The sequence below is a fragment of the Streptomyces sp. NPDC002787 genome (genome assembly GCF_053592095.1).
The window spans coordinates 1-230,686 of sequence record NZ_JBSFVC010000011.1 but is presented as its reverse complement, the minus strand read 5'-3'; the positions used below and the strand labels follow the sequence as shown (position 1 = coordinate 230,686).

Genomic DNA, 230,686 nt, shown 5'->3' with positions numbered 1-230,686 from the left:
GGCGCCTTCTGCAAGGAGGTCATGCGACGGGTGGAGGCCCTGACGGGCTGACGCGCTGAGGAGTTGACGGCACGCCGAGGCCGGCGCCGCTCTCGCGGCGCCGGCCGTGTGCGCGCCCGTCCCGGCTCAGCGCTCGAAGACGACCCCGCCGTCGAACACCGTCATGTCGACCCGGACCCGGGTGATCTCACGCGGGTCGAGGTCCAGCAGCGGCCGGTCCAGGACGCACAGGTCGGCAACCTTCCCGACCTCCACGGACCCCTTCCACTCCTCGGCGAAGTCCTGCCGCGCCGGGTTGATCGTGTACGCCCGCAGCGCCTCGGCGAGTTCCACGCGCTGTTCCGGCCCGCTGACCCGGCCGCTGGCCTTCGACTCGCGCAGCAGCATCCCGGCGACGCCCTGCCGCCAGTCGGGTTCGGTGATCGGCGCGTCCGAGCTGGCGCACACCGCGACGCCCGCGTCGAACGCCGAGCGCGCGGGCCACTGGTACGCCGAGCGTTCCGTGCCCACGACCTCCGCCATCAGGTCGGAGATCGTCCACTTGATCGCCGGGTTCATGTTGACGCCGTAGCCGTGCGCGGCCAGCCGCGCGAGGCTGTCGGCGCCGATGAAGTCGCCGTGGATGACGTAGTGCCGGGCGTCGGTGCGCGGCGCGGCCCCCTGCGCCGCCAGGAACGCGTCCACCACGAGGTCGATGGCCCGGTCACCGGTGACATGGACCCCCAGCTGGTAACCGGCCTCGTGCGCGACCCGGATCATGTCGAACAGCTCGTCGACCTGGAGCTCCGGTGTGCGTCCGTGCACGCAGAGGGAACCGTGACCGCCGCCGAGGTAGGGCTCCTTCATCCAGGCCGTACGGTTCGGCGGCACCCCGTCGGCGAAGATCTTCACGCCGATGGCGTTCAGCAGCCGGGGGTCGGCGGACTCGGGCCGGTGGAGTTCGGCGAGACCCTTGCGGACGTCGTCGGCGGAGCCGCCGATGGGCGCGGGCAGCAGGAGCACGCTGACCCGGGCGTGCAGACCGCCGTTGGCGGCCAGATCGGCGTACGCGGTCCAGTTGTCGGTGCTCAGCCCGCCGAACAGGGTCTCGGAGCCGCCGGGGCCGAGTCCCGGCTCGGTGTAGCTGGTGATGCCGCGCGAGTGGAGTTCGGCGACGACGTTCCGGATGGCCTGGCGGCGCTGGGCGACCGTGGGGGAGGGCAGGGCGGCCTGGAGCAGGACACCGGCGGCCTCGCGCAGGATGCCGGTGGGCCGGCCGTCGGCGTCGCGGTCGATGACACCGCCGTCCGGCGCCCGGCTGCCGGCGTCGATCCCGCACCGGCGCAGCGCCTCGCTGTTGGCCCACACCATGTGCTGCGAGAAGTCCGTCAGGCAGACCGGGTGGTCGGGTGCCACCGCGTCCAGATCCGTACGGTGCGGGAGCCGGCCCGGATCGGCCAGGCACTCGGCGAGGTAGCCCGGGTCCCAGCCCAGGCCGACGATCCACTCGCCGGGCGCGGCGGCCCGCGCCGCCGCGCCCACCGCCCCGGCGATGTCGGCGATCGAACCGACCGCCGGATGGCCGACGTCGAGGGCGAACGGCGGCTTGGACAGCCCGTACGCGGCGCCGTGCAGATGGGAGTCGTTGATGCCCGGCAGCACGGTCCGCCCGGCCAGGTCGACGATCCTCGTCGTCGGCCCGGCCAGCGCACGCATCTCGGCGTCGGTGCCGACCGCGACGATCTCCCGGCCGCGCACGGCCACACCCTCGGCGACCGTGAAATTGGCGTCGACGGTGATGACCTGACCGCCGGTCAGGACGAGGGTGGGGGAAGTGTCGCTCACGAGGACCTCTCCGGGGTGTCTGAGTGAGGGGGCTGGACAAGAGGGGGAGGGGGATGGCCAAGAGGGGGAGGGGGACGGTCGGTCACCGCGTCGCGCGCGGGCCGAAGTAGGCGAGCGCGGCGCCCGCCACCAGGGCCACGCCCTGGGCCATCTGCTGCCAGAACGTCGGCACGCTCAGCAGTGTCAGCCCGTTCTGCAGGCAACCGAGGAACAGCACGCCGAGCAGGACCCCGAGAACCGAACCGGAGCCGCCGCTCAGCGCGACGCCGCCCAGCAGCACGGCCGTGAGCACCGTCAGTTCGAAGCCCGTGCCCGAGGTGCCCGCGACCACGCTGTCCAGCACGGATGCCTTGATCGCCCCGGCCAGCGCGGCGGCCGTCCCCGTGACCACGAACAGCGCGAACGGCGTCCGGCGGACGTCGATGCCGGAGAGGTACGCGGCCTCCCGGTTGACGCCGATCGCGAACACATGCCGTCCGGTGGGTGTGTACGCCAGGAACAGAGCCCCGGCGACGAGCACGGCCCCGGCGATGACGACCGGCGCCGCGATCCCGGCGATCCGCGCTCCGCCCAGCCACGCGAAACCGTCACCGAACCCGCTCAGCGGCAGCGGGAAGAGCTGCTGTGCCAGTCCGCGTACGGCCGCCAGCATGCCCAGCGTCACGATGAACGGTGACAGTCCCAGGTAGCAGCACAGCACCCCGTTCACGGCACCGACGGCCGCGCCGACCGCCAGCGCGCCGAGGACGGCGACCACGGGGGACTGCGCCTGCTCGCCGGCGAGCCAGCCCGCCACGAGCGCGCCGAGCGCGAGCGTCGAACCGACCGACAGATCCAGATAGCCGCTGATGACCAGGAGGGCCAGCGGCACGGCGACGATCGCCAGGGCGGCGGCGTCGGTGGCGATCCCGCGCAGGTTGCCGGGGTCGAGGAAGCTGCCGGTGGACAGCTGGAACACCAGCACCAGCAGGGTGAGGACGACGATCAGGGGATTGCGCCGCACCGTCGCCAGGCCGTGCGCGGCCAGGGCGCGCGGGCCGGGGACGACGCGTTGGGCGGCGGTCGCGGTGGTCATGCTGCTCCTTCGTGGGATGGGGTGGGCCCTGCCGTCGGCCCCGCGTCGTGGACGGCCGCCAGCAGGGCCTCCTCCGTGAGGGCGGGGCCGGAGAGTTCGCCGACGATCCGGCCCCGGTCGACGATCAGACAGCGGTGGGCGAGGGCGGCCGCCTCCTCCGGGTCGCTGGAGGCGAACAGCACCGCCGTGCCGCGCTGTTCGGCGAGCGCGGCGACGACGTCGTAGATCTCCTGACGGGCGCCGACGTCCACGCCCTGGGTGGGCTCGTCCAGGAGCAGGACGTCGACGGCTCGGGCCTCGTTGATCCACCGGCCGAGCAGCAGCTTCTGCTGGTTGCCGCCGGAGAACGCCGAGGCCGGCAACCCCGGCCGCGCGGGCCGCAGTCCGACCGCCTCCGCGAGCGAGCCGAACACCCGCCGCTCCGCACCGAGCGCCCGCACCCCGCGCCGGGCGAGCGTCCGCACGCTCGGCAACACCACGTTGTCCTGTGCGCTCAGCCCCGCAAACAGGCCCTGCGCCCGCCGGTCCGCCGGCACGAGCGCGATCCCGGCGGCCAGCGCGTCGGCGGGCCGCGTCGGTGAGACGGCACGCTCACCGACGCGGACGCTTCCGCCGACGGCCCGCCGCCTGCCGAACAGTGTCTCCAGCACCCGAGTACGCCCGGACCCGATCAGCCCGTACAGGCCGACGATCTCGCCCGCACCGACGCTCAGGTCGACGGGCCCGAAGCCGGGGCCGTGCAGACCGCGGACGGTGAGACCGACAGGGCGGGAGGGGGAGCGGCGGGGAGGGGCGGGCGTCGGAGACGCCGTCGTTTCACCAGGTGTGGCGGTCGCCCGCGGCGTCGGTCCGTCGGCGCCCGGCGACGGGCCGTGGGACCGCCGGGGGCGGTCGTGCGCCGCCGTCGAGGGGCGGCCCTCGCGGTCGTGGGAGCCGAGGGGGCCCGGGCCGCTGTGGCGGGCGTCGTCGTGGTCCGGGTCGGTCGCGATCCCGGCGCCCGTGCCGTGCGTGGTTCCGGTCTCCGTATCGGCCGTGCGGGGGGCATCCGCTGTGCCGTCCGCATCCGGGCCGGAACCGTCCCGCGCACTTCCCTGGGCACCCGCGTCGGCACCCGAACCGGGCGTCGCCGCGCTTCCCGGGCCACCGGCCGCGGTCGGCCCGTTCCGGGCGGGTGCCGTCGACCCGGCTCCCCGTCCTCCCGTGATCGCCTCCACCAGGTCCCGGCGGTGGTGGCCGCCCGTCGCCGCGTGGTGGGCGACTCGGCCGTCGCGGAGCACCGTCACCGCGTCCGCGAGGCGCTCGACCTCCGCCAGGAGGTGGGTGACGTAGACGATGGCGAGGCCCTGGGTGCGGAGGTCCTCCACGCGGGCGGCCAGGGCGTCGCTCTCGGTGCCGGAGAGGGCGGCGGTGGGCTCGTCCAGGACCAGGACCGAGGCACTGCGGCTCAGGGCCTTGGCGATCTCGACCAACTGCTTCTGTCCCATGGGCAGTTCACCCACCCGGTCGCGAGGAGAGCAGCTCGCGGCGACACGGTCGAGGAGTTCGGCGGCCACCTTCTCCTGGGCCCGGCGGTCGATCCGGCCGTACCGGGTCCACTCCTGGCCGAGGAAGATGTTCTCGGCCACGGTCAGGGAGTCCACGACGCTCAGCGTCTGGAAGATGATCGCCACCCCGGCCGCGATGGACTCGCGCGGGCTGAGCCGGGCGTACGGGACCCCGCCCACCTCGATCGTCCCCTCGTCCGGCGGGAACGCGCCCCCGAGGCACTTGATCAGCGTGGATTTGCCCGCCCCGTTGTGCCCGAGGAGGGCGTGGACCTGCCCCGCCGGCACGGTGAGGTCCACCCGGTCCAGCGCCCGCACACCGCCGAAGGACTTGCTCAGGGACGTGATCCGCAGGTTCGGCGGACTCGTGTCGGCCATCGCGCCGCCCTACCCGTTCTGGGCGAGCAGCGCGTCGATCTCCGCCGTGTCGCCGCGCTGGACCAGCTTCACCGGCACCTGGACGCTCGCGTCGGCCTTCCCGGCGGCGACCGCGAGCGGCACGTCGACGATGGCGTTGGCGATGTCCTGCGGGGCGAGCGCGGAGGAGGCCCGGTAGAACGTGCCCTCCTTGATGGCGAGGAGCGAGGGGGCCGAGCCGTCCTGGCCGCCGACGAACGTCTTCCTGTCGCCCTTCTTCCGGCCGGCCTGCTGCAACGCCTTGAATCCGCCGTACGCCGCCGCGTCCGTGATGCCGAGGATGATGTTCAGGTCGGGGTGCTTGGCGAGCAGCGCGTTGGACTTCGACAGGCCCGTGTCGGGGTCGATGGCCTGCTCCTGGGCCACCACGTCGACACCGGGCGCGAGCTTCGTGAATCCGTCGATCATGCCCTTGGTGCGCTCCCGGCCCAGTTCGATCGTGTTGTCGACCAGGAAGGCCACCTTGCCCTTGCCGCCCAGCTCCTCGTTGGCCCACTTCGCCGCCGCCTCGCCGAGCAGCGTGCCGCTCTCGCGGAAGCTGAACTGGATGTCGGCGCTCTGATTCTCCAGCGTCCCGCCGTACGTCACCCAGATCAGGCCCGCGTCGAGCGCGGACTTGGCGATCGACTCGGCCGCCTCGAAGACCATCGGGAACGACACGATCGCCTGCGTCTTGCGCGAGACCCAGGTGTTGAGGTTGCTGGCCTGGGTGTCGGGGTTGCTCGCGTCGCTCGTCGTCAGCAGTTCGACGTCGTGCTTCTTCGCGGCCGCCGTGGAGAGCTTCACCAGCGTGGTGTAGAGCGGGAGCTGGGTGAACGGGTAGTCGAGGCCGATCTGCGTGAGCGTCCTCGCGGAGGGGGACGCGCCCGCCGCCTTCGCCGACGCGGAGCCGCTCTCCGGAGCGCTGCAGCCCGTGGCGGCGAGTCCGGTCGTGGCGAGGGCGCCGGCGGACCACGCGAGGAACTGCCTGCGCGAGGCCGGGGGGACGGAAAGGGGGCGTCTGGTCATGGCGGGGATCTCCAAGGGGACGGGGCCCGCCAACGGCGGGCGTCCTGCTGTGCGGAACAGGAAAGACCCCGGGGCCCCGCCCCACCATCCGTACAAATACCGAGTGCGTACGCCGGGCGAGGAGCGGCGGACGCCCGGGTCACGGATCGGTGAATGCCTTGTCCACCCATCGCCACGCGCATATCGTTAGGGCCCAAAAGACCTGACCGGTCTCGGGGCGGCCCCGGGAGGCTCGCATGCTCACCCATCACCAGATCGCGGCCGCCACGCGCATCGGCATGCTCACCCGCGAACGCGACACCGCCTCCGCCTGCGCCGAGGCCGTCCACGAACTCGCCCGCGCCCTGCCCCTGGACGCCGCCACCCTCCTGGAGATCGACCCGGTCACCGGCACCCACGTCCAGATCGCGGGTGTCGGCTACGACGCCGACGTCTCCGAGGCGCTGGCCGCCGAGTTCGTCTCGACCCCCTGGTACGACAACGTCCTGCGCAGCGAGATCCCGCCCTCCATCTGCGAGGACGTCGAGGACCCGGGGGAGCGCTACCGCGACGGCTGGTTCTACGCGGAGCGGATGCGCCCGGCGGGCGTTCGCGACGCGGTGACGGGCGCCCTGCGCCACCACGGCCGCCTGGTCGGCCTGATCACCCTCTCCACCGCGACCCCTGACGCCTACGACACCGGGACCCGCCACCTGCTCGCCTCCCTCCTCCCGGCCCTGGGCGTCCTGGCCGACGCCACCGCCCACGCGGGCGACCTGCACGACCTCCCGGCGGAGGGCGGAGCGAGCCTGGTCGTCGCCGACGAGGCTCTAGAACTCCCCGGCCGGGCCCCCGCCGCGGTCCTCCAGGACACCGAGTTCCGCCGCCTCCTGCGGGCCTTCGCCGAGTCGCACGGCACACGACTGCGCCTGCTCTGGCCCGTCGGGCCCGACTGGTACCGGGTCACCCTCCGCCGCCACACCCTGGGCGCGGCCGTCGTACGCCGGGCGGTCGTCGTCCACGAGGCACCCGCGCCACTGCCGTACGGGCTCAGCCCGCGCGAACTGGAGGTGCTCACCCGGGCGGCCACCGGCCAGACCAACCAGGCCATCGCCCAGGCGCTGTTCCTGTCCCCGCGCACCGTGCACACCCATGTCGAGCACCTGCTGCGCAAGACCGGCGCCTCCTCACGCGCCGAGGCCACGGCCCTCGCCGTACGGGACGGACTGCTCCGGCCGACCGCCGAGGACGTCGAACGCTTCGTCGAGAGATCGCCCGGAGGGTGAGCCGGGTTCAGTAGGGTTCGACGGTGACTGCGACTGGGAGCACGAACACGAACGGAGCCGGAGTCGGAGCAGGGGCTGGAGCCGGAGTCGGAGCCGGACAGGGCGCGAAACCCTTCCTCTATGTCGTCGTCTGCGCGGCCGGCATCGCCGTGGAGGTCAGCAAGCTGATCACCGCCGCCCAGGAGCGCGACTGGGAGGTCGGGGTCATCGCGACGCCCGTCGCCATGGGCGGCTTCTTCGACGCGGAGGCGGTCGAGGCACAGACCGGCCGCCCGATCCGTTCCGCCTGGCGGAGGCCGGGCGAGGCGCGCCCCTTCCCACCGCCCGACGCCGTCGTGGTCGCGCCCGCCACCTTCAACACCGTCAACAAGTGGGCCGCCGGCACAGCCGACACCCTCGCCCTGGGCACCCTGTGCGAGGCGTACGGCCTCGGTGTCCCCATCGCCGTACTGCCCTGTGTGGCCGACGCGCTGGCGGCCCACCCGGCGTACCGCGCGAGCCTGGAGCGGCTGCGCGGGATGGGTGTGCGGTTCGGCGATCCGTACGCCGGCGGGGCCGAGGAGGACGGCGGGCGCGCGGAGTTCCACTGGGAACGGGCGCTCGATCTGCTGGGGCCCGGGAACGAGGGCGGGGTGCCCGGCCCCCGCTGACGACCGACCGGTCCGTCACCCGCCGACGTCCGGACCGGCTCGTCACACCTCCAGGTCCGTAGCCGTCCCCCGCCCGGGACGGCCGCGGCCAGCAGCAGACACGTCCGGGGCGCCACCGTCACTTCGCGCACCCGCCGGAGGCGGTGCGCCTCCACCCCGCCGCCCACGGGCAGCGGTTCGGGCAGCGCGAGCGAACGGGAGAGCTGGCCGGCGGTCAGCTCCTGCCCGAGGTCGTGCAGCGCCAGCCGGTTCCCGGCGGTCGCGGCCACGATCCGCGCCTCCACCCGGGCGCCACCCGTTCAACCGAACGGTTGAACGGGTGGGCTGCGTTCGGGCGACGCGCGGCGGGCGCCGTCGCGCGGAGACTGACCGTGCCGCCGTGGCGGCGCCGCCGTACGAGTCAAGCCCCGGAAAGGACCTTCCCCCACATGGTCAGCAACTTCAGCAGGCGACGCATCCTCACCACCGGAGCGGGCGCCACGCTCGGCGGCCTCGTCGCGACGGGCACCGCGCAGGCCGCCGCCGCGTCGGTGTCGGGCTCGGGTTCCCGTACGGCGGCGGCCGGCTCCGAGGAGACCCGCTCCCTCGACGAGCTGTACCGCGACGCGGTCGCCGAGGGCGGCAAGCTGGTGATCTACGCGGGCGGCGACACCGCCACCCAGCAGGACTTCACGGCGCAGGCGTTCCGCGCCCGCTTCCCGGACATCGACCTGACGATGGTCGTGGACTACAGCAAGTACCACGACGTCCGCGTCGACAACCAGCTCGCGACCGACACCCTGGTCCCCGACCTCGTCCAGCTCCAGACGCTGCAGGACTTCACCCGCTGGAAGCGCCAGGGCAAGCTGCTGCCGTACAAGCCCGCCGGTTTCTCCAAGCTGTACAAGGACTTCCGCGACCCGCAGGGCGCGTGGACGGCCGTCGCGGTCATCGGCTTCAGCTACATGTACGGCGTCGAGGCCGTCGCCGGGAACGCGCCGAAGTCGCCGTACGAGCTGGTCGACCCGCGCTGGAAGGGTGCCATCGCGTCCTCCTACCCGCACGACGACGACGCGGTGCTCTACCTCTTCGCCCTCTACCAGCAGGCCTACGGCTGGGACTGGATCGCGCAGTTCGCCGCGCAGCTGCCGCAGTTCAACCGTGGCTCGCACTCCCCGGGCGTCGCGGTGAACGGCCGGCAGAAGGCGATCGGCGTCGGCGGGTCCGGCTCGCTCACCGCGCCCTCGACCGCCGCGACCCGCTGGGCCGTGGCCGACGGGCACCCCTTCATGGCCTGGGGCCAGCGCGCCGCGATCCTCAAGAAGGCCGCCCACCCCACCGCCGCCAAGCTGTACCTCAACTGGGCGCTGTCCGCCGAACGCCAGCAGGGCTCCTTCAACGGCTGGTCCGTCCGCACGGACGTCACCCCCGCCGGCGGCCTGAAGCCCATCTGGACGTACCGCGACGCGCACCTCGACGGCTTCCCCCGCTTCATGGAGGACCGCGCCCAGGTCGAGCGGTGGAAGCAGACCTTCGCCCTCTACTTCGGCGAGGTCAAGGGCGACCCGACGCCGGGCTTCCTCGGCCTGCACCCCGGGCGGTAACAGCCCGCCCGGAATGACGGGCACGGTGGATTCCTTTACTCCGGTCACACTGGTCACTGTCTACACTCGGCTGGCCCCGCCAGCTCGCCGCCAGTCCGGACCGTCGCAGAGGGAAATCGCCGCCGTGCCCGCCATCGCCGCCCCCGCCTTCGTACGCCGAGGTTCGCTGTCGCTCCGGCGGCTGCCGGACCTGCTGTTCCTGACCGTCGCCGTCGGCGGCGTGCTCCGCCTCGTCGACCTGAACGCCGAGCTGTGCTGGCAACTGGTCCCGCTCGTCACCCTGTTGGCGGTCGGATACGTGGGCGGGCTCACCCTCTGGGACCGGCTGGGGCGGTCCGGCAGGCCCGTCTGGCTCGGTGCGCTGCTGGCGCTGTGGTGCTGGGTGTCCTTGGGGATGCCCGCACCGGTCGCCACCGCCTACGCCTGGCTGGCGCTCCCGCTGGCGATCCTCGCCTTGCGCATGTTCACGGGCCGCACGGCGGTCGCCGTCGTCGGCGTGATCACCGTACTGCTCGTCCTCGTGGTCGCCCGGAGCGCCGGAACCCTCCACCCCGAACTGGTCGTCCCCCCGGCCGCCGCCCTCTGGGCCACGGTCGCCCTCTACCGCTCCCAGCAGCGGCTCCTCGGCGAACTGGAGCGCACCCGCGCCGAGTTGGCGCGCAACCAGCGCGAGGCCGGATGTCTCGCCGAACGCGCCCGCATCGCCCGCGACCTGCACGACACGCTCGCCCAGGAACTCGCCGGCAGCCGCATGCTCCTCCAGGCCGCCGACCGCGACTGGGACCGCCGCCCGGACCTCGCCAGGGCCCAGGTCCGTACGGTCGTCGACGCCCTCGGCGCCAACCTCGCCGAGACCCGCACCATCATCAGCGACCTGACCCCGCCCGCCCTGGAGCACGACGACCTCGCGACCGCCCTGCGCACCCTCTGCGCCCGCCACACGGCCACCGCCGCCCAGGTGGTGTTCCGCACCGAGGGCGAACCGGGCACCCTTCCCCCGGACCGGGCCGCCGCCCTGCTCCGCGTCGCCCAGGGCCTGCTGGCCAACGCCTGCGAACACGCCCGCGCCCGGCACGTCTGGGTCACCCTCGACCACCGCGACGACACGACGGTCACCGTCGAGGTACGGGACGACGGCACGGGCTTCGACACCGCGACGGCGACGGCGAAGCCGGGCGACCGAGGCCTCGGCCTGACCGCCGGGCGGGAGCGCCTCGACGCGCTCGGCGGCTCGCTCTCGGTCCGCAGCGCACCCGGCCGCGGCACCCTGGCCCGCGCCAGCCTCCCCATCGACTCCCGCATCCTGGCGGGCCTGGCGGGCAGCCGGTGAACGACCCGGCCGGCGCCCCGCTGCGCGTCCTCGTCGTCGACGACCACAGGGTCGTACGCGCCGGGCTGCGCGCCCTCCTCACCGGCGAACCCGGCTTCGACGTGGTCGGCGAGACCGGCGACGGCGAGGAGGCCGTACGGCTCACCGCGCGACTTTGCCCCGACGTGGTGCTGATGGACCTCCGCCTGACCGACGACACGGCCCCCGGCGCCCGTGTCAACGGCCTCGACGCGACCCGCCGGATCACCGCCGAGGCCCCCGGCAGCGCGGTCGTCGTCCTCACCAGCTCCGGCACCCAGGGCGACGTCGTACGGGCGATGGAGGCCGGGGCCCGCGGCTACATCCTCAAGGCGGGCCCGCCGGAGGAACTGTTCCGCGCCGTACGCGCCGCCGCCCGCGGTGGCATGGGCCTCGCCCCGGAGGCCGCCGGCCACCTCGCCGGTCACCTCGCCGACCCGGGGACCGTCCTGAGCGACCGGGAGATCGAGGTCCTGCGGCTGCTGGCGCGGGGCCACAGCAACCGGTCGATCGCCGCCTCCCTGTATCTGACCGAGGCGACGGTCAAGACCCATCTCATCCGCATCTACCGCAAGCTCGGCACCGAGAACCGGGCGAGCACGGTGTCGGAGGCCGTCCGGCGAGGCCTGCTCGAACTGGGCTGAGCCGGGGCGGGCGCCCTGGTCAGTGGGCGCCCATCGGCTCGAACTCCGTGCCGCACGGGCCCGCGCCCTCGCTCTCCAGCAGCGGGACCGGGGCGCCGGTCATCGTCAGCGCGTCGTAGTAGCGGCCGATGCGTTCCGTGGAGCGGCCCACGTAGTGGCCGATGAAGGAGCGGCGGAAGCGGTCGGCGGTCCGGTTGGGCTGGGAGCCGTGGACGAGGCTGCCGTTGAAGAAGAGGACGTCGCCCGGGGCCATGTCGACGGGCACCGGGGTCAGACCGGGCGGCGGCGGGACGTACTCGCGCACGAAGGACAGCTGCTCGTCCGCCTCCTCCGGACAGAACAGGTCCATGCGGTGCGTCCCCGGCACGACCTCCAGACCGCCGTTGTCGCGGTCGATCACATCGCAGGCGATCCAGGCTGCCACACATGTGCCCGGCTCCACCCGCAGATAGAAGTTGTCCTGGTGCAGCGCCTGCCCCCGGGCCCCCGGCGGCTTGAAGTAGAACATGCTCTGCGCGGCCAGGACCTCCTCGCCGAGCAGCCCTTCGAGGATCTCCCGCAGCCGCGCGTCAAGGAGCACCCGCAGCGACAACTCGTCGATGCGGTGCGGATGCATCACCCGGGGGTAGACGTGCAGCGGGTCGGCCGGGCCGTCCGCCGTGGGCGGGCGGGGCTGGAAGTGCCCCGGGATCGGGCCGCCCTCCCGCAGCGCCGTGAACCGGTCGCACAACTCCTCGATCTCGGCGGGCGAGAACAGCCCCCGCACCACCAGATAGCCGTTCTCCTCGAACTCGACCTTGCCCGTGGCTGTCATCCGTCCGTCCTTTCGCACTGTCGTCCACCGTGGTCCACGCTAGGTCCGACCGCCTTTCGGGAGGATGCCTGTGCGTGCTGACCACTTGCCTGACACTGCTGCCCCCGTCGACCCGTCGCCACCGCCGGGCCAGGTGATCATCGGGTACTTCGACACGAGGCCGCCGTACACCGTGAACCGGCCGCGCGGTGCGGACGGCTGGCTGTTCACCTGGACCACGGGCGGCGCGGGACTGTTGCGGCAGGGCACGACGGAGACGGCGGCGGGCCCGGGCGACCTCGTGGTCCTCGGACCGGGCGTGCCACAGCACTACACCGTGCGGCCCGGCGCCGGACACTGGGCGTTCTTCTGGGTGCACTGCCAGGCACGGGCGTCCTGGACGGGATGGCTGCGCCCCTACGAGACCGGCGACCGGCTGTACGCCGTGACGTCGGCCCTCGGTGCGCCCCCCGGTGGCATCCGCGCACGCGTCGACGCGGCCTTCGGCTGCATGCTCGCCGACGCCCGCTGGACCGGGGAGGGCACACCGCCGGAGCCCGCGACCGCCCCGCTGGACGGCGACATCGCCGTGGCTCACGGCTCGGTGGCCCGCGAACTCGCCCTGTGCTCCCTGGAGGAGGTCGTCCTGCTCACCGCCGCCCGGGCCGAGCCCCACCGGTCGGGAGTGGACCCGAGGATCAGCCGCGCGGAGGACCTGATCACCGCCGACCCCGGCGCACCGCACACCCTCCGCTCCCTCGCCGAGCGCGTCGCCCTCTCCCCGTCCCGCTTCGCCCACCTCTTCACCGAGCAACTCGGCCACTCCCCGATGCGCGCCCTGCGCCAGGCCCGACTGCTCCATGCCGCCCGGCTCCTGGAGGCCACCGAACTCCCCGTGGAACGCGTGGCCGCCGCCTCCGGGTTCGGCAGCCCGTTCCACTTCAGCCGGGTGTTCCGGGAGCGCTACGGGGTGCCGCCGGGGGAGTACCGGCAGGGGCTGCGGGACCGTGACCGACCCGTCACCCCTTCGGAAGGACCCTCCTCACCCGTCGAGCAACCGCCAGGCCGTGAGCGCGAGCTGGGCCCGCAACGAAGCGGAGGGCGGTGATCCGGCTGACGCCCGGCACCGCGGGCCGAAGCCTGAGCGGTCCTCTCAGCCGCCGAGGACGAGCAACGACAACCACAGTGCCACCACCGAGGAGACCAGCGCCGCCGGGACGGTGAGCAGGCCGAGGCGGGTGAACTCGCCCAGGTCCACGTCGTGTTCGTGCTGATGGACGATGCGGCGCCAGAGCAGGGTGGCCAGCGAACCGGCGTAGGTGAGGTTCGGGCCGATGTTGACGCCGAGGAGCACGGCGAGGACGGCACCCGTGCCGAGCGGTGCGGCCAGGGGGACCAGGACGAGGACCGCGGGCAGGTTGTTGATGATGTTGGAGAGGAGAGCGGCGAGGGCGGCGACGCCGAGAAGGGCGAGCAGGCCGGTGCCGGACGGCATCACGCGGCCGAGCGCGTCGGCGAGGCCGTTGTCGACCACCGCGCGCACCACGACGCCCAGCGCCAGCACGAACGCGAGAAAGGGCAGGGAGACGGAGCGCAGCAGCGCGACCGGGCTGGTGGTGCGGCGGACGAGCGCGCGGACCGACAGCACCACGGCCCCGGCCGCCGCCGCCCACGCGGGCTCGATACCGATCGCGGACGCCACCACGAACCCGGCGAGTGTGCACACGACCGTGACCAGCGCGAACATCGGCAGTGCGGGCGGCTCGACGGCCTCCTGCGCGGCCCGCGCCCCGGCGGCCAGATCGTCCGCGAAGAACCGGCGGAACACGAGGTACTCGACGGCCACGGCCACCGCCCAGGGCGCCGCCATCAGCAGCGCGAACCGGGTGAAGGTCAGCCCGCTGGCCGTGAACGCCAGCAGGTTGGTGAGGTTGGAGACGGGCAGTAGCAGCGAGGCCGTGTTCGACAGGTGGGCGGTGGCGTACACATGCGGTTTGGGGCGGGCGCCCAGCCGGGCCACGGTCGCGAACACCACCGGCGTGAGCAGCACGATCGTCGCGTCCAGGCTCAGTACCGCCGTGATGCCGGAGGCCAGCGCGAAGGTCGAGCCCAGCAGCCGCCGGGGATGACCGGCCGAAGCGCGCGCCATCCACGCCCCGCACGCCTGGAAGAGCCCCTCGTCGTCGCAGAGCTTGGCCAGCACGAGGACGGCGGCGAGGAAACCGAGCACCGGGCCCAGCAGTTCGGCCTCGGCACGGGCGTGGCCGGGGGAGACGGCGCCGGCGGCGACGGCGATCCCGGCGGCCGGTACGGCGACCACCGCCTCGGGCAGTCCGAAGGGCCGGGCGACGGCGCAGCCGAGGACCACGACGAGCAGGAAGACGGACAGGACCTCGGCGAGGGCGGTGTTCACGGTGGGGCTTTCACGACGTGCGGCGGGGCGGGGGACTGTGCACCCTACAACTGCCCGGCGGGGCACCGCGCACACGCCTGCGGCCCTACGGTGAGGCCCGTCTCACTCCCCCGTCTCACTCCGGCGTCTCACTCCTCCGACAGCGTCATCTCCGCCCAGATCGTCTTGCCGTCCTCGGTGTGCCGGCTGCCCCACCGCTGGGTCAGCTGGGCCACGAGCAGCAGACCGCGGCCCCCCTCGTCGAAGGTCTTGGCACGGCGCAGATGCGGGGCGGTGCCGCTGCCGTCCGACACCTCACAGATCAGCGTGGTGTCGTCGTGGATCAGACGCAGCTGGATCGGCGGGGCGCCGTGCCGGATCGCGTTGGTGACCAGCTCGCTCACCACCAGCTCCGCCGTGAACGCCGACTCGCTGATGCCCCACAGCGCCATCTGCGTCAGCACGTACTGGCGGGTCCGGGCGACGAAGGCGGGGTCGGCCGGTATCGACCAGGTCGCGACCTGCGCCGCCTGCAGCCCGCGCGTACGGGCGAGCAGCAGCGCCACGTCGTCGGGGGCGCCGTTCGCTGGGAGCAGGGAGCCGATGACGTCCTGACAGATGTCGTCCAGTGCGCCCTTGCGGCCGGAGAGCGCCCTGGCCAGCAGGTCCTGCCCGGCGTCGATGTCCCGGTCCCGGGTCTCGATCAGCCCGTCGGTGTAGAGGGCGATGACCGTGCCCTCGGCCAGTTCCAGTTCGGCGGACTCGAAGGGCAGTCCGCCGAGGCCCAGGGGCTGTCCCGACGGAACCTCCACCTCCATCGGCCGCCCGTCCGGGTCCAGCACGACCGGCGGCGGATGCCCGGCACGGGCGAAGGTGCAGCGGCGGGTCACCGGGTCGTACACGGCGTACAGGCAGGTGGCGCCCACCTCGCCGGTGACGCCCTCGCTGCCGGCCTCGGCGGACAGGCGTACGACCAGGTCGTCGAGGTGGGTGAGCAGCTCGTCCGGAGCGAGATCGACGTCGGCGAGGGTGCGTACGGCGGTCCGCAGGCGCCCCATGGTGGCCGAGGCCTGGACGCCGTGCCCGACGACATCGCCGACGACCATGGCGACGCGCATCCCGGAGAGCGGGATGACGTCGAACCAGTCGCCGCCGACCCCGGCCTGCGCCGCCGGGAGGTAGCGGGAGGCGGCCTCCAGGGCGGGCATGCGGGGGAGGGTCTGGGGGAGGAGGCTGCGCTGGAGGGCGAGGGCGGTCTCGCGTTCGCGGGAGTAGCGGCGGGCGTTGTCGATGCAGACGGCGGCCCGGGCCGTCACCTCCTCGGCGAGCAGCTCGTCGTCCGGGGTGAACGGGTCGAGCCGCTTGAAGCGGGTCAGGACGGCCACCCCGAGGGTCGTGCCGCGGGCCCGGATCGGCACCGACATGGTGGTGTGGATGCCCAGCTCCTTGACCCGCCGGCTGCGTACGGGGTCCCAGGCGAGCCAGTCCACGAGCGTGTTGGCGGGGTCCGCCGCCACGACCGTGTGCCCGACCGACAGGGACGCCGCCTGCGGCGAGGTGCCCGGGTAGACGTCCGTGGAGCCCACCTCGACGACCGCTTCGGGGCAGCCGGGGGTGATCGACTGGTGGGCGGCGCGGCGCAGGGTGAAGGGCGGCGAGAGCGGGCCCTCGTGCGGTTCGTCGCCGTGGTCGAGGGACTGCATGAGGTCGACGCTGACGAAGTCGGCGAGGACCGGGACGCACACGTCGGCCAGCTCCTGGGCGGTGCGCCGGACGTCGAGGGTGGTGCCGATGCGGATGCTCGCCTCGTTCACCAGCTGCAGCCGCTGCCGGGCCAGGTACTGCTCGGTGATGTCGTGCCCGGTGACACAGACCCCGATCGGCACCCCGGAGTCGTCGGTGAGCGGGGCGATCGCCGCGGACCAGGCGTGGGCGCGGTTCTCGTCGGCGGCCCGCAGAAAGGTCTGTACGTCCTTGCGGCGGCCCTGGGCGAGCACCTCGCGCAGTTGCTGCTCCAGCCGCTCGCCCTGCCGGCCGCCCACGATCTCGGACATGTGCAGTCCGCGGAGGTTCTCCTCAGGCATCCCCACCGCGTCCGTCATCACGTCGTTGATGCCGCGCAGCCTGAGCCGGTCGTCGAAGACCGCCATGGCGCACGGCGACTGAACCATGATCGCCGCCGCCAGCGGATCGTCCCGCACCAGCGGGCCGGGGTCGTCCAGCGGGCAGAGAACCAGCCAGCCGCCGTTGCCGTCCCCGTCCTGGGACCTGCGCCGGTGGGCCAGCAGCCACGCCGACACCTTGCGACCGTCACGGTGACGCAGTGTGAGCGTGCCGCTCCAGTTGAGACTGCCCGGCGGGGGCGGCGGGAACTGGGCCTGCGACGCGAGCAGTTCCTCGGCGGGGCGCCCCACGACCTCCGTGGCGGGCCAGCCCAGGAGACGTCTGGCTCCTTCGTTCCACTCGACGACCGTGCCGTCGCCGTCCATGACGGCCCGCGCCGTGGCGGCACCGTCCAGGGCATACGCAGGTGCATCACCACGCGTGACCTTGCGGCTCCTCATCGTCGCGAGTTCCATTCCGCCGGACCGAACGGGCTTACGGGTGAATTCCAGCCTATGTGCTCCGCCGGGAAAGCGGACGGGAAACCGCATCCCCTCGCGAGGTTTCTCGTACCGGTGTTCGCCGAGTGACGGGAGGGGCTCTTGACGTCACCGGAGCAGGTCGTCAGATTCTGTTTGGTCACGAGCACATGTGATTGCTTGTGGGGCCTTGTGCTCCGCGGCTCCCCGGAACGGCCACCCGCACGTTCGACGAAGGGAACACCATGACCGTCACCCGCAGATCCTTACTCGTCGCGGGCACCTCCGCCCCGATGGTGGGAGCGCTGGCGGGCACCGCGGCCGCCGCACCCCGGGCGAGACCCTCGTCCGCCGGCCGCGCCGTACCGCTCCGCGACGGCTGGCGCTTCGCCCTCGTCAACCCGGGCGGCATCACCGACCCGACCGGCGAGTACGCCGACGCGGCGAAGCCCGGCCACGACGACTCGGCCTGGCGTCAGGTCGCCGTCCCGCACGACTGGAGCATCGAGCTCACCCCCACCACCCAGCACGGCACGACCAGCGGCACCGGCTTCTTCCCCGGCGGCCTCGGCTGGTACCGCAACACCTTCACCCTGCCGCGCGCCCTCACCGGGAAGCGGATCTCCGTCGAGTTCGACGGCGTCTACATGGACTCCTACGTCTACTGCAACGGCACCGAGGTCGGCCGCCACCCCTACGGCTACACCGGCTTCGCCTTCGACCTCACCGACCTTCTGCACACCGACGGCACCACCGAGAACGTCATCGCGGTCAAGGTCCAGAACCGGCTGCCCAGCAGCCGCTGGTACTCCGGCAGCGGTATCTACCGCGAGGCCCGACTGGTCGTCACCGAGCCGGTGCACGTGGCCCGTTCGGGCACCCACGTCACCACCCCGGACATCACCGAGGAGCGCGCCCTCGTCCGCGTACGGACCTCCGTGGTGAACGCCTCCGGCGCGGCCACGGACGTCGAGGTCGTCTCCCGTGTCGTCGACCCCCAAGGCCGCACCGTGGCCCGTACGACCTCCACGGTCGCCGTCACCGACACGGCGACCGCGACCCATGAACTCACCGTCCGCGAGCCGCGGTTGTGGGACTTCGCGGCCCCGCACCGCTACACGTTGAGGACCGAGCTGCGCGTCGGCGGCAGAACCACCGACACCCTGCGCACGACCTTCGGCATCCGCACCTTCCGCTTCGACCCGGACGAGGGCTTCCACCTCAACGGCACCTATCACAAGATCAAGGGCGTCGACCTCCACCACGACCTCGGCGCGCTCGGCGCCGCCGTCAACGCCGACGCGATCCGCCGACAGATGACGATCATGAAGTCGATGGGTGTCAACGCCTTCCGCACCTCGCACAACCCGCCCTCGCCGGAGATGATCCGGATCTGCGAGGAACTGGGCATCGTGATGATCGTGGAGGCCTTCGACTGCTGGAAGAGCCCCAAGACCCGCTACGACTACGGTCGCTTCTTCGACGAGTGGGCCGACCGGGACGTCACCGAGATGGTGCTGGCGGCCCGCAACTCGCCCGCCGTCCTCATGTGGTCGATCGGCAACGAGGTCTCCGAGTTCACCTCCACCGCCGGCCTCGCCATGGCGGACCGGCTGATCGCCGCCGTCAAGGCCTCCGACGACACCCGCCCGATCGTCATCGGCTCCCACCGCCACCGCAGCGTCCCCGCCCCCGGCACTCCCGGCGACCTGATCCTGGCCAAGCTCGACGGCCTCGGCCTCAACTACAACACCGCCAAGTCCGTGGACGCGCTGCACGCCCGCTACCCGCACCTGTTCCTCTTCGAGTCGGAGTCGTCCTCGGAGACCTCCACCCGAGGCGTCTACCAGGAGCCGGAACGCCTCAACACCGGCGAGAACCACACCCCCGGCAAGCGGGGCGTCTCCTCGTACGACAACAACCTCGCCTCCTGGACCATGAGCGGCGAGTACGGCCACAAGAAGGACCGCGACCGGAAGTGGTTCGCCGGGCAGTTCCTCTGGTCCGGCATCGACTACATCGGCGAGCCCACGCCGTACGACGTCTTCCCGGTGAAGGCCTCCTTCTTCGGCGCGGTCGACACGGCCGGGTTCCCGAAGGACATGTACCACCTGTTCCGCAGCCAGTGGACGGACGAGCCCATGGTCCATCTGCTGCCGATGAGCTGGAACCACGCCGAGGGCGACACCGTCGAGGTGTGGGCGTACTCCAATGTCGACACCGTCGAGCTGTTCCTCAACGGAAAGTCGCTAGGGACACGGAGGTTCGACGAGAAGAAGACCGTCGACGGGCGCCCCTACCTGGAGACCACCGAGGCCACCGGCGACGACAAGACCTTCACCGACGGCCCCTACCCCGGCAGTTACACCAGCCCCAACGGCAGCGCGGGCAAGCTCCACCTCACCTGGAAGGTGCCGTACAGGCCGGGCGAGTTGAAGGCCGTGGCGCGCCGGAACGGCAAGGTCGTCGCCACGGACGTCCTGCGCACGGCCGGTGCGCCGCACGCCGTGCGTCTGACGGCCGACCGCGAGTTGGTCGCGGCGGACGGGCGTTCACTCGCCTTCGTCACCGCCGAGATCGTCGACGCCCGGGGCGTGGTGGTGCCCGACGCCGAGCATCTGATCTCGTTCGACGTACGGGGCGGCTCCCTCGCCGGGCTCGACAACGGCCGCGAGGAGAGCGCCGAGCGCTACCAGGCCAGCACCCGCACCGCCTTCGGTGGCAAGGCCCTCGCGATCGTGCGGGCCGGGGTCGAGGCAGGCGCGGTCAAGGTGACGGCGCGGGTGGATGGCCTGCGGACCGGGAAGGTGGGCGTGCGCGCCACCCCGGCGCGCGGCCGGGCGACGACACCGGCCGCCGCGTTCGAGCCCGACCATCCGGCCGCCGTCACCTACCCCTTCGCCGACGCCGGCTACTCCGGTCGCCCGGACACCCTGCCCGCCGCCATGCTCGACGGCGACCCCGCGACCGGCTGGTCCAACGGCTTCCTCAAGGCGGCCACGGCCCTGCTGCCCGCGTTCAGCGGGGCGCGGTCCGAGGACTGGGTGTCGGTGGACTGGGGGCGGCCCGGGACGGTGGACCGGGTCGAGGTCTCCTTCACGGTCGACGCGGGCCACACACTTCCCGAGGCCGTCGCGGTCGAGGTGTGGAACGGCAGGCGGTACGTCCCCACCGAGGGGACGCAGGTCGACTGGGCCACGGCCTCCGACGCCCCCACGGTGATCGCGTTCACCCCGGTGCGCGGCTCCCGCGTCCGGCTCAGGATGACCAGCCGCCATCCGGGCGAGGCACGCGGCGCGCTGCGGATCAGCAGGCTGGACGTCCTCGCACTCTGACCGCGTGGGGAGAGGTCACTTCGGTCCGGACGGGAAAGCAGTCCCGTCCGGACCGTTGACGCGCTGTCATGTCTCTAACAGCATGGCCAACGACCGTATCTGGGAGCGCTCCCACGCGCTCCCGTCACCTGCGCCATCCCGTCACCACCCCTCACCGCTGTGCGCCCCCACTTCCCCGAGGAGCCCAGACGTGAAACGACGCAGAACCACCCTGCTCGCCCTTACGGCCCTCCTCGCGGCGGCGCTCACCGCGCTGCCCACCGGCCCGGCCCAGGCCGAGGAGGTCGAACAGGTCAAGAACGGCACCTTCGACACCACCACCGCCCCCTGGTGGACGACCGCCAACGTCACCGCCGCCCTCACCGACGGCCGCCTGTGCGCCGAGATCCCCGGCGGCACCACCAACCGCTGGGACGCCGCCGTCGGCCAGAACGAACTCACCCTCGTCAAGGGCGAGTCGTACCGCTTCAGCTTCTCCGCCTCCGGCACGCCCCAGGGCAACGTCCTGCGGGCGATCGTCGGCCTGTCGGTGGCGCCGTACGACACGTACTTCGAGGTGAGCCCGCAACTGAACGTCTCGGGCGACTCCTACTCGTACACCTTCACCTCGCCCGTCGACACGACACAGGGCCAGGTCGGCTTCCAGCTCGGCGGCAACACCGACCCGTTCACCTTCTGCATGGACGACGTGTCGCTGCTCGGCGGTGTACCGCCGGAGGTGTACGAGCCCGACACCGGGCCCCGGGTGCGCGTCAACCAGGTCGCCTATCTGCCCGCCGGACCGAAGAACGCCACCCTGGTCACCGACGCCACGGCGAAGCTGCCCTGGAAGCTGAAGAACGCCTCCGGCGCGGTGGTCGCCCACGGGTCGAGCACCCCGCGCGGCGTCGACGCCTCCTCCGGGCAGAACGTCCACTCGATCGACTTCGGCGCGTACCGCAAGCGCGGCACCGGCTTCACGCTGGTCGTCGACGGCGAGACCAGCCGCCCGTTCGACATCGACCCGAGCGCCTACGAACGCCTCCGCCTCGACTCGCTGAAGTACTACTACACCCAGCGCAGCGGCACCCCGATCAGCGACGAACTGCGCCCCGGCTACGGCCGCGCCGCCGGCCACGTCGACGTGGCGCCGAACCAGGGCGACGGGAACGTGCCCTGCCAGCCCGGCGTCTGCGACTACCGGCTCGATGTCACCGGCGGCTGGTACGACGCCGGTGACCACGGCAAGTACGTCGTCAACGGCGGCATCTCCACCTGGGAGGTGCTGAGCACCTACGAGCGCTCACTGCACGCCCGCACCGGGGAGTCCGAGAAGCTCGGCGACGGCTCCCTGAACATCCCGGAGAGCGGCAACAAGGTTCCCGACCTGCTGGACGAGGTCCGCTGGGAGCTGGACTTCCTGCTGAAGATGCAGGTGCCGCAGGGCAAGCCCCTCGCCGGTATGGCGCACCACAAGATCCACGACGAGCAGTGGACCGGCCTGCCCCTGATGCCCGCCGACGACCCGCAGAAGCGTGAACTGCACCCGCCGAGCACCGCGGCCACCCTGAACCTGGCCGCCACCGCCGCCCACGCGGCCCGTCTGTACCGCCCGTACGACCGCGCCTTCGCGACGAAGGCGCTCGCCGCGGCCCGCACGGCCTGGGCGGCGGCCCAGGCACATCCCGCGATGTACGCCTCCGAGAGCGACGGCATCGGCGGCGGCACCTACGCCGACACCGACGTCACCGACGAGTTCTACTGGGCGGCCGCCCAGCTGTACCTCACCACCGGTGAGAAGGCCTTCCAGGACCACGTGCTCGCCTCACCCGCGCACACCGCCGACATCTTCGGCCCCATCGGCTTCGACTGGGCCCGCACGGCCGCCGCGGGCCGGCTCGACCTCGCGATCGTGCCGAACAGACTGCCCGGCCGCGACAAGGTCCGCCAGTCCGTGCTCAGGGGCGCCGACCGGTACCTGACCACGCTGAAGGCCCACCCGTACGGCATGCCGTACGCGCCGGACAACAACCTCTACGACTGGGGCTCCAACCACCAGATCCTCAACAACGCGGTCGTCATCGCCACGGCGTACGACATCAGCGGGGCGTCGAAGTACCGCGAGGGCGCGCTGCAGAGCATGGACTACCTCTTCGGCCGCAACGCCCTCAACATCTCCTACGTCACCGGCTACGGCGAGGTCGACGCCCGCAACCAGCACAGCCGCTGGTACGCCCACCAGCTCGACCCGGACCAGCCCAACCCGCCGGCCGGTACGCTCGCGGGCGGCCCCAACTCCTCCATCCAGGACCCCTACGCACAGGGCAAACTCCAGGGCTGCGTGGGTCAGTTCTGCTACATCGACGACATCCAGTCCTGGTCGACCAACGAACACACGATCAACTGGAACGCAGCGCTGGCCCGCATGGCGTCGTTCGTCGCGGACCAGACCTGAGGCTCCGCGTCACCGCGTGCGGCCGACGCCTCGGCAGGCGTCGGCCGCATGACGGCGGTACCGCGTGCCATGCCCTGTGACCTGGGACTATTTACGAGTAAGTACCCGCGAGGTAACGTTGGCGCATGCCAGCTCTGAATGTGGAGTTCAGCGACCGCGAACTAGAGGATCTGCGGCAGATCGCCAAGGAGCGCGGTACGTCGATGAAGGCGCTCGTGCGTGAGGCTGCCGCGGCCGACATAGTGCGACACCGGGCGCTGAAGGAGGGCGCGGAGGCCTTCCGGCGGTTCTTCACCGCGCACGCCGACGAGTTCGCCGCCGCCTTCCCGGACGACGAACCCGCCGTCAAGGTGGAAGGACGGGCCGTCTGACCGATGGCTCCCGTCATCCATATCGATGTGCCCTGGCTGCTCCAGCGACACGAAGAGGTCATGCCCGAGCAGCCCACCATCAACGACTTCTCCGCGCTCGTCGCCGCCGTCGCCCGGCACCGCGTCGATCCGCCGCGCCTCGGTGTCGACTCCGACCCGGCCTGGCGGGCCGCCGCGCTGCTGCACACCCTGGCGCTGCTCAAGCCCCTGCCGGCCGCCAACGCCCGTTTCGCCTGCGCGACGGCCGTGGCGTACATGTTCGTCAGCGGCGTCGGCATCGACCCGCCGTACGGGGCCCTCGTGGACCTCGCGCGCGACCTGCTCTCCGGGAAGACGGACGTCTACGGGGCGGCGGACCGGTTGCGCTCCTGGCAGATCTGAGCCGAGCACAGGGGGACGGCCCCCGGGGCCGCCGACCCAGGGCGGGAGGATCAAGGTCGGCGGCCCGTTTCGCGCGGGAGAGCCGCCGTTCCGCGCGGGGCCTTCGAGATGGCCGATTTCAGTGAACAACCAACCACCTGTGCGCCGGGAGCGTGCGAGGGCCACCGGGGCGTGCGTACGGTTCACACGGGGTGCTTGAGAGTTGCGATGATCGGAACCGGAAGCGTTCGTTCTGCGAAGCGGAAGCGTTCGTACCGGTCATCTGACCTGCTTTTAGTGATGCGGATGTTGCTCAAGTGCCTTGTTAGTCATGAGTAACTTGTGCAAGGGTGAACTTCCTGCGCATGGGCAATGGCCCGGCCGGAAAGGCCACTTGGCTTTTCCGGTCGCCGAAGGGCCCAAAAGGCTCAAGGAAGACGTCATCGTGCGGCTCGGTCCCCGGCCGCTTTCCCGGCGCCCGCCAAAAAAGGTACGCACCAATCCAGGGCCCTTTCAGGCGGTCAGAACTCCGTGTGCCATCTTGCGCCTTGGAAGGAACCCGCTCTGTGCACACCCCCCACCCTCCCCGCCCCACTTACGCGCCCGCTCCCGGGCCGATTCCCGGAGAGTCCGACGAGACTCTCGCGGCCCGGCTGAGAGGTTGGCCGGAAGGCGGCACCGGCGATCCGGCCGCCCTCCTGATGGCGCGCCACTGGCAGCCGGCGTACGACTACGCCGTCATCTGCCTCGCCACCGGGTCGAGCGTCGCCTCGATGGTGACCGCGACCGCCTTCCACCGGGTGTTCGACGGACTGATGCGGGGCGAGTCGGGTGTCGCCCTGCGGCCCCGGCTGCTGGTGGCCGCGCGCGACACCGTCAAGGAGTGGTCCGCGCAAGGCGATGTGTCCGGTGTGCTGCCGGATCTGCGGAAGCCCGCGGGCGGGCGCGGTATGCGCGCGGCGAAGTCCATGACGCCCGAAAATCGCAAGCTCGTCGAGCGCTCATTCCAAGCCCTCCCGGCGGTCGCCCAGTGCCTGCTGTGGCACACCGAAGTAGAAGCCGAAACGATAACCATACCCACTGGTCTGCTGGGGTTGGACGTCGACAGCGCGGCGGCCACACTGGAGCAGGCCCGCGACAAATTCCGCGAGGGTTGCGTCCGCGCCCACCGGGAACTCGCGCCGTCCAAGGACTGCCGCTTCTACAACCGGCTGCTGGACGTGCCGATTCGCCGTGGCGGCGCGCTGCTGCCGGATGTCCAGCAGCATCTGCTGGAGTGCCGCTACTGCCGTTACGCCGCCGAGCAACTCAGCCATTTCGAGGGCGGACTCGGCGGGGTCATCGCCGAGGCCGTGCTCGGCTGGGGCGCCCGGCGCTATCTCGACTCCCGGCCCGGCCGCATGCCGCAGAAGGGCAACTCGAGACGCCCGGGGAACGGCGGCCGGCACCGCCTGCTCTCCCAGATCCCCGCGCAGCGCCGCCGGATCACCTCCGGGGCGCGCAACCCCAGAGCCCTCATCACCGTCGGGGTCTCCTCGGGGGCGCTGATCGCGGCCGTCCTGGGCGCCGCTTTCCTGTCGGACGACGGCAGCGGCGCCGATCCCGCGGCCTCCACCAGCGCCACCGGGGGCGTCGCGACGGCGCCGGACACCGGGAGCGAGAACACCGCCGACACCGCCTCGCCGACCCCGCCCACCAGCGCCGGGCGGCCCACCGCACCCCAGCAGACCAGGCTGCGCAACCAGGCGGCCGACCTGTGCCTCGACATCCAGGGCGGCAAGGCGGAGAAGGGCGCCTCGACCGAACTCGCGGTCTGCGACTCCGGCTGGACCCAGAAGTGGTCCTACGAGGAGGACGGCCTGCTGCGCAGCGTCGCCAACCCAGAGCTGTGCCTGGACTCCCAGGTCGACGCCGGTGTCGTCGTCCTCGGCACATGCGCGGACGAGGACTCCAGGCGCGGGGACGACGTGCGCTACGACTTCACCGTGCGGGGCGAGTTGCTGCCCCGGTGGGGCGAGGGGCTCGCCGTCGCCCCCATCGGCACGGATCCGGAGGCCGACATCGTCGTCAAGGTCCGGGACCACTCCGGCGCGCAGCGCTGGCTCACCGACGGGGTGGCCGCCAGCCCCGAGTCGCTGTCCGTCTCGGGCTCGGAGGCGCCGACACCGGAGACGGAGACGGTCTCCGAGGAACCGGACGCGGACGACGCCTCTCCGGCGCCGGGGGCGAAGGAGACCGACTCCCCCGTGCCGAGCGTCTCGCCCGAGGCCGAGCAGGGAGGCTCGATCCTGTCCATCGGCGACGACTCGGCCACGGAGTCCGGCGACGGCACCGGGGCCGGGTCCGGGACCGGTGCCGTGTCCGGGACGGGGTCCGCGCTGCTGCAGCCGCTGACGGCACTTCAGCTTCCGGCTCCGGGCGGTCTTTCGGGGCTCGGGCGGTAGCGCGGGTGCGGGTGGTGTGTGGTCGCTCGCGCCGTTCCCCGCGCCCCTGAACAGCAGGGGCTACGTCCCGTGCTCGTCGACCGGCGGGGCCGTGTCTTTCAGGGGCGCGGGGAACGGCGCGGCCGGCCCCCGCGTGCCCGCCGACAGAGGGCGCACCCGGCAGTCCCGGTCGCTGTCAGTCGGTCCCGAACATGAGGCTGTCGGGGCCGATCGTCGTGGGCGTGCGGTGGCCGGACAGCGCGAGCGTCAGGTCGAACTCGGCGAGGACGCAGCGGATGACGTGGTCCACGCCCGACTGGCCGTCGAGGGCGAGGCCGTAGACGTAGGGGCGGCCGAGGAGGACCGCTCGGGCGCCCAGCGCCAGGGCCTTGAAGACGTCGTCGCCCGTGCGGATGCCGCTGTCGAAGAGGACGGTCAGCCGGTCGCCGACCGCCCGGACGACCCGGGGCAGCGCGTCGGCCGCCCCGACGCCCCCGGCCACCTGCCGGCCGCCGTGGTTGGACACGACCACGCCGTCCGTCCCCGCGTCGGCGGCGAGCCGGGCGTCGTCGGGATGCAGGACGCCCTTGAGGACGATCGGCCCGTCCCAGTGCTCGCGCAGGAACGCCAGGTCGGGCCAGGTCTTTCCGGCGTCCCCGAACAGGCTCACGAAGTGGAGCACGGCCGCGTCGGGGTCCTCGTGGACCGGCTTGGCGAGGCCGGCCCGGAACGCCGGGTCGGAGAAGTAGTTGGCGGTGCCGACACCGTGCAGGAACGGCAGATAGGCCCGCTCCAGATCACGGGGCCGCCAGCCCAGCAGCGCCGTGTCGAGGGTGACGACGAGCACCGCGTACCCGGACGCCTTCGCCCGGTTCAGGAAGCTGCGGGTGACCTCACGGTCCTTCCCCCAGTACAGCTGGAACCAGCGCTCCGCGTCGCCCATCACCTCCGCGACCTGCTCCATCGGCACACTGGAGACCGAGGACAGGATGTACGGCACGCCCTGCGCGGCGGCGGCCCGCGCCGCCGCGGGCTCCGCGTCCGGGTGCATGATCGACAGCACGCCCACCGGGGCCAGCGCCAGCGGCGCGGGCAGCGGCCGGCCCAACACCTCGACGGACAGGTCGCGTTCACTGACGTCCCGCAGCATCCGTGGCACGATCCGGTGCCGCTCCAGGGCCGTCCGGTTGGCACGGGCCGTACTGCCGTCACCCGCGCTGCCCGCCACGTACCCGACCGGACCGGGACCGAGCCGATGCTCGGCCAGCTCCTCCAGCCGGGTCAGGTCGGTGGGCAGCCGCGGCACGGCTCCCGCCGTCCCGTTGAGGTAGATCTCGTACTGGAAGTCCGCCCAGTGCTTCGCCATCGTCCGAAGGTAAGGGGGCTCGTCCAGCCCACGCCAGGGGGCGCTTCATCCATTCTTCCAAGCCGCGACGGACGGATGAACGGTCCACCGCTCCCGATCGCGCGGGGGCCGTTCGAGGGGTTGTCGGGAGCCGAAGCGGAATGTTTCAGGCCGATTGCCCAGCCGTGGAGATCCGGCCATTCATGATCATGAGGCGATCGAGAACCGCTCAGAATCGGGGTTCTCATGGTCGAGTTCTGTGACTTCGAGCCACTGATTCAACACTCAAAGTTACTGAAACCTGTGGGGTCGATGTGTGTTCCCGCGTCCGACCCGGCAGACTCGCGCTCGCCGATCCGGCACCGTCCGGGCCGGCTTCGTTCACGCGACCGATGTGACGGGGCCGTCCGGACATTCCTGCAGAGCGGAAGGATGCACACCATGCCGAAGACCGCGCGCCTGGCAGCGACTCTCACCCTGACGGCCACCGCTGTCTGCGGTCCCCTCACGGGCTCCGCGCTCGCCGCCCCCGAGCCCGCCGCGTCCGGGCTCTACGCCCCCTCGGCCCTCGTCCTGACGACGGGTCACGGCGAGAGTGCCATCGCCGTCACCCCCGAGCGCGCGGTCACCCTGAACTGCGCGCCGAGGCCCTCGGGCACGCATCCGGCGCCCGTGGACGCCTGCGCCGAACTGCGCACCAGCGGTGGGGACTTCGACGCCCTGGGCGCCCGAGCCGGGGCGATGTGCACCAAGCAGTACGACCCCGTGGTCGTCACCGTCCAGGGCGTCTGGCAGGGCAAGCGCGTCGCGTACGAGCGCACCTTCGCCAACGAGTGCCTGAAGGACTCCGCCGCGAGCGTCCTCTACGCCTTCTAGGCACCGCGTCGCGGTGCGAGAGACCGGGGTCGCGTGGCCCCGCGAGTGATGAGCGAGGGCCCGTGGCTGGGGAGCGCGAGCCCTGTCGCGGTGTGTCACGCGATCCCCGTCCGGGGGCCGGCCGAGCGGAGTGGGGCCGCCGGCCGACCCCCGGCATCATCTGCCGACGACTCTCAGCCGGTCACCCGGAGGTGACGGTCCAGCGGCCGACCTCCTGGTGGCCGGAGTCGTACAGCGGCTGACCGTCCCCGGGTTCGATCTCGCAGTGCCGGAGGTTGCCGCCCCAGTACCGCAGGATGCGCTCCAGTTCCTGGACGGTCGTGCCCTCGTCCCAGTCCGTGCTGTCCAGGTCGACCTCGAGAAGGAACTTCACTTCGCGCGTCTCCGTTTCTGTATCGCTCGGATTCCGTGCCGGTGTCGGCCGGAAGGATGTGCGCCTGCCGCAGGTCCTTCAATCGTTTCATTGAACTGCTACTTGAGACTTGGCCTACGGGAGACTCGGCCGCCGCGGCGGAGGGGAGGACGGAGGCGACGCGGGGGGAAGGTCAGCAAGTGGTGGGAAGCGGCCCAGCAGCCGGGCGGCGCGCAGGAGCCGGCGCATCCGGGGCTGGTCGGAGACGAGACGGAGCCGGCCGCCGCGTTCCCTGGCCTTGGCCTCCGCCCGGCACAGCACGCGCAGACCCGAGCAGTCGAAGAAGGTGACGCGGCGCAGGTCGACGAGCACGTCCGGCTCGGCGGGCCCGGTGGTGGCGGCCGTCAGATGGACCGCCACGAGGCCCGCCGACGCCAGGTCGATCTCGCCCGAGACCTCGATCACGGTGAACCGGCCGAACCGGTGGGTGCGGGCGTACGGGTTCGCCGCCGGCCCGGAGCCGGTGGCCGCGTCCTCGGGCCGAGGGGCCGTACGGTCATGGGCATCCGGAGTCATGGCGGCTCCACCTTGTCAGGGGTAGGGCGCGTTCGATCCCGGTGACTACCCCGGCGCGGGCTCGGCCATCCCTTTCGTGCCCCGCGCAAGATCTACGACACTCGAAAAGGTGAATTCCAGTTCTGGGTATTGACATGGCGTGAGGTGTCCGGGGCTGTGCCGTGCGCGCCTGTCCGGGGTCCGTGCCGTGTGCGCAAAACCGTTGGACGCCTCGGCGCGGACGGTTGTACCGTCCCGGGCCGAAGGTTCCCAAGTCCTGGCGGGGTGCATGAGATGACGGTTCGAGCAACGGTGGACGACCGCGGTCGACCGCCCTCCGAGAAGGCCATGACCTCATCGAACCCAAGGACTTCTTCCAGTGGACCTTCCACGTATCTTCACCATCCGCGAAAGCAGCCACCGCATCCACAACCCGCTCACCGGTGACAAGCTCGCCACCCTCGGCCGGGCGCTGAACTTGGCGCCGGGCACGCGCGCCCTCGATCTCGCCAGCGGTTCGGGCGAGTTGCTGTGCACCTGGGCACGCGACCACGGCATCACCGGGACCGGGGTGGACATCAGTACGGTGTTCACCGCGCGGGCCCGGGCCCGCGCCGCCGAACTGGGGGTGGCCGACCGGGTCGCCTTCGTCCACGGCGACGCCCGCGGCCATGTCGCGGACGAGCCGGTCGGCCTCGCCGCCTGCGTCGGCGCCACCTGGATCGGCGGTGGTGTGGACGGGACGGTCGAACTGCTCGGCCGCAGTCTCCGCCCCGGCGGCCTGATGCTGATCGGTGAACCGTACTGGCGCCGGAAACCGTCGGACCGGGCCACCGTCGAGGCCTGCCACGCCGAGACCGAGGACGCGTACCGGCAACTCCCGGAGCTGCTGGAGCATTTCCGTCGGCTCGGCCACGACGTCGTGGAGATGGTGCTGGCCGACCAGGACAGCTGGGACCGGTACCGGGCGGCGGAGTGGCTCAACCTCCGCCGATGGCTCGACCGTCATCCCGACGACGAACTGGCGCCCGAGGTGCGGAACGAACTCACCACGGCACCTGCCCGGTACGCGCGCTGCGAGCGTGAGTACCTCGGCTGGGGTGTCTTCGCGCTGATGGCCCGCTGAGACGCTCACCCGCCCTCGTGCCGGCGCCGGCCGCGACCTGGCCCGGCGCCGGCACGTCAGTCGTGGTGGGACTCCTCCTGGGCCTTTTCGTTGGGCGTGATCGCGTCGCCCGCCTCGCCTCGGTGCCCGCGCCGCTTCTCGGACTCGCCGACGCGTGTCTCGGCCTCCTCCACCTCGCGCAGGACCTCGTTCAGGGCGGTGTCGGGCTTGTCCTTCTTGCCTTGCCGATCGCGCGGATCGTGCTCGTGGTGCTGATGCCGCTTGTCGTGGTGGGTCATGGGGTTCTCCTTCCGGGAGGGGTGAGCCGAGGTGAGGTCAACGGGCCGGCGCGGCGATGCGCAGGGGCACGGCGCCCGAAGCGCTCGATCCGGCCGGCCCGGTGTCTTCGATGTCCCGCGTCACCTCCGACCACCACGCCGGACCGTCCTCGATGTGCCGTAGCAGCACGCCTTCGCGGATCGCCCAGGGGCAGATCGTCACGGCCTTCAGGCCGGTGAGCTTCATCGTGGTGTGCCCGACCAGCGCCCCGGCGAGACTCTGCCGCGCCCGCGGCGCAGAGATACCCGGCAGGGCGGCCCGCTCGGCCGCGGGCAGCGCGGCGAGGCGGACGACCGCCTGCCCCAGCTCCTCGCGCCTCAACTCCCGCTCCGCGAAAGGCCCCCGGCGGCCCGGCGCCGACCCGCACAACCGGGAGAGCTGCTGGAAGGTGCGCGACGTGGCGACGGCGGTGCGCGGCCCCTCCCAGCGGATGCGCGCGGAGACGTCCCGCAACTGATGGCGGACCTTGCGCCGCAGCGCCTTGACGCTCTCGGGCGACGGAGGGTCCTGCCCGTGGAAGAACTCATGGGTCAGCCGGTTCGCGCCCAGCGGCAGCGAGGCCACGAAGTCCGGCAGCCGGCCCCGCCCGAAGGCCACCTCCAGCGAACCGCCCCCGATGTCCAGCAGCGCCAGAGGTCCCGACCGCCAGCCCATCCAGCGCCGCGCGCCGAGGAAGGTGAGCTCCGCCTCCACCTCTCCGGGCAGGGTGCAGATCAGCACCCCGGTCTCCGCGCGCACGGTGCGCAGCACCTCCCGGCAGTTCGGCGCGGAGCGCACCACGGCGGTCGCGAACGCCAGCGGCGTCGACGCCCCCCACCGCTCCGCCGTGCGCGCGGCCGCCGCGACCGCGTCGCACAACCGTCGTACGGCCTCCTCGGGCACGTCACCGCCGGGCGGCACCTGCTCCGACAGCCGCAGACGCCACTTCGCCGTGTGCACCGGCAGCGGCACACCGCCCTCGGCGTCCGCCACCACGAGCCGTACGGTGTTCGATCCCACATCCACCACGCTCATCCGCATGACCGACGGAGTACCCGGTAGGCGCCGCAACACGCGTGTCCCGCACGGCGGCTCGTGGCGCGGGGGCGTGTACCAGCCGTCCGGACGCTCCGGTTCACCACCCGGCGAGGGCCATCCGACCACACCCCCCATCCAGGATGACCAGACTTATTGCATATGATGCGCAGGTGCAGCACTACGACATCAGGGTGGCGGGGCCCGAAGACCTCGACGGCGCGCGTGCGGTGATGCTCGACACCGTCTACCGGGACTTCGGCACCGGCTATGTACCCCGCTGGCACGCGGACATCATCGATCCGCACGGCGCGTACGTCGCCCCGGAGCGGCATGTGCTTCTGGTGGCGGTCGACAGGCGGGACGGCACGGTCGTCGCCACCGGCGCACTGGACTCGCGAGGTCCCGCCCATCCGCCCAACCCCCGCTGGCTGGCGGAGCGTTACCCGTCCGGCGAGACCGCCCAGCTGCGCCGCGTGTACGTGCGCGCCGAGCACCGGCGGCGCGGACTGGCCCGGCGGCTGGTCGCCGCGCTGCTGGACTTCGCGGCGGCCGACGGCGGCTACCGCTCCGTCTACCTGCACACCGACCCCGGGGTGCCCGGTGCCGAGGACTTCTGGCGCTCGCAGGGCGTGGCCGTGTGCGACGAGCGCGACGAGACCGGGGAGTGGGTCGTGCACTTCGAGGTCCCGGTGCCTGCGATCGCCCGCCCCCTCGCCAGCTAGATGAAAATCATTGTCATGTAGGCTGTGTCGCGCCCCACCGGACCGCTCCCGTCCCTCACAAAGAACCAAGGACCATGCGCTCTCCCCGCCGCCGTCGCGTCGTCGCCGGCCTGCTCCTCGCCCCCGTGCTGACCGGCTGCTTCGCCTCCGGCGGCGGCACCTCCGACGACGACTCCGCCGACGGCTCGCGGCTGCGCGTGGCCCTTGCCTTCCCGCCCGCCGAGAACTTCTCCCCCTACGGCGCCGACGCCACCCTCCTCAGCCGCCTCGGCGTCACCGAGGGCCTCACCAAACTGGACGCCAACGGCGCGGCGGCCCCCGCGCTCGCGGAGTCCTGGACGCGCGAGAACGACCGGAACTGGCTTTTCACCTTGCGCGAGGCCACCTTCCAGGACGGAACCGAGGTCACCCCGGCCACCGTCGCCGCCGCCCTGACCCACGCCACCGAGGCCGAGCCGGTCACCGCAGCGCTCTCCGGCATCACGCTCACCGCCAAGGCGAGCGGCGACCGTCAGGTGCGCGTCACCACGAAGGACCCGGACCCCGCCCTGCCGCTCCGGCTCACCAGCCCCGGCCTCGCGATCCTGTCCGCCAAGGCCTACGGCGGCAAGCGAGTGAACCCGGTCGGTACGGCCACCGGTCCCTTCGAGGTCACCAAGGTCACCGGCACGAGCGCGGCCACCCTGGACCGCTTCGACGAGTACTGGGGCGGGCGGGCCCAGGCCTCCGGCATCGACGCCAAGTTCATAGCCGACGGCTCCGCCCGCACCAACGCCCTGCGCACCGACCAGGCCGACATCGCCGAGGCCGTCCCCGTGTCCCAGGCGTCCACGCTCGACCAGGGCGTCCGGCGGGAAACGGCCACCACCCGCACCACCAGCCTCCTCCTCAACACCAGGACCGGCGCCTTCAAGGACCCGAAGCTCCGGGCCGCCGCCCGCGAGGCCGTCGACGGCTCCGTCCTCGCCGAGGACGTGTACGAGGGTCACGCCGACGCCGGCGTGGGCATCTTCGGGCCGGCCGTGACCTGGGCGGCCGGCAAGCGTGTCGAACCGACCGGCCGTGCGAAGGCCGCGAAGCCCGACGCCACCTCGGTGACCATCGCGACCTACGACAACCGGCCCGAACTGCCCGAGGTCGCCCAGGTGCTGCAACAGCAGCTCCAGAAGGCCGGGTTCAAGGTGAAGCTGGAGGTCCGCGAGTACTCGCGACTGGAGAGCGACGCCCTCGCCGGCAAGTTCGACGCCTTCGTCGGCGCCCGCAACTCCCTGCTCGACACCGGCGACCCCGTCTCCATCCTCGCCAGCGACTTCACCTGCGACGGCAGCTACAACCTCGCCCTGCTCTGCGACAAGAAGGTCGACCGGGCCGTCACCGCCGCCGAGAAGGAGTCCGACACCGCCAAGCGGCAGCAGGCGGCCATGAACGCCGAGGCGGCGATCCTCGGCACCGATGCCACCGTCCCCCTCGTCCACCAGCGGATCATCACCGGTGTCGCCGACTCGGTGCAGGGCGTGCTCCTCGACCCGTACGAGCGCACGCTGGTCGGAACGGGGACCCGGCGCTGAGGCGGGCACTCTGGCGGGCCCTGCTCGCCGCCGCCCTGCTGTGCGGGATCGGTCTGCTGCCGTGGCTGTCGCGCACCGACCCGGCCCTCACCGTCCTCAAGGCACGCTCGGCCGAACGCGACCCCACGCCGGACGTGCTCGCGGCCGTACGGGACGAACTCGGCCTCGACGCAGGCCCGTTGAAGCTGCTGGGGGAGTGGTTCGGCGGGCTGACGCGCGGTGACGCGGGCCGCTCGTGGATCTCCGGCGCCGAGGTCACCCCGTCCGTCGTCCAGGCCCTCGGCGTCTCCCTGCTGCTGATGGCCGCCGCGCTCGTCGTCGCGGCGGTCACGGCCGCGGCGGTCTGCTCCCGCACCCTGTGGCTCGGCGCGCACCGCCGCCTCGACGAGCGGCGCGGCGGCGGCAGCGTGGCGGCCATGCTGGCCGCGCTGCCGGAGTTCCTCACCGCGTCCCTGCTCGCCGTCGTCGTCGGGGTACACCTCGGCTGGCTGCCCGCGCTCGGCTGGTACGGCCCGCGGTGGACGGTGCTGCCCGCCCTCGCCCTCGGCCTGCCCGCCGGGGCGCTGCTCGGCCGGATGCTCGACGACCTGCTGCCCGGCGCCTTCGCCGAACCCTGGGCCCTGGCCGCCGCCGCGCGCGGCATATCCGGGCGGGCCACCGCCCGCCAGGCCGTACGCCGCTGCATACCCGGACTGCTGCCCAACATCGGCCTGTTCGTGGTCGGCCTCACCGGCGGCGCCGTCACCGTCGAGCAGGTCTTCGACATACCCGGCCTCGGCCGCACCACCCTCCAGGCCGCCGTCGCCCAGGATTTGCCCGTCCTCCAGGCCGGCACCCTCGCCCTCGTCCTGCTGGCCACCGTCGCCGGAGCCCTCGCCCGCCTCGCCGCCCGCCTCCTGATCGGCCCCGCCCTCCGCGACGGCGCGCTCCACTCCCTGCACCGCCCCCGGCCCCCCGCACCACGCCGCACCCCCTTGCTCTACGGCGCCCTGCTGCTCGGAGTGGTCGCCCTCGGCCTGACCCGCGACCCGCTCACCCTCGACACCGGCGCCCGGCTCCAACCACCCTCCTGGGCCCATCCCCTGGGCACCGACGCGCTCGGCCGCGACCTCCTCGCCCGCATCGGCCACGGCGCCTTCACCACCCTCGCCCTGGCCGTCGCGATCAGCGCGGCCGCGCTGCTGACCGGCGTCCTGCTCGGACTGCTGCCCCGGCTCTCCGGGCCCCTCGTCGACACCGTCAACGCCGTACCGGCGGTCCTCGCGGGCCTGCTCGTCGCCGGAGTCGCCGGCAGCGGAGCGACGACACCCGCGCTGGCCGTGGCCGCCGTCGCCTGGGTGCCCCTGGCTGCGCACACCACCGTCCTCCTCGAACAGGAACGGGCCACCACGCACATCACGGCCACGAAGGGGCTCGGGGCGGGGGACGGCTATCTGCTCCGCCGCGAACTGCTGCCCGCCGTCCTGCCGCCCGTCGCCCGCCACGCCCTCCTCCGGCTGCCCGGCGTGGCCCTCGCCCTCACCTCCCTCGGCTTCCTCGGCCTCGGCGCCCAGCCGCCGGACCCGGAATGGGGCCTGCTCCTCGCCGAGAACCAGCCGTACGCCGAGCGCGCCCCCTGGGCCGTCCTCGCCCCCGCCGCCGCACTCGCCCTCCTGGGCGCGCTGGCGGTCACCGCCGCGGGCGGGGTGCGGTGGCCGCGCCGCCCGCTCGCCGGGGCCGTTCGGCGACCCAAGCCCGCCGTCGCCAACACCGTCGGAGAAGCCGGATGACCGAGCCCCAGCAGGAACCGCGCGTTAAGCCCCGGAGGGGAGGGAGCACCGAGCCACTCGACAAGCCGGCCGAGTCGGCCGCGCCGACCAAGCCGTCGCGGCGGGGCACCTGGGCGAAGCTCGACCCGCTCCTCCGGCTACTGATCCTCACCCAACTCGCCTTCAACATCGGCTTCTACGCCGTCCTGCCGTTCCTCGCCGAGCATCTCGGTACCGCGATAGGCATGGCCGGCTGGATGGTCGGCTTCGTACTCGGCCTGCGGACCTTCAGTCAGCAGGGCCTGTTCGTGGTGGGCGGCGCGCTGGCCGACCGCTACGGCGTACGGCCGGTGGTGCTGGCCGGGTGCGTGCTGCGGATCGCCGGGTTCGCGTGGCTCGGCTACGCGGACGCGGACTGGTCGGTCATCGGGTCGGTCCTGCTGATCGGCTTCGCCGCCGCGCTGTTCTCCCCGGCCGTCGAGTCCGAGGTCGCCCGGCAGGCCGTGGTCTGGGAGGAGTCCGGCGGCGGCCCCCGTACGAGTGTGCTCGCGCTGTTCACGGTGGCCGGGCAGGCCGGGGCGTTCGTGGGGCCGCTGATCGGGGCGCTGTTGCTGGCCGTGGACTACCGGGTGGTGTGTCTCGCGGGGGCCGGGGTGTTCGTGCTCGTCCTCGCCGGGCACGCCTGGCTGCTGCCGCAGCACATTCCGGGGCGGGAGCGGGTCGAGGTCAAGGGGGGCCTCGGTGGCCTGTTGCGCAACCGGCGGTTCCTGGCGTTGTGCTGTGCGTACGGGGCGTATCTGCTGGCGTACAACCAGCTGTACCTGCTGCTGCCCGACGAGGTCGAGCGGGTCATGGGGTCGCAGGCGGCGCTGGCCTGGCTGTTCGGGTTGTCGTCGCTGCTTGTCGTGACCGCGCAGCTGCCGGTCACGCGGTGGGTGGGGGAGCGGCTGGATCTGCGTCGGTCGATGACGGTGGGCTTGCTGCTGATCGCCGCCGGGTTCGGGGTGGTGGCTGTGGCTCTGCCCGCCGGGTGGAGGGGCGGTGTGGGGTTGTTGCCCGCCGCCGGGTTCGTGGTGTTGTTGACGGTGGGGCAGATGCTGGTGGCCCCGGTCGCGCGGGCGTGGGTGCCGGATCTTGCGGCCGAGGGGCGGTTGGGGCTGTATACCGGGGCGTTGTCGTCCGTGTCGGGGCTGATCGTGCTGGTGGGTAGTGCGGGGGTCGGTGCGTTGATGGACGCGGGCGTGTCGGGCGTGGTGCCCTGGATGGTGCTCGCGGTGGTTCCGATGGCCTCGATCGCGCTGCTGCCGCGCCAGTCCGTGCGGTAGGAGGGAGTACCCCCACTGGGGTGCGTTGTCGGGTGCGGGTCCGGTGGGGGCTTCTCGCGCAGTTCCCCGCGCCCCTTGAAAGACACGGCCCCTGCGGGCCGAAAAGCCGGGGGCGCAGCCCCTGCTTTTCAGGGGCGCGGGGAACTGCGCGACCAGCCCACACCGGACCCGCGGCTGGGGGTCGAAGGGGCGCAGCCCCTGGATGGGAAACCCCTTAGGCCAGCTGGCGGCGGACCAGCTCGTGCAGCCGCCCGCCCGGGTCCGCCAGCAGCCGCGCCGGCGGACCCACTTCCGCCACCTTGCCGTCCTCCATCACCACCACCCGATCCGCGTCCATGACCGTGGACAGACGATGCGCGATGACGACGCGCGTGGCGTTCAGCGCGCGAGTGCTCTCGATGACCGTCCGCTGCGTCTCGTTGTCGAGCGCGCTCGTGGCCTCGTCGAAGAAGAGGATGCGAGGCCGCCGGATCAACGCCTGGGCGATCATCAGACGCTGGCGCTGACCGCCGGAGATCGCGCCGTTGCCCTGCACGATGGTGTGCAGACCCATCGGCATGCGCTTGATGTCCTCGGCGAGGCCCGCCATCTCGGCCGCCGCCATCGCCTCCTCGGGCGTGAACGGTTCGGTGCCGCAGATGACGTCCAGAATGGAGCCGGTGAACGGCTGGGCGTGCTGGAGCACGACACCGCACTGGCGGCGTACGGCGGACTGGTCGAGGGCGCCCAGGTCCTGACCGTCGTACAGGACACTGCCGGAGACCGGCTTGTCGAAGCCGATGAGCAGGCGCAGCAGAGTCGACTTCCCGCAGCCGCTCGGGCCGACGATCGCCACGAACTCGCCCGGCCCGATGTCGAAGGACACGTCGTCCAGCACCAACGGGCCGTCGTCCGCATAGCGGAAGGACAGCCGGCGGGCCTCGATCGCCCCGGTCAGGACACCGGGGCGGGTGCTCGCCGTGCGAACCTCCGGCGTCGCCTCCAGCACCGGCTTGATCTCCTCGAACAACGGCAGCACGGCCACCGCCGACACGAACGCGCCCGTGAGCTGGGTGACCGACGTCAGCAGCATCGTCACCGACGTGTTGAACGTCAGGAACTCCGCCGCCGACATCGACCCCCGTGCCGGGCCCGCCAGCAGCATGAACATCAGCAGGGTGCACAGAGGCAGGTACACCGCACCCAGCACCGTGTTGAGGTTCTTGATCCCGCCGACCTTCTGCTGCAGCTCCCGGCTGCGCGCGAACTCGCCCGCCCAGGCCGCGTACGCGTAGTTCTCGGCGGCCGCCACCCGCAGCTTCGGCAGGCCGCGCAGGGTCTGGAAGGCCTGGTTGTTCAGCTTGTTGCTCAGGACCACCAGACGGCGCTGCCAGCGGACCTGCCACAGGCCGAGGCCGAGGAAGACGGCGGCCACGACCACCAGCATGCCGATCGCCGCCAGGGCCATCGGGACGCTGTACCAGAGCAGCAGGGCGAGGTTCACGGCGCCGATCGTCACCGACTGGGCGACCACCGGGCCGACCCCGGCCAGGGTGCGGCGGATCGCGCTGATGCCCATGGCCGCGCTGGCCAGTTCACCCGTGGACCGCGACGCGAAGAACTTGGTGGGGAGCCGCAACAGACGGTCCCAGACCGCGGGTTGGAGGGTCGCCTCGATCCGGCCCTCCAACCGGAGGATCGTCAGGTTCTGGAGCAGCAGGAACGCGGCCGACACCACGCTCGCGAGCATGATCGCCAGGCAGACCTGCACGATCAGGCTCTCCTGCGCCTTCGGCACGTACTCGCCGAGGATCTTGCCCGTCGCGACGGGGACGAGTGAGCCGAGCACGACCGTCACCAGACCGCTGAGCAGCAGGCCCGTCATGTCGCCACCGGTGCCGTGCAGACTCCAGCGCATCAGACGCAACGGGGTCGGCACCCGTTCGGGCAGCGGCCGGTAGAACATCACGGCACGCGGTTCGAACTCCGCCGCGTTCGCCTTCTCGACCGGCGTCTCCCTCCCGGACGACGGCTGCACGGCCACATAGCCGCCGCGCCGCCACAGCAACGCCACGGGCGCGCCGGACAGGGCCCGGTGCCCGACCAGCGGACCCACGTTCTCCCGCCACCAGCTCCCGGTGAGGCGTACGGCGCGGACGCGGATCCGGGAGGCGAGCGCGATGCGCTCCACCGGGTCGAGCCGGTCGCTCTCGGTGCCGCTCTGCGCGGGCTCCGAGAGGATGATCCCCGCCGCCTGGGCGACGACCTTGCAGGCCGCATAGGTGGCGTCAGCGTCGGCGGCGGTCGTACGCCGGGCCGCGGAGGACTTGCCGATGGACGCGAGCAGCGTGCGGTCGGCCTGGGCGCGCACGGCCTCACCCGCCTTGATACCGGCGGCCGTACGGTCCTCGTGACTGCGCTCCAGCTGCTCGATCCAGCGGTCCAGCGTGGCCAGCAGCCGGTACTGCTGGTCGACCATGCTCTGCCAGACCCCCGGGTCCATCAGCAGATCGGCCGCGGCCTCCGCGCCGTACAGCGAGCCGTACTGGACGCTGCCGGGCGGCACCTGCATCCAGAACACGTCGTCGTCGGTGGGCGCGGCGGCCTGCTCGGTGGCCATCGGGGCCTGGAAGAGGATCGACAGGCCGCGGCCGACGCCCAGGGCGAGGGCGTATTCGAGGGGACTCGTCTGCGGGGGCACCAGCTGGGGGTTGCCCCATTCGTCGTACGACCACGTCTCGGTGCCGGCCTGCTGGTACAGCTCCCGCAGGCCGATGCGCCGGACCACGCAGTCGCGGAGCGGGCGGGCCACCAGCGTGTGCTGGGGTCCGGCGACCGGGCCGAGCAGCAGCGCGCCCGCTTCGAGGCGGCCCAGGTGGTGCCAGTGGCCCTGCTGGACGGCGTCGACGGCGAACAGGTCCAGCGCGCCGGAGGCCACCAGCCACAGGGTCTGGGGGCCTTCGAGGTCGAGGCGGGTGTGGCCGGTGCAGTCGAGGGGCGTGCCCATGGCACCGAGCGCACCGAGGACGAGGTCCCCCTCCACGGGTACGGACGTCATCTCACCGCTCCCTGACCAGCTGGGCGTACGCGCCGCCGCGTGTCACCAGCTCCTCGTGCCGGCCGCGCTCCACGATCGTGCCGTGCTGCAGGACGACGATCTCGTCGCTGTCGCGGACCGTGCTGAGCCGGTGCGCGATCACCACACAGGCGCAGCCGCGCTTGCGCAGGTTGTCCATGACGGTCAGCTCGGTCTCCGCGTCGAGCGCGCTGGTCACCTCGTCGAGGACGAGGATGCTGGGCCTGCGGACCAACGCCCGCGCGATCTCCAGACGCTGCCGCTGGCCGCCGGAGAAGTTGCGGCCGTCCTGCTCGACCCTGCTGTGGATACCGCCGGGCCGACGCGTCACCACGTCGTACAGGGCCGCGTCCCGCAGCGCCTCCACCACCGCCTCGTCCGGGATCGACGGGTCCCACAGGGCCACGTTGTCGCGGACCGTGCCCTCGAAGAGGAAGACCTCCTGGTCGACGAAGGAGACCGAGGCGGCGAGCGCGCCGCGCGGGATGTCCTCCAGACGCCGGCCGTCGATACGGATCACACCCTCCCAGGGGGTGTACAGACCCGAGATCAGCCGGGACACCGTCGACTTGCCGCTGCCGGACCCGCCGACCAGCGCCACCTGCCGGCCGGGGCCCACGGTGAGGTCGAAGCCGGTGAGCAGGGGTTTGTCGAGGGGGCTGTAGCCGAAGGTGATGTTCTCCAGCTCGACGTGGCCGTGCAGGCGGCGGGTGGACTCGACGGCGTCCGGGCGCGCGTACAGCGGGTCCGCCTGGAAGTTCTCCACGTCCTTGAGGCGGGCCACGTCGGCCGCGAAGTCCTGGATACGGCCCGCCACGCCGTTGAGGCGGGTGAGCGGCGCGGTGAACCGGGTGACCAGGGCCTGGAAGGCGACCAGGAGGCCGACGGATATATGGCCCTCGACCGCGCGCATGCCACCGATCCACAGGATCAGCGCGCTGTTGAGCGTGGCGAGGGTCGGGGCGACGACCCCCAGCCAGGCGCTCGGCACCCCGAGCCGCTGCTGCTCCTCCAGCGTGGTGGCGTGCTGCCCCGCCCACTTGCGGAAGTAGCCCTCTTCACCGCCGGTCGCCTTCATCGTCTCGATCAACTGGAGCCCGGTGTACGCCGTGTTGGTGAGCCGGGCGCTGTCGGCCCGCAGCTTCGCCGTACGCGTCGCGCGCAGCCGGATCACCACCCGCATCGCCACCACGTTCAGCAGCGCGACACCGATGCCGACGAAGGTGAGCTGCGGATCGTACGTGTAGAGGAGCACGGCGTAGAGGACGACCACGACGGCGTCCACACCGGCGGCCGCGAGATCGCGGGCCAGGGTCTCGGCGACCGCGTCGTTGGACTGCAGCCGCTGGACCAGATCGGCGGGGCTGCGCTGGGAGAAGAAGGTGACGGGCAGGCGGAGGAGGTGCCGCAGGAAGCGGGCGCTGGAGAGGGTGGAGGAGATCAGGCGGCCGCGCAGGAGGTTGGCCTGTTGCAGCCAGGTCAGCAGGACCGTCAGCACGACACACGCGCCCATCGACGCGAACAGCACGCCCAGCAGGGAGGTCTGCCCGCCGATCAGGAACATGTCGATGTAGGTGCGGCTCAGCGCGGGCACCGCCGCGCCGACCGCGACCAGGAGCAGGCTCGCGACGACGGCGGCCGGCAGGGTGCCGGAGGTGCCGCGCATCCGGGCGGGCATGGCGCCCAGGACGCCGGGCTTGCGACCGCCCCTCGTGAAGTCCTCGCCCGGCTCCATGACGAGGACGACACCGGTGAAGCTGGAGTCGAAGTCCTCCATGGGCACGAAACGGCGGCCCTTGCCGGGATCGTTGATGTGGACGCCGCGCCGGCCGAAGCGGCGCCCCATGCCGTCGTAGACGACGTAGTGGTTGAACTCCCAGAAGAGGATGGCCGGTGCCCTCACCTCGGCGAGGGCGGCCACGTCCATCTGCATGCCCTTGGCGGTCAGGCCGTAACCGCGGGCCGCCTTGAGGAGGTTGCTGGCACGCGAGCCGTCCCGGGAGACACCGCAGGCGATGCGCAGCTCCTCCAGCGGGATGTGCCGGCCGTAGTGGCCGAGGACCATGGCGAGGGAGGCGGCGCCGCATTCCACGGCCTCCATCTGGAGGACGGTCGGTGTGCGGACGGTCTTCTGGCTGCCCTTGGGCACCGGCCGCTTCCGCGGGGCGGCCTTGCGTCTGCCGCGTGCCGGTGGCCGCGCGGTGTCCTGGGATGCGGTCACGGGAGCAGCCCCTCGATGGATGAGGTCACGGGAGCAGCCAATCGATCGGACGCTCGTCGGCCATACGGATCGAGCCGGTGGCCATGGTCATGGAGGTCAGCCGGAACGGCGGTCCGTCCTGCGAGGACCACGCGTAGCCCGACTCGGTCGACGCCTTCCGGTCCAGCCGTACGGTGACGGCCACCGGCCGGCCCTTCTTGGTGAACTGTTCGCCGAGCTGGCTGTCCCCGAGGAACGCGCCGATCGACTGCGGGGTCTGCGCGGCGCGGTCCACCGTCTTCACATGGCCGCGCAGCACGCCGTACCGCTGGGTGGGCGCCGACTGCACGGTCAGGTCCACCTCGGCGTTCTCCGGGATCGAGGCGGCGTTCTCGGCGGGGACGTAGACCGTCGCGTAGAGCGGGTCGTCGGCGTCGGCGACCTTCTCGATGGCCGCGACATCGGCGCCGGTCTGGATGATCTGGCCGATCGTGGCGGCGAGCGCGGAGACACGGCCGGCCGCGACGGACCGTACGACGGTCTCGCCGTCGGCGGTGGCGACCTTCAGCACGGGGGACTTGGCGGGCAGCCGCTCGCCCTGCTTCGCGAGGACGGCGGTGACCTGTCCGGCGACCGGGCTCTGGAGCACGTAACTGCCCTGCCCGTGCGTGAGGACGGCGGGCGCGCTGACCGTGGACGCGACGGAGCCGGTGACGGCCCACACGGACGCGGCGGCCATGGCGACGACCGTCACGGACAGCACCAGCCAGCCCTGCGGGCGGGCGAAACGCACCGGGAGGTCGAGTTCCTCCGGTGACTGGAGTTTGGCGAGGGCCTGTTGGCGGAACTGCACGGGACTTCCCTCACCTGCGCACCAGGAGACAAAGGACTTCAGGGCGCCCGAGAGTCCCGGAACCTGTCAGGTGGTTCCGGGACTCAGCGGCGCCAGGGCTCGATCAGAGACCGGCGACCAGGCTCGTGACCGGGGCGGTGTTCAGCCCGGTGACACCCTCGACGGTGCCGACGGCCGTGTTGACCAGGCCGGAGACCGGGGCGATGCCGTCCACCAGGCCGGTGACGGTGCCGACGGCGTTGACCGAGAGGCCACCGGAGACGGCGTCGAGGGCGGCGTCCGAGATCTCGGCGGTCTCAACCTGGGGGGTGGAGTTCATGATGGAACTTCCCTTCGTATAGCTATTCATAAGGGGGGAGCGGCCCCCTTCTGGGGACAGAACGACGGCCGCGTACGTGGGTGCCCACTTCTCGTCTCCGAGAGCTTGGCGGCTCCCGCGGTGCGATGGATCAAAGCAGATCGCCGCCGCGCACCTCCAATCAACATGGGCTCCCACCTGGGCACTTGGTGACCATGACGGCTCATCCGTGCAGGCCTGCCCACGCCTTGGGGGCAGTTTCTTCACGCGGATCGCGGCATCGTCATACCTCGTTCATTGCCAGCCGGAAAACGAAATGGACAGTCCGCCTCAAAGGCACGGCGGGCAGGGGTGCCGGTGTGCAGATCCCTGGCCCGCCGTGACTTCGCTGAGCATTCGGTGTGGAGATTCGCTGAAGCCGGTTTTCCGGCCGACATGGAGGACGGACGGCTACCGGCCGGTGGCTGAATGTGTCGGACCGGAGTCGGGCCGGAGATGTCGGCGAACGCCGTCCGGCGGCCGAGCTCGTGAGCGCCGCCTCGACGAGCACGTCCTCACCCACGACGGCCAGCTGAAAGCTCGCCGACTGCTGGACCGTGGTGTGTGAGCGTCATGCGGACATCGTTCCCGCGGACCCGCGCGGGGGAGCGCGGGCACCCCGGCGGGCCGGCCCGGGCGGGAAGTCGTGAAATGGCACCCGAACGGGGGGCGTAGCGCACTTTGCGAAACGGAAGATCGAAATCTTTTTGCGGAGCGTTGAACACCCCATCGGAACCGTCCGTACCAACTGGCAACCAGGCGCCCCCAGTTCACCCGCCGGACGGCGGCACGGACCCCGTCCCCAGGAGGTCAAGAGTTGAGTCACAAACGAGCCACCAAGCGTAAGGCCTTCATAGCCGCAGGCGGAGTGGCGGCGATCGGGGCGGCGGCCCTCATCCTGCCCAACGCGATGGCGTCGCAGACGGAGTCGAAGGGCGCGGCCCCGAAGACGCTCGCCGCGAGTGACGCCGGGGATCTCGCCTCCCAGCTGCAGGAGTTGCTCGGCGACGCGTTCGCAGGCGCGTACTACGACTCGGGCGAGCAGCAGCTCATCATCAACGTCATCGACGGCCTCGAGATCGACGGTGACGACAACAACGTGATCATCCAGGCCCAGTCGGCCGGTGCGGAGGTCCGTGAGGTCGACAACAGCTGGTCCGAGCTCCAGAAGGGCGCGGCGACGCTGAAGGAGCAGGCGACCGTCCCGGGCACCGCCTGGGCGATCGACCCCCGCACGAACAAGATCCAGGTCACCGCCGACTCCACGGTCACGGGCGAGAACTGGGACACCATCGAGTCGACCGTCAAGTCGCTCGGCACGGGCATGGCGACCATCAAGAAGTCCGCCGGCACGTTCAAGCCCTTCCTCGAAGGCGGCGACGCCATCTTCGGTGGCGGCGCGCGCTGCTCGGCCGGCTTCAACGTCGTCAACGCCGAAGGCGCCCCGGCCTTCCTGACCGCCGGTCACTGCGGTGTCGCCGAGGCCGAGTGGTCCGAGGAGGAGGGCGGCGCCCCGATCGGCACGGTCGACGCCGCGACCGCCACGTTCCCCGGCGCCGGTGACTTCGCCCTGGTCAACTACAACGACCCGGCGACCCAGGCGGCCAGCACGGTCGACCTCGGCAACGGCCAGACGGTCAACATCAACGCGGCCGGCGAGGCCACGGTCGGCCTCCAGGTCTTCCGTATGGGCAGCACCACCGGGCTCGCCGACGGCCAGGTCACCGGCCTCGAGGCCACGGTGAACTACCCCGAGGGCACGGTCACCGGCCTCATCCAGACCAACGTCTGCGCCGAGCCCGGCGACAGTGGCGGCTCGCTGTTCACCGAGGACGGCCAGGCCATCGGTCTGACCTCCGGCGGCAGCGGCGACTGCACCGTCGGCGGCGAGACCTTCTTCCAGCCGGTCACCACCGCCCTCGCGGCGACCGGTGCGACGCTCGGCGACGCCGGCGCGGGCGCCGGTGAGGAGGCGGCCGGCGGTGCCGGTGACGCCGCGGGCGCCGGCGAAGAGGCTGACGGCGGTGCCGCCGCCGGTGCCGGCGAGGAAGGTGCCGCTGCGGCCGGGGCCGGTGAGGAAGAGGGCGCCGCTGCCGCCGGCGCGGGCGCGGAAGAGGCCGCTGCCGCCGGTGCCGGTGAGGAAGGTGCCGCTGCCGCCGGTGCGGGTGACGCGGGTGCGGCGGCCGGTGCCGGCGACGCCGCCGGCGCGGGCCATGAGCAGGAGCAGGGCATCGGCGACCAGGGTGTCGAGGAGCAGGGCACCGAGCAGTAGGACGCCACCGAAGAAACCAATACGTGGACGACGGCCCGGGATCAGCGGCCACTGACCCCCGGCCGAAGTCCCACGGCCCACTTGTCGGCCCCACCACAGCGGTTCCGGCCGACAGGTGGAACGGTCCGGCCCTCCGGCGGGAGGGCCGGACCGATTCGCGTCCAGAGGCAGGCCGCCCGATGGGGCGCAGCCCCACAAGGGGCGCGGGGAACCGCGCCACCAGCCACGACGCACCCGCAGTCGACGACAACCCCGAAAGGCGCGGCATCACCCGGCGGAGCCGGTCGCCCGAAGCAGCAACAACGCCACATCGTCGGCCCGCTCCTCCGCCGCCTCGATCTCCCGCACGAGACAGTCGGCCAGCGCGTCCAGTGACCGTTCTCCGGCCGCCGCCGCCGTCGCCAGCCGCTCCCCGAGATCCACCAGCGCGTCCTCGATGTCGACACCCGGCGACTCGATCAGCCCGTCGGTGTAGAGCGCCAGCACCGACCCCTCGGCCAGCGCCACCTCGGTCGTCGGATACGTCGCGGCCGCGTCGATGCCGAGCAGCGGACCGCCCGCGAGGTCCAGCACCCTCACCTTCCCGTCCGGCCGGCGCAGCAACGGCGGCGGATGCCCCGCCCGCGCCATGACGGCCGTCCCGTGCTCCGGATCGAGCCGTAGATACAGACAACTGGCGAACAGCTCCGAACCGAGGTCGATCAGCAGCCGGTTGGTGCTGCTCATCACCTCCTCCGGCGCCTGCCCGACCGTCGTGTACGCGCGGACCGCCGTCCGGATCTGTCCCATCAGCCCCGCCGCCGTCACGTTGTGCCCCTGGACGTCGCCGATCACGGCCGAGGCCCGCCCGTGCGAGAGCACCAGGTCGAAGAAGTCGCCGCCGATGTCCATGCCCCGGGTGGCGGGCAGGTAGCGGGAGGCCGCCTCGATCCCCGGGATCGACGGCAGCGAGTGCGGCAGCAGCGCCTTCTGCAGCCCGTGCGCCACCTGGTGCTTGGCGTCGTACAGCAGTGCCCGCTCCAGCGCCTGGGCGATGAGGCCGCTGAGGCTGGTCAGCACCGCGCGCTCGTCGGCCGGGAACGGATGCGGGTCCGCGTACCCGAGTACCCAGGTGCCCACCGGCCGCCCGGAGGCGATCAGCGGGAGATACGCCCAGGCGCCCAGTCCGTCGGGGGTGCTCTGCCGCATCGGATAGAGGTGCTCCAGCTGCTGCCGGGACTCGAAGAAGGCGGGCACCCCTGAGGTCAGGGCGTGGGCCCCGGGCGTCGGCGCGGTGAGCGGCACGCCGTCGAAGCGTTCCACGAGGTGCGGGTCCGCGTACCCGCGGTGCCCGAGCACATGCAGGCGCCCGCCGCGCGAGCCGAGCATCACCAGGGCCTGGCTGCCGATGGCCGGAACGATCTCGTCGGCGACCAGTTCCACCACGTCCTGCACGCCGATCGCCTCGGTGAGGGCGCTCGCGAGCGCCAGGACGTGGTTGATCGTCACCAGACGGCCCGTACCGTCGCCCTCCAGGCGCGCGGCGTGCTCGGCCTCGGCGACCGCGCGGGCCCGCGAGATCCGCACGCTCAGCCCGTTCGAACCCGGGTACAGCCGGAACGACAGCCAGTCGTTCGGCGGTTTCAGCGCCACGAACGACGTCACGTGCTGGCTCATCAGCGCGGCCCGGTACCGGTCCTCGTAGGCGGGATCGTTGAGCCACGGCACGGCCGCCCACAGCTGGGTGCCCAGCAGCCCGCTCACCGGGATGCCCAGCAGCTCCGCCGTGGCCGCGTTGGCGAAGGTGATCCGCCCGTGCAGATCGAGCGCGCACATCCCGTACGGCAGCCGCGCCACCATCCGCGCCGCCTCCACCGTGCCGAGCGTCCCGGCGACCGTGGTCGTCGACGGCGCCGACAGGTCCGGCTCGGGCAGCACCGGCCGGCCTTCCTCCTCCGCGCGCCGCAGCCGCATCGCGAGGCGGTCGCAGGCCGAGGTCAGCTGGTCGCGCTCGCGGTCGCTGAGCTCCGGCGGGTGCGAGCCGGGCCAGGTCAGGAAGACGGCGCCGTAGGTCGTGTCGCGGGTCGCCACCGGCAGCGCGGCCAGGGCGAAGGGGTAGGGCAGCACCATGGCCATCCGGGGATAGCGGCGGGCCATCTGCTCCTCGCCGTTGACCCACACCAGCCGCCGCCCCCGCACGGCCTCGGAGACCGGGACCGGCGCACTCAGCGACACCCGCTCCCAGGGCGCGGCGAACGACCTCGGCAGGCCCGCCATCACCGCCATCTCCAGGACCGGCTCGTCGGGCGTCAGCAGATACACGGCGCCGGAGTGGGCCCCTACGTCGTCCATCATCGCGGCCAGCGCCAGTGACAGCAGCGGATGGCCGACGCGGGCGGTCTCGACGGTCGTCCGCCCCCGGGACGCATGGACGTCGGACATGCCGACCACCTCCTCGCACGGCCACGCGACGGCCCCAGGGTCAAGGCTCCTCCTAGGCGGCCGCCCCCGCACGGCGAGCGCCGTGCCGCGGACGAATCGCCGTACCCCTTCTCGCCCGGCCCATGCCCCCTCGATGATGCGCGGACTCACGCACGGGCGCCGCGAGTGCGCCCCCACGCACCCCGTTGGCTGGTTCTTCGCGCCCGGGCGCGGTCGGGTCCGCCAACAATGGGCACGCGCTGAGGCGGAGGAAACGGCGGCCGGCAGGCGGAGGGGCGAACGTGATCCGGGTACTTCTCGTGCACGACGAGTGTCTGGTCAGGTCGGTGCTGGCGGAGTGGCTCCGCCAGGAACCCGACCTGGCGGTGTACCACACGCCCTGGCGCTCGGCGCCGGGGCGCGTACGGTCCCTGCGGCCCGACGTCTGCGCGGCGGACCTGGACTGCGCGGACGCGGTCGGCATCCAGCCCCTCGCCGACCTGCGCGGCGCGGGAGCCCCCGCCCCCGGGCTGGTGGTGCTCGCCCACGCGAGCAGACCCGGACTGCTCAAGCGCGCGGCCGAGGCCGGGGCCCTCGGGTACGTGGACAAGGAGGGCTCACCGCAGCGGCTGGTGTCCGCGATCCACGAGGTCGCCCGAGGGAAACGTTTCATCGACGACTCCCTCGGTTTCGGTTTCCTCAAGGCCGCCGAAATGCCGCTGACGCGCCGCGAGTTGAGTGTGTTGTCCCTGGCCGCCGAGGGTGCCTCAGTCGCCGAGATCGCCGGCAGCCTGCACCTTTCCCACGGGACCGTGCGCAACTACATGGCCGCCATCACCCGCAAGACCGGGGCGCGCAACAGGATCGACGCCATCCGGATCTCGCAGGGAGAGGGCTGGCTCTGAGGCACGCCCCGGCGGACGGCCGTCGAGGGGAGGCGCCGTCGCGGGCGACCAGGCGCCGACCAGGTCCCGGTAGAGCGGCGAGTGTGCCAGCAGCTCGTCGTGGTCCCCGTACGCGACGGACCGCCCGTCCATGACCAGCACCCGCTCCGCGCGCCGGGCCGAACTGACGCGATGGGCGACCACCACGAGGGTGGTCGCCGGTCGCCGGGCGAAGGCCCGCTCCGCGCGTTCCTCCGCCCGCGCGTCCAGGTGACAGGTCGCCTCGTCGAGGATCACTACCGACGCGTACGACAGATACGCCCGGGCCAGCGCGATCAGTTGCCGCTCCCCGGCGGACAGCGCGCCCGGGTCGACCTCGGCGGCCGGACCGCCGAGCCGGACCAGCAGATCGGTGAGCCCCACGGCCTCGGCGGCGGCCCACAGCTCCTCCTCGGGCACGGGTTTCGGCCGCAGCTCGCCGACGTTTTCCGCGAGGGATCCCCTGAAGACGTACGCCTCCTGCGGAATGAGCACCCGGTGTGCGCGGGATGTGACGCCCGGTACCGGCTGCCCACACAAGTGGACGGTGCCGCGCCGGGGGCGCAGGAGACCGGCGGCGAGCCCGGTGAGGGTGGACTTCCCGATGCCGCTCGGGCCTACGACGGCCAGGTGGGTGCCGTGGGGGAGACGGAGGCTGAGGTCGTCGATGACGGGGGTGCCGCGGGGGCCGTAGGCGAAGGTGACGCAGGAGAGGGTGAGGGCATCGGTGGTCGGGTGGGGTGGGGGAGCGGTGGCGGGACCGGCGTCGGAGGACGGGGGCCACGCCGGCGAGCCGTGTTCCGGCAGCGCGGGGCCTGCCGGGGCGTGTGCGGGCGCTGGGCTCTCGGGCGCGTCCGGCGGGACCAGCCTGCGCAGCACCACCGCCAGCCGGGAGCCGCTGGTGCCCAGACCGAGGACCAGGTTCTGGAGGGCGGGGAGGAGGGACTGGGTGACGTAGGCGAGGGCGCCGATCAGGGCCCCGGCGGTGACTCCGTGGTCGCGCAGCCAGGGGGTGGCGGCCAGCAGCAGGACGACGGGCAGTTGGCCGCCGATCGCCAGGGACGCGACGCGGACGACGCCCCAGCGGGCCAGCGAGCGCGCGGCCCGGTGCTCGGCTTCGACCAACCGGCCGGCGTCGGCGGCGACGACGTCCTCCGCGCCGGCCGCCGTGATGTCCCGCAGCCCCGGGCAGACGGCGCCCCAACGGTCGGCGAGGGCCTCGTCGGCGACGAGGAACTCCTCCTGCCTGCGGGCCAGGGGCCGGAGCGTCGCCAGGAAGAGGGTCACGCCGACGACCAGCGGGGGGCCCACCACGAGCAGCAGCGGCGGGGCCAGCGAGAACAGCCCGACGAGCGCCCCGGCGGCGGTGAACAGGAACGAGCGCGACACCATCACCAGGCCGGCGAAGGTGTCCCGGGCGATCTCCACCTGCTGGGTCAGCCCGGACAACGCCCCGCCGTCCGCCTCCCGCACCCCCCGCTCGACCACCCCCCGCACCAGCCGGTCCCGCAACGGCTCCACCAGCGCCGCCACACAGCCGTACACCCGCCCCGTCCCGAACGCCCCGACGGCCACGGCCCCCGCCCCGGCCCCGAGCCACCCCAGCCCGACGCCCACGTGCCCGGCCAGGAACCCGTCGTCGAGGGCCCGCGCCAGGGCGTACCCCATGAGGAAGGTCTGCCCCGCTTCGAGCACGGACCACAGGGCCAGCCGTACGACGACCCGCACACGGCGCCGCAGGAAGCGCAGGCCACGAGGGGCGAGGCCGCCCTTCGTCGGCCGCCTCATCGGCCGCCTCCGACCGGCCCACCGCACGTGCCCGTGTCGTCCTCCGCTTCGGCGCCACCCCCCGCGCCGAACAACTCCCGATACCCCGCCACCCCCCACAACTCCGCGTGCGGACCCACCGCCCGTACCTTCCCCTTCTCCAGCCACGCCACGGCGTCCGCGCGGGCGGCCGTCGCGGCCCGGTGGGCGACGACCAGACGGCTGCCGGTGGGGGTGGCGTGCAGGAGGGCCTCGGCGATGTGGTGCTCGGTGACGGTGTCCAGGCTGGAGAGGGCGTCGTCGAGGACGAGGAGACGGCTGTCGCGGGCGAACGCCCGGGCGAGGCCCAGGCGTTGGGCCTCGCCGCCCGACAGCGGGGCGTCGGCGCAGGGCGTGGCGTAGCCGTCGGGGAGGCGGCGGACGAAGGTGTCGGCGTGCGCGGCACGCGCGGCCTCCCGGATGCGGGCCGGGGAGGGGCGGGACGCACCGAAGGCGATCGTGTCCTCGATGGAGTCGCCGAGCAGGGCCGGGCGTTCGAAGGCGTGGGTGATCGCCCGGCGCAGCTCCCGGCGGTCCAGTGCGGGCAGGGGCACGCCGTCGAGCCGTACCTCCCCTTCGTCCGGGTCCGTCAGCCGCCCGGCGACCGCCGCGAGCAGTGACTTGCCCGCGCCCGAGCGTCCGACGACGGCGAGCGTGGTCCCGGCCGGGACCACGAGGTCGACGCCGTCCAGCACGGTCCGTCCACCCCGGCGGACGGTCACGCCGCGCAGCTCCAGCCGCCCCTGTTCGCAGGGGCTTGCCCCGTCCAGCCCGCGGTCGCCGTACGTCGTCGCCGGCTCGGTCAGCAGCTCGTCGAGCCGGGCGGCCGCCGCACGCGCGCGGACGAGGCCGGAGAGCTGCCCGACCAGGACGCCGACCCCCGCGGCCAGCACGACGTAGCGGGACGCGGCCAGCAACTCGCCCACGGACAGCTGCCGCCCGGCGAGCAGGACGCCCGCCGTGGCCACGACGCCGAGTTGCAGGAGCGGGGCCACGGCGGCCGCGCGCGCGGCGGCGCGTCCCTGGACGCGCCACATGCGGTGCCCCGCGCGGGAGAGTTCGGGCAGGGGGCGCAGGACACGGGCGACGGTCCGGTCGGCGGTCCCGGCGGCGGCGATCGTACGGAACCCGGCGACCGCCTCGGCGAGCCCGCCCGCGATACGGCCCTGGGCCCGCTGGTAGTGGGTCACACACGCGGAGGAGTCCCGGGCGAGCGCGCGCAGGAGGAGGGCGAGGAGCGGGGCGCCGCCCAGGAACACCGCCGCGAGCCAGGGGCTGATCAGCCCCAGCGCCACCACCGCGCCCACCGGTGCGGCCAGGGCGGCCACCAGCGCGGCGACCGTGGCGGGCGCGGTCCCCGCCTGGGCGGCGTTGCCGACGATCCGGGCCACCAGATCCCCCGGCCCGAACCGGCCGACGGCCCGGGGCCCCACGGCCAGCACATGCCCGACGAGCCGGTGGCGCAGCCACGCGGTGGCCCGGGCGCTCGTGGTTCCGCCGACCACGGTCTCGACCGCGTCCAGGACGGCGAGGGCGAGGACCAGCGCCGTGCACCACAGCACCCCGCGCGTGCCGTCCGGGTCGTCGGCCAGCAGCAGATCCAGAGCCCGGCCCAGCGCCAGTGGCAGCAACAGGTTCGCCCCCGTGGCGGCCACGGCCACGAGGGCCAGAACCGCGCAACGGGGGCCGGAGTGCCGGACGGTCGAGCGCAGCAGGGGAACGGACGTGGCGGCCGGGCCGGGGGCACCGGCTTCGATGAGGGTCGGCATACCCGTCCTGACGTGGGATGTCCGGGATGGCTGTGCCCCGGACGGCCCCTCCCCGGACAGGGAGAGGAGCCGTCCGGAGCGGTCGGCGCGACTCAGGTGCCACGCCGGTCCGACGGGACGCCCCGGACGCCATGGACGTCATGGACGCCGAGGACGCCCCGTGCGGGGCAGGTCAGAGGCAGAGCGTGATGCTCGCCGCGCTCACACAGGACAGCACGCTCAGGGAGCTGGGGCCGCCGGTGCCGGTCGTCTCGTCGGCTTCCATCGTCTGGAGGTCGAGCAGTGCCATGTCGATTCCTTTCGATCGGTGGCCCACACAGGGGCCCTTGGGGACGGAGGTGTCGCGTCACGACTCCGCCGGGCGGCGGAACCGCGTCATAGGGGCCGCCGTCGCGGCGGCAGGAACGGCAGGTGTGCCGGGGCGTCGTCGCAGGCGTGGGCCGCACCGAGCGCCAGCAGGCAGCCCGCCGTTCCGGTGGCGAGGTCCATGGAGAGCCGCATCAGGTGGTTTCCGGGGAAGGCCAGTTGCCCCTGGTACGGCATCGCGTGCCAGCCGAGCGCGGCGATCTGCTCCGCCAACCGCTCGCGCGGGGCACCGGTCCGGGCGAGGTGGAGAATCATGCCGGCGCGGCCCTCGAACAGCCCCGGTTGCGCGTAGAAGCGGTAGCCGGCGGCGGCGAGGATGCCCGCACGCACTCGCCTGAACTCGTCCGCTCCGGTGCCGGCCATCAGGTCCAGACAGTCGTCGAGCACCATCCCGACGCCCACGCTCCCGTCGCCGAGATACGGCATCGTCCGCCACCCTTCGTCGACGGCCAGCCCGCCGTTCTTCTGCTCGACCAGACACTCCAGGTCCTGGCGCAGCGCCTCGCGCGCCGCGTCGAGCAGCGCGTCGTCGCCCGTGACCTCGTACCGGCGCAGCAGGAACAGCGCGGGTCCGCTCGCGCCGCGCAGCAGGCCCGCGCGGCGGCGGGGCGGTGCCGTGCGGGGCTCGGCGAGGCGGCCGAGGAGCAGCCGCGCGGCCTTGGCCGCGTGCTCGCGCAGCTCGGACTCACCGGTGGTCCGCGCCAACTCGTCGAGTACCAGGCCGAGCCCGGCCAGACCGCCGCGCAGGTCGGACGACAGCCTGTGCCACTTCTCGGCGAGGATCCGCTCGGCCAGGTCCAGGGCCCGCTGCCGGTGTCCGAGTCGGTCCAGGGCGTACGCGACGCCCGCCAGCCCGTCGTACAGGCCGAGCGGGGTCCCGATCGGCACCGGGTCCGTGTGATTGAGCAGCCAGCGCTCGCCCTCCTCGTACCGCTCGGCGCCGGTCTCCGCGAGCGCGTACAGCACCCCCGCCGCGCCGTGCGCGAGTCCGAGGCCGCCCCCGTCGGAGAACTGGGCGACGTCCCCGGGGAAGAGCCGGTCGTCACGCTCCGGCGTGGCCGAGGCCAGGATCGCCTTGACCATCGAGTCCCGGCTGTAGGGCCAGTCGCTCGGTTCGGCGAGGGACCAGTCGGCGGGCTCGCCGGGGAGGAAGAGTGGCGAGGCGGGGGCCCCGCTCGGCGCGGAAGCGCCACGGGTGATCTCCGCGACCGCCTCGTCGAGGAATCCTCGCGGCACCTGCGGGAACTGCTCCGCGATCACCTCGGCCAGATGCGCGGCCTTCCCCCGGTCCACCACGAACAGCGAGGTGACCGGCAGGAACAGCGCGAGGCGCAGACAGGCGAGGGCGTAACGGTCGACGGCGGGGCCGGTGCGGTCCTGGGGGGCCAGGAAACCGGGGTGGGCGACGATCTGGCGGCCGTTCTCCTCCGCCGGTGCCGCCGCCTCGAAGTCCAGCAAGGACACCGACCGCTCGTCGGGCGCGACCATGATGTTGAAGACGTGCAGATCGTTGAAGACGACTCCGCGCGCGTGCACGGCCTCGACCGCCTCCTCGACGGCTCGGTGGACGCGTAACGCCCAGGCCGTGTACGCGGCGACCGCGCCCGGCTCGGGGTCCGACGCGAGCAGCGGATGCCGTTCGGCGACGTACGAGTTGAGCGGGCGGCCCTCGACGAAGTCCATCACGAGGAAGCGGTGGTCGCCGAGCGTGAACCAGTCACGCACCTCGGGCACGACCCCCAGCCCCGCCAGCCGCTCCAGCGCGGCCTTCTCCCGCTCCAGCCGGGTCACCGCGTCGGCCCCGTCGGCGGCCAGCCCGGCGTGCGGGCGCCCCTCCTTCAGGACGACCTCGCGGCCGTCTCGGGTGTCGGTGCCCACGTACACCCCGCCGCCGTTCGAGAAGTGCAGCGCCTTCTCGATGCGGTACGGCAGATCGCCGACCGTGGTGGTGTTGCGGGCCGCGAGCTGCGGTTCCAGGAACGCGGGCAGCGTCACCCATTCGGGGACATGGAACGTCGGCTTCCGCTGGTCCGGCACCAGCGTCCCCTCGCCGTCGCGGACGGCCGGGACGAGCGTGCCGCGCTCGTCGACCACGAAGGAGCGGGCGAAGGCGCCGTAGCGGACATACAGGGGGCCGTCGTTCCAGCGCAGGTCGGTGAGGATGTACGGGCCGTCGAACCCTTCGAGGAGCTCACCCAGCTCGCGCAGGACGAGACGCAGCTGCTCCTCGTCGGCCGGGTAGACCGTCACGAACTTGCCGCTGGTGTCGCGGGCCGCGTACTTGGCGTTGCGCAGGTGCAGCAGATGCGGGCCCGGCACGAACTTGAACGGGATCAGCCGGGGCACGCAGTAGTCCCACACGATCGCCGCGATCCGGTCCGCGTTCGCCCGGGTGGCGGAGGCGTGCACCTTCCATCCCTGGGTGGGTCCGGGACGGGGCCGCCCGCCGTCGTCGACCGGGGTCAGCGTCAGCCAGTCCCCGATCCGGGCGGCCCGCCAGCCCTCTGGGACCGCGCGCCGGGCCGTCTCGTAGCCGGGTGCCGCCGTGTCGGCGCCGTCACCGGCCGACAGCCGGTCCGGCGTCTCGTAGAAGTGTCTGTCGGCGAGCGCGTACGCCTCGTACCGCTTGTCCATGCGCGTCCCCCGGGTCGTGTGCCGTCGCTGCCGTCGCCCCCTGGGCCGGGTCACGACGAGCCTTCCAGCCCACCGGGGTGCCCGACAGTCACGGCTGTCACCAGAAACCCGTCACGCGTGTCACGCGCTCACCGTGCGGAACGCACGCGTAAAGACTTGTTCGGTCCCTTTCGATCCCGGGCGGGCGGAAGGGGCGGCCCGAGCTCTTCGTGGAACGGTCGCAGGGGCTGCGCGAGCGTGCCGGAAGCGTTGTAATTGCGGACGTGGTCAGTGAGGGCGCACCAGAACGCGGCACGAGGTCGCTGCGTGCCGAGCTTGCCCTCCAGATGCTCACCGGCGATCTCGATCCGCACGAGCGGCTCCACGCCATCCTCGAACAGGTGCTCGTCTTCACGAGTGCGACCGTCGCCGCCGTGTACATCCCGGACGGTGAGGGCGATCTGCTCTCCCTGGCCGGCTCGGCCGGCGTACCGAGGACCCTGTACGGGCTCCGCGACAGCTACCCGGCGTCCGGGAGCGCCCCCGTCGCCGAGGCGTGCCGCTCGGGCCGGCCGGCCTGGCTGGGCTCCGGCGATCTCCACCAGGACGCCGATGTCCGGCGCGCACACGCCGAGGACTTCTCGCTGGGCGTGCTGCCGCTGCGCGAGCGGGGCTGTCTGGTCGCCGTCGGTGACGGTCCGGACGGTTTCGACACCGAGGACCGGCAGTGCCTCGACCTGCTCGCCGAGGCGGTCACCAGCGCCGCCCCCGCCCCGCCGGCTGGGCCCGGTGCCTCGTTCGACCTGGCCATGGACACCGGACGGGTCGAGGTCGAGGGCGAGTTGCTGGAACTGTTCGGGATGGGCCCGGACGACTTCGACGGCCGGGTCGAGACCCTGCTCGCGATGACCGTGCCCGAGGACCTGCCCGCGCTGATGTCCGTCGTGGAGGCGGACCACATGTCCATCGGCGACCGCGAGCTGGAGTTCCGCATCCTGCTCCCCTCCGGCGAGCAGAAGTGGCTGCGGCTGCGCGGCCGGATTCTCCCCGGCAGCCCCGGCGACCCGGCCCGACCCGCCCGCCTCGTGGGCACCGTCGCCGACGCCTCCACCGTGCGCACCGGGCGAGGCGACGTCGCCCGCATCCAGCGCCTCGCCGCCTCCCTGGCCACCGCCGGCACCGTCCGCGACGTCAGCCAGGCCGTGGTCACCGCCCTGCGCAAACCGCTCCACGCCGACCGGATCGCCCTCGCCGAACTGGAGGGCGACCGCCTGGTCGTCACCGTCCTCGACCCGCCGCAGCCGGAGGACTGGCCCGAGGTGTGGCGCTCCGAATGGCGCTACGAGTGGCCGGACGCGCCGGTGCGCACCATGCCGACCCTCGCCGCCGCCCTGCGCGAGGGCCGCGCCGCCATCTGGCCCGCCGGAACGGCCCTGGAGCCCGCCCTCGCCGAAGTCGGCCCCGGCGGCCTGGCCGTCCTCCCGCTGCCCGCCGGTGGCCGTATGGCCGGGGCCTGTCTGATCGGCTGGGACACCCCGCACGACTTCGGCCCCGAGGAACGCGCCCTGCTCACCGCCGCCGCGGGCCTCGCCGGGCAGGCCCTGATGCGCGCCCACGCCTTCGACGCCGAGCACGAACTCGTCGGCATGCTCCAGCGCACCCTCCTCCCGCGCCGCCTGCCCCAGCTGCCCGGCGCGGTCGCCGTCGCCCGCTATCTGCCCACGACCGCCGGGCTCGAGGTCGGCGGCGACTGGTACGACGTCATCCCGCTGCCCGACAACCATGTGGCCCTCGTCATCGGCGACGTCCAGGGCCACAACGCGGGCGCCGCCACCCTGATGGGCCAGATGCGCACCGCCCTGCGCGCCTACGCCGTGGAAGGGCACCCCCCGGACGTCGTCGTCTCGCACGCCAACCGGCTCCTCATGGACATGGAGACCGACCTCTTCGCCACCTGCTGCTACGTCGACATCGACATGGAGGAGGGCTCCGCCTGGTACGTCCGCGCCGGACACGTCCCGCCCGTGGTGCGTCACCCGGACGGCACCACCGAGATCAGCGAGGCGGAGGGCGGGCCGCCGCTCGGCGTCGTCATGCGGGCCGACTTCCCGATGAGCCCGCTGCGTCTGACCCCCGGCACCGTGCTCGCCCTCACCACGGACGGCCTCGTCGAATCCGCCGACCTCGACGTCGAGGACGGACTGGACCAGCTCGCCGACGGGCTCTCGGCCTCCGACCCCGCCCACCTCGGTGCCGTCGCCGACACCCTGCTGGCCGGCGCCAACCGCGACGACGACGTGGCCCTGCTCCTCATGCGCTACGACGGCATGACCCTGCGTCCGCAGCGCGAGAACTGGACCGTGTGGCGCGTCCCCCAGGCGGTCGGCCAGGCCCGCCGCTACACCCGGCGCGTCCTGCGCGCCTGGGGCGTCGAGGCCGAGGCCGACACCGTGCTCCTCGTCGTCTCCGAACTCGTCACCAACGCCCTCGTCCACACCGACGGCCGGGTCCGCCTCGACCTCACCCTCCTGGCCGACCGCCTCCGCGTCGCCGTCGCCGACGCCTCCCCCCGCACGCCGATGAAGCCCACCATCATCGGCTGGGAGGCCACCGGCGGCCGCGGCATCCTCCTGGTCGAGGCCGTGTCCACGGCCTGGGGCACCGTCCCGGTCAGCGGCGGAAAGCAGGTCTGGGCGGAGATCCCCATCGGCTGAGCCGAGGGCGGTGGCAGCCGCGGTCGGGGTGGGCCCGACGGTCTCCCACACTCGGGCACGGCGGCCGTCGGCTACCCGCTCGGCCCGCTCGTCCGATGCCGCCCGGCCGGGCCGGCCAGCGCGTCGACGGTCGCGGCGAACAGCCACGGCAGCCGCTGTGCCAGCGGCACCAGCGCCGCGCGAGCGGGGGGCACCCGCGTCGTGCCGAGCAGCGCGTGCGTCAGCCAGCGGTAGCGCCGTGTGAGCCGGCGCCACTCCCGTTCGTAGCCCACCACGTCACCGCTGGTGACGGCCCGGATTGCCGCCGACGCCTGGGCCAGCGCCAGCGCGATGCCCTCACCGGTCAGCGCGTCGACGTAGCCGGCGGCATCGCCGACGAGCAGCACCCGGCCGGCGGTGCGCGCGCTCGTGGCCTGGCGGAGCGGGCCCGCCCCGCGCACCGGTCCGGCGTGCGCGGCCCCGGCCAGCCGCTCCCGCAGTTCGGGGAAGGCGGCGAGGTGGTCGTCGAACGACCCCCGGGCCGCGGTGAGCACGGCGACGCCCACGAGGTCGTCGGCCACCGGGGTCACGTAGGCCTCCGCGCTCGGGGCCCAGTGCACCTCGACGTGGTCGCTCCAGGGGGCGAGCTCGTAGTGGCGCCGCAACCCGTGTCGCGGGCGGGCCCGGCGCGGCCGGTCGAGCCCCAGGGCCCGGCGGATCGGCGAGTGCAGGCCGTCGGCCGCGACGAGGTGGCCGGCACGCGTGCCGTCGACCAGCACACCGTCCTCGTCCTGCTCGACGCGGTGCGCGGTGCGCTGATCGACCCGTACGCCCGCGGCGAGCACCCCCTCGCGCAGCGCCGCGTGCAGCGTCGTACGACGTACCCCCCGGCCCGGGCCCGCCGCGAAGTCGGCATCGACCCGGCGCGGTCCGGCCACGTAGCGGATGCCGCGCAGGTCGCGCCCGGGCGGGCGCAGGCCGAGCGCCGCCAACGCGGCGACGGCGCCCGGCATCAGTCCCTCGCCGCACGCCTTGTCGACCGTGCCGGCGCGTTGCTCCCACACGGCGACGTCGAGGCCCGCCCGGGCCGCGTGCAGGGCCGTGGCCAGGCCGGCCGGCCCCCCGCCGACGACGAGCAGGTCCATGTGCGTCTCCTTCAGGCCAGTTGTGCCAGGGCGGCGTCCTCGGCGCGGATGCGGGTGGCGAGCAGGAACCCGTTCAGCGTGGTGAAGACGACCGCCGTGACCCAGGCCGAGTGCACCAGGGGGAGCGCGAGCCCCTCCACGACGACGGCGAGGTAGTTGGGATGCGGAATCCAGCGATAGGGGCCGCCCGTCACGCGCGCGGCGCCCGGCACGACGATCACCCGGGTGTTCCACTGCCGTCCCAGGGTGGCGATGCACCACCAGCGCAACGCCTGCGAGGCCGCGACGAGGGCGAGCATGGTCCAGGCGAGGACCGCCACCGCGTCCGGCCGGCGCGTCCACACCTCCACGAGCGCGCCGACGAGCAGGCCCGTGTGCAGGACCACCATGAACGGGTAGTGCCCCCGCCCGGCCTCCACGCCGCCCCGCGCGAAACTGAGGGCGGCGTTGCGCCGGGACACGACCAGCTCGGCGACCCGCTCCAGGCCGACTGCCAGGACCAGGACGGTGAACACGACCTCGCTGGTCACCGCCCACCACCCGGAGCGCGCAGGAGCACGAACTCGGAACAGAAGCCCGGGCCCATGGCGAGCATGAGCCCGTGGGAGCCGGGCGTGGGCGGACGCTCGGCGAGCGTGTCTGCCAGGACGTGCAGCACCGAGGACGAGGACAGGTTGCCGATCCGGCGCAGCGAGTCCCAGGTCATGGCCAGGGCGTCCCGCTCGACACCGAGGGCGTCCTGCAGCGCTTCGAGGACCTTGGGGCCGCCGGGGTGCGCCACGTACCAGCCGAGGTCGTCGCGTGTCAGCCCGTGGTCGGCGAGGAAGCCGCGGACGTCCTCGCCGATGTGACGGCGCACCAGGTCGGGGACCGAGGGGTCGAGCACGATCTTCAGCCCGCCGGAGCCCACGTCCCAGCCCATCATGCGCTCCGAGTCGGGGTAGAGACGGCTGCGCGACGCGAGGACCTCGGGACGAGCAGGGGCGTCGGACCGCGCCAGCGGGTGCTCGGTGCCGACGGCGACCACCGCCGCGGCGCCGTCCCCGAACAGGCCGCCGGCCACGAGGTTGGCGACCGAGGTGTCGTCGCGCTGCAGCGTGAGCGAGCACAGCTCGACCGACATCAGCACCGCGACCCCGTCCGGGCGGCCGCGCAGCAGGTCGTGCAGGCGGGCGACACCGGCCGCCCCCGCCACACAGCCGAGGCCGACGAGGGGCAGGCGCACCACATCGGGCCGAAGCCCGATCTCCGCCGCGACGCGGGCCTCGAGCGAGGGGACGGCCAGGCCGGTCACCGTGCACGACACGATGTAGTCGACGTCGGCCGGTGTGAGGCCGACGCCCTTGAGCGCGTCCACCACCGCGCGGGCGCCGAGTTCGACGCCGGCCCGGATGAAGACGTCGTTCGACTGGCCGAAGTTCTCGAGCCGGCCGTACGCCTCCAGCGGGAGCACGGTGTGCCGGGTCTCGACACACACGTTGCGGTGCAACCGTTCCACGACGCCGTGTGGGGCCGTGTCCTTGCCCAGCATGGTGGTGAATAACTCGGTGATGTCCTCCTGCCGGTGGCGGTGCTCGGGCAGGGCGCCGTGAACGCCGATGATGCGCATGGCCATGCTGGCTCCTAGGGCTGGACTGGCGGGCCGGCGGACTGGTCGGCGGCCGGGACGCACGGCCCGGCACCCACCGCCGGGCGGCCGGGCGCCCGGCGGTGGGAGGGCGAAGGGGCTGGATGAGGGCGTCATCGGTCGGCCGCCACGAGCAGGACGACGTCGAGCAGGGCGATGGCCACCGCGGCCCGGAAGGGAGTACGGGCGCGGGCGACCAGCGTGAGCAGTGCCAGGACCGTCACCAGCGCGAGGACCGCCCACCCCCACACCGGGGGCGTTCCCGCGGGACCGAGCACGGCGAGCAGCGAGGCGGCGGGCAGCAGCACGGCGGCGAGGACGCGAGAGCGGCGTTCGCCGATCCGGTGCGGGAGGCCGCGGACGCCGGTACGTTCGTCGTCGGCGAGGTCGGGCAGCGTGTTGAGCAGGTGCGCCCCGACACCGAGCGTGGCGCCGGCGCAGGTCATCCACAGCGGTGCCCAGCCCCGGGCGGGGTCGGCGAGGGTGACGACCGAGGGCAGCGTCCCGAAGGCGCAGGCGTACGGCGCCCAGGACCACGCCGTCGCCTTGAGCCCGAGGTTGTAGGCGTGGCCCGCACCGGTGGCAAGGGTGGCGTTGACCAGCGCGCTGCGCCAGTCGGCCAGCGCGGACAGCACGAGACAGGCGAGTGCGGCCACGACCAGCGCCGGCACCACCCGGCCGACCGGCAGGGCGCCGACGGCCAACGGCTTGTCGGTGCGACCGACGGCGCGATCGCGACGCAGGTCCAGCAGGTCGTTGCCCCAGCCGATCGTGAGCTGGCCGGTGAACACCGCCGCGGTGACGGCGACGGCGTCGAGCGGGCGCAGCCCGGCGCGGAGTGCGAGCAGACCCGTGACGGCGGTGACCGCGAGGGCGGGCCCGCCGTGGGCGGCGACGAGCAGCGCGGGCATGGACGGCGATCCGGGGCGCGCCGGGACCGCGCGGGTGGTCACGGGCATCGCGGCACCCCGACCGGCCCGGGACGGCTCGTGGCCACGAGCACGCCGGACATCGTGCGCGGGCAACGCCTCGGCGGGGACGCCGTACCGGAACAGGCGCAAAGGAGCGCCGCGCACCCCGCGCCTCCGCGGCGTGCCGGCTGTACGGCGAGTCCGGCGCCCCAGCCGATGGTTCCCGTCGCACACGTGGTCATCGGGGACATGCAGGATCGCTGCCACGTCGCCCGCCCGCCCACACGAGGCACTCCGGCATTCGGTGGACGTCCACATGCGCGGGGGCGGCGACCCGGTCGACCATGGGGCCGTGCCCCTGCGGGAGGTCGTCCCACCCCTGCGGGGAGACAACGCCGCCGGCTGTTCCGCCGCGGACGACGACGTCGCAGAATGGGACCATGGACAGGGACGTCCTCACGGTCTCCGGTGTGCGGGGCAGGCTCGGTGCGGCACTCTTCCGCCGTGTCGCCGGGCCGGACGGCCCGGCGAACCGTGCTCGCATCCACAACACGCCGGGGCCACGGTGGTTCGGCCCCGAGCGGCCCATCCGCGTCGTGCACGGGGACGCCTCCATGTTCATCGGCGGACTGCGCGCCCTGCTGCTGCAGTCCCTGCACCCGCTGGCCATGGCCGCCGTGGCCGCTCATTCCGGGTACCGCGGCGACCCCTGGGGGCGGTTGCAGCGCACCAGTACGTTCCTCGCCGTGACGACCTTCGGAACCGCCGACGACGCCCGCAGCGCCGTCGAACGGGTCCGCGCGATCCACGAGCGGGTCAGGGGGACGACCACGGAGGGCGAGCACTACCACGCCGCCGATCCCCACCTGCTCGAATGGGTGCACATCACCGAGACGGACAGCTTCCTGCGCGCCCACGAGCGCTTCGGGGCCCGGCCCCTCGCCTCCACCGACTACGACGGCTACGTGGCGGACACGGCGAAGGTGGCGACGGCCCTCGGGGTGCCGGACCCGCCACGGACGCGGGCGGAGCTCGAAGCGCGCCTGGCCGCGTACCGTCCGGAACTGCGTGCCACCCCGGAGAGCAGGGCGACCGCACGCTTCCTGCTGGTACACCCACCGCTGCCGCTCGCCGCCCGGCCCGCCTACGGTCTGCTCGCCGCCAACGCGGTGGCGTCGCTCCCGGAGTGGGCCCGCGGGCTGCTGGGGCTGCCACACCTCCCCGTGCTCGAGGACGTCGCGATACCGCTCACCGGCCACATCGTGACCAGGGCGATCAGGTGGAGCATGAACCCCCCGCCCTAACATGCGCCGTCCGGACCGCGCCCTGGCGGCACCACCGACTGCGCGCCCGAGCCGCGGCGAGGCGACTGCGGTGATCCGACACCCGCTCCGGCTCCGCTCGCCCCGGCTCCGCCCGCCCCGGCCGTCACCTCGTTGTCGACGGCAATGCCCAGCCGGTCGGCCACAGTGGTGAGGGCCGTTCCCAGCGGGAGCGCGACCCGGGTGACGGCGTGCCGGTCACCCCGGGTGGCGTCCCGGTTGACGATCAGCACCGGCGTCCCGGCCTCGGCTGCCTGACGGACGAACCGGAGCCCGGACATCACCGTCAGCGAGGAGCCCAGGACCAGCAGCGAGGCCGCCCCACGGACCAGTGAGCGGCAGTGCTCGACCCGCGACGGCGGAACGGCCTCGCCGAAGAACACCACGTCCGGCTTGAGGATGCCGCCGCAGACCGTGCAGGGCACCACGCGGAAGTCCCCGACCTGCTCGTCGGTGAGGTCGGCGTCGCCGTCCGGGTTGATTCCTGCGGCCACCGGCGTGAAGCCCGCGTTGGCCTCCTCCAGCCGCCGGGCTAGTTCACGGCGCGGGCTGAACGCGCCGCAGGAGAGGCAGACGACCCGCTCCAGGCTTCCGTGGAGTTCCACGACGCCCTCGCTGCCTGCGGCCTGGTGCAGACCGTCGACGTTCTGGGTGATCACACCCGAGAGCAGACCGTGCCGCCCGAACGCGGCCACGGCCCGGTGCCCGGCGTTGGGGCGGGCACGGCCGAAGGTGCGCCAGCCGAGGTGGCCGCGCGCCCAGTACCGGCGCCGGGCCTGGGCGCTCGCGGTGAAGTCCTGATAGGTCATCGGGGTGTGCCGGCTCAGACTCCCGCCCTCGCCCCGGTAGTCGGGGATGCCCGACTCCGTGGAGATGCCCGCCCCGCTGAGCACCAGCACACCGCCGGAGCCCAGCGCATCGGCGACGGGTTCGAGGTCCGTGGTGCCCGGCGGCAGGTCCTCGGCAGGGGACCAGTTCAAAGTGGGGCGCATGCGCATGCCGTCCAGCGTACGGAACACGCTGCCGCCGGCAGATCGCCTCAGCCGGCTGGATACCCCCGAAGGTCCGTCGTCATGCAGGCCTGCTGCTCCGTCCAGCAGGTGCGTTCGCTCGGCGACGCTCGCCCGCGTGGACGCCGGTCGGGCGGTCGACTGACGCGCGCCTGCCCCGTCGCCGTCTGGCACGCTGGCCCCGTGCGCCTGCTGCTGATGAGTGACACCCACCTGCCCAAGCGCGCGAAAGCGCTGCCCGAGCCGCTGCTCGCCGAACTTCCGCGGGCCGACGTGGTCGTCCACGCCGGTGACTGGGTCGACGAGGCCACCCTCGACCTCCTCGAAGCCCGCTCCCGCCGCCTGGTCGCCGTGTACGGCAACAACGACGGCCCCGCACTGCGCGCCCGCCTCCCCGAAGTGGCCCACGCCGAGCTGGCCGGCCTTCGGTTGGCCGTCGTCCACGAGACGGGCCTCGCCCAGGGACGCGAAGCCCGCTGCGCCGCCCGTTTCCCCGACACCGATGTCCTCGTCTTCGGCCACAGCCACATCCCGTGGGACACGACCACGGCCACCGGCCTGCGCCTCCTCAACCCCGGCTCCCCGACGGACCGCCGCCGACAGCCCCACTGCACCTACATGACGGCGACGGTGACGAACGGCGACCTGACGGACGTACACCTGCACCGGCTGCCGCCCCGTACCTGATCACGTCGGGGGATGGATCACCCCGGTCGTCGCCGTCAGCGGCACCCCACTGCCGCCCCACCGCAGGGCGACGATCTCCGCCGCGACGGACACGGCCACCTCCTCGGGCGTACGGGCGCCGAGGTCCAGGCCGACCGGGGAGCGCAGCCGGGACAGTTCGGCCCCGTCGAGCCCGGCCTCCCGCAGCCGCCACATCCGGTCGTCGTGCGTACGGCGGCTGCCCATCGCCCCGATGTACGCGGCCGGGCGGCGCAACGCCTCCTCCAGCAGCGGCACGTCGAACTTGGGGTCGTGGGTGAGCACGCAGACCACCGTGCGGTCGTCGGTGGAGGTGTCCCGCAGATAGCGGTGCGGCCAGTCGACGACCACCTCGACGGCGGCGGGGAAGCGCTTCGGTGTGGCGAAGACCGGTCGGGCGTCGCACACCGTGACGCGGTAGCCGAGGAAGTCGCCGATCCGGGCGACCGCGGCCGCGTAGTCGATCGCGCCGAACACCAGCATGCGAGGCGGCGGCGCGAAGGAGTGCAGGAAGACGGTGACCGAGTCCTCGCGCCGCTCGCCGTGCGGCCCGTAGTGCCGCTGCCCGGTGATGCCCTGGGCGAGTTCACCCCGCGCGTCGGCGGTGACCGCCGCGTCCAGCCCCGCCGAGCCGAGCGTGCCGACGGTGCCGGGCGCGCCGTGTGCGTCGTGTGTGCCGACCCCGCCGTGTTCGCCGCGCGTGGCACGCGCGCCGCCTGTGCCGTGGCTGTCGGGGCCAACGGGGCCAACGGGGCCGCCGTGGCCGTCGTGGACGCCGACCGTGCTGTTCCCGTCGGCGCCGGGTGCACCGGCCGCCGCGTCCGGCCACACGGCGAGCGTGGCACCGCGTGGCGCCGGACCGTCGATCACGGTCGCCACGGTCACCGGACGCCCGGCGGCCACCGACTCCACGACCGGCCCGAACCAGGGGTCCTCGGCCGCCGAAACCCGCCGCACCAGCAGCGTGATCTCGCCCCCGCACATCAGCCCCACCGCGAACGCGTCCTCATCGCTGTACCCGAAGGTCTCGACCCGTGCCTCGCCGGACGCCACGACCTCCTGGGCCAGCTCGAACACCACGCCCTCCACACAGCCGCCGGACACACTGCCCACGACCTCGTCCCCGGGCCCGACCGCCATGGCCGCCCCCGGCCCGCGCGGCGCGCTCCGGCTCACCGCGACCACGGTGGCGAGACCGAAGGGGGACCCGGCCGCGTACCACTCGCCGAGCGCGGGAAGCACCTCACGCATGACGTCCGCTCCTCTCACCACCGCCCCACCTGTCCCATCCTGCGGCCCCACCCCGGACCCCGCCCCTCGACCAGGAACAGGCGGCCCGAGCGGCCTTCGAGGCGAGCCCGGCACCATTCAGCCCGTCCGGCGTTCGAGGCCCCCCCGGCCGTAATTCCGTTGCGACCGCTCCGAACCCTCTGCTGCACTGCACCAGTACTACCGACCGATCAAGGAGCCCCGATGCGCGCTGCGTTCATGTCCCCCCGAGAAGGAACGACCCCCACTTCGAAGGACATGACGCTTGTCACGCACGCTCAACCTGGGCATCCTCGCGCACGTCGACGCAGGTAAGACCAGCCTCACCGAACGCCTGCTGCACACCGTCGGAGTCATCGACGAGATCGGCAGCGTCGACGCCGGCAGCACCCGCACGGACACCCTCGCGCTGGAACGACAGCGCGGCATCACCATCAAGTCCGCCGTCGTCTCCTTCGAGATCGACGACATCACCGTCAACCTCATCGACACCCCGGGCCATCCCGACTTCATCGCCGAGGTGGAGCGCGTCCTGAACGTGCTCGACGGCGCCGTCCTCGTGATCTCCGCCGTCGAAGGCGTCCAGGCGCAGACCCGTGTCCTCATGCGCACCCTGCGCCGCCTGCGCATCCCCACGCTGATCTTCGTCAACAAGATCGACCGCCGAGGGGCGCGCCACGGCGAACTGCTGAGGACCGTCGCGACACGGCTCACCCCGGCCATCGCCCCCATGGGCGAGGTCGGCCGACTCGGCACCCCAGAGGCCCACTTCATCCCGTACGACCCCCTCCCGCCCGGGCTCCTCGAACTCCTCGCCGAGTACGACGACGACCTGCTCGCCGCCTACGTGGACGGAGGGACGGACGTCCCCGACACCCGACTGCGCGCGGAACTCGCCGCCCGGACCGGCGAGGCCCTGGTGCACCCGGTCTTCCACGGCTCGGCGATCACCGGCGCGGGCATCGCCGAACTCGTCGCCGGGATCAGGGACTTGCTCCCCGCCGCGGAGGGGGACGCGGACGGACCGGTCTCCGGCACGGTCTTCAAGGTCGAGCGCGGCCCGGCGGGCGAGAAGATCGCCTACGTACGGATGTTCGGCGGCACGCTGCGCACCCGCGACCGCCTGACCTTCCGTGACGGCGAGCAGGAAGGAAAGGTCACCGCCGTCGGTCTCTTCGCCCACGGCACCGCCGTACGGGACACGGCTGTGTCGGCCGGCCGGATCGCCCGGCTGTGGGGCCTCGCCGACATCCGCATCGGTGACACCATCGGCGTACCGCGTGAGCGGACGGCGGACGGACACCACTTCGCGCCGCCCACCCTCGAAACGGTCGTCCTCCCCGTGCACGCCGAGGAGGGAGGCGCCCTCCACCTCGCCCTCACCCAACTCGCCGAACAGGACCCGCTGATCGGCCTCCGGCGCGACGACCTCCGGCAGGAGACCTCCGTGTCGCTGTACGGGGAGGTGCAGAAGGAGGTCGTCCAGGCGACGCTCGCCGATGAGTACGGCATCGACGTCACCTTCCGCGAGACGACCACCATCTGCGTCGAGCGCCTCCTCGGCAGCGGCTCGGCCGTGGAGTTCAACAAGAAGGACGGCAACCCCTTCCTCGCGACGGTAGGGCTGCGGGTGGAGCCGGCGCCGGTCGGCTCCGGGGTGGAGTTCCGCCTCGAGGTGGAGCTCGGGTCCATGCCGTACGCCTTCTTCAAGGCCGTCGAGGACACCGTGCGGGAGGTGCTGGAGCAAGGTGTCCACGGCTGGCGGGTCCCGGACTGCACGGTGACCATGACGCACTCCGGCTACTCACCCCGGCAGAGCCACGCCCACCAGGGCTTCGACAAGAGCATGTCCAGCACGGGCGCCGACTTCCGGGGGCTGACCCCGCTGGTGCTGATGGACGCGCTGCGGCGGGCCGGTACCCGGGTGCACGAGCCCATGCACCGCTTCCGTGTCGCCGCCCCGGCGGACACGCTGGGCGCGGTCCTGCCGGTGCTGGCCGCGCACCGAGCCGTACCGAGGCACTCGGAGACGATCGGTACGGCCGTCCTGCTGGAGGGGCTGGTGCCGGCCGCCCGGGTCCACGGGCTGGAGCAACGGCTGCCCGGACTGACCGGCGGCGAGGGCGAGTTGGAGACGGCCTTCGACCACTACGCGCCGGTCGGCGGCGCCACCGTCCCCACACGACCGCGCACCGACCTCAACCCGCTCGACCGCAAGGAGTACCTGCTGAATCTGACCGGACGGGTCGGCCCCCGAGGATCGCAAGCCGTGACAGGTGAACTGTACTGAGAAAACGGGTACTTACTCGTGCGTCAGATGGTATTGACGGTCCGCCTGCCCATTGGGACGGTAGTGCACATGTCGAATGTGGCGGACATGTCAAGATTGCGCACTCGTCTGCTCGGTGTCCTGGTACTCGTCACCGGCTTCCTGACCACGGCGGGCCCCACTCAGCCCGCCTCCGCTCTCACTGACGAACTCTGGTTCGACTCGCAGGCCGCGGCCACTCTGACCGTCGAGAACGGCCGCTTCAAGGACGGCCTCGGCCGCGAGGTCGTCCTGCGCGGCTACAACGTCTCGGGTGAGACGAAACTCAAGGAGAACAACGGTCTGCCCTTCGCCTCGGTCGCCGACGCGAAGAAGTCGGCGACCGCGCTCAGGGCGCTCGGCGGCGGCAACTCCGTCCGCTTCCTGCTGTCCTGGGCATACGCCGAACCGGTGCGCGGGCAGGTGGACACCACCTACCTCGCGGCGGCCACCGCGCAGATGGGCGCGTTCCTGGACGCCGGGATCAAGGTCTACCCCGACTTCCACCAGGACCTGTACTCCCGCTGGCTGTTCGACTCGGACAGCTGGTACACCGGCGACGGCGCCCCCAAGTGGGCCGTCGACCTCGGTGACTATCCCGACGAGTACTGCGGGATCTGCCCGTTCTGGGGACAGAACATCACCTCCAACGCGGCGGTGACGGAGTCGACGTACGACTTCTGGCACAACACCTACGGGCTCCAGGACTCCTTCCTCGCCACCGCGCAGAAGACGATGACGTACGTGAAGTCCAACCTCACGGCCGCCCAGTTCCAGGGCGTCGTCGGCTTCGACCCGTGGAACGAGCCGCACCCCGGCATCCTCGACTCGGGCCAGACCAGCAGGGCATGGGAGAAGGACGTCCTGTGGCCGTTCTACGTCAAGTTCCGCGCCCGGATGGACGCGGCGGGCTGGCAGTCCAAACCCGCCTTCGTCGAGCCGAACCTCTTCTGGAACGCCAACCTCGACTTCCAGAGGCAGGAGGGCGGACTCCTCGACGCCGGCACGATCGGACCGCGCTTCGTCTTCAACACCCACTTCTACGACCAGAAGGCGATCTCCGGCGTCTTCATGTGGGGCAAGGCGGAGAACGGCCAGTACACGACCGACTTCGGGACCGTGCGTGACCGCGCCGCGGCGGGCGGCACGGCGGCGATCATCAGCGAGTTCGGCCACCCGCTCGCCGGTTCGGTCTCCGACAAGGCGCCCACGGTCTACAAGGCCATGTACCAGGCGCTCGACTCCCGGGTGAAGGGCGTCGACTGGTGGTCGAACCCGGCCGCCTCCGGCCCGGTCCTCTCCGGCTCCCAGTGGCAGTGGGACATCTACAACGGCCGCCACCACGAGCTGATGAACGACAACCCCGACAAGGTGATGGTCGAGGGTGACGCCTGGAACGACGAGAACCTGTCGGCCGTACGGCTCGACGACTCCGGTACGGCCGTGCTCCGCCAGGACGCCCGGATGCTGGACCGGATCTACCCGAGCGCCACGGCGGGCAGCACGGTCGCCTTCACCTACGAGGACCGCTCGCGCGACGGCTCCACGACACTGACGTGGAACCCGGTGCCCAGCTCACTGCCGAACGTCTCCTCGCTCGTCGGCTCGGGCCAGTACTCCCTGCTGGTCTGGCGCTCGGACGGCAGCACCGAACCGACCGAGCTGCACCTGCCGGCATCCTTCCCGACCGGATCCACCACGGTGGTGTCCGACCTCGGGGTGACGGCCGCGCCGCCGGCCTACACCACCTCCACGCCGATCGCCGCCGCCAAGGAACCGGGCGGCACCGGCAGCCGTCGGCTGCTCCTCACCGCCGCGGACTCGGGCAAGCTCCACTACGCCCTGGTCACCAACGGCGCGACAGCTCCGTCCACGACGCGGCTGAACGCGGCGCGGACGGAGCTGTCGAGTTGGCTGGCCTCCGAGTTCAGTTAGCGGAAGGTCCGGTCCAGTCGGCGGGCACCTTCGCCAACCGCACCCGCTGGGGGTGGTCGCCGACTGCGACGGACACGGTCTTCTTCCCGGTGGCGAAGTCGATCGCCGTGACCTGGTCGGCGCCGCTCTCGGAGACCACACAGGACTTGCCGTCGCCGCTGACGGTCGACCAGTACGGCTTGGAGACGGGGACGAGCGGGCCCTCCTGGAGCGTCGCGCGGTCCACGACGGTCGCGTAGTCGTCCATCGTGCCCGCGACGCACAGCTTGGTGCCGTCCGGCTTCATCGTGAGACCGTGGTGGCGCGAGTCGTTGACGAAGGTGGTGCGGTCGTCGCTGACGCCCGGGGACTTCGGCAGGGTCTTGGTGCGGGTGATCTTGTCGGTGGCGATGTCGTACTCGAAGAAGCCGTTGAAGAACGACACCTGGAAGTACAGCTTCGTCTCGTCGGGCGAGAACGCGGCGGGGCGGACCGCGTCCGAGTAGTCGTTGAGCCCGATCGCGTTCAACCGGTCCCGCATGTCGATCACCTTGACCTGCTGGAAGGTGGTGGCGTCGGCGACCGTGATCTTCCGGTCGCCCTTCGTCCAGTCCAGCCAGGGCGCGTCGGTCTGGGTGTTCACATCACCGATCGCCATGTTCCAGATGTACTTGCCGTCACTGGTGAAGATGTTCTCGTGCGGCTTGTCGCCGGTCTTGAACGAGCCGAGCTGCTTGCCGGTGACGATGTCCAGCACATGCACGGTGTTCCCCGTCGACGCGGACACCGCGACCCGCTTGCCGTCGGGGGAGACCGCCATGTGGTCGGAGCGGTAACCCGACACGGGGAAACGCCAGTTGACGGCACCGGTCCGGACGTTGATGGAGACCACGTCCGCGAAGCTCGGGCGGGAGACGACCATCGACGAGCCGTCCGGGGTGGAGTACATGTCGTCCACGAACTGGTCGTGGCCCTCGCCCACGCTGTTCCGGATCGTCATGAAGGCGATCCACCGGATCGGGTCGGCGTTGATCTCCGCCATCCGCTGGTCCTTGTCCGGGATGACGTTGATCCGGCCGATCTTCGCGAAGTCGCCGGAGGCCTTGATGACGTCCGCGGTGCCCTCCCAGTTGTTGCCCACGAACATCACCTCCCGCAGGTCGGCCGCGGCGGTCGCCGGGGTGGCGGTCGCGGCGGCGGAGGCGGTCAGCGCGAGGGCTGCGGCGACGGCACCCAGGTGGCGGGTTCTACGACGGCGAGGGCCGGGGGCGACGGGCATGGTCGGTTCCTCCTGCGCGGGCGGAGTCTGAACACGCCAGTGTTCAGAGCAGACTTACTGGAAAGTAAGGAACTGGCGCGCTTCACCACAAGACCGGGGACACGACAAAATCGACCGACGGCCGAACCGGTCGTCGCAACGCGTGGGGTTTCGTCGGGAGGAGAAGCGTGGCGGGCAGGCTCAAACAGCCCACCGGCCGTTACGGGGGCAGAACCGCGGCGGAGCGCCGGGCCGAGCGCCGCGGCCGCTTCCTCGACGCGGGCCTCCAGCTCTTCGGCGACAGCCCCGGCTTCCGGGGGACCACGATCGTGGCGCTGAGCGAGGCCGCCGGACTGTCGACCCGACAGTTCTACGAGGAGTTCAGCACCTTGGAGGACGTGCTGGCCGCCCTCCACCTCCAGGTCAACGACTGGGCCGAGGAGGCCGCGCTCACCGGCCTGGCCACGGCGGAGGGGCAGCCGATCGCCGAGCGCGCCACCGCCGCGTTCCGCGCCTACGCCGCCAACGTCACCGGTGACCCCCGGCGGCTGCGCATCACCTTCACCGAGATCGTCGGCGTCAGCCCCCGTCTGGAGCGCCAGCGCCTCGAACGCCGCGCCCGCTGGATCGACTTCATCTGCGCCGAGGCCGCCGCTGCCGCCGCGCGCGGCGAGGCCGTCGACCGCGACTACCGCATCGCCGCCACCGCCTTCATCGGCAGCGTCAACGGCCTCCTCCACGACTGGCAGGCCGGCTGGGTCGACGCCCCCCTCGACGAAGTGGTCGACGAACTGGTCCGACTCCTCCTGGGGGTACTGCGACCGGCGGGGTGGCACCCGGAGGCGGAGGAAGGGGCGACGGCCGGGTAGGGGCGACATTGGCGCAGTTGGCGCAGGTGGTATCCGGAAGGGGCCGTGTCGAGGCTCGTTGCCCGGCCCCCGGCTCCGCCGCCGGCGCCCATGCCGCCGTCGTGTGCTCAGCCCGCCAGGCGGTTCACCGCGGTCAGGACCGGCTGCACGCCGTCCTCCGTGCGGAGTTCCTCGGCCAGGGCGCTGGCGCGGCGGGCGTACGACGGATCGCCGGTCGCCCGCCGCAGTCCGGCCGCCAGGGCGCCGGCCGTGAAGCCGCGCAGCGGTACGGCGCCGGGCGACACTCCGAGGGCGACCAGGCGGGCGGCCCAGAAGCCCTCGTCGAACTGGACGGGCACGGGCACCGCCGGGACCCCCGCGCGCAGTCCGGCCGCCGTGGTGCCGGCCCCCGCGTGGTGGACGACGGCCGCCGTCCTCGGGAAGAGCAGGGAGTGCGGCACCTCGCCCACCGTGAACATGTCCTCGCCCTCGCCGCGCAGTTCGCCCCAGCCCCGCTGGATCACCCCGCGCAGCCCGGCCGCCCGCAGGGCCCGTACGATCTCGCCGCTCATCCGCTCGGGATCGGGCACGGTGGCGCTGCCCAGGCCGACGAAGACCGGGGGCGGCCCGGCGTCGAGGAAGTCCAGCAGCGGGGCGGGCAGCCGGTCCTCGCGGTCGTACGGCCACCAGTACCCGGTGACGTCCAGCCCGGCCCGCCAGTCGCCGGGGCGGGGCACCACCCGGGGGCTGAAGCCGTGGAACACCGGCCAGTCCAATCGGTCCCGGCCGCGCCGCGCGGCCAGCCGGCCGGTGCGCGGGAGCCCGTACGCGGCGCGCAGCCCGCGTACCTCCTCGGTGAAGATCCACTCGACGGCCGCGTTCACCGCGTGCCCGGCCGCCCGGTTGACGACCGGGCCCCAGGAACGGACCCCGGTCATCGGCGGCGCGAACTCCCGGGTGGGCGCCAGAGGTTGGAGGTTCACGCCCAGACTGGGGATCGCCAGCGCCTGGCCGATGGTGTGGCCGAGCGGTGCGAGGGTGCCGGCCAGCAGCAGGACGTCACTGGCGCGGGAGGCGGCCACCAGCTCGCCGGCCATCCGTCCCACCAGACTCCGCGCCATCTCCACCGCCCGGTACAGCTTCCCGGCCCCGGTGGAACTCCGGTGCAGTCCCTGCCCGCGCTCCGACTCCAGCTCCTCCCGCGGGTCCACGGGCAGGGAGTGGAAGGCGACGCCCGAGCCCGCCACCAGTGGCTCGAACCGGGCATGCGTCACCAGCGTGACCTCGTGCCCGGCCCGCACCAGCCCGTGTCCCAGCCCGGTGTACGGGGCCACGTCGCCCCGGGAACCCGCTGTCATGATCGCTACGCGCACGCCCGTCAGTATGGCGTCGCGGGCGCGTCCGAGGCAGGCAGACCGCACCACGACGACGCGAAAGCGTCTCCGCCGGACGCGGCCTCCGTCCCCATGAGCTGAACCGGCCGAACGGACACCGCGGTGGGGCTCTTGACATTCCAGGGGCCTGGCCAGAGCATCACGGAACAGTAACGTGAATGGGATTTCACAATACGAACGAACATGAGCGATCATGCTCGATCACGTACCGTCGTCGCTACGTACCCCGAGGAAGCCGCACCATGGCCATAACCCGTGACCTGCTGATCGGCGGCAAGGACGTGCCCGCCACGTCCGGCCGCACCGCCGAGGACCTCGACCCGTACACGGGGGAGGTGTACGCGACGGTCGCGGCCGCGGGACCGGAGGACGTCCGGCGGGCCGTGGACGCCGCCGACGCCGCGTTCGACGAGTGGGCCGCGCTCAGCCCCTTCGCCCGGCGGGCGATCTTCTTCAAGGCCGCCGAACTGCTGGAGGGCCGGGGCGACCAGGTCGCCGACATCATGGCCCGCGAGGCGGGCGGCACCCGGCCGTGGGCGTACTTCAACGTGGCGCTCGCGGCGAACATCCTGCGCGAGGCGGCGGCCGCGATCACCGCGCCGCGCGGTGAGGTCCTCAGCGCCCAGAAGGAGGGCGCGCTCGGCCTCGCGGTGCGCGAACCCCTGGGCGTGGTGGCCGCGTTCGCGCCGTGGAACGCGCCGGTCATCCTCGGCGTACGGGCCGTGGCGGCACCGCTGGCCGCCGGCAACACCGTCGTCGTCAAGCCCAGCGAGGACGCGCCGATCGCCTGCGGACTGCTGGTCGCGGACGTGTTCCGGGAGGCGGGCCTGCCCGACGGCGTGCTCAACGTCGTCACCAACGCGCCCGAGGACGCGGCGGAGATCGCCGAGGCGCTGATCTCCGACGAGCGGGTCCGCGCGGTCAACTTCACCGGCTCCACCCACGTGGGCCGGATCATCGGTGAGCACGCGGCACGTCATCTCAAGCCCGCCGTCCTGGAGTTGGGCGGCAAGAACTCCGTCATCGTGCTCGACGACGCCGACCTGGACTACGCCGTCGACGCCGTCACCTTCAGCGTCTTCATGAACGCCGGGCAGATCTGCATGTCCGGCGACCGCATCCTCGTCCACGAGTCGCTGGCCGAGGAGTTCGCGCAGAAGTTCACCGCCAAGGTCGCCACCCTCCAGGCCGGCGACCCGGGCCACCCGCACACGGTGGTCGGCCCGCTGGTCAGCGCGGACGCCGCCCAGCGGATCGCGGCGCTGGTGAAGGACGCCGTCGCCAAGGGCGCCACGGTGCTCACCGGGGGCGGTCAGCCGGAGGGCGCGGTGCACCCGGCCACCGTGCTCACCGACGTCCCCAAGAACGCCGACCTCTACTACCAGGAGTCCTTCGGCCCGCTCTGCGTCCTTGAGACGTTCGCCGACGACGCCGCCGCCGTGGCCGTCGCCAACGACACCGACAACGGCCTGAGCTGCGGCATCATCACCGAGAACGCCACCCATGGGCTGACCGTCGCCCGCCGCGTCCGCACCGGGATCGTGCACATCAACGACCAGTCGGTGGCCGACGAGCCGATGGCCCCCTTCGGCGGGGTGAAGGCTTCCGGCTACGGGCGCTTCGGCGGCCGCTGGGGCATCGAGGCCTTCTCCAACACCCGCTGGGTGACCATCGCCACCCAGCAGGCGCACTTCCCCTTCTGATCCCCTGCCGGCCCCTGCTGACCGCTGCCGACCCCTCTCGGTCGGCCCGGGTCAGCCGGCCGTCGCGAGGAACTGAGTGGCCGCCAACTCCGCGTAGAGCGGGTCGGCGGCCACGAGTTCGCGATGGGTGCCGACCGCGCGGACCCGGCCCGCGTCCATGACCACGATGCGGTCGGCCATCGTCACCGTCGACAGCCGGTGGGCCACGACCAGCACCGTCGTCGTCCGGGCCACGTCCGCGACCGTGTCGCGCAGCGCGGCCTCGTTCACCGCGTCCAACTGGCTCGTCGCCTCGTCGAGCAGCAGCAGCCGGGGACGCCGCAGCAGAGCCCGGGCGATGGCGACGCGCTGGCGCTCACCGCCGGAGAGCTTGGTGCCCCGGTGGCCGACCAGGGTCTCCAGACCCTGCGGGAGTTTGGCGACCAGACCGTCCAGCCGGGTCGTCTTCAGTACGCGGCGGACATCGTCCTCGTCGGCCCGGGGGTTGCCCAGCAGCAGGTTGTCGCGCAACGTCCCGGACAGCACGGGCGCGTCCTGCTCGACGTAACCGATCGCGGACCGCAACCGGGACAGCTCCCACTCTCCGACATCGCGGCCGTCGACCGTGATGACGCCCGCCTCGGGGTCGTAGAACCGCTCGATGAGCGAGAAGACGGTCGTCTTGCCCGCGCCCGACGGGCCCACGAACGCCGTCATGCCCCGTGCCGGGACCTCGAACGTCACCCCGTGGTGGACGTACGGCAGATCGTCGGCGTACCGGAAGCGGACCTCGTCGAAGGCGAGCGCGGCCGGCTCCGCGTCCGGGGACGGCAGCGGGGCCGGACGGGCGGCCGGTTCGGCGGGCAGCCGCAGCGCCTCCTGGATACGGGCGAGCGCGGCGGCACCGGTCTGGTACTGGGTGATCGCGCCCACGACCTGCTGTATCGGCGACATCAGATAGAAGACGTACAGCAGGAACGCCACCAGGGTGCCCACGTCGATCGCGCCGGTCGCGACCCGGGCGCCGCCCACCGCCAGCACGGTGATGAACGCGATCTGCATGGCGAGCCCGGCCGTGTTGCCCGCGGCGGCCGACCACTTGGCGGCCCGGACGCTCTGCCGCCACGACTCCTCGGCCGCCGCGTGGATCGTCTCCTCCTCGCGGTGCTCGGCACCGGACGCCTTCACCGTCCGCAGCGCCCCGAGGATCCGCTCCAGCGAGGCACCCATCGCGCCGACCGCGTCCTGCGCCGCCTTGCTGGCCCGGTTGATGCGGGGCACGATCACTCCGAACACCACGCCCGCGCCCACGATCACGCCCAGGGTCACGACCAGCAGCACCGGATCCACCAGGCCCATCAGCACGACCGTGGCGACCAGCGTCAGCCCGCCGGTGCCGAGGCCCACCAGGGTGTCGGTGGTGACCTCGCGCAGCAGCGTGGTGTCGGAGGTGATCCGCGCCATCAGGTCACCCGGCTCGCTGCGGTCCACCGCCGTGATCCGCAGCCGCAGCAGATACGACGACAGCGCGCGCCGCGCGCCGAGCACCACCGACTCGGCCGTGCGCCGCAGGACGTACGAACCGACCGCGCCCACCGCCGCGTTGGTGACCACCAGCACGGACATCAGGACCAGCGCCCAGGTGATGGTCCGGTCGTTCGACAGGTCGTCGATCAGCTCCCGGGCCACCAGCGGCAGAGCGAGGCCGGTGGCGCCGGTGACGAGCGACAGCAGCGCGCCCAGCAGCAGCGCCCAGCGGTGGGGCCGTACATAGCCGAGCAGCAACCGCCAGGTGGGCGGCTGCTGCTCGGCTGTCGTCTCAGGGGTGCTCACGAGGCTCCTCGGCAGATCGGTCGGGGAGTGGGGACCGGGCGCGGAGCCTCAGCCTACGTCGGGGGTACGGAGGCTCGACAACGAGTTTCAGCTGCCCGGCAGCGCCCTCCCGAGCGCGGCGAGCGTGGCGTCGAGGTCCGCCGCCCGGGGGCGGTTGTGCGGAAGCCTGCCCAGGACCGCCGCCATGCCACAGGTGTCGGTGAGGGCCGAGAAGACGAGGCCGCCCGCGACCCCCGCCGACAGCAACTGCCAGGCCGGGTGCAGCAGTCCGAGGCCCAGCCCGACGAGGACGAGTGTGCCGGCGGTGAACCGGACCTGCCGCTCCATGGCCCAGCCGGGCCGCGCGCCGTCGGCAGGGCGCTCCAGCTCGTGTCCGGCGGCCGCCCAGGCGACCGTCCCGCCGGTGAGCGTGGCGGCCCTGACACCGTGTCCGGCGAGCAGCACGCACGCCTTCTCGGACCGGGCACCCGACCTGCACACCATCAGCAGTTCGGTGGTGGAGCCCTTCAGCGCGGGCAGCGCACGCTCCAGTTGGCCGAGCGGCACGTTCAGGGCGCCCGGCAGATGCCCGGAGGCGTACTCGCCGGGCGTCCGCACATCGACGAGGGTCAGTTCGGACAGCCGCTCGCGGGCCTGGTCGATGCCGAGCGGGCGGGGGGTGAGGGAATCGTGGGGAGCGGACATCCGGCTTTGCGATCCTTTCCTGAGGGGGGCGGTAAAATACCCCCACGGGTATGTAGAGGAGTGGTGGGTCGTGGAGCTGCAGTTCGAAGGCGATGAGCTCAAGTCGGTGCTGAACCGGCTGCGGAGGGCGCAGGGGCAGATCTCCGGTGTGATCAAGATGATCGAGGAGGGGCGTGACTGCGAGGACGTGGTCACCCAGCTCGCCGCGGCCTCCCGCGCCCTGGACCGGGCCGGCTTCGCGATCATCGCCACCGGGCTGCAGCAGTGCCTCACCGACGCCGAGAAGAGCGAGCGGAACGGGGAGACGAACGAGCAGATGCGGGCGCGCCTGGAGAAGCTGTTCCTGTCGTTGGCGTAGGACAGGAACGTGTCGTTGGCGTAGGACAGGAGCGTGCGAGGAGCACGTGAGGAGCGGCGGCCCGGGATGCCGGGCCGTGGCCTAGCCGAGCGACGCGATCGCGTCGACCAGCATGAACGCGGCCACCGCCAGCAGCACCCAGGCGAAGATCCGTCGGAGGGTGTCCCCGGGGATCCTGGCGGCCAGCCGCCGGCCGTCCCAGGCGCCGAGGATCGCGGCCCCGGCGAAGGGCGTGACGACCCCCCAGCCGAGTCCCTCCGCGGCACCCGTCCGGGCCGCGAGCGCGGCGAACGAGTTCACGGTGATGACGAGCAGGCTCGTGCCGACGGCATCGCGCATGCGCAGGCCCACCACGTTCACCAGGGCCGGCACGGCGAGGAAGCCCCCGCCCACCCCGAGGACACCGGTGACCGCGCCGAGCCCCGCGCCGGAGAGGGCCACCCTGCTCGGCCGTACGGTCGACTCCTCCCGCCGGGTCCCCGAGGGGCGCAGCATCCGGTACGCGGCCAGGCCGGCGACCAGGGCGAAGGCCCCGGTCAGCAGCGTGGACGGCAGACCCGCCGAGAGCGCCCCGCCGAGTGCCGCGGGCACCAGACCGGCCGCGGCGAAGAGGGCCCCGCCGCGCAGCCGGACCGTGCCCGCCCGGAGGTGCGCGGCCAGCGCGGTCGCCGAGGTCAGCGTGACGATCACCAGACTCGCGGTGGCCGCCGCGGCCGGACCGAAGCCGAGCAGATAGATCAACGCGGGCACGGCGAGCACACTGCCCCCACCGCCCAGCGCCCCGAGCGAAAGCCCGATCACGCCCCCGGCGAGCAGGGCGAGAACGAGAGTCGTCATGCCGACGGAGCACCGGCCCGTGCGGACGCGGCGACGGGTGCCTCCTGCGCCGGGACGGGACCGGGGGCGGGCGACACCGCTACCCGGGTGGCACCGACAGCGGGGGACTCCGTGGGTGCGGTTGGTGCGGTTGGTGCGGTTGGTGCCGCGGGCGCCGGGGGCGCCCCGGCGGCCGGAGCGGTTTCCGTCATGGGCAGCCCGGCCTCCGCCGCCGCCCCGAACCCGTCGTCCACGGCGACGACGTCCCGGCCGGCGGCGTCCAGGAGCGACGCGGCGATGGCGGCCCGCATGCCTCCGGCGCAGTGCACCCAGACCGTGCCGTCGGGTATCTCGCCCAGCCGGTCCCGCAGCCGGTGCACCGGAATGTGCACCGACCCCGCGATATGGCCGCCGGCGGCGCGCTCGGAGGCGCGGCGGACGTCGAGGATCACGGCCCCGCCGTCCCTGTGGGCCCGGGCCAGGTCGGCGAAGGTGCCGCGCGCGAAGGAGCGCGGACGTTCCCCCTCGCGCAGCCAGTCGTCGGGTGACCCGGTCGCCGCCGCTGCGGGGCGGTCGATGCCCACCCTCACCAACTCCCGCTGAGCCGACGCCAGTTGGTCCGGTGAGTCGGCGAGCAGCGTCACCGGCCTGCCCCACGGCAGCAGCCAGGCGAGATACGTGGCGAGCTGCCCCTCCGCCTCGAAGTTCACCGACCCGGCGACATGCCCCTCCGCGAACGCGACCCGGTGGCGCAGATCCACGACCCACTCACCCGCCGCGAGCCGCGCGGCGATCTCGTCGGCCCCGGCCGTGGCGGGCGGGGTCAGATCCACGGGCGCCGGCCCCCGCGCGTTGGCGGGACCCATGTGCGCGTAGTACGCCGGTATGTCGTCGAGACCGGCCAGCAGCTCCGCGACGAACGTGTCCGCGTCCTTGACCAGGGCCTCGTTGGTGCCCCGCTCCCGCCCGACGGTCGTGGTGTCACCCGCCGGCCGCCCGGCGGAACAGAAGCTGCCGAAGCCGTGCGTGGGGAGCACGGCCGTGTCCTCCGGCAGCCCCTCGGCCAACCGGTGCGCCGAGGCGTGCTGCGCGCGGGCCAGCTCACCGGTGAGCCGGGGTTCGACGAGATCCGGGCGCCCGACCGTGCCGATGAGCAGGGAGCCACCGGTGAACGCGGCCACCGCCACGCCGCCCTCCTCCAGGACGTACGCGGTGTGGTGCGGGGTGTGCCCGGGCGTGGCGACCGCGCGCAGGATCAGATCCGCGTCGATCTCCACCCGGTCGCCGTCGTGCACCGGCACCCGCTCGTAGGCGACCCGCGCCCCGGCCGGTACGAGGTGGGCGGCTCCCGTCAGCCGGGCGAGCTCCGGACCGCCGGTGACGTAGTCGTTGTGGACGTGGGTCTCGACGACGTACGCGATCCGTACGCCCCGCCGGGCGGCGGCCGCGATCGTGCGGTCGATGTCCCGCGGCGGATCGACCGCCACGGCCCCGCGCGGCCCGCCCGCCAGATAGCTGCGGTTGCCCAGCCCCGGCACCTCGATGGTGTCGACGAAGTACACGGCAGCGCTCCTCTCCTCGTTCGCTGTCTGCGTTCCATGCCTGTCACCCCTCGGGAATTACCCCCGGGGGTATGTCGACACGGTAGCAGAAATACCCTGGGGGGTATTTGACAGCGCTGGGTGTCTCATGGATCCGGGCCCCCACCGGAGGCCCTACCGGCTGGTCATCCGTAGGGTGACCGTGGGCGGGCGACCGCCCCATCTCGGATCGACGGAAAGGTTCACCATGGCGCAGGAAGTACGCGGCGTGATCGCCCCGGGCAAGAACGAGCCGGTGCGCATCGAGACCATCGTCGTACCGGACCCGGGGCCGGGGGAGGCCGTGGTGAAGGTGCAGGCGTGCGGGGTGTGCCACACCGATCTGCACTACAAGCAGGGCGGCATCAACGACGACTTCCCCTTCCTGCTCGGCCATGAGGCCGCCGGCGTGGTGGAGTCCGTCGGCGCGGGCGTCACGGACGTCGCGCCCGGTGACTTCGTCATCCTCAACTGGCGTGCCGTGTGCGGCAATTGCCGTGCCTGTCGGCGCGGCCGCCCCTGGTACTGCTTCGCCACGCACAACGCCACGCAGAAGATGACCCTCGCCTCGACCGGCCAGGAACTCTCGCCCGCCCTCGGTATCGGTGCCTTCGCGGACAAGACGCTCGTCGCCGCCGGGCAGTGCACCAAGGTCGATCCGGCCGCCGCCCCGGCCGTCGCCGGACTCCTCGGCTGCGGTGTGATGGCCGGCATCGGCGCCGCGATCAACACCGGCAACGTGGGCCGGGGCGACAGCGTCGCCGTCATCGGCTGCGGCGGCGTCGGGGACGCGGCCATCGCCGGGTCCCGGCTGGCCGGCGCCGAGAAGATCATCGCCGTGGACATCGACGACCGGAAGCTGACCACCGCCAAGAGCATCGGCGCCACCCACACCGTCAACTCCAAGGACACCGACCCCGTCGAGGCGATCCGCGAGCTGACCGGCGGCTTCGGCGCCGACGTCGTCATCGAGGCGGTCGGCCGCCCCGAGACGTACCAGCAGGCCTTCTACGCCCGCGACCTGGCCGGCACGGTCGTCCTCGTCGGCGTCCCCACCCCGGAGATGAAGCTGGAACTGCCGCTCCTCGACGTGTTCGGCCGAGGCGGCGCCCTGAAGTCCTCCTGGTACGGCGACTGCCTGCCCGACCGCGACTTCCCCATGCTGATCAACCTCTACCTCCAGGGCCGCCTCGACCTGGAGGCGTTCGTCACCGAGACCATCGCCCTCGACGACGTCGAGAAGGCCTTCGAGCGGATGCACGGCGGCGACGTCCTGCGCTCGGTGGTGACGCTCTGATGGCCGCCCGCGTCGAACACCTCGTCACCTCGGGCCAGTTCAGCCTCGACGGCGGCACCTGGGACGTCGACAACAACGTCTGGCTCGTCGGCGACGACCACGAGGTCATCGTCGTCGACGCCGCCCACGACGCCGACGCCATCGCCGAGGCCGTGGGCGACCGCAGACTGTCGGCCATCGTCTGCACCCACGCCCACAACGACCACATCGACGCCGCGCCCGCCCTCGCCGCGCGCACCGGCGCGCCGATCTGGCTCCACCCGGACGATCTGCCGCTCTGGAAGCAGACCCACCCGGACCGCCTGCCCGACCACTGGCTGGCCGACGGCCAGATCATCGAGGCCGCAGGCGCCGACCTGCGAGTCCTGCACACCCCCGGGCACGCGCCGGGCGCCGTCTGCCTGTACGACCCGGGCCTCGGCACGGTCTTCACCGGCGACACCCTCTTCGCCGGCGGCCCGGGCGCCACCGGCCGCTCCTACTCCCACTTCCCGACGATCATCGACTCCATCCGCGACCGCCTGCTCGCCCTCCCGCCCGAGACGGTCGTCCGCACGGGTCACGGCGACAGCACGACGATCGGGGCCGAGGCCCCGCATCTGGAGGAGTGGATCAACAGGGGCCACTGACCCGAAGAGTCCCGCACCCGCGCCCCGAAAGGGGCGCGGGGAACTGCACGACAAGCCCCGACGAACCCGCAGCCGGTCGATCACCCTCGACCGATCTATGGGTCCCCACGGAAAACCCGACAGAAGATGTCCGGCTTCCACGACACCCTCGTGTCGACGACGCCGGATCACCCCCGGCGTCGGCCAAGGTGTCACCCGTACGCAATGGAGGTCGAAGATGTCGAAGCCGCTGGACGGCAAGGTCGCACTGGTCGCGGGAGCCACCCGCGGAGCGGGCCGGGGGATCGCCGTGGAGCTGGGGGCGGCCGGAGCGACGGTCTACGTGACAGGGCGCTCCACACGGGAGCGGCGCTCCGAGTACGACCGCCCGGAGACCCTGGAGGACACCGCCGACCTGGTCACCGAGGCGGGCGGCCACGGCATCGCCGTACCCACCGACCATCTCGAACCGGCACAGGTCCGCTCCCTCGTCGACCGGATCGCCGAGGAGCGGGGCCGGCTGGACGTCCTCGTCAACGACATCTGGGGCGGCGAGAAGCTCTTCGAATGGGAGAGCCCGGTCTGGGAGCACGATCTCGACAACGGGCTGCGGCTGCTGCGCCTCGCCGTCGAGACCCACGCCATCACCAGCCACTTCGCCCTGCCGCTGCTCCTGCGCAACCCCGGCGGCCTGGTCGTGGAGATGACCGACGGCACGGCCGAGTACAACGGCGCCAACTACCGCGCCACCTTCTTCTACGACCTCGCCAAGTCCGCCGTCCTGCGCATGGCGTTCGCCCTCGCCCATGAACTCGGCCCGCGCGGCGCCACCGCCGTCGCCCTCACCCCCGGCTGGCTCCGCTCGGAGATGATGCTCGACGGATACGGTGTCACCGAGGACAACTGGCGCGACGCCCTCGACCGCGTCCCCCACTTCGCGATCTCCGAGACACCCCGCTACGTCGGCCGGGCCGTCGCCGCCCTCGCCGCCGACCCCGACGTCTCCCGCTTCAACGGCGACTCCCTCTCCAGCGGTTCCCTCGCCCGTACCTACGGCTTCACCGACCTGGACGGCAGCCGCCCGGACGCCTGGCGCTACATCGTCGAGGTCCAGGACGCGGGCAAGCCGGCGGACACGACCGGCTACCGCTGAGCGCCGCACTCCGGACCGCTTCGGGCCTCGCGCCCGGTCGGCGTACACCGTGAGCCGGGACGAGGAGCCGCGTCGCACCTGTCCCGGTGATCGGCGGCGCAGTACGTTCTGCCGTATGCATGGGACGGGACGCTTCGAGGGGTACGGGGTTCTGATCACGGGCGCGGCACGCGGGATCGGCGCGGCGACCGCCCGGCGGCTGGCCGAGGAGGGTGCCCAGGTGCTCGTCTCCGACGTGGACCTGGCGGCGGCTGAGCGGACCGTGACCGAGCTGCGGGGGCAGCGGCTCGCGGCTGAGGCGTACCGGTGCGACGTCGGGGACCGGGAGTCCGTCGAGGCGGCGGTCGCGCACGCGGTGGCCGCTTTCGGTTCGCTCGACGTCCTGGTCAACAACGCCTTCGGCTGTACCCCGGACGTGCCGCTCTTCGAGGACACCCCGGACGAGACCTGGGCCCGCGACCTCGACCTCACCCTGACCAGCGCGTTCCGCTGCTCCCGCGCCGCGCTGCCGCACCTGGTGGCGTCGGGCAGGGGCGCGATCGTCAACATCGGCTCCGTCAACGGCCTCCAGGACTTCGGCAACCACGCCTACAGCGCCGCCAAGGCCGGCCTCATCTCCCTCACCCGCACCCTCGCCGGCGACGCCGCGCCCCGAGGAGTCCGCGTCAACCTGGTCGCCCCCGGCACGGTCCGCACCTCCGGCTGGGCGGGCCGTGAGTCCCACCTCGACGATCTGAGCGAGATCTATCCGCTGGGGCGGGTGGGCGAGCCCGACGACATCGCCGCCGCCGTCGCCTTCCTCGCCTCCCGCGACGCCGCCTGGATCACCGGCACGACCCTGCGCGTGGACGGCGGCCTGCTCGCCGTCAACACGGCATTCGACCGAGCGGCCCGGGCATGGAGGCAGGGGAGAGGTTGATCGCGGTGCCCCTGGGAGGGGCGCGGGGAAAGCGACCAGCCACGGACGACCCGCGGCTCACGACGGCCCGAAGACCCACGGCCGGCGCGGCCGGAACACCCGCGGCGCTCTACCCCATCGCCGCGACGATCCCGTCCCACAACCGCGCCCTCGCCTCCAAGGCGAGCGTCGCCGTCTCCACGGCCTCCTGCCACCGCACGTCCTCGCCCCCGCACAGATCCGCCACCATCGCCATCGCCATCGGCGTGTGCTCCTCCCCGTCCACCTCGATGTGCCGGGCCAGATAGTCGCAGAACAGCGGGAACCGTTCCGTGCCCTCCTTCTTGATGACCTGGTCGAACATGTCCGGGATCAGGTCCTCCCGGGAGAACGCGAAGGCGGCGGCCCGGCAGTGCAAAGGCCGCTCCCCGATGATCTCGAAGGTCGTGCTGACGAACTGGGCCGCGGGGCCGGGCACTTGGGCGACCCGCAGCGCCGCGCTGACATCGTGTCCCTCGCCGACGAGCCCGAGGAACGTGTCGAGGCGCGAGGTGTCCGCCCCGGCCTCACCCATGCCCGACCGGTACAACTCGAAGTGGCTGGTGAAGCCTCCGTTCAGTTCGTCGCTCTCCTCGACCAGCACGATGTCGTTGATGAGCCGTCGGCTCACCTCGGACCCGCGCGGCACCCAGGGGACGTCCACACAAGTGAGATCCCGCTGAAGGGATTTCAGGAGCGACATGAAGTCCCACACGGCGAATACATGGTGCTCCATGAACACCGCCATGTCCGTGCGGTCGACGATGCGCTGATAGACGGGGTGCGTGGTGACTTCTTTCCGTACGGGCTCGATCGCGGCACGCGCCCGGTCGATTCCCTCGTGGTTCATATCCCAGTCGTACCTGGACATGGCTCTCCTTTGCTTTCTTGCACTTGCGTCCGGAGCCTGGAGGTGATGGTGCTCCTTTGTCGCGCACCCGAGCAAGCGCTTCCGGGAATTACCGGAAGTTACCCGGTCGTACCTCTCGACAGAAGCCGCCAAGGCAGCTGAAAGACCGTCATAGGCGCACGATCCGGACACCTTGAAAAAGTTTCGTTGATATTTGAACGGGGCCCTTGCGTGTCGCGTACTCGATGGCGTGAGCAGGAATCCCGTTACCGTCACCGTCGCCTACCAGGTGGTGTCGGGGCGCGAGGCCGACTTCCATTCGTGGGGGTGGGCCGTGCTGCGTACGAGTGCGCGGCAGCCGGGTTTTCTGGGGGGTGGCGTACTCGTCGACGGAGAGGCGGAGTGGCATGTGGTCTACCGCTTCGACAGCGAGGAATCGGCTCGGACCTGGGAGAACTCCGTGGTCTGGGCACAATGGTCGGCCCGCGCCGAAGGACTGGCCCGGGAGACCGGCCGCCGGAGCATCGTGGGTTCCAGGGCCTGGTTCGACTCCCAGACCTCCCGGGCCCCGACGCCGGCCGCCCCCGGACCGCCTCCGAAATGGAAACTGTGGTTGGTGAACATGAGCGCGGTCTTTCCGCCTGTGCTCTTGTTCAACCTGGCGATACTTCCCTATCTCAACGACCTCAATCCGCTTTTCCGTACACTTCTGCTGTGCCTGTCCGTGACGGCCATCGTCACCTGGATTCTCATGCCGAGACTCCAGCGGTTCCTGAAGAAATGGCTGTATCCGCCGCTGCAGGCGCTGCGCGGTCGGCACAAACGACGGACCGCCTAGGTCCGAGAACGATCAGAGGGGGGTGGGCGGGTGAAAACTCTGCTCATCGACAATTATGACTCGTACACGTACAACCTGTTCCAGTTGATCGCCGAGGTCAATGGCGAGGAGCCGGTGGTCGTGCTCAATGACGCCCCGGCCGACGACATTCCGGAGCTGCGGGAATTCGACAACGTGGTGGTGTCACCGGGACCCGGTCACCCCTGCGAACCGCGCGACTTCGGCATCGCGGCCCGGGTGATCGCCGAGTCCGAGATCCCCGTGCTGGGCGTCTGCCTGGGCCACCAGGGCATCGCCGCGGGGGAGCGGGCCGATGTCGAGCCCGCCCCGTGGCCCCGCCACGGGCATCTCTCCACGGTCCGGCACGACGGCCGCGACCTGTTCCGGGGACTGCCCCAGAACTTCACGGTCGTCCGCTACCACTCGCTGTCCGTGCGCGAGCCGCTGCCGCCGACCCTGGAGGCCACCGCCTGGTCCGAGGACGGCGTCCTCATGGGCCTGCGGCACCGCGAACGGCCGCTGTGGGGCGTCCAGTTCCACCCCGAGTCCATCCTCACCGACCACGGCCACCGGCTGCTGGTCAACTTCCGCGACCTCACGGCGGAACGGGCCGACAGCCCACGCATCAAGAACACGGCGGGCGCCTCCCCAGCCCGTGCCGACCACACCGCGGCGGCCCCGCTCACCGGCACGATCCCCCGCCCTCGGCGGGCACCCGGCCCCGCCTACCGGCTGCACACCCGCCGTATCGCCGGCGCCGTCGACCCCGAGGCCGCCTTCACCCGCATGTACGCCGACGCACGGCACGCGTTCTGGCTGGACAGCTCCCGGGTCGAGCCGGGCCTGTCGCGGTTCTCGTTCTTCGGCGACGGCAGCGGCCCGCTCGCGGAGTTCGTCCGCTATGACACCGGCAGCGGCCTCTGCGAGATCGAGCGGGAGGGACGGCCCACCCGACGGGTCCAGGCGAGCGTCTTCGACTATCTGAAGCGGCAGCTGGCCAGCCGCAAGGTCGACGCGACGGACCTGCCCTTCGACTTCACCGGCGGCTACGTCGGCTACTTCGGCTACGAACTCAAGGCCGACTGCGGCGCCGAGAACCGGCACGAGGCCGACACCCCGGACGCCTGCTGGCTGTTCGCCGACCGGCTGATCGCCGTGGACCACGAGGAGGGCCTCACCTACGCCGTCTGCCTGGCCGAGGACACCCCGGCGGCGGCCCGCGAGGCCGGCGACTGGCTCGACACGGCACTGGCCCAGCTGACCTTCGTCTCCTCGGACGCCACGGTCCCCCTCCGGCCGGGCACACCGCCCTACCCGCGCGCCGCCGAGCCCTGGCTCGTCCGCGACCGCGCCACCTACCTCGCCGACATCGAGGCATGCAAGGCGGAACTGAACGCCGGCACGAGCTACGAGGTCTGTCTGACCGACGCGGTCCGGTTACCCGCGCCGTACGACCCGTACGACTTCTACCGGGTGCTGCGCCGGATCAACCCGGCCCCCTACGCCGCCTTCCTCAGGTTCGGCGACCTCGACATCGCGGGCTCGTCGCCCGAGCGCTTCCTGCGGATCACCCGGGACGGCGTCGCCGAGGCCAAGCCCATCAAGGGCACCGCGCCCCGGGGCGACACCCCGGAGGAGGACGACCGGCTGCGCGACGAACTGGCCGAGGACGCCAAGACGCGCGCCGAGAACCTGATGATCGTCGACCTGCTCCGCAACGACCTCGGCCGGGTCTCCAGGACGGGCTCCGTGAAGGTCACCCGACTCATGGCCACCGAGACGTACGCCACCGTGCACCAACTCGTCTCCACCGTCGAGGGCAGACTGCGCGAGGGCACCGACGCCGTCGACTGCGTCCGCGCCTGCTTCCCGGGCGGATCGATGACGGGGGCGCCCAAACTGCGCACGATGGAGATCATCGACAAGCTGGAGACCGAGGCCAGGGGCGTGTACTCCGGGGCGGTCGGCTACCTCGGCTGCAGCGGCGGCGCGGACCTCAACATCGTCATCCGCACCGCCGTGTTCCAGGACGGCCGGATGCACCTGGGAGCGGGCGGCGCGATCGTCCTGGACTCCGATCCGGCCGCCGAGTACGACGAGATGCTGCTGAAGACCGCGGCACTGATGCGGGCCCACCGGGAGCACGCCTCCGCCCCGGCCGTCACGGAGGAGCCGACGCGATGACGATCACGACGACATCCCAGCCCACCCGGCTCCACGCCGACGCCGGCGCCCCCGGCAACCTCGCGGCCCATCTCGCCGCCCTCGCCGAACGCCGCGGCTGGGCCGACCGCCCGGCCTTCCACCAGGGCCACCGCGGCTACTCCCACGGCGAGATCCACGACCTCGCCGCCCGAGCCGCCACCGTCCTCGCCGACCACGGAGTCCGCCCCGGCGACCGGGTCCTGCTGGCCCTGCCGGACTCCGTCACCTGGGTCACGACGTTCCTCGCCCTCGCCCGCCTCGGCGCGGTGGCGGTCCTGGTCAACCCCGAACTCACCCCACCCGAACTCCAGTTCATGGCGGAGGACACGGAGGCGGTCCTGTGGGTGACGGGACCGGGGCTGGACGGTTACATCCCGGCGCCCCGAAAGGGGCGCGAGGCTGTGACATATGCGGCTCCGCCGCGCGGGCGCGACCAGCCACACACAACCCGCACCGTGCGTCGGGCCCAGCCGGCGCCGCGCCTGGGCGCCGACCAACTGATCGCTCTGAGCGCCACAGCGACACCCACCACGCACGCCCACCCGGTGGACGCCCACAGCCCCCTCTACATCCAGTACACCTCCGGCACCACCGGCCACCCGAAGGGCGTCGTACACGTCCACGGCGACCCGAAGACCTACCACGACCTGATAGGCCGCAGGCTCCTGCGCATCACCCCCGACGACGTCACCCTGTCCGTCTCCCGGCTGTACTTCGCCTACGGCTTCGGCAACGCCCTCGTCTTCCCGCTCTTCTCCGGCTCCTCCGCCGTCCTCGCCGACCGCCGCCCCACCCCGGCCGCCGTCGACGAACTCGTCGCCCGCCACCGGGTGACCCTCCTCTACTCGGTGCCGTCGGCGTACGCCGCCCTGGTCGCGGACCGGGCCAACGGGCACGAGGACTGCTTCGCCTCGGTGCGCGCGGCGGTGTCGGCCGGCGAGGGCATGCCCGCCGGGCTCGGCAAGCAGGTCACCGAACTGCTCGGCGCCCCCGTCCTGGAGCAGATCGGCTCCACCGAGGCCGGGCACGCCTTCTGCGCCAACAGCTTCGACCACAACCACCCGGGCACGGTCGGCCGCCCCGTCCCCGGCTTCGAGGTCGAACTCCGCGACCGCGCCGGCACCCCGGTGCCGGAGGGCGAGACGGGCGAACTCTGGGTGCGCGGCCCGACGGTGACCCCCGGCTACCTCAACCGGCCCGAGGAGACCGAGCGCACCCTGATCGGCGGCTGGCTCAACACCCGGGACCGGGCCCGCCGTGAACCGGACGGCACCTACCGCCACCTCGGCCGGGCCGACGACATGGAGATGGTCGGCGGCATCACCGTCTCCCCGCTGGAGGTGGAGGCCCTGCTGCGCACCCACCCCGGGGTCCGGGACGTCGCCGTCGCCGCCGTCACCGACGAGCGCGGCGCCAGCAAGCTGCGGGCCTTCGTCATCCCCGTCCCGCCCATCGGGGTGGGCCTGGAGGCCGAACTGATCTGCATGGCCCGCGACAACCTCGCCGCCTTCAAGGTCCCCCGCAGCGTCAGCTTCGTCCCCACACTGCCCCGCACCGCGACCGGCAAGCTCCGCCGGCACCTCGTCCGCCAAGGGGCGTGGTGAGCATGGCCGTCACCACCACCCCCGCAGAAAGGTCCGGTTCCATGCGCGACCAGCTCCAGACCGATCGCCAGTCCGCCCTGACCGGCCGTGGCTTCTACCTGGGTTCGATGTTCAGAGAGGCCGCCGACCGCCACGGCCATGTCTTCGTCACCCTGGACCGGCCCCTCGACGTCAACCCCGACATCGGGACCGACCTCGCCTACACCACCCTCGCCGACGTGGTCGACGAACTCTCCGGCCGCCTCTGGGAAGCGGGCGTGCGCCCCTCCGAGGAGGTGGTCGTCCACAAGACCGACAACGTCGACATCGTGCTGCTCACCTGCGCGGTCTCCCGTATCGGCGCCGTCCCCGTCCTGCTGTCGCCCGGCCTCGCGGGCCCGGTCGTCGGACAGCTCCTCGAACGCCTCCACCGGCCCTGGCTGATCACCGACCGGACCAAGCTCGAAGGCCCCCTGAAGGACGTCGAAGTCACCGCCCTCGTCCGCCGCACCCTCTCGGTCGACGACGCCCCCGGCGCCGAACCGCTGCGGAAGTACGCGGGCGCCCCGACCCCGGCCGCCGTCCGCCTCCACCCCCGCGACCCCTCCCTCATCACCCACAGCTCGGGCACCACCGGCCTGCCGAAGCTGGCCGTGCACTGCCCGAACACCATGTGGAACCGGCTGGTCCCGCAGAAGGCGATGGGCTGGCCCACCCGCGGCGAGACCGCGGCCCTGCACATGTCGTTCGTGCACTCGCGCTTCTACCATCTGCTCGGCGTCCTGCTGCACTTCGGCAGCCCGCTGGTCCTGATCATCGACCCGGAACCGGCGAACGTGGGCCCGCTGCTCGCCCGCCACCGTCCCGGCATCGTCGAGACCCACCCCAACACCTTCGTCCTGTGGGAGGAGTTGGCCGACGCGCCCGGAGCGCCCCTGTCCCGGGTCCGCTCGTACGGCTCCACCTTCGACGCCATCCACCCGCGCACCGTGCAGCGGTTGTTGGACGCGTCCAAGCGGCGCTCGCCGTGGCTCATCCAGCTGTACGGGCAGAGCGAGACGGGCCCGGTCGCCTTCCAGTGGTTCACCCGCCGCAGCGCCGCCCGCGCCGACGGCCGCCGGGTCGGCATCGGCATCCCCGGCTTCACCCGCGTCCGCGTCGCCGACGACGCCGGGCGACGGGTCGCCCCCGGCACCGCCGGCCGTATCGAGGCCCGCACCCGGGGCCGCATCCTCACCTACCTCGGCGCCCGCGAGCGCTATCTGCGGCAACTCGACGGCGGCTGGTGGCAGATGGGCGACATGGGCTACCAGAGCCGCTGGGGCGCCCTCCACCTCATCGACCGCGAGATCGACCAGATCGACTCCGTGCACAGCAACCTGGAGGTCGAGGACACCCTGATGTCCCGTCTGGAGGAGCTGCGCGAGGTCGTCATCGTCCCCGGTGCCGACCGCGAACCCGTCCCCGTGGTCTGCGTACGCGGCGAACGCCCCCTGGACCTGCGGCGCTGGCACGAGGCCACGGCCGACCTGCCGGCCATGGCCGAGCCGAGGCAGTGGCGCTTCGAGGAACTGCCGATGACCTCCACCTGGAAGGTCAAACGGGTCGAGATCACCCGCATGCTCACCGAAAGCACCCGCACATGACGACCCCCGTCCCCGTTCTCGTCGTGGGCGCCGGGCCCGTGGGCCTCTCCGCCGCCCTCGCCCTGCGCGCCCACGACCTCCCCGTCACCCTGCTCGAAGCCGACCCCGAGGGCCGCGAACGACCCGGCAGCCGCGCCCTGTTCGTCCACCGCGAGACCCTGGAACTGCTGGAGGGGATACACCCGGGGCTCGCCGTCGAGATCGCGTCGTACGGCCAGACGTGGCACACCAAACGCACCCTGTACCGGGGCCGCGAGGTCTACGCCCGCACCTTCCCGCCGCCCACCGGCACCCCGCCCTTCACCAGCCTGCGCCAGGTCGACACCGAGCGTTTCCTGCTCGCCGCCTGCCAGGACGCGGGCGTCGGGTTCGTGTGGGACGCCCGCATCACCGGCGTACGCACCGACCCGGCCGGAGTGACCCTGACCGGCGAGGACGGCCGCACCTGGACGGGCACGCACGCGGTGGCCGCCGACGGCGCCCGCTCGGCGATACGGCGCGAACTGGGCATCCCGCTGGAGGGCACCCACGGCGAGGGCTTCCACGTCGTCGTGGACGTCGCCGACATCCCCGGCGCCGAGCTGCCCCTGGAGCGGGTGTTCCACTACGAGCACCCGGGACTCGGCGGCCGCAGCGTGATGCGGGTGCCGTTCACCGGCGGTTTCCAACTCGACCTCCAGTGCCGCGACGACGACGCGACGGAGGAGTACGGCAGCCAGGAGGCCGTACGCCGCTGGCTGCCGGAGGTCGTCGGCGACGGGTACGGCGAGCGCGTCCTGTGGGTGTCCACCTACCGCTTCCTGCGCAAGGTCGCCGCCGCCTTCACCGACCCGCACCACCGGGTGCTGCTGGCCGGCGAGGCCGCGCACCTCTTCCCGCCGTTCGGGGCACGCGGAATGAACAGCGGCATCGCGGACGCGGTCGCCGCCGCCCGCGCGATCGCCGACGGCACGCCCGAGGCGGTCGCCTCCTTCGCCGAGATCCGGCGCTCGGCGGGCCTGTTCAACAGCGCCGCCGCCGGCACGGCCCTCGACCATCTGCGGCCCCGGCGCCGCATCGTCCGCGTCAAGCAGCGGGCGGCGGCGGCCCTCGCCCCCGTGGTGCCCCGGTGCGGAGCCTGGCTGGAGCACGCGCCCTACGGCCCCCGGCACGGCTCCCCGGCCGTCGCGGGCCGCAAGTACTGAACCGCGAGACCGACAGGAGCACCGCGTGACACAACCCGCCACAGCGGAAGGTCTGTTGACCTGGTCACCCGAACACGGCCTCGTCCCCGGCCAGGCACAGGGCGGACGCCTCCTCGTCGCGGACTCGTGGCTGATACGCGACGGACGGGCGCGCGGCTTCGACCGGCACCGGGAACGGTTCCTGCGGTCCTGCGGCGAGTGCGGCGCACCGCCCCCGGGGCAGGTCGTCGACTTCTGGCAGGACATGACCCGCGCCCTGCCGCGTACGGGGAAATGGTTCCCCCGCGTGGAACTCGCCGCAGGGTCACTGGAGTTGAGGATCCTGCTGCGGCCCGCGCCGCCCCTCACGGCGGACATAAGGGTCTGGGCGGCCGGACAGCCCGACCCGCGTACCGTGCCCCGCCGCAAGGGGCCGGACCTGGACGCCCTGGCCCGCGTACGCAGACGCGCGTCCGGCGCCGGCGCCGACGAGGCCGTGCTCATCGCACCCTCCGGCCTGGTCCTGGAAGCCGCCAACTCCAGCCTGCTCTGGTGGGAGGACGACACCCTCTGCCTGCCGCCGCCCCGCCTGCCCCTGCTCGCCGGCGTCACCATGGCCCTCGTCTTGGAGCACGCCGCCCGCACCGGCGTCCGGGTCACCCACCGGGAACGTTCCCTGGCCGAGCTGGACGGCCGCGAGGTGTGGCTCGTCAACGCCCTCCACGGTATCCGCCCGGTCGCCGCCTGGACCGGGCGCCCGATGACCCCCGGGCCGGCCGCGCGCGCCCCGGAATGGCGGCAATGGCTGGACGGCCTCATGGAGCCACTGCCGGGCCACTGAATTCACAGCGATATACGGACGCGGAGAAGCGCCGGGCCGAAGGGAATTCGGCCCGGCGCTGAAAGTCGTTTCCTGATTGTCGGGGAATTTGTTCCGCGGTGTTTTCGGGGCTACTTCTGGACGGGCTGGTAGGCGCCCGGAACCATCCGCGTCGCGATCGCGATCCGGTTGTACGCGTTGATCACGGTGGCGGCCCAGATCAGTGCCGCCACCTGCTCCTCGTCGAACACCTCTGCGGCGGCCGCGTAGACGTCGTCGGGCACATGGCCGTCGTGCACCAGGGTCACTGCCTCGGTCAACGCCAGGGCGGCGCGCTCGCGGGCGGTGAAGAAGGGGGTTTCGCGCCAGGCGCTGAGCGCGTAGATCCGCTGCTCGGTCTCGCCCTGCGCACGGGCGTCCTTGGTGTGCATGTCCAGGCAGAACGCGCAGCCGTTGATCTGCGAGGCGCGAATGCGGATCAGTTCGAGGATCTCCGGCTCGACCTTCGCGTCCCGCGCCGCGGAAACGGCGGCGCCGTGCAGGGAGCCCATCGCACCGGACACATCGGGGGTGATTTTCTTCAAGGCCACGCGAGATATGGAATCGCTGTTGCTCATGGGGAGAACTCTATATCCGAATTCCAGGCTGTGTAACTGTTTCGTCTCGACGTGGCCTCTTCCACAACCGTTGCCGCCCATCGCCTGTCTAGGCAGGCAGGACCAGCGAAGCACGCGAAGGGGAAAGGGCACGCCATGGGGGACATAGGCAGAAGAGGCGCGGTCGCACTCGCCGTCACCGGACTGCTGACACCGCTCACACTCGCGTTGGGCACCGCGCCCGCGCAGGCGGCGAGTTGTACGACGTCGACGGGGCCGTACCAGAAGCAGGTCGAGAAGTTCCTCGGCCGACCGGTCGACGGCAAGCAGTCCGCCGCCGACTGCAAGGCGATCAGGGCCTTCCAGACCAAGCACGGCATCACACCGAACATCGGCTACGCGGGATCCGTCACCTGGGGCGTGATGGACCTGATGAACAAGCAGAAGGCCGTCGGCAAGAACCCCAACAAGGCCGGCAAGTGCCCGACCAACAAGGGCCGTATCGCCTGTGTGAACCTCACCCTCCAGCTGAGCTGGATCCAGGACGGCAAGAAGCTCGTCTACGGGCCCGTCCCGGTCCGCACCGGCCGGAACGGTGACGAGACCCGCACCGGTCTGAAGAAGATCTACTGGCGGAACATCGACCACGTCTCGTCGATCTACCACGTGCCCATGCCCTACGCCCAGTTCTTCGACGGCGGCCAGGCCTTCCACTCCGCCGGCGTCAGCATGTGGAACCCGCCGGGCTCCCGCGGCTGCGTCAACATGACCAAGACCGACGCCAAGAAGTACTGGTCGCTGCTGAAGAACGGCGACGACGTCTACGTGTACGGCCGCAAGCCGGGCACCTGACAGGCAACCAGGAGCCCGGCCCGGCGACGGTGGTGAAACGTCACGCCTCGGGCGCGTCCCCGAAGTCCGGGATCTCCAGCCGCACCCCACCCTGCCGCGCGGACTCGTGCGCGACGATGCCCGGCAGGGTGTAACGGGCCGCCACCCAGGCGTTCACCGACGGCAGCGTCCGGGTGTTGACCGCGGTGACGAAGTCGTCCACCAGGAAGTGGTGGCTGCCCTCGTGCCCGTTGTGCAGATGGTCGAACTCCCGCGGCAGCCGCGACCGGTCGTGCACCGGCGCCGACCCGGAGGTGAACGCGGCCCGCAGATCCGGCGCTATGTGCTGGAGGGAGGGATCGTCGGGAGACAGGGTGGGCTTCGGCTCGAGCAGCTCGCTGATGTCCTTCACGCCCTGCTTGTCCTGCCAGAACGCCACCGTGGCGAGCTGCTCCATGCTGGCCTCCGTCCCGAAGAACCGGAAACGCGACTCCCGGATCTGCGAGGGGTAGCCGACCCGCCGGAACTCGTTCGTACGGAACGAACCGCCGCCCGCCACCTCGAACAGCGCGGTGGCGTTGGAGAAGTCGTTGCCGAACCGGCTGACCTCCTTGTCGAACACCCCGTCCCCGCGCCCGTCCACGACCCCGATCGCCGACACGCTCACCGCATGGGTCCGCCACGCGCCGAGCACCCCGCCCACCGAGTGCGTCGGGTAGAGCAGCGGCGGATAGCTGGCGGTCTCCTTCCACCGCTCACCGCCGCTGTACTGGTAGGCCTCGTAGAACCCCAGATCCATGTCGTGGACGTAGTCGCCCTCGGCGTAGAAGACCCGTCCGAAGGCGCCCTCCGCCATCTGGTTGCGGGCGTGCACGGTCGCCGGGTTGTACTGACTCGTCTCACCCATCATGTACGTCAGCCCGGTCGCCTTGACCGCGTCGATGATCGCCGCGATCTCCTCCGTGCTGATCGCCATGGGCACCGCCGAGTACACGTGCTTGCCGGCGTTCAGGCCCTGCAGGACCAGCGGCCCGTGCGTCCACCGCTGGGTGAAGATCGCGACCGCGTCGACCGCCGACGACTCCAGCATCGCCTCGTACGACGGGAAGGTGCCGGCCAGGCCCTGGGCGGCCACGAGTTGTCCGGCCCGCTCGGGCAGCAGATCGGTGACGTACACGTCGCCGACGCCGGGGTGTGCCCGGAACAGCGTGGCGAACTGGCCGGAGAACTGGCCGGCGCCGACGATGCCGAGGGAGAACGTCATGGAAGAGGTGTCCTTCACTGGTCGAGAATCAGGTTGATCTGGTCAAGCCGTCGTAGGTGCTGCACGCTGTAGTCGGATCGCTGTCGTACTGGTACTTCGTCCCCCAGCGGGCCTTGTCCGTGTAGCTCCACCCCGCCGACCCGGTGAACGGGCTCCACCGGGTCTCGCAACAGGGCCGACCGGGTCAGCCGCTGGAGGAGTACGGCGATGGCGAGCGCGGCGACCGTCTGCACCCCGGCCAGAGCACTTACTTTTGCTGTGAAACAATTCAGGCGTCAAGGGGTAGGTACAAGAACTTCGGGGGGCGCGCGGGCCAACCCCTCCCTGGTCCAGTTACTTCTTCCGCAAAACTAATGTCGTGTGGGAGTCTGATCTCCATGACCGCACTCGCTGCCAGTTGGCCGCCGCTCAGCCCCGGGGAACGCGCGGTGGCGATCGAGGTGCTCGTGCACGGCCCGCTCTCGCGCACCGAGCTCGCCCGGCGACTCGGCCTGTCCGCGGGCAGCCTCACACGTCTGACGAAACCGCTGATCGAATCGGGGCTGCTGGTCGAGACCGCCGAGGGCGCCACGCTCCCCGAGGTCCGTCAGGGGCGCCCCTCGCAGCCGCTGGACATCGTCGCCGAGTCCCGTTCCTTCATCGGCTTCAAGATCACCGAGGACATGGTGTACGGCGTGGTGACCACGCTCAGGAGCGAGATCGTCACCCGCTACGACCGCCCGCTCACGACGCACGAACCGGAGCGGGTCGCCGATCTGCTCGCCGAGATGGCCGGTGAACTCGCCCGCACCCACCCCTCCCTCGCCGGCATCGGCATAGGGGTCGGTGGTCTCGTCCGGCGTCGCGCGGTGGTCGGGGAGTCGCCTTTCCTGTCGTGGCGCGACGTCCCCCTGGCGGCGCTCGTCGAGGAGCGCACGGGGCTGCCGGTCGTCGTCGAGAACGACGTCGCCGCGCTCGTCGAGGCCGAGACCTGGTTCGGCGCCGGGCGCGGCCTCGAACGGTTCGTCGTCCTCACCATCGGCGCGGGCGTCGGCTACGGGCTCGTCCTCGGCGGCAAGCGCGTGCCGTACGCGGAGGAGGACCGGGGCTTCGGCCGCCACTGGATCGTGGACCCCTCCGGCCCGCTCACCCCCGACGGGGAGCGGGGCAGCGCCGTCTCGCTGCTGAGCATCCCCAGCATCCGGTACCAGATCCAGGCGGCGACCGGGCGCGAGGTGTCGTACGAGGAGATCCTCGCCGGTGCGGCCGAGGGGGAGCCGATGTGTGCGCGGGTCGTCGGTGAGGCGGGGCGGGCGCTCGGCACGCTGGTGGCGCAGATCGCGAACCTCGTGATGCCGCAGAAGATCCTGCTCGCGGGGGAGGGGGTCGGGCTGATGGGGGTGGCGGGGAAGGCGGTGGACGAGGCCGTCCGCGCCCATCGGCATCCCCTGGCCGCGCCCGTGCCGTTGGAGACCAAGGTGTCCGACTTCCACGACTGGGCGCGGGGTGCGGCCGTGCTGGCCATTCAGGTGCTCGTGCTCGGGACTGTGGAGCCGTAAACGCAGAGTGATCAGCTTCACGGTCCGTAATGTCTGAAGTGGGATCTTTACTCACATCGGCTTCACGTTCGAGGACATATGGTTTACACCATGTCCACCACCCCTGATGTCGTCCTGGAAAGATCGGAAACACCGTCGAGAACGGCCGCCGAGGTCAACGAGGAGATCCGGGCGCTCTGGTTCCGGAGTGGGGGGACGTTGAACACGGAGCAGCGGAGCGAGTACGAGCGGCTTGTCCTCGAATGGGCCGCCGCTTCGTAGTGCGTCGGCTGCCGGCCTGCGGTCGCTGATCGCGCGGTTCCCCGCGCCCCTGACGGGGCGCGGATCACACGGCGTTCGGCTGGATCACTCAGCTCCAACTCTGCGAGTACTGGCGGCGGTACGCCTGCCTGTCCTGCTCGGTGCGGATGAAGCGGGTCGCCGCCAGGGCGACCAGACTGCCGGCGATGACCAGGAGGCCCGGGCCCACGTTGCGGGGGTCGGCGAGCCGGTCGAGGAGTTCGGAGGCGGCGCCGATGGACTCGACGGGCTGCACGGCACCCGGTTCGGCGGCACCGGGAGCGGCGGCACCCTGGGAGTCGTCCTCCGAGGAGCCGTCGGCCGCGGCGGTCGGCTGGACAGGGGACCGGGGCAGGCCGGCCAGTTCGACGCCGAGGTCGTCGAGGGCGTCGGAGAGCGGCTGGAAGAACGTCGTACCGCCCTGCTCGCAGTCGCCGTTGCCGCCCGAGGTCACGCCCAGGGCGACACCCTCCGAGAAGAGCGGGCCGCCGCTGTCGCCCGGCTCGGCGCAGACCGTGGTCTCGATGAGCCCGGTGACCGTGCCCTCGGGGTAGTTGACCGTCGCGTCGAGGCCGGTCACCTCGCCGTTGCGGAAGCCGCTGGTGCTGCCGCTGCGGAAGACCCGCTGGCCGACCGCCGCGTCACCGACCGAGGTGATGCGCACCCCCTGACCGTCACCGACCGCGACGACGTTGGTCGAGTTGCTGGGCGCGTCCTGAAGGTACTGGACGAGCGAGAAGTCACCGCCGGGGAAGTTGGACTCGGTGGTCCGGCCGATCTCCTGCCGGCCCTGGTCGTCCGAGAACCAGACGGAACCGGCGGGCCCGCAGTGCCCGGCGGTGAGCATGAACTCGTTCTCGCCGTCGGTCACGTTGAAGCCGATCGAACAGCGCCCGCCCGTACCGAAGATCGGCTGGGCGCCGTTGAGCCGCATCGTGTACGCGCCCTTGGTGCGCTCCATCCGCACGGACCCGCCGATCTCCTCGGCGAGATCGGTCAGGCTCGACCAGTCCTTGGCGGAGACGGTGCTGTCGGCCCGTACCACGACCTCGTTGGACGCGGGGTCGATCGCCCAGGACGTACCCGACACCCGAGGCGCCGAACGCAGCGCCCGCGTGGCGGACTTCAGGTCCTCGGCGCTGTACTCGACCATCTTGGGGCGGGCGCCCGCCTGCTTGACCTCGGCGGCCGCCTTCTCGTCGGTGACCGCGACGACCGGACTGCCGTCCTCGGCGATCCAGGTCCCCGCCGTCCGGGACGAGCCGAGCTCGCTCACCAGACCGTTTCCGGTGCCGGACGCGGCCAGCACCGAACTCGGGGTCGTGGGCGGAGAGGTGGTGGGCTCGGTCGCCATCGCCGCCTGAGTGACCATCAGGGCTCCGCAGAGCAGTCCACCGACGGCCGTCAGCCGCGCCACCCGCTTCACGACTCGTCGTCGTGCGTGCCTCATTACCTGGCTCCCGAACCCCGTCCGACACGGTGCCAACACCGCGAGGGCGTCCGGTCCTTGAGCGCCCCTCTTTCATACGTGCGATGGTGGTCCGGTGTTCACCAGTGGGCGTCGACAAACCCCAGCGTCCGGTTCATGGCGATCGCCCGGTCATTGGCGGGATGGTGCAGCGTACGGACGGTGCTGACCCCGCACATTCCGGCGAACCCGATACCGAAGGTCTTCATGGCCACCGAGATGCCCCGGCCCCGGTGACAGGCCCGCACCCCGGTCATCTCGTTGAACACGAACCCGGACGTCCGCCGGTCCGAGGTCGCCGCCATGCCGATCCACCGGTCGCCGTCGAGGGCCAGCACCACGCCACGCGAATCGTAGGCGGGCCCCTCGAAGCGGAGCCGGTGGTACTCGTCGTACTCGTGGAACGCGCCGCGCTCCGGGATGTCCGCCGAGCACTCCTTGTTGAGTTCGTACAACGCCCGGCGGTGCTCCGGGGTGTCGCCGAGTTCGGAGAGGGTCGTCAGCCGGATGCCGGACGTACGGCACTTGTCGACGTACGGCTGGAAACGGGCCAGGTCGAAGTCGGTGACGTCCAGTTGGAGCCGGATCCAGTCGATCGCCATCAGCGCTTGCCTCCCACTCCGCAGTACATGGCCACTTCCGCCGGTTCCTGAGGAGGTCCGTCGCCGGTGCGGTCCGGGCGCCAACGCGTGCACGAGACGACTCCCGGGTCGAGGAGGTCCAGCCCGTCGAAGAACCGGGCGACGGTCTCCGGTGTGCGCTGGGTCAGTCGCGGGGTGCCGTGCTCGTTCCACCAGGCCGCCGCGATGTCCACGTCGGGCCACTGGGGGCCGGTGATGGTGTGCGAGAGCATCAGATGGCTGCCGGCGGGCAGGGCCTCCATCAGGCGGCGCACGATGCCGTGCGGGTCCTCGTCGTCACCGACGAAGGCCATCACGTCGAGCAGCATCAGCGCGACCGGACGGGTCATGTCCAGGGTCCTCGCGGCCTGTTCGAGGATCGAGTCGACGTTGCGCACGTCCTCGTCGACATGGTCCGTACGGCCCTCGGGCGCGCTCGTCAGCAGGGCGCGGGCATGCACCAGGACCAGCGGGTCGTTGTCGACGTAGACGATCCGCGCGTCCGGCGCGATGCGCTGGGCGACCTCGTGGGTGTTCTCGGCGGTCGGCAGCCCGGCCCCGATGTCCAGGAACTGGCGGATCCCCACGTCGGCGGCCAGATGACGCACGGCCCGCCGCAGGAAGTGCCGGTCCGCGCGGGCGTAGTCGTGGATGCTCGGGTGCAGTCGGCGTATCTCGTCCCCGGCCTTGCGGTCGACCTCGTAGTAGTCCCCGCCGCCGAGCCAATAGTTCCAGATCCGCGCCGCGCTCGGCCGCGTCGTGACGATGCGGCGGTTCAGCGGCGAGGAGGGGAAGTCCGAGGCTGCCGGGTTGTCCGTCACGGCATCAACTCCTGGATCTTCGGTGAAGGTGCTTCATCCAACGGGCAATGTAGACCCGCCGGTTGGCCTTTGCCGATACTTCTGCGATCTTCGCAGGGGCCAGGTTCGGCGGGCCGGTGCGCGCGGGTGCGGACGACGGCCGGCCTGAAGAGCGATCGTCGAGACCCCTCTACTAATCAGTAACTCGTGTGTGGCCTCCCGGCCATCAATGGGCATGACCATGACGAGCGCGGCGTGGGTTCGACCGACCTCGCCGCTTTGACATGAGAAAAAGGGGACGAACATGACAGCAAGCGGTGTGGGACGCCGCATCACGACGGTCGCCGCGGTGGCCGTACTGGGTCTGGGCGCTTCGGTGACCGCGGCGGTTCCGGCGGCCGCGGCGCCGAGCGAGGCCGAGGTCGGCGCGGCTGCGGCCGCCGAGGTCGGCTACGCGACCTGGCAGGCGGACGTGAAGGCCGTCATCGACACGGCCACCCCCTACGTACAGCAGCGCACCGCGAACTCCTCGGGGCAGAAGCTCGCCATCGTCTTCGACATCGACAACACGACGCTGGAGACGCACTACACGCCCTGGTACCAGCTGCCCACGCCGGCGCTGAAGCCCTCCCTGGCGCTGGCCAGGTACGCCAAGTCCCGTGGGGTCGACGTCTTCTTCGTCACCGCCCGCCCGGGCATCATCCAGAGCGTCACCGAGTGGAACCTGGAGAGCGTCGGCTACCCCGTCGACGGCCTCTACGTGCGTGACCTGCCCGACCTGTTCGCTGAGGTCTCCGCCTACAAGACGGCCTCGCGCGCTGACATCGAGTCCGACGGCTACACGATCATCGCCAACGTCGGCAACAACACCACCGACCTCGTCGGCGGTCACGCCGAGCGTACCTTCAAGCTGCCCGACTACGACGGGCTGCTCGACTGACGCCGTTTCACCGTTCGTTCCAGGAGGTACGGCCGCCGGTTCACGCCGACGGCCGTACGCCTACACTCCCGCCATGGCCGACGACACCTCGCTCGACGCGCTCGGCGTGGGCAAGTACCTGCTGATCACCACCTACCGCAAGAACGGCACCGCCGTGCCGACGCCGGTCTGGGTGGTGCGGGACGGGGACGCCCTCGGCATCTGGACGGTCACGGACTCCTGGAAGGTCAAGCGCATCCGCAACCGCGCCGACGTCCTCGTCGGCCCCTGCGACGTGCGCGGCAACCCCACCGGCGACTCCGTCCCCGCCCACGCCGAGATCCTCGACGCGGCCGGCTCGGCCGCCTACCGCCGTCTCATCGCCCGCAAGTACGGCCTCCTGGGCCGCCTCACCCTCCTCGGCAGCCGCCTGCGCCGGGGCACCGACGGCACGGTCGGTATCCGCGTCACGCTCACGACATGAGGTGACCGGGGCCCGACGACACCGTGTGAGGCGCGGCGCGGATCCGGCATCCGACAAGGCCGCCCCACTCGGCGGCCTGGGCTCACGAACGCTCGCCCGCGTGTCCCGTCCGCCACGCCCACGCCGCGATCTCCACCCGGTTCCGGGCGGCGAGCTTGAGCTGGATGCTGCCGAGGTGCGTCTTGACCGTGGACAGGGAGACGAACATCGACGCGGCGATCTCGGCGTTGGTGTGCCCGAGGGCGACCAGGCGGACGACGTCGAGTTCACGGTCGGTCAGCGGCTCCTGGGGACGCGGGGCCTCGGGGCCGGGGCCGGGGCCGGGGCCCGCGTCCGCCTTCGCCTCCGCCGTGACGTGCTTCAGCAGCCGGACCGTCACCGAAGGCGACACCAACGAGTCGCCCACGGCGGCGGCCCGTACCGCCTCGGCCAGCAGCGTCGGCCCGGAGTCCTTCAGCAGGAACCCGCAGGCACCGCCGCGCAGCGCCCCGTAGACGTACTCGTCGAGGTCGAACGTGGTCACCACGACCACCCTCAGCGGATCGGCCACGCCCGGACCTGCCAGCAGCCGGGTCGCCTCCAGGCCGTCCAGTTTCGGCATCCGGATGTCCAGCAGGCACACATCGGGACGCACCTCACGGGCCAGCCGTACGGCCGTCTCCCCGTCGGCGGCCTCGGCCACCACGGTGATGTCCGGCTGCGCGTCGAGGAAGAAACGGAAGCCGGTGCGGACCATGTCCTGGTCGTCGGCGATCAGGACCCGGATCGGGCTGCGGTCGTTCATGGGCGCATCATGCCTGAGGGGAGAAGGGAGAGGGCTCGATGAGGGGGTGTCAGTCGGGATCCTGGGTCCGCTCCGCCGTCACCTTCCGCAGCAGCGGCCTGCTCCCGGCCAGCGCCGCGAACATGGTGAGCGTGCCGAGCGCGACGCAGAGGGCGAGCCGCAGGGCGCCCGAGGAGTCCGGCTCCGCATGGAACGCTTCGTTGAGCTTCGTCCCGGCGTGGACGCCCGTCGCCGTCGTACCGCCGGCGAGGACCACCAGGGGCAGCGCGGTCTCCCGGATCCGCGCCCGGTCCAGCACCTTCAACGGCGTACCGGCCAGCCGCAGCAGCCCGTACATCCGGCGCCGGTCGAGCACGGTGGCCGCCGCGGTGAGCCCGGCGGAGGCGGCGGCCACGAGGAAGCCCAGGGCGAGGACCGTGAGCCCCATCTCGCCGATGATCCCGGTGGTGGCGTCACCCTCGGCGTTGACGTAGTCGTCGGTGAAGGGGAGGTTCCCGGGGGAGAGGGACGACAGCGCGGTCATGGCGGTGTCCATCCGGTCCTCACCGCCGCGGACCCGTGCCACGATGCCCTCGTCGCCGTTGAGGAGCCCGTCCCAGTCGTCGGCGCCGGCCGCTGTCACGTCGGCCTTCACACCGGCCTCGGCGAGCAGCTCCCGGGCCTGTACGGCGAGTTCACGCGGCGACGCGTCGACCGCGCGCACCGCGACCTGCCCGGGATGGTCCATGCCGATGATGCCGACCTGGCCGACGGTGAAGAACCCGGCCACGAGACCCGCGAGCACCAGCCCGCTGACGGTACGCCAGGCACCGCGCGGGTCGTCGCTGAGCCGGCGCGCGGCCAGCAGCGTCGCCGGCCGGCGGGCGAAGCGGCTCAGCAGTCTGCCCAGCATGTCGACGACCCAGGGGCCGAGCATCCAGAACGCCGCGTACACCAGCATGATCAGCGCGACCGACTGGCCGGTGGTCAGCCCGCCGGCGCGGGATTTCACCGCCACATACAGCCCGACGGCGACGAACAGCACCAGCCGGATCAGCTTCGTCCGGCGCGGATCGGCCTGCTGGGCGACGCCCAGCGGGGAGCGCGCCACCCCTCGTAGCGTCGTCATGGCACTCACGGACGTGAGCACGGCCACGGCCGCCACCACGGCGAGCAGCCAGGGCACACCGACCCACAACTCCCCCTCGTACCACGTCCCGATGCCATACGGCAGCCGCGCCAGGACCGGCAGCAGCAGGACGTAGGCGACCGCGCCCACGAGCCCTCCGGCCAGGCCGACCGTCGCCGACTCGGCGCCGGTCATGGCGAGGATCTGCCGGGGCGTCGCCCCGGCCAGCCGCAGGGCCGCCAGCCGCTGTTCGCGCCGGGCGGCACCGAGGCGCCCGGCGGCCGAGGCCAGCACGACCACGGGGACCACGAGGAGACCCACACCGATGAGCGCGGCCTGCTGGTCGAAGGCGGTGAACGTGTCCGGCTCGGTACCGGCGAACCCGGAGATAGGGGCGTGGGCGGCGAGTGTGTCGAGGCCGCCGCCCTCCGGCGCCCGGGTGATCGCGGGGTCGTCCGGCGCACGGCCGACCACGGCGACCAGTTCCTCGGGCGCGGCGAGGCCGGCTTCACCGATCGTGCCGTAGGCGGCCTCGGTCGGGAAGCGGTCGGCGAGCCGCTCGGCGGGCAGCTCCTTCATCAGCTTCGCCAGCGCGGGCGAGAGATGGACCTGGCCCGGGGCGGGGAACCGCGTCAGGCCGGGCGGGGCCGGAGTGGCGGCCCGGTCCGGCAGCTGGGCCAGGGACACGACGGTCACGGGGCGATGGCCGACGTAGGTGGTGCCGGTCGTCTGTACGGCGGTGGCGTCCTTCGCGGCCACGCCGTCCGGCTGCCGCCAGGCCGTGCGGTCGGCGCGGGCGCCGGAGCCGAGGTAGGAGGCGAGGAGAAGCAGGAGGACGAGCGCGCCGACGGCTGCCGCCGCGGCGGAGAGGAGATGGCTCTGCAGGCCGCGTCGGCCGGAGGAGCGGGCCAGGTGCCAGGTCAGGGGGAGGACAGGGGAGCGCATGCATGTCTCCGGGAAAGGGTTCGGTGCCGGGGAGTTCGGTCGGTTCGGTGCGATGGCGGCCGGTCACGCCACCGTGTACTGGCTGTAGCCGCTCACCCGGCCGTCTCGTACCTGGAGGATGCGGTCGCAGTGGGCGGCCACCTCGGCGTCGTGGGTGACCATGACCAACGAGGCGCCCTGGTCCCGGGTGACCGAGGTGAGGAGGCGGATGACCTCCTCGCCGGTGGACTGGTCGAGGGCGCCGGTGGGCTCGTCGGCGAAGACGACGTCGGGTTCGACGGCGAGGGCGCGGGCGATGGCGACGCGCTGGGCCTGACCGCCGGAGAGCTGGCCGGGGCGGCGCTGCTCCAGGCCCGCGAGCCCGAGCGGGGCGAACCACTGGCGGGCCCGCTTCACGGCCTGGCGGCGGGGCATGCCCTCCAGCATCAGCGGGAGGGCCACGTTCTCCTCGGCTGGCAGTTCGGGCAGCAGCTGGCCGAACTGGAAGACGAACCCGAAGCGCTTGCGGCGCAGGGCGCTGAGCTTGTTCTCGCCCCAGTGGTCGATGCGCCCCAAGCCTTCGGCCGGGGGGACCCCCCTCTCGCTTCGCTCGCCGCGCAGCAGCACCTGGCCGTCGTCGGGGCGGATGATGCCGGCGAGGGTGTGGAGGAGGGTCGACTTGCCCGAGCCGGACGGGCCCATGATGGCGAGGGACTCGCGCTCGGCGACCGCCACGTCCACGCCGGCCAGGGCGGTGGTGGGGCCGTACTTCTTGACGAGGCCGTTGCCGGCCAGGACGGTGCTCATGAGGGGTGAGGGATCCTTTCCGGTCGGAGATCAGACGCGCTCGAACTTCCAGGTGACGCTGGAGGCGTCGGCCTTGACGACGGTGACGGGGATGGAGAGGTCCTTGCCGTCGCCGTCCTTCGCGGTGCATGTCACCTTGGCACCCGCCACCGCCTTGAGGTCCGGGCACCTCACGTCGGAGGTCTCGCCGCCGATCCAGGGCAGCGGGCTGTACTTCGACGCGAGACGGCCGGCCGCGATGGTGCCGCTCAGCCCTTTCCGGCCGTCCACGGTCACGCTGCTGAACTTGTCGAGCCCGGTGGTCGACTCCGTACCGCTCATCGCGTAGGTGAGGGCTCCGCCGCCGACGGCGACGGCCGCCACAGCGGCACCGGCGATGAGGAGGGGCCTGCGTTCCATGAGGTGCTCCCGGTGGGAAGAGGTGGGGTTGCGACACCCAACCTCTCCCGTCGGCGGGGGTGCCCGCCTCGGCCGAACGGCCAGGCCTCACGGCCCGCCGGACGCGCTCCCTCAGCCGTACGGCCGATACCGGGGCGGCTGAACCTCCGGGCCGGACTTCCCGTATCTCCTCACGGGGATGGCGGGAGACCGCGTGCACGGAAGGAGAACAGCGTGTCGATACCGCCCGAACCGGGCCGGACGGCGAAGCGTCCCACGATCGAGCCCACCTACGTCATGCGCCGGCGCAGGACCGAGGCCCTGGCCGAGCTGCTGCGTGAGTTCGAGCTGTACAAGGGGACGACCGCCCCGAACGACGAGTACGAGACCGTCGCCGTACCACCGACACCGGCACGGACATCCACCCCGACACCGACACCCGCGGCGGAACCGACACGCACACCGGAACCGAAACCGGCTCCCGAGCGGATCCTGCCCCGGACGGAGTACGAGACCGAGGAACTGCCCCCGGTCATGGTCGGCGAGGACTTCGTCTCCGGCACGGCCCCGCGCGGCGAGCGGCGGCAGCGGCGGCGCCCGGCGCCCGGTGGCGGATCCGGCCTGAAGCGCGCCGCGGTGGTCGTCGGCGTCGGCGCGGCGGCCCTGATCGGCTTCGGCGCGGCGCTCCTGCTGCCCGGCGGCGACACGGAGAAGGAGGCGCGGGCCGTCACCCCCACCCCGACTCCCTCGGCGCCCGCGGCCTCGGCCCCGGCGCAGAACGACGACGTCGACCCCGACGGCCCCGGCACCCTCCGCGAGGGCGACAGCGGCCCCGAGGTCTCCGAACTCCAGCAACGGCTGCTCCGCATCCCGAACGTGTACGACAACGGCTCCACCTCGGGCGAGTACGACGTCGTACTGAAGGAGGCGGTGGCGCGCTTCCAGCTCTGGTACGGCATCCGGGGCGACGAGACCGGCGTGTACGGCAACGACACCCGCCAGGACCTCGAATCCCGCACGGCTCTTTAGTCGCACGGCGGGGCCGCGACCCCGGTACGGCACGGGCGTATCCGGGTTGTTGCCCCGCCTCGAACGGACCATCCTGGGCATATGGTGACGAAGGCGTCCGGCGCGTCGCGGGCTGCCACGGCCGGTGAGGCGATGGCGGTGCTCGACGCGCGCGGCCTCGTCGCGGGGTGGAGCGAGGGGGCCAGGCGGCTCACCGGGTACGCCGCCGAGGACGTGGCCGGGCGACCGGCGGCGGATCTCGTCGCCGGGGACGCGGCGGCGGTGTGGCGGACGCTGCTCACGCACGGCGACACGGTCGTGGACCTGCGCTACCGGGACGGCCGGCGGCAGAAGGTGGCGCTGCGGATGTGCCCTCTGCGGGGAGGGGCGGCCGGGCGGCGGGGGTTCGTCGTCACGGCGACACCGGACCGGACCGAGCGGGGTCTCGGTGAGCTGGCCTTCAAACAGGCGTCGATGTCCATGTCCGTCTTCGACACCGGGCAGCGCTATCTGCGGATGAACGACTGGGCGTGCCAGGTCATGGGCCAGCCCGAGGCCGAGTTCCGGCACCAGTACTTCCTCGACACCGTGGAGGACGCCGAACACAGCCGTGGCTTCCTGCGCCATCTGGAGATCGTGGTGGAGACCGGACAGCCGGTCCACTACGAGAGCTGGACCCGCTCGCCCTCCGGCCGGCGCATGCACGCCTGGAGCTTCGAGATGTGGCCCGTGCGGGACCACGCCGGCGAGCTGATCGGAACCGCGCTCGCCGGGTTCGACAGCAGCGAGCAGTTCTGGGCGCGTCAGCGCCTGGCCCTGTTGAACGAGGCCGCCGGGTCCATCGGCACCAGGCTGGATGTCGTCCAGACCGCCCGCGAGCTCGCCGAGCTGGTCGTGCCCCGGCTCGCCGACTTCGCCAGCGTCGACCTCCTGGAGTCGGTGCTCCAGGGCGAGGAACCCGAGATGGGGCCCCTGGACGGTGGCGTGGAACTGCGCCGGGCCGCCCACCATTCCCCCACGCCGGGTGTCCCGGAGGCGGCGATCGCGCTGGGCGCCGCCGACGTCTACCCGCCGTCCTCACCACCCGCCCGGGCCCTCCTCACCGGTGAGCCCGTCCTCACCCGCACCGGCGACGAATCCCTCGACTCCTGGTTCTCCCGGCACGGCGCCCGCTCCGCCAAGCTCCAGGAGGCCGAGGAGCACGACCTGTCCCTGATGGCCGTACCGCTGGTCGCGCGCGGCACGACCCTCGGTGTGGCCGTGCTGGTGCGCATCCTGACGCCGGAGCACCCCGACGCCTTCGACCAGGACGACGTGTCGCTCGCCGAGGAACTGTCCAGCCGGGCGGCCGTCTGCGTCGACAACGCCCGCCGCTACACCCGGGAACGCACCACGGCGCTGGCGCTCCAACGGAGCCTGCTGCCCAAGACGGTCGCCGGACAGGCGGCCGTCGAGTTCGCCTCCCGCTATCTGCCGGCGCTGTCGCAGGCCGGGGTGGGCGGCGACTGGTTCGACGTGATCCCGCTGTCCGGGACCCGGGTGGCGCTGGTCGTCGGGGACGTCGTCGGCCACGGCATCCACGCCTCCGTCACCATGGGCCGGCTGCGCACGGCCGTGTGGGCGCTCGCCGACGTCGACCTGCCGCCCGACGAGCTCCTCACCCACCTCGACGACCTCGTCGAGCATCTCGCGGCCGGCGACGGCACGGGCGACGGGGAGATCGGCGCGACCTGTCTGTACGCGGTGTACGACCCGGTGGACCGCAGCTGCTCGATGGCCTCGGCCGGGCATGTGCCACCCGTGGTGGTACGCCCCGACGGCAGCGTCGAGGTCGTCGAGGTGGCGGCGGGACCGATGCTCGGCGTCGGCGGCCTCCCGTTCGAGGCCACAGAGCTGGAGCTGCCCGAGGGCTCGGTGCTCGCCCTCTACACGGACGGCCTGGTCGAGGCCCGGGACCGCGATGTGGACACGGGCACCAGAGCCCTGTGCGCCGCGCTGGGGGAGTCGCTGGGAGACCTGGAGAGGGCCTGCGACACCGTACTGAAGGCCCTCCTGCCCGAGACCCCGGCCGACGACGTGGCCCTGCTGCTCGCCCGCACCCGCGCCCTCGACGCGGAACAGGTGGCCGTCTGGAACCTCACCGACGACCCGGCGCTCGTCGCCAACGCGCGCAAGCTCGCCACCGAACAGCTCACCCGCTGGGGCCTGGAGGAAGCCGTCTTCGTCACCGAACTCGTGGTCAGCGAGCTCGTCACCAACGCCATCCGCTACGGCGGCGCCCCCATCCAGCTGCGCCTGATCCGCGACCGCACCCTCATCTGCGAGGTCTCCGACGCCAGCAGCACCTCACCGCATCTGCGCCGGGCCCGCACCTTCGACGAGGGGGGCCGCGGCCTGCTCCTGGTCGCCCAGCTCACCGACCGCTGGGGCAGTAGGCCCAGCGGCGCGGGCAAGACCATCTGGGCCGAGCAGGCACTGCCACCGGCCCTGTAGACGCGTGTCGGGGGCGGCACACGCCACCCCCGACAGCCTTGTTCGCGAAGGAAGTTACTTCTTCCGCAGACGCACCGACACCCCGTGCGCCGTGAAGACCTGCTCGGCCGTCCAGCCCTCGACGGCCACGGAGACCGCGGCGAACCGGCCCTGCAGGGACCACGCCCCGATGACCGCGACCGTGCTGCCCGAACGCGGCGCCTGCTCGGCGTCGAAGCGGATCACCAGCTCGCTGCCCCGCTCCAGGACCGCGCGCCCGTCCACCACGAGGGCCGGGTCGGTGCCCCGGTCCAGCGTCACGTCGAGGACACCGGCCTGGGTGTAGCCGCCCCGCACCCGGACGGTGTGGTCGCCCGTGCGCAGCGTGCCGCCCTCGACCCGGACGCCACCCCGGCCGAACGCCTCCTTCGAGCCCGCCGCGAGGACACCGCCCTCCACGACGGTGCCGCCCGTGTACCGGTTGGCACCGGCCAGCGTCAGCGTTCCGCCGCCCCGCTTGACGAGGCCGCCCGTGCCGGAGATGTCGTTGCGCCAGGTGTCGGCCGCGTGGAAGCCGCCGAGCGCCGCGTCCAGGGTGACGACGACATCCGCGTCGAAGGCGCCGTAACCGTCCGCCGCCTCGAACAGGTTGAGCCTGCCCCACTGCTCCCAGCCGTCCAGCAGCACATAGCCGGACGGCAGCGCGGTCGTACGCAGCACCTCCCGCCGCTGCGCCGCGTCGAGGTACGGAAGCCGCGTCTCCAGCAGGACCTCGGCGCCCTTCGGCACGGTCAGGTCCTTGGAACGGCCGCTCCGGGGCAGGATGTACGTCAGCTTCGGCTCGACCGTACGGGCGTTGGCCGCCCGGTCGGCGTACGGGTCGGTGTCGGTCCCGGCCGAGTGCGCGTACGCGAACAGCGTGTCGGCTGTCGTGCCCGTCTTCGCCTGGAAGTACTCGGCCGCCTGCTTGCGCGCGGCGGCCTTCAGCTCTGCGTTCTTCGGGTCGGCGAGCGCGGCGGCTGCCAGGGCCGTGGCCATGACGCGACCGCCGATGACGTCGACCGCGGAGTGCATGCCCGAGATGATCCGGTCGTGGCTCGCTTCGAAGGCGCGGGTCACCATCTCCTGGAAGCGCTCCGGGACGGCGTACGCGTAGGCGAGCGCCGCCAGGTGGAGGGCGTTGGTGTGACCGCTGGGGAAGCCGCCGTCCTCGGCGGGGTTCTCGCCGCGCTGGCGCAGCAACTGCGGGACCACGATCACGTCGGAGTCGTACACCGGGTAGCCGAACGCGTCCGTCTCACCGGTGTCGACGACCTCGCTGTTCTCGTTCATCCGCCAGGGCCGGGGGTACTGGTACGAGAACTTGGCCGGGTTGCTCGACGCGAACGGCCCGCGCACGGTGTTGACGAGCTGAGCCACCTTCCCGAGCTCGGAGGTGGTCGACCCGGCGCCGTTCGCTGATCCGGCGGGAGCGTCGGCCGGGACGGAGTCGCTGATCTTGCCCGCCGGGGTGCCCTCCGGGGCGGAGGTGATCGACGTGACCGCCAGGGCGCCCGCCTTGTACAGCTCCGCGAGCGGGCCGAGACCGGTGATCACCGAGTAGCTCTGGTGCTGCCGGTCGGTGATGAACGCCTGGCGCGCCTGCGCCTCGGTGCGCCGCGAGGTGAGGCGCGCGCAGTAGCGCATGTTGGCGCGCAGGATCTCCGGGAGCAGCGGGGTGCCGGTGTTCCAGGCGTCCCCGGTCTTCCAGATCTCGGCGAAGCCGCCGAGCGCGCGGACCACGGCGTTGGTCTCGGGCGTCTGGTTCGCCGTGATGTTGGTGGTGTAGTCGTCCACGAACGGGGTGAACGCGGTCGCGGCCTTGTCCTCGGCCGCAGAGGCCTGCCACATGGTCGCGAGGGTCGGAGCGGCGATCAGGCCGGCCGAGACGCCGAGGGAGCTTCTGAGGAAGACGCGGCGGTTGAGTCTGTGGTGCCCGGCGGATGACGGCATGGAGTGCCGCTCCTTTCGCGGTGTGATGATCGGGTGCGGGCTGAGCGTGGAGTTGACGAGTGACCGGTTGGTGGCCGGTCGGCGACCGAACGGTGATCAGCGGATGACCGGTCGGAGGAGACTTCGTGACAGTGCCAACGCCCCTTCGACCGGAGGCACTTGGAGCACATGCGGTCGCGCGGACGGTACAGCGTCGGCGAGTGCTTCGGCGAATGCGGAGTACAGGACGGGCCGGGAGAGGATCGTCCCGCCGGCCACCACCACGTCGTCCGCGGCGACCCCGCGGGCGGCGAGCCGCGCCACGAGCGCGGCGAGCGCGCGGCCGCCGTCGGCGATCACCCGGCGGGCGAGAACGGAGCCCTCCTCGGCGGCCTCGAACACCACGGGCGCGTGCCGGCCCCAGTCGGCCGACATGGCCGTGGCGGCCTCCAGCGCCCCACCGAGAGCCGGTACCTCGCTCACCTGGAAGGCGGCGACCAGCCGGTCGGCGAGCACGTCGGGCGCCTCGCCCCGGTCGTGCGCCGCCCAGACGGCACGGACCGCCTCACGGACCAGACTGGCGGCGCCGCCCTCGTCGCCGAGGACCGCGCCCCAGCCGCCGACCTGCACCGAAGCGCCGTCGGCGGAGCTGCCGACGGCCACCGAACCGGTGCCCGCGACCAGGCCCACGCCCCGCTCGAAACCGGCGGCGGGGACCAGCAGTTCGGCGTCTCCCACCACCAGGCACGGCACCTGAAGCCGTTCCTGGAGAGCCAGACGTATCCCCTCGCACTGCCGGGGCGTCTCGCAGGCATGGGCACCGACGGCCACGGCCGAGGGGCGGGTGCGCGCGGGCAGCACCTCCCCGACCAGCGTGGCCAGCCATGCGGTCGCGGCCGCCGGGTCGTGCGGCCGCCAGCCGCGGCTCGTACGGATGTGATCGGCGACAAGGTCCGTCCCCGTGACAGCACGGAGATGGGTCTTGGTGCCGCCCACGTCGATACCGACCGCGACGGGTCCGGAGTCCTGCACGAAAGGCCTCTCTCGTCGTTGCGTTGCGATGGCGCAGCGACGGCTGGGCGAAACCGTGCCTGGACCCCCAGGGTCTGTGGGGGGTGCTAGGGAAGCCCCGGGACGGGCCTCTGCTGGTGCGGTAGGCGAGTACCGCTTGACTTCGTTAGGAAATTAACTAACGAATAAAGGTGCGTCAAGGGTTCGGACCCGGATACCGCACGACCGTGCGGCCGGATGATCACGGCAGGGACTGGGAGAGCATGGAACTGAGCGAGAGCGCCCGCGCTGTGTTCGCCGTACTGGCCGCGTCGAGCACGGCCACCCGCCCCCAACTGGCCACCGGGGCACGCCTGTCCAAGCCGACCGTCTCCTCCGCCGTGGCCGAGCTGGAGGCCGCCGGTCTCGCCGCCCGCTCAGGCACCCTCTCCGGTGGAACCGGCAGGTCGGCGGCCGTGTACGACCTCGGGCGCGCCGCCGGCGCGGTACTCGCCGTCGACCTCGGCCCGAGCGTCACCCGGGTGCGGGTCTGCGCCCTGGACGGCACTCTGCTCGCCGAGGGCACGGGCCTGCGGGCGGACACCGTCGGAGTGGTCGGGGACGCCCTCGCCGGGCTGTCGGCCGGCGCGCCGCTGCGGGCCATCGTGGTCGCGGTCGGCGACGTCACCGTCCAGGGCCGGGAGGGCACGGCCGTACGGCCCGCGACCGCCAAGGCCGGCCCCATCTTCGACGCCCTGACCGTGGCGCTCCCCCCGGGCGTGCCCGTCCACGTCGAGAACAACGTGAACTGCGCCGCCCTGGCCGAGCTGCACGAAGGCGCCGCCCGGGGCCGGGACACCTTCGGCTATCTGCGGATCGGCGTCGGTATCGGTCTCGGTGTCGTCATCGGCGGTCACGTGCTGCGCGGCGCGAACGGCGCCGCCGGTGAGGTGGCCCGGCTGCCGTACCCGTGGGACGCGGACCGGGAACCGCGCCACGAGGGCCTGGAGGCGCACATAGGGGCGGGTTCCCTGCTGCGCCGGGCGGCGGACGCCTGGCGGGGCGCGGACGGCGTGTGCCCCGACACCGTCGACGGGCTGTTCGCGCTGGCCGACGCCGGACACGCCACGGCCCGCGCCGTCGTCGGCCGGCACGCCGCCGACGTGGGCCGGCTCGCCGCCGCGGCGACCGCCGTCCTGGACCCCGGCCTGATCGTGCTGGGCGGCGCCGTCGGCTCGAAGCCCCTGCTCCTGCCCGGGGTACGGGCCGAACTGGCCCGGCTGAGCTGGCCCACCGAGGTCGTGAGCAGCGCGCTCGGCGACAGCGGCACCGTGGTGGGCGCCAGTCGGCTGGCCGTGGCCCGGGGAATCCAAACCGTGACCGGAGGTGCGGCGGTGAAGCATTGACGGACTCCACCGGCATCTGCCAATGTCCGGACAAGCGCTTTCTAAGTCGGCCGGGACGCCGGCTTGGGGCGAGCGATCCCGCCTGTACTCGACGTACGGCAACCGCACGAGGGCGTGCCCGTGCGGTGACGGCCAGAACGGCCGGGGATCCCGCCCCGCGTGGACGACGCGGCCGGGCGAGGCCGCGCCCCCGGAAAGCACCTCCTCCTGCAAATTGCACCCGTGCCGCCTCGGTCGGCGCCGTGCTCAGTCCCCTACGACGAAAAAGGGATCGAAGATGATCACTGTGGGTGTGCGGCGCTCCCGCCGACTCGGCCGCGGCGGTGTGCGCCGCCTGGTTCCCCTCGCTGCCGTTGCCTCGGCGGCGACCCTGCTGCTCTCCGCCTGCGGAGGGGAGTCCGACTCGGGCGGGACCTCCAAGTCGCTGACGTTCTGGATCTCCACCGTTCCGGGGCAGGACGCGGGCTGGAAGAAGATGGTGGCGCAGTACGAGAAGGAAACCGGCGTCAAGGTCAAGCTCGTCAACATCCCCTACGACGGCTACGCGACGAAGCTGCGCAACTCCGCGCAGGCGAACTCGCTGCCCGACGTGGCGACCGTGCCGGCGCTCGACCCGATCTGGTCGAACAAGCTGATCGACCTCAGCGACATCGCCAACAACAAGACGAACAAGATCAACGCCAACTTCGTCGCCAAGGACTCGTCCGGGAAGGTGCTGTCCATCCCCTCGGACATCACCGCGTCCGGCATGTTCATCAACAAGTCGCTCTTCGAGAAGGCCGGCGTCGACTACCCGACCTCGCCCGACAAGACCTGGACCTGGACCGAGTTCATCAAGGCCGCGAACGAGGTCCGGGAGAAGACCAATGCCAAGTACTCCCTGACCTTCGACCAGTCGCCGTCCCGGCTGCGCGCCATGGTGTACGAGATGGGCGGCAAGTACGTCCACGCCGACGACTCCGGCAAGTTCTCGGTGGACGGGGCGACCAAGAAGGCCGTGAACACCTTCGTCGGATGGAACGACGACAAGACCATGCCGAAGTCGGTGTGGACCAGCGGCGCCGACCCGTCGGCCATGTTCCAGAGCGGTGACGTCGTCGCCTACTGGTCCGGCGTGTGGCAGGTCGCCGCCTACGCGGAGAGCATCACGAAGTTCGAGTGGGCGAGCGTCCCGACTCCCGCCCAGCCGGTGCAGGCCAGTGACGTCAACAGCGGCGGCATGACGGTGGGCTTCAACAACAACGCCGACGCGGCCGGCGCCGCGAAGAAGTTCCTGTCCTGGCTGTACGAGCCGGACCACTACCAGGCGCTGTGCGAGGCCTCCGGCTTCCTGCCGGTCGAGAGCGGTCTGAACCCGAAGTACCCCTTCAAGTCCGAGGCGGCGCAGGCGGCGTTCAAGCTCTACAACGAGTCCATCCCGCTCTACGACCCGATCTCCGGCTACTTCAACCGCGCGCAGACGAACTGGGTGCTGAAGGGCAAGAGCCTCGCCGACGACCCGACCAAGGCGGAGCTCGGCAAGGCGATCAACGGCGAGCAGTCGGCCGACAAGGCCCTGCAGAACATCGTGGACGGCTACAACCAGCAGGTCGGCGGCTGAGCGTAGGCCGGCAGATCCGGGCGGCGGGTCTCGCCCCGCCGCCCGGACCTGCGGACCCCACCCATGTGATGCCGGGCCCATGGCCTGAGCCTCCAGGAACCCATTCCACCAGCACGGAGTCAGGAAGATGACAAAACGCGCCCCGGACGCTTCGGACGTGTCCGTGAGCCCGCCCAGGAGACGCAGCAAGTACACCCTCGCACCGCTCGTCCTCATCGCGGGCAATGTCGTGCTCTTCGCGCTGTTCTTCGTCTGGCCGGCGGTGATCGGGCTCGTCTACTCCTTCACGAACTACACGGGCGTGGGTGCGTTCCAGTTCGTCGGGCTGGACAACTACCAGAAGCTGCTCGGGGACTCGACCTTCTACGCCGCGACGACCCGCACGCTGCTGTACACCGTGCTCTTCGTTCCGCTGAACTTCGTGTTGTCGCTGCTCATCGCCAACGTGCTGGTGAGCAAGAACGCCAAGGGCGCGTCGGTCGCCCGCATCTTCTTCTTCATCCCGTGGCTGCTGTCGCCCATCATCGTGGGTGTCCTGTGGCGGTGGCTGTTCGGTGAGAACTTCGGACTGGTCAACTACTTCATCGAGAAGGTCGGCGGAAGCGCCGTTCCCTGGCAGTCGAACGCGGACCTGTCACTGATCGTGGTCGTGGTGGCGGCGGCCTGGGCCTGGACGGGCTTCTCCATGCTGCTGTTCATCGCGGCGATCAAGAACGTCCCGACGTCGTACTACGAGGCGGCCGCGCTCGACGGCGCCGGTCCGTGGCGCCAGTTCTTCAGTATCACCCTGCCGAGCATCGCCCCCACGTCCTTCATCGTCATCCTGCTCAACACGATCCACGCGATGAAGGAATACGCGGTGTTCGCCTCCCTCAACAACGGTGGACCCGGAACGTCGAACAACCTGCTTGTCCAGTACATCTACCAGACGGGGTTCAAGTCGGGCCAGATCGGCTACGCGAGCGCCGCGTCGTTCGTGCTCATGCTCATCCTGATGGCCGTCGCGATCATCCAGATGATGGTCAACCGGCGGGTGGAGAACCGATGACAACCACAGACGCAGTGCGCAAAGTCGACGCCGGTTCCGTGCGGGCCGTCCCCAGGAAGCGGTCCCGCGGCTCGGCGACCGGCGGGCTTCGGCGCGCGATCGCCCCGACGACTCTGCTGTGGGTCCTGGCGGGCCTCTACGGGATCCCGGTGCTGTGGTTCGTCCTCAGCTCCTTCAAACCGGCGGGAGACCTCTTCTCCCTTCCGCTGACGGTGTTCCCGGACGACCCCACCGTGTCGGGTTACAAGGAGGCGTGGGCGAGCGCCAACTTCTCCGGGTACTTCGTCAACACGATCATCGTGTGTCTGATCGCGACGATCCTGACCGTGGGAGTCAGCTGCTGCACCGGGTACGCGCTGGCCAAGTACGACAACAAGTGGCTGAAGGCATTCTTCCTCTGCATCCTCGCCACCACGATGCTGCCGGCCGAGGTCATGCTCGCCCCGCTGTTCCTGGTGGTCCGCGACCTCGGCTTCTACAACTCGCTCTCCGGCATCATCCTCCCGGCCCTGCTCACCGCGACCGGCTGCTTCATGTTCCGCCAGTTCTTCCTGACGGTCCCCGACGAACTCATCGAGGCCGCCCGCATCGACGGCGCGCGTGAGCTGTCGATCTTCATGCGGATCATGGTGCCGCTCTCCCGGCCCATCATGCTGACGCTCGCCATCCTGTCGTTCCAGTGGCGCTGGAACGACTACATCTGGCCGCTGCTGATGCTGAACGACCCCGAGAAGTTCACGGTGCAGATCGGCATCCAGAGCCTCGTCGGCGCGCAGAACATCAACTGGTCGGTGCTGCTCGGCGGATCGGTCATCTCCATGGTCCCGCTGATCGTGGTCTTCCTGGTGTTCCAGAAGTACGTCATGAACGCCGACATCAACGCCGGACTGAAGGACTGACCTTGCCCACCCCGCTCGACCACGAGTTCGTCCGGTCGGCGGCCCGCGCCGCCGACCGGACGGCCGCCCCGCTCGCGGCCCGCCCCGACGAGGAACCCGCCGGTGTGCCGCACCGTGGTCTGGCGTCGCGGGTGAAGACCCTGGTCGCGGCGTACCGTTCGGCGGACTCGGAACTGCACGGCAGCGGGCGGGCCGTGACGGCCGCGATGACCCACCTCCGTGCCCTGCGGGCCGTGCAGACCGCCACCGGCCTCTTCGCCGGCGGCGACAACGTGCAGTCGCCGCCGGACTCCGCCTTCACCGTCAACGACGTGTGCGACGCGTACGTCCTCGCCGCCGGCGCCGGGCCGGAGCTGCGCGAGGTCACGGCCACGCTCGCCGAGATCGCCGACGCCGCCACCGGCAGCCTCCTGACCGGCGGGGTGCACACCCCGAACCACCGCTGGGAGCTGAGCGCGGCGCTGGCCCGGCTGCACCGGTCGTTCCCGGACGACCGGCTGCTCGACCGCGTCGAGGAGTGGCTCGCCGAGGGCGTCGACATCGACGCGGAGGGCCTGTACTCGGAACGCAGCGCCGTCTACGCGTCCATCGTGACCACCCCGTCGCTGCTGTTGCTGGCCGAGGTGCTCGGGCGTACCGACCTGCTGGACGCCGTCGAACGCAACCTCGCCACGACCCTGGACCTGATCAGGCCGGACGGCACGGTGGAGACCGTCCACTCGCGCCGCCAGGACCAGAAGCTTTCGTTCCCGCTGTGGCCCTACCTGCCGCACTACCGGCTGCTCGCGATCCGCACCGGCCGGGGCGACTTCGCCCGCGCGGCCCACCTCGCGGCCGCCGACGGCATCGACGACCCCGACCTGCTCGCCCGGACCCTCCTCACCCCGGACCTGTGCCGCGCCCTGCCGGCGCCGGAGGCGGAGACACTCCCGCGCGGCCGGTACCTCACCACCGCACGCCTGGCCGCACGCGTCTCGGCCACCGCGCACACCGTGGTGTACGGCGGCTCCGACGTGCCCGAGCACCGGCGCATCCGCTCGGGCCTCGCCTGCAACCCCACCTTCCTGCGCCTGTTCGCCGGTGCCGCCGTCCTCGACGCGGTCCGCCTCTCGCGGGTGTTCTTCGACCTGGGCCCGTTCCGCGCCGCCGACATGGAACAGCTCGCCGACAACCGGTACCGGCTCACCCAAACCCTCACCACCGCCTACTACCAGCCGCTCCCGAAGGACCGGAGGCGCGACGACGGCGCCTACCGCCTGGTGGACGAGGGCCGCTTCTCCGCGGCGATGGCTTTCCCCGACCGCCCTCAGGACGAGGTCTCCCACATGACCCGAGTCGAGGTCGACCTGCGGGAGGACGGGGCCGACCTGCGGATCGACATCGGCGGCCCACCGGTGCCCTGGGCCCTCGAACTGACCTTCCGGCCGGGCGGCGAGCCGCAGGGCGCCGTACCGCTCGGCGACGGAAGCTGGTGCCTGACGACCGAGCCGTTGACCTACCGCGTCGGCGACGACGAGATCCGGGTCGAGGCCACCGTCGAGACGGGCGAACCGCTCGCCGGACCGGACCGGAGCGACGTACTGCGCTACGACCCCGGGCAGGACTACACCGTGGTCGGCGGCACCGACGCGACGACCGGAAACCGCGTCTACCTCGGTGGGCACGGACCGCAGACACTGACCCTCACACTGCGCGCCCGCCGGCCCGCACCCGTGACCCCGACGAACCACGCCATGGCCACCCCAGGCATGAAGGATTGATCGCCGTGCACCTCCCACGCCAGCTCGGTCCGCTGCACGACCTGCCGGACACTCCGGAGGCGTACGACGCCGTGCTCGCCGACGTCACCGAGCAGGCCCTCGCGCGCCTCACGCCCGAGGGCAACCTCGAACACCCCGACTGCGTGGACGACATCGGCGACACCTCCCTCGGCATCACCTCGCTGCTGGCCCTCGCCTGGCACCGCACGAAGGACCCACGCCTGCCGGAGGCCGTCCGCCGCAGCACGGACTTCCACCTCCGCGAGCGCGTCTACACGGACGACAACCCCGGCTACCCGAACCTCCGGGTCCGCGACTCCGGTTTCCCGTACGCCCGTTACACCCTGGCGTCCGGCGCCCACCCCATCGGCGACTGGCCGAGCACGGTGTGGGCGCTGCTCCAGGCCGTCAACCTGCTCGACCTCGCCGACGGCCTTCTGGACACCGAACAGACCGACGCCCTGCGGGACATGAGCCGCGGCTACTGGCGCTGGCTCACCGAGGCGACCTTCTTCAACCCGCAGGAGGCCGGCAACCAGGCCATCGGCTGCGTCGTCGGCGGCCTGATGCTGGCCCGCCACCTCCCGCCCGAGGAGGGGGAGGAGGTCCGCGCCCGCGCGATCGACCTGTACACCGAGGAGATCCGCGCCCACCGCCTACGCGACCGGGGCGCGCTCCTCCCGCCGGAGCACGGCGGCGCCTGGGACAACAACTACGGCCCGATCTCGCTGTCCTTCCTCGCCCAGGCCCATCTGGTCAGCGGCGAGCAGATCTTCGCCGAGGACGGGGAGGCGGTCGCCCGCTATCTGGACGCCCGCCTGACCACCGGCGGCTTCGACGTCGGCGGCCCCCGCTACAGCGAACAGCACTCCGGCTTCGAGTCCGTCCTCGGCCTGCGCTACTTCGGCCGGCGCATCGGCGCCGACCTGGGCCGCTACCGGGGCGACACCCGCTGGGGCCGGCACGCGGTCAAGCCGGACGGCGGCGTCGACGGCCACTTCGCGTGGATGCTGGTCTGGCAGATCCAGGACACCACGCCCTGGCACCGCACACCGTCCACCGAGCCGGTCCGGCACCAACTGCGGGCGGGCAGGGTCTCGGTCGCCTTCGACTCGAAGATGACCCCGTCACTCGTCGAGGCCAACGGCACGTACTTCCTCCCGGCCGCCGTCAACCGCCAGCACGGCTTCGGCCCGGTCGTCGACGGCTTCCTGCTCTGCCGCCCCATGGGCGAGACCCGCGTCCGGGACGTCCGCACCGACGGCCTCGCGGCCAAGCTGGTCACCAAGCCGGTCGTCACCCGCGACCACGTCCTGCGCCACGTCCAGTCCCTGTACGTCACCGACGGCACCCGCCTGTGGACCACGGTCGCCGTCGAACGCCTCCCCGGCGAGCCGTACCTCCTCGCCGGGCTGCCGTACGTCTCGGACGACGGCGACGGCCTGCGCCGTATCGCGGACGCCGAGGTGACGTCGGCCGGCGAACTGCGTCTGACCCACCCGTCCCTCGACGGCCCGGAGTTCTTCGACGCCCGCACCGACACCACCCAGGAACTGACCGCCTTCGCCCTCGCCGCCGACCCCCGCGGCTACGGCAACCCCGACGAGGGCTGGTCCCACCTCATCGCCTCCACGGCCATCGAGGCGACGCCCGCACCGGGAGCGCCGGACGACCTGAACGTGTTCGCCGTGCGCTACGGGGGCACCGGCGCCGTCTTCGCCCCCACCTTCGCACGCACCCCCGAGGGCCTGACGGTCCGCACCGAGGCGTTCACCGCCCTCATCGGAAACCCGGCGGGTGACGAGCGGGGCGAACCGACCCTGACGCTCCGCGCCTGACACCGGCCCCATCCCGGCAGCCCGACGATCCCCGGCGACGTCGGGCTGCTTCGTTCACGCCCCCGCCTCGCCCTTCGGCATCGCCGACTCCGGCACCACCAGATCCGCGTGACACCTCGTCGCCCCCACCAGGTCGGCGTTGCGCCGGTCCGTTCCCAGGACCCAGGCGACGGCCTCCTCATGTCCCTTGCCGTACTCCTCGTGGCGGGCGATGAGGCGGCGCACGCGTTCGGGCTCGTCGAGGTCGCAGAACCAGACCTCGTCGAGGCGGGAACGGACACGCGGCCAGAGCCCGTCGGCCACCAGGAGGTAGTTCCCCTCGGTGACGACCAGGCGGGCGGTGGGCGGCACCGGGATCGAGCCGGCGACGGGCTGCTCCAGCGTTCGCTCGAAGCCCGGCGCGTAGACGACGTCCCGCTCGTCGCCGCGCAGCCTCTCCAGCAGGGCCGCGTAGCCGGCCGCGTCGAAGGTGTCCGGCGCGCCCTTGCGGTCGCGGCGGCCGAGGCGGTCGAGTTCGACGTCGGCGAGGTGGAAGCCGTCCATGGGGACGTGGGCGACCCAGGGCTCGCCGTCGCCGTTGAGCGTGCGCGTCAACCGCTCGGCGAGGGTGCTCTTCCCCGCCCCGGGAGCGCCGGTGATGCCGAGGAGGGCCCGGTGGCCGGGGCGGACGAGGGAAGCGGCCCGCTCCAGCAGGTCGTCGAAGGTCAGGGGCATGCGGACGACGGTAGACCGGATCGGGCGTACGCGGGACGAGACCGGGCAGACGAGCCCCGCTGTCGTTCGGAGCGGGGAGAAGCGGAAGGTACCGGATGAGGGAGAGAACCTGGTCGGAGCCCGACGGTGAAGGCGAGGCGGTGCGGGAGGAACTGGCGCGGCTGCGCGCCCAGGTGCGCCAGCTGCGCGCCCGCATGGAGGGCCGGCCGCTGATCGCCCAGGCCCAGGGCATGCTGCGCGAACGGTATGCGCTGCCGGACGCCGAGACCGCGTTCGCGCTGCTCCAGCGGGCCTCGCAGCAGCACAACGTCAAGCTCCGCACCCTCGCCGAGGCCGCGGTCAGCGCCCCGCGGCCGGACAACCGGAGCGCCCTGTGGTTCCCCGGCCGTGCCCGGCACGCGGAACCGGCCCTCAGCTTCGAGGAGGCCCGTAACCGCCGTCTCGGACGCGGCAACCGGAGCGAGCTCCTGACCGCCGTGCTCAGCCAGACCCTCGCCGTCGTCGGCACCGACATGGGCAACGTGCAGATCGCCGACCGCACCATGGGCGGACTGCGCATCGAGAAGCACACAGGGCTCACGGAGGACTTCGTCGACTTCTTCGCCTACGTCGACGACGACGGCACGGCCTGCGCGGCCGCCGCGCGGAGCACCGCACTTGTCACCGTCCAGGACGTCGCCACGGACCCGGTGTTCACCGAACCGGCCCGCGAGACCATCCTGCGCGCGGGCTGCCGCGCTGTGCACAGCGTGCCGCTGACCACCGAGTCCCATCGGTGTGTGGGCGTCGTTTCCGTCCATGTCGACCGCAAGGTAGGACAATTGACGAAGTGGCAGGCCAAGGAACTGGAGGTGGTCGGCGCCGAGGCCGGCCGCTGGCTGGTCTGGTACGACCGCACCGTCGTCCTCGACGCCCTCGAACGCCTCCACACCCTCGGCCGCGCCCACGGCGGCGGCAGCATCAGCCGACGATGAGCGGTTCCCGCGCTCAAGGCCCACTGACTCCCGCCGAGAGGGGAACCCCCACCCCATGACAGAGACGATCGAACTGACCGGACTGGGCCTGCCCGAGACGATCCGGGCCTGCCTCTTCGACCTCGACGGGGTCATCACCAAGACGGCCGTCGTGCACGCCGCCGCGTGGCGGCGGGCGTTCGACGCGTTCCTGCGCCGACGCGACGGCGACGCCTTCCGGCCCTTCGACCCCGCCTCCGACTACGACGAGTACGTCGACGGCCGCCCCCGTGCCGACGGCGTACGCACCTTCCTCGCCTCCCGCGACATCCACCTCCCCGAGGGCACCCCCGACGACCCGCCCGACGCACCCACCGTGCACGGCCTCGGCAACCGCAAGAACGAGATCCTGCTCGACCTCATCCGCACCGACGGCGTCGAGGCCTACGACGGCACCCTGCGCTACGTCGAACAGGTCCGCGCCCACGGCCTGCGCACCGCGGTCGTCTCGTCCAGCGCCAACTGCCGGGACGTCCTGCGCTCGATCGACGCCGAACATCTCTTCGACGTACGGATCGACGGCGTGGTGGCCGCCGAACGGGGACTGCCGGGCAAGCCCCGCCCCGACACCTTCCTCGCCGCCGCCCACGACCTCGGCGTCGAACCCGCCGAGGCCGCCGTCTTCGAGGACGCCCTCGCCGGCATGGACGCCGGACGCGCGGGCCGCTTCGGCCACGTCGTCGGCCTCGACCGCGTCGGCCAGGCGGACGCCCTGCGCGCCCACGGCGCCGACGTCGTCGTACCGGACCTCACGGAACTGGGGGACTGGGCGTGATCACCCACAGGTCGTACGGCGTCGACCCCTGGGCCCTGCGCGAACAGGGCCTCCACCTCGACGTCCTGCCGCAGAGCGAATCGGTGTTCGCCCTGTCCAACGGCCACGTCGGCTGGCGCGGCAACCTCGACGAGGGCGAACCGCACGGGCTGCCCGGCACCTATCTCAACGGCGTCCACGAACTCCACCCGCTGCCGTACGCGGAGGCCGGCTACGGCTACCCCGAGTCCGGGCAGACGGTCATCAACGTCACCAACGGCAAGATCCTGCGTCTGCTCGTCGACGACGAACCCTTCGACCTGCGCTACGGCCGCCTCCACTCCCACGAACGCGTGCTGGATCTGCGCGCCGGGGTGCTGCGCCGCAGCTGCGAGTGGACCTCACCGGCCGGGACGACCGTCCGGGTGCGCTCCACCCGTCTGGTGTCGTTCACCCAGCGGGCGATCGCGGCCGTCGCCTACGAGGTCGAGGCCGTCGACAGCGAGGCACGCATCGTCGTCCAGTCGGAGCTGGTCGCCAACGAGCAACTGCCGCAACGCAAGGGCGACCCCCGGGCGGCCGTCGCCCTCGAGGCCCCGCTGGAGCCGGAGGAGCACTTCGCGGACGGGCCGCGGCTCCGGCTCGTCCACCGCACCCGGCGCAGCGGCCTGCGCGTCGGCGCCGCCGCCGACCACGTGGTCACGGGGCCCGGCGAGATCACCACCAGCGGCGAGAGCAGGGACGACGTCGCCCGCCTCACCGCCACCACCGTCCTGAAGCCCGGCGAGCGGCTGCGGGTGGAGAAGACCGTCGCCTACGGCTGGTCCAGCACCCGCTCGCTGCCCGCCGTCGCCGACCAGGTCGACGCCGCACTCTCCGCCGCCGCGTACGGCGGCTGGCAGGGCCTCGTCGACGAGCAGCGCTCCCGCCTCGACGACTTCTGGGCCCGCGCCGACGTCGAGGTCGACGGCGACGAGGAGATCCAGCAGGCCGTACGGTTCGCCCTGTTCCACGTCCTCCAGGCGGGCGCCCGCGCCGAACAGCGCGCGATCCCCGCCAAGGGCCTCACCGGCTCCGGCTACGACGGCCACGCCTTCTGGGACACCGAGACCTTCGTCCTGCCGCTGCTCACCCACACCGCGCCCGACGCGGTCACCGAAGCTCTCCGCTGGCGTCGCAACACCCTGCCCGCCGCCCGCGACCGCGCCGCCCAACTCGGCCTGAAAGGTGCCGCGTTCCCATGGCGGACCATCGACGGCTCGGAGGGTTCCGCGTACTGGCCCGCCGGCACGGCCGCCTTCCACGTCAACGCCGCCATCGCCGACGCCGTGGTCCGCCACACCACCGTCACCGGCGACACCGCCTTCGAACGCGACACCGGCGTCGAACTCCTCGTGGAGACGGCCCGCCTGTGGCGGTCCCTCGGCCACCACGACCACCATGGTGCCTTCCACATCGACGGCGTCACCGGTCCGGACGAGTACAGCGCCGTCGTCGACGACAACACGTACACCAACCTCATGGCCCGCGCGAACCTCCTGGCCGCCGTCGACGCCGTCGAACGCCACCCCGACCGCGCCGCGCGGCTCGGCGTCGACGACGAGGAGAGCGCCGCCTGGCGCGACGCCGCCCAGGCCATGCACATCCCCTACGACCACGAACTGGGCGTCCACGAACAGCACGCCGGGTTCACCCGCCACCAGCGCTGGGACTTCAAGAACACGGGGGCCGACCAGTACCCGCTGATGCTGCACTTCCCCTACTTCGACCTCTACCGCAAACAGGTCGTCAAGCAGGCGGACCTGGTTCTCGCGCTGTACAAGTGCGGCGACCGCTTCGACGAGGACCAGGTGGCCCGCGACTTCGCCTACTACGAGCCCCTCACCGTCCGTGACTCCTCCCTGTCCGCCTGCTGCCAGGCCGTCATCGCCGCCCAGGTCGGCCACCTCCGGCTGGCCTACGACTATCTGACCGAGACGGCGATGATGGATCTGGCGGACCTGGAGAACAACACCCGCGACGGCCTCCACATCGCCTCCCTCGCCGGCACCTGGACGGCGCTGGTCGCGGGCTTCGGCGGGATGCGCCACCACGGCACGGCCGTCGGCTTCGCGCCCCGCCTCCCCGAGCGGCTGAGCAGGCTCGCCTTCAACGTCGGGCTGCTCGACAACTGTCTGCGCGTGGAGATCAAATCCCGGTACGCCACCTACGAACTCCTCGCGGGCGATTCCCTGACGATCCGCCACTACGGCGAACCGGTCACCCTCGACGGCGACAAACCCCGGCGGCTGGACATCCCGGCACCGAAACCACCCGGCCCGGAGCCGGAACAGCCACCGCACCGGCGTCCCGGCCACCACCGCGGGCGGACGGGCTGAGACGCCGGGGCACCTCGAAGGAGCGTCAACCGCAGAACGTGGACTCCAGCGTCCGGTTCATCGTCGCGTACACCGTGCCGTTGTTGGACGTGTTGGCGAACGAGGTCACACTGCGCTTGCCGCTCTTCGAGGTGAACGCCCAGGTGTAGTAGCCCTGCACGGTCCCCGTGTGCCCGTACACCGAGACCCCGCACGACAGATCACGCCGACGCAGCCCCAGCCCGTACGCCTGGGTGCTGCTCACCGGCGTCCACTTCAGCATCTGGTTCAGCTGGGCGGCCGAGGTGAGCTTCCCCTTCACCAGCGCGGACATGAACTTGTTGAGGTCCTTGGCGCTGGAGACCAGCGCCCCCGCGCTCTGCGCCCACGACGCCGTCTGCCGCGTCGAGTCGATCTTCCGGCCGGTGGAGTCGGCGGTCATGTAGCCGCGGGAGTGCTTCCCCGGGATGGTGTTCTTCGGGTGGACGTAGAACGTGTCGGCCAGCTTCAGCGGCTTGATGATCCGGTCCTGGTACGCCGTCGCCACCGGCTTCTTGGTGAGCCTCTCGATGAGCATGCCCGCCACGACGAAGTTGGCGTTCGAGTACCCGTAGGCCGCGCCCGGCTTGTGGGTGAGCGGCTTGGCGAGCGACAGGTCCATCAGCTGGCGGTACGTGAACACCCTGTCGCGCACGTTCTCGAAGCCCGCCACGCTGGGGGAGAAGAGGGTGTTGGTGTACTCGTACAGCCCGCTGCGGTGGCTGAGGACATGACGCACCGTGATCCGCTTGTCGGGCAGCAGCCCCGGCAGATAGGCGTTCACCGAGGTGTCGAGCTTGATCCTGCCCTCGTCGACCAGTTGCAGCAGGACCACCGCCGTGAACGTCTTGGTGATGCTGCCGACGCGGATACGGTCCCCGGTGCCGAGGGCCCGCTTGGTGGACCGGTCGGCGACCCCTTCCGCCAGATGGTGCACCGTGCCGTTGTCGTCGATCCTCGCGAACGCGCCCGGCGCTCCCTGCGACAGCGCCGTGCGCAGCACTTTTCGTAGCGCGGTCGTGTCGGGCCCCGCGGCTGGGGCCGCCTGGGCGGGGACCGTGAGGAGGGACAGCACGACCGCGCCCAGCGTCGCCACGCCCGTGCCCACCGTTCTCGAAACCATGTGATTCGTCTCCCGTCGCCGTCTGTCATCGACAGGTGGCATTGGAGTCGAGCGATCACGGAGAGTCAAGTAACCGGGTGTGCAAGCGAGTTGACCGACTCGAAAGAGGGACAGGTCCGGCGGATCGGTTTCAGCCGCCGAAGAGCTGGGTCCAGTACGTACCGGCGGAGCCGCCGCCGGCGAAACCGATACCTATATGGGTGAAGCCGGGTTTGAGGATGTTCGCACGGTGCCCGGGGCTGTTCATCCACCCGCGTACGACCTCGGCGGCGGAGCGCTGGCCGCACGCGATGTTCTCGCCGATGGACCGCATGGTGGAGCCGGCCGCCGCCGCCCGGTGCCACGGTTCGCCGCCGTCGGGGGAGGTGTGCGCGTAGAAGGCCCGCGCCACCATGTCGGCGCTGTGCGCCTGGGCCGCGACGGTGAGGAGGGGATCGGGGGAGAGCGGGGGGAGGCCGGCGCCGGCTCGTTCGGCGTTGGTGAGGGTGATGACTTCGGTGGCGGTCCGGTGGAGGCCGCTGGGGGAGAAGGGGCGTGCCCAGAGCGCCGTCCAGAACACGGTTCCCGAGCGGGGGTCGGTGACGTGTGCCAGACCCGCCTCGCTGTAGGCCGGGTCGCTCAGGGTCTGTCCGGCCTGTGCGGTGGAGAGGCAGTAGTCCACGAAGTCGGCGGGGGTGCGGGGGCCGGACACCAGGTGTTCGCCGATGGTGAGGTAGGTGTAGCCGGTGGCGGTGACGCGCTGGTACACCGAGATGCCGTCCGTGCCTTCCGTGGCGAGCCGGCCCTGCGCGGCCATCACGGTGGCGTGGGCCCGGGCCGCGGCGGACAGCTTGGCGTTGAGGGATACGGGTGGGGAACCCGCGGCGGCGCGGGTGGCGTTGACCAGGCCGAGAAAGCCGTCGGAGTCGGGGGCCGGTGCGGTCGCGCATTGCGTCGCGCCTGGTGCGGGCACGCCTTGCGTCGCGTCCTCCAGCACGTCCACCCCGAAGTCCCGCGCGACCCCCGCCAGGCCGTCCGCGTAGCCCTGGCCCAGTGCCCGCAGCTTCCAGCCCCCGCCCCTGCGGTACAACTCCGCCAGGAGGAGTACGGTCTCGCGCGCGGGTCTCGGAGGTGTGAAGCGGGCGACGGTCCGGCCGCCGGGGACGCTGACGAGCAGGGTCGGGGCGGGCAGGTGGCCCAACGGCGTGTCCGGGTCGGCCGGGCTGATCGCGACGGTGAGACGGGTCGCGCCGGGGCGCAGGGCGGGCGGATCCACCGTCAGGGTCTCACCGGCCAGGCGGGCGCCCGGTGCCGTCGGCTGGTTGTAGAAGACGAAGTCGGCGTCGCCGCGCACCTTGCCGGTGTCGTCGGTGATGAGAGCGGACACGTCGAAAGGACCCGGCACCCTGATCGTCAGGGTGCCGCCCGGCAGGGGGAGGTTGCCCCCGGGTGTCAGCTCGCTCATCGGTGCCGTCCGCCGCAGTGACCGTCAGCCCGACAACGTCTCACCCCCGCAGGGCGGTTCCCGTGCCCTCCTGCCGCTCGGCGGCCAGGGCGTCCTGGCGGCCGGAGCGCATCGTCTTCAGGGCCAGGAGGAGGACACCGATGTCGTCCAGGTAGACCGGGTCCGGTACCAGGTCGGTCGGGAGGACGAGATAGAGGACGGCGCCCCAGAAGACCCACTTGGGTCCGGTGGGGAGTCCCGCCCGGCGCAGGTCGCGGCGGGTGCGGACGAGCCGGAGGAGCAGCCAGACCGCCGCTCCCAGCAGAGCGGCCGCGACGACCGCGATCGCGACGATCACCCATGTCCAGGAATCCATCGGTCCCGCCCCTCAGTCGAGCCGGGCCGTGTGCCCGGCTTGTGCCCTGTCCATCGTCTTCCCTCCGGAGGCGCCGTGTATCGCGGCGCGCGGGGAGCGGGGCCGGGTCAGTGGGGGGCGCGGGCGAGGTTGTGGTCCACGAGGGCCTGGCTGACGGCCCGGATGGAGCGGGCGATGTGGTTGAGCTGCATGACCTCGGCGGCGTACATCTTGATGGTGTGCTCGATGACCGACTCGGACATGCCGAGGCGGGGCAGTTCGGAGCGGGCGGTCTGCAGGGCGGTGCGGGCGACCCGGATCTCGTGCTGGACCTGGATCTGGGCGTGCCGCGCGAGCAGCACGGGGTGCCGCATCATCGCCGGGTAGCTGCCGTAACGGGCCGGCACCAGCTCCCGCAGCCACTTGGCCGCGGACCTCTCCCAGTCGTAACTGCCGGGTGTCTTGACCTGACACGGCCAGTCGGTGTGGATCGGCGGGGAGGTGAGGGCCATGTTCAACGCTCCGGTCTTGCATCGACGCCATTGGGTACAGCGGGTGTGGAGTCTGGGCGGCCCCGGTCTAGGGGATGGCCGGGGCCGCCCCACCCGGGGCGCCGTGGCGGGTAGGAGCGGACGGACCCGGGTGGACGTCGTGACCCGGAGTCCCACCGGGCCACGATCCGCGAGCAGTATTTATATATACCCATGAGTTTGCAAGGACATGAAAAAATTCATGCCGGGAAAGATGTGAATAATCCCCTGCTGTACTGGCATGTAGGGAGATCGGGATCAGTCCCGGAGGAAGAACTGCTGCTGCTCCGAGACCTGCTCGTACGCCTCCAGACGGGCCTGGGTCCGCTCGGGGTCGGCGTCGGTCATGGCCTGGAGCAGCGCGGAGGACATCATCACGGGTGCGGCGTAGGAGTCGAAGACCAGGCGTGAGCCGGTGCCCGTGGCGAAGACGGCGTCGGCCTCGTCCGCGAGCGGCCCGAGCGCCAGGTCGGTGACCAGGGCCACTTTCAGTCCGGCGCCGTGGGCCACCCGCAGCGCGGTCAGGGTCTCCTGGGCGTGCCGGGGCATGGAGAACGCGAGCATCCAGGTGCCGCCCGCCTCGCGGGACTGCAGCAGGGCGTCGTAGGCGACCGTGCCGCCCTTCGTCACCAGCCGGACGTCGGGGTGGATCCGGCGGGCGGCGTACGCGAAGTACTCGGCGAGCGCGCCGGAGATCCTGAGGCCGAGCACGGTCAGCGGTGCCGAGCGGGAGAGGGCACGGCCGATCTCGATGACCTGGTCGGGGTCGGCGAAGTCGCGCCGCAGGTTCTCCAGGTTCTCGATCTCGGCGTCCACGGCCGCCTGGAGCTCGTTGCTGCGGTCCGCCGCGGTGGTGCCCGGGGCGCTGCCGAGCGTGGCGAGCGCGATGGCCTGGAGCCGCTCGCGCAGCGCGGGGTAGCCGCTGAAGCCGACGGCCGCGGCGAACCGGGTCACCGAGGGCTGGCTCACGCCGACCCGCTCCGCGAGATCCGTGATCGACAGGAACGCGGCCTCGGTGATGTGCTCGATCAGATACTGGGCGATCCGCCGCTGCCCGGGAGAGAGCCGGGGACCGTCGAACAGTTCCCTGAGGCGGGACGTGGGCGACTGTTCCGTCTCCGGGGCCGTCCGCCCGGACGTGATCGCTGATGCCTGCGCACGTGCCTGCTGCGGCGATGGCACCCGCGCGCCTCCTTCGTCTCCCACGAGCACTCAACATAGCCCACGGCCCCGGCGCCCCCGGGCGGATCGGGCCACCCCGGCCCGAGCGGCCCGGGGGCCTCCTGGTGCGACCTGCGAGGACCCCGTTTCGGGCACACCATGGGGGTACCCGCCCCTTGTCGTCCACACCAGGGAGAACGCTCGTGACTCTGCCAAGTCTGCCCGTGTCCCAGGTGGAGGTCGTGCTCTGCGACTGCTCCGCCCAGGACGCCGAACGGGTCTTCGCCTGTCTGCGCGCCCACTTCGAATCGGACCGGAGCCCCGACGACCCGCCGCATGAGACCGGCACCGACCGGCCGACGATGTGGACCGGCATGTACGACACGGCCGCCGCCGTCGCCACGGGCGCCGAGGGCCGTCCCGAGCCGCTGTCCGCGCCGGTCACGGTCGACGTCCAGGGCAGTCCGCCGGCCGTACGGCTGCTGCGGGCGGCGCTGGAGGAGGAGTACGCCGTGCATCAGGTGGGCGTGGAAGCCGGTGACCAGGAGGTTCAGCTCCAGCTGCGGGTCGAGGGATCGCGGGGGCGCGGCTGATGACGACCTTGAGGGTGGGGAGCATGGGGAGCGGGCGAGCGGCCCGGGGTTCGGTGACGGAGGGCGCGGCCCGGGCCGGGCTGACCGCGCGTGGCGTCATCTATCTGCTGGTCGGGGCGCTGGCACTGCAGATCGCCTTCGGCGGGAGCTCGGAGCAGGCGGACCGCCAGGGCGCGCTCGCGGAGATCTCCGAGAAGCCGCTCGGCTCCGTGATGCTCTGGGCCCTGGGGATCGGCCTCGTCGGCATGGCGCTGTGGCGGCTGTCGGAGGCCGTGTTCGGCGCGGCGGGCCCGGACGGCCGCAAGTGGACCAAGCGGCTCGCGTCCGCCGCGCGCTTCGTCTTCTACGCCTTCGTCGCCTACTCGGTGCTGACCTTCGCTTCGGGTGAGGGCAGCGGTGGGGGCGGAAGCGGCGGCGGTTCCAGCGACGAGCAGTCCCGGGACGTGACGGCCCGGGCCCTCGAAATCCCCGGCGGCCAGTGGCTCGTGGGCGCGGCGGGCGTCGGCGTGATCGTCGCGGGCCTGTGGATCGGTGTACGGGCCGCGATGCGCTCCTACCACAAGCATCTGCGGATGGGGGAGATGTCCCGCCGGACGCGGCGGGCCGTCGACGTGACCGGGGTGGCCGGCGGGATCGCGCGCGGACTGGTGTTCGCCACGGCCGGGGTCTTCGCCCTGCGCGCCGCGATCGAGTACGAGCCGGACCAGGCCAAGGGGCTCGACGACACCCTCCGTTCCTTCGCCGAGGCCCCGGCGGGCCCGGCTCTTCTGGCCTGCGTCGCGGCGGGCCTCGTCCTGTTCGGGCTGTTCTCGTTCGCCATGGCCCGCTGGCGCAAGGTGTGAGGGTCGCAGTGGGCTCGGAATTCGCTCACGGGAACAGTCGGTCGAGGAAGGCGTTCCCATATACCCGGTGCGGATCGAGCCGCTCCAGGATCTCCACGGCCCCGTCCCAGCCCGGGCCCTCGCCGTCGTCGAAGGACGCCGGTACGACGGTGCCGAGGACCCGCTCGTCGCTCCAGGCGGCCTCGTCCGTGTAGCCCCAGCCCTTGGACCACTCGACCCGGGTGAGGGCGTGGCCGCCGTCGTACGTGGTGAGCAGGAACCGTTCCAGCTCCCGGAAGAACGCCTCGGCGTCCGGCGTCCCTGGCAGTGTCAGCACGTCCAGCCACACGGCCGTGTCCCACTCGGGCCGGTCGGCGCGCGGGCGCAGCGCGGACAGCAGCGGGGCACGGGCGCCGGCCACGCCGACGTCCGCCGGGTCGTCGAGGCCGGTCACCCGGATCTCCACCGAGCCGTTGACGGGGAAGCGTCCCCGGGCGGCGTACGCGGTCAGCCGCTCCCGGTAGAACGTGGCGAACTCGCAGACCACGCGCTGCACCTGGTCGCGTGAGGTGAGCACCGCGTACCCGTTGGCCGTCACCCGCAGTGTCGTCGGCTTCAGATACAGCAGCGTGTTCTTCGACGGCCCCCAGATGTCCGCCGAGAACGTGGTCGTCAGCCCCAGCGAGGCCGTCGTCAGCTGTGCGTTGCCCAGCACCGGGGCCAGATACCAGGCGGCGTCGGAGACCATCCGGCCGACGAGGTCCGCGACGACGGTCGGCACGTTGTCCGAGAAGGGGTAGTTGTACGGCGAGGTCACGCGCCGGGAGGTGAGCGGGCGGGTCGGCTCGACGCTCCACACCTTGAACCAGGGGAACTCGGTGAAGGCGAACCAGATGGCCTCCAGACGTCCGGCCTCGTCCAGGAAGCTCGCGAACGTACGCCCCTCGCTCCCGGGCGCGGCGAACAGTTCCCCGGCGGGGATGTCGGTCCGGCTCAGGCAGCGCAGGTTGCTGTTCACCCCCACCCGCAGCACGAACTCGGTGACCAGCGCGCGTCCGACGTGGGTGAGCAGCACGGCACCGTCCGGGTCGTCCCGGGTGAACGTCCGCAGCACGTACGCCTCGCTGCCGGTGTCCCACACCACCGCCGTCAGCGACAGCACGAGATTGCTGAGCGAGCCGTACGTGTGGCCGGGCGGCCGGGTCTCGCCGGCCGCCGGTACGGCCGTGCCGTGGGCGTCGACGGCGAGGGCACCGCCGATCGAGAGGTCGCCGGGCGCCGGGCAGGCCGTCACACCGAGTCCGTGGCCCTCCAGGAAGGTCAGCAGCCCTTCCAGCGTGGCGCCGGAGCCCACGCGGACGGCGGCGGGGCCGGCGGACTCCAGCGCCATGCCGGTGAGGTGCGTGGTCGTGTCGACGAGCATCACCGGGGCGCCGGAGTCGGTGCCGGGGGTGATGGTGAGGGGTGACCAGCCGTGCGAGAGGCCGCGCGCTCTGACCCTCCAGCCCTGCCGCCGGGCCCAGTTGACGACCGCCACCACCTGGTCCGCGTCGGCGGGTGCGCAGGCCCACAGCCCGGACCCGGTGATCTCCCCGTCCCAGTTGCGGTACGCCGACCGGTACAGCTCGACGTCCGCCGGGAAGCCGGGCAGTTCGGCCGCGGCGGCGGCCGGGTCCTGGCGGACGAACTGCGGGGTGAGCGCGAGCGCGGCGGCACCGAGGAGGAACCCCCGGCGGGACGTTTCTGAAGAGTCGGTCACCGCAGTCACGCTAGGCCGATAATTGATACAAGTGACCGATCCGCCCATCGTATTCACCCGTGTGAGTGAAGTGGTGCATGCGCGTGCTTGTTCGCCGGGGACGCGGCACCATCTGGCAAAAGGACATCGACCCGACCGGGAGGACGCGTGACCGAGGCGCACGGCAGCCGGGACCGAGGCCGCGACGAGACCGAGGAAGAGCGCGCCGACCGCAGATGGACCGAACTCATCCAGGAGGTACGGGTCGCCCAGACCGGCGTGCAGATCCTGTTCGGTTTCCTGCTCACCGTCGTCTTCACCCCGCGCTACGACGAACTGGCGCAGACCGACAGGACCATCTACATCGTGACCGTCGTCCTCGGCGCCGCCGCCACCGGCGCCCTCATCGGGCCCGTCTCCTTCCACCGGATCGTCTCCGGGAGCCGCATCAAGCCGGCCGCCGTGCGGTGGGCCGCGCGGCTGACCGTGGTGGGCCTGATCCTGCTCCTCGCCACCATGACGGCGGCACTGCTGCTGATCCTCCGTGTCGCCACCCACGACGGGTATGTGCCCTGGCTGGTGGGATGCGTCGTCCTCTGGTACGTGCTGTGCTGGTTCGCGCTCCCGGCGTGGATCCGCCGCCGTCACACCGGCGAGTGACATCCCCCGATGGCGTGAATGGCGGTGTTGCCCCTGGGTCGCGTGGTGCGCCAGCGTGCGGTGTCATGGACCGTGATCAGAGCCGCCCCACCCCGCCCCTGACCCGCCGTCGACTCATCGCCGCCACCGGGGCCACCGGGGCCGCCGCAGTCCTCGGCACCGCCGGCCCGGCCGCCTCCGCCGGCGCCCGCCCCGCCACACCCGGCACCGGCCTCTCCCTCACCTTCACCCGGGCCACCAACGGCTCGGCGACCCTCGCACCCGCCGGCGACACACTCATCGCCGAGATCCAGAGCGGCCTGTGGTCCCTGCCCCGCACCGGTGGCAAGGCGCTCCCCCTCACCCCGGCCGGACTCGAACCCAACCGGCCCACCCACTCCCCGGACGGCAGCCTCATCGCGTTCTGCGCCTACAGGGACGGCGGCTTCCATGTGTGGACCGTGCGCCCCGACGGTTCCGACCTGACGCAGCGCACCGACGGCCCCTGGGACGACCGGGGGCCTTCCTGGTCGCCCGACGGCACCCGGATCGCCTTCGGCTCCGAACGCGGCGGCGACCCCGGCCACCCCATGAACGGTTGCCCGTACCGCATCCACGTCCTGGACCTGAGCACCGGCGAGATCACCCCCGTCACCGGACTCCCCGGCCAGGACGGGCCCCTCCAGGACGGCCGGTGGGAGGACTTCGACCCCACCTGGACACCGGACGGCACCCGGCTGCTGTTCGTGCGCGCCAAGGTCGTCACCTCCGGCACCACCCCGTCCGTCGAGTCCCGGACCGTCGCCGCCGTGGCCGCCGACGGCACCGGCCCGGTCGCCGTCGAGCACACCGAGACCGAGGCCGCCCAGGTCATGACCCCGGCCCTGGCCCCCGACGGCCGACTCGCCTACCTGCGCACCACCGCCTCCCCGAACGGCTCGTGCACCCTCGTCGTCGACGGAGAGCCCGTCCCCGTCGCCGGCGACCTCGCGCCCGTGCCGCCCCGCTGGACGGCCGAGGGCGAACTGCTGCTCACCCTCGACGGCCGGTTCACCCTCGTGCGCCCCGAGGGACCCGCGCAGCCGCAGGCCCTCCCCTTCGAGGGTGTGCTCCCGGTGGACCGCCCGCGCTACCGGATCAAGGAGTACGACCTCGGGGAGGCGCGCGTACGGCCCGTGCGGGGCATCCACCTGCCCGCGCTGTCCCCCGACGGCCGCAGTGTCGCCTTCGCCGCCCTCAACTCGCTGTGGCTCGCCGGAACTTCGGGCGGTCGCCCGCCGAAGCGACTGCGGAAGTCACCGCCCACCCGTACCCTCCTCGCACCCGCCTGGGCACGGGACGGAAGGTCGCTCGTCTACGCCGACGACCGCGACGGCCTCCTCGGCGTGTACCGGCACGATCTGGCCACCGGAGAGGAGACCGCGCTCGCGGCCGGCGGCCGGGTCATGCCCGCCCTCTCGCCCGACGGCCGGCGGCTCGCGAGCCTGGACATGTCCGGACGGCTCGTAGTGCGCGACCTGGCGAGCGGCGAGGACCGCGTGGCCGTGGCGCCGCTCGGCGGGGGCGGGATCCCCGGCAGGCCGAGCTGGTCGCCCGACGGACGGTACCTCGCGCTGTGCGATCGCAACCGTCTGGGCGCCCGCTTCCGCGAGGGCTACAACCTCATCCGGATCGTCGACGCCACGACCGGCGCCGACCGGCTGCACGCGGTCGCGCCCCACGCCTCGATCGCCGACCGGTACGACTCCGGGCCCGTCTGGTCGCCCGACGGCCGCTGGCTCGCCGTGATCGTCGAGTCCGCGCTCTGCCTGCTCCCCGTCACCCCCGACGGCACCCCGCGCGGCGCACTCCGCACGCTCACCACTGAACCCGCCGACCACCCCACCTGGTCCGGCGACTCCACGACCCTCCTCTACCAGTCCGGCACCCGCCTCCGCCTGATCGACGTCTCGGGCGACCACGTCCGCACCGTCCGAGTCCCGCTGGACCGCACCCGGCTCACCCCCGCCGACACCGTCGTCCACGCCGGGCGCCTGTGGGACGGCACCGGTGAGACGGTCCGCGACGACGTCGACATCGTCGTACGCGGCGGCCGCATCACCGCCGTCGAACCGCATCGGGGCAGCCGACGGGCCGCCCTCCGCCGCGTCGACGCCTCCGCGCACACCGTGCTCCCCGGTCTGTGGGACACCCACACCCACCCCTGGCACAGCACCTACGGCAGCCGCCAGGCCACCGGTCAGCTCACCTACGGCGTCACCACCGCCGTCTCCCTCGGCGGTTTCGCCTACGAACAGGTCCGCATCCGCGAGGAGGTGAACGCCGGCAGACTCGCCGGACCCCGGCTGCTCACCACCGGCGAACTCCTCGACGGCGCGCGGGTCGCGTACAGCATGGGACGGGCCCACCGCACGACAGCGGGGCTGAGGCGCTCACTGGAACGCGGGGCAGCACTCGACTGGGACTTCGTCAAGACCTATGTCCGGGCGCCCGGTTGGGTGATGAGCGAGGCCACGCACTTCGCCCACGAACGCCTCGGCGCCCGCACGGGCGGGCACCTCCTCTCCCCGGGCGTCCAGCTCGGCCAGGACCTGACGTCCCATCTGCAGGCCACCCAGCGGGCGGAGTTCGGCCACGCCATCACCGCGAGCGGGCAGGCCTACCAGGACGTCGAGGAGATCTACACCGCGCGGGGCGTGGACTTCTCCCTCATCGCCACGCCCTTCACGGCCGCGCCCCTCCTCGGCGCCGATCCGTCCCTCGCCGACGACCCGCGCGTGACCGTCGTCATGCCGCCGTGGGACGCGGCCTTCGTGCGCCAGGCCGCCGGAGTCCCGCCGACGCCCGCCCAACTCGCCGCGCTGCGCACCGAGACCGACATCTACCGGCGGATCCTCGGAGCCGGCGGCACGGTCGCCCTCGGCACCGACCAGCCGCTCGGACCCGTCGGCCTCTTCCTCCACATCGCCCTGCGCGCCCTGCACGACGGCGGTCTCACCCCCGCCGAGACCCTGCGCACCGCGACCGCCCTCCCGGCCCGCCTCTTCGGCCTCGACGACCACCTCGGCACGGTCGGGACGGGCAAGCTCGCCGACCTGACCGTCGTCGACGGCGACCCCTTCACGGACTTCGCCGACCTGGTCCGTACGGTGTCGGTCCTCAGGGGCGGAGTCCCTTACACCACCGAGGAGTTGGTGGCCGCCTACCGGCCCACGGCGCGACGCGCCAAGGCCGCGGAGACCGAGGAGGACTGGCTGGAGATCGCCCGCCTGATGCGCCGGGACGGCTGCTGCGACGGCCACCACTGACGGGGCGGGGAGCAGCTCTTCATCGCTTAATGGTCGGTCTCCTTGCCGATGAACAGTTCCGCGAAGGTCGACGCGGCGGCGGGGGAGCCGAGGAGGCGGCGGAGCCGGGCGGTCGCGGCGCCCGCTCGGAACGCGTCGCCGGAGGACGGGCCGTGCAGCAGTTCCGCGAGCCACTGCGAGAACTCCTGGTAGTGCCAGACGCGGCGCAGACAGGCGTCCGAGTAGCCGCGCAGCCCCCTGTCGTCGCCCTTGCCCAGGTGGGCGATGAGGGCGTCCGCGAGGAGCAGGGAGTCGTGCAGCGCGAGGTTCATGCCCTTCGCGGCGATCGGCGCGACCAGATGGGCGGCGTCACCGGCCAGGTGGAGGCGGCCGTACGTCATCGGCTCGGTGACGTAGTTGTGCATGTCGAGCACCCGCTTCTCGATCAGCGGGCCCTCGGTGAGCGGCCGGGTGCCGGGCACAGCGAGGCGGGTGTGCAGCTCGGACCAGACCCGCTCGTCCGGCCAGTTCGCCGGGTCGTCGCCGGCCGGGACCTCCAGGTAGTAACGGGTGACCTCGGGGCTGCGCGCCATGTGCCCGGCGAAGCCCCGGGGATGCACGCCGAGGATGACGCAGTCGGACGACGGCGGCGCCTCGGCGAGCAGCGCCAGCCATCCGACGCCGTGGTCGTGCCGGGCGACCGTGGCGTGCTCCGCCGGCAGCGCGGTCCGGGTGACACCGCGCGCACCGTCGCAGCCCGCGACGAACTCGCAGTGCAGGACGTGTCGTTCGCCGCTGTCCGGATCGGTGTAGGACACGGACGGCCGGTCGCCGTCGATGTCGTGCAGCTCGACATCGCGCACACCGAAGCGGATGTCACCGCCCCGGACGTCCGCGTACTCCCTGACCAGATCCGTCACCAGCAGCGGCTGCGGATACACGTAGTGGTGGTGCCCGGTGATCGCCGTGTACGGGAACCGCTGTCGCTCACCGTCGAAGCGGAACTCGAACTCCGTGTGCACCGGCGCCCGTTCCACGATCCGGTCGGCCAGCCCGCGCCGCTCCAGCGCACGCACCGCCCACTCCTCCAGGAACCCGGCGCGCGGCCGCCGCTCGATGAACTCCCGGCTCTCGGCCTCCAGCACCACACAGTCCACGGCGGCGGCCCGCAGGATGTTGCCGACGGTCAGTCCGGCGGGTCCGGCGCCGACGATGACGACGGGGGTGCGCTCGGCGGACGAGGCGCCGGAAAGGGAGGTGGGGGCGGTCATTCGAGCATTATGCCGGGCGCCGGATGAGCGACTTCAAGTGCCGGGAAGGGCCGGGTAGTTGAGTACTCCTAGTGGTGGCTGAGGTGGCTGAGGTGGCTGAGGTGGCCCGGGGCGGGGGCGGCCACGTCACCGCAGTCCGAATCGCCGCGCCCAGTCCGTGATGTCGGCGGTGGTCGCGTTGCCGCCGCACACCACGAGGCCCAGTCGGGCGCCGTCGCCCACCCGCTCCAGCACCTGGCGGGCGGCGGGCAGCAGACATCCGCCGGCGGGCTCCGACCACACCTTGGCGTGCTCGGCGAGATCGAGGACGCCCTGGACCGCCTCGGCGTCGGAGACCACGAGGACGTCCTCGACGAGGGCGGACACATGGTCGTAGGTGAACTGGGAGGCGGAGGGCGCGCTGAGCGTGGTGACGACGGAGGAGAGGGGGACCGTGACGGGGCCGCCCGCCGCCAGCGCCTCGCTCATGGCCGTGGCACCGGCGGTCTCCACGCCCCAGACGCGGATGTCGGGGCGCAGGGCCTTCAGCGCGGTCGCGACACCGGCGATGAACCCGCCACCGCCGATGCTGACGAGCACGTCGGTGGGCGCACCCGTGCCCTCACTGTCCTCGATGTCCTCCGCGAACTCCAGGCCGGCGGTGCCCTGACCGGCGATCACCAGCGGGTCGTCGAACGGGTGGACGAGGGTGAGCCCCTCCGACCGCAGCTGCTCGGTCAGCGCGAACGCCTCCGCCATCCCGTCGGTGAGCCGCAGCGACGCCCCGGCCGCCTCGATGAGGTCCATGGCGCGCTTCGGCGCGGTCCGGGACATCACGACCGTCGCCTTGATGTGCAACGCGGCCGCCATGTGCGCCAACGCGATCCCGTGGTTGCCGCCGCTGACGGCCAACACCCCGGCCGCCCGCTCGGCGTCCGTCAGCGACAGCAACTTCGCCGTGGCGCCCCGGGCCTTGAAGGAGCCCGTCCGCTGCAACAGCTCCAGCTTCGCGGTGACCGGGACACCGAGGAGCGCGGACAGCCCCGGGCTCGGGACGGTCGGCGTCCGCACGACATGCCCGGCGATCCTCTCGGCCGCCTGCCGGATCTCGGAGACCTCGATCAACACGCCCACTCCGTCTCATCCATTCCCTCGTCTACGGGACGACTCCCCGGCTCCCTCGTGCTCATGTCACCGCAGGAGCTCGGTCCAATTCCCCGGCACCCGCCCCGCCGGCCCCGGCGACGGCTGGTCGGTGGGGCGGCTGAAGGGCGGGGCGAGGTCGGGACCCGACTCGTACATCTCGGAGGTCTCGTAGTTCCAGAACCAGGCCTCGCCGGGCTCGTAACTCTGCACGAACGGGTGTCCGGTGGCTCCCGCGTGGGCCGTGGCGTGCTGGGCGGGGGAGGAGTCGCAGCAGCCGATGTGGCCACACTGGGCGCAGCGTCGGAGGTGGAACCACCAGCCGCCGGCCGCGTCGCACTCCACGCATCCGTCGCCGCTCGGCGGGACGGCTGGATTGATTCCGGCGGGCAGGGTCATCACTTCTCCTCGGGCGCGTCGGGGTCGTGCCGCGGATCGTCGCCGAGTGTCAGGTCCAGGTCCGTCGCCGGCGCCGTCAGTGGCAGGAAGACCTGGAAGCGGGTGTCGCCGGGGTGGGAGTGGACCTCGATGTGGCCGTGGTGCTTGTTGACGACGATGCGCCAGGAGATGTCGAGGCCGAGCCCGGTGCCCTGGCCGACCGGTTTGGTGGTGAAGAACGGGTCGAAGATACGGTTCCGGATGTCCGCCGGGATACCGGGGCCCGTGTCACGGAACTCGACGAGCACCTGGTCGCGGTGGTCGAGCGCGGTCCGTACGGTCAGTGTGCCCTCGCCGCCCGTGTCGTGGATCGCCGACACCGCGTTGTCGATCAGGTTCGTCCACACCTGGTTCAGCTCACCGGGATAGGCGGGGATGCGCGGCAGCGTGCGGTCGTAGTCCTTCACCACCTGGACGCGGTCACCGATCTTCCCGGACAGCATCAGCAGGGTGCTGTCGAGGAGTTCATGGACGTCGGCGTTCTGGTAGGGCGCGCGGTCCAGCTGCGAGTACTGCTTCGCCGCGTCGACGAGCTGGGTGATACGCGTCGTGGAGTCCTCGATCTCGTTCATCAACAGCTCGGTCTCGACGGTGTAGTTGAGCCAGCGGACCGCCCCTTCGAGGGTGTGCTCGTCCACGGCCGCCGCGACCTGGTCCAGCCAGTCGGTGTGGAGCCCGGCCTGCACGAAGTTCGGCGCGAGCTGCCAGCCGCCCGCGATGCCGTGGTCGTCGAGCCAGTCCGTCAGCTCGTCCTCCCGGTCGGCGGCTTCCAGCGGGCTGAGCGGACTCGCCTTGGCGACCTGCTCCGCCGTCCGCTCCTGCAGGTCGACCAGTGACTCCAGCATGGCCCGCTTGTGCGGCCCGGCGGCGATCGCGCCCAGCTTGTGCCGCATCCCCGCCACCCGCTCCCGCAGCGCGGAGGTCGCCCGCACAGCCGCCGCGGCGGGATTGTTGAGCTCATGGGTGAGCCCGGCGGACAGCGAGCCGAGCGCCAGCAGACGTTCCCGCTGGCCGATGGTCCGTTGCGTGTTCTGGCTGCCGAAGAACAGGCCCTCCAGCAGATGGACGGCCATGGGAAACCAGTCGCGCATGATCTGGGCGAAGGACGCCGCGGGGAGGACGAAGAAACGCGAGGGCACCGTGACCCGCATGGAGCCCTTGTAGCGGGCCTGGTCCGCATGGTCGCCGAGATACGCGTGGAAGGCGCCCGCGTACACGCCCACCTGGGAGCTGCGGCTGACCTCCACGTCGTCGTCGCCGACCTGCCGCGACAGCACCACCGCGCCCTCCAGGAGCACGAAGAAGCAGGTGGCCGGCTCGCCCTCCCGATAGACGAAACCGGGCTCGAACCGCTCCACCCGGCCCTCACGGCACAGCCGGTCCAACTGCTCGTCGTCCAGCTTCTCGAACAGGAACAGCCGTCCGAGCTCCGCCCGGTCGCACGGCGACGGCTGCCCGCTCACGACGACGCCCGTACCGTTGTCATGACTGCTCCAGATACCTGTGTACGAGCATCACGGCCATCGCTCCCTCTCCCACGGCGGACGCGACCCGCTTCGCGGACTGCGACCGCGCGTCCCCGGCGACGAACACGCCGGGCACATTCGTCTCCAGGTGGTACGGCGGCCGGTCCAGTTCCCAGCCCGCCGGCGGACTTCCGTCGCTGGTCATGTCGGGCCCGGCCACGATGAACCCGCGCTCGTCGCGGAGCACGGTCCCCTCCAGCCAGTCGGTGTGCGGCTCGGCCCCGATGAACACGAACAGCCACTGCGCGTCGACCAGTTCCTCGCGCCCGCTCACGATGTCCTTGAGCGTCAGCTGCTCCAGCTGGTTCGTGCCGTGCGCGGCCTCCACGACCGTGCCGGGCCGCACGAAGATGTTGGGTGCCTCGGCGAGTTGCCGGATCAGGTAGTGCGACATGGACGCGGTGAGCGAGTCCCCGCGGACGAGCAGGGTGACCGACTTGGCGCCACGGGACAGGTACATCGCCGCCTGCCCGGCCGAGTTGGCGCCGCCCACGATGTACACGTCGTGCCCCTGGCAGCCGGCGGCCTCGGTGAGCGCCGAGCCGTAGAAGACACCGCAGCCGGTGAGGTCCGCGCAGCCCGGCGCGGCGAGCTGTCGGTAGGACACGCCGGTCGCCAGGATCACGCTGTGCGCGGCGACCGCCGACCCGTCGGAGAACCGGATGGTCCGCGCCGCCCCGTTCACCTCCAGCCCGCTCACCTCCCGCGCGGTGAGGATCTCGGCGCCGAACTTGGTGGCCTGACGGCGGGCGCGGCTGGTGAGCTGGCCGCCGGACACCCCGTCGGGGAAGCCGAGGTAGTTCTCGATCCGCGAGCTCTGCCCGGCCTGCCCGCCCGTCGCCGACCGCTCGACCAGAAGCGTCCGCAGGCCCTCCGAGGCCCCGTACACGGCCGCGCCGAGCCCGGCCGGTCCACCGCCGATGACGACCAGGTCGTAGAAGTCCTGAGCCGGAGTCGTCGCCAGCCCCACCCGCTCCGCCAGCTCCGCGTCCTCCGGCTCGACCAGCGGCGTACCGTCCGGCGTGACGACGAGCGGCAGCCGCTGCCCGTCCGCGCCGGCCGCCGCGAGCAGCCGCCGCCCCTCCGGCTCGTCCGAGGAGTACCAGCGGTACGGCACCTGGTTCCGCGCCAGGAACTCCCGTACGCCCGAGGAACGCGCCGACCACCGGTGCCCGACCACCTTCGTCGTGCCCACGCACCTGCGGTCGGCGGCCCGCCAGGACTGCAGCAGGTCGTCCAGGACCGGATAGAGCTTCTCCTCCGGCGGGTCCCACGGCTTCAGCAGATAGTGGTCGAGGTCGATGACGTTGATCGCGTCGATCGCCGCGTTGGTGTCGGCGTACGCGGTGAGCAGGATCCGTCGGGCGCCCGGATACACATCCAGCGCCTGCTCCAGGAACTCGATGCCGTTCATCTGCGGCATCCGGTAGTCGGCCAGGATCACCGCGACCTCGTCGCCGCGCAGCTTCAGCTCCCGCAGGGCCTCCAGCGCCGCCTGCCCGGACTCGGCCCGCACGATCCGGTACGACTCGCCGTACCTGCGGCGCAGATCCCGGGCAACCGCGCGGGACACCCCCGGATCGTCATCCACGGTGAGGATCACGTTCCGCGCCGGACCGACAGCCTGAGTCATACGCCTCCACCCCGAGCCAATGGGCCCATCGTATGTTCGACCGTCCCGCTCCGCTCGGTTTCCGGAGAGCCGCAGGCCCGCCGGAGCGCCGACCGAGGCATCAGCTCTTGCGCGGGGCCAGCACGCAGAACTCGTTGCCCTCCGGGTCCTGGAGGACGACCCACGGTTCGTCCCCGGTCTGCCCGATGTCCGCGTGCCGGGCCCCGAGGGCGAGGAGACGGGTGACCTCCGCCTCCTGGTCGACGGGCCGGAAGTCGAGGTGCAGGCGGTTCTTGACGGTCTTGGCCCCCGGATCGAGCCCGAACAGCAGGCCGGGCAGGCGGTCCGGGGCCGGACGGATCTCGTACTCCTCGGGGGAGTCGTCGACCACCACCCAGCCGAGCGCCTCCGCCCACCAGCGCCCCAGGGCCACCGGATCGGCCGAGTCCACCACCAACTGCTCCCACTCCAAGGTCATGCGGCGAGGGTAGTGAAGACTGGGCCCGTCAGCCCTGAAGTGACACAGAGAGGTGGCCGATGACGACGCGCCCGATCACCGCCGCAGTGGACGGTACGTCCGAGAGCCTCGCCGCGCTGGCCTGGGCCGGCCGGGAGGCCGTACGCCGGGGCCTGGCGCTGCGGGTGGTGCACGCGTGGCGGTGGGAGCCGCACGAGGCGGTCACCGTGGACCGGGACGGACAGGCGCGGTGGGCCCGGGAGGCGCTCGCCGAGGCGGCGCGGGGTGTCTCCGAGCGGCACCCGGAGCTGGCGGTGACGACGGAACTGGTCGAGGGCCCGCCGGTCGAGTCCCTGGTCGCCGCCGCCGAGCACGCGGAGTCACTGGTGCTCGGCTCGCGTGGGCACGGCGCGGTGGTCGGCTTCCTGCTGGGCTCCGTCGGACAGCAGGTGCTCGTGGAGTCGCCGCGTCCCGTCGTGCTCGTCCGCGCCGAGGACAGCCCCGCCGGCGAGGCCGCCGGACGCGAGGTCGTCGTGGGCCAGCAGGGCACGCCGGAGGACAGCGCCGACGTCCTGCGGTTCGCCTTCGAGACGGCGGCCGCCCGAGGTGCGTCGCTGCGCGCGGTCCGGGCCTGGACACTGCCGCCGCTGTACGCGTACAGCCCGGGCTCGCTGAAGCTCCTCGACGAGGCCGGCGGCCTGGAGCCGTTCGAGAAGAAGGCGCTGGCCGCCGCGCTGGAGCCGTGGCGCGAGCGGTTCCCCGACGTGCCGGTCACCCAGCACGTCGAGATGGGCAGTGCCGGGCAGGTGCTGCTGTCCGTGGCCGGGCGGGCCCAGCTGATGGTCGTCGGACGCCGCGCCCGCCGTACGGCCGTCGGCGCCCGCATCGGCTCGGTGGCCCATGGCGTCCTGCACCACGCGCACTGCCCGGTGGCCGTGGTCCCGCACGACTGATCCGGGCCCGGCGGCTCACCTGGGGGTGACGTCGTCCACCTTCGGCGGCAGCAGCGCCAGGGTCCTCGGCAGGACGTTGTCGATGTAGTCCTTGACCGCCGTGTCCAGGCCGATGTCGTGCTGTGCCCGCTCGGACAGGTACCAGCGGTGTTCGAGGAGCTGGTGGTAGATCTCCGCCGCGTCCATCGAGCCCCGCAGTTCGAGCGGGACGGCCCGCACGGTCGGGCGGAACACCTCCCGCACCCAGCGGTGGGCCAGCACCTCGGGGCGGGCGCCGAGGGGGTCGCCCGGGGCGTAGTCGTCCTGGGTGGCCATCCAGCTCTCCAGGTCGTTCAGGAGCCGCCGGGCCTGGTTCTCCTCGGTGTCCAGACCGGTCAGCCGCAGCAACTGGCGTTGGTGGTGGCCGGCGTCGACGACCTTGGGCACGAAGGTCACGGTGTCGCCGTTGTTCGAGTGCTCGATCTGCATCTCGGCGACGTCGAAACCGAGTTCGTTGAGGCGGCGGATCCGGCGCTCGATGTAGTGGTACTTCCCGGCCGGGTACACCGATCTGCGCGTCAGCTCCTTCCACAGCTTGTGGTAGCGGGAGCAGATCTCGTTGCCGAACTCGATCGCGTCCACCGAGGGGTGGAGCGCCCCGGACGCCTCCAGGTCCAGCAGCTCGCCGCTGATGTTGACCCGGGCGAGGTCGAGGTCGTACTCGCGCTGCCCGCCGCTCAGTTGCGGATGCAGCTCGCCCGTCTCGGCGTCCACCAGATACGCGGCGTACGCGCCCGCGTCCCGCCGGAACAGCGTGTTGGACAGCGAGCAGTCGCCCCACGCGAACCCGGCGAGGTGCAGTCGCACCAGCAGGACGGCGAGGGCGTCCATCAGACGGTGCATGGTGGCCGGGCGCATGGTCGTCTCGAACATCGAGCGGTATGGCATCGAGCCGCCCAGATGCCGGGTGATCAGCACGGACTCCAGCGGCTCGCCCGCCTCGTCGAGGCGGCCGGTGACCACGCCGAGCGCGTCCACGGCGGGGATGCCGAGCCGGTCCAGGTCGCGCAGCAGCTCGTACTCGCGCAGGGCGGGCCGCTCGGCGAGTTCCTTCACGGCGACGACCTCACCGCCGGCGCGGGCGTAGCGCACCACGTGGCGGGAGATACCGCGGGGGAGCGGCACGAGGTGGTGCTCGGGCCACTCCTCCAGGGGCAGGTGCCACGGCAGTTCGAGCAGCAGCGCGGGGTGTTCGGGGTTGGTGGCGCTGATCTGCAGTGCCATGGGTCCTCTGCCTTCGTCTCACGGTGGTGCGGAGTGCTCGCGGGCGGGTGGTTTCCCGCCGCCGCCTGGAGCATCTCCGCATCTGGAGGACCGTTTCGTCAACAGTGGCCCGGCCCGTGGTCAGGCAGGAAACGGAGCGACCGGCTCCTCCTTCGGCCGGCGGAGCGCGGACCGGACGTTCCAGCCGCCGACGACCAGGCACAGCAGCCCGGTCGCGCCCGGGTACAGCCAGACGCCGTTGTCCCGAACGACGGCCGTGGTCGACGACTCCCCGTCCACGTAGGCGGGCACGAGCCCGGTGGGCTTCGTGGCGAAGGTGGTGTCGACCTCGACGGCCGGGATGAGGAAGGAGTCGTCGTCGGCCCTGAAGGACCCTTCGCACGACCACTCGTCGTCGCCGCGCGACTCGGACACCTGGCACTGCGCGACGACGAACTGCCCCGCCACCCCGTTGAGTTGTGTCTCCAGCCGGAGCACCGCCGCTCCGAACAGAAATGCTCCGCCGCCCAGTGCCACCACCGTGGTCAGCAGCTTTCTCGGCCCCATACGTGCCATGGATGATCCCCCTGTTGATTGCGTACGACCGCGCGGTCGGTTGTCCGGTCGGTTGTCCGGTCGGTTGTCCGGTCGGTTGTCCGGTCGGTCGTGCGGTCAGTGCCGGGTGCGTCGGAACACGTCGTCGGAGTCCGAGTCGTCCCAGCCCGCGATCTCCTCCGAGAGCGTGCGGCGGGCGGTTCGGGCGGAGGTCGCGTACATCGCCTCGATCTCGGCCTCGTACCGCTGCACGATGGTGTCGCGGCGCAGCTTCATCGACGGGGTCAGCATGCCGTTGGCGAGGTCGAACGGCTCGGGCAGGATGCGGTAGACGCGGATCGACTCCGAGCGCGACACCGTGCTGTTGGCCCCGGCGATGGCGCGCAGCACCTCCTGCCGCAGCGCGTTCTCCTCCCGCGCCTCCCGGCCCAGCAGCTCGCCCGGCGCGGACAACGACCCCCGCCAGTGCGCGAGGAACTCCGGGTCCAGCGTGATCAACGCGCCCACACAGGGCCGGTTGTCGCCCACGACCACCGCCTGGTGGATCAGCGGATGCATCCGCAGCTGCTCCTCCAGCGGCGCCGGGGCCACCCCCTTGCCCCCGCTGGTGATGATGATCTCCTTCTTGCGTCCGGTGATCGACAGATACCCCTCGGAGTCCAGCCGCCCGATGTCGCCCGTGGCCAGCCAGCCCTCCTGGAGCGCGGCCCGGGTCCCCGCCTCGTCGTTGACGTATCCCTGGAACACCGAAGGCCCGCTGACCAGGATCTCTCCGTCCCGCGCCACCCGGACCTCCGTACCCGGCAGCGGACGGCCCACGGTGCCGAACTTCTCCCGGCCGACCGGCTGGGCGGTGATGCCCCCGGCGGTCTCGGTCAGGCCGTACCCGTCGTGGACGAGGATGCCGATGCCGGCGTAGAAGAGCGTCAGGTCGCGGTTGAGCGGGGAACCGCCGGAGCAGCCGCCCCGCACCCGGCCGCCGAGGGCCGCGCGCAGCTTCCGGTACACCGTCTTCTCGTAGAAGGCGTGCTGGAGCCTCAGGTCCATGGCGGGGCCGGGGCCCGTGTTCAGGCGCTGCCGTTCGACGGCGAGGGCGTAGTCCTGGGCCGTGCGCACCGCACGCTCGAACAGCGGCCCCCGGCCCGCCTGTTGGGCCTTGCGCAGGAAGTTCTTGTAGATCTTCTCGAAGAGGTAGGGGACGCCGAAGAGGAACGTCGGCCGGAACGACCGCAGTGCGGCGGACAGCGCCTCCTCGGTCGACTCCGGCTCGTGCGCGAGGAGCAGCCCGCCGCGCAGGCACATGCCCTGGATCATCAGGCCGTAGACGTGCGAGAACGGCAGGAAGGCGAGGATCGCCGGCTGTTCCCCCGGAGAGGCGGCGGTGTGCCGCCAACCGGCGAGCAGGGCGTCGCAGGGGCTGGCGAGGCTGCGGTGGGAGAGCGCGCAGCCCCGGGGCCGGCCGGTCGTGCCGGACGTGTACGCGATCACCGCGGTGGAGTCCGGCATGACGATGCGGCGCAGCGAGTCCACCGTCGCGTCCGGCACGTCCCGGCCCGCCTCGACGAGTTGCGGCAGGGACTGGGCGTCCAACTGCCACACGTGCCGCAGCAGCGGGAGCTTGGCGCACACCGAGCCGACCGTCATCACACCCGGCTCGTCCTCGACCACCACGCCCACACAGGCCGAGTCCCACAGGATCCACTCGATCTGGTCGCGCGACGACGTCGGACACACCGGCACGATCTCGGCGCCCACGGCCCACAGGGCGACAGCCAGCACCGTCCACTCGTAACGGGTCCGCGCCATCACGGCCACCCGGTTGCCCGGCTGGATCCCGGACGCGATCAACCCCTTGGCCAGCTCGACCACTTCGTCCCGCGTCTCGGCCGCGCTCACCCGCGTCCAGGTGCCGGGGGAGGCGGGGTCCAGGCGCGCCAACTGCGGCAGCGCGGGATCACGGTCCGCCGCCTCGAAGAGTGAGTCGGCCAGCCCTCCGGTCATCACCGGGTCCGTCGGTGGAGCAATGCCGAAGTTGCTCATGCGACGCTCAGAACCTTCCCTGACCTTCCCTGCACACGACCTCGCCGATGGTGCGCCAACCGCGGTGATCGAACGTAGCGTACGGCGCCGTCGACCGCGCGGGGAATCGGCAAGTCGGCCCCCCCCCGCGTATCCGCACGGTGGGCGGTGAACGTGATGTGCGGCACGTGAGGGACCTCCTTCACGGGCCCCTCCCCGGAATCGTCGCTGCACACGGCTTGATCACCTCTGACCGGCGGTAATGCCCCCGACCCGGACGTCCGACGGGTGTGGCACTGTGGTGCGCGCGAACGCGGGAGGTGTCCCGCCGATGTGGAGAGGTGGACGGTGCGCGAGCCCAATGTGATCGGGGACTGGCAGGAGTACGACGGCGATCTGGCCGGCCTGCGCGTGCGCGTCCACGGAGTGGAGTGCGTGGAACCCCCACGGGGACGCGACGACGCCGCCGAGGGCCTGACGTACTTCCGGTTCCGGGTGACCGTGGAGAACCGCGGCAGCGACCACGTCGGCCTCCACCTCGAGGACGGCCAGCTCGACATCCGCACCGGCCCCGACGGCGAGAGCGCCTTCCTCGACTGGCGCAACTCCCGGTTCATCGAGGGCTTCGACCTCTACCCGCTGCGCCGCGCCACCGCCGTGCTCTACGCCGCCGCGCCCGAGGCCCAGCTCACCCAGTTCGACATCCAGGTCCAGTTGCGCGTCGACGAGGAGTGGACCGAGCGGTATCTGTGGGCCGGCGGCATCGGCGTCGACGAGGACCTCCTCGACCCGGCGGGCGGCACGGGACGGGAGGGCCTCGCCGGGCAGATCAGCGCGTTCCTGCACGAGGAGGCGGAGCGGGGCGCGGCGGGCTGACGGCGGGCCGGGGTCTACCCGACCCGCCCGGCGTGGCTCACCGGGGCCCGGCGGGCGTGCGGTCACGGTCGCGGATCACCAGCCGCTTCAGCAGCGGCCACGTCAGCAGCACGGCGATGATCACGTACACCGTCACCGAGAACGGCGTGTTCACCAGGCCGGAGACGCTGCCGTCGCTGATCTGCAGGGCCCGGCGCAGCTGCTGCTCGGCGTTGGGGCCGAGGATGACACCGATGACGGCGGGCAGCACCGGCAGGCCGTAGCGGCGCATGCCGAACCCGATCAGGCCGATGATCAGCAGGATCACCAGGTCGATCACCTCACCGCCGACCGCGTACGCGCCGACCGCCGCGAAGAAGAGGATCCCCGCGTAGAGATACGGACGCGGAATCCGCAGGAGCTTCGCCCACAGCGGGGCCAGCGGCAGGTTGAGCGCGAGCAGCAGCACCATGCCGACGAAGAGGGAGGCGATCAGGCCCCACACCAGGTCGGGCTCGCGTTCGAAGAGCAGCGGGCCGGGCTGGATGCCGTACTGCTGGAAGGCGGCCAGCATGACCGCCGCGACCGCCGTCGTGGGCAGGCCGAGGGTCAGCATGGAGACGAGGGTGCCCGCCGCCGAGGCCGACGCCGCCGACTCCGGGCCCGCGACGCCCTCGATGGCACCCTTGCCCCACTCGTCCTTGTGCTTCGACAGCCGCTTCTCGGTGACGTACGACAGGAAGGTGGGGATCTCGGCGCCGCCCGCCGGGATCGCGCCGAAGGGGAAGCCGATGAACGGGCCCCGCACCCAGGACTTCCAGGTCCGCTTCACATCGCTCCGGCCGAGCCACGGTCTGCCCACCGGGATCGGCTCGGGCGGGCGGCGCCGCAGATGGGCGGCGACCCACAGGGCCTCGCCGATGGCGAAGAGACCCACCGCGACGATCACCACGTCGATGCCGTCGGCGAGCTGGAGCGAACCGAAGGTCAGGCGCTGCTGGCCGGTCATCTGGTCCAGGCCCACCAGGCCGATCGTGAGACCGATGAGGAGGGAGGCGAGGCCCCGGATGCGGGACGAGCCCAGGACCGACGTCACAGCGATGAACGCGAGCACCATGATCGCGAAGTAGTCCGGCGCGCCGATGTCCACGGCCAGCTCGGCGACCGTCGGGGCGAGCGCCACCAGCAGGATCGTGCCGACCATGCCGCCCGCGAAGTGCCCGATGGCGGCGGCCGCGAGCGCCTGCGCGCCACGCCCCGACTTGGCCATCGGATTGCCCTCCATGGCCGCGACCACGGCCGCGCTCTCCCCGGGCGTGTTGAGGAGGATCGAGGTGGTTGAACCGCCGAACATCGCGCCGTAGTAGATGCCCGCGAACATGATGAACGCGCCGACCGGGTTCAGCCCGTACGTCACCGGCAGCAGCAGCGCGACCGCCATGGCCGGGCCGATGCCCGGCAGGACGCCGATGGCCGTGCCCAGCAGGACACCGATCGCGGCCCACAGCAGGTTGATCGGGGTCAGGGCCGTACCGAAACCGTCGAGGAGGGAGTTGAGGGCGTCCATGTCACAGCACTCCCATCAGCGGGCCGCCGGGCAGCGGCACCCCGAGCAGGTTGTTGAAGACGGTGTACGTGACCAGGGAGATGACGGCCGCGATGAGCGGATCGCGGTCGAGACGCCGGCTGCCGAGGGCGTAGGCCGCGCCCCAGAAGAGCAGGGCGCCGGCTATGGGGAAGCCGAGCGGTTCGATCAGGACGGCCGCGCCGAGGAACACCCCGGTGAGCAGGAGCACCGTGCGCCAGTCGGCGGGCTCGGACAGGTCGATGTCCTCGCCGGCCTCCGCCTGGCCCCGGCCGCCGCGCAGTACGTCCACCGCCAGCAGGGCGGCGATCAGCAGCAGACCGGCGCCGACCACGATCGGCACGGTCGTCGGGCCGACGGGACCGCGCTGGGCGATGTCGACGTCCATGGTGAGCGCGTCGGTCAGGACGAGGACGCCGAGCGCCAGCAGCAGGACGCAGACACCGAGCTCGGAATGGTCACGCAGCCAGGAACGGCGCTCGTCCGCGGGCGCCGGGGAGGTACCGGTGGTGTCCGTCGTCACAGCCCGAGCTCCTTCAGCACCGAAACCACGCGCTTGTCCTGGGCGTCCAGGAAGTCGCCGAACTCGTCGCCGGTCAGGAAGGCGTCGTCCCAGCCGTTCTGTTTCATCGACTGCTGCCACTCCGGCGAGTCGTGCAGTTCCTCGATCAGCCGGGTGAGCTTGTCGCGCTCGGCCTCGGTGAGCCCCGGCGGGGCGACGATGCCGCGCCAGTTGGTGAAGTTCACGTCGTAGCCCGCCTCCTGGAGCGTCGGGGCGTCCAGCCCGTTCACCCGGTCCGGGCCGGTCACCGCGAGCAGCCGCAGCTCGCCCGCCTTGATCTGGTCCAGGTACTCGCCGACGCCGGACACCCCGAAGGCGACCTTGTTGCCGAGGATCGAGGCGAGCAGCTCACCACCGCCGTCGAAGGGGATGTAGTTGACGTCCTTCGGCGCGATCCCCGCGGCCTCGGCCATCAGCATCGGCGCCAGATGGTCGGGCCCGCCCGGCGCCGACCCACCGCCCACCGGCAGCTTCCCGGGGTCCTCCTTCCACGCCCCGATCAGCTCGTCGATCGTCTTGTACGGCGAGTCCTTCGCCACCACCACGACGTCCTGCTCCTCGGTGAGGCGGGCGATCGGTGTGGTGTCGGCCAGGGTCTTCGGCGCGTCGTTGGAGCGGACGGCGCCCACGACGCCGAGCCCCATCGACATCGCCAGCTTGCCGTTGCCGTGCTCGCTGACCAGTCGGCTCAGCCCGACCGTGCCGCCGGCTCCCGGCAGGTTGAACACCTCGATGTTGTGGGTGAGCCCGGCGTCCTCGGCGTTCTTCGCCGCCGTGCGGGCCGTGATGTCGTAGCCGCCGCCGGGCGTGTTCGGCACCATGAAGCGCAGACCCGGGATCTGCGTGCCGGTCTCGGTGCCGCTGCCGGTCGTCAGCAGCGGTGGTCCCACGAGCACGAGCACGGCGGCCCCGAGCAGGGCGAGGGGAGTGCGCAGTCGCACGAATGCCACCACCTGTCGGTCGGGTCGAGGGGGGAAAGGTGACCTGGGACACATCGTGCCCACGAGGGGCGGGCCTGCCCCACTTGCGGAAGCAACGGAGGTTGTGGTCGTTGTGGTCACGGGCCCTGTCACCTTATGAGCACGTCCCCCACACGTCTCTTTCCCTGACCGGACGTGAGGGCCATGATTGTGCGACCCACCGCACAAGCCGGCGCCTGAGCCGCCTGAGACCGTGTCGGCACGAGAGAAGAGTCCGTCGTGGTGTTCCGTCGCCATACCCTCGCAGGCGAGATGCTGGTTCTCCAGCTCGCCATCGTCGTGGTGGTGCTGGCGGCGGTCGCGGGGGTCTCGCTCACCCAGTCCGCGGCGACCTTCAACCGGGTCGAGGGCCGCCGGGTCACCGCGCTCGCCGAGCAGCTCGCCGCCAACCCCCTGGTCCGTGACCGGCTCGCCCAGCCCGTCGCGCACGAGGCACTGGCACCCCTGGTCAACTCCACCCAGACCCAGTCCGGGGTGACCTCCGTCACGGTCGCCGACGCCGACGGCCGCATCGTCAGCTCCACCGACCCCACCGCGATCGGGGACGTGATGCCCACCGGCGAGGGCGCCGTCGCGGGCCGCGGCTGGTCCGGCTCACTGACGCTGGACGACAGCCGCGAACTCGTCGCCCAGGTGCCCGTCCTCGGCGAGACCGAGGCCAACCTGGGCCGACTCCTCGGCACGGTGATGATCGGCGAGGCCTCCCCGACCGTGTGGCAGCGCCTCAGCGGCGCCTCCTCGTACCTCCTCGCCTACCTCGGCATCGCCAGCGGCCTCGGCCTCGTCGGCTCCTGGCTGCTGGCCCGGCGGGTCAAACAGCAGACACTCGGCCTGGAGCCCCACGAGATCGCCGGCCTCGCCGAACACCGCGAGGCCATGCTGTACGGCATCGCCGAGGGCGTGATCGCCCTGGACCCGCACCACCGGCTCACCCTCGTCAACGAGATGGGGCGGCGCCTGCTCGACCTGCCCGAGGACTGCGTCGGCAAGAGCCTCGCCGACCTGGGCATCGAGGGACGGCTGCGGGACGTCCTGGCGGGAGCCCAGGAAGAGGCGTCCGACAAGCGCGACGAGGTCGTCATACGCCGGGGCCGGGTCCTGGTGATGAACCGGATGACCGTCACCAAGGACGGCCGCCACCTCGGCTCGGTCACCACCCTGCGGGACCGTACCGAGCTGGCCCGCCTCGAACGCGAGATCGGCTCCTTCCGCAGCTCCTCCGAACTGCTGCGCGCCCAGGCCCACGAGTTCGCCAACCAGCTGCACACCATCTCCGGGCTCATCCAGATCGGCGAGCAGGACGAGGTCGTCCACTACATCCGCGCGCTGAGCCGCCACCGCCACTCCCTCGACGTCACCCTCAGCCGCCGCGTCCGCGACACCGCCGTCGCCGCCCTGCTCATGGCGAAGACCTCCCTCGCCGCCGAACGCCGGGTCACCCTGCGGATCTCGGACGCCACCGCACTCGACCGGCTCGCCCCGGAGGACGCCGCCGACGTGGCCACCGTGGTCGGCAACCTCGTCGACAACGCGGTGGACGCGGCCGCGGCCACGCCCGACGACCACGAACCCTGGGGCGGCACCGAGGACCGCGAGGCCTGGGTCGAGGTGGAGCTGCGCCAGGACGCCTCCAGCGTGGAGATCGTCGTCCGCGACTCGGGCCCCGGCGTGGCCCCCGAACTCGCCAGGGAGGTCTTCTCCCACGGTTTCACCACCAAGGCCGCGCGGGAAGGCGAACGCGGGATCGGCCTGGCCCTCACCCGCCTGGTCTGCGAACGGCACGGCGGTGAGATCTCGGTGACCAACACCCCCGACGGCGCCATGTTCACCGCCCGCATGACCGTCAGCCACCTCGCCGACGCGGTGGCGGAAGGAGCGACACCATGACCGGCACGAACAGACCGTCCGGCACCGGGAGCACGCCCGGCACGATCGACGTGCTCGTGGTCGACGACGACTTCATGGTGGCCCGGGTCCACCGCACCTTCGTCGAACGCGTCGAGCCGTTCCGCGTCGTCGGCGTCGCCAGCACCGGCGAACAGGCGGTCGCGGCCGTCGACGAACTCCGCCCCGACCTGGTCCTGCTGGACCTCTACCTCCCCGACGGCTTCGGCCTCGACGTCATACCGCGGCTGCGCACCGCCGGCCACGACTGCGACGTCATGGTCATCAGCGCCGCCCGGGAGGCCGACAGCGTGCGCGGCGCCGTCCGCCACGGCGTCGTCGACTACCTCCTCAAACCCTTCGAGTTCGAGGAACTGCGCTCCCGGCTCCAGCGGTACGCCGCCCAGCGCGGCCGCCTGCTCACCACCGTCGTACGGGGCCAGGCCGACGTCGACCGCGTCCTGGCCGGGGCCGGCGCACCGGCGTCGGCGGCCGGCGCCCTGCCCAAGGGCATGAGCGTCGAGACCGCCGAGCTGATCGAAGGCACCCTCCGAGGCACCGACGGCACCCTCTCCGCCACCGAGTGCGCCACCCTCACCGGCATCTCCCGCGTCAGCGCCCGCCGCTACCTGGAGTACTTCCACAGCACCGGCAGCGCGGACGTCTCCCTCCGCTACGGGGTGGCCGGGCGGCCGGAGCGGCGGTACAGCTGGCGGGTGTGACGAGACCGGGCCCCAGGTGCCATGTCTACGGGGCGAGCCGTATCGCGTGCGGGCCGGAAGGGCCCGCCGCCGGCACCCGTTCCAGGACGCCGCCCGCGAACACGTCGTACAGGGGGAGCGTTTCGAGGTGGACGTACCCGATGTGACAGTCGCAGACGGCCAGCGGGCACGGCCGGGGCGCGAGTGCCGCGCGGAAGGAATCGTCGTAGAGGTTGCCGAGTTCGGCCCTGACGAAATGGCAGCGGCGTACGGTCCCGTCGCCGTCCACCGACACGACCGTCGAGCCCGTACGGCAGGCGCGCCCCGCCGAGCGGTGCGGATGGCGGCTGAAGTGGAAGAGCGGGTCCAACTCGCCCCATGTCGCCGCCTCTTCGTCGGTGTAGGTGTGCCCTTCGGCGGCGTTCACCCACAGATACACCTGCTCCGGAAGCTCCCCGCGCAGTCGGCGGGCGTGCTCCAGATGCTCGGGAAGACCGACGATGCCGACGCTGAAGCGGATCCCCGTCGCGGTCAGCCGCCGGGTCTTGTCCAGGAAGCGTTCGTACGGGGTCTGTCCGGGGTGGTACGTGCACCACAGGGCCACCGTGTCGGGGTCGGCCTCCGCCAGCCACTCCGTGCGGCAGCTGAGGTTCGTCTGGATCGCCACCCGGTCGATGTGCGGCTCGTGGGAGAGGTCGACCAGTGCGCGCCGGTACCAGGAGCGGACCAGACCCTCGCCCCACGGGGTGAAGAGCACCGACAGCCGGTCGCCCGTCCGCGCCCGCGCCCACGTGGTGAAACGGTCCAGCGCCGCACGGTCGGTCCGCAGCTGTGCCGTCGAGTCGCGTCGCTTGGCGAACGGGCAGTAGGGGCAGTCGTAGTCGCAGGAGGCGAGCGGGCCGCGGTAGAGGAGCGTCAGGTCCATGGGCGACGCCGTCACTTCAGCTCGTAGTCGGCCATCGCGGCCCGTACGGCGGGGGAGAAGAAGTCGGGGCCGACGGCGTCCGAGTGGGCCAGTCCCTCGGCGGAGAGCTTCAGCAGCCCGTCACCCGCCTCCGCCAGCCAGCCGCGCGAGGCCAGCCGCTCCAGCTCCCCCGGGAAGTCCGCGTACGGGTCGGAGCCGAACCGCCGCCGGTACTCCGCCACCGGCAGCCCCCGCGCCTGGAGCAGCGACTGCAGCAGATGGCGGCGCCGCGCCTCGTCCTCGTCGACCGCACGGCCGTGCACGGCCCGGCCGAAGTCCTCGGTGGCGGTGTAGTCGTCGATGATGCCGCGGATCTCCCGCATGTCGACCGCGTAGTCGAAGGAGTAGTGCAGCGTCGACGTGTACGAACGGGCGCCGCAGCCGAGGCCGATCATGCCGTCGGTCTGGCAGGCGTAGTCGTCCGGGCCCTGCGGCGGCGCGTCCGCGCGGCGGAACATCCGCAGGGACACCTGCTCGTAGCCGTGCGCGAGCAGATGGTCGCGGCCCTCGCGGTAGCGCCGCAGCCGCGTCTCGTCCCACTCGCGGTCCGCGACCGCCGGATCGGCGTTGCGGCCGAGGCCCGTCAACGGGCGTACGTACAGCGGATAGAGGTAGATCTCCTCCGGCCGCCAGGTGAGGGCCGCGTCCAGGGAGAGCCGCCAACTCGCCGCGGTCTGCCCGTCGATGCCGTAGATCAGGTCGATGTTGAGGACCGGGATGCCGGCGTCGCGGATGCGTGACAGCGCCGCCTCCACGTCGGACCTCCGCTGCGGTCGTACGGCGGCCCGCGCCTCCGCCTCGACGAAGCTCTGCACACCGAGGCTCAGCCGCGTGGTCCCCCGCTCGGCCAGGACGGCCAGTCGGTCCGCCGTCGCCGTGGCCGGGGAGGCCTCGACCGACAAGGGGATCGCCCGCAGGTCCGCGCCCATGTGCCGCTCGGCGATGTCGCACAGCCGCTCCAGCTCGGCGGCCTCCAGATAGGTGGGCGTGCCGCCGCCGAACGCGGCGTTCGCGAACCGCACCGGCTCCGCGTCCCCGAGCGCCTCCCGTACGGCGAGCGCCTGCCGTTCGAGGGCGTCGAGATAGCGGCCGGTCAGCCCGTCCGGCGCGCCGATCCGGGTGAAGAGGTTGCAGAAGCCGCAGCGGACCTCGCAGAACGGTATGTGCGCGTACAGCGACAGCGCCTGCTTCGACTCTCCGGCCCACAGGTCCGCGAGGGACGGGTGGTCGGGCAGCTCCCGGTAGGTCGTCTTGTGCGGGTAGGCGTAGACGTAGTGCTGATAGGGGCGAACCGGTGTCCCGGTCCCGGTCACGGTCATGCGGACGGCTCCAGGAAGAAGTGGCTGTAGGGGACGGTCCACACGGCCTCGTGGCCCAGACGGTGCCCGGTGTACCCGTCCTCGCCGTATGTGGTCCCGTGGTCGGAGCAGACGACGGCGAAGCAGCGGCGGCGCGAACTCATCGCGTTGAAGAGCCGTCCGATGTGCCGGTCGATGTACTCCAGGGCCGCCGCGTGTGTGGCCGGGCTGTCGCCGGCCTCGCGGGTGGCGCCCGGCAGGTGGAACCAGTTGGGCTGGTGCAGGGCCGAGGCGTTGAGGAAGAGGAACAGTCGCTGCTCGGCGGGCAGTTCGGCCACGATCCGCTCGGCGCGGGCCACCTGCGACTCGAAGGACGTCGGTGACGCCACGGAGAACTCCGGTTCCCAGTGGCTCTCCTGGAACAGGCCGGGCAGGACGCTGCCGAGCGCCCCCTGCTTGTTGAAGAAGCCCACACCGCCGACGCACACCGTGCGGTAGCCGCGCTCGGCGAGCGCCGACACCAGGTCGGGGCTGTCGAAGACGAAGGTGCGCCCCGCGGTCGTCTCACTGCCCGCGAACCGGCCCGCGAAGAGACGTGGATGCGGCCCCGGAGCCGCCGGGGTCGGCAGGAAACCCGCGAACATCGCCTGGTGCGAGGCGTAGGTGAAGCTGCCGGGTGCGTGCCGCTTCTCCCAGGTGCCGCCCGGCAGCCGGGCGGACAGGTTCGGCAGCCGGCCCTCCGCCGCGAGCCGCACGGCCACGTCGTACCGCAGGGTGTCCAGAGTGAGCAGCAGCAGGTCGTCGCGGCCCACCACCTCGTTCATGTCGGGCGGCTGGGCGGCCTCCGAAGGCCGGTGGGGCGGGTGGGGCATGTGGGTCGTGGGGGTCCGGTGGGGCGTGTCGGCCAGGTGAGCTGGGTCGCCCGTGGCGGTCGGGCCGGTCGATCCCGCCGTGTCAGAAGGGTGCATGGTCTTTCCTTGCCTGAGCGTGGTGCGAAGGCGCCGGGCGCAGCGCGTCGCGCACCGCCGCGATCTGCGCCGTGTAGGTGTCCAGGCCCTCCGCCGGGCCCCCCGGCAGTCCGGTCAGCCGGGGCAGCAGATCGCCGAAGGCGTTGACCTCGCCGACGGCGAACCGACGCCAGCCGATCGCCGGCAACAGGTCCACGCCGACGCACAGCGTGTCCGGGAAGCAGGCGGCGGCCCGCTCGCAGATGTCGAGCGCCTGCCTCCAGCGGTCGCCTGCCGCGTCGACGACGGACGCCAGGTCGCCCCGCGCCCCACCCAGATGGAGATTGGTCATCGGGAAACGGCTGGTGCGGACGACCGCGTGCGTGGCCCGGCCCGCCACCACCAGAACCCGCAGGTCGGCGGATCTGCCCTGGGCGGACGCCTTCGGCAGCCAGCGCTCGATGTGCAGACCGTCGACCGCGAGGGCGTCGACGATGCCGGCGATCTCCCGCTCGTCCGTGTAGCGCCGGACCCGCAGGGAGTTGTGCAGCCGCGGTGGCGCGTGCAGCCGGCCGTCGGCGGCCACCTCCACCGAGGTGGTGGCCCTGATCCGGCCGCCTGCCGCCGACTCGACGGCCAGCACACCGGACGCGGAGGACCCGTGGGCAGGCTTCACGAAGACACGCGCCATGCCGTGCTCCCGCATCGCCGCCCTGACGTCGTCCCAGCCGCGCACCGGCGGCCCGTCGCCCGAGGTGGGTGACGGAGGAACGGGGACCCCGGCGGCGTCGAGCCGGGCGTGGCAGAGCCGCTTGTCGAACAGCACGGCGAGATCCGCCGGACCGTCCAGCCGTACCCCGCCCCGCAGCGAATCCACGGCGGCCAGGAAACGGGCGTACCAGGTGGCCGAACCCTCCACCCGCGTCGGATCGTCGACGCCCCGCAGCAGCCGGTCCACCTCGGCGTTCTCGCCCGGTGATTCCAGCCGCACGACCTCGTCGGCGGTGAACGCGTGCCCGCCGTCGCGCAGCACGTCCCGCCACTCGACGACCCGCGGCGTGCCGACACCGGCCGCCTCGGCCGCCGTGACGAACAGCTCGACCCGCCGGTTCTCCCCGTTCCCGACGACCACCCACCTGTACGGTCCGGACCCCGCACCCGCCGCACCGGTCCAACCGGGCATGCCCCTTCCCCCCTTCCCTCGCGAGCGACTACGCGTTCACTCGCCGACCGCGACGAACCGCCAGACCGTGCCGTCCTCCTCCTCGTCCGATTCGGCGTCGTCGGCGTCGACGTCGACCTGGACGCCCTCGGCCTCCAGGGAGTCCCGGAGGCGGTCGCGTATCGCCTGGCTGAGGTAGTTGTGGTGCAGGTCCAGTGTGGTGAGGTGGGTGAGCGGCTGGCCCGTGAGCAGCGCGGTCGCGCCGTCGTCGGTGAGGACGCCCATCGACACGTCGAGGACGTCGAGGCGGGCCACCACCGGGGCGGAGGCCAGCGCCGCGCAGATGTCGTCCTGTATCTCGCTGTTGCGCAGCGCCAGATGCTTCAGCGCCGGCAGCCGGGTGCCCGCGAGGATCGGCGCCAGGTCGCCCACCTCGCAGTCGCCGCCGTACTCGGACGTGCCCAGCCACAGGTCCAGCTCGACGAGGGCGGGCAGGTCGCTGCCCGCGACACCCCGGACCGCCTCGACGGGCATGCCGCCGGTCTCGACCGTCAGCGTCCGCAGCCGCTCGTGACGCACCGTGGGGAAGACGAGACCCTGTCCGCCGCGCACGCCGAACTCCTCCAGCTCCGTGAAGGTGTTCAGGAGCGGACCGACATCGCCCTGGTTGATCCAGGAGATCTCGCACTCCTCCATCACGATGTCGCCGAGGAACAGCGCGCGCAGCGCGGGCAGCCGGTCCTTCGCCTCGACGAGGGCCTCGACGATCTTCTCGGGGCCGTTGTCGTACGCGTCGCTCCAGGCTCCCACGACCAGCGCCCGCACCTTCGAGGTGTCGACGGCGGCCAGGAAGCGGGCGAACGCCTCCTCCCACGCCTCCTCGCTGTCGTACGAGTCCACGGCGATGCTCCAGGCCACCGACTCGGGAGCGGGCAGGTGCCTGGCGCCCTCCGGTCCCTTCACCGACTTGGGGAAGCGGTGGACCGGAAGGTCGTGGAACTCCTCCAGATGGCTCCCGATGGTCATGTGCGCCCCGCCCCTTCGTTCCCAGTCCATGGACGGCAGCCGGGTCCGTGCCCGGTCCGCCCGTTGCGCACCCGGAGCGCGCACAGCGCCGCCGGGTAGGGGAGTTCTACCAAGCCCCACTGACAACGTGTGCGGCGGACCCCTGTCCTGTGGACGAACAGTCGTGCCCGGTCCGGCGAACAGGGGCGCCCGGGCCGATTGTCAGTGCCTGGCCCTACCGTCCTTTCCGTGGCACAGCGAGTGCCCGACGGGAGGGAGACCCATGTACCGGCAAGGAGACATCCTCATCGCGCCGTTGGCTCAGAGCGCCGTGCCCGACACCGCGCTGGACGCCACGTCGGAACCGCGGGACGGGCGCGGCCGGCTCGTCCTCGCCCTCGGCGAGGTCACCGGCCATGCGCACGCCGTCGTCGGCCCCGGCCGCCTCATCCGCGAGGCGAGTGCCTTCGGGCCGATGCTGCTCCACGTGCCGGAGGGCGCCCGCGTCGTCCACGAGGAGCACGCGGCCATCTCCCTGCCCAAGGGCTGGTACCGGGTCGTACGCCAGCGCGAGTACGTACCGGGTTCGGTGCGGATCGTCGCCGACTGAAGCCCCTGGGGAAACGGCGGGCCGTGGCGTACGGCAGCCGCAGCGACAGGCATCGAGATCGAGGAGGAACGGCGTGACGGAACAAGTGAGTTGGCGGGCGGTGGCGGCGGCCACCGGACGGGGCGACCAGGCGCGGGCAGAGGCGGGCGTACGGCTCGCCTACCGGCGGGCGGGACTGCGGGAGCCCGAGCGGATCGTGTGGGCCCGCTCTCCCCTGGAGGCGGTACGCCTGCTGTCGGGAGCACCGGCGGAGGACGGCGAGGCCTTGCCGGCGACCGGGGCGAGTGTCCGCGACGCCGTCCGCACCAGACCCGTCGCCGCCGAACGGGACCGGCTGCACACCCGGCTGGGACCCACCGGCTGGAGCGACCACTGGCGCGCCACGGGCGCGGACCTCTGGGAGACGACCCGGCCCCTCGTCGACCGCGTCCGCACCGGCATCGTCGAGGCCCTGGCCCCCGCCGACCGCAAGGAGGAGACCGGCATCCGGCTCCTCCTCCTGGACGCCGTCCTGGGCCAGCACGACGCGGCCTGGCTGGCCGCCCTCGACGCCACTCCGGGCCTGGACGGACTCGCCGAGGTGGCCCGCGCGGCCGGCTGGTGGTGGCCGTACGAGCAGGTCGCCGTCGTCGCCGAACGGCCGGTGGAGCTGCACCGAGACGAGGCGGGCCGCCTCGACCGTGGTGACGGCCCGGCGCTCGCCTACGCGGACGGTTTCGCCCTGCACGCCTGGCGCGGGCTGCCCGTCCCCGGCGCATTCCTCGACCGGCTCGGCGCGTTGACGCCGGCGGAGATCCGGCAGGAGGAGAACGCCGAGCTGCGCCGCGTGATGCTCGAGCACTACGGCTACGACCGCTACCTGGAGGAGTCCGGGGCGCGGCCGGTGCACCGCGACGAGACGGGTGTGCTGTGGCGGATAGCCCTGCCCGGCGACGAGGACGTGGTGATGGTGGAGGTCGTCAACTCCACGCCGGAGCCGGACGGCACGAGCCGCACCTACTGGCTGCGCGTGCCGCCCACGACGACCACGGCCCGCGAGGGCGTGGCCTGGACGTTCGGCCTGAGCGCCGAGGTGTACGAGCCGCTGCGGCAGACGTGAGGGCCCCCGGCGCCCCCCGGCGTCACTCGAAGCGTGAGGTGTCGCCCGCGCCCTTGCGGATGATCTCGGCCTCGCCGCTGGAGAAGTCGATGACGGTCGTCGGCTCCGTGCCGCAGTCGCCGGAGTCCACCACCGCGTCGACCAGATAGTCCAGGCGCTCCTTGATCTCCCAGCCCTGGGTCAGCGGTTCCTCCTCGTCGGGCAGCAGCAGCGTGCTGGAGACGAGCGGTTCGCCGAGCTCCGCGAGCAGGGCCTGGGCCACGCGATGGTCGGGGATGCGCACGCCGACCGTCTTCTTCTTGGGGTGGAGGAGCTTGCGGGGCACCTCCCTGGTCGCGGGGAGGATGAAGGTGTAACTGCCGGGCGTCGACGCCTTCACGGCGCGGAACACGTCGTTGTCGACGTGCACGAACTGGCCCAGCTGCGCGAAGTTCTCGCACACCAGGGTGAAGTGGTGACGGTCGTCGAGCTGCCGGATCGTACGGATCCGCTCGATGCCGTCACGACTGCCCAGCTGGCACCCCAGCGCGAAGCAGGAGTCCGTCGGATACGCGATGAGTCCACCCTGACGAATGCTGTCGGCCACCTGACCGATGGCACGCGGCTGAGGATTGTCGGGGTGCACGTCGTAGTACTTGGCCATTGACCGAGCTTATGCCTACGAGTGGCGCACGGCCGTCGATGGGGCCGCAGGCCCCTGAAAGGGGCGCGGGGAACTGCGCGACCAGCCACGAACAACCCGCGGCTCAAAGACGGCCCACAGTCCCCCTGCCCCAAGCGGAGCGCCTACGCGCCGCTCTCTCGCAGCATGTCCTCACGCTCGACGAGCTTCACGCGCTCGCGGCCCTGCGGCTCACCCAGCGCCTTCTCCGCGGCGTCGAGCTTGTACCAGCCCTCCCACGTCGTGAAGCGGACGTTCCGCTCCGCGAGGAAGGCGTCGACGGCCTCCGGGGCGGGCGCGGAGGGCTCGTGCAGCCGCCCGTTGGCGAAGTCGTCCAGCAGGTTGGCGACGGTCTCGTTGGCGTCGCCCTTGGTGTGCCCGATGAGGCCCACCGGACCACGCCGGATCCAGCCGGTGACGTACGTCGACTGCAGGTGCGCGCCGGTCTCCTCGATGACCCGGCCGCCCTTGTCCGGGACCGTGCCCGACTCGACGTCCCAGGGCAGCTTGGGCAGCTTGTCCGACAGGTAGCCGACCGCGCGGTAGATCCCGGTGACGTCCCAGTCCTTGAACTCGCCGGTGCCCTTGACGTTGCCGGTGCCGTCGAGGGCGGTGCGCTCGGTGCGCAGGCCGACGACCTTGCCGTCCTCGCCGAGGATCTCGGTGGGCGACTCGAAGAAGTGCAGGAACAGCTTGTGCGGGCGGTCGCCGGTGTCGCGGATCGCCCAGTTCTCCAGGGTCTTGGCGACCATGTCGGCCTGCTTGTTGCCGCGCCGGGTCGCGATGGAGCCCTCGTCGTAGTCGATGTCCTCGGGGTCGACGATGACCTCGATGTTGGGGGAGTGGTCCAGCTCCCGCAGCTCCATCGGGGAGAACTTCGCCTGCGCGGGGCCGCGCCGGCCGAAGACGTGGATCTCCAGCGCCTTGTTGGCCTTCAGACCCTCGTAGACGTTCGCCGGGATCTCGGTCGGCAGCAGTTCGTCGGCCGTCTTGGCGAGGATGCGGGCCACGTCGAGGGCCACGTTGCCGACACCGAGGACGGCGACCTTCTCGGCCTCCAGGGGCCAGGTGCGCGGGACGTCCGGGTGGCCGTCGTACCAGGAGACGAAGTCGGCCGCGCCGTAGGAGCCGTCGAGGTCGATGCCGGGGATGTCGAGCGCGCGGTCGGCCGTGGCGCCCGTGGAGAAGATCACGGCGTCGTAGAAGGCGCGCAGATCGTCGAGGTTGATGTCCGCCGGGTAGTCGACGTTGCCGAAGAGACGGATCTGCGGCTTGTCGAGCACCTGGTGCAGGGCCGTGATGATGCCCTTGATGCGGGGGTGGTCGGGGGCCACGCCGTAGCGGATCAGTCCGAACGGGGCGGGCATCCGCTCGTAGAGGTCGATGGACACACCGGGCTCGGTGGCCACGTCGGACTTCAGCAGCGCGTCGGCGGCGTAGATCCCGGCGGGTCCGGCTCCGACAATGGCTACCCGCAGAGGGCGGGGCATGTTCAGGTTCCCTTCGAGCGGAGACAAGCGACTCGACGGCAACCCTAAACTAAGGCAACCCTTACCAGGTACACGGGTCGGGTCTATGACCTCATAAAGCGATCTTATGCCATCTGGGGGAATGCGCGGCCGGCGGGGCAGGAGCGGGCAAGGGCAGAGCGAGCCGCGGGGGCCGACGGCGGGCACGCGCTTCGACGTGATGTGTTTGCCGGGGCGGTGAACGGCAACGCGGTCTCCATGAATCGACCGAACAAGGATCCCAACGAGAACTCCGCGTCCGCCGAGACGGCCGCGGCCAAGGCCCGCCGGACCACCGGAAAGACGACGGCGCCGGCCACCGAGTCCGCGAAGACGGCGGCGGTCAAGGTGGACGACGCGGCGTCGTCCGCCAAGGCGGGTACCGGACGCGCGGCCGACACGACCAAGCGCGCGGTCGACAGCACGAGCAGCGCCGTGCACAGCGCGGTCAAGGGTGTCGAGGCGGGCCGTCAGGCGGTGGTGCAGGCCTCCGGCCAGGTCGCCGCGACCGCGAAGACGGCCATGACCGTCATCGCCCACCGCAAGCTCGTCGCCGCCGGTGTGGGCGCGGGCCTCACCGTCCTGACCGCCGCCTCCTACGCGGCCGGCCGCCGCTCCGAGCGCCATATACAGGGCCCGCTGACCCGGCTCACCGGCGGCCGCATCTGACACGCCCGCCGCGCGACGCGCGGGAAGCGGCCGAACCGGCCGCTTCCCGCGCGTCGGCACCGCCTGGTGCTACCAGCGGCTCTCCACCTGCTCCTTGATACGCCGGTCGTACAGCTCCCGGATCGCCGTGAGGGTCTCGTCGGACAGGGCCGGCAGCGCCGCCGCGGCCGCGTTGGCGCGAGCCTGCTCCGGCGTGCGGGCGCCGGGGATGACCGTCGTGACGCCCGGCAGCTGGATGATCCAGCGCAGCGCCAGCTGGGCCGGGGTGAAGCCCTCCGGGGCGAGCGCGGCGAACTCGACGGCCGCTTCGACGCCCGTGCCGTAGTCGACGCCGGAGAAGGTCTCGCCCTGGTCGAAGGACTCGCCGTGCCGGTTGTACGTGCGGTGGTCGTTCTCGGCGAAGACCGTGTCCTTCGTGTACTTGCCCGACAGCAGACCCGAGGCGAGCGGAACGCGCGCGATGATCGCGACGCCCGCCTCCTCGGCCGCCGGGAGGACCTCGCGGAGCGGCTTCATCCGGAACGGGTTGAGGATGATCTGCACGCTCGCCACGTTGGGCCGGGCGATCGCCGTCAGCGCCTCGGCGCAGGTCTCCACGCTGACGCCGTACGCGGCGATGCGCTCCTCCTCGACCATGGTGTCCAGGGCGTCGAACACCTCGTCCGAGGAGTAGACCGGCGTGGGCGGACAGTGCAACTGGACCAGGTCGAGGCGGTCCACGCCGAGGTTGCGGCGGGACCGGTCGTTCCAGGCCCGGAAGTTGTCGAGGACGTAGTTCTCGGGGATCTGGTCCACGCGACGGCCCATCTTCGTCGCGATGAACACATGGAGGTCGGGCCTGCTCCGCAGGAACGTGGCGATGGTCTGCTCGCTGCGCCCGTCGCCGTAGACGTCGGCCGTGTCGAAGAAGGTCACCCCCGACTCGGCCGCGGCCTCCAGCACCGCAAGGGCTTCCTTGTCGTCGACGTCTCCCCAGTCGGCGCCCAGCTGCCATGTGCCCAGACCGACCACGGACGCGTGCTGACCCGACCTACCGAATGCGCGTTCTTCCATGGCGGCAGTCTGTCATCTGTTCCGCCACGTGTTCCGCAGGGTCAGTGCGGGAAGGCACGCGGTGGGCGCTGCCCGGGCAGCTCGTCCCGGAACTCCGCGATGACCGAGCTGATCTGCCGGGTGAGTTCCGTCTTCTCCAGCCGGTCGAGGTAGAGGTTGCGGCGGGCGAGTCCGACCGCGTCCACGCAGAAGTACAGCGCCATCAGCGGGTTGATGAACAGTTCGCTGTTCCGGGTCCGGTCGGTGAACCGGACGTCGCCGAACTCGCCGCGCACCGCCGCCGCGACCGAGCCGTTGACGATGCTCGGGTGGGTCGGCGTGGACCGCTGGGCGTGGGCCACCGCGTCCAGGTACAGGGCGCCCTCGCGGCTGTCGCGTGGCAACGAGAACGCGCCGAGGTAGGCGCCGTCGCGCTCCAGCGCCGCCAGGTTCTCCAGCACCAGGGAGTGGTTGACCCCGTGGTAGGAGTCCACGCCGAAGCCGAGACACGCCACCAGCCGCTCCGGGACCTCGTCGAGCCCGGCGACGGCACCCAGGCTCGCCATGTCCTCCTCCGGCGTCCCGAGCCCGTGTTCGTCCCCGCGCATCAGGATGTCGGTGCCGCCGTCCACCAGGACGACGGCGTCCACCCCGCCCAGATGGTCGAGGAGCGCGCGGTAGGCGGCCCGCAGAGGTGCCACACCGGTACGGGAGAGCGCGTACACCGTGCTGGGCAGCCCGTGCAGGGCCAGCCACCGGGCGAGGGTGCGCTCGGGGAAGTAGTCGCCCCGGAACGTGGTGTCCGGACCGATGGCCGCGACGTCCTGCTCCAGCCACACGTCCAGACTCAGGCCGTACAGATCGGCGAACGAGAGGTTCGCGAGATGGACCTCCTTGCCCGCCGAGCGCAGGGCGAGGGCCAGCGGAAGACCGGCATAGACGTCGAAACCGCCACCGGCACCGGCGATGAGCACGCGCCGCGCGTCGCGCAGCCGGGTGAAGAACGGGGGTTCGGGGAGGGAGAACACCGGGGGAAGCTAACAGGGCGGTGCGGCAGGCGCGCGCGATTTCCGGAGGCCGGCGCTCTGGACGGCGCGGGAACATCCCCAGGATTGCTCGATTGCTCGATTCTCATTGCTCGATGCAACGGTGACGCGGGGCCGGGCACCGGTTACCGTACCGGTCAGTAACCGGACGGCACCGCAGGAGGCCCCCATGCCGCAGCTCGAAGTCGACGGCGCCGCGCTGACGTACGACGACGAGGGACCCCGCGACGGCGAGGGCGTGCCCCTGGTGTTCGTCCACGGCTGGACGGCGAACCGGCACCGCTGGGACCACCAGGTGGCGCACTTCTCCGCGAAGCGGCGGGTGATCCGGCTGGACCTGCGCGGGCACGGCGACAGCGGCGGGGCCGGGGTGCGCACGATCGAGGAACTGGCGAGAGACGTCCTCGCTCTCCTCGATCACCTCGGCGTCGAGCGGTTCGTCCTCGTCGGCCACTCCATGGGCGGCATGATCTGCCAGACCATCACCCTCGCCCACCCCGAGCGGGTGGAGCGCCTGGTCCTGGTCAACTCCATCGGCCGTATGACCTACAGCCGCGGCCGTGGCCTGCTCATGGCGGCCTCGACCCGCGTCCCCTTCAAGCTGTTCGTCGCCGCCAACATCCAGCGCGCCTTCGCCCCCGGCTACCCCCGCGAGGAGATCCGCGAGTACATCCGCGCCTCCTCGGCCACCCCGCGCGAGGTCGTCATGACCCTCTACGGCGCCATGCGTGCCTTCGACGTCCTGGACCGTCTCGGCGAGATCAGCACCCCCACCCTCCTCGTCCACGGCTACCACGACATCCAGCTCCCCGTCGCGCAGATGCTCCGCATGGCCAAGGCCTGCCAGGACGCCGAAGTCCGCATCCTGGACGCAGGCCACGAGCTCCCGGTGGAGAAGCCGGCCGAACTGACCGCCACGCTCGACCGCTTTCTCACCGGCACCCGTCCCTGAGGCCTCCGTCGATCGGAGGCCCCCCGGGTGTGTCACACCGCCTCGTGCGAGCGGGGTTCCCCCCGGCCCAGCAGACCGCCGAGAGAGCGCGGCCATCCGAGCAGGGCACCGACGACCGCCCGGGTCCTGGGCAGGCGGTCGATGTCCGCGGCCAGGGACAGGGCGGCGCCCGTCCAGGCGAAGCCGAAGGACCACACGGACAGCCACTCGCACAGGTACAGGGGCGTGACCAGCCAGTCGTCGCCCACCTCGGTCACCGCCGCCGCGGCCGCGAGCCCCATGAAGACGAGGATCAGCACACCGGCCCAGAGGTAGGGCCGCCGTACGTACGACCGTTCCTTGACGCCCGGCGCCCGGTACATGAGGAGACAGAAGACGGCCATCGACGTCAGCAGCGCGACGGCGAAGATCTGGTGGAACACGGAGATCGTCTGCTGTCCGGCGTCGCCCCCGGAGCCCGGCGCGGTCGGGAAGAGGGCGACGCCGAGGGCGCAGGTGCCGGCGATCGTGCCCATGACGTCGTTCAGCTTGTTGTAGCGGTAGACGATCAGGAAGATCCCGAGGGCGCACAGCGCGCCGACGAAGATGTCACGGGTGCTGGTGTAGTAGGCGCCGCTCATGGAACCGGGCCAGGCGTCCTCGCCGCTCCGGCCCGCGAGCCGCGCCGCGATCCAGTTGCCGACCGGCAGCGCCGGGGGCAGCAGGACGCCGATGACGCCGACCCCCAGGCGCAGCCGCATGACCGTCCGCGCGTCCTGATCCCTCTGTCCGGCCGTCGCCCTGTCCCCCGGGGGCACGGCGGCGGCCCCGTCCGCTTCGCTCACGGGCACCTCCTCACCGACACGCGCCGGGCGAAGGCATGCCCGCCACCGGACGATGTCCGGTCACGGTCGAACGCAAACCCGAACGGGGTCCGGGAGTCGGCCTTATCAGCCGGTCAACTTCCCTTCCGCGGTGGCCAGTAGCTCCGTCACCCGCAGAGCGAACGCGGCGTCGCACGGGTGCGGGCGGCCGCCGCGGGCCGCTGCCAACAGCGCGTCCCCCGCCCGCACGAGGGCCGGTACGGCACCTTCGTCGGAGGTGGGCAGCACGGTCGTACCGGCCCGGCCCCGCAGCTCGACCGTGGTGCCGGAGGCCGCGGGCGGGGCGGTGAGGCTGAGGGTGACCGTGCTGGACGCCCCACCGCTGTGCAGGAGGATCAGATGGACCGTGTCCTTGGGGCCGCGCACGGCGGCGGCCACCTTCTCGACGTCCCCGAGGAGCGGCAGGAGTACGGACAGGGCGTGCGGGCCCACATCCCACAGGCCGCCCTTCTCCCGCCGCCACGGCGAGTCCGCGAAGGGGCTGTCGCTCTCGTCGTCGAACAGCGACCCGAACCACTCCGCGCGGGCGGTGAACCAGCCTTCGTGGGCGGCCTGTTCGGTGATCCACGCATCGATCGGAGGCTGGAACCGGGCGGTGAAGAAGACGACGGAGGCGACCTGGGCCTCCGCGACCGCCTCGACGACGGCTCGCCCCTGCTCGACGTCCATCGCGAGGGGCTTGTCCAGCAGCAGATGACAGCCCGCCCGGGCGGCACGTACCGCGAGCGGCGCCTGAACGGAGGGCGGCAGGGCCACGGCGACCGCGTCCACAGTGGCGAACAGGGCGTCGACGTCCTCGTACACGGGCAGTCCGCCGTGCCGGTCGGCCAGTTCCTTGGCCGCCTCCGGGCGCCTGCCCCACACGCCCACGAAGTCCAGCTCCTGGTGCGCGCTCAGCGCGGGGGCGTAGGCCATCTCGGCCCACGGTCCGGTTCCGAGCAGTCCGATACGCATGCTGCGGTCTCTCCTTGCACATGGTGGAGGGCCCTGCCCTTGGGGACAGGACTGGTGAGATGACGTCAGGGCAGTGCCTGTTCGGTCCAGATGGTCTTGCCGGTGGGGGAGTAGCGGGTGCCCCAGCGCTGGGTGAGCTGGGCGATGAGATAGAGGCCGCGGCCGCCCTCGTCGGTCGTGGCGGCGTACCGCAGATGGGGGGAGGTGTGACTGCTGTCGGTGACCTCGCAGATCAGGTTGCGGTCGTGGATGAGGCGGACCCGGATGGGGACGCCGCCGTACCGGATGGCGTTGGTGACCAGTTCGCTGAGGATCAGTTCGGTGGTGAACTCCAGCTCCTCAAGGCCCCATTCGGTCAGCTGACGGGTGGCGTCGGCGCGCGCCCGGGCGACGGCCGCGGGATCGCCGGGCACCTCCCACTCGACGACGCGGCCCGTGTCCAGCGCGCGGGTGCGGGCGACGATCAACGCGATGTCGTCGCTGGCCCGGCTCGGCGGCAGCGCCTCGAGCACGGCCTGACAGGTGCCCTGCGGCGAGGTGTCGGCCCCGGTCAGGGCCGTGCGCAGCAGTTCGAGCCCGTCGTCGATGTCCCGCTCCCGGTCCTCGACGAGCCCGTCGGTGTACAGCACCAGCCGGCTGCCCTCGTCCAGGTCGAGCTCGGCTGTCTCGAACGGCAGACCGCCGAGACCGAGCGGCGGACCGGCCGGCACGTCCGGGAAATCGACCGTGCCGTCGGGCCGGGCCACCGCGAGCGGCGGATGCCCGGCGCGGGCGACGGTGCAGCGGCGCGAGACGGGGTCGTATATCGCGTACAGACAGGTCGCCCCGGTGATCGGGGCGGTGCCGTCCAGGACGGCCTCGTCCTGGTCGATGCGGCTGACCATCTCGTCCAGCAGGCCGAGGATCTCGTCGGGCGGCAGGTCCAGGGCCGTGAAGTTGTGGACCGCCGTGCGCAGCCGCCCCATCGTCGCCGCCGCGTGCAGCCCGTGCCCCACGACGTCGCCCACGACGACCGCGACCCGGGTGCCGGACAGGGGCAGTACGTCGAACCAGTCCCCGCCCACCCCGGCCTGTGCGGGCAGATAGCGGTACGCGACGTCCAGGGCGCTCTGCTCGGGAAGGTTGCGCGGGAGCAGGCTGCGCTGCAGGGTCTCCGCCATCGTGTGCTCGCGCGTGTAGCGGCGGGCGTTGTCGATGGAGACCGCCGCCCGGGCGACGAGTTCCTCGGCGAGGGCCAGCTCCTCCTGGTCGAACGGCTCGGGCTTCTCCGAGCGCCAGAAGTTCGCGACACCCATCACCAGCTGGCCCACCCGCAACGGCACGGTGATCAGCGAGTGGATGCCGTACTCGACGACCTGCGCGGACCGTTCGAGGTCCTGGGCCCGCCAGCCGGGCGCCCGGCTGAGGTCGACCACGAGGGTCGAACTGCCGCTGTCGATGCTGCGGGCCTGCGGCGAGGAAGGGACGAGGTCGATCTTCTCGCCCACCTTGTACAACGGCGCGTCCTTGCGGATCCCGCTGAACGCCGTACGCCGCAGCGTGGTCACCGTCTCCGGTTCGTCGCCGCTCAGCGCCGCCGGGGCCAGGTCCACGGTGACGAAGTCCGCGAACCGGGGGACGGCCACCTCCGCCAGCTCCTCCGCGGTGCGGGTCACGTCCAGGCCGGTGCCGACGCCCACCCCGGCGTCGTAGAGCAGCCTCAGACGCTCCCGCGCGGCCTCCGCCCGGCCGGACAGGGCCCGCAGCTCGGTGGAGTCGCGGAGGGTGGCGACGCTGCCGGAGGGCTCGCCCTGCAGATCGGTGGGCCGCTGGTTCACCGCGAGCAGCCGGTCGCCCACCAGGTGCACCTCGTCGTTGGCGACGCGGCCCGAGGCCAGCAGGTCGGCCATGTGCGGTTCGAGGCCCAGGGCGAGGACGTCCTGCCCCTCGGCGTCGGTGGGCAGGTCGAGCAGACGGTGGGCCTCGTCGTTGGCGAGCAGGAGCCGGCCCCCGCCGCCGATGATGATCACGCCCTCCCGTACGGCGTGCAGCACCGCGTCGTGGTGCTCGTACATACGGGTCATCTCGGACGGCCCGAGGCCGTGGGTCTGGCGCAGGAGCCGCTTGCTGACGAGTGCCGTGCCCGCCGTGGCCAGGGCGAGGGCCGCCGCGGCGGCGGCCAGCACGAGGGGCAACTGCTGTTCGGCGACCCCACCCACGTTCTCGGTGGTGATCCCGGCCGATACCAGGCCCACGACCGTGCCGTCGGGCGCCTTGATCGGCACCACGGCCTGCACGAGCGGGCCGAGGGTTCCGTCGATCTCCTCGGTGAAGGACTCGCCTTCGAGCGCGGGTTCGAGGCTGCCGACGAACTGTTTGCCGATGCGGTCGGTCTTGGGATGGGTGTAGCGGATCCCGTCGGTGTTCATGACGACGATGAAGTCGACCTTGGACTGGATCCGGGCGGCCTCGGCCCTCGGCTGGAGCACCGCCGTCGGATCGTCCGCGCTCAGCGCCTCCCGGGTGCCCGGCGCGTTGGCGAACGTCTCCGCCACGGCGAGCGAACGGTTGTGCGCTTCCTTGGTGCTGTCGTGCCGTACCTGGAGGACCAGCGCCACCACGGCCGACACGACCAGTACCAGCACGATCACGACCTGCAGCAGGAACACCTGCCCGGCGACACTGCGCCCGCTGAGCGCCGACCAGAGCCCCGCGAGCGGGCTCCACCGCCGTCCAGGCCCCCGGGTTGCGCCGCCGCCGGAACCGTGCGCCAACCGCCGGGCGCGGTCCGCCCGGCCCTGCGCGCGCTGACCTCGGGGACGGCGGGTCGACTGAGAGGGAGATCGACCCAGGAGACGGACCATGTGCCCATGTCTACACTGCCCCGCGCCAGGAGGCGAGAGGGGGTCACGCACGGTCACGGCCGGTGCCGTCGCCCGAACGGCCCAAGAGCTGTCCGGCGGTGCTGGTGACCACCCGCGACGTGCCGCTTCCTGAGAAATTCCTGTGAATTCGCGAGGCGCTTGAACGCATCGGGCTCCGGCTCCGTATGGGGCGGGGGCTTACATGCCCGGACCGAAAACGACGTCGTAGGAGCTTTCCGTGGGACGCACCACCAGGCGCAGACGCCCGACAGGAGCCCGGCGCGCGACCTCCGCCGCGATCGCGCTGATCTTGGGCGGGGGCGGGCTCGTGGCCGTCAACGTCTACGCCTCGGCCACCGAGGACGGTTCGACCGACGACTCGGTCCAGCAGGCCGGCTCAGCCGCCGGCACGATCGACTGCCCGGACGTCGGCGCGCAACTGACGGAGGTGCCGGACGGGGCACGGGCGGAGGTCGACAAGGAACTCGCCGCCCTGGACCAGCAGATAGCCGAGGCCTACCAGCGCCTGCAGAACTCCGCGGGGGCCCAGCAGCAGGACAGCGGCTTCGCCGACAACGCGATCATGAACCCGCTGAAGGAGAAGCGGGCCGCGACGATCGAGCGGATCGCGATCGCCGTCGACCGCGTCGGGGACCGCCCCGAGGGCCTGGACTCCCTCGCCGCCTGTACGCTGCGTCCCGCCGAGGACCCGAACGCCGGCCAGAACGGCGGGAACCAGAACGGCGATCAGCAGAACGGCGGCGGCCAGAACGGCGACGGCCAGAACGGCGACGGCCAGAACGGCGACGGCGGCGGCCAGGACCAGGGCGATCAGCAGGGCGGCCAGCAGGGCAACGGCGGTCAGGCCGGGAACGGGCCGGTGGCCGCGGACTACGCCGACATCAGGTCCGTCCAACCGGGCGCCGGGAACCGGGGCGGGCAGCAGAACGGCTCCACAGGCTCCTTCAGCACCGACTGCGGTGTGAACGCGAACGGTGTCTTCAACTCGGACAACGTCATCGTGGCCCCCGGTGTCTCCAACGGCGCCCACCACTTCCACGACTACGTCGGCAACCAGGGCAACAGCGCGTTCGCGAGCGACGAGGACCTGGCGGCCGCCGAGACCAGCTGTGAGAACCAGGGCGACAAGTCCTCCTACTTCTGGCCCGTGATCCGCCTGCAGAACGGCACCGCCGAGCAGGACGCCAACGCGCCCGGCGGCGGCATCGAGGGCAACGCCGGTGAGATCGTGACGCCCAAGGAGGTCACGATGACCTTCGTCGGCAGCCCGCGCGGCGAGGTCGTGGAGATGCCGCGGCTGCTGCGCATCATCACCGGTGACGCCAAGGCCTTCGTCAACGGTCCGGCCAACGCCAACGCCTCCTGGAGCTGCACCGGGTTCGAGGACCGGCAGCTGAAGGACAAGTACCCGCTCTGCCCCGCCGGCAGCGACGTCGTACGCACCTTCAAGTTCCAGAGCTGCTGGGACGGCCGCAACATCGACAGCGCCAACCACCGCACCCACGTGGCCTTCGCCGCCGCGGACGGCAGCTGCGACGCCGGCTTCAAGGCCATCCCGCAGCTGGTCCAGCGCATCGTCTACGACGTCGACGCCCCGAGCCTCCAGGACGGCGGCCGTACGACCCCGCTGTTCGCCGTGGACTCCTTCCCCGAGCAACTGCACAAGCCCGTCACCGACCACGGCGACTTCATCAACGTCTTCGACGAGGACCTGATGCGGGAGATGGTGGACTGCATCAACGACGGCCGCGAGTGCGACGCGGCCGACGTGGGAGGCGACCAGGGCAACGACGGCGACCAGGGCAACGACGGCGACCAGGGCAACGACGGCGACCAGGGCGACGGCGGCAACCAGGACAACGGCGGCGACGCCGGTCAGGGCGACGATCAGGGCCAGGGCCAGGACCAGGGGCAGGAGCAGCCCGGCAACGACCAGGACCCGAACCCGGGCCCGGGTCAGGACCAGGACGAGAACGCGGCCCAGCCCACCCAGACCGCCCCGGCACCCGGCGGCGGGAACGACGCGGCGAACCAGGGCGGCGACAAGGAACCCCAGGTCCTCGGCTCGCTTAAGGCGACCCAACGCGGCAACGCCGCCGCCCAGGACGAGCGCGGCGACAAGAACGCCGACACGGGCGGTGACAACGCCGACGACAACGGCGGTGACAACGGCGGCGCCGAGGCCGTCGCCCCCGAGCAGCCGACGCCCGCCGCCAACATCCCGTCGGCCGCCGGTCAGCCCGGAGCGCAGGGGCCGGAGTCGGCGACGGGCGACCTTGCCGAGACCGGGGCCCAGATGTGGCCCGCCATGATCGGAGGCGCGGCCGTGCTCGCCGGAGTCGTATTGCTCCGCCGGGTCGGGCGCCGAGACCTCTGACGACACGCGAAACCCGAAGGGCCCAGCGGCAGCCGCTGGGCCCTTCGGCGTCCCGCCGGGCGAACCGGGCAGTGGCCCCGGCGCGTCAACAAGGGGTGGAGGCCGGACTTTTCACGAGCGACGGGTGGTGCGACCGACTCTTTCGCGCCACCTCTCGGGCGGTGGTCACGAATGGAAATCGATCTCCACCTGCGCCCGAGAATCATCTGTCGTGGCATCGACTTTCGGCCGTACACTGACAATTCGTGAGCATGCGGGTGGAGTTGACGGGGGGATCCGACATGTCCGGGGATCAGTACGGCGTAAGAGACCAGGACGGCTGGAGTCACAGCTTCGTCGTGCCACCGGTCCCGCCGATGCCGCCGGGGCCGCCACCCGGTCCGGCGGACGGCTGGCGGGCCGTCGGGGTGGGCCTGCTGAACCTCAGCGGTCTCGGACTCGGCTACGCCCTGATGCGCCGCCCGTTCCTGATGCTGCTGTGCTGGGTGGCCACCGGCCTCCTGCTCTTCACGGTGCTGCCGGCCGACCCTGACGGGATCTCGGGCGCGACCCTCGTCGTCTACGGGCTGTTCCTTCTCCTCGCGGCCGTCCACGGCGCCTTCCTGGGCCTGCGCAACCGTCTGGTGTGGCCCGCGAAGTCCCCGCTCGCCATCGCACTCGGCGTCCTGCTCCTCGGCGTACCGGTCGTGGGCGGTCTGCTGTACGAGACCGCGCGGAAGGAAGCCGTCGAGGAGATGCTCCTGGACCGGCTGGAGAAGGCCGACGACCTCGTGGCCAAGGCCTCCGGCGAGTCCTTCGGCACGACCCAGTCCGAGTACCGCAGGGCCCTGACCGCCTACGACGACCTCAGCACCGACCACCCCGACTCCCGGGCGGCCGAGAAGGTCCCGGACCGGCTGAAGACCTTCTACACGACGGTCGGCGCCCCCTACGAGGAGCAGGAGTACTGCGACGCGATCGCTCCCCTCGAATACCTGCGCACGGTCCCGCAGACCGTGAGCAAGCAGGACCTCGGCTCGCTGGCCACCTGGCCGGACGACCGGCTCGCCACCTCCCTGTACGAGTGCGCCTCCGGCAGCCTGGCGGGCGGCACGGCGGGCTGGCAGGACCAGTTCAGCGACCTCCTCACCACGTTCCCCGACTCGGACGAGGCGGCGAAGGTCGAGCCCGACGTCAAGGCGGCCGTGGACAAGGCGATCAAGGCCGTGGGCGGTGACGACCCGTGCACCGCCGTGGACCAGCTGAGGACGCTCGGCTCCGAGGTCAAGGCGCTGCCGGGGGAGAAGGCAGGCGTGGCCGACGCGCTCGCCGCAGACGCCGGACGCGCCGAGGACTCCGCCTCAGCGGGCGTCTACACCTGCGGTGTGGACCAGTACAACGACGGCGACTTCGCCGAGGCGGTGACCTCGATGAACGACTTCGTCGAGGCCAACAAGAACCACAAGAACGCGCCGCGCGCGAAGAAGATAGCGATCGCCGCCGAGATCGCCCAGGAGGTCCCGGAGGCGGGCAAGAAGCTGCCCACGACCCGTTCCGGCGGCAGCATCACCGTGACGGTCAAGAACGACAGCCCCGACGAGATCCAGGTCATGTACACCGGCCCCGTGACCGGCACGTTCACCCTGAAGGGCTGCGGAGGCTGCACCAGCTACGACTGGAGCAGCACGCTGAACCCCAGCTTCAAGCCGTGCAGCGGCAGCAAGAACTACCCGCAGCGCACGATCAGCCTGCCGGTGGGCACCACCTACTTCCTGCACAAACCGAAGGGCGACAGCGCGTCCAGCCCCGCCTCCGACACGGCCAAGCTGGAGTCGGGCTACATCTACACAGAGTGCGCCTACGTGACCACCGGCTACGGCCTGAACTCCTGAGACACCCGGGGGCACGGTGGCCGGAGGGCCGAGGGGGCGGCTCAGCTCCTACGGCCCTCCACCCACGCGGCGACGTCGTCGAGATCCTTCGCGACGGCCTTGCGCACGGCACGGGCACCGACCGAGCCCATCACCTTGGCGAGCAGACCGGCGACCCCGCCGGTCGGCTCGGCCGAGAACGTCATCAGGATCGTCGTGGTCGTGGGTCCCTCGGCCCGCAGCACCCACTCCGAGACATAGCGGGAGCCGTGCGACTCGGCCTCCACCACATACCGCTCGGGAGGAACGCTGACGGTCACCCACATCTCCTCGGTGGCCTCCTTGCCGAACATGCGCCGGGTCTCCCGCCACCGCGTGCCCACCCCGAAGCCGCCGTCCGTGAGGATCTCGACCTTCGTGACCCCGCCGATCATCCGCTCCATACCGCCGAGGTCCGTCAGGGCCTCCCACACCCGCCCCTGAGAAGCGGCGACCCGCCGCTCGACGACGACACTTCTGCTGGTCATGACTCCCATGAAAGCACCGGGCACCGACACCCGCCCCACGACATCCGCCCCCCGACATCCGCCCCACGACGGCCGCCGCCCCGGGCCGCGCCCGGCCGGCGCGCCATGTCGCGTGACGGGGCCGCGTAGCCGCCCGGCCGACGGTCCTGTCGGGCGACTTCCGCCTCCGCCGCCGCACCCCATCCATCACGACCCGAGGAGAACCCGATGACCGATCGCCCCGAGGGTGCGCCGGCGCAACCGCAGCCACAGGACCAGCCGTCCCCGTCCCCGGCCTGGCCGCCGCCGGCGCAGCCCGGCCCCGGGGCCCAGGTACCGCCGCAGGCGGCCGCGCCCCAGCCGCGCCCTGCCCTGCCCGCCGCACCGGCCGCACAGGCCCAGCCGCAGACGCCGACACCGACCCAGGCGGACATACCGCTCCAGCCGCAGGCACCCACCCAGGCGGCGGCCCCGAGCGCCTACCCCTACCCCCATCCGCAGTCCCCGGCCGGCTACGGCCCCCCGGTCGCCCCGATGCCCGCCCAGGCCAACCCGTACGGCCAGCCGCCGGGCGGTTACCCGCCGCACGCAGCCCCGCCCACGACGGGCGCCGGCGGTCGCGCCGTGCTGTGGGCACTCGTGGGCGCGGCGGTGGCCTCCGCCGCCTGGGCCGGCGGGGTCTTCCTGCTCGGCGACGACGACACGGCGGCGGACCTGCGCGGCTACCGGGCCAAGTCCAACCTCTGCTCCTCGGTGGACTACTCGTCGTTCCAGAACGAGTACCCGGAGGAGGACACCGCCCCCGTGGACAACGCACTGGAGCACGAGGCCCTCGACCAGAGCTACTGCAGCATCTCCCTCAAGAAATCCTCGTCCTCCACCCTCTCCGACGCGTACTTCTCGGTCCAGGTCGACCTGCACAAGAAGACCGACCCCGGGCCCGAGTTCACCGCCCTGTGGTCCGAGTACGACCAGCGCTACGACGACTACGACGTGGACGAGGTCACGGGCTTCGGCGACGAGGCGTATCTCGTCACCGAGGACACCACCTCCGGCGACGACACCAGCGGCAGCCGGTCGGCCACGCTCGCGGTGCGCGACGGCTGGATGACGTACGAGATGCGCTGGAGTGCCTACGGCTCCACCTACGACGACGTCACCATGCCGGAGGTGGACGACGTCGTGGAGTGGCTCAAGAACGACACCAACGCGACGCTGGACAACCTGCGGGAGTCCGACGGGATCTAGGGCCCTTCCGGAACACCGGGGACGGACGGAGGCGGGGCGCGTACGCCACCGCCTCCAGCCCCTCTCGCACCCGAATCGGCTCAGTCGCCCTTCGCCTTGGCGTAGTCCTGTGCCATCTGGCCGGCGAAGTCGTACAGCAGTACCTGCTCGTCGCCGACGACCCACGCGTCATGTCCCGGCGGGCACACGAAGGCGTCGCCCGGTCCGACCTCGCCCTCACCGCCGTCGTCCATGCGGATGTGCATGCGTCCCTGGACGACATAGCCGTTGTGGTGGATCTGGCAGGTCTCCGTGCCCGCGATGGGGGCGACGGACTCGGACCAGCGCCAGCCGGGTTCGAAGGTGGCCACGGCGAAGTCGAGACCCGTGAGGTGGACGGCTTCGAGGTGACCCCGTGGGAAATCGCGCCGCTCATCCGGCTTCTCGACCGTCTTGATCTCCAGCATGACGGCTCCTTCCGTTCCGACCCACCTCCCCATCGTCCGCCTGTCAAGCCGGGGCCGCCAACCGGGGGAACGCCGCCACCGGAGGTGCCGGGGTGACGGGAGCGCCGTGTAATGGGGGATGCGGGAGATCGCTCCCGCAAAGGAGAGGCGATGCGAGCGAGTCGTTCCGGTGGGAAGGGCGGGGACGAGGCCGCGGTGGGCCGGCTGCGGCGGCTCGGCCAGTGGTGCGCCCGGCACTGCGTGGTCGTCATCGTCGCCTGGCTGGTCGTCCTCGCGGCCCTGCAGGCACTGAACCATGTCCACGGCGGGGACTACTCGGACGACTTCTCCCTTCCCGGCATGCAGTCCCAGGAGGGCCTGGACGTGCTGAAGGAGCACGATCCGGCGGCCGGCGGCTACAGCAGTCAGATCGTGCTGCACGACAAGGACAAGGCCCTGACCTCCCTCGGCTCCCAGATGACGCAGACGGTCGACGACCTGCAGAAGCTGCCCCATGTGCTGTCGGTGCAGAACCCGCTCACCGCACCCGCCACACAGCCCTCGCAGTCGTCGGACCAGTCGCAGCAGCCGAACGTGGGGCCCCTGTCGTCCGACCAGAAGACGGCGTACATCACCGTCCGCTTCGACGTGCAGCCCTCGACCCTCGAGGACAGCTATCTCGACGGCGTGGACGACTCCGTCCAGCCGCTCCGGTCGGCGGGCGCCGAGGTCGAGTACGGCGGCCCGCTCGGCGAACTGGCCCGTCCCGCGGCCGACGACCGGGTGAGTGAACTCATCGGGTTCGCGGTGGCGGTCGTCGTCCTCCTGGTCGGCTTCGGCAGTGTGATCGCGGCCGGACTGCCCCTGGTGACCGCGCTGCTGAGCGCGGTGGGCGGACTCGCCTGTCTCGGGCTGCTGGCCGCCGCGTTCACCTTCGCCACCGTCTCCCCGACCCTGGCCACGATGATCGGCCTCGGCGTGGGCATCGACTACGCCCTGTTCCTGATCACCCGTCACCGGCAGGACCTCATGGACGGCGCCGACCCGGCGCACGCCGCCGGACACGCGGCGGCGACCAGCGGCCGCGCCGTCCTGGTCTCCGGCTGCACGGTGATCATCGCCCTGGCCGGGCTGTACGCGTCCGGGGTGAGCTTCATCGGCAAACTCGGACTCGCGGCCGCCGTCACCGTCGTCTCGGCGGTCGCCGGCGCCCTGACCCTGGTCCCGGCCCTGCTGGGGCTCATCGGCCGACGCATCGACCGCTGGCACGTGCGCAAGCCGGTCGCCGAGACCGGCGCCGAGGAGGGGGCAGAGGAGGGGGCCGCGATCCAGGGCACCTGGCACCGGTACGCCCAGCGCGTGGAGCACCGGCCCTGGCATTTCCTCGCTGCCGGCGTCACCACGATCGCGATCCTGGCGATCCCCGTCTTCTCCCTCCAGCTCGGACACATCGGCGACGGCGCCGACCCCACCTCCTTCACCGACCGCCGCGCCTACGACCTGATGACCGATGCCTTCGGGCCCGGCTCCAACGGCCCGCTCACCGTCGTCATCGACCAGACCTCCGTCCCGTCGTCCGACCGCCAGACCCTCCAGAGCACCGCGCAGAAGAACCTCGACGCGGTGGAGGGAGCGCACGCGGTCACCCCGCTGTCCGCCACCCAGGACGGGGACGTCCTCGTCGGCACGGTCTACTCGGCGAAGTCCCCCCAGGACGCCGACACCACGGATCTGGTGAACCGTCTGGTCGACGACACCCTGCCCGCCTCGGTCGCCGGTACCCAGGCCGAGGGATACGTCACCGGCACCACGGCCTCCCAGGTCGACTTCCGCGACATCGTGGCGAGCCGACTGCCCCTGATCATCGCGGTCGTCGTCGCCCTGGCCTTCCTGATCATCCTCATCGTCTTCCGTGGGCTGCTCGTCGCGTTGAAGGCGGCGGCCCTCAACGTCCTGTCCATCACCGCCTCGTACGGTGTGGTCGTCGCCGTCTTCCAATGGGGCTGGGGCGGCCCCGCCCTGGGGGTCTCGGGCAAGGTGCCCATCGAGAGCTACGTCCCGATGATGATGTTCGCCATCATCTTCGGCCTCAGCATGGACTACGAGATCTTCCTGCTCTCCCGCGTCCACGAGGCCTGGCTCCAGTCCGGCGACGCGCGGGCCGCCGTCGCCCATGCCCTGGAGATCACCGCCCGCGTCATCACGTGCGCCGCCCTGATCATGGTGAGCGTCTTCGCCGCGTTCATCATCAGCGACAACATCGTCGTCAAGATGCTGGGTCTCGGCCTCGCCGTGAGCGTCCTCATCGACGCGTCCGTCGTACGGCTGCTCCTCGTCCCGGCGGTGATGACCCTCCTCGGCCGTCATGCCTGGTGGACCCCGCACTGGCTGGACCGCGTGCTGCCGCACATCGACGCGGAGGGCAGGACGGCCGAACGGCCGGTCCCGCAGGGGCAGGACCGGCCGCTCAGTAACTGACTTCGTTCACCCACAAGGAAGTTGACGGGAGATCAGAAGGTCAGCTTCCAGCTGTTGATGTAGCCGGTGTCGAGGCTGGCCACGTCCTGGACCCGCAACTTCCAGGTGCCCGCGGCGGTTTCGGAGGAGGCGTCCACCGTGTACGTCGCCTCCACGTTGTCGGCCGAGTCGGACGACGAGGAGTTCTTCAGCCGGTACGCCGTGCCGTCCGGGGACACGAGGTCGACGACCAGGTCACCGCGCCAGGTGTGGACGATGTTCACGTCCACGGTGAGCGCGCTGGACGCCGCTCCGGCCCGGTTGACGTCGATCGGGGAATCCACGGTGGAGTTGTCGGGGATCTGGTAGTCGGCGGTGTTCTCGAACACCGACTGGTTCCCCTCCTCGTCCACCCGCCAGGCGAAGCCCGCCGTACCCCTCTCGCCGGCCGCGTCCGTCACGGTGACCGTAGGCGTCCAGCTCCCGGCCGTGGTCGGTGTGCCCGAGACGCGGCCCGTGGCGCTGTCGATGGACAGCCCGTCCGGCAGACCCGTGGCCGCGTACGACAGGGCGCCGGCGTTGGTGGAGGACGCCTGGACGTCCAGCGTGACGGCCTGGCCGACCAGGGAGTACTGGGCGGCCGGCGGGACGACCGTCACCCCGTCGAGGATCCGGGAGCCGACGTTGATCGCGGCCCAGGCGTTGGCGGTGTTGTTGTAGGTCACCGAGCCGAGCCCGTACAGGTCGGCGGCGGCCTGCAGGGTGGCGGTGCGGGCGCCCGCGTAGTTGGTCGTGGACGTCATGTACGTGGTGAGCGCCCGGAACCAGATCTTCTCGGCCGCGTCCCGGCCTATCGGGGTCACCGGCAGCCCGTCGAAGGTCGGCGAGTCGTAGGAGACGCCGTTGACGACCTTCGCGCCGCTGCCCTCGGAGGCCAGGTAGTACCAGTGGTTGGCCGGACCCGAGGAGTAGTGGACGTCGATGTTGCCGAGCGTGGAGGACCAGTAGTCGCGTGAGGAACCGTCCTTGCTGGGCCGGTCCATGTAACGCAGAGGCGTACCGTCGCCGTTGATGTCGATCTTCTCGCCGACCAGGTAGTCGCCGACGTCGTTGGCGTTGCCCGCGGCGAACTCCACGGCGGCGGCGAAGATGTCGGAGGTCGCCTCGTTCAAGCCGCCCGACTCACCGCTGTAGTTGAGTTTGGCGGTGACCGACGTCAGACCGTGCGTCATCTCGTGCGCGGCCACGTCGATCGAGGTGAGCGGGTTGGCGTTGCCGGAGCCGTCGCCGTACGTCATGCAGAAGCAGGAGTCCTGCCAGAACGCGTTGACGTAGTTGTTGCCGTAGTGGACCCGGCTGTACGGCGCGACGCCGTCGTTGCGCAGGCCGTTCCGCCCGTGCACGTTCTTGTAGTAGTCCCAGGTCAGTGCGGCCCCGTAGTGCGCGTCCGCGCCCGCGGTCTCCAGGTCGGCGGTGGTCCCGTCGCCCCAGATGTCGTCGGATCCGCTGAACAGCGTGCCCGTCCCGGACGAGCCGCGGTTCAGGTTGTACGTGCGGTGGTTGCCCCGGTCCGCGTCGGTCAGCGTGAACGACGAGCCGGACTGGCTGGTGCCGAGGGGGACCGTGCCGCTGTAGCGGGTGTTGCCCGTGCCGGTGTGCACGGCCTCGTACTCGAACAGCTTCTTCCCGGTCTGCGCGTCGGTGATGACGTGCAGCTCACTGGGTGTGTCGTCGTGCTGGAAACCGCTCACGACGGTCTCGTAGGCGAGGGTCGGCGTGCCCTTCGCGGCCCAGACGACCTTGCGGCTGCTGTCCGGCGCGGTCTTGGTGGACCCTTCCTCCTTCGCCGCCGCGAGCGCCTGCTTCTCGGCGGTGGCCCTGCTGACCTCGGCGCTGAGGTCGCTCACCTTCAACTCGGCCTTGCGGGCCCGGGTGACACTCTCGATCGCACCGGACTTCGCGGCGTGGACGATGAGGTCGCCGCCGAGGACGGGCAGGCCGGCGTAGGTGCGCTCGTACCTGGTGTGCACGGTGCCGTCGGCGTCCTTGACGACGTCACGGACGCGCAACTCCTCCTGGCCGCCCAGCCCGAGGCGGTCGGCCGTCCTGTCCGTGGCCTTCTCGGCCTTGCGGATGAGGGTGTCGCGCTGCGTGGGAGTGAGCTGTGCGGGCAGGGCCCCGCGGTCCGGTTTCGCCGCCGCCGCGGGACGGAGGGTGCCTTCTCCGCCGTCACCGCCTGCGACAGCCGGGGCGCCCGGGACGGCGACGGCGAGTACCGCCGCCGCGACGACGAGGGCGGCCGTGGCCGTGGTACGTCTGTGGGGGGTGGATCTCACGCGAACTCCTTTGCTGCGGCCGACGTTGGACGAGCGGCCGTACGACGGACCCGGTGCACGGGTCGAGGCACCGGGTGGTGCAGGGAGTACTGCGATGCGGGTGCGCGTGCGCCGTCGTGAGACGGAATGCGCACAGAGTGACAGACGTGCGCGGGCTATGTCAGGGGCATATCAAGTCTTTGGCCGGAAAGTGTTCGATCACCGACCGCCGGTGACCAGGCGGTTCCCGGCGGCGGCCCGCACCTCGGCGTCTTCCATCGGATCGGCCCGGAGCTGAACCAGCCGCTCTCGCACGTGCGGCAGATCGGGTGCGTGCGCGATCCCCAGCAGCCGCGCGTTCGATTCGCAGTCCCACAGCGACTCGGTGTACGCGAAGTCGAGTCCGGCCGGCGCGACCGCCGCCAACGCCCTCAGGTAGTCGGGCCGCTCGTACGAGTGCGGTGTGCGCAGCCAGAGCCGGCGCAGCGCCGGCGCCGCGTCCGCGCCCGCCTCGCCGAAACGGGCGATCCCGGCGGCCGGCACGCAGGGACCGCACCACTGGTGTGCCGTTTCCAGCGCCGAGAGCTCCGCCAGCAGTACGGGCAGGTCCTGGGCCGTACCGTGTTCCGCCAGCACCTGGATACCGATCCACGACAGCCAGGACCGTCCGTCCACCGCCCATGCCCGCGCCTCGGGCACGGCGGGCGTGCCGAGCCGCGCGACCGCCGACCCGAGCCCCGGCAGGGGCAGTTCACCGTTCGCCTCCGCAAGGCCGGGGACCAGCGGGATCAGCGCCGGCTCCGGCGGACGCCCGGACAGGGTGCGCAGGGCCTGGATCTTCAGGTGCCTGGCGGACGAGCCGTCGGCGAGGACGTCCAGGAGCCGACGGCTGCTCGGGCCCACGTCGAGTGTGTGCGTCCGAGGCGAACGAACAGGCCCGCCCGGTCCGGCCCCAAGCCTCCACCGCGCCCAGGGATCGGAACGCCACAACCGGGGCTCGTCCCCGCCCAGGCGGTGCCGGGCGACCTCGGCCAGATCGTCCCACCACTCGACGGGCCAGGCCTTCGCCACCGACTCCAGCACATCGGCCCAGTGCTCGCCCTCGCGGACGTACGCCCGCAGCCCTTCGCGGGCCTCGACCGACCCCGCCAGGGCCAACAGCTCCAGGATCCCGGTGGCCCGCTCGCAGTTGTCGCCGTCTCCCGTCAGCAGGTCGAGGACCGGAGCGAGGGCCAGCCCCAACTCACGGATCAGGCAAGCGAGATAGACAGCGCGGTCGTCCACCGCCGTGTCCCACCGCCAGTCCCGCCGCACGACCGCGTACACCGGCTCGGCCGACGTCCCCGCCTCACCGAGCGCCCGCAGCGCCCCGAGCCCCCGGCCCCGCTGCAGCAGCCCCTCCAGGGAACGGGGCGAGGCATAAACCTGGTCGTCCGCGGACACGTCAGCCATCCCGCGAAGCCTGCCGGAGAGCCCGCCCTCCTGACCACAGGTGGCCCGGCCCGTTGCCGGGCGGCGGATGGAGCCGGCGCCCCGCGCCACCTCGGCTCACCGCAACGCGGTGTGCGTCACGGCTTGAGGGCGAGGCCGCCGTGTTCGGCGATGACCGCCGGGGCGGCGTCGGCGGGGTCCGGGCGCCAGAGGGGGACCGAGATGACGCCGGGGTCCAGGAGTTCCAGGCCGTCGAAGAACGAGGTGATCTCCTCGACGGTGCGCAGGTTGTACGGCACGGCGCCGCTCTCGTTGTACCCGTCCTGGGCCTGTTCGAAGACCGGGTCGATGCCGCGCGAACCGTCGTTGATGGACAGGTAGCTGCCGGACGGCAGCGCCCCCATCAGGTGCGTCACGATGGAGCGTGCCTGGTCGTACGTGGCGACATGGCCCAGGATGTTGCTGAGGATCAGCGCCGTGGGCCGGCCGAGGTCCAGCGTCTTGGCGGCCGCCTCCAGGATGCGGTCCGGTTCGAGCACATTGGAGTCGACGTAGGCGGTCGCCCCCTCCGGCGTGGAGTAGAGCAGGGCACGGGCGTGCGCCAGGACCATCGGGTCGTTGTCGACGTAGACGATCCGGGTCTCGGGAGCGATCCGCTGGGCGACCTCATGGGTGTTGTCCGCGGTCGGCAGGCCCGTACCGACGTCCAGGAACTGCCGTATGCCCGCCTCGGCGACCAGGTACGTGATGTTGCGGCGCAGAAACGCCCGGCTGCTGCGGGCGATGGTCACGATGCCGGGGAACACGGCGGTGTACGCGTCGCCGGCCTGCTCGTCGACGGGGTAGTTGTCCTTCCCGCCCAGCCAGTAGTTCCAGATACGGGCCGAGTGCGGCACCGAGGTGTCGATCTTCTGTTGCGCCGCCGGTCCGGGCGCCGTCGCGTGGTCGGTCATGTCTACCGTCCGTCTTTCAGCCGAAGCGAGGTCTTCCAGGCACAACTTACGTCCCGACACCCTTGCCCCGTACGTCAGTTCACATTTCCGGTGAGTCCGAGCAGGGGTCGTAACTGCCTGGGACGCCGGGCACGGCGCCGGCGTACGGGCCCCCGCTCCACCGGAGAGATGGTTCGGGGCCTCTCCGTCGCCACTGGCCGCACCCGCCCGGCCAGGTCGCACAGGGAACCGGCCTCCCGGGATCGGACCACGCACAGGACCATCCCGACGGCGTACAGCTGAGTGAGTGTCAGCGAGTCGAAGGCGTGGGCGAGCGGAAGGGAACCGATCACCAGGAGCAGCCCGCCAACAGCACGACGGCCACCAACGGCAGGGTGAGGATGGTGATGTGCGACCCCATCTCGGCCCGGTGCCGCTCGTCGACGAACCCCCGCGGTCACCGGAGCCGGTCGACACCGGTGGGAGATCCCCGCAGGAGGGAACTTCTTGGCTCGAACAGGCGTCCTTCGAGTTGAGGCTGGACACACCTGGTGTGCGATGGAAGTGAGTTTCCATGACGACGAACGACCCGACCAAGCTTGAGACCACCCTGGCCGACGGCCGGCGCATGACCCTGTCGCTGCCTCCGACGGACGCCGGATGGGCCGCCGACGGCATCAAGGCGCTCCGCGTCGTCCCGCCCACGCACACCGGCCGAGGAGAGGAGCCCCCGGCCCTCCCCGAGCGTCCCGCGTTGCCCCTTGAGGTGGCCCTGCTCGGCCTGGGTGCCTAGCCGACGGCGCGGCCTGTTCGTGGATGAGGAGCCGGCCGAGCACCGACGTTTCGGCCGGTATCTCATGGCCCTGGAGGCCGTCGCCGAGGAGGACGAGGTCGGGCTGGTGGCAGCCGTTCTGCGGGACGAGGACGCGACGATGGCACAGAGCGCGGTGGTCCGCCACATCGACCGCCGGGCCGCCCGGACGCTGACCGAGTCCCGGTTCACGGCCTGGGCCGACACCCTGACCGGCGTCGTCGCCGAGCGTGACTTCCTCGCCGGCCGCCTGCGGGAATGGACCCTGCTCAGCGCGATCACCCTGGGCAGACCCTGGGCCCCCGAGGAACTGACCACCGCATCCGACTGGTGCCAGCGCAAGGCCACGAGCGGGCAGTTCGCCGTTCCGCCCGAGGCCCTCACCCTGCTCGCCGAACACGGACGGACCCGCCGCGTACGCAACGCGGCCGTCCTCCGCTCGTCAGCCTGGCCGACCGGCGGATGTCCCGCTGAGGCCCCGCCCGCACGGTGAGCAGCCGGGCGCGCGGATGCCGTGGCGTCCCCCCGTCCCCCCACCCGGTGGCCGCCCCGCGCTACGGCCCGGCCCGGCCGCCGGAGTTGTAGACGGAGATCTCGGTGAGCGTCGGGGTGTACTGCTCCGTCGCGAGCTGCCCCGTCAGCGCCACGCGGAGCCGGGAGGTCGTGATGTCGCCGAAGCCGGTCACGGTGAGGTCGTGGCCGATGCCGGAGTCACGGGACGCGAAGGTGACCCACCGGCTGGTTCCGGCGTCCCACCGCTGCAGGTCGAACGACCGCACACGCGGGTTGGTGCCTGAGTCGGTGTACTCGTCCAGGTAGACCTCGTCGAAGGTGGTGTCCGCGCCGAGGTCGATGTCGAGGATGATGGGGTAGGTGGCGTCGTCGGCGGCGGCCCAGCGGGTGGTGAGGCTGCCGTCGGTCAGCTTGTCGGCGGTGAGTGTGCCGTTCGCCCCGGGGTGGGTCGAGCTGGCGTGGCCGGTCTGCCGAAGGCCAGGTCGACCCGGTTGGAACGCCTCGGCAGGGAGCTGGAGTTGCGGGACCGGCCCGAACTGGGGCCGCCCAAGGAGTACGTCGAGGAGTTCGACTGATGTCCAGTGATATCCAGGACCGCGACTTCGCCGTCGGAACCGAATCCGCCGACGATCTCGCGGACTAGGGGAAGGGGGCGCACATGCCCGACGGATGGGAGTGGGACAGCACGCTGTTCCGGGGAAGCGCGGCCCACTACGAGCGCGGTCGCCTTCCATACGCACAGGGCTTCGCCGACACACTGGCCGACGCGCTCGGGCTGGACGGCCGGGGGAGACTCCTGGACGTCGGCTGTGGCCCGGGCATCGTGCTGCTCCCGATGGCGAGGTTCTTCACGGAGGCCGTCGGCGTCGACCCCGACGAGGACATGCTCGCCGAGGCCGAACGACAGGCCGGCCGCCGAGGGGTGACCAACGCGCGCTGGGTGGCCGCCCGCGCCGAGGATCTGCCGGCGGGGCTGGGGGAGTTCCGGGTCGTGGTGTTCGCCCAGTCCTTCCACTGGACGGACCGCGATCGGGTCGCGGCCACCGTGCGGGAGATGCTGGAGCCGGGCGGCGCGTTCGTCCACATCGGCGACCTCAAGGACCCGCCGCCCGAACCGGCACCGCTGCCGTCGCCCGCGCCGCCGTACGACCGGATCGGTGACCTGGTGCGCCGCCATCTGGGTCCGGTGCGCCGTGCGGGGCAGGGACGGCTCGTCCACGGCACGCCGGGCGGCGAGGACCGCGTCATCGTGCGCGCCGGCTTCGATCACTACGAACGACATGTCGTGCCCGCCGGGCAAGTGGTCACCCGCACGGTGGACGACATCGTCGCGTGGACGTTCTCCCACTCCGCCTCCGCGCCGCACCTGTTCGGCGACCGACTGCGGGAGTTCGAGCGGGATCTGCGTGCGCTGCTGGAGCGGGAGGCCTCGGACGGCCGCTTCGCGGAACGGCTTCCGGCGACCGAGATCAGGATCTGGCGGAAGCCGCGCGCCTGAGCCGCCGACGTCCGGGGCGGGCGGTTGCAGGGCTCGCCCCGCGGGCCGACGGTCACCGTCGAGGGGACTCGGCCGGTGCGGTCGGTCGTACCGCGGTCAGGGTCTCGGTGATCAGGTGGATCACCTGGGGGGCCTGGTCGACCAGGTAGAAGTGGCCGCCGGGATAGGTGTGCGTGGTGAAGGGGCCTGTGGTGTGCTCCTGCCATGCCTGGACGTCGTCCAGAGGGGCCTTGGGGTCGGTGGTGCCGACCAACGCCGTTATGGGGCAGGTCACTTGGTGGACACGGGCGGGGCGGTAGAGCTCGGCGGCGCGGTAGTCGTTGCGGAGGGCGGGCAGGATCATGCGGAGCATCTCGTCGTCGCCGAGGACGCGGCTGTCGGTGCCGGCGAGTCGTTTGATCTCGGTGAGGAGCGCTTCGTCGCCGCGACGATGAATGTCCTCCTCGGCGCGGAAGCGCGAGGGGGCGCGCCGGCCCGAGGCGAAGAGCATCGCCGGTACGACACCGGCCTCTCGCTCCAGGAGGCCGGCCAGTTCGAAGGCGAGTGACGCGCCCATGCTGTGGCCGAAGAGGGCGAGGGGACGGTCCGCCTCCCGGAGGACCAACGGCAGGAGCCGGTCGGCGAGTTCGGGGATGGTCTCCACGCACGGTTCCAGACGCCGGTCCTGACGTCCCGGGTACTGCACCGCGAGCACGTCGATCCGTGGCGAGAGGGCCTGGGAGACGGGGAAGTAGAAGCTCGCCGACCCTCCGGCGTGCGGCAGGCACAGCAGTCGTACGGCACTGTCCGGGGCGGGGTGGTAGCGGCGGATCCACAGATCCCTGTTCTCGGTCTGCACGGTCACCTGGTGGCTCCGGAGGCTCGGGGCTGGCGGTCTTCGGACGCTAACAGCCGACGGTGGGCGGCAGGTGGCGTCGGCCCCCTGACCCCACCCCTAACCTCCGGGGGCGAGGTCAGGGGTGTTGCGGCGCGGCCGTGATCGTTCTACTTGAATCTCCACATATCCAGGACCGCTCGGCCCGCCGTCCTGCGGCAGCCGCTGCCCGCTCCCTGGTGTACATCCGCACGGCTCCGACCCCAGGGGGTTCCAGTGACGGACGAAGCACGGCTCGTCGAGTACATCCGCACGATGACGGGCGATCTTCGCAAGGCGCACAGACGGCTCAAACAGCTGGAGGACGCCGACAGCGAACCCATAGCCGTCGTCGGCATCGGCTGCCGCTTCCCCGGCGGTGTCACCGGCCCCGACGACCTGTGGCGGCTGGTGGACGAGGACCGGGACGCCGTCGGGGCCATGCCCGACGACCGGGGCTGGGACTTCGAGGCCCTGTTCGCCGACGGCGACGACCGGCTCGGCACCAGCCGTGCCCGGGAAGGTGCCTTCCTGTACGACGCGGGCGAGTTCGACGCCGGCTTCTTCGGGATCTCACCGCGCGAGGCCCTCGCGATGGACCCGCAGCAGCGGTTGCTGCTGGAGGTGTCCTGGGAGGCGCTGGAGCACGCCCAGATCGTGCCCGCCACGCTCGCCGGCAGCCGCACCGGTGTGTACGCCGGGCTCATGTACCACGACTACGGCGGCGAGCTGTCCACCCTGCCCGACGAGGCCCAGGGGCTGCTCAGCACCGGCATCGCCGGCAGCGTCGTCTCCGGTCGCGTCGCCTACACCCTCGGCCTGGAGGGCCCGGCCCTCACCGTGGACACGGCCTGCTCCTCCTCCCTGGTCACCCTGCACCTGGCGGCCCAGGCACTGCGCGCCGGTGAGTGCGAGCTGGCACTGGCCGGCGGTGTCACCGTCATGTCCAGCCCGTTCACCTTCGTCGAGAGCACCCGGCAGGGGAACGTGGCCCCCTACGGCCGTTGCCGCTCGTTCGCGGACGCAGCCGACGGCACCGCGTGGGGCGAGGGCGCGGCCGTCCTGGTCGTGGAGCGGCTCTCGGACGCCCGGCGCCACGGTCACCAGGTCCTCGCCGTGATCCGCGGCACCGCCGTCAACCAGGACGGCGCGTCCAACGGGCTGACCGCTCCCAACGGCCCTTCCCAACAGCGCGTCATCCGGCAGGCGTTGGCCAACGCCCGGCTGACCGCCGCCGACGTCGACGTCGTCGAGGGGCACGGCACCGGCACGCGGCTCGGCGACCCCGTGGAGGCGCAGGCGCTGCTGGCCACGTACGGCGCGGAGCGGCCCGACGGGCAGCCGCTGTGGCTGGGGTCGGTGAAGTCCAACCTGGCCCATCCCCAGGCCGCCGCCGGGGCCGCCGGGGTCATCAAGATGGTGATGGCGATGCGGCACGGGCGCCTGCCCCGCACCCTCCACGTCGACCGGCCGACGCCCCAGGTGGACTGGACCGCCGGGGCCGTCGAACTCCTCACCGAGCCCCGCGACTGGCCCGACCTCGGCCGCCCCCGGAGGGCCGCCGTCTCGTCGTTCGGCGTGGGCGGCACGAACGCGCACGTGATCATCGAACAGGCCCCGGTGGATGGGGAGTCGGCCGGGGATGAGGCGGGGGAGCCGGAGGGGGCCGCTGTGGGGGGTGTCCCTGGCCGGACGCTGACCGCCGCGGGCACGGGCACGGGCAGGGGCACGGGCACGGGCGTGGGCGCGGGGGCGGGGGCCAGGTCGGCGGGAGCTGCGGCCGACGCCTTCGGGCGACCCGCAGCCGATGCCGTACCGGCCGGGGGGCCCGCGGCCGCCGCCGAGAAACGGCGTGACGATACCGAGAAGCAGGGCGAGGAGCAGCGCGCCGGCTTCGCGAACCAGCGTGCTGCCGACGAGATCCGGCGTGACGGGACCGTGGACCAGCGTGTTGTCGGCGAGGAGCGGCGTGCCGGCAGTGAGAACCGGCGTGGCGGGACCGCGGACCACCGCGCTGTCGGCGAGGAGCGGCGTGCCGTCGCCGCGAACCAGCGTGCCCTCACCCCGGCCGTCCCGGCGCTGCCCGCCGTGCCCGTGTTCGTCTCCGCGCGTGATGGCGAAGCACTGCGGGCGCAGGCCGCCCGGTTGCACGAGTATGTGACCCCTGCCACCGGAGCCGACGCCCCCCGCCTCCTCGATGTCGGCCTCGCCACCGCCACCACACGCGCCGCGCTCGAACACCGGGCCGTGGTGGTCGCGACGGACGCCGACGACCTCGGCCGTGCCCTGACGGCCCTGGCCGCCGGGGAGCCCGCACCCGGCCTGGTGACGGCCCTGGCCGACGAGCAGGTCTGCGCCTTCCTGTTCACCGGACAGGGCGCCCAACGACCGGGCATGGGGCGGGAGTTGCACGCCGTTTTCCCGGTCTACGCCGACGCCCTCGACGCGGTCTGCGCCGAGCTCGACGGACACCTCGAACAGCCCCTGCGGCCCCTGATGTTCGCCGAGCCCGGCAGTGACGCGGCGGCGCTGCTGGACGAGACCCAGTACACGCAGGCGGCGACCTTCGCCATGGAGGTGGCGCTCTTCCGGCTGGTGGAGAGCTGGGGGGTGACGCCCCGGTACCTGGCCGGGCACTCCATCGGCGAACTCGCCGCCGCCCATGTGTCCGGCATGCTGGCGCTGCCCGACGCGTGCGCCCTGGTGGCGGCACGCGGCCGGCTCATGCAGGCCCTGCCGAGCGGCGGCGCCATGGTGGCCCTGGAGGCCACCGAGCAGGAGGTCGCGCCGCTCCTCGCCGGCCAGGAGGCAGCCGTCGCCCTGGCCGCCGTCAACGGTGAGCGTTCCGTGGTGGCCTCGGGCACGGCCGCGGCGGTCGCGTCGATCGCCGGGCACTTCTCCGGCCTCGGCCGCCGCACCCGCCGTCTGCGGGTGTCCCACGCCTTCCACTCGCCACTGATGGACCCCATGCTCGACGAGTTCCGTGACGTCGTGGGGAAGCTGGAGTTCCGTCCGCCGGCCGTTCCCGTCGTCTCCAGCGTCACCGGCGCCCTCCAGGGCGACGAGGAGTGGCGGTCGCCGGACTACTGGGCCCGCCAGGTCCGGGACACCGTGCGCTTCCACGACGTGACCCGCGCGCTGCGGGAGGCGGGCGTCACCGCACAGGTCGAACTGGGCCCGGACGCCGCGCTCACCGCCATGGCGGACGGCGACGAGGGCGCCCTCCGGCCCGTGGCGGCGCAGCGGCGGGACCAGCCCGAGACCCGCGCGCTCGTGACCGCGCTCGCGCAACTGCACGCCCGTGGCGTCCCGGTGGACTGGGCGGCCTTCTTCGCCGGCCGGGGCGCACGACGGGTACCCCTGCCGACGTACGCCTTCCAGCGACGGCACTACTGGCTACGGCCCAAGCCGGGCGCTGCGGCCACCACGGGCGCGGCCGGACTGCCCACCGCCGGACACCCCCTGCTGGGCGCCGCCGTCACCGTGGCGGGCACCGGCACCCTGCTGCTGACCGGACGACTCGGCCTGGACACCCATCCGTGGCTGGCCGACCACGCGGTGGGCGGCTCGGTCCTCGTCCCCGGCACCGCACTCCTGGAACTCGCCCTGCACGCCGCCTCCCGCCTGGAGGCCACCACCCGTACGGCGCTGGCGGTCGGCGAACTCGTCCTACAGGCCCCCCTGGTCCTGCCCGCCACCGGCGGCGTCCGGGTCCAGGTCGTCGTCTGCGAACCCGACGCCGACGGCCGGTGCGCCTTCCGCGTGGTCTCCCAGCCGGAGACCGCCGACGGCGACACATGGACCACCCACGCCGACGGCGTCCTCGGCGCCGAACAACCCGGCGGCGACGCGGAGACGGCGGCCCCCTGGCCCCCGGCCGACGCCACGCCCGTGGACACCGCCTCGCTCTACGCCGACTTCGCGGCCGGCGGCTTCGCCTACGGCCCGTCCTTCCAGGGCGTGCGACGCGCCTGGCGGCACGGCGACGACGTGTACGCGGAGGTCGCCCTGCCCGAACCGGTCGCCAGCGCCGCCGACTTCGCGCTCCACCCCGCGCTCGCCGACGCCGCCCTGCACGCCGCCGTGTTCGCGGGCGGCCCGTTCGCCGAGGCGGCCGGTGAGGCCCGGTTGCCGTTCGTCTGGGACGGCGTGACCCTGCACGCCACCGGCGCCACCGCGCTGCGCGTGCACATCACCCCCACCGGCCCGGACAGCTTCGCCCTCGCGCTCGCCGACCCCACGGGCACCCCTGTGGCGACGATCCGCTCGCTGACCGTCCGCGCCGCACCCGACCTCGCCGCCCCCGCCCCGGCCGCGTCGACGGACGACCTCCACCTGCCCGGCTGGGAGGAGGTCCCGCTGCCGGCCGAACCCGCGGCCCCGGCCGACCGCTGGGCCCTCGCCGGAGACCCCGGCCGCCTGCCCGACCTGCCGGAGGCCACCCACCGTCCCGACCCCTTCGCCGCCGCTCGGGAGGCCGACCAGGTCGTCCTCGCCCTCGAAGCCGCACTGCCCGCCGGCACCGAGCCGGGCGACGTGGCGGCCGTGGCGGCAGTCCACCACGTCACCGAGCAGGCCCTCGACACCGTACGGCGCTGGCTCGCCGACTCCGCCGACGGTGGCGCCGCCCGGCTGATTGTGCTGCTGCGCGGCGCCGTACGCGTCGGCGACGAGGAGGACGCCCCCGATCCGGTCGCCGCCGCCGTGTGGGGCCTGCTGGGTTCCGCCGCGCACGAGAACCCCGACCGGATCGCCGTCGTCGACTGGGACGGTGACGAGGCGTCGGCCGCCGTCCTCACCCGGGCCGTGGCGTTCCCCGAACCCCGCCTCGCCCTGCGCGCCGGCACCGTCCACGCGCCCCGGCTGCTCCCCCTCACCCGCGACTCCGCGCTGCTGCCACCGCCCGGGCCCGGCCCCTGGGTCCTCGACCGGGCGGCCGACGGCGCCACCATCGACGACCTCGCGCTCGTCCCCGCCCCCGACGGCCTCGGCGCACCACTCGGCCCCGGCCAGGTGCGGGTCGAGGTCCGCGCCTCCGGCGTGAACTTCCGGGACGTCGTCGTCGCCCTCGGCCTCGTCGACGGACTGCGCGGCCTCGGCGGTGAACTCGCCGGCGTGGTCACCGCCGTGGGTCCCGACGTGACCGGCGTCGAACCCGGTGACCGCGTCCTCGGGCTCGGCCCCGCCACCTTCGGCCCGGTCGCCGTCACCGACCACCGCTGGCTCGCCCCGATGCCCGACGGCTGGACCTTCGAACAGGCCGCCGCCGTACCCATCGCCTACCTCACCGCCTACTACGGCCTCGTGGACCTCGCGGGCGTCCAGCCCGGCCGGCGCGTGCTCGTCCACGCCGGCGCCGGCGGCGTCGGCACCGCCGCCGTCCAGCTCGCCCGGCACCTGGGCGCCGAGGTGTACGCCACCTCCAGCGCCGGAAAGCGGCACGTCCTGCGGGCCGCCGGGCTCGACGACGCCCACACCGCCGACTCGCGCAGCCTCGACTTCGCCGACCACTTCCGCGAGACCACCGGCGGGCAGGGCATGGACGTCGTCCTGGACTGTCTCGCCGGGGAGTTCGTCGACGCGGGGCTGGGGCTGCTGCCCCGAGGCGGCCACTTCCTGGAGATGGGCAAGACCGACATCCGCGACCCGCAGGCCGTGTCCGCCGCCCACCCCGGCGTCACCTACCAGGCGTACGACCTCCAGGAGGCGGCCCCCGACCGGATGCGCGAGATGCTCCGGGCGGTCCTCGACCTCTTCGCGCAGGGAGCGCTCACCCCGCCCCCGCTGACCGTCTGGGACATCCGCCGGGCCCGCGAAGCCTTCCGAGCGCTGAGCCAGGCCAGACTGGTCGGCAAGGCCGTCCTCACCGTCCCCCGCCGCACCGACCCCACGGGCACCTTCGTCGTCACCGGGGCGAGCGGCCACCTGGGCGGCCTCGTCGCCCGCCATCTGGTCGCCCGTCACGGCGCCCGGCATCTGCTGCTGCTCAGCCGCCGGGGCCCCGACGCCCCGAGGGCCGCCGAACTGGAGGCCGAACTGCGCGCGGCCGGCGCCGCCGACGTCACGACCCTCTCCTGCGACACCGCCGACCGCGACGCACTGCGCGCCGCACTGGCCGGCCTGCCGCCCGACCGGCCGACCACGGCGATCGTGCACACCGCCGGCGTCCTCGACGACGGCATCGCCGCCGGACTCACCGACGACCAACTCCACCGCGTCCTGCGCCCCAAGACCGACGCCGCCGCCCACCTCGACGCCGTCACCCGCGAACTCGGCCACGACCCGGCCCTGTTCGCGCTGTTCTCCTCCGCCTCCGGCTTCACCGGCAACCCGGGCCAGGCCAACTACGCCGCCGCGAACGTCTGTCTGGACGCCCTCGCCGCACAGCGCAGGGCCCGAGGCCTCGCCGGCGTCTCCCTGCTCTGGGGAGCCTGGGAGCAGACAGGCGACGGCATGACCGCCGGCCTCGGCGACACCGACCAGCGACGCATGGCCCGGACCGGGCTGCGCGCCCTCGGCCCGGACCAGGGACTCGCCCTGTTCGACGCCGCCCTCGGGGCGGACGCCGACGCGGTCGCCCCCCTGGCGCTGGACACCGCCGCCCTGCGCGCACAGGCCGAGGCGGGCACCCTGCCCACCGTCTTCCGCGGCCTCGTCCAGGCTCCCGTCCTGCGGCGCGCCGCCGTCGCGGGTGTCAAGGAACCCGCCCTGGCCGAGCGGCTGGCCGCCCTCTCCGACACCGAACGGGACCGGCTGCTGCTGGACCTCATCACCACGCACACCGCCACCGTCCTCGGCCACGGCTCACCCGCGTCCCTCGGCTCCCAGCGGACCTTCCGCGAACTCGGCTTCGACTCCCTGACCGCCGTGGAACTGCGCAACAGCCTCGGCGCCGCGACCGGACTGAGGCTGCCCGCCACCCTCGTCTTCGACCACCCCACCCCCCAGGCGCTGGCGGAACTGCTGCGCGCCGAACTCGCCCCGCCCCAGGCGTCACCGGCCCAGGAGGCGCTGGCCCTGCTCGACGGCCTCTTCCGGCACCTGGGGGCCGTCTCCTCCGACGACCCGGACCGCAGGCACCTCGACGAACGACTCCGCCAGGTCCTGGAGACCTGGCGCCGGCCCGACGGCACGGCCACCGACACCGACACCGACACCGACCACGACCTCGACACGGCCTCAGACGACGACCTCTTCGCCATGGTCGACGACGGAGCCCGGCTGCCCTGACCCGGACGGCACCCGCCCGCCCGGCGGGCCTCACCCCCCCCCGCCGGGCAGGCACCCACCCCCCACCTCGAGGAAAGTGACGCATGTATGACCAGCACACCCGCCGAACCCGGCAGCGCCACCGAGAGCAAGCTCCGCGACTACCTCAGGCGGGCCATAGCCGACGCCCGTGAGCTGCGCGAGCGGCTGCGTCAGACCGAGGACCGGGTACGGGAGCCGATCGCCGTCACCGGCATGGCCTGCAGGTTCCCCGGCCAGGTCGCCTCCCCGGACGACCTGTGGCAGCTGGTGGCCGGCGCGGTGGACGCGATCGGCCCCTTCCCGCGCGACCGGGGCTGGCCGCTGGAGGACCTGTACGCGGCGGCCGGCGGCGCCTCCTCATCGGCGACCCTGGAAGGCGGCTTCCTCGACGATCCGGCCGGCTTCGACGCGGAGTTCTTCGGCATCTCGCCGCGCGAGGCGCTGGCCATGGACCCGCAGCAGAGGCTGCTGCTGGAAGTGTCCTGGGAGGCGGTGGAGCGGGCCGGCATCGACCCGTCGTCGCTGCGCGGCAGCCGCACCGGCGTCTTCCTCGGCGGCGGGACGGAGGACTTCGTCGGTCTGCTGGCGATGTGCCGGGACTCCGAGGAGGCCTCGTCGCTGACCGGCACGACCAGCAGCGTCATGTCCGGCCGGGTGGCGTACACCCTCGGCCTGGAGGGCCCGGCGCTGACCGTCGACACGGCCTGCTCCTCCTCCCTCGTCACCCTGCACCTCGCCGTACAGGCGCTGCGGATGGGGGAGTGCGACCTCGCGCTCGCCGGAGGCGTGGCCGTGATGTCGACTCCCGGCATCTTCCCCGAGTTCGCCCGCCAGGGCGGCCTCGCCTCCGACGGCCGCTGCAAGGCGTTCGCGGACACGGCCGACGGCACCGGCTGGGGCGAGGGCGTGGGGGTGCTGATGGTGGAGCGCCTGTCCGACGCCCGCCGCCACGGCCGCCCGGTGCTGGCGGTGATCCGTGGCTCGGCGGTCAACCAGGACGGTGCCTCCAACGGGCTCACGGCGCCGAACGGCCCCTCGCAGCAGCGCGTGATCCGGGACGCGTTGGTGAACGCGGGGCTGTCCCCGTCGGACGTGGACGCGGTGGAGGCCCACGGCACCGGTACCCGGCTCGGCGACCCGATCGAGGCCCAGGCCCTGCTGGCGACCTACGGGCAAGGGCGCCCGGAGGAACGGCCGCTGTGGGTCGGCTCCGTCAAGTCCAACATCGGCCACACCGTGGCGGCCGCGGGCGTCGGCGGTGTGATCAAGACAGTGATGGCACTGAGGCACGGGGTGCTGCCCAAGACCCTGCACGTCTCCGCGCCGACACGACAGGTGGACTGGTCGGCGGGCGCCATGGAGGTGCTGACGGAGGCCCGGGAGTGGCCGGAGACGGGATGTCCCCGCAGGGCAGGGGTGTCGTCCTTCGGGATCAGCGGCACCAACGCCCACGTCATCCTCGAACAGGGCGACGAACTCCCGGACACGCCACCGGAGGAGAGCGTGGGCACCCGGCCCGTGCCCTGGCTGCTCTCCGCACGCGGCGAGAGCGCGCTGCGGTCCCAGGCCACGAAGCTGCTCACCCATCTCCAGGGCCGCCCCGACGTACGGCCGCAGGACGTCGGCCTCTCGTCGACGGTCTCCCGTGCCGCGCTGGAGCATCGGGCCGTGGTGGTCGGTGCGGGCCGTGAAGAGCTGCTGCGGGGCGTGGCGGCGATCGCGGAGGGGCGGCCGGACGCGGGGGTGGTGCGAGGCCGTGTGGCCGGCGGCCCGGGGCCGGTGTTCGTGTTTCCGGGGCAGGGGTCGCAGTGGGCGGGGATGGCGGTGGAACTGCTGGAGAGCTCGCCGGTGTTCGCCGCCCGGATGGGCGAGTGCGAGCGGGCGTTGTCGGCGTTCGTCGACTGGTCGCTCACCGAAGTCCTAGATGAGGCACGCGAGTTGGACCGCGTGGACGTGGTTCAGCCGGTGTTGTGGGCGGTGATGGTGTCGCTGGCGGAGGTGTGGCGGTCGTACGGGGTGGAGCCCGCGGCCGTCGTGGGTCACTCCCAGGGTGAGATCGCTGCCGCTGTCGTCGCCGGGGCGTTGTCGCTGGAGGACGGGGCGCGGGTGGTGGCGTTGCGGTCCAGGGCGATCCTGGCCCTGTCCGGCCGGGGCGGGATGGCGTCCGTACAACTGCCGGTCGACGAGGTGCGCGAGTTGTCCGCGCCGGCCGACGGACGGGTGGAGGTCGCGGCGGTCAACGGCCCGTCGTCGGTGGTGGTGGCCGGCCCGCCCGAAGGTCTGGACGAGGTGATCGCCGAGGCGGAGGCCCGGGGCGCCCGGGCCCGGCGCATCGCGGTGGACTACGCCTCCCACTCCGCCCATGTGGAGGAGGTCCGCGAGGAGTTGGCAGGCCTGCTGGCCCCCGTGGCACCGACGTCCTCCCGCGTGGCGTTCTACTCGTGCGTCACCGGTGGCCGGCTCGACACGGCCGGGCTGGACGGCGCGTACTGGTTCCGCAATCTGCGGCAGCCGGTGAGGTTCGAGGAGACGACACGGGCCCTGCTGGAGCAGGGACACGGGCTGTTCGTGGAGGTGAGCCCACACGCGGTGCTGACCGGTGCCGTGCAGGAGACGGCGGAGGCGGCCGGGCGCGAGATCGCGGTCACCGGCACGTTGCGTCGTGGAGAGGGCGGGCCGGAGCGGCTGCTGCTGTCGCTGGGCGAGGCGTACGTACGCGGGGCCCCGGTCGACTGGCAGCCGTGTTTCGACGGGACCGGGGCGCGGGGCGTGGACCTGCCCACGTACGCCTTCCAGCGCCGGCGCTACTGGACGGAGATGCCCGCCGCGCGGTTCGGCGACGCGGCCCTCGCCGGACTCGGCCGGGTCGAACATCCCCTGCTCGGCGCGGCGGTGGAGCCGGCCGACGCGGACCTCACGGTGTTCACCGGGCGGCTCTCGCCCAAGGACCAGCCCTGGACGGCCGACCACGTGGTGCACGGCGCCGTCCTGCTGCCCGGCACGGCCTTGCTGGAACTCGCGCTGTGGGCGGGGGAGCGGCTGGGCACTCCTCGGGTCGACGAACTCGTCCTGGCGGCACCGCTGTCGCTGAGCGAGTCGGAGCCGGCGCAGCTGCAGATCGTCGTGGAGGAGCCGGACGAGGACGGGCGGCGAGCCGTGCGCTTCTTCTCCCGTACGGAGTCGGGCGGTTCCCGTACGGAGCCGGGCGGTGGGGAGTGGACACGGCACGGGAGTGCCGTCCTGAGCGGGGCCCCGCAGCCGGAGTTCGACCTGGGCGCGTGGCCGCCCACCGGGGCCGAACCCGTCGAACTGGACGGCCTGTACGAGAAGATGGCGACCGCCGGGTTCGGGTACGGGCCGGCCTTTCGCGGGCTGCGGGCCGCGTGGCGGCGAGGCGACGAGGTGTTCACCGAGGTCGAGACGGACCCCGCGCACACCGGGGGCGACGGCTTCGTGGCGCACCCGGCGCTCCTGGACGCGGCCCTGCACGGCGCGAGCCTGCTCCCGGGCACGCTGGACGGGGGCGCGCGGCTGCCGTTCTGCTGGTCGGGTGTGACGGCGTACGCGACCGGTGCCGCCTCGCTGCGGGTCCGGCTGGCGCCGGCCGGCACCGACGGATTGTCCCTGCACGCGGTGGACGCGCTCGGCGCGCCCGTCCTCGCCGTCGACGAACTCACCTTCCGGCCGGTCTCCCCCGGCCGGCCGGCCGCGGCGGCACCCGGGGGACCGGACGGACTGCTGCGCGTCGAGTGGCCGGAACTGCCGGTCCGTGTCGCCACCGCCGGGACGTACGCGTGGCTCGGCACGGATGCGGTGGCGGGCCGGCGGGGGTACGGCGACGTGGCGGAGCTGGACGCCGCGCTGACAGCGGGAGAACCGGTGCCCTCGGCGGTGGTCGCGTGCTGCCCCGTCACGGCCGACGAGGACACTCCGGCCGAGGCCGCCGAACGCTCCGCCGCCTGGGGGCTGGACCTGCTGCGGCACTGGCTGGGCGACGGCAGGAACGCGGAGCCGCCGCTGGTGGTGGTCACCCGGGGCGCCGCGCCCGTACCCGGCACGCCGCCGACCGCCACGGGAACCGCCCACGCCGCCCTGGTCGGGCTGCTGCGATCGGCCCAGGCGGAGGCGCCGGGCCGACTCGTCCTGGTGGACGTGACGGACGACGAGTCCCCCACCGGGGAGGCGCTCGCCGGCGGGCCGCCTGCCCGAAAGCCGTCCGTCGATCGCTTGTCGGTCCTGGAGCCGACCGCCGACGGGCCGGCCGCCCGAAAGCCGTCCGTCGACGGGTCGTCTGGCTTGGAGCCGTTCGTCGACGGGGCGCCCGCGCCGAAGCTGTCCGTCGGGGGTTTGTCCGCCGGTTCGGTCACGCCTGCCGAGGCTCTGCCTGCTTCCGAGCCGTCCGCCGTAGGGGCGCCCGTCCTGGCCCTGTCCGCTGAGGGCCGATCTGTTGAGGGCCTACCCTCCCCGGCCACGCTCGCCAAGGGCCTGCCCGCCCCCGCCCCGTCCCCCGGCGGTTCCCTCACCCCCGCCCTGCTCGATGCCGCCCTCGCGGCCGGTGAACCCGAGGTCGCCGTGCGTGGTGGCAGGGTTCACGGGCGGCGGCTGGTGCGGGTCGACGGGGAGTCGGATGTGCTGCGTCCGCCCTTCGGGGTCGCGCAGTGGCGGCTGGACGTCACCGAGCCGGGCTCCTTCGGCAACCTGGCGCTCGTGCCCGACGAGGAAGGCACGGCCGAACTCGCCGAGGGGCAGGTGCGGGTGGCCGTGCGGGCGGCCGGGCTGAACTTCAGGGACACCCTCATCGCGCTCGGCATGTATCCGGACCGGGCCCGGCTCGGGAGCGAGGGATGCGGGGTGGTGACCGAGGTGGGGCCCGGCGTCTCGTGGCTCTCGCTCGGTGACCGGGTGATGGGCACGCTCGACACCCCGTTCGCCCCGCTGTCCGTCGCCGACGCCCGGCTGCTCGCTCCGGTGCCCGACGCATGGACCGAGACGCAGGGCGCCTCGGCCACGGTCGCGTTCCTGACCGCGTACTACGGCCTGGCGGACCTCGGCGGGCTGCGCGCCGGCCAAAGGGTCCTGATCCACGCGGGGGCGGGCGGCGTGGGCTCCGCCGCCGTCCAACTCGCCCGCCGGCTGGGGGCCGAGGTGTACGCGACGGCCTCCCGGCCCAAGTGGGACGCGCTGCGCGCGGCAGGTCTCGACGACGCGCACATCGCGGACTCACGCACCCTGGAGTTCCGCGACGCGTTCCTCGCCGCCACCGACGGCCGTGGCATGGACGTCGTCCTCAACTGTCTGGCGGGGGAGTTCACCGACGCATCCCTCGAACTGCTGCCGCACGGTGGGCGGTTCGTCGAGATGGGCAAGACCGATCTGAGGGACCCGAGACGTGTCGCCGCCGAGTGCCCGAAGGTCGGGTACCTGCCGTTCGACCTGGCCGACGCGGGCCCGGAACGGATCCGGGAGATCCTGCGGGAGCTGGGCCCGCTGTTCGCCGACGGCACGCTCACCCCGCCCCCGGCGACCGTGTGGGACGTCCACCACGCCCCGCGCGCGTTCCGGGCGCTGGCCCAGGCCACCCTGGTCGGCAAGGCCGTACTGACCCTGCCGCCCGCCGGGTTCGCACCGGACGAGACCGTCCTCGTCACCGGCGGCACCGGCACCCTCGGCGCCCTGGTCGCCCGCCGCCTCGTCACCCACCACGCGGCCCGGCATCTGCTCCTCCTGTCCCGCTCGGGGCCGGAAGCGGCCGAGGCGCGGGCGTTGCGTGCCGAACTCGCCGAAACGGGCGCCGAGGTCGAGGTCGTGGCCGGCGACATCGCCGACCCCGGCGCGGCGGAACGCCTCCACGGCCTCCTCGCGCACCTCGGGGTGCGGCTGGGCGGCGTGGTGCACTGCGCGGGGACCACCGACGACGGGGCGCTCGGCTCGCTCACGGCGGACAGGCTCAGCGGTGTGCTCCGGCCGAAGACGTACGGCACCTGGAACCTGCACCGGCTCACCGAACTCCACCCGGAGGTACGGCGGTTCGTGCTGTTCTCCTCGGCCGCCGCCACCGTCGGCCCACCGGGCCAGGCGAACTACGCGGCCGCGAACGCCTTCCTGGACGCCCTCGCCCACCGGCGGCGGGCGCAGGGCCTGCCCGCCGTGTCCATCGGGTGGGGGCTGTGGGAACAGAGCAGTGCCCTGACGGCCCATCTGGACGCCACCGATCACCGGCGGCTGCGGGCCGGCGGCTTCCGGCCCCTGTCCACCGGCGAGGCGCTCGCCCTGTTCGACGAGGCGCTGCTCGGCCGGGCCTCGGGGCCCGCCGTCGTGGCGGCGCCCGTGGACGGCGCGGCCCTGCGGGCGCGGCACGCGCGTGAGCCGCTGCCCGCGCTGTTCCAGCCCCTCCTCGGCCCGACCGCCGCCCGCGCGCGACGCCGGACCGCCGCCCAGGAGACGCACGAGCCCGGAGAGGCGCTGCGCAGGCGTCTGGCGGCCATGCCGGAGGAGCGGCGCACCAGCGCCCTGCTCACACTCGTGCGCGGCGAGGTCGCCGCCGTGCTCGGGCACGCCACCGCGGGGCTGGTCGACACGGGCCGGTCGTTCCGCGAGATGGGCTTCGACTCGCTCACCGCCGTCGAGCTGCGAAACCGGCTCAATGCCGCCACCGGACTGCGACTTCCGGCCACCCTGGTCTTCGATCACCCACGGCTCGACGCGCTCGCCGCCCATGTGTCGGCGGAACTCGCGCCGGGCGGGGCCCGGGCGGCGGCCGCGCCGGACGGAGGCGGACAGGAGGCTGAGATCCGCAGCCTCATCCTGTCCGTCCCCTTGGCACGACTGCGCGAGAGCGGTCTGCTCGACCCGTTGCTCGCCCTCGCCGCGGGCCGGACGGCACCACCGGGCGCGGCCCCGCGCACGGAACCGGACCCGAGCGACGAGATTCGCGCCATGGACGCGGCGGCACTGGTGGAAATGGCCAGATCCCTTTCCGCGGAAGGTGAAACCGGCAGGGAACTGACGCGTAATCATCCTTCCCACTGAACTCTGAGAATCTTTACACGCCGCATCCGGAGCGTTTCCGGAATGCTCACTTCCATGGTTGCTGTGCCTTGGCTATGTTGGTTGCCGAGTCCGCAGCGACCGCTGGTCGGGGCGGCGGAGCAGGTCTTACGTGGTATCGCTCGTCTTACCGATGCGGTGTTTGCGGGGGCACCGAAGGCATCGGACAGTTCTACAGACCGTCCGGCGCGCTCTGCGACCGTTCTGGGTTGATTCCACAGAACGCGCAGAACACGGTGGGGTGTGATTGGGGTTAGGTACATGTTGTTTTCTGGCCGAGACGACAAACTGCAACTCATGAAGTCCCTGCTCGCAGAATGTGAACGTGGCACAGCCACCACCGTGGTATTGGAGGGCGGCGCCGGCTGCGGGAAGACCTCCCTCATGGACGGTTTCGCGCACTACGCCGCGGAAACCGGCGCGACCGTTCTCACCGCGGCCGACATCGGCGGCCTCTGCGCGGCGGGGACGGAGAACGCGGCCTCGGCGGGCCTGCCGGAAGGCGAGGAGCCGGCGGAATTAGCCGACCTGATAGCGACGCTGGCCCAGACCTCGACCGTCGTCGTCTGCTTCGACAAGCCCCAGGACCGTGAGGCGCCGCACTGGCGCCGGCTGCTGAAAGCCACCCGGCGACGGCTGCGCAAACACCCCGTCATGCTGGTGCTCACCCTGCTGCCGTTCGGCGGTCGCCAGGCCGACGTGCACTGCGACCTGCTCCGCCAGCCCAACCTTCACCGGATCAGGCTGGGCCTGCTGGACCGGGAACAGACCGTCGAACTCTGCGAGAAGCTCCACGGCGGCCCGCTGGACGACGAAGTCGGCGAGGAACTGCACACCGTGAGCGGCGGCAGCCCGCTCCTCGTCCACGCCCTGGCCGAGGAACTGGACATGCAGGCACGCTCCGGTCTCGGAGCGCCCTGGCCCTACCCGCGTGGTCTGTACGCGCAGGTCGCCGTGGACTGCGTACGCCACAGCGGGCCGCTGGCCGAGTCCGTCGCCCTGGGGATGGCCGCGCTGCGCGAGTTCTCCGACCTCCCCAGCCTGGCGGCCGTGCTGCCCCTGGACGGCGCGGAGATCGTGCGCGGCACGAACCTGCTGCGCGAGGCCGGTCTGGTCGACGGCTGGCGGTTGCGGCATCCGGTGATGGAGGCCGCGGTACTGGAACAGGCGGGCCGCGACCGGCGGTCCGAGGTCCTGCTGCGCACCGCAGAACGACTGCGCGAGCGGGGCGCGGGCGCCCGTGTGACGGCCCGCTATCTGCTGGAGATCGGTCACGTCACCGAGTCGTGGCAGGCGGCCACCCTCCAGCGCGCCGCCGACGAGGCCCTGGCCGTGGACGACACCCCCTTGGCGGTGGCTTGCGTGGAACTCGCCCAGGACTCCACGACCGACTGCTGGGAACGGGCCCGGCTCGCGCTGAAACGTTCCGTTGTACTGCTGCGGACCGAGCCGTGGCGGGTCGAGCAGCGGTATCTGCAGAAGTCCCCGTGGCCGGACTGCGCCCACGGGGCGGGCCCCTGCCCCGCGCACGTGGTGCTGACCGCGCTGCTGCTGATCGGATGCGGGCGGCTGGCGGAGGGCAGGACGATGCTCCGGGGCGTGGTCCCGCCCGCCACCCACTCGGGGGAGGAGGACCTGCGGCGGGACCCCCTCAACGAAGGCTGGCCCTGGTTCTCCTGCCTCACGCCCGGCATACCGGACGCCTGGGCCCTGCGGATGTCGTTCGAGCGGACCGTGTGCGGTGAGGGCCACGACCTCGGCAACCACGTCCAGGCCGACGGTGTCGGCTTCGACGTCTGTCTCACCCACCACCACGTCGGGGCGCGTGCCGTCCGCGAGACCGAGGAGCACCTCGGCGCCTGGACCCTGGGCGACACCACCCTGGCGCTGATCGTGCCCGAGCTGCGCCATCTCACGGCCGCCGGCCGGCCGGATCTGGCCGAGGCTTGGTGCGAGCACTTCCAGCGGGAGGCCGCCGAGCGCGGCGTCGAGGGCTGGCGGCAGCTCTTCACGGCCCTGCGCGCCGAGAGCGCCCTGGCCCGGGGCAGGCTGACGGAGGCGGAGGCATACGCCCGGGAGATCGTGGAGCTGGGCGGGGAGGCGCCGAGCCACTGGCTGTGCGGCGGGGTCCTCACGGTGCTGATCAACGCGTGCACCGCGTCCGGTCAGTACGCGGAGGCCGTCCGGCTGCTCGACCGGCCCGTCCCCGACGGCTTCTTCCGCAGTGTCTACGGGCTGGACTACCTCATGGCCCGGGGCCGGCTCCTGCTGGCGGTGGGCCGGCCGCATCTCGCACTCTCGGACTTCCTGGCCGTGGGCCGGTACTCCGAGCGTTGGGAGCTGTCGCTCAGGCCCCGGCCGACCTGGCGGATCGACGCGGCCGAGGCCTGGCTCGCCCTCGGTAACCTCCGCGAGGCCGAGCAGATGCTGGACGCCCATGAGGCCGAGCCCGACACCGGCGGCGCGCTGGGAACCGGGCTGTGGCTGCGGACGCGGGCCCAGCTCGCGGAGGTGTGCGAGCGGCCGGGGCTGCTCAGCCGGGCCGCCGAACAACTGCAGGCGTCGGGCAACTCCTGGGAACTGGCACGTGTCCTCGTCGACCTCGCGGAGGCCTACCAGGACCTCGACCAGTCCGCCCGCGCCGATCTGACCCTCCGCAAGGCGCAGCAACTGGCCGAGGAGTGCGGGGCCGCCCCGCTGCGGGAGCGGATCGCCTTCCTCGGGCTCGCCGACGGGCGGCAGGGCATTCCGTCCCCGCGGGGGCCCGTCCGGATCCCGGCCCCCGCGGCGAAACTCAGCGAATCGGAAAGGCGCGTCGCGGTGCTCGCGGCCCGGGGCATGACCAACCGGGAGATCTCGACCGAACTCTTCATCACCGTCAGCACGGTCGAACAGCACCTCACCCGCGTCTACAAGAAACTCGACATCACCTCCCGTCAGGAACTGCCACTGCACATGGAACTGGGGTTGCCGGAAACCGCGTGAGCGCGTTTTTCCGGGGTCGTGTAGGGGTTGTCCGCCAGTACGGCCACTGCCAGATTTCTCAGGGACGGTGAATCCGCGATCCGCGTTTTCGTGAATCCCTGAGAAAGCAGAGGTTTCGGCATGGTCAATTTCAAGGTACTGCTGTCCGACGGCCCCTCGTCCTTTCCCGAGGAGGAAAGGATTCAGTTCACGGCCTCGCTGACGGAGAAGATCAAGCACCGGTTCGGTGCGGGATATGAGCATTTCGTCCACAAAGGGGAATTCACCACGATCGACGGCGAAGAGGTCGCCGTCTTCCGCTGGACGACACGGACCGCGATCGCGGAATGAGGAGGCGCGGCCGACATGGGTTCTGTGACTGACGCGGTGCTCGCGGGGGCGGCTCCGGAAGAGCTGGAACGCGCGGCCCTGCCGGAGGAGTTCACCGCCGCCCACCTCCGGGTCGAGGACGTGGACGTCTTCCGGGACGTCGCCGACAAGGACGTACGCAAGACCCTCCGGGTCGGCCCCGTGCCGATGCCGGAGCCGGCGCCCGACGAGGTGCTGATCGCCGTCATGGCCAGCTCGATCAACTACAACACCGTCTGGTCCGCCACCTTCGAACCCCTGCCGACTTTCCGGTTCCTCGCCTCCTACGGGCGGCAGGGCGGCTGGGCCGCCCGCCACGACCAGCCCTACCACGTCCTCGGCTCGGACGCGGCCGGCGTCGTCGTGCGGGTCGGCTCGGCGGTCCGCCGCTGGCGCGTGGGCGACCACGTCCTCGTCAACGCCGCCTGCGTCGACGAGCAGGAGGCCGTCACCCAGGCCGACGGCATGCTCGGCGAGCACCAGCTCGCCTGGGGCTACGAGACCAACTTCGGCGGCCTCGCCCACTACTGCCTGGCCCGCGCGAGCCAGCTCATCCCCAAGCCCGCCCACCTTACCTGGGAGGAGGCCGCGTGCGTGCCCGCCTGCGCCGGCACCTCGTACCGGATGCTCGTCTCGGACCGGGGCGCCCGGATGAAGCAGGGCGACGTGGTGCTGATCTGGGGAGCCACCGGCGGTGTCGGCGCGTACGCCGTGCAGTTCGTGAGGAACGGCGGCGGCATCCCGGTCGGCGTCGTCGGCTCCCCGGAGAAGGCGGAAGCGCTGCGGGCCCTCGGCTGCGACATCGTGATCGACCGCTCGGAGATCGGCATCGGTGAATCGGAGGGCGACGACTTCGAGCAGGCCATCGCCGACGGCAAACGGCTCGGCGCGGTCATCCGCCGGGAGACCGGCGAGGACCCGCACATCGTCTTCGAGCACGTCGGACAGGCCACCTTCGGGATGTCCCTGTTCGTGGTGCGACGCGGCGGCACCGTCGTGACCTGCGGCTCCAGTACCGGCTACCGGCACCGCTACGACAACCGGTACCTGTGGATGAAACTGAAGCGGGTGATCGGCAGCCATGTGGCCAACCTCCACGAACAGTGGGAGTGCGCCCGGCTGTTCGGCCAGGGCCGCATCATGCCGGTGATGTCCTCGCTCTTCCCGCTCCAGGAGGTCGGCGAGGCCACCCGGCTGGTGCAGCGCAACGAACACATCGGCAAGGTCGGCGTCCTGTGCCTCGCCCCCGAACCCGGCCTGGGTGTCACCGACCCCGAACGACGGGCCCGCATCGGCGAGGACCGCCTCAACCCGCTGCGCGCCTTCGCCGCCGACGTGCCCGGCGCCCTGGCGGTGACGCGATGACGAGCCGCATCGGCATCCTCGGCACCGGCTCCTACCTCCCCAAGGAGGAGATCACCAACGAGGAGATCGCCCGCCGCGTCCCCGGCATCACGGCCGAGTGGATCGGCCGCCGCACCCTGATCACCGGACGCCGCTACGCCGCACCGGACGAGGCCACCTCCGACCTTGCCCGGCACGCCGCCACCGCCGCCCTCGGCGACGCGGGCGTCACCGCCGACCGTATCGACCACCTCATCGTCGCCACCTCCACCGGCGACGCCCCCCTGCCGCCCACCTCCTCACTGGTGCAGAGCGCGCTCGGCGCCCACCGCGCCGCCTGCTTCGACATCAACATCGCCTGCGCCGGCTTCGTCTACGCCCTCGACATCGCCCGCGCCCTCGTCGCCCAGCGCCCCGGCTCCCTCGCCCTCGTCATCGGCGCCGACCTGTACTCACGGTTCCTCGACTACACCGACCGGGGCACCGCCGTCCTCCTCGGCGACGCCGCCGGAGCCGCCGTGGTGGGCGCCGTGCCCGAGCCGTACGGCATCCTCGACGTCGAACTCGCCGGCCGGGGCGACGCCCACGAGCTGATCTGGATCGAGGGCGGCGGCAGCCGCGTCCCGGCCTCCGCGGAGACCGTCGCGAACGGCGGGCACTGCCTGCGGATGATCGGACGCGGCGTCGCCGACTTCGTCATGGCGAACGTCCCCCCGATGATCACCCCCCTGCTGGAGCGCACCGGAACGACCCTCGACGAGGTGGCGCACTTCGTGCCGCACCAGGCCAACGGAGTCCTCCTCGGCGAACTCGTCGAACGCTGCGGCCTCACCGGCGCCCGCACCCACACCCCCCTCGTCAAGTACGGGAACATGGGGGCCGCTTCGGTGCCCGTCGCCCTCGACGAGGCCGCCCGCGCACAGCTGCTGGGCGACGGCGAACTGCTGCTGCTCGCCGGATTCGGCGCGGGCATGGCAGCCGGGCTCTGTCTGCTGCGCTGGTCGGCCTGAAGCCCCGACTCCCGTACTTCCGTGTCCCGTACGCCTGGACGCCCTACGCCCGTCATGCCCGGCCCCCTTACAGAAGGAACGTGTGCAGTGACCGAAGCCCCCGCCCCCGCCCCCGACGACGTCGACCTGCCCCTCCCGCGGGAGTGCCCCTACGCGCCGCCCGAGCGGTACGGCGCCTTCCGGGCCACCGGCGCCCCCACACCGGGGCGGCTGTACAACGGCCGGCGCGTCTGGCTCATCACCCGCTACGACCAGGCCCGCGCCGTACTCGGCGACGAGCGCTTCAGCTCCGACATCACCAACCCCGGATACCCCCTCTACGCCGCGGCGTTCGAGGGCTTCCGGGCGTTCCCCCTGCTCAACACGATCGACCCGCCCCTGCACACCGCGCACCGCAAGGCCCTGGTACGGGAGTTCACGCTGCGCCGGGCCGAGGACCTGCGACCCCGGATGGAGAGCAAGGCCGACGAACTGATCGACGCCATGGTCGCCGGGGGCGCATCCGCCGACCTGGTGGGCCAGTTCTCCGAGCCGTTCTCGGCGAGCATCACCTGCTGGGCGCTCGGCATGGAGTACGCGGACATGCAGGCGTGGCTCGCCAGCACCTACTCGGGCGGTGGCACCCCCAAGGACCCCGAACAGGCGGCCGCCGAGGCGGCCAAGGCGATCCTCGCGCTGCAGGAGTACTTCACCCGGTTCGTCGACACCAAGTACGAGACCCCGGGTGACGACCCGATCAGCCGGGTGATCGCCCAGCACGTCACCACCGGGTCGCTCACCAAGGCCGAACTCGTGAGCCTCTGCTTCGTGATCTTCACAGCGGGCCAGAAGCCGGTCCAGACCATGCTGACCGTCGGGGTCGGGATGCTGCTGGAACAGCCCGGCCAACTGGCCCTCGTACGGGACGACCCGGCGCTGCTGCCGGCCGCCGTCGACGAGACGATACGGCTGGTCAGCCCGCTGGACCTGATGCCCCGGGTGGCCCGTGAGGACGTCGAGATCGGCGGACAGCCGATCAGGAAGGGCGAGGGCGTCATCGTCGCGGGGGGCGGCGCCAACCGCGACCCCGCCGAGTTCCCCGTCCCCGACCGGTTCGACGTGCGCCGTGCGGCCCGAGGGCACCTCTCGTTCGGGTCCGGCATCCACCACTGTCTCGGCGCCAACCTGACCCGGGTCGGCCTCGAAGTCGCCTACGGGGCCCTGTTCCGGCGACTGCCGCACCTGCGGCTCGCCACCTCGCTCGACGAGGCCTACACCCTGCCGAGCTGGCACCCCGACATCCCGCGACTGCCGGTCGCCTGGTGATGGACGGCACGGCGAAGTGGCCGCCGACCCCGGGAGGGGGTCGGCGGCCACTTCGCCGTGTGACCGGCGCCCTGGAACGCGGCCACACACGCGCCGGTGGTCAGGTCCGGGTCACGTCGACCAGCAGACGGCGCGGGCCGACCACGTTCTTCGGGTGGTGGTACGCCACCGCGTCGTCCTCCGCCACCACGGTCAGCTTCGGGAACCGGTCGAGCAGCAGGTTCAGTACGATCCGGCCCTCCAGGCGGGCCAGCGGGGCGCCCATGCAGAAGTGGACGCCCTGGCCGAAGCCGAGATGGCGGCCCCGCTGGTCGCGGTGGAGGTCGAAACCGTCCGGGTCGTCGAACCGCTCCGGGTCACGGTTGGCCGCGACCGTCCACAGTGTCAGCACCTGCCCGGCCGGGATCGTCACCCCGCCCACCTGGGACTCCCGCGTGGTCATCCGCACCAGCCGGGAGAAGGCCGGGCGCAGCCGCACCGCCTCCTCGACCGCCGCCGGCACCAGGGACCGGTCCCGGCGCACCTCGGCCAGCGCCCCGGGGTTCTCGTCCAGGCACAGCACCGTGCTGCCGAGCACCGCCGTCGTGGTGATGTGACCCGCCAGCAGCAGCGTGCCGACAAAACCGACGATCTCGTCGTCCTCCAACCGGCCGTCCTCGGTGCGGGCCGTCACCAGCTGGCTGATCAGGTCGTCCCCGGGCGCCGCGCGGCGCATGGCGATCTGCTCCAGCATGTACGCCCGCATCTCCGTGGCCGTCTGCACGAAGGAGAGGATGTTCTCCTCGCTCGGCAGGGCGCTCTCGCCGCCGCCGTTGGCCGAGATGAAGGCCAGACCCCACTTCTCGAAGAGGGGCCGGTCCGCCAGCGGGATGCCCAGCATCTCCGCGATCACGAACACGGGCAGCGGATGGGTGATCGACTCCACGAGATCGAACCGGTCGCGGCCCGCGACCGCGTCCAGCAGACCGGAGGCCAGCTCGGCGATCCGCGGCTCCAGCTCGGCCACCAGTCGCGGCGTGAACGCCTTGCTGACCAGTGAACGCAGCCTGCGGTGCATCGGCGGGTCCATTCCGACGACGTTCCCTTTCGCGATCCAGCCCGTGTCCGGGTGGGTCGGAATGACAGCGGACATGTCACTGGAATATGTCGCCGTATCGGACAGCACCCGGGAGACATCGGCATGGCGGAAAACATGCCAGAGACCGGGGAAGGCGTCGGGAAGAACCGGACTCTCCTGCCGGCTCTTCGTCAGCCAGGCGAGCAGTGACGGAAAGTCGTCCTGTGTTTCGGGCATCGGAGACTGCTGATCGGTGGTCATCGCCTCGCTCCTTCCGGAAGGAACCGGACGGTGAGCCGGCCCCGTCCGCCGGAGCCTAATGACCTCCCGGAACGCCGAACACCCCTAGCCGGTCCGCTCCGCCCCCGCATCACTCGCGACGACCCCCCTAACCGTTCCGTCCGGGCTTGTGCGCCGCAATGCCGAGTCCATAAATTCCCTTCGGTATCAACGGTCCCCCGAACTCCCGGAGTTGGCCATGAGTGCGCAGCCCATTCAGTCCTCGGACGACACGGCACGGGATTCCGTTCCCGCCGCGAGCGGAGAAGTCGTCTTTCCCGGCCGCGGTGAACCGGCGGCGGAAATGCGGCAACTGGATTTCCTGCTGGGGGATTTCCGCATCGAATACACGAACCTGACCACGGAAAAGGTCACCACCGGTGAGGCGACCTGTTCCACCCGCCCCCTCGCCGACGGCCGGTTCTACGAGCTGACACAGCGCGTCCCCGTCCCCGGCCTCGTCGCCACCTGGCTCATCGGCTGGAGCGAGGTGGACAAGGAGTTCACCAGCTTCTACTACGACGACTGGGGCCACCACGGCGTGTTCAGCGGCCCCGGCTGGGTCGACGGCCACTTCAGGCTCACCGGCGACAGCGCGGTCTTCGGCACCCGCCACGGGTTCGTCGAGGACTTCGAGGTGATCGACGACGACCACGTGGTCAAGCACGGCTTCGTCGTCGTCGGCGACGACCTCGTCCCCGGCGACATCCTGCACTTCCACCGGATCTGAGCAGCCGCTACCGGCTGCCGGGCGCCCGCGACGGTTCCCGGCGGCCGGGCACGAGAAACCCGCGGCGCATGCCGTCTCCGTACGTTCTGGACCAGGGAGGGAAGCGGATGACGGGTGCGTCCGAGGCGATCGCCGTCGTCGGCATGGCGTGCCGACTGCCCGGGGCCGGCGACCCGGCCGAGTTCGCGGCGCTGCTCGCCCGCGGCGGCGACGCCGTCGCCGAGGCGCCCGCCGGACGCCGCTGCGTCGTGCCCGACATCCCCGGGCTCCCCGCCCGCGGCGGATTCCTGGACGACGTGGACGCGTTCGACGCCGGCTTCTTCGGTGTCTCCCCGCGCGAGGCCGCCGCCATGGACCCGCAACAGCGCCTGCTGCTGGAACTCGGCTGGGAGGCGCTGGAACACACCGGCACCGTCCCCGCCGGACTCGCCGGCACCCGCACCGGCGTCTTCGTCGGCGCCCTCGCCGACGACTACGCCCGACTCCTGCAGCGGCACGGCCCCGACGCCGTCACCCCGCACACCTTCACCGGGATGCAGCGCTCCCTCCTCGCCAACCGGGTCTCCTACACCCTCGGCCTGCGCGGCCCGAGCCTCACGGTCGACACCGGCCAGTCCTCCTCGCTCGTCGCCGTCCACCTGGCCGTGGAGAGCCTGCGGCGCGGCGAGTGCACGCTCGCCCTCGCCGGCGGCGTCAACCTGATCCTGTCGCCCGAGAGCACCCTCGCCGTCGCCCGCCTCGGCGCGCTCTCACCGGACGGCCGCTGCCACACCTTCGACGCCCGCGCCAACGGATACGTCCGGGGCGAGGGCGGCGGCCTGGTCGTCCTCAAGCCCCTTTCCCGGGCCCTCGCCGACGGCGACCGCGTCCACTGTCTGATCCGTGGCAGCGCCGTCAACAACGACGGCGGCGGCAGCGGCCTGACCGTGCCCGACCCCGACGCGCAGCGCGAGGTGCTGCTCCTCGCCTGTGAGCGGGCGGCCACCGACCCCGCCGACGTCCAGTACGTCGAGCTCCACGGCACCGGCACGCCTGAGGGCGACCCCGCCGAAGCCACTGCGCTCGGCCGCGCCCTGGGTGCCGCCCGCCCCGCCGACCGGCCCCTGAGGGTCGGCTCGGTCAAGACCAACATCGGCCACCTGGAGGGCGCCGCCGGAATCGCCGGGCTCCTGAAGACGGTGCTCTGCCTGCGCGACGGCCGCCTCGTGCCGACCCTCCACCACGAGACACCGCACCCCCGCATACCGCTCCACGACCTGGGGCTCACCGTCCAGCGCGCTACCGAGCCCTGGCCGGAGAACGGCGGATCACGCGTCGCCGGAGTCAGCTCCTTCGGGCTGGGCGGCACGAACTGCCATGTGGTGCTGTCGAGTTGGGGGCCGGGGGAGGGGGCGGGTGCCGGAGGGCGCCCGGTGGGCCGGGTCTCGGCGGCGGGAGGTCGTGAGGAGGCCGGCGTTTCGGCTGAGGCAGGTCGTGAGACGGCTGTGTGCTCCGGCCACCCGGCGACGCTGTCTCCCTCGGCGCTCAAGCCGAGCGCCGAGGGAGACGCCTCTGGGGCCGCCGCGGTGCCGTGGGTGCTGTCCGGTCGCACTCCGCGGGCGTTGGCCGACCAGGCGCGGAGGCTTCTGGAAGCCGCTCCCGAGGCGTCGGCCGCCGATGTCGGGCACGCCCTGATGACGACCCGCACCCTCTTCCCGCACCGGGCGGTGGTGCTCGGCTCCGACCACGCCGCCCGGCTTCGCGGTCTCGCCGCGCTCGCGGCGGGCGAACGGGCTCCCGGCCTCGTCACGGCGCCCGGCCAGGAGCCCGCCGGCTCCGGGCCCGGTCCCGTCTTTGTGTTCCCCGGCCAGGGCTCCCAGTGGGCCGGCATGGCCGTGGAACTCCTCGACACCCAGCCCGAGTTCGCCGCCGCCTGGGCACGCTGCGAACAGGCCCTCACCGCCTGCGCCGACTGGTCCCCGACCGACGTGCTGCGGGAAGCGCCCGGCGCACCAGGCCTCGACCGGGTCGACGTGCTCCAGCCCGTCCTGTGGGCCGTCATGGTCAGCCTCGCCGAGGTGTGGCGCGCCCACGGCGTCGAGCCCGCGGCGGTCGTCGGGCACTCGCAGGGTGAGGTCGCCGCCGCGTGTGTGGCCGGCGTGCTCTCCCTGGCGGACGGCGGGCGGATCGCCGTACGCCGGGCCGAGCTGATCGGCCGTCGGCTCTCCGGCCGGGGCGGCATGGTGGCCGTACCCGAGTCCGAGGAGAGCGCCCGGCTCCGGCTCGCGGCCCTCGCCGGGCGGGTCGAGATCGCCGCCGTCAACGGCCCCGACGCGGTCGTGGTGGCGGGCGCCACCGACGCGCTGGAGGAGCTGCTGGCCTCCTGCCGCGCCGACGACGTCCGCGCCCGCCGCGTCGCCGTGGACTACGCCTCCCACTCCTCCCACGTCGAGGGCATTCGCGCCGAACTCCTCGACGCCCTCGCCGACATCACCCCGCTGCCCGCCCGGGTACCTCTGCACTCCACCGTCGACCGGGGACAGGTGGCGCTCGGGGAGAGCGGGCCCCGGCTGGACGGCGCCTACTGGTATCGGAACCTGCGCGAGCCGGTCGCCTTCGCCGCCGCCGTCACCGCCCTGGCCGAGGCCGGTCACACCACCTTCCTCGAGATCAGCCCGCACCCGGTCCTCACCACCGCGGTGGCCACGACCGTCGAGCACACCGGCGCCGCCCCGGTGGTCGTCCCCACGCTGCGCCGCAACCACGGAGGTCCCGCCCAGATCGCGGCCGGCCTGGCCCAGGCCTTCGTCGCGGGGACGGACGTCGACTGGACGCCCGCCTTCACCGGACACCGCCCGGGCCCGCCCCTCGCACTGCCGACGTACCCGTTCCAGCGCCGACGGCATTGGCTGGGTCCCGTCGGCGCGACCGACGCGACGGGTGCGGCCGGTGTGTCCGACGGGAGCTCCGCGCCGCCGGCCGAGGGCCGGCGGGACGACGATGGCCGCCCCGGCCGCCCAGGCCGATCCGGCCGCCCCGGCCGCCCAGGCCGATCCGGCCGCCCCGGCCGCCCAGGCCGATCCGGCCGCCCCGGCCGCCCAGGCCGATCCGGCCGATCCGGCAGCCCGGCCGACGCCGACGCCCCGGCCCACCCGCACACCCCTGCCGGCCCGACGCGCCCGTACGCCTCCGTTTCCAGCGACCCGCGCGACGTCCTCGATCTCGTGCGCGCCGAGGCGGCCGCCGTCCTCGGCCATGACACGGCGGCGGACGTCGACCCGGGCCTGACGTTCAAGGATCTCGGCTTCGACTCCCATCTCGCGCTCGAACTGCGCACCCGGCTGAACGCCGCGACCGGCCGGCGACTGCCCACCACCGTCCTGTTCGACCATCCCACGCCCACGGCGGTCGCCCGGCATCTCGGTGCGGACGCCGGGCCGGAGCCGGCGTCCCCCGCGTCCGGGGCCGCGTCCCCGGCCGTTCCGGCCGCCGAGCCGATCGCGGTCGTCGGCATGGCCTGCCGTCTGCCCGGGGGCATCCGTGATCCCGAGGGGCTGTGGCAGGCCGTCCTGGACGGGACCGACGCGATCTCGGCGCCGCCGGCCGAACGCGGCTGGGACGACGAGGGTCACCGGGGCGGCTTCCTCGCCGACGCCGCCGACTTCGACGCCGACCTCTTCGGCATCGCGCCGCGCGAGGCCCTGGCGATGGACCCCCAGCAGCGGCTGCTGCTGGAGACCGCGTGGGAGGCCCTGGAACGGGCGGGCGTCGCCCCGTCCTCCCTGCGTTCCACCCGGACCGGCGTCTACGTCGGTGCCATGTCCCAGGAGTACGGCCCCCGCCTCCACGACGCCCCCGACGACCTGCGCGGCCACCTCCTGACCGGGAACACGGCAGGCGTCCTCTCCGGCCGCCTCTCCTACGTCTTCGGCTGCGAGGGCCCGGCCGTCACGGTGGACACGGCCTGCTCGTCCTCGTTGGTCGCCCTCCACCTCGCCGCCGAGTCCCTGCGGCGCGGGGAGTGCTCGATGGCGCTCGCGGCGGGGGTGGCGGTGATGGCCACGCCCGGCCTGTTCGCGGAGTTCGCACGTCAGGGCGGGCTGGCCGGGGACGGCCGCTGCAGGGCGTTCGCGGCGGCGGCCGACGGAACCGGCTGGTCGGAGGGCGTGGGCGTGCTCCTCGTCGAACGGCTCTCCGACGCCCGTCGCAACGGCCGCAGCGTCCTCGCCGTACTGCGCGGGTCGGCGGTCAACCAGGACGGCGCGTCGAACGGCCTCACCGCCCCGAACGGGCCGGCCCAGCAGAAGGTGATCCGCGACGCACTCACGAGCGCCGGGCTGTCGCCGTCGGACGTCGACGCCGTCGAGGGGCACGGGACCGGGACCCGACTGGGAGACCCGATCGAGGCGCACGCGCTGCTCGCCACCTACGGGCAGGACCGCGAACGGCCGCTGTTCCTCGGCTCGTTGAAGTCGAACATCGGCCACGCCCAGGCCGCCGCCGGGGTGGCCGGAGTCATCAAGACGGTCATGGCGCTGCGGCACGGGGTGCTGCCGCGCACCCTGCACGTGGACGAGCCGTCGCCCGAGGTGGACTGGTCGGCGGGCGCGATGGAGCTGTTGACGGAGTCCCAGCCGTGGCCGCGGACGGGCCGTCCGCGGCGGGCGGGAGTGTCGTCGTTCGGGATCAGCGGGACGAACGCCCATGTCGTGCTCGAACAGGCCCCGGTCGACGCGCACGCGGACGCGGGCTCAGGCACAGGCACAGACACAGGCACAGAGGCCGGCCCCGGCATGGGCACAGATGCCGATGCTGAACCGGACCGGTCCGGCTTCTCGCCCGAGGCGACCCCCGTACCCCTGATCCTGTCCGCCGCGACCGAGGACGCCCTACGGGCCCAGGCGGCGCGGCTGCGTACCCGGCTGACCGACGCACCGGCGGACACTGCCGCCGGTGGAGCCGGTGGAGCCGATCCGCTCGGGGGGCTGGGTCGGCTCGGGCACGCGTTGGCCGTGACACGTGCCACGCTGCCGTATCGGGCCGCCGTCGTGGCCGCCGACCGTGCGGAGGCGTCGGCCGGTCTGGAGGCCCTGGCCGCCGGGGCCGACACGCCCACGGCGTTCCGCGCGACGGCCGACGAGGGGGGCCGGACCGCGTTCCTGTTCACCGGCCAGGGCAGTCAACGACCCCGTATGGGGCTGGAGTTGTCCGCCGCGCAGCCCGTGTTCCGACGCGCCGTCGACGACGTGGCCGCCCACCTCGACACGCACCTCGCGCACCCCCTGGCGAAGGTGCTGGCCGACGAGACCGGCATGCTCGACCGTACCGAGTACGCCCAACCCGCGCTGTTCGCCCTCGAAGTGGCCCTCTTCCGGCTGTCGGAGCACTGGGGGATCACCCCGGACCACGTGCTCGGGCACTCCGTCGGCGCACTCGCGGCGGCGCACGCTGCCGGTGTGCTGTCGCTGCCCGACGCCTGCCGGCTCGTCGCGGCCCGTGGCCGGCTGATGCAGGCACTGCCCGAGACCGGCGCCATGGCGGCCGTGGAGGCCACCGAGGCGGAGATCCTGCCCGAACTCGCCGGACGGGGACATGAGATCGGTCTCGCAGCCGTCAACGGCCCGACGGCCGTGGTGATCTCGGGTGACGTCGAGGCCGTGGCCCGGACCGCGCGGGACTGGGAGCGACGGGGCCGGCGCACGCGTCCGCTGCGCGTCTCCCACGCCTTCCACTCGCCCCACATGGACGCGATGCTCGCCGACTTCGAAGCGGTCGCCCGTTCGGTCACGTACCGTCCGCCGATCCTCTCCGTGATCAGCGACCTCACCGGCGAACCGGCGACGGCCGAGGACCTGTGCTCGCCGGGCTACTGGGTCCGCCACGTCCGCGAGACCGTCCGTTTCCACGACGGCGTCCGCCGGCTGCGGGCCCTGGGCACGACGCGGTACGTGGAGCTGGGCCCCGACGGGGTGCTCAGCGCCCTGGTCAGGGAGTCCCTGGCCGACGGGGAGAGCGGCGCGGGGGAGGGGACCGGGGAGTCCGGGCCGGGGGAGCGGGGTGAGAGCCGCGCGACGCGGCGGGCCGAACCGCTCGTCGTGCCGGTGCTGCGGCGGGACCGGCCGGAGGCGTCGAGCGCCGTGGCCGCCCTGGCCCGCCTGCACGTGAGCGGCCACACCCCCGACTGGCGCGCCGTCTTCGCGGGACACCCGCCGGCCCCGCCCGAGGCCCTGCCGACGTACGCCTTCCAGCGCCGCCGCTACTGGCTCGCCCCCACCACGGCGCGGACCGCCGCCGTGCCCGGCGCGACCCCGCTGAGCCACCCGCTGCTCTCCTCGGCCGTCACCCTCGCCGACTCCGGGCACACCCTCCTGACCGGCCGTATGTCGCCCGGCACCCACCCGTGGCTCGCCGACCGCACGGTCCACGGCAAGGTCTCCGTCCCCGACACCGTCCTGCTGGACCTCGCCGTCGTCGCCGCGCGCGAGACCGGCGCCGGACAGGTCGCCGAACTGCGGCCCACCGCACCGCTGGTACCGCCCCCACGCGGGGCGCTGGAGCTGCAGGTCACGGTCGGCCCCCAGGACGGCGTGCACGGCCACCGCCCCGTGACCGTGCACGCCCGCCCCGAGAACGGTGACGCCGGGTGGACCCGGCACGCGGAGGGCGCACTGGCCGACGAGGCGCCTGCGGTAGTGGTCGCGGACGAGGAAAGGGAACGGCCGCGGGAGGGAGAGTCCCTGCACGGAGTGGGCGAGTCGCTGCCGGTGGCCGTGCGGCAAGCCGACGGGGAGCGCGACGCGCACCCACGCCCCGAGGACGATGCCGCCGGACGGGCCCCGCACGGCTGGGGCGCCGCGGCCGGCGAGCCGCCCGCGGCCGCCCCAGCCCGGGGAGTCGAGGCGTGGCCGCCGCAGGGCGCCGAGCCGGTGGACACGCGGCCGGCCGTCGACGGCCACGAACAGGCGTCCGGGGTCGCGTACGGTCCCGGCTTCGCCGGGCTGCGCGCGGTGTGGAGGCGCGGTGCCGAACTCTGGACCGAGCTGGACGCACCGGATGCCGACCGCCTCGCCGCCGATGACTTCGGGCTGCACCCCGGCCTGCTGGAGAGCGTGTCACACGCCCTGCGGCTGACCCGACGGGACGGCGACGGGATGTGGCACGCGGCGACGTACCGACACGTCAGCGTGCCACGCACCCCGACCGGACGACTGCGGGCCCGGATCACCCCGGCGGCCGGCGACGGCGTCACCGTCCGGATCACCGACCTCGCCGGACGGGTCGTGGCATCCGTCGGCACGCTCACCTCGCGCCCGCTGCCCGCGCCCGCCGAGACGGCCGACCCGTACGACGACGCCACGCCGTACGAGCTGGCCTGGCGCCCGGTCGAGCAACCCCTCGGGACGCCACCCGCCCGCTGGGCCCTGCTCGGCGACGATCCGCGCCTCGCCCTCGCGGGGGCCCTGCCTGACGTGGAGCGGCATCCCGACCTCGCGTCCCTCACCGCCGCAGCCGGAACCCTCCCGGACTTGGTCGTCGCCCACTTCGGCACGGGCTTCGACAGGTCGGAGGGCACGGCGAACCTCGCGGATGCCGGCGGCCCGGCGGAGGCCGCCCGCGCCGCAGCGCACCGGGCCGCCCGGCTGGTCCGGTCCTGGCTGGCCGACGACCGCCTCGCCGACACCCGGCTGGTCGTGGTCACCCGACGGGCGGTCGCGGCGGACGACGGGTCGTGCGAGCCCGGTGAGGCGCCCGTGTGGGGCCTGTTCCGCTCGGCGCAGTCCGAACACCCCGGCCGTTTCGTGCTGGTGGACCTGGACGACGACCCGGCTTCGGCGAAGGCCCTGCCCGCGGCGGTCACCTGCGGCGAGCCTCAAATCGCGATACGCGCCGGCCGACCGCACGCACCCCGAATCATCCGACCTGCGGCCACCGCGACCGGCCCTGCCCTGCGTGCGGCTGACCCCACCAGCGGGTACATGACGCACCCGTCTGCTGCCGGTACGGTGCTGTCCGCCCCCGATCACGAACCGTCGCCGTCGACCGCTGCCCGTGTGCCGGAAGAGACGGTGGGCGTCGAGGCCACGGCGCCGGCACCCGACCTGGACAACCGCGCTCGCTCCGCGAACGACACCCCTCCCGCCCGGCACGCGGCCGACTTCGACCCGAACGGCACGGTCGACGACTCGAACGGGGCCGTCGTCGACCCGACCGGCACCGTCCTCGTCACCGGCGGCACCGGTGCCCTCGGACGCCTGGTCGCCCGGCATCTGGTCGCTCGGCACGGGGTCCGGAACCTGTTGCTGGTCAGCCGTCGGGGCGCCGCCGCCCCGGACGCGGACGAAGTCCTGGCCGAGCTGGGCGAGGATCCGGACGTACGCGTCACCGTCGCCGCCTGTGACGTGGCGGACCGGGACGCGCTCGCCGCCGTCCTCGCGCGGATACCCGACGCGCACCCGCTGACCGGTGTCGTGCACACGGCCGGTGTCCTGCACGACTCCGTCGTCGAGGCGATCGACCCCGGCGATCTCGACCGCGTGCTGCGGCCCAAGGTCGACGCCGCGTGGCACCTGCACGAGCTGACCGCCGGGGCCGACCTGTCCGCGTTCGTGCTGTTCTCCTCCGTCTCCGGGATCAACGGGGCGGCGGGGCAGGGCAGTTACGCGGCCGGCAACACCTTCCTCGACGCGCTGGCGCAGTTCCGCCGTGCTCGGGGGCTCCCCGCCGTGTCGCTCGCCTGGGGGCCGTGGGCGCCCAGTGGCGGCATGACCGTCGGTCTCGGCGAGACCGACCTGCGGCGGATGAGCCGCGGCGGACTGCTGCCGCTGGAACCGGCGCGCGGCCTCGCGCTCCTCGACGCCGCCCTGAGCCGGCCGGGACCCGCGCTGCGGTTGCCGTTGGCGCTGTCGTTGCCGGTCGTGCGCCGGACGGCGCACGAGGGCGGGGCACTGCCGCTCTACCGCGAACTGGCGGGCAGCGCCTGGCGCGACCCCTCCGAGGCCGGTCCCCGGCCCGGGGAGGACACGCACGGCGGTGCCACGACGGTACGGCTGTCGGTCGAGGCCGGGCGCTCCGCGCAGGAGCAGGAGGCAGCCCTCCTCGAACAGGTCCGTGCGCACGCCGCCGCCGTGCTCGGCCATCGCGACGGACGACGGGTGGACGCGGCCCGCACCTTCAAGGAGCTGGGGTTCGACTCGCTGATGGGGGTCGAACTGCGCAACCGGCTGACCGCCGCGAGCGGCCGGCGTATGCCCGCCGGGCTGCTGTTCAACCAGCCCACACCGCTCGCCGTGACCCGCTATCTGCGCGCCCGCCTCGCCCCACCGGACCGACCGGCCGGGGGAACCCTCGCCGACGGGATCGGCCACCTGGAGGAGCTCCTCGCGAGCGCGTCCGCCGACCCCGCTGAACTGCGGAGCGCCGCCGGGCGGTTGCGCGCCCTCCTCGCCCGGTGCGAGGCGCCGTACGCCGTCACCGGAACGGCGGTCGCCGACGACGTACCGGCGACGGCCGGCGGCGGAACGCCCCTCAGGGAGAACGGCACCCACTCCGGGGAGAACGGCACACACCCAGGGGAGAACGGCGCGCACTCCGGGGCCGGCGGTGGTGTACGGGCCGCACTCAGCACGGCCAGCGTCGACGAGATCTTCTCCTTCATCGACCGGGAACTCGGTACCGACCGGCAGGAGCGCGGGCAATGACGGACATGGCGGAAGCGGCAGCGGGGTCGGAAACGGCGCCGGGAACGGCGTCGGAAGCGGCGTCGGAGAAGCTGGTCGAGTACCTCAAGCGCGTCACGGCCGAACTGCACGAGACCCGCGGACGGTTGCGCAGGGCCGAGGACAGCGCGCGCGAGCCCCTCGCGATCGTCGGAGTCGGCTGCCGGCTGCCGGGCGGGGCGGACTCGCCCCAGCGGCTGTGGGAGCTGGTCGCGGCGGGCCGGGACGCCATCGGCGAGGTGCCGGCCGACCGCGGCTGGGACGTGGCCTACCCGGGCGGTTTCCTGTCGGACGTGGCCGGCTTCGACGCGGGCTTCTTCGGTATCTCGCCGCGCGAGGCCGCGGCCATGGACCCGCAGCAGCGGCTGCTCCTGGAGACCGCCTGGGAGGCCTTCGAACACGCCGGGATCGCCCCCCGCTCGCCCGCGGCCCGGCGGACGGGAGTCTTCGCCGGCCTGGTCGCCCAGGAGTACGGGCCCCGGCTGGACGAGGCGTCCGACGACACCGGCGGGCACATGCTGACCGGCACCACCGCGAGCGTCGCCTCCGGCCGCATCGCCTACACCTTCGACTTCGACGGCCCGGCCGTCACCGTGGACACCGCCTGCTCGTCCTCCCTGGTCGCCCTGCACCTGGCCGCCCAGGCACTCCGCCGGGGCGACTGCGACCTGGCGCTGGCCGGCGGGGTGTGCGTGCTGCCGACGCCCGGCACGTTCCTCAGCTTCGAACGGCAGGGCGGCCTCGCGGCGGACGGCCGCTGCAAGGCCTTCGGCGCGGGCGCCGACGGCACCGGCTGGTCCGAGGGCGCCGTGCTGCTCCTCGTCGAGCGGCTCTCCGACGCCCGCCGCCACGGCCACCCGGTCCTGGCGGTCGTACGGGGCACGGCGGTGAACCAGGACGGCGCCTCCAACGGCCTCAGCGCGCCCAGCGGACCCGCGCAGGAACACGTCATCCGGGCCGCGCTCGCCGACGCCGGGCTGACCGCCGCCGACATCGACGCGGTGGAGGCACACGGCACCGGCACCCGGCTCGGCGACCCCATCGAGGCCGAGGCACTGCTCGCCGTGTACGGCGACGGGCGGACCGCCGCCCGGCCGCTGTGGCTGGGCTCCCTGAAGTCGAACATCGGCCACACCCAGGCCGCCGCCGGTGCGGCCGGCGTCCTCAAGACCCTGCTGGCGATGCGGCACGGCCTCCTGCCGCCGACCCTGCACGCCGCCGAACCCACCCGCGAGGTGGACTGGTCGGAAGGCACGCTACGGCTGCTGACCCAGGCTCAGCAGTGGCCGGAGACGGGCCGTCCGCGCCGGGCGGGCGTGTCGTCGTTCGGCATCAGCGGCACCAACGCCCACGTCATCCTCGAACAGGCCCCCGACGACGCCGGCCCGGGCGCCGCGCCGGAGGCTCCCGGGACAGCCCCCTTCGCCGCGCCGCCCCTCCTGCCCTGGCCGCTCACCGCCCGCTCACCGGCCGCTCTGCGGGACCGCGCCCGCACCCTGCACCGGCACCTGGCCGCCGCCACCGACGCCTCCACGGCCGACGTCGCCTGGTCGCTGGCCACCACCCGACCGCCCCTGGAACACCGTGCGGTCGCCCTCGCACCCGACCGCGACGCCCTGCTCGCCCTGCTCACGCGGGCCGCCGAGGGCACCACCCCGCAGGGCCTCGTACGCGGCCACCACACCGCCCCGGAACCCGCCCGCACCGTGTTCGTGTTCCCCGGCCAGGGCTCCCAGTGGGCGGGCATGGCGGTCGACCTGCTGGACGCCTCCCCGGTGTTCGCCCGCCGGATGGCCGAGTGCGAGGCCGCCCTCGCCCCGTTCACCGACTGGCGGCTCACCGACGTCCTGCGCGCCCCGGACCCCGCCGAACCACTGACACGTGTGGACGTCGTGCAACCCGCGCTGTGGGCGATCATGGTCTCCCTCGCCGAACTGTGGACCTCCTGCGGGGTACGGCCCGACGCGGTCGTCGGCCACTCCCAGGGCGAGATCGCCGCCGCCGTCGTCGCCGGCGCGCTCACCCTCGACGACGGCGCCCGCGTCGTCGCCCTGCGCTCCCGGGCACTGACCGAACTGCCGGACCGCGGCGGCATGCTCTCCGTCGCGGAACCCGCCGACGCCGTACGCGCACGCCTCGCCCCCTTCTCCGACCGCCTTCACATAGGCGCCCTCAACGGACCGACGTCGACCGTCGTCACCGGCGACGAGACGGACCTCGACGCGCTCGGGGCGGCCTGCGCCCGCGACGGCGTACGGACCCACCGCGTCAACATCGACTACGCGTCCCACTCCCCACGCGTCGCCGCCCTGGAGGACCGGATCACCGGCCTCCTCGCCCCCGTACGTCCCCGCCCCGGCCGTACCGCCTACTACTCCCCGCTCACCGGCGGCCGCCTGGACACCGCCGGGCTCGACGCCGGCTACTGGTACCGCAGTCTGCGCCACACCGTCAGGTTCGAGGAGGCCACCCGCGCCGCGCTCGACGACGGCAACACCGTGTTCATCGAGGTCAGTCCGCACCCGGTGCTCGTCGGAGCGGTCCAGGGCACCCTCGACGCCACCGAGCGGACCGCCGCCGTGCTCGGCACCCTCCGGCGGGGGCCCGGCGGCCGGCCCGAGCGGTTCGTGGAGGCGCTGGCCGAGGCGTACGCGCACGGAGCGCCCGTCGACTGGACGGCACTGCTCGCCGGCACCGGCGCCCACCGGGTCGAGCTGCCCACGTACCCCTTCCAGCGTTCCCGGCACTGGCTGAGCAGGCCCACGGCGGCCAGGGCGGACGACCCCGCCACGGCCGCTCTGTGGGAGGCCGTCGACCGGGACGACGTACCGGCCGTGGCCGGGCAGCTTGGCGTACGGCCCGACGACTCCCTCACCGACACCGTGCGCGCCCTGGCCGCCTGGCGCGCCGATTCCCGTCGCGCCGCCGCGCTCGACCGCTGCCGGTACCGGGTCATCTGGAAACCCGCTCCCGAGCCGGCGGGCACTCGGCTCACCGGCGACTGGCTGCTGTTGGTACCGGAGGAGGGCGCGGGGGGCGGCGAGTTCGCCGACGGTGCCGACAACGCCGCTCCGGCCGACTGGGCGGCGGACGCCCTGGTCGCGCACGGGGCCGACCGGGTCGAGCGGATCGTCGTCGGCGCCGCCACCGGACGCGAGGAGCTCGCCGGGCTGCTGCGTCGCCACGGCTCGGCCGCCGGGGTCGTCTCGCTGCTCGGCACCGACGTACGGCCTCATACCGACCACCCCGCTGTCCCCGCCGGTGTCGCCGCGACCCTGACGGCCGCTCAAGCACTCGTGGACGTCGGTGCGTCCGGCCCGCTGTGGTGTCTCACCCGTGGAGCGGTCACCACGGGACCCCACACCGGGCACCCTGCCGTCGAGTCCGTCGAGTCCGTCGAGTCCGTCGAGTCCGTCGAGTCCGTCGAGTCCGGTGACGCCGTCCACGGGCCCAGTCCGGAACAGGCCCAGATCTGGGGGCTCGGGCGGGTCGTCGGGCTGGAGGCGCCCGGCGTCTGGGGCGGCCTCGTCGACCTTCCCGTCCGGTTGGACGACACCGCCGCCCGAAGTCTCTGCGCGGTCCTCGCCGCCCCCGGCGACGAACAGGAGTGGGCGCTGCGCGCGACGGGCCCCCGCGTCCGCCGCCTCGTCCGCGCCCCGCGCGCCTCCGTGACTCCGGCCCGCCCCTGGCGGCCTCGCGGCACGGTCCTGATCACCGGCGGGACGGGCGCCCTCGGCGGCCATGTCGCCCGCCGTCTGGCCCGGGAAGGCGCGGACCACCTCGTACTGACCGGCCGCCGAGGCGCCGAGGCGCCGGGAGCCGCCGAACTGGCCGAGGAACTGCGCGCCCTCGGCGCGGAGGTGACACTCGCCGCCTGCGACGCGGGCGACCGGGACGCGCTGGCCGCCGTCCTCGACGCGATCCCCGCCGCACACCCGCTCACCGCCGTCGTGCACGCCGCGGGCGTCAGCGCGCTCGGCCGGGTCGACACCGCCACGCCCGCCGACCTCGCCGAGATGGCGGCGGGCAAGGTGAACGGCGCGGTCCACCTGGACGCCCTCCTCGCCGACCGCGAACTCGACGCCTTCGTCCTCTTCTCCTCCGGCGCCGCCGTGTGGGGCGGCGCCCGCCAGGCCGCCTACGCCGCCGCCAACGCCCACCTCGACGCCCTCGCCGCCCGACGCCGTGCCCGTGGCCTGACCGCCACCTGTGTGGCGTGGGGCAGTTGGGGCGGTGGCGGGATGGTCGACGCGCGGACGCAGCGCGTGTTCGAGCGGATCGGCCTGCGGGCCATGGACCCGGACACCGCCGTCGGCGCGCTGTTGGACGCCGTCGCCCGGGACGAGACCCGGCTGACGGTCACCGACATGGACTGGCGGGCCTTCGCCACCGGTTTCCGTCTCTCCCGCCCCCGCACCCTCGTCGACGACATCCCCGAGGCCGCCCCCGCGCCCCCGCCCGCCCGGACCGCTCCGGACGAACGGCCCACCACCGACGCGTCCGCCCTGGCGGAGGCCCTGGCCGGCCTCACCGACCGCGAACGCGACCGCCGTCTGCTGGACCTCGTCCGCTCCTCAGCCGCCACGGCCCTCGGCCACGCCGACGCCGCCGAGGTCGGCCCCACCGCCACCTTCCGCGACCTCGGCCTCGACTCGGTGACCGCGGTGGACCTGCGCAACCGGCTCGCCACCGCCACGGGCCTGCCCCTGCCCAGCACCCTCGCCTTCGACCACCCCACCCCCACCTCCGTCGCCGCCGAACTGCGCACCCTCCTCACCCCCGAAACCCCCGAAACCCCCGAACCGGCCCGGGCCTCGGCGCCCACCCGCACCCCGGCCCCCGTCGACGACCCCATAGCCGTGGTCGCCATGTCCTGCCGGCTGCCCGGCGGGGTGACCTCGCCCGAGGACCTGTGGCGACTGGTCGCCGAGGGCCGCGACGGCATCACCCCCTTCCCGGCCGACCGCGGCTGGCACACCGCCGGACTCGGCGACGGCCGATCCCTCCCCGGCGAGGGCGGAACTTTCCCCACCGAGGGCGGATTCCTCGACGACCTCGCCGGCTTCGACGCAGCGTTCTTCGGCATCTCACCCCGTGAGGCCCTGGCGATGGACCCGCAGCAGCGGCTCCTGCTGGAGGTGTCCTGGGAGGCACTCGAACGCGCCGGCATCGACCCGCTGTGGCTGCGCGGCAGCCGTACCGGCGTCTTCGTCGGAGCCGGACACTTCGACTACGCCTCCCTGGCCCTCACCACCGAGGAGGGCAAGGACTACGCCCTCACCGGCTCGGCCGCCAGCGTCCTCTCCGGCCGGATCGCGTACACGCTCGGCCTGGAGGGTCCGGCCGTCACCGTCGACACCGCCTGCTCGTCCTCCCTCGTCGCCCTGCACAACGCCGTCCGGGCCCTGCGCGACGGCGAATGCGCCCTCGCCCTGGTGGGCGGCGCCGCCGTGATGGCCACCACCGGCGCGTACGAGGCCTTCGCCCGCCAGGGCGGCCTCGCCGCCGACGGCCGCTGCAAGGCCTTCGCGGACGCGGCCGACGGCACGGGCTGGGCCGAGGGCGTCGGGGTGCTGCTGGTCGAGCGTCTGTCGGACGCCCGCAGGCACGGTCATCCGGTGCTGGCGGTGGTGCGGGGCTCGGCGGTGAACCAGGACGGTGCGTCGAACGGTCTGACGGCGCCGAACGGTCCGTCCCAGCAGCGGGTGATCCGGGACGCGTTGGCGAGCGCGCAGCTGTCGCCGGCGGACGTGGACGCGGTGGAGGCGCATGGGACGGGGACCCGGCTGGGTGACCCGATCGAGGCGCAGGCGCTGCTGGCGGCGTACGGGCGGGAGCGTGAACGGCCGCTGTATCTGGGGTCGTTGAAGTCGAACATCGGCCATACGCAGGCCGCGTCCGGGCTGGCGGGGATCATCAAGACGGTGATGGCGCTGCGGCACGCGGTGCTGCCGAGGACGCTGCACGTGGACGAGCCGACGCGGCAGGTGGACTGGTCGGCCGGCAGGGTCGAACTGCTCACGGAGAACCTGCCCTGGCCACGGACGGACCGCCCGCGCCGGGCCGGTGTGTCCTCGTTCGGGGTCAGCGGCACCAACGCCCATCTGATCCTCGAACAGGGCGACGAGGACCTGCCGCAGGACGACGAGGGCGCGCCGCACGGCGATGACAGGCTGTCGAGGGCCGGTCGGGAGAGCGGCCGTCCGCTGCCGGTCGTGCCCTTGCTGCTCTCGGCCCGGAGCACCACCGCCCTGCGCGCCCAGGCCGTACGACTGCGCGACCTCCTGGACGGCGACACCCCGACGCCCGCCCTGCACGACATCGGTCTCACCCTCGCCGCCCACCGCGCCGCACTCGACCACCGGGCCGCCGTTCCGGCCGCCGACGAGGAGACCTTCCGCGCCGCACTCGACGCACTGGCCGAGGACCGGCCCTACCCCGGACTCGTACGAAGCACGGGCGGCGGTGCGGGAAGTGGCCTGGCGGTGGTGTTCTCCGGCCAGGGGGCGCAACGGGTGGGGATGGGACGGGAGTTGTGCGAGGCGTTCCCGGTCTTTGCGGGGGCGTTCGAGGAGGTGTGTGCGGGTTTTGGGGGGTTGTTGCCGGGGTCGTTGCGGGAGGTGGTGTTCGGGG

The 230,686-nt window shown here is 72.5% G+C and carries 165 protein-coding genes and 2 pseudogenes (1 of these 167 cut by a window edge); 83 read left to right on the top strand and 84 right to left on the bottom strand.

Annotated elements, in window-relative coordinates:
* Positions 1-51 carry the 3' end of an LLM class flavin-dependent oxidoreductase gene (locus ACWD26_RS17515; protein WP_451270890.1) on the top strand. Its footprint begins 891 nt before the window's first position, so 51 of the gene's 942 nt are visible here — the last part of the coding sequence; its start codon lies off the left edge, out of view; it ends in the stop codon at positions 49-51.
* 75 nt (positions 52-126) lie between these two features.
* On the opposite strand, the gene ACWD26_RS17510 is transcribed toward ACWD26_RS17515, so the two are convergent.
* From ACWD26_RS17510 to ACWD26_RS17495, 4 genes are all read right to left on the bottom strand, one after another.
* Positions 127-1,824 (bottom strand): amidohydrolase, encoded by a 1,698-nt coding sequence (locus ACWD26_RS17510; RefSeq protein WP_451270888.1) that lies wholly within the window; start codon positions 1,822-1,824, stop codon positions 127-129.
* A gap of 82 nt (positions 1,825-1,906) precedes the next feature.
* A complete protein-coding gene (locus tag ACWD26_RS17505) occupies positions 1,907-2,899 on the bottom strand; it encodes an ABC transporter permease (protein WP_451270886.1) in 993 nt (330 codons plus the stop codon).
* On the bottom strand, positions 2,896-4,821 hold the full coding sequence (locus ACWD26_RS17500; protein ID WP_451270884.1) for an ATP-binding cassette domain-containing protein: 1,926 nt from the start codon (positions 4,819-4,821) through the stop codon (positions 2,896-2,898). The genes ACWD26_RS17505 and ACWD26_RS17500 overlap by 4 nt, the downstream gene beginning before the upstream one ends.
* Positions 4,822-4,830: 9 nt before the next feature.
* The gene (locus tag ACWD26_RS17495; RefSeq protein ID WP_451270882.1) at positions 4,831-5,868 is read right to left on the bottom strand and encodes a sugar ABC transporter substrate-binding protein; all 1,038 of its coding nucleotides are present in this window, start codon (positions 5,866-5,868) and stop codon (positions 4,831-4,833) included.
* A gap of 236 nt (positions 5,869-6,104) precedes the next feature.
* Between ACWD26_RS17495 and ACWD26_RS17490 the strand changes: the two genes are divergently transcribed.
* The 5 genes from ACWD26_RS17490 to ACWD26_RS17470 all read left to right on the top strand — a co-directional run bounded on the left by ACWD26_RS17490 (position 6,105) and on the right by ACWD26_RS17470 (position 11,358).
* A complete protein-coding gene (locus ACWD26_RS17490) occupies positions 6,105-7,133 on the top strand; it encodes a response regulator transcription factor (RefSeq protein ID WP_451270880.1) in 1,029 nt (342 codons plus the stop codon).
* Between the two features lie 23 nt (positions 7,134-7,156).
* On the top strand, positions 7,157-7,783 hold the full coding sequence (locus ACWD26_RS17485) for a flavoprotein (protein WP_451270878.1): 627 nt from the start codon (positions 7,157-7,159) through the stop codon (positions 7,781-7,783).
* A 428-nt stretch (positions 7,784-8,211) separates the two neighbouring features.
* Positions 8,212-9,366: an ABC transporter substrate-binding protein gene (locus ACWD26_RS17480; RefSeq protein ID WP_451270877.1), complete on the top strand. Its 1,155-nt coding sequence runs from the start codon at positions 8,212-8,214 to the stop codon at positions 9,364-9,366.
* Between the two features lie 124 nt (positions 9,367-9,490).
* A complete protein-coding gene (locus ACWD26_RS17475) occupies positions 9,491-10,696 on the top strand; it encodes a sensor histidine kinase (RefSeq protein ID WP_451270875.1) in 1,206 nt (401 codons plus the stop codon).
* Complete coding sequence (locus ACWD26_RS17470; protein ID WP_451270873.1) at positions 10,693-11,358, top strand: response regulator; 666 nt, start codon at positions 10,693-10,695, stop codon at positions 11,356-11,358. Before ACWD26_RS17475 ends, ACWD26_RS17470 begins: the two co-directional genes overlap by 4 nt.
* Before the next feature lie 19 nt (positions 11,359-11,377).
* Here ACWD26_RS17470 and ACWD26_RS17465 read toward each other — a convergent pair whose 3' ends face one another.
* A complete protein-coding gene (locus ACWD26_RS17465; protein ID WP_451270871.1) occupies positions 11,378-12,172 on the bottom strand; it encodes a phytanoyl-CoA dioxygenase family protein in 795 nt (264 codons plus the stop codon).
* Between the two features lie 64 nt (positions 12,173-12,236).
* On the opposite strand from ACWD26_RS17465, the gene ACWD26_RS17460 reads away from it, so the two are divergent.
* Positions 12,237-13,259 (top strand): helix-turn-helix domain-containing protein, encoded by a 1,023-nt coding sequence (locus ACWD26_RS17460; RefSeq protein ID WP_451270869.1) that lies wholly within the window; start codon positions 12,237-12,239, stop codon positions 13,257-13,259.
* A 45-nt stretch (positions 13,260-13,304) separates the two neighbouring features.
* Here ACWD26_RS17460 and ACWD26_RS17455 read toward each other — a convergent pair whose 3' ends face one another.
* Positions 13,305-14,564: an SLC13 family permease gene (locus ACWD26_RS17455; protein WP_451270867.1), complete on the bottom strand. Its 1,260-nt coding sequence runs from the start codon at positions 14,562-14,564 to the stop codon at positions 13,305-13,307.
* A gap of 128 nt (positions 14,565-14,692) precedes the next feature.
* Entirely contained in the window at positions 14,693-17,107 is a 2,415-nt protein-coding gene (locus tag ACWD26_RS17450; protein WP_451270865.1) for a SpoIIE family protein phosphatase, read from the bottom strand.
* A gap of 263 nt (positions 17,108-17,370) precedes the next feature.
* On the opposite strand from ACWD26_RS17450, the gene ACWD26_RS17445 reads away from it, so the two are divergent.
* The 5 genes from ACWD26_RS17445 (at position 17,371) to ACWD26_RS17425 (ending at position 26,069) form a co-directional block, all read left to right on the top strand.
* Entirely contained in the window at positions 17,371-20,460 is a 3,090-nt protein-coding gene (locus ACWD26_RS17445) for a glycoside hydrolase family 2 TIM barrel-domain containing protein (RefSeq protein WP_451270863.1), read from the top strand.
* A 190-nt stretch (positions 20,461-20,650) separates the two neighbouring features.
* Positions 20,651-22,894 (top strand): glycoside hydrolase family 9 protein, encoded by a 2,244-nt coding sequence (locus ACWD26_RS17440; protein ID WP_451270861.1) that lies wholly within the window; start codon positions 20,651-20,653, stop codon positions 22,892-22,894.
* 125 nt (positions 22,895-23,019) lie between these two features.
* Positions 23,020-23,265 (top strand): hypothetical protein, encoded by a 246-nt coding sequence (locus ACWD26_RS17435; protein ID WP_451270859.1) that lies wholly within the window; start codon positions 23,020-23,022, stop codon positions 23,263-23,265.
* A gap of 3 nt (positions 23,266-23,268) precedes the next feature.
* Entirely contained in the window at positions 23,269-23,646 is a 378-nt protein-coding gene (locus tag ACWD26_RS17430; RefSeq protein WP_451270857.1) for a toxin Doc, read from the top strand.
* Between the two features lie 545 nt (positions 23,647-24,191).
* Positions 24,192-26,069: an RICIN domain-containing protein gene (locus ACWD26_RS17425; RefSeq protein WP_451270855.1), complete on the top strand. Its 1,878-nt coding sequence runs from the start codon at positions 24,192-24,194 to the stop codon at positions 26,067-26,069.
* Between the two features lie 175 nt (positions 26,070-26,244).
* Here the strand turns inward: ACWD26_RS17425 and ACWD26_RS17420 are convergent, their stop codons facing one another.
* Positions 26,245-27,414 (bottom strand): lactate 2-monooxygenase, encoded by a 1,170-nt coding sequence (locus ACWD26_RS17420; RefSeq protein ID WP_451270853.1) that lies wholly within the window; start codon positions 27,412-27,414, stop codon positions 26,245-26,247.
* Positions 27,415-27,834: 420 nt separating this feature from the next.
* Here ACWD26_RS17420 and ACWD26_RS17415 point away from each other — a divergent pair, with 420 nt between their 5' ends.
* Positions 27,835-28,269, top strand: a complete 435-nt coding sequence (locus ACWD26_RS17415) for a protease inhibitor (protein WP_451270851.1) — start codon at positions 27,835-27,837, stop codon at positions 28,267-28,269.
* Between the two features lie 181 nt (positions 28,270-28,450).
* Here ACWD26_RS17415 and ACWD26_RS17410 read toward each other — a convergent pair whose 3' ends face one another.
* On the bottom strand, positions 28,451-28,642 hold the full coding sequence (locus ACWD26_RS17410) for a hypothetical protein (RefSeq protein ID WP_451270849.1): 192 nt from the start codon (positions 28,640-28,642) through the stop codon (positions 28,451-28,453).
* Positions 28,643-28,756: 114 nt separating this feature from the next.
* Entirely contained in the window at positions 28,757-29,197 is a 441-nt protein-coding gene (locus ACWD26_RS17405) for an STAS domain-containing protein (RefSeq protein WP_451270847.1), read from the bottom strand.
* A 358-nt stretch (positions 29,198-29,555) separates the two neighbouring features.
* Here ACWD26_RS17405 and ACWD26_RS17400 point away from each other — a divergent pair, with 358 nt between their 5' ends.
* Positions 29,556-30,302 (top strand): SAM-dependent methyltransferase, encoded by a 747-nt coding sequence (locus ACWD26_RS17400; RefSeq protein WP_451270845.1) that lies wholly within the window; start codon positions 29,556-29,558, stop codon positions 30,300-30,302.
* Positions 30,303-30,358: 56 nt separating this feature from the next.
* Here ACWD26_RS17400 and ACWD26_RS17395 read toward each other — a convergent pair whose 3' ends face one another.
* Positions 30,359-30,580 (bottom strand): hypothetical protein, encoded by a 222-nt coding sequence (locus tag ACWD26_RS17395; RefSeq protein WP_451270843.1) that lies wholly within the window; start codon positions 30,578-30,580, stop codon positions 30,359-30,361.
* Positions 30,581-30,617: 37 nt separating this feature from the next.
* Positions 30,618-31,640 carry a Ppx/GppA phosphatase family protein gene (locus ACWD26_RS17390; protein ID WP_451270841.1) on the bottom strand — a complete coding sequence of 341 codons (1,023 nt, stop codon included), beginning with the start codon at positions 31,638-31,640 and terminating at the stop codon, positions 30,618-30,620.
* A 167-nt stretch (positions 31,641-31,807) separates the two neighbouring features.
* Between ACWD26_RS17390 and ACWD26_RS17385 the strand changes: the two genes are divergently transcribed.
* The 4 genes from ACWD26_RS17385 to ACWD26_RS17370 all read left to right on the top strand — a co-directional run bounded on the left by ACWD26_RS17385 (position 31,808) and on the right by ACWD26_RS17370 (position 37,000).
* Complete coding sequence (locus ACWD26_RS17385) at positions 31,808-32,359, top strand: GNAT family N-acetyltransferase (RefSeq protein ID WP_451270839.1); 552 nt, start codon at positions 31,808-31,810, stop codon at positions 32,357-32,359.
* A 74-nt stretch (positions 32,360-32,433) separates the two neighbouring features.
* Positions 32,434-33,927: an ABC transporter substrate-binding protein gene (locus ACWD26_RS17380; protein ID WP_451270837.1), complete on the top strand. Its 1,494-nt coding sequence runs from the start codon at positions 32,434-32,436 to the stop codon at positions 33,925-33,927.
* 299 nt (positions 33,928-34,226) lie between these two features.
* On the top strand, positions 34,227-35,696 hold the full coding sequence (locus ACWD26_RS17375) for an ABC transporter permease subunit (RefSeq protein ID WP_451270999.1): 1,470 nt from the start codon (positions 34,227-34,229) through the stop codon (positions 35,694-35,696).
* Positions 35,693-37,000, top strand: a complete 1,308-nt coding sequence (locus ACWD26_RS17370; protein ID WP_451270835.1) for an MDR family MFS transporter — start codon at positions 35,693-35,695, stop codon at positions 36,998-37,000. The genes ACWD26_RS17375 and ACWD26_RS17370 overlap by 4 nt, the downstream gene beginning before the upstream one ends.
* A 214-nt stretch (positions 37,001-37,214) precedes the next feature.
* On the opposite strand, the gene ACWD26_RS17365 is transcribed toward ACWD26_RS17370, so the two are convergent.
* From ACWD26_RS17365 to ACWD26_RS17350, 4 genes are all read right to left on the bottom strand, one after another.
* Complete coding sequence (locus ACWD26_RS17365; RefSeq protein WP_451270833.1) at positions 37,215-40,037, bottom strand: NHLP bacteriocin export ABC transporter permease/ATPase subunit; 2,823 nt, start codon at positions 40,035-40,037, stop codon at positions 37,215-37,217.
* A gap of 1 nt (position 40,038) precedes the next feature.
* A complete protein-coding gene (locus tag ACWD26_RS17360; RefSeq protein ID WP_451270997.1) occupies positions 40,039-42,204 on the bottom strand; it encodes an NHLP family bacteriocin export ABC transporter peptidase/permease/ATPase subunit in 2,166 nt (721 codons plus the stop codon).
* A gap of 97 nt (positions 42,205-42,301) precedes the next feature.
* The gene (locus ACWD26_RS17355) at positions 42,302-43,108 is read right to left on the bottom strand and encodes an HlyD family efflux transporter periplasmic adaptor subunit (RefSeq protein WP_451270831.1); all 807 of its coding nucleotides are present in this window, start codon (positions 43,106-43,108) and stop codon (positions 42,302-42,304) included.
* Between the two features lie 103 nt (positions 43,109-43,211).
* Positions 43,212-43,427 (bottom strand): hypothetical protein, encoded by a 216-nt coding sequence (locus ACWD26_RS17350; protein WP_033528587.1) that lies wholly within the window; start codon positions 43,425-43,427, stop codon positions 43,212-43,214.
* 886 nt (positions 43,428-44,313) lie between these two features.
* Here ACWD26_RS17350 and ACWD26_RS17345 point away from each other — a divergent pair.
* Positions 44,314-45,717: a S1 family peptidase gene (locus tag ACWD26_RS17345; protein WP_451270995.1), complete on the top strand. Its 1,404-nt coding sequence runs from the start codon at positions 44,314-44,316 to the stop codon at positions 45,715-45,717.
* A gap of 267 nt (positions 45,718-45,984) precedes the next feature.
* Here ACWD26_RS17345 and ACWD26_RS17340 read toward each other — a convergent pair whose 3' ends face one another.
* Positions 45,985-48,138, bottom strand: a complete 2,154-nt coding sequence (locus tag ACWD26_RS17340) for a SpoIIE family protein phosphatase (protein WP_451270829.1) — start codon at positions 48,136-48,138, stop codon at positions 45,985-45,987.
* A gap of 281 nt (positions 48,139-48,419) precedes the next feature.
* On the opposite strand from ACWD26_RS17340, the pseudogene ACWD26_RS17335 reads away from it, so the two are divergent.
* A pseudogene (locus ACWD26_RS17335) lies at positions 48,420-48,938 on the top strand (response regulator); the annotation flags it as partial.
* On the opposite strand, the gene ACWD26_RS17330 reads toward ACWD26_RS17335, so the two are convergent.
* The 4 genes from ACWD26_RS17330 to lanKC form a co-directional block, all read right to left on the bottom strand.
* The gene (locus ACWD26_RS17330; RefSeq protein ID WP_451270827.1) at positions 48,885-50,828 is read right to left on the bottom strand and encodes an ATP-binding cassette domain-containing protein; all 1,944 of its coding nucleotides are present in this window, start codon (positions 50,826-50,828) and stop codon (positions 48,885-48,887) included. The pseudogene ACWD26_RS17335 and the gene ACWD26_RS17330 sit on opposite strands and share 54 nt — an antisense overlap.
* Positions 50,825-52,615 (bottom strand): ATP-binding cassette domain-containing protein, encoded by a 1,791-nt coding sequence (locus tag ACWD26_RS17325; protein WP_451270825.1) that lies wholly within the window; start codon positions 52,613-52,615, stop codon positions 50,825-50,827. The genes ACWD26_RS17330 and ACWD26_RS17325 overlap by 4 nt, the downstream gene beginning before the upstream one ends.
* A gap of 172 nt (positions 52,616-52,787) precedes the next feature.
* On the bottom strand, positions 52,788-52,904 hold the full coding sequence (locus ACWD26_RS17320; protein WP_005483995.1) for a SapB/AmfS family lanthipeptide: 117 nt from the start codon (positions 52,902-52,904) through the stop codon (positions 52,788-52,790).
* Positions 52,905-52,990: 86 nt separating this feature from the next.
* On the bottom strand, positions 52,991-55,615 hold the full coding sequence (gene lanKC / locus ACWD26_RS17315) for a class III lanthionine synthetase LanKC (RefSeq protein WP_451270823.1): 2,625 nt from the start codon (positions 55,613-55,615) through the stop codon (positions 52,991-52,993).
* 263 nt (positions 55,616-55,878) lie between these two features.
* Here lanKC and ACWD26_RS17310 point away from each other — a divergent pair, with 263 nt between their 5' ends.
* Complete coding sequence (locus ACWD26_RS17310) at positions 55,879-58,308, top strand: SpoIIE family protein phosphatase (protein WP_451270821.1); 2,430 nt, start codon at positions 55,879-55,881, stop codon at positions 58,306-58,308.
* Positions 58,309-58,379: 71 nt separating this feature from the next.
* Here the strand turns inward: ACWD26_RS17310 and ACWD26_RS17305 are convergent, their stop codons facing one another.
* The 4 genes from ACWD26_RS17305 to ACWD26_RS17290 form a co-directional block, all read right to left on the bottom strand.
* Complete coding sequence (locus tag ACWD26_RS17305) at positions 58,380-59,432, bottom strand: FAD-dependent oxidoreductase (RefSeq protein ID WP_451270819.1); 1,053 nt, start codon at positions 59,430-59,432, stop codon at positions 58,380-58,382.
* A gap of 11 nt (positions 59,433-59,443) precedes the next feature.
* On the bottom strand, positions 59,444-59,962 hold the full coding sequence (locus ACWD26_RS17300) for an isoprenylcysteine carboxyl methyltransferase family protein (RefSeq protein ID WP_451270817.1): 519 nt from the start codon (positions 59,960-59,962) through the stop codon (positions 59,444-59,446).
* A complete protein-coding gene (locus ACWD26_RS17295) occupies positions 59,959-61,047 on the bottom strand; it encodes a type III polyketide synthase (RefSeq protein WP_451270815.1) in 1,089 nt (362 codons plus the stop codon). Before ACWD26_RS17295 ends, ACWD26_RS17300 begins: the two co-directional genes overlap by 4 nt.
* Before the next feature lie 125 nt (positions 61,048-61,172).
* Positions 61,173-62,018, bottom strand: a complete 846-nt coding sequence (locus tag ACWD26_RS17290; RefSeq protein ID WP_451270813.1) for a UbiA family prenyltransferase — start codon at positions 62,016-62,018, stop codon at positions 61,173-61,175.
* 392 nt (positions 62,019-62,410) lie between these two features.
* On the opposite strand from ACWD26_RS17290, the gene ACWD26_RS17285 reads away from it, so the two are divergent.
* Positions 62,411-63,274: an oxygenase MpaB family protein gene (locus ACWD26_RS17285; RefSeq protein WP_451270811.1), complete on the top strand. Its 864-nt coding sequence runs from the start codon at positions 62,411-62,413 to the stop codon at positions 63,272-63,274.
* On the opposite strand, the gene ACWD26_RS17280 is transcribed toward ACWD26_RS17285, so the two are convergent.
* Positions 63,271-64,290, bottom strand: a complete 1,020-nt coding sequence (locus tag ACWD26_RS17280) for an NAD-dependent protein deacetylase (protein ID WP_451270809.1) — start codon at positions 64,288-64,290, stop codon at positions 63,271-63,273. The genes ACWD26_RS17285 and ACWD26_RS17280 overlap by 4 nt on opposite strands.
* 195 nt (positions 64,291-64,485) lie before the next feature.
* Here ACWD26_RS17280 and ACWD26_RS17275 point away from each other — a divergent pair, with 195 nt between their 5' ends.
* Entirely contained in the window at positions 64,486-64,989 is a 504-nt protein-coding gene (locus tag ACWD26_RS17275) for a metallophosphoesterase family protein (protein WP_451270807.1), read from the top strand.
* Here the strand turns inward: ACWD26_RS17275 and ACWD26_RS17270 are convergent, their stop codons facing one another.
* Positions 64,990-66,258 carry an XdhC family protein gene (locus ACWD26_RS17270; RefSeq protein WP_451270805.1) on the bottom strand — a complete coding sequence of 423 codons (1,269 nt, stop codon included), beginning with the start codon at positions 66,256-66,258 and terminating at the stop codon, positions 64,990-64,992.
* 283 nt (positions 66,259-66,541) lie between these two features.
* Between ACWD26_RS17270 and ACWD26_RS17265 the strand changes: the two genes are divergently transcribed.
* Both ACWD26_RS17265 and ACWD26_RS17260 read left to right on the top strand, forming a co-directional pair.
* Entirely contained in the window at positions 66,542-68,566 is a 2,025-nt protein-coding gene (locus tag ACWD26_RS17265) for a GTP-binding protein (RefSeq protein ID WP_451270803.1), read from the top strand.
* A gap of 87 nt (positions 68,567-68,653) precedes the next feature.
* Positions 68,654-70,519, top strand: a complete 1,866-nt coding sequence (locus ACWD26_RS17260) for a cellulase family glycosylhydrolase (RefSeq protein WP_451270801.1) — start codon at positions 68,654-68,656, stop codon at positions 70,517-70,519.
* Here the strand turns inward: ACWD26_RS17260 and ACWD26_RS17255 are convergent.
* Positions 70,512-71,777: a YncE family protein gene (locus tag ACWD26_RS17255; RefSeq protein WP_451270799.1), complete on the bottom strand. Its 1,266-nt coding sequence runs from the start codon at positions 71,775-71,777 to the stop codon at positions 70,512-70,514. The genes ACWD26_RS17260 and ACWD26_RS17255 overlap by 8 nt on opposite strands.
* Before the next feature lie 167 nt (positions 71,778-71,944).
* On the opposite strand from ACWD26_RS17255, the gene ACWD26_RS17250 reads away from it, so the two are divergent.
* Positions 71,945-72,625 (top strand): TetR/AcrR family transcriptional regulator, encoded by a 681-nt coding sequence (locus tag ACWD26_RS17250; protein ID WP_451270797.1) that lies wholly within the window; start codon positions 71,945-71,947, stop codon positions 72,623-72,625.
* Between the two features lie 107 nt (positions 72,626-72,732).
* Here the strand turns inward: ACWD26_RS17250 and ACWD26_RS17245 are convergent, their stop codons facing one another.
* Complete coding sequence (locus ACWD26_RS17245) at positions 72,733-73,962, bottom strand: glycosyltransferase (RefSeq protein ID WP_451270993.1); 1,230 nt, start codon at positions 73,960-73,962, stop codon at positions 72,733-72,735.
* 278 nt (positions 73,963-74,240) lie between these two features.
* On the opposite strand from ACWD26_RS17245, the gene ACWD26_RS17240 reads away from it, so the two are divergent.
* The gene (locus ACWD26_RS17240) at positions 74,241-75,701 is read left to right on the top strand and encodes an aldehyde dehydrogenase family protein (RefSeq protein WP_451270795.1); all 1,461 of its coding nucleotides are present in this window, start codon (positions 74,241-74,243) and stop codon (positions 75,699-75,701) included.
* A gap of 51 nt (positions 75,702-75,752) precedes the next feature.
* Here ACWD26_RS17240 and ACWD26_RS17235 read toward each other — a convergent pair whose 3' ends face one another.
* Together ACWD26_RS17235 and ACWD26_RS17230 are read right to left on the bottom strand one after the other, a co-directional pair.
* The gene (locus ACWD26_RS17235; RefSeq protein ID WP_451270793.1) at positions 75,753-77,513 is read right to left on the bottom strand and encodes an ABC transporter ATP-binding protein; all 1,761 of its coding nucleotides are present in this window, start codon (positions 77,511-77,513) and stop codon (positions 75,753-75,755) included.
* 87 nt (positions 77,514-77,600) lie between these two features.
* Entirely contained in the window at positions 77,601-78,197 is a 597-nt protein-coding gene (locus tag ACWD26_RS17230; RefSeq protein ID WP_451270791.1) for a rhodanese-like domain-containing protein, read from the bottom strand.
* A gap of 70 nt (positions 78,198-78,267) precedes the next feature.
* On the opposite strand from ACWD26_RS17230, the gene ACWD26_RS17225 reads away from it, so the two are divergent.
* A complete protein-coding gene (locus ACWD26_RS17225; protein ID WP_451270789.1) occupies positions 78,268-78,555 on the top strand; it encodes a metal-sensitive transcriptional regulator in 288 nt (95 codons plus the stop codon).
* An 81-nt stretch (positions 78,556-78,636) separates the two neighbouring features.
* Here ACWD26_RS17225 and ACWD26_RS17220 read toward each other — a convergent pair whose 3' ends face one another.
* Both ACWD26_RS17220 and ACWD26_RS17215 read right to left on the bottom strand, forming a co-directional pair.
* Positions 78,637-79,392, bottom strand: coding sequence for a sulfite exporter TauE/SafE family protein (locus ACWD26_RS17220; protein ID WP_451270787.1), 756 nt, complete (start codon positions 79,390-79,392; stop codon positions 78,637-78,639).
* The gene (locus ACWD26_RS17215) at positions 79,389-80,933 is read right to left on the bottom strand and encodes an MBL fold metallo-hydrolase (protein WP_451270785.1); all 1,545 of its coding nucleotides are present in this window, start codon (positions 80,931-80,933) and stop codon (positions 79,389-79,391) included. The genes ACWD26_RS17220 and ACWD26_RS17215 overlap by 4 nt, the downstream gene beginning before the upstream one ends.
* A 226-nt stretch (positions 80,934-81,159) precedes the next feature.
* On the opposite strand from ACWD26_RS17215, the gene ACWD26_RS17210 reads away from it, so the two are divergent.
* From ACWD26_RS17210 to ACWD26_RS17195, 4 genes are all read left to right on the top strand, one after another.
* Positions 81,160-82,248, top strand: coding sequence for an S-(hydroxymethyl)mycothiol dehydrogenase (locus tag ACWD26_RS17210; protein ID WP_451270783.1), 1,089 nt, complete (start codon positions 81,160-81,162; stop codon positions 82,246-82,248).
* Positions 82,248-82,877 (top strand): MBL fold metallo-hydrolase, encoded by a 630-nt coding sequence (locus tag ACWD26_RS17205; RefSeq protein WP_451270781.1) that lies wholly within the window; start codon positions 82,248-82,250, stop codon positions 82,875-82,877. The genes ACWD26_RS17210 and ACWD26_RS17205 overlap by 1 nt, the downstream gene beginning before the upstream one ends.
* A gap of 217 nt (positions 82,878-83,094) precedes the next feature.
* Positions 83,095-84,009: an SDR family oxidoreductase gene (locus ACWD26_RS17200; protein WP_451270779.1), complete on the top strand. Its 915-nt coding sequence runs from the start codon at positions 83,095-83,097 to the stop codon at positions 84,007-84,009.
* A 115-nt stretch (positions 84,010-84,124) separates the two neighbouring features.
* A complete protein-coding gene (locus tag ACWD26_RS17195; RefSeq protein ID WP_451270777.1) occupies positions 84,125-84,928 on the top strand; it encodes an SDR family NAD(P)-dependent oxidoreductase in 804 nt (267 codons plus the stop codon).
* Between the two features lie 109 nt (positions 84,929-85,037).
* Here ACWD26_RS17195 and ACWD26_RS17190 read toward each other — a convergent pair whose 3' ends face one another.
* Entirely contained in the window at positions 85,038-85,817 is a 780-nt protein-coding gene (locus ACWD26_RS17190) for a DUF3050 domain-containing protein (RefSeq protein WP_451270775.1), read from the bottom strand.
* A gap of 229 nt (positions 85,818-86,046) precedes the next feature.
* Between ACWD26_RS17190 and ACWD26_RS17185 the strand changes: the two genes are divergently transcribed.
* Genes ACWD26_RS17185 through ACWD26_RS17160 form a run of 6 tightly spaced genes read left to right on the top strand, consistent with a single transcriptional unit; the run spans position 86,047 to position 94,072 of the window.
* On the top strand, positions 86,047-86,634 hold the full coding sequence (locus ACWD26_RS17185) for an antibiotic biosynthesis monooxygenase (RefSeq protein WP_451270773.1): 588 nt from the start codon (positions 86,047-86,049) through the stop codon (positions 86,632-86,634).
* 30 nt (positions 86,635-86,664) lie between these two features.
* Complete coding sequence (gene pabB / locus ACWD26_RS17180) at positions 86,665-88,818, top strand: aminodeoxychorismate synthase component I (RefSeq protein WP_451270771.1); 2,154 nt, start codon at positions 86,665-86,667, stop codon at positions 88,816-88,818.
* Positions 88,815-90,443 (top strand): benzoate-CoA ligase family protein, encoded by a 1,629-nt coding sequence (locus ACWD26_RS17175; protein ID WP_451270769.1) that lies wholly within the window; start codon positions 88,815-88,817, stop codon positions 90,441-90,443. The genes pabB and ACWD26_RS17175 overlap by 4 nt, the downstream gene beginning before the upstream one ends.
* Before the next feature lie 2 nt (positions 90,444-90,445).
* Complete coding sequence (locus ACWD26_RS17170; protein WP_451270767.1) at positions 90,446-92,068, top strand: class I adenylate-forming enzyme family protein; 1,623 nt, start codon at positions 90,446-90,448, stop codon at positions 92,066-92,068.
* Positions 92,065-93,252, top strand: a complete 1,188-nt coding sequence (locus ACWD26_RS17165; RefSeq protein ID WP_451270765.1) for an FAD-dependent monooxygenase — start codon at positions 92,065-92,067, stop codon at positions 93,250-93,252. Before ACWD26_RS17170 ends, ACWD26_RS17165 begins: the two co-directional genes overlap by 4 nt.
* Positions 93,253-93,277: 25 nt before the next feature.
* A complete protein-coding gene (locus ACWD26_RS17160; RefSeq protein ID WP_451270763.1) occupies positions 93,278-94,072 on the top strand; it encodes an aminotransferase class IV in 795 nt (264 codons plus the stop codon).
* Positions 94,073-94,182: 110 nt separating this feature from the next.
* Here the strand turns inward: ACWD26_RS17160 and ACWD26_RS17155 are convergent, their stop codons facing one another.
* Positions 94,183-94,668 carry a carboxymuconolactone decarboxylase family protein gene (locus ACWD26_RS17155; RefSeq protein WP_327726447.1) on the bottom strand — a complete coding sequence of 162 codons (486 nt, stop codon included), beginning with the start codon at positions 94,666-94,668 and terminating at the stop codon, positions 94,183-94,185.
* A 135-nt stretch (positions 94,669-94,803) separates the two neighbouring features.
* On the opposite strand from ACWD26_RS17155, the gene ACWD26_RS17150 reads away from it, so the two are divergent.
* A complete protein-coding gene (locus ACWD26_RS17150) occupies positions 94,804-95,499 on the top strand; it encodes a L,D-transpeptidase family protein (protein ID WP_451270761.1) in 696 nt (231 codons plus the stop codon).
* A 40-nt stretch (positions 95,500-95,539) separates the two neighbouring features.
* Here the strand turns inward: ACWD26_RS17150 and ACWD26_RS17145 are convergent, their stop codons facing one another.
* A complete protein-coding gene (locus tag ACWD26_RS17145; RefSeq protein WP_451270759.1) occupies positions 95,540-96,742 on the bottom strand; it encodes a Gfo/Idh/MocA family protein in 1,203 nt (400 codons plus the stop codon).
* A gap of 377 nt (positions 96,743-97,119) precedes the next feature.
* Between ACWD26_RS17145 and ACWD26_RS17140 the strand changes: the two genes are divergently transcribed.
* Both ACWD26_RS17140 and ACWD26_RS17135 read left to right on the top strand, forming a co-directional pair.
* Entirely contained in the window at positions 97,120-98,280 is a 1,161-nt protein-coding gene (locus ACWD26_RS17140; RefSeq protein WP_451270757.1) for an ROK family protein, read from the top strand.
* A gap of 78 nt (positions 98,281-98,358) precedes the next feature.
* Positions 98,359-98,541 carry a hypothetical protein gene (locus ACWD26_RS17135; protein WP_451270755.1) on the top strand — a complete coding sequence of 61 codons (183 nt, stop codon included), beginning with the start codon at positions 98,359-98,361 and terminating at the stop codon, positions 98,539-98,541.
* A gap of 88 nt (positions 98,542-98,629) precedes the next feature.
* Here ACWD26_RS17135 and ACWD26_RS17130 read toward each other — a convergent pair whose 3' ends face one another.
* The 3 genes from ACWD26_RS17130 to ACWD26_RS17120 all read right to left on the bottom strand — a co-directional run bounded on the left by ACWD26_RS17130 (position 98,630) and on the right by ACWD26_RS17120 (position 101,468).
* Entirely contained in the window at positions 98,630-100,009 is a 1,380-nt protein-coding gene (locus ACWD26_RS17130; protein ID WP_451270753.1) for a S1 family peptidase, read from the bottom strand.
* 98 nt (positions 100,010-100,107) lie between these two features.
* A complete protein-coding gene (locus ACWD26_RS17125) occupies positions 100,108-100,629 on the bottom strand; it encodes a GNAT family N-acetyltransferase (RefSeq protein WP_451270751.1) in 522 nt (173 codons plus the stop codon).
* Positions 100,629-101,468, bottom strand: coding sequence for an SAM-dependent methyltransferase (locus tag ACWD26_RS17120; RefSeq protein WP_451270749.1), 840 nt, complete (start codon positions 101,466-101,468; stop codon positions 100,629-100,631). Before ACWD26_RS17120 ends, ACWD26_RS17125 begins: the two co-directional genes overlap by 1 nt.
* A gap of 283 nt (positions 101,469-101,751) precedes the next feature.
* Between ACWD26_RS17120 and ACWD26_RS17115 the strand changes: the two genes are divergently transcribed.
* Positions 101,752-102,387, top strand: coding sequence for an HAD family acid phosphatase (locus ACWD26_RS17115; protein ID WP_451270747.1), 636 nt, complete (start codon positions 101,752-101,754; stop codon positions 102,385-102,387).
* Positions 102,388-102,460: 73 nt separating this feature from the next.
* Positions 102,461-102,850, top strand: coding sequence for a PPOX class F420-dependent oxidoreductase (locus ACWD26_RS17110; protein WP_451270745.1), 390 nt, complete (start codon positions 102,461-102,463; stop codon positions 102,848-102,850).
* Positions 102,851-102,932: 82 nt separating this feature from the next.
* Here the strand turns inward: ACWD26_RS17110 and ACWD26_RS17105 are convergent, their stop codons facing one another.
* From ACWD26_RS17105 to ACWD26_RS17090, 4 genes are all read right to left on the bottom strand, one after another.
* Positions 102,933-103,634, bottom strand: coding sequence for a response regulator (locus ACWD26_RS17105; RefSeq protein WP_451270743.1), 702 nt, complete (start codon positions 103,632-103,634; stop codon positions 102,933-102,935).
* Positions 103,635-103,683: 49 nt separating this feature from the next.
* A complete protein-coding gene (locus ACWD26_RS17100) occupies positions 103,684-105,687 on the bottom strand; it encodes an FtsX-like permease family protein (protein WP_451270741.1) in 2,004 nt (667 codons plus the stop codon).
* A 63-nt stretch (positions 105,688-105,750) separates the two neighbouring features.
* On the bottom strand, positions 105,751-106,473 hold the full coding sequence (locus ACWD26_RS17095; protein ID WP_451270739.1) for an ABC transporter ATP-binding protein: 723 nt from the start codon (positions 106,471-106,473) through the stop codon (positions 105,751-105,753).
* Between the two features lie 30 nt (positions 106,474-106,503).
* Positions 106,504-106,872, bottom strand: a complete 369-nt coding sequence (locus ACWD26_RS17090) for a hypothetical protein (RefSeq protein ID WP_451270737.1) — start codon at positions 106,870-106,872, stop codon at positions 106,504-106,506.
* A 213-nt stretch (positions 106,873-107,085) separates the two neighbouring features.
* Between ACWD26_RS17090 and ACWD26_RS17085 the strand changes: the two genes are divergently transcribed.
* Both ACWD26_RS17085 and ACWD26_RS17080 read left to right on the top strand, forming a co-directional pair.
* A complete protein-coding gene (locus ACWD26_RS17085; RefSeq protein ID WP_451270735.1) occupies positions 107,086-107,880 on the top strand; it encodes a peptidoglycan-binding protein in 795 nt (264 codons plus the stop codon).
* Positions 107,881-107,961: 81 nt separating this feature from the next.
* Positions 107,962-110,352: a SpoIIE family protein phosphatase gene (locus ACWD26_RS17080; RefSeq protein ID WP_451270733.1), complete on the top strand. Its 2,391-nt coding sequence runs from the start codon at positions 107,962-107,964 to the stop codon at positions 110,350-110,352.
* A 54-nt stretch (positions 110,353-110,406) separates the two neighbouring features.
* On the opposite strand, the gene ACWD26_RS17075 is transcribed toward ACWD26_RS17080, so the two are convergent.
* Both ACWD26_RS17075 and ACWD26_RS17070 read right to left on the bottom strand, forming a co-directional pair.
* Positions 110,407-112,323 carry a phosphatase PAP2 family protein gene (locus ACWD26_RS17075; protein ID WP_451270731.1) on the bottom strand — a complete coding sequence of 639 codons (1,917 nt, stop codon included), beginning with the start codon at positions 112,321-112,323 and terminating at the stop codon, positions 110,407-110,409.
* Between the two features lie 96 nt (positions 112,324-112,419).
* Positions 112,420-113,334: a BadF/BadG/BcrA/BcrD ATPase family protein gene (locus tag ACWD26_RS17070; RefSeq protein ID WP_451270729.1), complete on the bottom strand. Its 915-nt coding sequence runs from the start codon at positions 113,332-113,334 to the stop codon at positions 112,420-112,422.
* Positions 113,335-113,576: 242 nt separating this feature from the next.
* Between ACWD26_RS17070 and ACWD26_RS17065 the strand changes: the two genes are divergently transcribed.
* From ACWD26_RS17065 to ACWD26_RS17040, 6 genes are all read left to right on the top strand, one after another.
* Positions 113,577-114,698 (top strand): ROK family protein, encoded by a 1,122-nt coding sequence (locus ACWD26_RS17065; protein WP_451270727.1) that lies wholly within the window; start codon positions 113,577-113,579, stop codon positions 114,696-114,698.
* A gap of 277 nt (positions 114,699-114,975) precedes the next feature.
* Positions 114,976-116,298: an ABC transporter substrate-binding protein gene (locus ACWD26_RS17060; RefSeq protein ID WP_451270725.1), complete on the top strand. Its 1,323-nt coding sequence runs from the start codon at positions 114,976-114,978 to the stop codon at positions 116,296-116,298.
* Positions 116,299-116,425: 127 nt separating this feature from the next.
* Positions 116,426-117,346, top strand: coding sequence for a carbohydrate ABC transporter permease (locus tag ACWD26_RS17055; protein ID WP_451270723.1), 921 nt, complete (start codon positions 116,426-116,428; stop codon positions 117,344-117,346).
* A complete protein-coding gene (locus ACWD26_RS17050) occupies positions 117,343-118,245 on the top strand; it encodes a carbohydrate ABC transporter permease (protein ID WP_451270721.1) in 903 nt (300 codons plus the stop codon). The genes ACWD26_RS17055 and ACWD26_RS17050 overlap by 4 nt, the downstream gene beginning before the upstream one ends.
* 2 nt (positions 118,246-118,247) lie before the next feature.
* Positions 118,248-120,005: a hypothetical protein gene (locus ACWD26_RS17045; RefSeq protein ID WP_451270719.1), complete on the top strand. Its 1,758-nt coding sequence runs from the start codon at positions 118,248-118,250 to the stop codon at positions 120,003-120,005.
* 5 nt (positions 120,006-120,010) lie between these two features.
* The gene (locus ACWD26_RS17040) at positions 120,011-121,843 is read left to right on the top strand and encodes a hypothetical protein (RefSeq protein ID WP_451270717.1); all 1,833 of its coding nucleotides are present in this window, start codon (positions 120,011-120,013) and stop codon (positions 121,841-121,843) included.
* Positions 121,844-121,897: 54 nt separating this feature from the next.
* Here ACWD26_RS17040 and ACWD26_RS17035 read toward each other — a convergent pair whose 3' ends face one another.
* Entirely contained in the window at positions 121,898-122,557 is a 660-nt protein-coding gene (locus ACWD26_RS17035; protein ID WP_451270715.1) for a nucleoside/nucleotide kinase family protein, read from the bottom strand.
* A 95-nt stretch (positions 122,558-122,652) separates the two neighbouring features.
* On the opposite strand from ACWD26_RS17035, the gene ACWD26_RS17030 reads away from it, so the two are divergent.
* From ACWD26_RS17030 to ACWD26_RS17020, 3 genes are all read left to right on the top strand, one after another.
* Positions 122,653-123,531 (top strand): ANTAR domain-containing protein, encoded by an 879-nt coding sequence (locus ACWD26_RS17030; protein ID WP_451270713.1) that lies wholly within the window; start codon positions 122,653-122,655, stop codon positions 123,529-123,531.
* Between the two features lie 73 nt (positions 123,532-123,604).
* Positions 123,605-124,345 carry an HAD family hydrolase gene (locus tag ACWD26_RS17025; RefSeq protein ID WP_451270991.1) on the top strand — a complete coding sequence of 247 codons (741 nt, stop codon included), beginning with the start codon at positions 123,605-123,607 and terminating at the stop codon, positions 124,343-124,345.
* Positions 124,342-126,702 carry a glycoside hydrolase family 65 protein gene (locus tag ACWD26_RS17020; protein WP_451270711.1) on the top strand — a complete coding sequence of 787 codons (2,361 nt, stop codon included), beginning with the start codon at positions 124,342-124,344 and terminating at the stop codon, positions 126,700-126,702. The genes ACWD26_RS17025 and ACWD26_RS17020 overlap by 4 nt, the downstream gene beginning before the upstream one ends.
* 25 nt (positions 126,703-126,727) lie before the next feature.
* On the opposite strand, the gene ACWD26_RS17015 is transcribed toward ACWD26_RS17020, so the two are convergent.
* The 5 genes from ACWD26_RS17015 to ACWD26_RS16995 all read right to left on the bottom strand — a co-directional run bounded on the left by ACWD26_RS17015 (position 126,728) and on the right by ACWD26_RS16995 (position 131,333).
* Complete coding sequence (locus tag ACWD26_RS17015) at positions 126,728-127,843, bottom strand: serine hydrolase domain-containing protein (protein ID WP_451270709.1); 1,116 nt, start codon at positions 127,841-127,843, stop codon at positions 126,728-126,730.
* Positions 127,844-127,973: 130 nt separating this feature from the next.
* On the bottom strand, positions 127,974-129,287 hold the full coding sequence (locus tag ACWD26_RS17010) for a CAP domain-containing protein (protein WP_451270707.1): 1,314 nt from the start codon (positions 129,285-129,287) through the stop codon (positions 127,974-127,976).
* A gap of 40 nt (positions 129,288-129,327) precedes the next feature.
* Entirely contained in the window at positions 129,328-129,642 is a 315-nt protein-coding gene (locus tag ACWD26_RS17005) for a YkvA family protein (protein WP_451270705.1), read from the bottom strand.
* Between the two features lie 107 nt (positions 129,643-129,749).
* Positions 129,750-130,133, bottom strand: a complete 384-nt coding sequence (locus tag ACWD26_RS17000; RefSeq protein ID WP_451270703.1) for a hypothetical protein — start codon at positions 130,131-130,133, stop codon at positions 129,750-129,752.
* Positions 130,134-130,409: 276 nt separating this feature from the next.
* On the bottom strand, positions 130,410-131,333 hold the full coding sequence (locus tag ACWD26_RS16995) for a MurR/RpiR family transcriptional regulator (RefSeq protein WP_451270701.1): 924 nt from the start codon (positions 131,331-131,333) through the stop codon (positions 130,410-130,412).
* 182 nt (positions 131,334-131,515) lie between these two features.
* Between ACWD26_RS16995 and ACWD26_RS16990 the strand changes: the two genes are divergently transcribed.
* A complete protein-coding gene (locus ACWD26_RS16990; protein ID WP_451270699.1) occupies positions 131,516-131,905 on the top strand; it encodes a hypothetical protein in 390 nt (129 codons plus the stop codon).
* A gap of 23 nt (positions 131,906-131,928) precedes the next feature.
* Positions 131,929-132,747 (top strand): DUF1206 domain-containing protein, encoded by an 819-nt coding sequence (locus tag ACWD26_RS16985; protein ID WP_451270697.1) that lies wholly within the window; start codon positions 131,929-131,931, stop codon positions 132,745-132,747.
* Between the two features lie 25 nt (positions 132,748-132,772).
* Here ACWD26_RS16985 and ACWD26_RS16980 read toward each other — a convergent pair whose 3' ends face one another.
* The gene (locus tag ACWD26_RS16980) at positions 132,773-134,533 is read right to left on the bottom strand and encodes a cholesterol oxidase substrate-binding domain-containing protein (protein WP_451270695.1); all 1,761 of its coding nucleotides are present in this window, start codon (positions 134,531-134,533) and stop codon (positions 132,773-132,775) included.
* A gap of 99 nt (positions 134,534-134,632) precedes the next feature.
* Between ACWD26_RS16980 and ACWD26_RS16975 the strand changes: the two genes are divergently transcribed.
* A complete protein-coding gene (locus tag ACWD26_RS16975; RefSeq protein WP_451270694.1) occupies positions 134,633-135,124 on the top strand; it encodes a DUF6328 family protein in 492 nt (163 codons plus the stop codon).
* Between the two features lie 65 nt (positions 135,125-135,189).
* Positions 135,190-138,411 (top strand): amidohydrolase family protein, encoded by a 3,222-nt coding sequence (locus tag ACWD26_RS16970; RefSeq protein ID WP_451270692.1) that lies wholly within the window; start codon positions 135,190-135,192, stop codon positions 138,409-138,411.
* 26 nt (positions 138,412-138,437) lie between these two features.
* On the opposite strand, the gene ACWD26_RS16965 is transcribed toward ACWD26_RS16970, so the two are convergent.
* From ACWD26_RS16965 to ACWD26_RS16940, 6 genes are all read right to left on the bottom strand, one after another.
* Positions 138,438-139,661, bottom strand: a complete 1,224-nt coding sequence (locus tag ACWD26_RS16965) for a 4-hydroxybenzoate 3-monooxygenase (RefSeq protein WP_451270690.1) — start codon at positions 139,659-139,661, stop codon at positions 138,438-138,440.
* Between the two features lie 126 nt (positions 139,662-139,787).
* Positions 139,788-140,765 carry a threonine/serine dehydratase gene (locus tag ACWD26_RS16960; protein WP_451270990.1) on the bottom strand — a complete coding sequence of 326 codons (978 nt, stop codon included), beginning with the start codon at positions 140,763-140,765 and terminating at the stop codon, positions 139,788-139,790.
* A 66-nt stretch (positions 140,766-140,831) separates the two neighbouring features.
* The gene (locus ACWD26_RS16955) at positions 140,832-141,182 is read right to left on the bottom strand and encodes a UBP-type zinc finger domain-containing protein (protein ID WP_451270688.1); all 351 of its coding nucleotides are present in this window, start codon (positions 141,180-141,182) and stop codon (positions 140,832-140,834) included.
* The gene (locus ACWD26_RS16950) at positions 141,182-142,684 is read right to left on the bottom strand and encodes an ATP-binding protein (protein ID WP_451270686.1); all 1,503 of its coding nucleotides are present in this window, start codon (positions 142,682-142,684) and stop codon (positions 141,182-141,184) included. The genes ACWD26_RS16955 and ACWD26_RS16950 overlap by 1 nt, the downstream gene beginning before the upstream one ends.
* 19 nt (positions 142,685-142,703) lie before the next feature.
* Positions 142,704-144,380: an FAD-dependent oxidoreductase gene (locus ACWD26_RS16945; RefSeq protein WP_451270684.1), complete on the bottom strand. Its 1,677-nt coding sequence runs from the start codon at positions 144,378-144,380 to the stop codon at positions 142,704-142,706.
* Between the two features lie 100 nt (positions 144,381-144,480).
* Positions 144,481-144,837, bottom strand: a complete 357-nt coding sequence (locus tag ACWD26_RS16940; RefSeq protein WP_451270682.1) for a VOC family protein — start codon at positions 144,835-144,837, stop codon at positions 144,481-144,483.
* Positions 144,838-144,896: 59 nt separating this feature from the next.
* On the opposite strand from ACWD26_RS16940, the gene ACWD26_RS16935 reads away from it, so the two are divergent.
* On the top strand, positions 144,897-145,769 hold the full coding sequence (locus ACWD26_RS16935) for a universal stress protein (RefSeq protein ID WP_451270680.1): 873 nt from the start codon (positions 144,897-144,899) through the stop codon (positions 145,767-145,769).
* Positions 145,770-145,784: 15 nt separating this feature from the next.
* Here ACWD26_RS16935 and ACWD26_RS16930 read toward each other — a convergent pair whose 3' ends face one another.
* The 3 genes from ACWD26_RS16930 to ACWD26_RS16920 all read right to left on the bottom strand — a co-directional run bounded on the left by ACWD26_RS16930 (position 145,785) and on the right by ACWD26_RS16920 (position 149,606).
* Positions 145,785-147,032 carry a DUF4032 domain-containing protein gene (locus ACWD26_RS16930; protein ID WP_451270678.1) on the bottom strand — a complete coding sequence of 416 codons (1,248 nt, stop codon included), beginning with the start codon at positions 147,030-147,032 and terminating at the stop codon, positions 145,785-145,787.
* 120 nt (positions 147,033-147,152) lie between these two features.
* Positions 147,153-147,587, bottom strand: a complete 435-nt coding sequence (locus tag ACWD26_RS16925; protein WP_451270676.1) for a hypothetical protein — start codon at positions 147,585-147,587, stop codon at positions 147,153-147,155.
* A gap of 96 nt (positions 147,588-147,683) precedes the next feature.
* Positions 147,684-149,606 carry an AMP-dependent synthetase/ligase gene (locus tag ACWD26_RS16920; protein WP_451270674.1) on the bottom strand — a complete coding sequence of 641 codons (1,923 nt, stop codon included), beginning with the start codon at positions 149,604-149,606 and terminating at the stop codon, positions 147,684-147,686.
* Positions 149,607-149,933: 327 nt separating this feature from the next.
* Here ACWD26_RS16920 and ACWD26_RS16915 point away from each other — a divergent pair, with 327 nt between their 5' ends.
* Positions 149,934-150,461 (top strand): hypothetical protein, encoded by a 528-nt coding sequence (locus tag ACWD26_RS16915; protein ID WP_451270672.1) that lies wholly within the window; start codon positions 149,934-149,936, stop codon positions 150,459-150,461.
* 37 nt (positions 150,462-150,498) lie between these two features.
* Here ACWD26_RS16915 and ACWD26_RS16910 read toward each other — a convergent pair whose 3' ends face one another.
* The 3 genes from ACWD26_RS16910 to ACWD26_RS16900 are packed head-to-tail and all read right to left on the bottom strand — an operon-like array spanning position 150,499 to position 153,528.
* A complete protein-coding gene (locus tag ACWD26_RS16910; protein WP_451270670.1) occupies positions 150,499-152,007 on the bottom strand; it encodes a tripartite tricarboxylate transporter permease in 1,509 nt (502 codons plus the stop codon).
* 1 nt (position 152,008) lies between these two features.
* Complete coding sequence (locus ACWD26_RS16905; protein WP_451270668.1) at positions 152,009-152,548, bottom strand: tripartite tricarboxylate transporter TctB family protein; 540 nt, start codon at positions 152,546-152,548, stop codon at positions 152,009-152,011.
* A complete protein-coding gene (locus tag ACWD26_RS16900) occupies positions 152,545-153,528 on the bottom strand; it encodes a Bug family tripartite tricarboxylate transporter substrate binding protein (protein WP_451270666.1) in 984 nt (327 codons plus the stop codon). Before ACWD26_RS16900 ends, ACWD26_RS16905 begins: the two co-directional genes overlap by 4 nt.
* Positions 153,529-153,819: 291 nt before the next feature.
* Between ACWD26_RS16900 and ACWD26_RS16895 the strand changes: the two genes are divergently transcribed.
* The gene (locus tag ACWD26_RS16895; RefSeq protein WP_451270664.1) at positions 153,820-155,454 is read left to right on the top strand and encodes an ATP-binding protein; all 1,635 of its coding nucleotides are present in this window, start codon (positions 153,820-153,822) and stop codon (positions 155,452-155,454) included.
* On the top strand, positions 155,451-156,173 hold the full coding sequence (locus ACWD26_RS16890; protein ID WP_451270662.1) for a response regulator: 723 nt from the start codon (positions 155,451-155,453) through the stop codon (positions 156,171-156,173). The genes ACWD26_RS16895 and ACWD26_RS16890 overlap by 4 nt, the downstream gene beginning before the upstream one ends.
* A 25-nt stretch (positions 156,174-156,198) precedes the next feature.
* Here ACWD26_RS16890 and ACWD26_RS16885 read toward each other — a convergent pair whose 3' ends face one another.
* The 5 genes from ACWD26_RS16885 to ACWD26_RS16865 form a co-directional block, all read right to left on the bottom strand.
* Complete coding sequence (locus ACWD26_RS16885; RefSeq protein WP_451270660.1) at positions 156,199-157,077, bottom strand: STM4011 family radical SAM protein; 879 nt, start codon at positions 157,075-157,077, stop codon at positions 156,199-156,201.
* An 11-nt stretch (positions 157,078-157,088) separates the two neighbouring features.
* Complete coding sequence (locus tag ACWD26_RS16880) at positions 157,089-158,435, bottom strand: STM4012 family radical SAM protein (RefSeq protein WP_451270658.1); 1,347 nt, start codon at positions 158,433-158,435, stop codon at positions 157,089-157,091.
* Positions 158,432-159,238, bottom strand: coding sequence for an STM4013/SEN3800 family hydrolase (locus tag ACWD26_RS16875; RefSeq protein ID WP_451270988.1), 807 nt, complete (start codon positions 159,236-159,238; stop codon positions 158,432-158,434). Before ACWD26_RS16875 ends, ACWD26_RS16880 begins: the two co-directional genes overlap by 4 nt.
* A 130-nt stretch (positions 159,239-159,368) precedes the next feature.
* Positions 159,369-160,544, bottom strand: a complete 1,176-nt coding sequence (locus tag ACWD26_RS16870) for an STM4014 family protein (RefSeq protein WP_451270656.1) — start codon at positions 160,542-160,544, stop codon at positions 159,369-159,371.
* Between the two features lie 36 nt (positions 160,545-160,580).
* Positions 160,581-161,549 (bottom strand): STM4015 family protein, encoded by a 969-nt coding sequence (locus tag ACWD26_RS16865; protein ID WP_451270654.1) that lies wholly within the window; start codon positions 161,547-161,549, stop codon positions 160,581-160,583.
* 262 nt (positions 161,550-161,811) lie between these two features.
* On the opposite strand from ACWD26_RS16865, the gene ACWD26_RS16860 reads away from it, so the two are divergent.
* Together ACWD26_RS16860 and ACWD26_RS16855 are read left to right on the top strand one after the other, a co-directional pair.
* On the top strand, positions 161,812-162,138 hold the full coding sequence (locus ACWD26_RS16860) for a hypothetical protein (RefSeq protein ID WP_451270652.1): 327 nt from the start codon (positions 161,812-161,814) through the stop codon (positions 162,136-162,138).
* A 73-nt stretch (positions 162,139-162,211) separates the two neighbouring features.
* Positions 162,212-163,237 (top strand): DUF6745 domain-containing protein, encoded by a 1,026-nt coding sequence (locus ACWD26_RS16855; protein ID WP_451270650.1) that lies wholly within the window; start codon positions 162,212-162,214, stop codon positions 163,235-163,237.
* 22 nt (positions 163,238-163,259) lie between these two features.
* Here ACWD26_RS16855 and ACWD26_RS16850 read toward each other — a convergent pair whose 3' ends face one another.
* Together ACWD26_RS16850 and ACWD26_RS16845 are read right to left on the bottom strand one after the other, a co-directional pair.
* Complete coding sequence (locus tag ACWD26_RS16850) at positions 163,260-163,880, bottom strand: L-threonylcarbamoyladenylate synthase (protein WP_033528678.1); 621 nt, start codon at positions 163,878-163,880, stop codon at positions 163,260-163,262.
* Between the two features lie 143 nt (positions 163,881-164,023).
* Positions 164,024-165,388: an FAD-dependent oxidoreductase gene (locus ACWD26_RS16845; protein ID WP_451270648.1), complete on the bottom strand. Its 1,365-nt coding sequence runs from the start codon at positions 165,386-165,388 to the stop codon at positions 164,024-164,026.
* Positions 165,389-165,589: 201 nt separating this feature from the next.
* On the opposite strand from ACWD26_RS16845, the gene ACWD26_RS16840 reads away from it, so the two are divergent.
* Positions 165,590-166,075, top strand: a complete 486-nt coding sequence (locus tag ACWD26_RS16840) for a hypothetical protein (RefSeq protein ID WP_451270646.1) — start codon at positions 165,590-165,592, stop codon at positions 166,073-166,075.
* Positions 166,076-166,144: 69 nt separating this feature from the next.
* Here ACWD26_RS16840 and ACWD26_RS16835 read toward each other — a convergent pair whose 3' ends face one another.
* Positions 166,145-167,128 carry an aldo/keto reductase gene (locus ACWD26_RS16835; protein ID WP_451270644.1) on the bottom strand — a complete coding sequence of 328 codons (984 nt, stop codon included), beginning with the start codon at positions 167,126-167,128 and terminating at the stop codon, positions 166,145-166,147.
* Positions 167,129-167,169: 41 nt separating this feature from the next.
* Entirely contained in the window at positions 167,170-168,135 is a 966-nt protein-coding gene (locus tag ACWD26_RS16830; RefSeq protein ID WP_451270642.1) for a DUF1152 domain-containing protein, read from the bottom strand.
* A gap of 187 nt (positions 168,136-168,322) precedes the next feature.
* On the opposite strand from ACWD26_RS16830, the gene ACWD26_RS16825 reads away from it, so the two are divergent.
* Positions 168,323-169,105: an alpha/beta fold hydrolase gene (locus ACWD26_RS16825; RefSeq protein ID WP_451270640.1), complete on the top strand. Its 783-nt coding sequence runs from the start codon at positions 168,323-168,325 to the stop codon at positions 169,103-169,105.
* A gap of 32 nt (positions 169,106-169,137) precedes the next feature.
* Here the strand turns inward: ACWD26_RS16825 and ACWD26_RS16820 are convergent, their stop codons facing one another.
* The 3 genes from ACWD26_RS16820 to ACWD26_RS16810 all read right to left on the bottom strand — a co-directional run bounded on the left by ACWD26_RS16820 (position 169,138) and on the right by ACWD26_RS16810 (position 173,765).
* The gene (locus ACWD26_RS16820) at positions 169,138-169,929 is read right to left on the bottom strand and encodes a hypothetical protein (RefSeq protein WP_451270638.1); all 792 of its coding nucleotides are present in this window, start codon (positions 169,927-169,929) and stop codon (positions 169,138-169,140) included.
* Between the two features lie 105 nt (positions 169,930-170,034).
* Positions 170,035-170,922 carry a Gfo/Idh/MocA family protein gene (locus ACWD26_RS16815; protein WP_451270636.1) on the bottom strand — a complete coding sequence of 296 codons (888 nt, stop codon included), beginning with the start codon at positions 170,920-170,922 and terminating at the stop codon, positions 170,035-170,037.
* Between the two features lie 65 nt (positions 170,923-170,987).
* Positions 170,988-173,765: a SpoIIE family protein phosphatase gene (locus ACWD26_RS16810; RefSeq protein WP_451270634.1), complete on the bottom strand. Its 2,778-nt coding sequence runs from the start codon at positions 173,763-173,765 to the stop codon at positions 170,988-170,990.
* A 238-nt stretch (positions 173,766-174,003) separates the two neighbouring features.
* Between ACWD26_RS16810 and ACWD26_RS16805 the strand changes: the two genes are divergently transcribed.
* Both ACWD26_RS16805 and ACWD26_RS16800 read left to right on the top strand, forming a co-directional pair.
* Positions 174,004-176,163: a DUF1996 domain-containing protein gene (locus ACWD26_RS16805; protein ID WP_451270632.1), complete on the top strand. Its 2,160-nt coding sequence runs from the start codon at positions 174,004-174,006 to the stop codon at positions 176,161-176,163.
* A gap of 281 nt (positions 176,164-176,444) precedes the next feature.
* On the top strand, positions 176,445-178,034 hold the full coding sequence (locus ACWD26_RS16800; protein WP_451270630.1) for a hypothetical protein: 1,590 nt from the start codon (positions 176,445-176,447) through the stop codon (positions 178,032-178,034).
* 41 nt (positions 178,035-178,075) lie between these two features.
* Here ACWD26_RS16800 and ACWD26_RS16795 read toward each other — a convergent pair whose 3' ends face one another.
* The gene (locus ACWD26_RS16795) at positions 178,076-178,540 is read right to left on the bottom strand and encodes an SRPBCC family protein (protein WP_451270628.1); all 465 of its coding nucleotides are present in this window, start codon (positions 178,538-178,540) and stop codon (positions 178,076-178,078) included.
* Between the two features lie 207 nt (positions 178,541-178,747).
* Here ACWD26_RS16795 and ACWD26_RS16790 point away from each other — a divergent pair, with 207 nt between their 5' ends.
* Entirely contained in the window at positions 178,748-179,767 is a 1,020-nt protein-coding gene (locus ACWD26_RS16790; RefSeq protein ID WP_451270626.1) for a hypothetical protein, read from the top strand.
* 80 nt (positions 179,768-179,847) lie between these two features.
* Here the strand turns inward: ACWD26_RS16790 and ACWD26_RS16785 are convergent, their stop codons facing one another.
* On the bottom strand, positions 179,848-180,213 hold the full coding sequence (locus ACWD26_RS16785; protein ID WP_451270624.1) for a cupin domain-containing protein: 366 nt from the start codon (positions 180,211-180,213) through the stop codon (positions 179,848-179,850).
* A 150-nt stretch (positions 180,214-180,363) separates the two neighbouring features.
* Between ACWD26_RS16785 and ACWD26_RS16780 the strand changes: the two genes are divergently transcribed.
* Positions 180,364-182,670 (top strand): MMPL family transporter, encoded by a 2,307-nt coding sequence (locus tag ACWD26_RS16780; protein WP_451270622.1) that lies wholly within the window; start codon positions 180,364-180,366, stop codon positions 182,668-182,670.
* Between the two features lie 32 nt (positions 182,671-182,702).
* Here the strand turns inward: ACWD26_RS16780 and ACWD26_RS16775 are convergent, their stop codons facing one another.
* The 3 genes from ACWD26_RS16775 to ACWD26_RS16765 all read right to left on the bottom strand — a co-directional run bounded on the left by ACWD26_RS16775 (position 182,703) and on the right by ACWD26_RS16765 (position 187,348).
* Positions 182,703-184,985 carry a M4 family metallopeptidase gene (locus ACWD26_RS16775; protein WP_451270620.1) on the bottom strand — a complete coding sequence of 761 codons (2,283 nt, stop codon included), beginning with the start codon at positions 184,983-184,985 and terminating at the stop codon, positions 182,703-182,705.
* A 198-nt stretch (positions 184,986-185,183) separates the two neighbouring features.
* On the bottom strand, positions 185,184-186,416 hold the full coding sequence (locus ACWD26_RS16770; RefSeq protein WP_451270619.1) for a hypothetical protein: 1,233 nt from the start codon (positions 186,414-186,416) through the stop codon (positions 185,184-185,186).
* A gap of 116 nt (positions 186,417-186,532) precedes the next feature.
* Complete coding sequence (locus tag ACWD26_RS16765) at positions 186,533-187,348, bottom strand: SAM-dependent methyltransferase (protein WP_451270618.1); 816 nt, start codon at positions 187,346-187,348, stop codon at positions 186,533-186,535.
* Positions 187,349-187,901: 553 nt separating this feature from the next.
* Between ACWD26_RS16765 and ACWD26_RS16760 the strand changes: the two genes are divergently transcribed.
* Positions 187,902-188,120 (top strand): hypothetical protein, encoded by a 219-nt coding sequence (locus ACWD26_RS16760; RefSeq protein WP_257537018.1) that lies wholly within the window; start codon positions 187,902-187,904, stop codon positions 188,118-188,120.
* A 19-nt stretch (positions 188,121-188,139) separates the two neighbouring features.
* Complete coding sequence (locus tag ACWD26_RS16755) at positions 188,140-188,631, top strand: hypothetical protein (RefSeq protein WP_451270616.1); 492 nt, start codon at positions 188,140-188,142, stop codon at positions 188,629-188,631.
* A 61-nt stretch (positions 188,632-188,692) separates the two neighbouring features.
* Here the strand turns inward: ACWD26_RS16755 and ACWD26_RS16750 are convergent.
* Positions 188,693-189,097: pseudogene (locus ACWD26_RS16750) on the bottom strand (discoidin domain-containing protein); the annotation flags it as partial.
* 212 nt (positions 189,098-189,309) lie between these two features.
* Here ACWD26_RS16750 and ACWD26_RS16745 point away from each other — a divergent pair.
* Positions 189,310-190,149 (top strand): class I SAM-dependent methyltransferase, encoded by an 840-nt coding sequence (locus tag ACWD26_RS16745; protein ID WP_451270614.1) that lies wholly within the window; start codon positions 189,310-189,312, stop codon positions 190,147-190,149.
* 52 nt (positions 190,150-190,201) lie between these two features.
* Here the strand turns inward: ACWD26_RS16745 and ACWD26_RS16740 are convergent, their stop codons facing one another.
* The gene (locus ACWD26_RS16740) at positions 190,202-190,993 is read right to left on the bottom strand and encodes a thioesterase II family protein (protein WP_451270612.1); all 792 of its coding nucleotides are present in this window, start codon (positions 190,991-190,993) and stop codon (positions 190,202-190,204) included.
* A 246-nt stretch (positions 190,994-191,239) separates the two neighbouring features.
* Here ACWD26_RS16740 and ACWD26_RS16735 point away from each other — a divergent pair, with 246 nt between their 5' ends.
* The 7 genes from ACWD26_RS16735 to ACWD26_RS16705 all read left to right on the top strand — a co-directional run bounded on the left by ACWD26_RS16735 (position 191,240) and on the right by ACWD26_RS16705 (position 212,292).
* Positions 191,240-198,232 carry a type I polyketide synthase gene (locus ACWD26_RS16735; protein WP_451270610.1) on the top strand — a complete coding sequence of 2,331 codons (6,993 nt, stop codon included), beginning with the start codon at positions 191,240-191,242 and terminating at the stop codon, positions 198,230-198,232.
* An 87-nt stretch (positions 198,233-198,319) separates the two neighbouring features.
* A complete protein-coding gene (locus ACWD26_RS16730; RefSeq protein ID WP_451270608.1) occupies positions 198,320-205,282 on the top strand; it encodes an SDR family NAD(P)-dependent oxidoreductase in 6,963 nt (2,320 codons plus the stop codon).
* Between the two features lie 360 nt (positions 205,283-205,642).
* The gene (locus tag ACWD26_RS16725; RefSeq protein WP_451270606.1) at positions 205,643-208,285 is read left to right on the top strand and encodes a helix-turn-helix transcriptional regulator; all 2,643 of its coding nucleotides are present in this window, start codon (positions 205,643-205,645) and stop codon (positions 208,283-208,285) included.
* A gap of 120 nt (positions 208,286-208,405) precedes the next feature.
* The gene (locus ACWD26_RS16720; RefSeq protein WP_451270604.1) at positions 208,406-208,615 is read left to right on the top strand and encodes a DUF5988 family protein; all 210 of its coding nucleotides are present in this window, start codon (positions 208,406-208,408) and stop codon (positions 208,613-208,615) included.
* Between the two features lie 15 nt (positions 208,616-208,630).
* Positions 208,631-209,998 carry a crotonyl-CoA carboxylase/reductase gene (ccrA, locus tag ACWD26_RS16715; RefSeq protein WP_451270602.1) on the top strand — a complete coding sequence of 456 codons (1,368 nt, stop codon included), beginning with the start codon at positions 208,631-208,633 and terminating at the stop codon, positions 209,996-209,998.
* Positions 209,995-210,987: a 3-oxoacyl-ACP synthase III family protein gene (locus ACWD26_RS16710; protein WP_451270600.1), complete on the top strand. Its 993-nt coding sequence runs from the start codon at positions 209,995-209,997 to the stop codon at positions 210,985-210,987. Before ccrA ends, ACWD26_RS16710 begins: the two co-directional genes overlap by 4 nt.
* A gap of 87 nt (positions 210,988-211,074) precedes the next feature.
* The gene (locus ACWD26_RS16705) at positions 211,075-212,292 is read left to right on the top strand and encodes a cytochrome P450 (protein WP_451270598.1); all 1,218 of its coding nucleotides are present in this window, start codon (positions 211,075-211,077) and stop codon (positions 212,290-212,292) included.
* A gap of 100 nt (positions 212,293-212,392) precedes the next feature.
* Here ACWD26_RS16705 and ACWD26_RS16700 read toward each other — a convergent pair whose 3' ends face one another.
* Positions 212,393-213,610: a cytochrome P450 gene (locus ACWD26_RS16700; protein WP_451270596.1), complete on the bottom strand. Its 1,218-nt coding sequence runs from the start codon at positions 213,608-213,610 to the stop codon at positions 212,393-212,395.
* 217 nt (positions 213,611-213,827) lie between these two features.
* Here ACWD26_RS16700 and ACWD26_RS16695 point away from each other — a divergent pair, with 217 nt between their 5' ends.
* The 3 genes from ACWD26_RS16695 to ACWD26_RS16685 form a co-directional block, all read left to right on the top strand.
* Complete coding sequence (locus tag ACWD26_RS16695) at positions 213,828-214,358, top strand: NlmOI (protein WP_451270594.1); 531 nt, start codon at positions 213,828-213,830, stop codon at positions 214,356-214,358.
* Positions 214,359-214,465: 107 nt separating this feature from the next.
* Entirely contained in the window at positions 214,466-224,035 is a 9,570-nt protein-coding gene (locus ACWD26_RS16690) for a type I polyketide synthase (protein WP_451270592.1), read from the top strand.
* Between the two features lie 5 nt (positions 224,036-224,040).
* Positions 224,041-230,686, top strand: a 6,646-nt coding sequence (locus ACWD26_RS16685; protein ID WP_451270986.1) for a type I polyketide synthase, incomplete at its 3' end; no start/stop codon positions are given.

What these genes read in the sequence shown, in the direction of transcription:
- ACWD26_RS17505 (WP_451270886.1), bottom strand. Translation starts at nt 2,899, where the DNA reads ATGACCACCGCGACCGCCGCCCAACGCGTCGTCCCCGGCCCGCGCGCC.
- ACWD26_RS17500 (WP_451270884.1), bottom strand. Translation starts at nt 4,821, where the DNA reads ATGGCCGACACGAGTCCGCCGAACCTGCGGATCACGTCCCTGAGCAAG.
- ACWD26_RS17495 (WP_451270882.1), bottom strand. Translation starts at nt 5,868, where the DNA reads ATGACCAGACGCCCCCTTTCCGTCCCCCCGGCCTCGCGCAGGCAGTTC.
- ACWD26_RS17490 (WP_451270880.1), top strand. Translation starts at nt 6,105, where the DNA reads ATGCTCACCCATCACCAGATCGCGGCCGCCACGCGCATCGGCATGCTC.
- ACWD26_RS17480 (WP_451270877.1), top strand. Translation starts at nt 8,212, where the DNA reads ATGGTCAGCAACTTCAGCAGGCGACGCATCCTCACCACCGGAGCGGGC.
- ACWD26_RS17465 (WP_451270871.1), bottom strand. Translation starts at nt 12,172, where the DNA reads ATGACAGCCACGGGCAAGGTCGAGTTCGAGGAGAACGGCTATCTGGTG.
- ACWD26_RS17460 (WP_451270869.1), top strand. Translation starts at nt 12,237, where the DNA reads ATGCCTGTGCGTGCTGACCACTTGCCTGACACTGCTGCCCCCGTCGAC.
- ACWD26_RS17450 (WP_451270865.1), bottom strand. Translation starts at nt 17,107, where the DNA reads ATGAGGAGCCGCAAGGTCACGCGTGGTGATGCACCTGCGTATGCCCTG.
- ACWD26_RS17445 (WP_451270863.1), top strand. Translation starts at nt 17,371, where the DNA reads ATGACCGTCACCCGCAGATCCTTACTCGTCGCGGGCACCTCCGCCCCG.
- ACWD26_RS17435 (WP_451270859.1), top strand. Translation starts at nt 23,020, where the DNA reads ATGCCAGCTCTGAATGTGGAGTTCAGCGACCGCGAACTAGAGGATCTG.
- ACWD26_RS17430 (WP_451270857.1), top strand. Translation starts at nt 23,269, where the DNA reads ATGGCTCCCGTCATCCATATCGATGTGCCCTGGCTGCTCCAGCGACAC.
- ACWD26_RS17420 (WP_451270853.1), bottom strand. Translation starts at nt 27,414, where the DNA reads ATGGCGAAGCACTGGGCGGACTTCCAGTACGAGATCTACCTCAACGGG.
- ACWD26_RS17415 (WP_451270851.1), top strand. Translation starts at nt 27,835, where the DNA reads ATGCCGAAGACCGCGCGCCTGGCAGCGACTCTCACCCTGACGGCCACC.
- ACWD26_RS17405 (WP_451270847.1), bottom strand. Translation starts at nt 29,197, where the DNA reads ATGACTCCGGATGCCCATGACCGTACGGCCCCTCGGCCCGAGGACGCG.
- ACWD26_RS17395 (WP_451270843.1), bottom strand. Translation starts at nt 30,580, where the DNA reads ATGACCCACCACGACAAGCGGCATCAGCACCACGAGCACGATCCGCGC.
- ACWD26_RS17390 (WP_451270841.1), bottom strand. Translation starts at nt 31,640, where the DNA reads ATGCGGATGAGCGTGGTGGATGTGGGATCGAACACCGTACGGCTCGTG.
- ACWD26_RS17380 (WP_451270837.1), top strand. Translation starts at nt 32,434, where the DNA reads ATGCGCTCTCCCCGCCGCCGTCGCGTCGTCGCCGGCCTGCTCCTCGCC.
- ACWD26_RS17375 (WP_451270999.1), top strand. Translation starts at nt 34,227, where the DNA reads ATGGCCGCCGCGCTCGTCGTCGCGGCGGTCACGGCCGCGGCGGTCTGC.
- ACWD26_RS17370 (WP_451270835.1), top strand. Translation starts at nt 35,693, where the DNA reads ATGACCGAGCCCCAGCAGGAACCGCGCGTTAAGCCCCGGAGGGGAGGG.
- ACWD26_RS17365 (WP_451270833.1), bottom strand. Translation starts at nt 40,037, where the DNA reads ATGACGTCCGTACCCGTGGAGGGGGACCTCGTCCTCGGTGCGCTCGGT.
- ACWD26_RS17350 (WP_033528587.1), bottom strand. Translation starts at nt 43,427, where the DNA reads ATGAACTCCACCCCCCAGGTTGAGACCGCCGAGATCTCGGACGCCGCC.
- ACWD26_RS17340 (WP_451270829.1), bottom strand. Translation starts at nt 48,138, where the DNA reads ATGTCCGACGTCCATGCGTCCCGGGGGCGGACGACCGTCGAGACCGCC.
- ACWD26_RS17330 (WP_451270827.1), bottom strand. Translation starts at nt 50,828, where the DNA reads ATGAGGCGGCCGACGAAGGGCGGCCTCGCCCCTCGTGGCCTGCGCTTC.
- ACWD26_RS17325 (WP_451270825.1), bottom strand. Translation starts at nt 52,615, where the DNA reads ATGCCGACCCTCATCGAAGCCGGTGCCCCCGGCCCGGCCGCCACGTCC.
- ACWD26_RS17320 (WP_005483995.1), bottom strand. Translation starts at nt 52,904, where the DNA reads ATGGCACTGCTCGACCTCCAGACGATGGAAGCCGACGAGACGACCGGC.
- lanKC (WP_451270823.1), bottom strand. Translation starts at nt 55,615, where the DNA reads ATGGACAAGCGGTACGAGGCGTACGCGCTCGCCGACAGACACTTCTAC.
- ACWD26_RS17305 (WP_451270819.1), bottom strand. Translation starts at nt 59,432, where the DNA reads ATGGACCTGCTCGTCGTCGGCGGGGGGCCGGCCGGCCTGGCCACGGCC.
- ACWD26_RS17295 (WP_451270815.1), bottom strand. Translation starts at nt 61,047, where the DNA reads ATGGCCATGCGCATCATCGGCGTTCACGGCGCCCTGCCCGAGCACCGC.
- ACWD26_RS17290 (WP_451270813.1), bottom strand. Translation starts at nt 62,018, where the DNA reads ATGCCCGTGACCACCCGCGCGGTCCCGGCGCGCCCCGGATCGCCGTCC.
- ACWD26_RS17285 (WP_451270811.1), top strand. Translation starts at nt 62,411, where the DNA reads ATGGACAGGGACGTCCTCACGGTCTCCGGTGTGCGGGGCAGGCTCGGT.
- ACWD26_RS17280 (WP_451270809.1), bottom strand. Translation starts at nt 64,290, where the DNA reads ATGCGCATGCGCCCCACTTTGAACTGGTCCCCTGCCGAGGACCTGCCG.
- ACWD26_RS17270 (WP_451270805.1), bottom strand. Translation starts at nt 66,258, where the DNA reads ATGCGTGAGGTGCTTCCCGCGCTCGGCGAGTGGTACGCGGCCGGGTCC.
- ACWD26_RS17260 (WP_451270801.1), top strand. Translation starts at nt 68,654, where the DNA reads ATGTCAAGATTGCGCACTCGTCTGCTCGGTGTCCTGGTACTCGTCACC.
- ACWD26_RS17255 (WP_451270799.1), bottom strand. Translation starts at nt 71,777, where the DNA reads ATGCCCGTCGCCCCCGGCCCTCGCCGTCGTAGAACCCGCCACCTGGGT.
- ACWD26_RS17245 (WP_451270993.1), bottom strand. Translation starts at nt 73,962, where the DNA reads ATGACAGCGGGTTCCCGGGGCGACGTGGCCCCGTACACCGGGCTGGGA.
- ACWD26_RS17240 (WP_451270795.1), top strand. Translation starts at nt 74,241, where the DNA reads ATGGCCATAACCCGTGACCTGCTGATCGGCGGCAAGGACGTGCCCGCC.
- ACWD26_RS17230 (WP_451270791.1), bottom strand. Translation starts at nt 78,197, where the DNA reads ATGTCCGCTCCCCACGATTCCCTCACCCCCCGCCCGCTCGGCATCGAC.
- ACWD26_RS17220 (WP_451270787.1), bottom strand. Translation starts at nt 79,392, where the DNA reads ATGACGACTCTCGTTCTCGCCCTGCTCGCCGGGGGCGTGATCGGGCTT.
- ACWD26_RS17210 (WP_451270783.1), top strand. Translation starts at nt 81,160, where the DNA reads ATGGCGCAGGAAGTACGCGGCGTGATCGCCCCGGGCAAGAACGAGCCG.
- ACWD26_RS17205 (WP_451270781.1), top strand. Translation starts at nt 82,248, where the DNA reads ATGGCCGCCCGCGTCGAACACCTCGTCACCTCGGGCCAGTTCAGCCTC.
- ACWD26_RS17200 (WP_451270779.1), top strand. Translation starts at nt 83,095, where the DNA reads ATGTCGAAGCCGCTGGACGGCAAGGTCGCACTGGTCGCGGGAGCCACC.
- ACWD26_RS17195 (WP_451270777.1), top strand. Translation starts at nt 84,125, where the DNA reads ATGCATGGGACGGGACGCTTCGAGGGGTACGGGGTTCTGATCACGGGC.
- ACWD26_RS17190 (WP_451270775.1), bottom strand. Translation starts at nt 85,817, where the DNA reads ATGTCCAGGTACGACTGGGATATGAACCACGAGGGAATCGACCGGGCG.
- ACWD26_RS17175 (WP_451270769.1), top strand. Translation starts at nt 88,815, where the DNA reads ATGACGATCACGACGACATCCCAGCCCACCCGGCTCCACGCCGACGCC.
- ACWD26_RS17170 (WP_451270767.1), top strand. Translation starts at nt 90,446, where the DNA reads ATGGCCGTCACCACCACCCCCGCAGAAAGGTCCGGTTCCATGCGCGAC.
- ACWD26_RS17165 (WP_451270765.1), top strand. Translation starts at nt 92,065, where the DNA reads ATGACGACCCCCGTCCCCGTTCTCGTCGTGGGCGCCGGGCCCGTGGGC.
- ACWD26_RS17155 (WP_327726447.1), bottom strand. Translation starts at nt 94,668, where the DNA reads ATGAGCAACAGCGATTCCATATCTCGCGTGGCCTTGAAGAAAATCACC.
- ACWD26_RS17150 (WP_451270761.1), top strand. Translation starts at nt 94,804, where the DNA reads ATGGGGGACATAGGCAGAAGAGGCGCGGTCGCACTCGCCGTCACCGGA.
- ACWD26_RS17145 (WP_451270759.1), bottom strand. Translation starts at nt 96,742, where the DNA reads ATGACGTTCTCCCTCGGCATCGTCGGCGCCGGCCAGTTCTCCGGCCAG.
- ACWD26_RS17140 (WP_451270757.1), top strand. Translation starts at nt 97,120, where the DNA reads ATGACCGCACTCGCTGCCAGTTGGCCGCCGCTCAGCCCCGGGGAACGC.
- ACWD26_RS17135 (WP_451270755.1), top strand. Translation starts at nt 98,359, where the DNA reads ATGGTTTACACCATGTCCACCACCCCTGATGTCGTCCTGGAAAGATCG.
- ACWD26_RS17130 (WP_451270753.1), bottom strand. Translation starts at nt 100,009, where the DNA reads ATGAGGCACGCACGACGACGAGTCGTGAAGCGGGTGGCGCGGCTGACG.
- ACWD26_RS17125 (WP_451270751.1), bottom strand. Translation starts at nt 100,629, where the DNA reads ATGGCGATCGACTGGATCCGGCTCCAACTGGACGTCACCGACTTCGAC.
- ACWD26_RS17115 (WP_451270747.1), top strand. Translation starts at nt 101,752, where the DNA reads ATGACAGCAAGCGGTGTGGGACGCCGCATCACGACGGTCGCCGCGGTG.
- ACWD26_RS17110 (WP_451270745.1), top strand. Translation starts at nt 102,461, where the DNA reads ATGGCCGACGACACCTCGCTCGACGCGCTCGGCGTGGGCAAGTACCTG.
- ACWD26_RS17105 (WP_451270743.1), bottom strand. Translation starts at nt 103,634, where the DNA reads ATGAACGACCGCAGCCCGATCCGGGTCCTGATCGCCGACGACCAGGAC.
- ACWD26_RS17100 (WP_451270741.1), bottom strand. Translation starts at nt 105,687, where the DNA reads ATGCGCTCCCCTGTCCTCCCCCTGACCTGGCACCTGGCCCGCTCCTCC.
- ACWD26_RS17095 (WP_451270739.1), bottom strand. Translation starts at nt 106,473, where the DNA reads ATGAGCACCGTCCTGGCCGGCAACGGCCTCGTCAAGAAGTACGGCCCC.
- ACWD26_RS17090 (WP_451270737.1), bottom strand. Translation starts at nt 106,872, where the DNA reads ATGGAACGCAGGCCCCTCCTCATCGCCGGTGCCGCTGTGGCGGCCGTC.
- ACWD26_RS17080 (WP_451270733.1), top strand. Translation starts at nt 107,962, where the DNA reads ATGGTGACGAAGGCGTCCGGCGCGTCGCGGGCTGCCACGGCCGGTGAG.
- ACWD26_RS17075 (WP_451270731.1), bottom strand. Translation starts at nt 112,323, where the DNA reads ATGCCGTCATCCGCCGGGCACCACAGACTCAACCGCCGCGTCTTCCTC.
- ACWD26_RS17065 (WP_451270727.1), top strand. Translation starts at nt 113,577, where the DNA reads ATGGAACTGAGCGAGAGCGCCCGCGCTGTGTTCGCCGTACTGGCCGCG.
- ACWD26_RS17060 (WP_451270725.1), top strand. Translation starts at nt 114,976, where the DNA reads ATGATCACTGTGGGTGTGCGGCGCTCCCGCCGACTCGGCCGCGGCGGT.
- ACWD26_RS17055 (WP_451270723.1), top strand. Translation starts at nt 116,426, where the DNA reads ATGACAAAACGCGCCCCGGACGCTTCGGACGTGTCCGTGAGCCCGCCC.
- ACWD26_RS17050 (WP_451270721.1), top strand. Translation starts at nt 117,343, where the DNA reads ATGACAACCACAGACGCAGTGCGCAAAGTCGACGCCGGTTCCGTGCGG.
- ACWD26_RS17035 (WP_451270715.1), bottom strand. Translation starts at nt 122,557, where the DNA reads ATGCCCCTGACCTTCGACGACCTGCTGGAGCGGGCCGCTTCCCTCGTC.
- ACWD26_RS17030 (WP_451270713.1), top strand. Translation starts at nt 122,653, where the DNA reads ATGAGGGAGAGAACCTGGTCGGAGCCCGACGGTGAAGGCGAGGCGGTG.
- ACWD26_RS17015 (WP_451270709.1), bottom strand. Translation starts at nt 127,843, where the DNA reads ATGGTTTCGAGAACGGTGGGCACGGGCGTGGCGACGCTGGGCGCGGTC.
- ACWD26_RS17010 (WP_451270707.1), bottom strand. Translation starts at nt 129,287, where the DNA reads ATGAGCGAGCTGACACCCGGGGGCAACCTCCCCCTGCCGGGCGGCACC.
- ACWD26_RS17005 (WP_451270705.1), bottom strand. Translation starts at nt 129,642, where the DNA reads ATGGATTCCTGGACATGGGTGATCGTCGCGATCGCGGTCGTCGCGGCC.
- ACWD26_RS17000 (WP_451270703.1), bottom strand. Translation starts at nt 130,133, where the DNA reads ATGGCCCTCACCTCCCCGCCGATCCACACCGACTGGCCGTGTCAGGTC.
- ACWD26_RS16985 (WP_451270697.1), top strand. Translation starts at nt 131,929, where the DNA reads ATGGGGAGCGGGCGAGCGGCCCGGGGTTCGGTGACGGAGGGCGCGGCC.
- ACWD26_RS16980 (WP_451270695.1), bottom strand. Translation starts at nt 134,533, where the DNA reads ATGGGCGGATCGGTCACTTGTATCAATTATCGGCCTAGCGTGACTGCG.
- ACWD26_RS16970 (WP_451270692.1), top strand. Translation starts at nt 135,190, where the DNA reads ATGGACCGTGATCAGAGCCGCCCCACCCCGCCCCTGACCCGCCGTCGA.
- ACWD26_RS16965 (WP_451270690.1), bottom strand. Translation starts at nt 139,661, where the DNA reads ATGACCGCCCCCACCTCCCTTTCCGGCGCCTCGTCCGCCGAGCGCACC.
- ACWD26_RS16955 (WP_451270688.1), bottom strand. Translation starts at nt 141,182, where the DNA reads ATGACCCTGCCCGCCGGAATCAATCCAGCCGTCCCGCCGAGCGGCGAC.
- ACWD26_RS16945 (WP_451270684.1), bottom strand. Translation starts at nt 144,380, where the DNA reads ATGACTCAGGCTGTCGGTCCGGCGCGGAACGTGATCCTCACCGTGGAT.
- ACWD26_RS16940 (WP_451270682.1), bottom strand. Translation starts at nt 144,837, where the DNA reads ATGACCTTGGAGTGGGAGCAGTTGGTGGTGGACTCGGCCGATCCGGTG.
- ACWD26_RS16935 (WP_451270680.1), top strand. Translation starts at nt 144,897, where the DNA reads ATGACGACGCGCCCGATCACCGCCGCAGTGGACGGTACGTCCGAGAGC.
- ACWD26_RS16930 (WP_451270678.1), bottom strand. Translation starts at nt 147,032, where the DNA reads ATGGCACTGCAGATCAGCGCCACCAACCCCGAACACCCCGCGCTGCTG.
- ACWD26_RS16925 (WP_451270676.1), bottom strand. Translation starts at nt 147,587, where the DNA reads ATGGCACGTATGGGGCCGAGAAAGCTGCTGACCACGGTGGTGGCACTG.
- ACWD26_RS16920 (WP_451270674.1), bottom strand. Translation starts at nt 149,606, where the DNA reads ATGAGCAACTTCGGCATTGCTCCACCGACGGACCCGGTGATGACCGGA.
- ACWD26_RS16910 (WP_451270670.1), bottom strand. Translation starts at nt 152,007, where the DNA reads ATGGACGCCCTCAACTCCCTCCTCGACGGTTTCGGTACGGCCCTGACC.
- ACWD26_RS16895 (WP_451270664.1), top strand. Translation starts at nt 153,820, where the DNA reads ATGCTGGTTCTCCAGCTCGCCATCGTCGTGGTGGTGCTGGCGGCGGTC.
- ACWD26_RS16890 (WP_451270662.1), top strand. Translation starts at nt 155,451, where the DNA reads ATGACCGGCACGAACAGACCGTCCGGCACCGGGAGCACGCCCGGCACG.
- ACWD26_RS16885 (WP_451270660.1), bottom strand. Translation starts at nt 157,077, where the DNA reads ATGGACCTGACGCTCCTCTACCGCGGCCCGCTCGCCTCCTGCGACTAC.
- ACWD26_RS16880 (WP_451270658.1), bottom strand. Translation starts at nt 158,435, where the DNA reads ATGACCGTGACCGGGACCGGGACACCGGTTCGCCCCTATCAGCACTAC.
- ACWD26_RS16875 (WP_451270988.1), bottom strand. Translation starts at nt 159,238, where the DNA reads ATGAACGAGGTGGTGGGCCGCGACGACCTGCTGCTGCTCACTCTGGAC.
- ACWD26_RS16870 (WP_451270656.1), bottom strand. Translation starts at nt 160,544, where the DNA reads ATGCCCGGTTGGACCGGTGCGGCGGGTGCGGGGTCCGGACCGTACAGG.
- ACWD26_RS16865 (WP_451270654.1), bottom strand. Translation starts at nt 161,549, where the DNA reads ATGACCATCGGGAGCCATCTGGAGGAGTTCCACGACCTTCCGGTCCAC.
- ACWD26_RS16860 (WP_451270652.1), top strand. Translation starts at nt 161,812, where the DNA reads ATGTACCGGCAAGGAGACATCCTCATCGCGCCGTTGGCTCAGAGCGCC.
- ACWD26_RS16850 (WP_033528678.1), bottom strand. Translation starts at nt 163,880, where the DNA reads ATGGCCAAGTACTACGACGTGCACCCCGACAATCCTCAGCCGCGTGCC.
- ACWD26_RS16845 (WP_451270648.1), bottom strand. Translation starts at nt 165,388, where the DNA reads ATGCCCCGCCCTCTGCGGGTAGCCATTGTCGGAGCCGGACCCGCCGGG.
- ACWD26_RS16835 (WP_451270644.1), bottom strand. Translation starts at nt 167,128, where the DNA reads ATGGAAGAACGCGCATTCGGTAGGTCGGGTCAGCACGCGTCCGTGGTC.
- ACWD26_RS16825 (WP_451270640.1), top strand. Translation starts at nt 168,323, where the DNA reads ATGCCGCAGCTCGAAGTCGACGGCGCCGCGCTGACGTACGACGACGAG.
- ACWD26_RS16815 (WP_451270636.1), bottom strand. Translation starts at nt 170,922, where the DNA reads ATGCGTATCGGACTGCTCGGAACCGGACCGTGGGCCGAGATGGCCTAC.
- ACWD26_RS16810 (WP_451270634.1), bottom strand. Translation starts at nt 173,765, where the DNA reads ATGGTCCGTCTCCTGGGTCGATCTCCCTCTCAGTCGACCCGCCGTCCC.
- ACWD26_RS16800 (WP_451270630.1), top strand. Translation starts at nt 176,445, where the DNA reads ATGTCCGGGGATCAGTACGGCGTAAGAGACCAGGACGGCTGGAGTCAC.
- ACWD26_RS16795 (WP_451270628.1), bottom strand. Translation starts at nt 178,540, where the DNA reads ATGACCAGCAGAAGTGTCGTCGTCGAGCGGCGGGTCGCCGCTTCTCAG.
- ACWD26_RS16790 (WP_451270626.1), top strand. Translation starts at nt 178,748, where the DNA reads ATGACCGATCGCCCCGAGGGTGCGCCGGCGCAACCGCAGCCACAGGAC.
- ACWD26_RS16785 (WP_451270624.1), bottom strand. Translation starts at nt 180,213, where the DNA reads ATGCTGGAGATCAAGACGGTCGAGAAGCCGGATGAGCGGCGCGATTTC.
- ACWD26_RS16780 (WP_451270622.1), top strand. Translation starts at nt 180,364, where the DNA reads ATGCGAGCGAGTCGTTCCGGTGGGAAGGGCGGGGACGAGGCCGCGGTG.
- ACWD26_RS16770 (WP_451270619.1), bottom strand. Translation starts at nt 186,416, where the DNA reads ATGGCTGACGTGTCCGCGGACGACCAGGTTTATGCCTCGCCCCGTTCC.
- ACWD26_RS16765 (WP_451270618.1), bottom strand. Translation starts at nt 187,348, where the DNA reads ATGACCGACCACGCGACGGCGCCCGGACCGGCGGCGCAACAGAAGATC.
- ACWD26_RS16760 (WP_257537018.1), top strand. Translation starts at nt 187,902, where the DNA reads ATGACGACGAACGACCCGACCAAGCTTGAGACCACCCTGGCCGACGGC.
- ACWD26_RS16745 (WP_451270614.1), top strand. Translation starts at nt 189,310, where the DNA reads ATGCCCGACGGATGGGAGTGGGACAGCACGCTGTTCCGGGGAAGCGCG.
- ACWD26_RS16730 (WP_451270608.1), top strand. Translation starts at nt 198,320, where the DNA reads ATGACCAGCACACCCGCCGAACCCGGCAGCGCCACCGAGAGCAAGCTC.
- ACWD26_RS16720 (WP_451270604.1), top strand. Translation starts at nt 208,406, where the DNA reads ATGGTCAATTTCAAGGTACTGCTGTCCGACGGCCCCTCGTCCTTTCCC.
- ccrA (WP_451270602.1), top strand. Translation starts at nt 208,631, where the DNA reads ATGGGTTCTGTGACTGACGCGGTGCTCGCGGGGGCGGCTCCGGAAGAG.
- ACWD26_RS16710 (WP_451270600.1), top strand. Translation starts at nt 209,995, where the DNA reads ATGACGAGCCGCATCGGCATCCTCGGCACCGGCTCCTACCTCCCCAAG.
- ACWD26_RS16700 (WP_451270596.1), bottom strand. Translation starts at nt 213,610, where the DNA reads ATGACCACCGATCAGCAGTCTCCGATGCCCGAAACACAGGACGACTTT.
- ACWD26_RS16695 (WP_451270594.1), top strand. Translation starts at nt 213,828, where the DNA reads ATGAGTGCGCAGCCCATTCAGTCCTCGGACGACACGGCACGGGATTCC.
- ACWD26_RS16690 (WP_451270592.1), top strand. Translation starts at nt 214,466, where the DNA reads ATGACGGGTGCGTCCGAGGCGATCGCCGTCGTCGGCATGGCGTGCCGA.